The organism is Ensifer sp. EB106-05-01-XG146, from assembly GCF_058791875.1.
On record NZ_JBYTDX010000001.1, the window covers coordinates 451,865 to 677,645 of the forward strand.

211 protein-coding genes, 2 tRNA genes, 3 pseudogenes and 1 riboswitch (2 of these 217 cut by a window edge) are annotated in these 225,781 nt (G+C 63.1%); of the genes and pseudogenes, 118 read left to right on the top strand and 98 right to left on the bottom strand.

The genetic code is table 11. The annotated features are described in order from the left end of the window. The 3 genes from AC3WVQ_RS02105 to AC3WVQ_RS02115 all read right to left on the bottom strand — a co-directional run. On the bottom strand, positions 1–278 hold the 5' end (the start) of the coding sequence (locus AC3WVQ_RS02105; protein WP_060584345.1) for an inorganic phosphate transporter. 1,228 nt of this gene lie to the left of the window's left edge; only the first 278 of its 1,506 coding nucleotides appear in the window; it begins with the start codon at positions 276–278; its stop codon lies beyond the left edge, outside the window. Between the two features lie 137 nt (positions 279–415). Continuing rightward, complete coding sequence (locus AC3WVQ_RS02110) at positions 416–922, bottom strand: NUDIX hydrolase (protein WP_060516578.1); 507 nt, start codon at positions 920–922, stop codon at positions 416–418. A gap of 313 nt (positions 923–1,235) precedes the next feature. After that, positions 1,236–2,024: a FadR/GntR family transcriptional regulator gene (locus AC3WVQ_RS02115; RefSeq protein ID WP_244546716.1), complete on the bottom strand. Its 789-nt coding sequence runs from the start codon at positions 2,022–2,024 to the stop codon at positions 1,236–1,238. 287 nt (positions 2,025–2,311) lie between these two features. On the opposite strand from AC3WVQ_RS02115, the gene AC3WVQ_RS02120 reads away from it, so the two are divergent. Then, positions 2,312–3,586 (top strand): DUF3422 family protein, encoded by a 1,275-nt coding sequence (locus tag AC3WVQ_RS02120; protein ID WP_034800929.1) that lies wholly within the window; start codon positions 2,312–2,314, stop codon positions 3,584–3,586. Between the two features lie 72 nt (positions 3,587–3,658). Here the strand turns inward: AC3WVQ_RS02120 and AC3WVQ_RS02125 are convergent, their stop codons facing one another. Next, positions 3,659–4,555, bottom strand: coding sequence for a LysR family transcriptional regulator (locus AC3WVQ_RS02125; protein ID WP_034800931.1), 897 nt, complete (start codon positions 4,553–4,555; stop codon positions 3,659–3,661). 106 nt (positions 4,556–4,661) lie between these two features. Between AC3WVQ_RS02125 and AC3WVQ_RS02130 the strand changes: the two genes are divergently transcribed. The 4 genes from AC3WVQ_RS02130 to glcF all read left to right on the top strand — a co-directional run bounded on the left by AC3WVQ_RS02130 (position 4,662) and on the right by glcF (position 9,128). Further along, positions 4,662–6,101 carry an FAD-linked oxidase C-terminal domain-containing protein gene (locus AC3WVQ_RS02130; RefSeq protein WP_060584051.1) on the top strand — a complete coding sequence of 480 codons (1,440 nt, stop codon included), beginning with the start codon at positions 4,662–4,664 and terminating at the stop codon, positions 6,099–6,101. Then, complete coding sequence (gene glcE / locus AC3WVQ_RS02135) at positions 6,098–7,309, top strand: glycolate oxidase subunit GlcE (protein ID WP_089044717.1); 1,212 nt, start codon at positions 6,098–6,100, stop codon at positions 7,307–7,309. Before AC3WVQ_RS02130 ends, glcE begins: the two co-directional genes overlap by 4 nt. Before the next feature lie 31 nt (positions 7,310–7,340). Continuing rightward, entirely contained in the window at positions 7,341–7,721 is a 381-nt protein-coding gene (locus AC3WVQ_RS02140; protein WP_034800937.1) for a DUF4870 family protein, read from the top strand. A gap of 111 nt (positions 7,722–7,832) precedes the next feature. Beyond that, the gene (gene glcF / locus AC3WVQ_RS02145; protein ID WP_110818512.1) at positions 7,833–9,128 is read left to right on the top strand and encodes a glycolate oxidase subunit GlcF; all 1,296 of its coding nucleotides are present in this window, start codon (positions 7,833–7,835) and stop codon (positions 9,126–9,128) included. A gap of 66 nt (positions 9,129–9,194) precedes the next feature. On the opposite strand, the gene AC3WVQ_RS02150 is transcribed toward glcF, so the two are convergent. Together AC3WVQ_RS02150 and AC3WVQ_RS02155 are read right to left on the bottom strand one after the other, a co-directional pair. Continuing rightward, positions 9,195–9,890, bottom strand: coding sequence for a L,D-transpeptidase (locus AC3WVQ_RS02150; protein WP_034800943.1), 696 nt, complete (start codon positions 9,888–9,890; stop codon positions 9,195–9,197). 191 nt (positions 9,891–10,081) lie between these two features. After that, positions 10,082–10,855 carry a L,D-transpeptidase gene (locus tag AC3WVQ_RS02155; protein ID WP_110818511.1) on the bottom strand — a complete coding sequence of 258 codons (774 nt, stop codon included), beginning with the start codon at positions 10,853–10,855 and terminating at the stop codon, positions 10,082–10,084. Between the two features lie 256 nt (positions 10,856–11,111). Here AC3WVQ_RS02155 and AC3WVQ_RS02160 point away from each other — a divergent pair, with 256 nt between their 5' ends. Further along, positions 11,112–11,756, top strand: coding sequence for a DNA-3-methyladenine glycosylase I (locus AC3WVQ_RS02160; protein WP_060602071.1), 645 nt, complete (start codon positions 11,112–11,114; stop codon positions 11,754–11,756). A 60-nt stretch (positions 11,757–11,816) separates the two neighbouring features. Here the strand turns inward: AC3WVQ_RS02160 and copM are convergent, their stop codons facing one another. After that, entirely contained in the window at positions 11,817–12,203 is a 387-nt protein-coding gene (copM, locus tag AC3WVQ_RS02165) for a CopM family metallochaperone (RefSeq protein WP_034800951.1), read from the bottom strand. 108 nt (positions 12,204–12,311) lie between these two features. After that, positions 12,312–12,740, bottom strand: a complete 429-nt coding sequence (locus tag AC3WVQ_RS02170) for a hypothetical protein (RefSeq protein WP_034801425.1) — start codon at positions 12,738–12,740, stop codon at positions 12,312–12,314. A 440-nt stretch (positions 12,741–13,180) separates the two neighbouring features. Here AC3WVQ_RS02170 and hisS point away from each other — a divergent pair, with 440 nt between their 5' ends. The 6 genes from hisS to AC3WVQ_RS02200 all read left to right on the top strand — a co-directional run bounded on the left by hisS (position 13,181) and on the right by AC3WVQ_RS02200 (position 21,712). Beyond that, complete coding sequence (gene hisS / locus AC3WVQ_RS02175; protein ID WP_060584058.1) at positions 13,181–14,692, top strand: histidine--tRNA ligase; 1,512 nt, start codon at positions 13,181–13,183, stop codon at positions 14,690–14,692. 5 nt (positions 14,693–14,697) lie between these two features. Continuing rightward, a complete protein-coding gene (locus tag AC3WVQ_RS02180) occupies positions 14,698–15,840 on the top strand; it encodes an ATP phosphoribosyltransferase regulatory subunit (protein ID WP_110818510.1) in 1,143 nt (380 codons plus the stop codon). Next, entirely contained in the window at positions 15,837–16,532 is a 696-nt protein-coding gene (hisG, locus tag AC3WVQ_RS02185; RefSeq protein ID WP_043618363.1) for an ATP phosphoribosyltransferase, read from the top strand. The genes AC3WVQ_RS02180 and hisG overlap by 4 nt, the downstream gene beginning before the upstream one ends. Positions 16,533–16,678: 146 nt before the next feature. Next, positions 16,679–17,386 (top strand): glutathione binding-like protein, encoded by a 708-nt coding sequence (locus AC3WVQ_RS02190; protein WP_060584061.1) that lies wholly within the window; start codon positions 16,679–16,681, stop codon positions 17,384–17,386. Between the two features lie 87 nt (positions 17,387–17,473). Next, on the top strand, positions 17,474–18,697 hold the full coding sequence (locus AC3WVQ_RS02195) for an NAD(P)/FAD-dependent oxidoreductase (RefSeq protein WP_090295118.1): 1,224 nt from the start codon (positions 17,474–17,476) through the stop codon (positions 18,695–18,697). 216 nt (positions 18,698–18,913) lie between these two features. Beyond that, positions 18,914–21,712, top strand: coding sequence for a bifunctional diguanylate cyclase/phosphodiesterase (locus tag AC3WVQ_RS02200; RefSeq protein ID WP_090294885.1), 2,799 nt, complete (start codon positions 18,914–18,916; stop codon positions 21,710–21,712). A gap of 118 nt (positions 21,713–21,830) precedes the next feature. On the opposite strand, the gene AC3WVQ_RS02205 is transcribed toward AC3WVQ_RS02200, so the two are convergent. The 3 genes from AC3WVQ_RS02205 to groES all read right to left on the bottom strand — a co-directional run bounded on the left by AC3WVQ_RS02205 (position 21,831) and on the right by groES (position 24,910). Beyond that, on the bottom strand, positions 21,831–22,280 hold the full coding sequence (locus AC3WVQ_RS02205) for a hypothetical protein (protein WP_034800963.1): 450 nt from the start codon (positions 22,278–22,280) through the stop codon (positions 21,831–21,833). A gap of 630 nt (positions 22,281–22,910) precedes the next feature. After that, a complete protein-coding gene (groL, locus tag AC3WVQ_RS02210; protein WP_034800965.1) occupies positions 22,911–24,551 on the bottom strand; it encodes a chaperonin GroEL in 1,641 nt (546 codons plus the stop codon). A gap of 62 nt (positions 24,552–24,613) precedes the next feature. Then, entirely contained in the window at positions 24,614–24,910 is a 297-nt protein-coding gene (gene groES / locus AC3WVQ_RS02215; protein WP_004675403.1) for a co-chaperone GroES, read from the bottom strand. A gap of 433 nt (positions 24,911–25,343) precedes the next feature. Here groES and AC3WVQ_RS02220 point away from each other — a divergent pair, with 433 nt between their 5' ends. The 5 genes from AC3WVQ_RS02220 to AC3WVQ_RS02240 all read left to right on the top strand — a co-directional run bounded on the left by AC3WVQ_RS02220 (position 25,344) and on the right by AC3WVQ_RS02240 (position 31,689). Beyond that, the gene (locus tag AC3WVQ_RS02220) at positions 25,344–26,192 is read left to right on the top strand and encodes a TIGR01459 family HAD-type hydrolase (protein WP_034800971.1); all 849 of its coding nucleotides are present in this window, start codon (positions 25,344–25,346) and stop codon (positions 26,190–26,192) included. Between the two features lie 13 nt (positions 26,193–26,205). Then, positions 26,206–27,192, top strand: a complete 987-nt coding sequence (locus AC3WVQ_RS02225; RefSeq protein ID WP_034800973.1) for a bifunctional riboflavin kinase/FAD synthetase — start codon at positions 26,206–26,208, stop codon at positions 27,190–27,192. Between the two features lie 244 nt (positions 27,193–27,436). Continuing rightward, on the top strand, positions 27,437–30,346 hold the full coding sequence (gene ileS, locus AC3WVQ_RS02230) for an isoleucine--tRNA ligase (RefSeq protein WP_090295116.1): 2,910 nt from the start codon (positions 27,437–27,439) through the stop codon (positions 30,344–30,346). Positions 30,347–30,473: 127 nt separating this feature from the next. Next, entirely contained in the window at positions 30,474–31,094 is a 621-nt protein-coding gene (locus AC3WVQ_RS02235; RefSeq protein WP_060516427.1) for a hypothetical protein, read from the top strand. Positions 31,095–31,209: 115 nt separating this feature from the next. Beyond that, positions 31,210–31,689 carry a GNAT family N-acetyltransferase gene (locus tag AC3WVQ_RS02240; protein ID WP_090294884.1) on the top strand — a complete coding sequence of 160 codons (480 nt, stop codon included), beginning with the start codon at positions 31,210–31,212 and terminating at the stop codon, positions 31,687–31,689. 15 nt (positions 31,690–31,704) lie between these two features. Here AC3WVQ_RS02240 and AC3WVQ_RS02245 read toward each other — a convergent pair whose 3' ends face one another. Next, complete coding sequence (locus tag AC3WVQ_RS02245; protein WP_089044722.1) at positions 31,705–32,154, bottom strand: nucleoside deaminase; 450 nt, start codon at positions 32,152–32,154, stop codon at positions 31,705–31,707. A 73-nt stretch (positions 32,155–32,227) separates the two neighbouring features. Between AC3WVQ_RS02245 and AC3WVQ_RS02250 the strand changes: the two genes are divergently transcribed. The 3 genes from AC3WVQ_RS02250 to AC3WVQ_RS02260 all read left to right on the top strand — a co-directional run bounded on the left by AC3WVQ_RS02250 (position 32,228) and on the right by AC3WVQ_RS02260 (position 35,835). Continuing rightward, on the top strand, positions 32,228–34,303 hold the full coding sequence (locus tag AC3WVQ_RS02250; protein WP_034800981.1) for a pseudouridine synthase: 2,076 nt from the start codon (positions 32,228–32,230) through the stop codon (positions 34,301–34,303). 6 nt (positions 34,304–34,309) lie between these two features. After that, complete coding sequence (gene rsmD / locus AC3WVQ_RS02255) at positions 34,310–34,870, top strand: 16S rRNA (guanine(966)-N(2))-methyltransferase RsmD (protein ID WP_060516422.1); 561 nt, start codon at positions 34,310–34,312, stop codon at positions 34,868–34,870. Positions 34,871–34,953: 83 nt separating this feature from the next. Continuing rightward, positions 34,954–35,835 (top strand): patatin-like phospholipase family protein, encoded by an 882-nt coding sequence (locus AC3WVQ_RS02260; protein ID WP_060529841.1) that lies wholly within the window; start codon positions 34,954–34,956, stop codon positions 35,833–35,835. A 68-nt stretch (positions 35,836–35,903) separates the two neighbouring features. Here AC3WVQ_RS02260 and AC3WVQ_RS02265 read toward each other — a convergent pair whose 3' ends face one another. Then, complete coding sequence (locus AC3WVQ_RS02265) at positions 35,904–37,739, bottom strand: monovalent cation:proton antiporter-2 (CPA2) family protein (RefSeq protein WP_034800989.1); 1,836 nt, start codon at positions 37,737–37,739, stop codon at positions 35,904–35,906. A 147-nt stretch (positions 37,740–37,886) separates the two neighbouring features. Here AC3WVQ_RS02265 and AC3WVQ_RS02270 point away from each other — a divergent pair, with 147 nt between their 5' ends. The 6 genes from AC3WVQ_RS02270 (at position 37,887) to lpxK (ending at position 43,819) form a co-directional block, all read left to right on the top strand. Further along, complete coding sequence (locus AC3WVQ_RS02270; protein ID WP_034800992.1) at positions 37,887–39,233, top strand: TldD/PmbA family protein; 1,347 nt, start codon at positions 37,887–37,889, stop codon at positions 39,231–39,233. An 84-nt stretch (positions 39,234–39,317) separates the two neighbouring features. After that, the gene (locus tag AC3WVQ_RS02275; RefSeq protein ID WP_492382584.1) at positions 39,318–40,133 is read left to right on the top strand and encodes a 3'(2'),5'-bisphosphate nucleotidase CysQ; all 816 of its coding nucleotides are present in this window, start codon (positions 39,318–39,320) and stop codon (positions 40,131–40,133) included. Between the two features lie 60 nt (positions 40,134–40,193). Further along, positions 40,194–40,430, top strand: a complete 237-nt coding sequence (locus AC3WVQ_RS02280; RefSeq protein ID WP_034800996.1) for a DUF4170 domain-containing protein — start codon at positions 40,194–40,196, stop codon at positions 40,428–40,430. 91 nt (positions 40,431–40,521) lie between these two features. Beyond that, positions 40,522–41,835, top strand: a complete 1,314-nt coding sequence (gene waaA / locus AC3WVQ_RS02285) for a lipid IV(A) 3-deoxy-D-manno-octulosonic acid transferase (RefSeq protein ID WP_110818509.1) — start codon at positions 40,522–40,524, stop codon at positions 41,833–41,835. A gap of 24 nt (positions 41,836–41,859) precedes the next feature. Further along, on the top strand, positions 41,860–42,564 hold the full coding sequence (locus tag AC3WVQ_RS02290) for an HAD family hydrolase (protein ID WP_110818508.1): 705 nt from the start codon (positions 41,860–41,862) through the stop codon (positions 42,562–42,564). A 214-nt stretch (positions 42,565–42,778) separates the two neighbouring features. Then, positions 42,779–43,819 carry a tetraacyldisaccharide 4'-kinase gene (gene lpxK / locus AC3WVQ_RS02295; protein WP_110818507.1) on the top strand — a complete coding sequence of 347 codons (1,041 nt, stop codon included), beginning with the start codon at positions 42,779–42,781 and terminating at the stop codon, positions 43,817–43,819. Positions 43,820–43,872: 53 nt separating this feature from the next. Here the strand turns inward: lpxK and AC3WVQ_RS02300 are convergent, their stop codons facing one another. Next, positions 43,873–44,106 (bottom strand): DUF2093 domain-containing protein, encoded by a 234-nt coding sequence (locus tag AC3WVQ_RS02300; RefSeq protein WP_034801006.1) that lies wholly within the window; start codon positions 44,104–44,106, stop codon positions 43,873–43,875. A gap of 90 nt (positions 44,107–44,196) precedes the next feature. Next, positions 44,197–46,014, bottom strand: coding sequence for a DNA mismatch repair endonuclease MutL (gene mutL / locus AC3WVQ_RS02305; RefSeq protein WP_060516411.1), 1,818 nt, complete (start codon positions 46,012–46,014; stop codon positions 44,197–44,199). Positions 46,015–46,395: 381 nt separating this feature from the next. On the opposite strand from mutL, the gene AC3WVQ_RS02310 reads away from it, so the two are divergent. After that, the gene (locus AC3WVQ_RS02310) at positions 46,396–48,114 is read left to right on the top strand and encodes a response regulator (protein ID WP_492382585.1); all 1,719 of its coding nucleotides are present in this window, start codon (positions 46,396–46,398) and stop codon (positions 48,112–48,114) included. Between the two features lie 263 nt (positions 48,115–48,377). Continuing rightward, positions 48,378–49,724, top strand: coding sequence for a putative bifunctional diguanylate cyclase/phosphodiesterase (locus tag AC3WVQ_RS02315; RefSeq protein WP_246802652.1), 1,347 nt, complete (start codon positions 48,378–48,380; stop codon positions 49,722–49,724). Between the two features lie 6 nt (positions 49,725–49,730). Here the strand turns inward: AC3WVQ_RS02315 and AC3WVQ_RS02320 are convergent, their stop codons facing one another. Next, positions 49,731–50,669 (bottom strand): LysR substrate-binding domain-containing protein, encoded by a 939-nt coding sequence (locus AC3WVQ_RS02320; protein ID WP_060584079.1) that lies wholly within the window; start codon positions 50,667–50,669, stop codon positions 49,731–49,733. Between the two features lie 92 nt (positions 50,670–50,761). Here AC3WVQ_RS02320 and AC3WVQ_RS02325 point away from each other — a divergent pair, with 92 nt between their 5' ends. Together AC3WVQ_RS02325 and AC3WVQ_RS02330 are read left to right on the top strand one after the other, a co-directional pair. Then, positions 50,762–52,312, top strand: a complete 1,551-nt coding sequence (locus tag AC3WVQ_RS02325) for a trimethylamine methyltransferase family protein (protein WP_110818589.1) — start codon at positions 50,762–50,764, stop codon at positions 52,310–52,312. 85 nt (positions 52,313–52,397) lie between these two features. Then, positions 52,398–52,964 (top strand): annotated as a pseudogene (locus AC3WVQ_RS02330) (N-methylproline demethylase); the annotation flags it as partial. A gap of 75 nt (positions 52,965–53,039) precedes the next feature. Here AC3WVQ_RS02330 and AC3WVQ_RS02335 read toward each other — a convergent pair. The 3 genes from AC3WVQ_RS02335 to AC3WVQ_RS02345 form a co-directional block, all read right to left on the bottom strand. After that, positions 53,040–53,678, bottom strand: a complete 639-nt coding sequence (locus tag AC3WVQ_RS02335; protein WP_110818504.1) for a PRC-barrel domain-containing protein — start codon at positions 53,676–53,678, stop codon at positions 53,040–53,042. A gap of 327 nt (positions 53,679–54,005) precedes the next feature. Further along, positions 54,006–54,452: a hypothetical protein gene (locus tag AC3WVQ_RS02340; RefSeq protein ID WP_492382586.1), complete on the bottom strand. Its 447-nt coding sequence runs from the start codon at positions 54,450–54,452 to the stop codon at positions 54,006–54,008. A gap of 15 nt (positions 54,453–54,467) precedes the next feature. Then, the gene (locus tag AC3WVQ_RS02345; protein WP_492382587.1) at positions 54,468–54,866 is read right to left on the bottom strand and encodes a hypothetical protein; all 399 of its coding nucleotides are present in this window, start codon (positions 54,864–54,866) and stop codon (positions 54,468–54,470) included. Between AC3WVQ_RS02345 and AC3WVQ_RS02350 the strand changes: the two genes are divergently transcribed. Next, entirely contained in the window at positions 54,853–55,131 is a 279-nt protein-coding gene (locus AC3WVQ_RS02350; protein WP_492382588.1) for a hypothetical protein, read from the top strand. The genes AC3WVQ_RS02345 and AC3WVQ_RS02350 overlap by 14 nt on opposite strands. A 63-nt stretch (positions 55,132–55,194) precedes the next feature. Here AC3WVQ_RS02350 and AC3WVQ_RS02355 read toward each other — a convergent pair whose 3' ends face one another. From AC3WVQ_RS02355 to AC3WVQ_RS02375, 5 genes are all read right to left on the bottom strand, one after another. Continuing rightward, positions 55,195–56,919, bottom strand: a complete 1,725-nt coding sequence (locus AC3WVQ_RS02355; RefSeq protein ID WP_034801023.1) for an IlvD/Edd family dehydratase — start codon at positions 56,917–56,919, stop codon at positions 55,195–55,197. 96 nt (positions 56,920–57,015) lie between these two features. Beyond that, on the bottom strand, positions 57,016–57,900 hold the full coding sequence (locus tag AC3WVQ_RS02360) for an SMP-30/gluconolactonase/LRE family protein (RefSeq protein ID WP_110818502.1): 885 nt from the start codon (positions 57,898–57,900) through the stop codon (positions 57,016–57,018). Continuing rightward, positions 57,900–58,535 (bottom strand): 2-dehydro-3-deoxy-6-phosphogalactonate aldolase, encoded by a 636-nt coding sequence (locus AC3WVQ_RS02365; protein ID WP_110818501.1) that lies wholly within the window; start codon positions 58,533–58,535, stop codon positions 57,900–57,902. The genes AC3WVQ_RS02360 and AC3WVQ_RS02365 overlap by 1 nt, the downstream gene beginning before the upstream one ends. Before the next feature lie 15 nt (positions 58,536–58,550). Continuing rightward, a complete protein-coding gene (locus tag AC3WVQ_RS02370) occupies positions 58,551–59,471 on the bottom strand; it encodes a 2-dehydro-3-deoxygalactonokinase (RefSeq protein ID WP_176960277.1) in 921 nt (306 codons plus the stop codon). Then, entirely contained in the window at positions 59,468–60,238 is a 771-nt protein-coding gene (locus AC3WVQ_RS02375; RefSeq protein WP_090294861.1) for an SDR family NAD(P)-dependent oxidoreductase, read from the bottom strand. Before AC3WVQ_RS02375 ends, AC3WVQ_RS02370 begins: the two co-directional genes overlap by 4 nt. A 154-nt stretch (positions 60,239–60,392) precedes the next feature. Here AC3WVQ_RS02375 and AC3WVQ_RS02380 point away from each other — a divergent pair, with 154 nt between their 5' ends. The 12 genes from AC3WVQ_RS02380 to AC3WVQ_RS02435 all read left to right on the top strand — a co-directional run bounded on the left by AC3WVQ_RS02380 (position 60,393) and on the right by AC3WVQ_RS02435 (position 72,388). Next, positions 60,393–61,211 (top strand): IclR family transcriptional regulator, encoded by an 819-nt coding sequence (locus tag AC3WVQ_RS02380; protein ID WP_060516565.1) that lies wholly within the window; start codon positions 60,393–60,395, stop codon positions 61,209–61,211. Between the two features lie 195 nt (positions 61,212–61,406). After that, entirely contained in the window at positions 61,407–62,147 is a 741-nt protein-coding gene (locus AC3WVQ_RS02385) for a LuxR family transcriptional regulator (RefSeq protein WP_090294858.1), read from the top strand. A 142-nt stretch (positions 62,148–62,289) separates the two neighbouring features. After that, entirely contained in the window at positions 62,290–63,063 is a 774-nt protein-coding gene (locus AC3WVQ_RS02390) for a LuxR family transcriptional regulator (RefSeq protein ID WP_051659571.1), read from the top strand. A 460-nt stretch (positions 63,064–63,523) separates the two neighbouring features. After that, a complete protein-coding gene (locus tag AC3WVQ_RS02395) occupies positions 63,524–64,687 on the top strand; it encodes an Mrp/NBP35 family ATP-binding protein (RefSeq protein WP_034801037.1) in 1,164 nt (387 codons plus the stop codon). A 362-nt stretch (positions 64,688–65,049) separates the two neighbouring features. After that, positions 65,050–66,027 (top strand): magnesium transporter CorA family protein, encoded by a 978-nt coding sequence (locus AC3WVQ_RS02400; RefSeq protein ID WP_034801039.1) that lies wholly within the window; start codon positions 65,050–65,052, stop codon positions 66,025–66,027. A 16-nt stretch (positions 66,028–66,043) separates the two neighbouring features. Then, entirely contained in the window at positions 66,044–67,945 is a 1,902-nt protein-coding gene (locus AC3WVQ_RS02405; RefSeq protein WP_034801041.1) for a potassium transporter Kup, read from the top strand. A gap of 345 nt (positions 67,946–68,290) precedes the next feature. Next, positions 68,291–69,412, top strand: coding sequence for a cell wall hydrolase (locus AC3WVQ_RS02410; RefSeq protein ID WP_060516388.1), 1,122 nt, complete (start codon positions 68,291–68,293; stop codon positions 69,410–69,412). A 300-nt stretch (positions 69,413–69,712) separates the two neighbouring features. Then, complete coding sequence (locus AC3WVQ_RS02415) at positions 69,713–70,072, top strand: AtpZ/AtpI family protein (RefSeq protein ID WP_034801042.1); 360 nt, start codon at positions 69,713–69,715, stop codon at positions 70,070–70,072. Positions 70,073–70,132: 60 nt separating this feature from the next. After that, entirely contained in the window at positions 70,133–70,885 is a 753-nt protein-coding gene (locus tag AC3WVQ_RS02420) for a F0F1 ATP synthase subunit A (protein ID WP_043620932.1), read from the top strand. An 82-nt stretch (positions 70,886–70,967) separates the two neighbouring features. Continuing rightward, positions 70,968–71,195, top strand: a complete 228-nt coding sequence (locus AC3WVQ_RS02425; RefSeq protein ID WP_025426100.1) for a F0F1 ATP synthase subunit C — start codon at positions 70,968–70,970, stop codon at positions 71,193–71,195. A 76-nt stretch (positions 71,196–71,271) separates the two neighbouring features. Further along, positions 71,272–71,889, top strand: a complete 618-nt coding sequence (locus AC3WVQ_RS02430) for a F0F1 ATP synthase subunit B (RefSeq protein ID WP_034801046.1) — start codon at positions 71,272–71,274, stop codon at positions 71,887–71,889. A gap of 13 nt (positions 71,890–71,902) precedes the next feature. Then, entirely contained in the window at positions 71,903–72,388 is a 486-nt protein-coding gene (locus AC3WVQ_RS02435; protein ID WP_034801048.1) for a F0F1 ATP synthase subunit B, read from the top strand. A gap of 299 nt (positions 72,389–72,687) precedes the next feature. On the opposite strand, the gene rnhB is transcribed toward AC3WVQ_RS02435, so the two are convergent. After that, on the bottom strand, positions 72,688–73,338 hold the full coding sequence (gene rnhB, locus AC3WVQ_RS02440; protein ID WP_034801051.1) for a ribonuclease HII: 651 nt from the start codon (positions 73,336–73,338) through the stop codon (positions 72,688–72,690). 221 nt (positions 73,339–73,559) lie between these two features. Continuing rightward, positions 73,560–74,717 carry a PA0069 family radical SAM protein gene (locus AC3WVQ_RS02445; RefSeq protein ID WP_034801053.1) on the bottom strand — a complete coding sequence of 386 codons (1,158 nt, stop codon included), beginning with the start codon at positions 74,715–74,717 and terminating at the stop codon, positions 73,560–73,562. 175 nt (positions 74,718–74,892) lie between these two features. Here AC3WVQ_RS02445 and AC3WVQ_RS02450 point away from each other — a divergent pair, with 175 nt between their 5' ends. Continuing rightward, positions 74,893–75,414 (top strand): glycosyltransferase family protein, encoded by a 522-nt coding sequence (locus AC3WVQ_RS02450; protein ID WP_090294855.1) that lies wholly within the window; start codon positions 74,893–74,895, stop codon positions 75,412–75,414. 293 nt (positions 75,415–75,707) lie between these two features. Here the strand turns inward: AC3WVQ_RS02450 and moaB are convergent, their stop codons facing one another. The 4 genes from moaB to AC3WVQ_RS02470 form a co-directional block, all read right to left on the bottom strand. Next, entirely contained in the window at positions 75,708–76,250 is a 543-nt protein-coding gene (gene moaB / locus AC3WVQ_RS02455) for a molybdenum cofactor biosynthesis protein B (RefSeq protein ID WP_090294853.1), read from the bottom strand. Between the two features lies 1 nt (position 76,251). After that, positions 76,252–77,163 carry a 4-(cytidine 5'-diphospho)-2-C-methyl-D-erythritol kinase gene (locus AC3WVQ_RS02460; RefSeq protein ID WP_090294851.1) on the bottom strand — a complete coding sequence of 304 codons (912 nt, stop codon included), beginning with the start codon at positions 77,161–77,163 and terminating at the stop codon, positions 76,252–76,254. Between the two features lie 7 nt (positions 77,164–77,170). Continuing rightward, the gene (locus tag AC3WVQ_RS02465) at positions 77,171–79,006 is read right to left on the bottom strand and encodes a tetratricopeptide repeat protein (protein WP_060516379.1); all 1,836 of its coding nucleotides are present in this window, start codon (positions 79,004–79,006) and stop codon (positions 77,171–77,173) included. A 160-nt stretch (positions 79,007–79,166) separates the two neighbouring features. Then, positions 79,167–80,183 (bottom strand): polyprenyl synthetase family protein, encoded by a 1,017-nt coding sequence (locus AC3WVQ_RS02470; RefSeq protein WP_060516377.1) that lies wholly within the window; start codon positions 80,181–80,183, stop codon positions 79,167–79,169. Between the two features lie 107 nt (positions 80,184–80,290). On the opposite strand from AC3WVQ_RS02470, the gene AC3WVQ_RS02475 reads away from it, so the two are divergent. From AC3WVQ_RS02475 to AC3WVQ_RS02500, 6 genes are all read left to right on the top strand, one after another. Beyond that, positions 80,291–80,512, top strand: coding sequence for a putative signal transducing protein (locus AC3WVQ_RS02475; protein WP_034801069.1), 222 nt, complete (start codon positions 80,291–80,293; stop codon positions 80,510–80,512). Between the two features lie 11 nt (positions 80,513–80,523). Further along, on the top strand, positions 80,524–81,294 hold the full coding sequence (locus AC3WVQ_RS02480) for a tRNA1(Val) (adenine(37)-N6)-methyltransferase (RefSeq protein WP_060584101.1): 771 nt from the start codon (positions 80,524–80,526) through the stop codon (positions 81,292–81,294). Positions 81,295–81,467: 173 nt separating this feature from the next. Then, positions 81,468–82,334 (top strand): S49 family peptidase, encoded by an 867-nt coding sequence (locus AC3WVQ_RS02485; protein ID WP_110818499.1) that lies wholly within the window; start codon positions 81,468–81,470, stop codon positions 82,332–82,334. A gap of 34 nt (positions 82,335–82,368) precedes the next feature. Then, entirely contained in the window at positions 82,369–82,560 is a 192-nt protein-coding gene (locus tag AC3WVQ_RS02490; RefSeq protein ID WP_034801076.1) for a membrane protein, read from the top strand. Between the two features lie 125 nt (positions 82,561–82,685). Next, a complete protein-coding gene (locus AC3WVQ_RS02495) occupies positions 82,686–83,642 on the top strand; it encodes a glycine--tRNA ligase subunit alpha (RefSeq protein WP_060516372.1) in 957 nt (318 codons plus the stop codon). Next, positions 83,639–84,205 carry an AAA family ATPase gene (locus AC3WVQ_RS02500; protein ID WP_090294847.1) on the top strand — a complete coding sequence of 189 codons (567 nt, stop codon included), beginning with the start codon at positions 83,639–83,641 and terminating at the stop codon, positions 84,203–84,205. The genes AC3WVQ_RS02495 and AC3WVQ_RS02500 overlap by 4 nt, the downstream gene beginning before the upstream one ends. Here the strand turns inward: AC3WVQ_RS02500 and AC3WVQ_RS02505 are convergent. Beyond that, positions 84,198–84,395: a cytidine/deoxycytidylate deaminase family protein gene (locus AC3WVQ_RS02505; RefSeq protein WP_034801082.1), complete on the bottom strand. Its 198-nt coding sequence runs from the start codon at positions 84,393–84,395 to the stop codon at positions 84,198–84,200. The two genes, AC3WVQ_RS02500 and AC3WVQ_RS02505, sit on opposite strands and share 8 nt — an antisense overlap. A 247-nt stretch (positions 84,396–84,642) precedes the next feature. Between AC3WVQ_RS02505 and AC3WVQ_RS02510 the strand changes: the two genes are divergently transcribed. From AC3WVQ_RS02510 to AC3WVQ_RS02535, 6 genes are all read left to right on the top strand, one after another. Beyond that, positions 84,643–85,191: a LemA family protein gene (locus tag AC3WVQ_RS02510; RefSeq protein ID WP_034801085.1), complete on the top strand. Its 549-nt coding sequence runs from the start codon at positions 84,643–84,645 to the stop codon at positions 85,189–85,191. A 72-nt stretch (positions 85,192–85,263) separates the two neighbouring features. Next, positions 85,264–86,535: a 3-phosphoshikimate 1-carboxyvinyltransferase gene (locus tag AC3WVQ_RS02515; protein ID WP_492382589.1), complete on the top strand. Its 1,272-nt coding sequence runs from the start codon at positions 85,264–85,266 to the stop codon at positions 86,533–86,535. A 109-nt stretch (positions 86,536–86,644) separates the two neighbouring features. Next, positions 86,645–88,585: a DUF2207 domain-containing protein gene (locus AC3WVQ_RS02520; protein ID WP_089044745.1), complete on the top strand. Its 1,941-nt coding sequence runs from the start codon at positions 86,645–86,647 to the stop codon at positions 88,583–88,585. 112 nt (positions 88,586–88,697) lie between these two features. After that, entirely contained in the window at positions 88,698–90,863 is a 2,166-nt protein-coding gene (glyS, locus tag AC3WVQ_RS02525) for a glycine--tRNA ligase subunit beta (RefSeq protein ID WP_060516363.1), read from the top strand. Between the two features lie 112 nt (positions 90,864–90,975). Beyond that, a complete protein-coding gene (locus AC3WVQ_RS02530) occupies positions 90,976–91,356 on the top strand; it encodes a cupin domain-containing protein (protein ID WP_090294844.1) in 381 nt (126 codons plus the stop codon). A gap of 62 nt (positions 91,357–91,418) precedes the next feature. Further along, complete coding sequence (locus AC3WVQ_RS02535; RefSeq protein WP_110818497.1) at positions 91,419–91,922, top strand: 2-thiouracil desulfurase family protein; 504 nt, start codon at positions 91,419–91,421, stop codon at positions 91,920–91,922. Between the two features lie 118 nt (positions 91,923–92,040). On the opposite strand, the gene AC3WVQ_RS02540 is transcribed toward AC3WVQ_RS02535, so the two are convergent. The 5 genes from AC3WVQ_RS02540 to AC3WVQ_RS02560 all read right to left on the bottom strand — a co-directional run bounded on the left by AC3WVQ_RS02540 (position 92,041) and on the right by AC3WVQ_RS02560 (position 98,823). Continuing rightward, a complete protein-coding gene (locus AC3WVQ_RS02540; protein WP_089044748.1) occupies positions 92,041–92,562 on the bottom strand; it encodes a plant virulence effector HPE1-like domain-containing protein in 522 nt (173 codons plus the stop codon). A gap of 105 nt (positions 92,563–92,667) precedes the next feature. Further along, positions 92,668–93,939: a phosphoribosylamine--glycine ligase gene (purD, locus tag AC3WVQ_RS02545; RefSeq protein WP_090294841.1), complete on the bottom strand. Its 1,272-nt coding sequence runs from the start codon at positions 93,937–93,939 to the stop codon at positions 92,668–92,670. Between the two features lie 108 nt (positions 93,940–94,047). Then, positions 94,048–96,417 carry a putative bifunctional diguanylate cyclase/phosphodiesterase gene (locus AC3WVQ_RS02550; protein ID WP_060584114.1) on the bottom strand — a complete coding sequence of 790 codons (2,370 nt, stop codon included), beginning with the start codon at positions 96,415–96,417 and terminating at the stop codon, positions 94,048–94,050. After that, entirely contained in the window at positions 96,414–97,454 is a 1,041-nt protein-coding gene (locus AC3WVQ_RS02555; protein WP_090294839.1) for an ABC transporter substrate-binding protein, read from the bottom strand. The genes AC3WVQ_RS02550 and AC3WVQ_RS02555 overlap by 4 nt, the downstream gene beginning before the upstream one ends. A gap of 172 nt (positions 97,455–97,626) precedes the next feature. Further along, positions 97,627–98,823, bottom strand: a complete 1,197-nt coding sequence (locus AC3WVQ_RS02560; protein ID WP_060516356.1) for an MFS transporter — start codon at positions 98,821–98,823, stop codon at positions 97,627–97,629. Positions 98,824–98,932: 109 nt separating this feature from the next. Between AC3WVQ_RS02560 and AC3WVQ_RS02565 the strand changes: the two genes are divergently transcribed. From AC3WVQ_RS02565 to ubiA, 3 genes are all read left to right on the top strand, one after another. Beyond that, positions 98,933–99,748, top strand: a complete 816-nt coding sequence (locus AC3WVQ_RS02565) for an AraC family transcriptional regulator (protein ID WP_034801113.1) — start codon at positions 98,933–98,935, stop codon at positions 99,746–99,748. 170 nt (positions 99,749–99,918) lie between these two features. Then, positions 99,919–100,725, top strand: a complete 807-nt coding sequence (locus AC3WVQ_RS02570) for a MipA/OmpV family protein (RefSeq protein ID WP_051659573.1) — start codon at positions 99,919–99,921, stop codon at positions 100,723–100,725. 74 nt (positions 100,726–100,799) lie between these two features. After that, positions 100,800–101,759 carry a 4-hydroxybenzoate octaprenyltransferase gene (ubiA, locus tag AC3WVQ_RS02575; RefSeq protein WP_090294838.1) on the top strand — a complete coding sequence of 320 codons (960 nt, stop codon included), beginning with the start codon at positions 100,800–100,802 and terminating at the stop codon, positions 101,757–101,759. A 401-nt stretch (positions 101,760–102,160) separates the two neighbouring features. Here the strand turns inward: ubiA and AC3WVQ_RS02580 are convergent, their stop codons facing one another. Continuing rightward, positions 102,161–102,727, bottom strand: a complete 567-nt coding sequence (locus AC3WVQ_RS02580) for a DUF6101 family protein (RefSeq protein ID WP_034801118.1) — start codon at positions 102,725–102,727, stop codon at positions 102,161–102,163. Positions 102,728–103,070: 343 nt separating this feature from the next. Here AC3WVQ_RS02580 and AC3WVQ_RS02585 point away from each other — a divergent pair, with 343 nt between their 5' ends. Next, entirely contained in the window at positions 103,071–105,545 is a 2,475-nt protein-coding gene (locus tag AC3WVQ_RS02585) for a DUF1217 domain-containing protein (RefSeq protein WP_034801120.1), read from the top strand. Between the two features lie 69 nt (positions 105,546–105,614). Here AC3WVQ_RS02585 and AC3WVQ_RS02590 read toward each other — a convergent pair whose 3' ends face one another. The 3 genes from AC3WVQ_RS02590 to AC3WVQ_RS02600 all read right to left on the bottom strand — a co-directional run bounded on the left by AC3WVQ_RS02590 (position 105,615) and on the right by AC3WVQ_RS02600 (position 108,844). Further along, entirely contained in the window at positions 105,615–107,048 is a 1,434-nt protein-coding gene (locus AC3WVQ_RS02590) for an FAD-binding oxidoreductase (RefSeq protein WP_060516349.1), read from the bottom strand. Positions 107,049–107,192: 144 nt separating this feature from the next. Continuing rightward, positions 107,193–108,167 carry an L-threonylcarbamoyladenylate synthase gene (locus tag AC3WVQ_RS02595; RefSeq protein WP_090294836.1) on the bottom strand — a complete coding sequence of 325 codons (975 nt, stop codon included), beginning with the start codon at positions 108,165–108,167 and terminating at the stop codon, positions 107,193–107,195. 77 nt (positions 108,168–108,244) lie between these two features. Next, a complete protein-coding gene (locus tag AC3WVQ_RS02600) occupies positions 108,245–108,844 on the bottom strand; it encodes a DUF6656 family protein (RefSeq protein WP_034801127.1) in 600 nt (199 codons plus the stop codon). Positions 108,845–109,161: 317 nt separating this feature from the next. Beyond that, positions 109,162–109,362: riboswitch (cobalamin riboswitch) on the top strand. Positions 109,363–109,466: 104 nt separating this feature from the next. Here AC3WVQ_RS02600 and AC3WVQ_RS02605 point away from each other — a divergent pair. Together AC3WVQ_RS02605 and AC3WVQ_RS02610 are read left to right on the top strand one after the other, a co-directional pair. Further along, positions 109,467–110,711: an aromatic ring-hydroxylating oxygenase subunit alpha gene (locus AC3WVQ_RS02605; RefSeq protein WP_110818496.1), complete on the top strand. Its 1,245-nt coding sequence runs from the start codon at positions 109,467–109,469 to the stop codon at positions 110,709–110,711. Between the two features lies 1 nt (position 110,712). Continuing rightward, positions 110,713–111,807 carry an FAD-binding oxidoreductase gene (locus tag AC3WVQ_RS02610; RefSeq protein WP_034801131.1) on the top strand — a complete coding sequence of 365 codons (1,095 nt, stop codon included), beginning with the start codon at positions 110,713–110,715 and terminating at the stop codon, positions 111,805–111,807. 222 nt (positions 111,808–112,029) lie between these two features. On the opposite strand, the pseudogene AC3WVQ_RS02615 reads toward AC3WVQ_RS02610, so the two are convergent. After that, positions 112,030–113,067: pseudogene (locus tag AC3WVQ_RS02615) on the bottom strand (glycoside hydrolase family 25 protein); the annotation flags it as partial. Positions 113,068–113,145: 78 nt separating this feature from the next. Between AC3WVQ_RS02615 and AC3WVQ_RS02620 the strand changes: the two are divergent. Then, the gene (locus AC3WVQ_RS02620) at positions 113,146–113,400 is read left to right on the top strand and encodes a hypothetical protein (protein WP_143034205.1); all 255 of its coding nucleotides are present in this window, start codon (positions 113,146–113,148) and stop codon (positions 113,398–113,400) included. Positions 113,401–113,483: 83 nt separating this feature from the next. Continuing rightward, complete coding sequence (locus tag AC3WVQ_RS02625; RefSeq protein ID WP_034801454.1) at positions 113,484–113,912, top strand: BA14K family protein; 429 nt, start codon at positions 113,484–113,486, stop codon at positions 113,910–113,912. A gap of 131 nt (positions 113,913–114,043) precedes the next feature. Here the strand turns inward: AC3WVQ_RS02625 and AC3WVQ_RS02630 are convergent, their stop codons facing one another. Next, positions 114,044–114,478, bottom strand: a complete 435-nt coding sequence (locus AC3WVQ_RS02630; protein WP_090294832.1) for a VOC family protein — start codon at positions 114,476–114,478, stop codon at positions 114,044–114,046. A gap of 76 nt (positions 114,479–114,554) precedes the next feature. Next, entirely contained in the window at positions 114,555–115,544 is a 990-nt protein-coding gene (locus AC3WVQ_RS02635) for a transporter (protein ID WP_090294830.1), read from the bottom strand. Between the two features lie 289 nt (positions 115,545–115,833). Between AC3WVQ_RS02635 and AC3WVQ_RS02640 the strand changes: the two genes are divergently transcribed. From AC3WVQ_RS02640 to AC3WVQ_RS02655, 4 genes are all read left to right on the top strand, one after another. After that, a complete protein-coding gene (locus AC3WVQ_RS02640) occupies positions 115,834–117,615 on the top strand; it encodes an acyl-CoA dehydrogenase family protein (protein WP_090294829.1) in 1,782 nt (593 codons plus the stop codon). 11 nt (positions 117,616–117,626) lie between these two features. Next, positions 117,627–118,379: a crotonase/enoyl-CoA hydratase family protein gene (locus AC3WVQ_RS02645; protein WP_090294827.1), complete on the top strand. Its 753-nt coding sequence runs from the start codon at positions 117,627–117,629 to the stop codon at positions 118,377–118,379. 357 nt (positions 118,380–118,736) lie between these two features. Then, on the top strand, positions 118,737–120,836 hold the full coding sequence (gene mcpU / locus AC3WVQ_RS02650; protein WP_110818495.1) for a methyl-accepting chemotaxis protein McpU: 2,100 nt from the start codon (positions 118,737–118,739) through the stop codon (positions 120,834–120,836). A 300-nt stretch (positions 120,837–121,136) separates the two neighbouring features. Then, the gene (locus AC3WVQ_RS02655) at positions 121,137–123,353 is read left to right on the top strand and encodes a methyl-accepting chemotaxis protein (RefSeq protein ID WP_110818494.1); all 2,217 of its coding nucleotides are present in this window, start codon (positions 121,137–121,139) and stop codon (positions 123,351–123,353) included. Between the two features lie 127 nt (positions 123,354–123,480). On the opposite strand, the gene AC3WVQ_RS02660 is transcribed toward AC3WVQ_RS02655, so the two are convergent. From AC3WVQ_RS02660 to AC3WVQ_RS02690, 7 genes are all read right to left on the bottom strand, one after another. Further along, positions 123,481–124,731, bottom strand: coding sequence for a class I SAM-dependent RNA methyltransferase (locus AC3WVQ_RS02660; RefSeq protein WP_034801145.1), 1,251 nt, complete (start codon positions 124,729–124,731; stop codon positions 123,481–123,483). Continuing rightward, entirely contained in the window at positions 124,728–125,498 is a 771-nt protein-coding gene (locus AC3WVQ_RS02665; RefSeq protein WP_060584131.1) for a TlyA family RNA methyltransferase, read from the bottom strand. The genes AC3WVQ_RS02660 and AC3WVQ_RS02665 overlap by 4 nt, the downstream gene beginning before the upstream one ends. A 138-nt stretch (positions 125,499–125,636) precedes the next feature. Beyond that, the gene (gene dxs, locus AC3WVQ_RS02670; RefSeq protein WP_176960274.1) at positions 125,637–127,550 is read right to left on the bottom strand and encodes a 1-deoxy-D-xylulose-5-phosphate synthase; all 1,914 of its coding nucleotides are present in this window, start codon (positions 127,548–127,550) and stop codon (positions 125,637–125,639) included. Between the two features lie 246 nt (positions 127,551–127,796). Further along, positions 127,797–128,720 (bottom strand): pirin family protein, encoded by a 924-nt coding sequence (locus AC3WVQ_RS02675; RefSeq protein ID WP_060516327.1) that lies wholly within the window; start codon positions 128,718–128,720, stop codon positions 127,797–127,799. Between the two features lie 165 nt (positions 128,721–128,885). Further along, on the bottom strand, positions 128,886–129,137 hold the full coding sequence (locus AC3WVQ_RS02680) for an exodeoxyribonuclease VII small subunit (RefSeq protein ID WP_034801154.1): 252 nt from the start codon (positions 129,135–129,137) through the stop codon (positions 128,886–128,888). Between the two features lie 2 nt (positions 129,138–129,139). Further along, entirely contained in the window at positions 129,140–130,069 is a 930-nt protein-coding gene (locus tag AC3WVQ_RS02685; RefSeq protein ID WP_060516323.1) for a histone deacetylase family protein, read from the bottom strand. Between the two features lie 62 nt (positions 130,070–130,131). Next, positions 130,132–131,103: a zinc-dependent alcohol dehydrogenase family protein gene (locus tag AC3WVQ_RS02690; RefSeq protein ID WP_090294788.1), complete on the bottom strand. Its 972-nt coding sequence runs from the start codon at positions 131,101–131,103 to the stop codon at positions 130,132–130,134. A gap of 16 nt (positions 131,104–131,119) precedes the next feature. On the opposite strand from AC3WVQ_RS02690, the gene AC3WVQ_RS02695 reads away from it, so the two are divergent. Beyond that, complete coding sequence (locus AC3WVQ_RS02695; RefSeq protein WP_034801160.1) at positions 131,120–131,521, top strand: acyl-CoA thioesterase; 402 nt, start codon at positions 131,120–131,122, stop codon at positions 131,519–131,521. 188 nt (positions 131,522–131,709) lie between these two features. On the opposite strand, the gene AC3WVQ_RS02700 is transcribed toward AC3WVQ_RS02695, so the two are convergent. The 5 genes from AC3WVQ_RS02700 to AC3WVQ_RS02720 are packed head-to-tail and all read right to left on the bottom strand — an operon-like array spanning position 131,710 to position 136,249. Further along, positions 131,710–132,891, bottom strand: a complete 1,182-nt coding sequence (locus AC3WVQ_RS02700) for a thiolase family protein (protein WP_090294786.1) — start codon at positions 132,889–132,891, stop codon at positions 131,710–131,712. Beyond that, positions 132,869–134,365 (bottom strand): class I adenylate-forming enzyme family protein, encoded by a 1,497-nt coding sequence (locus AC3WVQ_RS02705; RefSeq protein ID WP_110818492.1) that lies wholly within the window; start codon positions 134,363–134,365, stop codon positions 132,869–132,871. Before AC3WVQ_RS02705 ends, AC3WVQ_RS02700 begins: the two co-directional genes overlap by 23 nt. A gap of 4 nt (positions 134,366–134,369) precedes the next feature. Continuing rightward, complete coding sequence (locus tag AC3WVQ_RS02710) at positions 134,370–134,933, bottom strand: biotin transporter BioY (RefSeq protein WP_060584143.1); 564 nt, start codon at positions 134,931–134,933, stop codon at positions 134,370–134,372. Positions 134,934–134,969: 36 nt separating this feature from the next. Further along, entirely contained in the window at positions 134,970–135,575 is a 606-nt protein-coding gene (locus AC3WVQ_RS02715) for an energy-coupling factor transporter transmembrane component T family protein (protein ID WP_110818491.1), read from the bottom strand. Further along, positions 135,569–136,249 (bottom strand): energy-coupling factor ABC transporter ATP-binding protein, encoded by a 681-nt coding sequence (locus AC3WVQ_RS02720; protein WP_090294781.1) that lies wholly within the window; start codon positions 136,247–136,249, stop codon positions 135,569–135,571. Before AC3WVQ_RS02720 ends, AC3WVQ_RS02715 begins: the two co-directional genes overlap by 7 nt. A 132-nt stretch (positions 136,250–136,381) precedes the next feature. Between AC3WVQ_RS02720 and AC3WVQ_RS02725 the strand changes: the two genes are divergently transcribed. From AC3WVQ_RS02725 to AC3WVQ_RS02735, 3 genes are all read left to right on the top strand, one after another. Next, positions 136,382–137,578, top strand: a complete 1,197-nt coding sequence (locus AC3WVQ_RS02725) for a winged helix-turn-helix domain-containing protein (RefSeq protein WP_034801172.1) — start codon at positions 136,382–136,384, stop codon at positions 137,576–137,578. A 136-nt stretch (positions 137,579–137,714) separates the two neighbouring features. Then, positions 137,715–139,130 (top strand): metalloprotease TldD, encoded by a 1,416-nt coding sequence (gene tldD / locus AC3WVQ_RS02730; RefSeq protein WP_034801178.1) that lies wholly within the window; start codon positions 137,715–137,717, stop codon positions 139,128–139,130. Positions 139,131–139,136: 6 nt separating this feature from the next. Next, positions 139,137–139,793, top strand: coding sequence for a hypothetical protein (locus AC3WVQ_RS02735; RefSeq protein WP_090294779.1), 657 nt, complete (start codon positions 139,137–139,139; stop codon positions 139,791–139,793). Between the two features lie 25 nt (positions 139,794–139,818). Here the strand turns inward: AC3WVQ_RS02735 and AC3WVQ_RS02740 are convergent, their stop codons facing one another. After that, a complete protein-coding gene (locus AC3WVQ_RS02740) occupies positions 139,819–141,096 on the bottom strand; it encodes a D-alanyl-D-alanine carboxypeptidase family protein (RefSeq protein WP_090294778.1) in 1,278 nt (425 codons plus the stop codon). Positions 141,097–141,341: 245 nt separating this feature from the next. On the opposite strand from AC3WVQ_RS02740, the gene AC3WVQ_RS02745 reads away from it, so the two are divergent. Further along, positions 141,342–142,373: a polysaccharide deacetylase family protein gene (locus AC3WVQ_RS02745; RefSeq protein ID WP_090294823.1), complete on the top strand. Its 1,032-nt coding sequence runs from the start codon at positions 141,342–141,344 to the stop codon at positions 142,371–142,373. Between the two features lie 33 nt (positions 142,374–142,406). Here AC3WVQ_RS02745 and AC3WVQ_RS02750 read toward each other — a convergent pair whose 3' ends face one another. Next, positions 142,407–142,898, bottom strand: coding sequence for a GNAT family N-acetyltransferase (locus AC3WVQ_RS02750; RefSeq protein WP_492382590.1), 492 nt, complete (start codon positions 142,896–142,898; stop codon positions 142,407–142,409). Between the two features lie 120 nt (positions 142,899–143,018). Further along, a complete protein-coding gene (gene pdxH / locus AC3WVQ_RS02755) occupies positions 143,019–143,708 on the bottom strand; it encodes a pyridoxamine 5'-phosphate oxidase (protein WP_082566261.1) in 690 nt (229 codons plus the stop codon). A gap of 71 nt (positions 143,709–143,779) precedes the next feature. Here pdxH and AC3WVQ_RS02760 point away from each other — a divergent pair, with 71 nt between their 5' ends. The 4 genes from AC3WVQ_RS02760 (at position 143,780) to AC3WVQ_RS02775 (ending at position 147,202) form a co-directional block, all read left to right on the top strand. After that, positions 143,780–144,232 (top strand): RT0821/Lpp0805 family surface protein, encoded by a 453-nt coding sequence (locus AC3WVQ_RS02760; RefSeq protein ID WP_034801195.1) that lies wholly within the window; start codon positions 143,780–143,782, stop codon positions 144,230–144,232. A 219-nt stretch (positions 144,233–144,451) separates the two neighbouring features. Next, on the top strand, positions 144,452–145,543 hold the full coding sequence (locus AC3WVQ_RS02765; RefSeq protein WP_090294775.1) for a DnaJ C-terminal domain-containing protein: 1,092 nt from the start codon (positions 144,452–144,454) through the stop codon (positions 145,541–145,543). 208 nt (positions 145,544–145,751) lie between these two features. Next, positions 145,752–146,570 carry an enoyl-ACP reductase FabI gene (fabI, locus tag AC3WVQ_RS02770; RefSeq protein WP_034801205.1) on the top strand — a complete coding sequence of 273 codons (819 nt, stop codon included), beginning with the start codon at positions 145,752–145,754 and terminating at the stop codon, positions 146,568–146,570. 47 nt (positions 146,571–146,617) lie between these two features. Continuing rightward, complete coding sequence (locus AC3WVQ_RS02775; protein ID WP_034801207.1) at positions 146,618–147,202, top strand: histidine phosphatase family protein; 585 nt, start codon at positions 146,618–146,620, stop codon at positions 147,200–147,202. Positions 147,203–147,354: 152 nt separating this feature from the next. On the opposite strand, the gene AC3WVQ_RS02780 is transcribed toward AC3WVQ_RS02775, so the two are convergent. Next, positions 147,355–147,615, bottom strand: a complete 261-nt coding sequence (locus AC3WVQ_RS02780) for a DUF1344 domain-containing protein (RefSeq protein ID WP_034801209.1) — start codon at positions 147,613–147,615, stop codon at positions 147,355–147,357. A gap of 296 nt (positions 147,616–147,911) precedes the next feature. On the opposite strand from AC3WVQ_RS02780, the gene AC3WVQ_RS02785 reads away from it, so the two are divergent. The 3 genes from AC3WVQ_RS02785 to ribB all read left to right on the top strand — a co-directional run bounded on the left by AC3WVQ_RS02785 (position 147,912) and on the right by ribB (position 153,443). Further along, a complete protein-coding gene (locus tag AC3WVQ_RS02785; protein ID WP_110818488.1) occupies positions 147,912–151,091 on the top strand; it encodes a bifunctional diguanylate cyclase/phosphodiesterase in 3,180 nt (1,059 codons plus the stop codon). Positions 151,092–151,205: 114 nt separating this feature from the next. Next, the gene (aroC, locus tag AC3WVQ_RS02790; protein ID WP_034801213.1) at positions 151,206–152,303 is read left to right on the top strand and encodes a chorismate synthase; all 1,098 of its coding nucleotides are present in this window, start codon (positions 151,206–151,208) and stop codon (positions 152,301–152,303) included. Positions 152,304–152,342: 39 nt separating this feature from the next. Next, the gene (ribB, locus tag AC3WVQ_RS02795; protein ID WP_060516306.1) at positions 152,343–153,443 is read left to right on the top strand and encodes a 3,4-dihydroxy-2-butanone-4-phosphate synthase; all 1,101 of its coding nucleotides are present in this window, start codon (positions 152,343–152,345) and stop codon (positions 153,441–153,443) included. 130 nt (positions 153,444–153,573) lie between these two features. Here the strand turns inward: ribB and AC3WVQ_RS02800 are convergent, their stop codons facing one another. Next, positions 153,574–154,104 carry an invasion associated locus B family protein gene (locus AC3WVQ_RS02800; protein WP_034801218.1) on the bottom strand — a complete coding sequence of 177 codons (531 nt, stop codon included), beginning with the start codon at positions 154,102–154,104 and terminating at the stop codon, positions 153,574–153,576. A 366-nt stretch (positions 154,105–154,470) separates the two neighbouring features. Here AC3WVQ_RS02800 and coxB point away from each other — a divergent pair, with 366 nt between their 5' ends. From coxB to rnhA, 13 genes are all read left to right on the top strand, one after another. Further along, positions 154,471–155,352 (top strand): cytochrome c oxidase subunit II, encoded by an 882-nt coding sequence (gene coxB / locus AC3WVQ_RS02805; RefSeq protein ID WP_034801222.1) that lies wholly within the window; start codon positions 154,471–154,473, stop codon positions 155,350–155,352. A 20-nt stretch (positions 155,353–155,372) separates the two neighbouring features. Then, on the top strand, positions 155,373–157,061 hold the full coding sequence (gene ctaD / locus AC3WVQ_RS02810; protein WP_034801224.1) for a cytochrome c oxidase subunit I: 1,689 nt from the start codon (positions 155,373–155,375) through the stop codon (positions 157,059–157,061). 98 nt (positions 157,062–157,159) lie between these two features. After that, on the top strand, positions 157,160–158,116 hold the full coding sequence (locus tag AC3WVQ_RS02815; protein ID WP_034801469.1) for a heme o synthase: 957 nt from the start codon (positions 157,160–157,162) through the stop codon (positions 158,114–158,116). Continuing rightward, on the top strand, positions 158,116–158,256 hold the full coding sequence (locus tag AC3WVQ_RS02820; protein ID WP_043619862.1) for a cytochrome c oxidase system small membrane protein: 141 nt from the start codon (positions 158,116–158,118) through the stop codon (positions 158,254–158,256). The genes AC3WVQ_RS02815 and AC3WVQ_RS02820 overlap by 1 nt, the downstream gene beginning before the upstream one ends. An 11-nt stretch (positions 158,257–158,267) precedes the next feature. Next, the gene (locus tag AC3WVQ_RS02825) at positions 158,268–158,861 is read left to right on the top strand and encodes a cytochrome c oxidase assembly protein (RefSeq protein WP_110818487.1); all 594 of its coding nucleotides are present in this window, start codon (positions 158,268–158,270) and stop codon (positions 158,859–158,861) included. A gap of 64 nt (positions 158,862–158,925) precedes the next feature. After that, a complete protein-coding gene (locus tag AC3WVQ_RS02830) occupies positions 158,926–159,804 on the top strand; it encodes a cytochrome c oxidase subunit 3 (RefSeq protein WP_034801236.1) in 879 nt (292 codons plus the stop codon). Positions 159,805–159,903: 99 nt separating this feature from the next. Beyond that, the gene (locus AC3WVQ_RS02835) at positions 159,904–160,392 is read left to right on the top strand and encodes a L,D-transpeptidase family protein (protein ID WP_110818486.1); all 489 of its coding nucleotides are present in this window, start codon (positions 159,904–159,906) and stop codon (positions 160,390–160,392) included. Continuing rightward, a complete protein-coding gene (locus AC3WVQ_RS02840; protein WP_034801241.1) occupies positions 160,389–160,772 on the top strand; it encodes a DUF983 domain-containing protein in 384 nt (127 codons plus the stop codon). Before AC3WVQ_RS02835 ends, AC3WVQ_RS02840 begins: the two co-directional genes overlap by 4 nt. Then, complete coding sequence (locus AC3WVQ_RS02845) at positions 160,741–161,508, top strand: SURF1 family protein (protein ID WP_110818485.1); 768 nt, start codon at positions 160,741–160,743, stop codon at positions 161,506–161,508. Before AC3WVQ_RS02840 ends, AC3WVQ_RS02845 begins: the two co-directional genes overlap by 32 nt. Before the next feature lie 54 nt (positions 161,509–161,562). Further along, complete coding sequence (locus AC3WVQ_RS02850) at positions 161,563–161,928, top strand: DUF1304 domain-containing protein (protein ID WP_090294771.1); 366 nt, start codon at positions 161,563–161,565, stop codon at positions 161,926–161,928. A gap of 3 nt (positions 161,929–161,931) precedes the next feature. Beyond that, positions 161,932–162,942 carry a 4-hydroxy-3-methylbut-2-enyl diphosphate reductase gene (gene ispH / locus AC3WVQ_RS02855; protein ID WP_090294769.1) on the top strand — a complete coding sequence of 337 codons (1,011 nt, stop codon included), beginning with the start codon at positions 161,932–161,934 and terminating at the stop codon, positions 162,940–162,942. 40 nt (positions 162,943–162,982) lie between these two features. Next, positions 162,983–163,963 carry a homoserine kinase gene (locus tag AC3WVQ_RS02860; RefSeq protein ID WP_034801252.1) on the top strand — a complete coding sequence of 327 codons (981 nt, stop codon included), beginning with the start codon at positions 162,983–162,985 and terminating at the stop codon, positions 163,961–163,963. Continuing rightward, positions 163,960–164,427 carry a ribonuclease HI gene (gene rnhA, locus AC3WVQ_RS02865; protein WP_034801253.1) on the top strand — a complete coding sequence of 156 codons (468 nt, stop codon included), beginning with the start codon at positions 163,960–163,962 and terminating at the stop codon, positions 164,425–164,427. The genes AC3WVQ_RS02860 and rnhA overlap by 4 nt, the downstream gene beginning before the upstream one ends. 49 nt (positions 164,428–164,476) lie before the next feature. Here rnhA and AC3WVQ_RS02870 read toward each other — a convergent pair whose 3' ends face one another. Both AC3WVQ_RS02870 and AC3WVQ_RS02875 read right to left on the bottom strand, forming a co-directional pair. After that, positions 164,477–164,962 carry a peroxiredoxin gene (locus AC3WVQ_RS02870; protein ID WP_090294767.1) on the bottom strand — a complete coding sequence of 162 codons (486 nt, stop codon included), beginning with the start codon at positions 164,960–164,962 and terminating at the stop codon, positions 164,477–164,479. Between the two features lie 73 nt (positions 164,963–165,035). Continuing rightward, a complete protein-coding gene (locus AC3WVQ_RS02875; RefSeq protein WP_090294765.1) occupies positions 165,036–165,878 on the bottom strand; it encodes a protein-disulfide reductase DsbD domain-containing protein in 843 nt (280 codons plus the stop codon). A 169-nt stretch (positions 165,879–166,047) separates the two neighbouring features. Between AC3WVQ_RS02875 and AC3WVQ_RS02880 the strand changes: the two genes are divergently transcribed. Next, complete coding sequence (locus AC3WVQ_RS02880) at positions 166,048–166,653, top strand: YqgE/AlgH family protein (protein ID WP_034801471.1); 606 nt, start codon at positions 166,048–166,050, stop codon at positions 166,651–166,653. Positions 166,654–166,768: 115 nt separating this feature from the next. On the opposite strand, the gene AC3WVQ_RS02885 is transcribed toward AC3WVQ_RS02880, so the two are convergent. The 4 genes from AC3WVQ_RS02885 to thrC form a co-directional block, all read right to left on the bottom strand. Beyond that, positions 166,769–169,678: an EAL domain-containing protein gene (locus AC3WVQ_RS02885; protein ID WP_034801269.1), complete on the bottom strand. Its 2,910-nt coding sequence runs from the start codon at positions 169,676–169,678 to the stop codon at positions 166,769–166,771. Beyond that, entirely contained in the window at positions 169,678–170,289 is a 612-nt protein-coding gene (locus tag AC3WVQ_RS02890) for a GNAT family N-acetyltransferase (protein ID WP_090294764.1), read from the bottom strand. The genes AC3WVQ_RS02885 and AC3WVQ_RS02890 overlap by 1 nt, the downstream gene beginning before the upstream one ends. A 306-nt stretch (positions 170,290–170,595) precedes the next feature. Then, positions 170,596–171,897, bottom strand: a complete 1,302-nt coding sequence (locus tag AC3WVQ_RS02895; protein WP_034801274.1) for a M16 family metallopeptidase — start codon at positions 171,895–171,897, stop codon at positions 170,596–170,598. Positions 171,898–171,913: 16 nt separating this feature from the next. Continuing rightward, positions 171,914–173,314, bottom strand: coding sequence for a threonine synthase (thrC, locus tag AC3WVQ_RS02900; RefSeq protein ID WP_060584171.1), 1,401 nt, complete (start codon positions 173,312–173,314; stop codon positions 171,914–171,916). A 281-nt stretch (positions 173,315–173,595) separates the two neighbouring features. On the opposite strand from thrC, the gene AC3WVQ_RS02905 reads away from it, so the two are divergent. Continuing rightward, positions 173,596–174,147 carry a hypothetical protein gene (locus AC3WVQ_RS02905; RefSeq protein ID WP_034801474.1) on the top strand — a complete coding sequence of 184 codons (552 nt, stop codon included), beginning with the start codon at positions 173,596–173,598 and terminating at the stop codon, positions 174,145–174,147. A gap of 68 nt (positions 174,148–174,215) precedes the next feature. On the opposite strand, the gene AC3WVQ_RS02910 is transcribed toward AC3WVQ_RS02905, so the two are convergent. Beyond that, positions 174,216–175,322 (bottom strand): ABC transporter substrate-binding protein, encoded by a 1,107-nt coding sequence (locus tag AC3WVQ_RS02910; protein WP_034801278.1) that lies wholly within the window; start codon positions 175,320–175,322, stop codon positions 174,216–174,218. Between the two features lie 228 nt (positions 175,323–175,550). Beyond that, positions 175,551–176,246 (bottom strand): HAD family hydrolase, encoded by a 696-nt coding sequence (locus tag AC3WVQ_RS02915; protein ID WP_034801280.1) that lies wholly within the window; start codon positions 176,244–176,246, stop codon positions 175,551–175,553. A gap of 180 nt (positions 176,247–176,426) precedes the next feature. Here AC3WVQ_RS02915 and AC3WVQ_RS02920 point away from each other — a divergent pair, with 180 nt between their 5' ends. Then, positions 176,427–177,095: a GntR family transcriptional regulator gene (locus tag AC3WVQ_RS02920; RefSeq protein ID WP_060603882.1), complete on the top strand. Its 669-nt coding sequence runs from the start codon at positions 176,427–176,429 to the stop codon at positions 177,093–177,095. A gap of 20 nt (positions 177,096–177,115) precedes the next feature. Here AC3WVQ_RS02920 and AC3WVQ_RS02925 read toward each other — a convergent pair whose 3' ends face one another. Then, the gene (locus AC3WVQ_RS02925; protein WP_090294762.1) at positions 177,116–177,796 is read right to left on the bottom strand and encodes an ArsR/SmtB family transcription factor; all 681 of its coding nucleotides are present in this window, start codon (positions 177,794–177,796) and stop codon (positions 177,116–177,118) included. Between the two features lie 93 nt (positions 177,797–177,889). On the opposite strand from AC3WVQ_RS02925, the pseudogene AC3WVQ_RS02930 reads away from it, so the two are divergent. The 4 genes and pseudogenes from AC3WVQ_RS02930 to AC3WVQ_RS02945 all read left to right on the top strand — a co-directional run bounded on the left by AC3WVQ_RS02930 (position 177,890) and on the right by AC3WVQ_RS02945 (position 180,536). Further along, a pseudogene (locus AC3WVQ_RS02930) lies at positions 177,890–178,210 on the top strand (NIPSNAP family protein). A 3-nt stretch (positions 178,211–178,213) separates the two neighbouring features. Next, positions 178,214–178,564 carry an antibiotic biosynthesis monooxygenase family protein gene (locus tag AC3WVQ_RS02935; RefSeq protein WP_090294761.1) on the top strand — a complete coding sequence of 117 codons (351 nt, stop codon included), beginning with the start codon at positions 178,214–178,216 and terminating at the stop codon, positions 178,562–178,564. A 199-nt stretch (positions 178,565–178,763) separates the two neighbouring features. Beyond that, entirely contained in the window at positions 178,764–179,894 is a 1,131-nt protein-coding gene (locus AC3WVQ_RS02940; RefSeq protein ID WP_034801293.1) for a site-specific DNA-methyltransferase, read from the top strand. A gap of 240 nt (positions 179,895–180,134) precedes the next feature. Continuing rightward, the gene (locus AC3WVQ_RS02945) at positions 180,135–180,536 is read left to right on the top strand and encodes a YkvA family protein (protein WP_090294759.1); all 402 of its coding nucleotides are present in this window, start codon (positions 180,135–180,137) and stop codon (positions 180,534–180,536) included. 57 nt (positions 180,537–180,593) lie between these two features. Here the strand turns inward: AC3WVQ_RS02945 and AC3WVQ_RS02950 are convergent, their stop codons facing one another. From AC3WVQ_RS02950 to mutY, 4 genes are all read right to left on the bottom strand, one after another. After that, on the bottom strand, positions 180,594–181,283 hold the full coding sequence (locus AC3WVQ_RS02950) for a hypothetical protein (protein WP_492382591.1): 690 nt from the start codon (positions 181,281–181,283) through the stop codon (positions 180,594–180,596). 63 nt (positions 181,284–181,346) lie between these two features. Next, positions 181,347–181,526, bottom strand: a complete 180-nt coding sequence (locus AC3WVQ_RS02955) for a hypothetical protein (RefSeq protein ID WP_492382592.1) — start codon at positions 181,524–181,526, stop codon at positions 181,347–181,349. Positions 181,527–181,624: 98 nt separating this feature from the next. After that, the gene (locus AC3WVQ_RS02960) at positions 181,625–182,242 is read right to left on the bottom strand and encodes an HAD family hydrolase (RefSeq protein ID WP_034801299.1); all 618 of its coding nucleotides are present in this window, start codon (positions 182,240–182,242) and stop codon (positions 181,625–181,627) included. 59 nt (positions 182,243–182,301) lie between these two features. After that, positions 182,302–183,390, bottom strand: coding sequence for an A/G-specific adenine glycosylase (mutY, locus tag AC3WVQ_RS02965; RefSeq protein ID WP_210336564.1), 1,089 nt, complete (start codon positions 183,388–183,390; stop codon positions 182,302–182,304). Positions 183,391–183,482: 92 nt separating this feature from the next. Between mutY and AC3WVQ_RS02970 the strand changes: the two genes are divergently transcribed. The 3 genes from AC3WVQ_RS02970 to AC3WVQ_RS02980 all read left to right on the top strand — a co-directional run bounded on the left by AC3WVQ_RS02970 (position 183,483) and on the right by AC3WVQ_RS02980 (position 188,614). Beyond that, positions 183,483–183,989: a DUF721 domain-containing protein gene (locus AC3WVQ_RS02970; protein ID WP_060516289.1), complete on the top strand. Its 507-nt coding sequence runs from the start codon at positions 183,483–183,485 to the stop codon at positions 183,987–183,989. A 221-nt stretch (positions 183,990–184,210) separates the two neighbouring features. Beyond that, the gene (locus tag AC3WVQ_RS02975; RefSeq protein WP_090294755.1) at positions 184,211–185,047 is read left to right on the top strand and encodes a DsbA family protein; all 837 of its coding nucleotides are present in this window, start codon (positions 184,211–184,213) and stop codon (positions 185,045–185,047) included. 105 nt (positions 185,048–185,152) lie between these two features. Beyond that, positions 185,153–188,614: a chromosome segregation SMC family protein gene (locus AC3WVQ_RS02980; protein ID WP_090294753.1), complete on the top strand. Its 3,462-nt coding sequence runs from the start codon at positions 185,153–185,155 to the stop codon at positions 188,612–188,614. Between the two features lies 1 nt (position 188,615). Here AC3WVQ_RS02980 and AC3WVQ_RS02985 read toward each other — a convergent pair whose 3' ends face one another. Together AC3WVQ_RS02985 and AC3WVQ_RS02990 are read right to left on the bottom strand one after the other, a co-directional pair. After that, on the bottom strand, positions 188,616–190,385 hold the full coding sequence (locus tag AC3WVQ_RS02985; RefSeq protein ID WP_110818484.1) for a caspase family protein: 1,770 nt from the start codon (positions 190,383–190,385) through the stop codon (positions 188,616–188,618). Positions 190,386–190,444: 59 nt separating this feature from the next. Then, complete coding sequence (locus AC3WVQ_RS02990; RefSeq protein ID WP_162731934.1) at positions 190,445–192,325, bottom strand: caspase family protein; 1,881 nt, start codon at positions 192,323–192,325, stop codon at positions 190,445–190,447. Positions 192,326–192,642: 317 nt separating this feature from the next. Here AC3WVQ_RS02990 and ppdK point away from each other — a divergent pair, with 317 nt between their 5' ends. Then, entirely contained in the window at positions 192,643–195,309 is a 2,667-nt protein-coding gene (ppdK, locus tag AC3WVQ_RS02995; protein ID WP_034801313.1) for a pyruvate, phosphate dikinase, read from the top strand. A 49-nt stretch (positions 195,310–195,358) separates the two neighbouring features. On the opposite strand, the gene AC3WVQ_RS03000 is transcribed toward ppdK, so the two are convergent. Next, positions 195,359–195,631, bottom strand: a complete 273-nt coding sequence (locus AC3WVQ_RS03000; protein ID WP_034801317.1) for a hypothetical protein — start codon at positions 195,629–195,631, stop codon at positions 195,359–195,361. 349 nt (positions 195,632–195,980) lie between these two features. Then, positions 195,981–196,364: a hypothetical protein gene (locus AC3WVQ_RS03005; RefSeq protein ID WP_060516284.1), complete on the bottom strand. Its 384-nt coding sequence runs from the start codon at positions 196,362–196,364 to the stop codon at positions 195,981–195,983. Between the two features lie 267 nt (positions 196,365–196,631). On the opposite strand from AC3WVQ_RS03005, the gene AC3WVQ_RS03010 reads away from it, so the two are divergent. Then, entirely contained in the window at positions 196,632–197,540 is a 909-nt protein-coding gene (locus AC3WVQ_RS03010; RefSeq protein WP_090294749.1) for a DUF1499 domain-containing protein, read from the top strand. 25 nt (positions 197,541–197,565) lie between these two features. On the opposite strand, the gene AC3WVQ_RS03015 is transcribed toward AC3WVQ_RS03010, so the two are convergent. Genes AC3WVQ_RS03015 through AC3WVQ_RS03030 form a run of 4 tightly spaced genes read right to left on the bottom strand, consistent with a single transcriptional unit; the run spans position 197,566 to position 199,866 of the window. Then, positions 197,566–198,162, bottom strand: a complete 597-nt coding sequence (locus tag AC3WVQ_RS03015) for a DUF4166 domain-containing protein (protein ID WP_162731933.1) — start codon at positions 198,160–198,162, stop codon at positions 197,566–197,568. A gap of 11 nt (positions 198,163–198,173) precedes the next feature. Beyond that, the gene (locus AC3WVQ_RS03020) at positions 198,174–198,626 is read right to left on the bottom strand and encodes a thiol-disulfide oxidoreductase DCC family protein (RefSeq protein WP_089045184.1); all 453 of its coding nucleotides are present in this window, start codon (positions 198,624–198,626) and stop codon (positions 198,174–198,176) included. A gap of 2 nt (positions 198,627–198,628) precedes the next feature. Then, positions 198,629–199,552 carry an MBL fold metallo-hydrolase gene (locus AC3WVQ_RS03025; protein WP_090294746.1) on the bottom strand — a complete coding sequence of 308 codons (924 nt, stop codon included), beginning with the start codon at positions 199,550–199,552 and terminating at the stop codon, positions 198,629–198,631. A 17-nt stretch (positions 199,553–199,569) separates the two neighbouring features. Further along, positions 199,570–199,866 carry a cupin domain-containing protein gene (locus AC3WVQ_RS03030; RefSeq protein ID WP_089045186.1) on the bottom strand — a complete coding sequence of 99 codons (297 nt, stop codon included), beginning with the start codon at positions 199,864–199,866 and terminating at the stop codon, positions 199,570–199,572. 203 nt (positions 199,867–200,069) lie between these two features. Between AC3WVQ_RS03030 and AC3WVQ_RS03035 the strand changes: the two genes are divergently transcribed. After that, positions 200,070–200,144: transfer RNA gene (locus tag AC3WVQ_RS03035), tRNA-Gln, on the top strand. Between the two features lie 123 nt (positions 200,145–200,267). After that, positions 200,268–200,450, top strand: a complete 183-nt coding sequence (locus AC3WVQ_RS03040; protein ID WP_034801332.1) for a YegP family protein — start codon at positions 200,268–200,270, stop codon at positions 200,448–200,450. 63 nt (positions 200,451–200,513) lie between these two features. Here AC3WVQ_RS03040 and AC3WVQ_RS03045 read toward each other — a convergent pair whose 3' ends face one another. Then, positions 200,514–200,951 (bottom strand): hypothetical protein, encoded by a 438-nt coding sequence (locus AC3WVQ_RS03045; RefSeq protein ID WP_034801335.1) that lies wholly within the window; start codon positions 200,949–200,951, stop codon positions 200,514–200,516. Between the two features lie 318 nt (positions 200,952–201,269). Here AC3WVQ_RS03045 and AC3WVQ_RS03050 point away from each other — a divergent pair. Then, positions 201,270–201,346: transfer RNA gene (locus AC3WVQ_RS03050), tRNA-Pro, on the top strand. Between the two features lie 210 nt (positions 201,347–201,556). Here the strand turns inward: AC3WVQ_RS03050 and AC3WVQ_RS03055 are convergent. After that, the gene (locus AC3WVQ_RS03055; RefSeq protein ID WP_034789183.1) at positions 201,557–202,489 is read right to left on the bottom strand and encodes a ribose-phosphate pyrophosphokinase; all 933 of its coding nucleotides are present in this window, start codon (positions 202,487–202,489) and stop codon (positions 201,557–201,559) included. Between the two features lie 289 nt (positions 202,490–202,778). Here AC3WVQ_RS03055 and AC3WVQ_RS03060 point away from each other — a divergent pair, with 289 nt between their 5' ends. Beyond that, a complete protein-coding gene (locus AC3WVQ_RS03060; protein WP_034789415.1) occupies positions 202,779–203,192 on the top strand; it encodes a hypothetical protein in 414 nt (137 codons plus the stop codon). Positions 203,193–203,548: 356 nt separating this feature from the next. Then, the gene (locus AC3WVQ_RS03065) at positions 203,549–204,385 is read left to right on the top strand and encodes a glycosyltransferase family 8 protein (RefSeq protein WP_492382593.1); all 837 of its coding nucleotides are present in this window, start codon (positions 203,549–203,551) and stop codon (positions 204,383–204,385) included. 68 nt (positions 204,386–204,453) lie between these two features. Here AC3WVQ_RS03065 and AC3WVQ_RS03070 read toward each other — a convergent pair whose 3' ends face one another. Then, positions 204,454–204,633 (bottom strand): hypothetical protein, encoded by a 180-nt coding sequence (locus tag AC3WVQ_RS03070; RefSeq protein WP_034789185.1) that lies wholly within the window; start codon positions 204,631–204,633, stop codon positions 204,454–204,456. Between the two features lie 490 nt (positions 204,634–205,123). Here AC3WVQ_RS03070 and AC3WVQ_RS03075 point away from each other — a divergent pair, with 490 nt between their 5' ends. After that, on the top strand, positions 205,124–205,267 hold the full coding sequence (locus AC3WVQ_RS03075; protein WP_090294740.1) for a hypothetical protein: 144 nt from the start codon (positions 205,124–205,126) through the stop codon (positions 205,265–205,267). Positions 205,268–205,397: 130 nt separating this feature from the next. On the opposite strand, the gene cysN is transcribed toward AC3WVQ_RS03075, so the two are convergent. The 4 genes from cysN to AC3WVQ_RS03095 all read right to left on the bottom strand — a co-directional run bounded on the left by cysN (position 205,398) and on the right by AC3WVQ_RS03095 (position 210,803). Then, positions 205,398–206,903 carry a sulfate adenylyltransferase subunit CysN gene (cysN, locus tag AC3WVQ_RS03080; protein ID WP_060584201.1) on the bottom strand — a complete coding sequence of 502 codons (1,506 nt, stop codon included), beginning with the start codon at positions 206,901–206,903 and terminating at the stop codon, positions 205,398–205,400. Continuing rightward, entirely contained in the window at positions 206,903–207,856 is a 954-nt protein-coding gene (gene cysD / locus AC3WVQ_RS03085; RefSeq protein WP_060516276.1) for a sulfate adenylyltransferase subunit CysD, read from the bottom strand. The genes cysN and cysD overlap by 1 nt, the downstream gene beginning before the upstream one ends. A gap of 43 nt (positions 207,857–207,899) precedes the next feature. Then, entirely contained in the window at positions 207,900–208,658 is a 759-nt protein-coding gene (locus tag AC3WVQ_RS03090; RefSeq protein ID WP_034789190.1) for a phosphoadenylyl-sulfate reductase, read from the bottom strand. A gap of 231 nt (positions 208,659–208,889) precedes the next feature. Further along, positions 208,890–210,803, bottom strand: a complete 1,914-nt coding sequence (locus AC3WVQ_RS03095) for a HAMP domain-containing methyl-accepting chemotaxis protein (RefSeq protein ID WP_090294738.1) — start codon at positions 210,801–210,803, stop codon at positions 208,890–208,892. 382 nt (positions 210,804–211,185) lie between these two features. On the opposite strand from AC3WVQ_RS03095, the gene AC3WVQ_RS03100 reads away from it, so the two are divergent. Both AC3WVQ_RS03100 and AC3WVQ_RS03105 read left to right on the top strand, forming a co-directional pair. After that, positions 211,186–211,575, top strand: coding sequence for a DUF6152 family protein (locus AC3WVQ_RS03100; protein ID WP_110818482.1), 390 nt, complete (start codon positions 211,186–211,188; stop codon positions 211,573–211,575). After that, a complete protein-coding gene (locus tag AC3WVQ_RS03105; RefSeq protein WP_090294736.1) occupies positions 211,572–212,051 on the top strand; it encodes a DUF6644 family protein in 480 nt (159 codons plus the stop codon). The genes AC3WVQ_RS03100 and AC3WVQ_RS03105 overlap by 4 nt, the downstream gene beginning before the upstream one ends. Positions 212,052–212,059: 8 nt before the next feature. Here AC3WVQ_RS03105 and AC3WVQ_RS03110 read toward each other — a convergent pair whose 3' ends face one another. The 6 genes from AC3WVQ_RS03110 to betI all read right to left on the bottom strand — a co-directional run bounded on the left by AC3WVQ_RS03110 (position 212,060) and on the right by betI (position 219,452). Further along, entirely contained in the window at positions 212,060–212,695 is a 636-nt protein-coding gene (locus tag AC3WVQ_RS03110; RefSeq protein ID WP_060516274.1) for a flavodoxin family protein, read from the bottom strand. 165 nt (positions 212,696–212,860) lie between these two features. Next, a complete protein-coding gene (locus AC3WVQ_RS03115) occupies positions 212,861–213,754 on the bottom strand; it encodes a sigma-70 family RNA polymerase sigma factor (protein WP_060516273.1) in 894 nt (297 codons plus the stop codon). A 219-nt stretch (positions 213,755–213,973) separates the two neighbouring features. Then, positions 213,974–215,623, bottom strand: a complete 1,650-nt coding sequence (gene betA, locus AC3WVQ_RS03120; protein WP_110818481.1) for a choline dehydrogenase — start codon at positions 215,621–215,623, stop codon at positions 213,974–213,976. A 229-nt stretch (positions 215,624–215,852) separates the two neighbouring features. After that, on the bottom strand, positions 215,853–217,316 hold the full coding sequence (gene betB, locus AC3WVQ_RS03125) for a betaine-aldehyde dehydrogenase (protein WP_034789204.1): 1,464 nt from the start codon (positions 217,314–217,316) through the stop codon (positions 215,853–215,855). A 1-nt stretch (position 217,317) separates the two neighbouring features. After that, a complete protein-coding gene (gene betC, locus AC3WVQ_RS03130) occupies positions 217,318–218,853 on the bottom strand; it encodes a choline-sulfatase (RefSeq protein WP_060603930.1) in 1,536 nt (511 codons plus the stop codon). Beyond that, the gene (betI, locus tag AC3WVQ_RS03135; RefSeq protein ID WP_034789209.1) at positions 218,850–219,452 is read right to left on the bottom strand and encodes a transcriptional regulator BetI; all 603 of its coding nucleotides are present in this window, start codon (positions 219,450–219,452) and stop codon (positions 218,850–218,852) included. The genes betC and betI overlap by 4 nt, the downstream gene beginning before the upstream one ends. A gap of 146 nt (positions 219,453–219,598) precedes the next feature. On the opposite strand from betI, the gene AC3WVQ_RS03140 reads away from it, so the two are divergent. Then, positions 219,599–220,147, top strand: a complete 549-nt coding sequence (locus tag AC3WVQ_RS03140) for an HdeD family acid-resistance protein (protein ID WP_110818480.1) — start codon at positions 219,599–219,601, stop codon at positions 220,145–220,147. 2 nt (positions 220,148–220,149) lie between these two features. Here the strand turns inward: AC3WVQ_RS03140 and AC3WVQ_RS03145 are convergent, their stop codons facing one another. Next, positions 220,150–220,722, bottom strand: a complete 573-nt coding sequence (locus AC3WVQ_RS03145) for a TetR/AcrR family transcriptional regulator (protein WP_060603933.1) — start codon at positions 220,720–220,722, stop codon at positions 220,150–220,152. Positions 220,723–220,805: 83 nt separating this feature from the next. Here AC3WVQ_RS03145 and AC3WVQ_RS03150 point away from each other — a divergent pair, with 83 nt between their 5' ends. From AC3WVQ_RS03150 to AC3WVQ_RS03165, 4 genes are all read left to right on the top strand, one after another. Continuing rightward, entirely contained in the window at positions 220,806–221,207 is a 402-nt protein-coding gene (locus AC3WVQ_RS03150; protein ID WP_112770437.1) for a hypothetical protein, read from the top strand. Between the two features lie 34 nt (positions 221,208–221,241). Further along, entirely contained in the window at positions 221,242–221,676 is a 435-nt protein-coding gene (locus tag AC3WVQ_RS03155) for a DUF3995 domain-containing protein (RefSeq protein WP_051659152.1), read from the top strand. Positions 221,677–221,894: 218 nt separating this feature from the next. Then, a complete protein-coding gene (locus AC3WVQ_RS03160; RefSeq protein ID WP_060603942.1) occupies positions 221,895–223,691 on the top strand; it encodes a GGDEF domain-containing protein in 1,797 nt (598 codons plus the stop codon). 95 nt (positions 223,692–223,786) lie between these two features. Next, positions 223,787–224,785 carry an NAD(P)H-quinone oxidoreductase gene (locus AC3WVQ_RS03165; protein ID WP_110818478.1) on the top strand — a complete coding sequence of 333 codons (999 nt, stop codon included), beginning with the start codon at positions 223,787–223,789 and terminating at the stop codon, positions 224,783–224,785. Between the two features lie 12 nt (positions 224,786–224,797). On the opposite strand, the gene AC3WVQ_RS03170 is transcribed toward AC3WVQ_RS03165, so the two are convergent. The 3 genes from AC3WVQ_RS03170 to AC3WVQ_RS03180 form a co-directional block, all read right to left on the bottom strand. After that, positions 224,798–225,094: a hypothetical protein gene (locus AC3WVQ_RS03170; protein WP_034789220.1), complete on the bottom strand. Its 297-nt coding sequence runs from the start codon at positions 225,092–225,094 to the stop codon at positions 224,798–224,800. Positions 225,095–225,104: 10 nt separating this feature from the next. Continuing rightward, on the bottom strand, positions 225,105–225,590 hold the full coding sequence (locus AC3WVQ_RS03175) for an NUDIX hydrolase (RefSeq protein WP_090294726.1): 486 nt from the start codon (positions 225,588–225,590) through the stop codon (positions 225,105–225,107). Positions 225,591–225,679: 89 nt separating this feature from the next. Further along, positions 225,680–225,781: the end of a DUF3750 domain-containing protein gene (locus AC3WVQ_RS03180; RefSeq protein WP_090294724.1), read on the bottom strand. The gene runs 636 nt beyond the window's last position; only the last 102 of its 738 coding nucleotides appear in the window; the start codon falls outside the window, past its right edge; its stop codon occupies positions 225,680–225,682.

Consider the following 225,781-nt stretch of genomic DNA (forward strand, 5'->3'; position numbering starts at 1 on the left):
GCGCCGACTGCGGCGCCAACGTTGTTGGTCACGTCGTTCGCGCCGATGTTCATGGCCATGTAGCCGGCAATGGCAGCCGCCGCGATGATGATCGGCGCGCTGGCGGAGCTCGTCACGAAGCTCGCGGCGAAGGCCATGCTCAAGAGCAGGAACAGCCCGGCGAGCGCAGGTGCCGCAAGGCTGCGCTTGACATGTTGCGACGCCTCTTCGGCAAGGCTGAGCTTGTCGAGGTCTTTGTCTATCGTTTGTTTTGCGAGGCGTATGCGCGGCTGTGCCACTACCTGGAACTCCATTGTCACGACGGCCACTAAGGCCACAGCGACACGCATTCAAGTGGATTTGATGGACATCCGTATGGCGCAGGCCGGGAACCCGCGTCTGGCGGCGTCGAATGCTCTTGGAATGCTTGAAAAGGCTAGCCGTTCACAGCCTTCGGCATCGGGCTCGACGCGCTCCCCATGCGTTCACCGAAGGCAAGGATGAGATCTTTCAGAGACGGTTCGGCAACCCGCGAGGCCGCTTCCTTGTAGTCGACCCATTCGAGCTGTCGGCGCCCTTCCTCGGGGAAGTGCTTGCAGAGATCGTCGACTTCCAACGCGTGCACCTGCACCTTGACCGAAATCTTCAGCCCGTGATCCATGCGCTTCTGGTAGAGATAGTAGCCGGCGGTCGCCTTCTGCACATGCCCCTTGACGCCGGCTTCCTCGTAGGCTTCGCGCTCGGCCACTTCATGGGCGCGCTTGCCCTGCATCGGCCATCCCTTGGGAATGACCCAGCGGCCGGTATCGCGGCTGGTGATCAGGAGGATTTCGAGGGCCTTGGTCTTCTTGCGGATCCGATAGCAGAGCGCGGCATACTGCATGCGCGCCGGTCGACGCAGCATCAATTGGACATCCGATGCGAGCCTGTTCAAGAAGTTCAAGGTCGTCTGTGCTCCTCTCGGCGAATCAGTGGCTTTAATTGCTTTGCCGACCAGTATGGCAGCGTCCTGCAGCGTGTAAATGTCGCGGGCATTCGGCAGCCGGATATGCGGTTTGCTTTGCGCAGAACTGTGGTCCGGATACGACAGGATATGGTGTTTTCGCGGCATATTTGCAAACCGACCGACAGCCATACGTTGTCGTCGGATCACGATTGGTTTCGGGGTGGAACGGTTCGAGATCGCAAGGGCGATTGATTCCGACCGGAGAGGCGGCTGCAGGGTAGAGCCGGGGGTCGGGCGCGGGCCCGATCTGTCAGTTCGCGCGGTCGCGCTGCTGCATGCGCAGTCGGGCGATGCGGTTCCATTCTCCGGTGCGTTCCGCCTCGCGGGTGGCGGCGGCGACGAAGTCGATATGGCTCTGGGAGGCGGCTTTCGCCTTCGCCGGATCCCTTGCCATGATCGCCTCGTAGATCGCTTCGTGCTGCACAAGAAGCCGGTCGCGCGCCCCCGGCGCATCGAAGACCGAATTGCGATGGAAGAATATGCCCTGCTGGAGCAGCCGGTAGCAGGCGCGCAGCGTGTGCAGGAGAATGATGTTGTGGGCGCTTTCGCCGATCGCCTGGTGCAGCTCGATATCGGCTTCGAGTTCGGCGTCAAAATCGCCGGCGGCGTGCGCTCTGCGCATGCGCTCGATGATCCGTGTCAGGATGTCCCGGTCGTAATCCGTGGCGCGGGTGGCGGCGAGTTCCGCGGTCAAGCCTTCGAGCTCGCGCCGGTATTCGAGGTAGTCCTGGGTCGCCTTGTGATGGCGCGCAATGAGATCGATCAGCGGCCTGGAGAAGATCTGCCCGACGACGTCGGCGACGAAGGTGCCACCGCCGTGGCGGCTTTCGACCAGGCCGCGCCCTTCGAGTTCCTTCAGCGCCTCGCGCAGGATCGGCCGTGACACGTCGAAGCGCTTGGAGAGTTCCCGCTCGCCAGGCAGACGGTCGCCGTCCCGCAATACGCCTTCGAGGATCAAAAGCTCGATCTGCTGCACGACCTCGTCCGCCGTGCGGCTATGGCTGATACGGGCGAAAAGGTCGATCTGGTCTTTGGTCACGTCTGGTCTCCAGATCACGAGGATTTCGGCCCGGGTTCGTCCGAAATCGCGAATGTGGTCGGTTTGCATGCGGCGAGGGCGGAAGGAGCGTCGATGCTCAGCGCCTCCTCCTGTCAGCGCCGCAATCTAGGCAGGTCGCGCAAAGTGGTCAATTTGATTGTCCACTTGGGTGCGTCCGATTGGTTGCGACTGACAAAAGTCAAACTGCGGCAATGCGTCCTTTGTTCTTTTGCTCTTTCCGTTGATAAGAAAGTTGTGATGAACGCGTGAGGGGGACAAGGCGCTTCATGGCAAAGGGTAGTTTTGCATTTCCGGTGGCGCCGATGCGCGCTTTGGCCTTGGGCGAGGTTCATTCGCGCCCCTATGCGCTGGTGACCACGCCGCGGGTGATCTTTCAGCTCGCCTTCCTGACAGATGGTGGCTCGATCGTCGATCACGCCGTGCTGTCGGAGCTTTCGCGGGCCCGCGGCATCGCGCCGCCCGGCCGTGACGCCAACCATCACGCGATGCCTTGGGGGCAGGGCACGCTGCGCTGGGAGCGTCATACCGAATTCTCCACCTATTTCTGGGACGCGCCGCCGCCGGAGAAATTCGGCGGCGATGTACCGATCCATCCGTTCGGCGACGGCTTTTCGCCGCCCGGGTCTCTGATCTCGGGCATCCGCCTGGAGATCCGGCCGGATACGCCCGAGACACGCGAGGCCATCGGCCTCTTCGATCCGACGAGCCTCTGTTACAGCGAGACCAAGAACGGCCAGGCGGTGATCGTCACCGACTTCCGCCAGAACGGTGACGGCCTGACGCAGATCCTGGTGATCGATCGCGGCATGACGGAAGCCGGTACCGGCGCTCTCGTCCAGCGCTTGCTCGATATCGAAACCTACCGGACGCTGGCGATGATGGGCCTGCCGCTTGCGCAGTCGCTGTCGCCGGAAATCCGCCGGACGGAGGACGGGTTGACGGCGGTGACCCAGCGCATGAAGGAAAACGTGCGCGAGGAGGCCGACGACATGTTGGCCGAAATCACTCGGCTCGCGGCCGATCTCGAGGCCGGTGCCGCGCTCAGCCTCTATCGCTTCGGCGCCAGCCGCGCCTATTACGGCATCGTCCAGGAGCGCATCCGCACGCTCGCCGAAACGCCGGTGCCGGGCTACGAGACCATCGGCACCTTCCTCGAACGACGTTTGGCGCCGGCCATGCGCACCTGCCAGTCGGTCGAGGAGCGCCAGGCGAACCTGTCGCGCAAGCTCGCCCGCGCCACGGCGCTGCTTCGAAGCTGGGTCGATGTCGAGCTTGAACGGCAGAACAGCGCGCTTCTGAACTCGATGGATCGGCGCGCCAGGTTGCAGTTGCGCCTGCAGCAGACCGTCGAAGGCCTGTCGGTCGCCGCCATCTCCTATTACGTGGTCGGGCTGTTCGGCTATCTCGCCAAGGCGGTCAGCCACGAGCTGCCGATCGATCCCGGTCTCCTGACCGGGCTTGCCGTGCCCTTCGCCGTTGCCGGGGTCTGGCTGATCGTGCGCCGCATTCGCCGCCACCACGAGGACAGCGAGCATAAGTAAGCAATTCCAGCAAAAGTGTGCAGCGGTTTTGCGTCCGGAATTGCGGAAAACAAAGATGCCAGGCCGGTTCGCCTACTGCTCCCAATAGGGGATCGGTCCGTAGAGTTCGGCGAGATAGTCGATGAAGAGGCGCACCTTGGCCGGGAGGAACTGGCGGCTTGGGTAGACGGCCGAAAGCGTCAGCTGCTTCGAACCTTCCCATTGCGGTAGCACCTGCACCAGCTGGCCGCTGCGCAATTCCGGGCCGATATCCCAGGTGGAGCGCAGTGCAACGCCGGCGCCGGCGATGACGGCGGCGCGCACAATCTCCGAGGAATTGGTGACGAGCGGCCCTTCCGGGTGCCAGACCAGCGCGCCCTCCGGCCCTTCGAGCTTCCAATTGTCGTTGTTATGCGCCGGCAGGCAGAGGTGGTTGGCGAGGTCGCCGATCTCTTTCGGTGCGCCGTTGCGGGCGATGTAGTCCGGCGAGGCGCAGAGCAGCCGGCGGACGGGGGCAAGCTTACGGGCGACGAGCGACGAATCCACCAGTTCGCCGATCCGGACCGCCATGTCGAAGCCTTCCGCGACGATGTCGGTGAATTCGTCCGTCAGCACGATGTGCAATTTCAGATCCGGATGGTCCTTCATGAACTTGGTCAGATGCGGCGCGATGTGCATGCGGCCGAAGGAGGTGGGCGCCGATATCCGCAGCACCCCGAGCGCATGCGACGAGCGGCCCGACGCATAGGCTTCCGCCTCCTCGATGCCGGTCAGAATGCCGAGCACCCGGTCGTAGAAGCCCTGGCCGGCTTCCGTCAGCGAAATCTGGCGCGTCGTGCGTTGAAGGAGGCGCGTGCCGAGCCGGTCTTCGAGTCTCTTGATGCGCTTGGAGATCACAGCTGGGGAAAACCCCAGCGCCCGCCCCGCTGCCGACATACTGCCGGTGGAAACGACCCGTGCAAAAATCTCAAGATCGCCTAAATTCGTCATCAATCGTTGCCATTATTTCCAAAACGGAAAAGCTCAATAGCATTTGCGAGGCCTCTGTCCTAGTGGTAAAGAAAATGAACCAATCGATATGCGGCGGGAGGAGCTGATGGCGGAGACAATCGGTTTTCTGCAGCCGAAACCAGAGGTTATCGCCCGGCGCCGCGAGATTATCGCCGACCTCTCGGACCTCCTGCCCGAGGGCTGTCTGATCAGCGACGAGCGCGGACTGAAACCGTTCGAGACCGATGCCTTCATCGCCTATCGCCGCATGCCCCTGGCGGTCGCCTTGCCGGAAACCACCGAACAGGTGGCCGCGCTCCTGAAATACTGCAGCCGCTACGGCGTTCCGGTCGTGCCGCGCGGGGCCGGTACCTCGCTTTCGGGCGGTGCCATCCCACAAGAGGATGCGGTCGTCATCGGCCTCTCGAAGATGTCGCGCATCCTCGATGTCGACCTTTTCAATCGCACCGCCACCGTTCAGGCGGGCGTTACCAACCTCAACATCTCCGAGGCGGTTTCCGCCGATGGCTTCTTTTATGCACCCGACCCGAGCTCGCAGCTCGCCTGCACGATCGGCGGCAACATCGGCATGAATTCCGGCGGTGCTCATTGCCTGAAATACGGTGTCACCACCAACAATCTGCTCGGCGTGAAGATGGTGCTGTTCGATGGCACCGTCGTCGATCTCGGCGGCAAGGCGCTGGATGCGGCGGGCTATGATCTGCTTGGCCTCGTCTGCGGCTCGGAAGGCCAGCTCGGTATCGTCACCGAGGCGACGGTGCGGTTGATCGCCAAACCGGAGGGAGCCCGCCCGGTGCTCTTCGGCTTTGCCTCGTCGGAGGCGGCCGGCGCCTGCGTCGCTGATGTCATCGGTTCCGGCATCATTCCCGTCGCGATCGAGTTCATGGACAAGCCGGCGATCGAGATCTGCGAAGCCTTCGCCCACGCCGGCTACCCGCTCGATGTCGAAGCGCTACTGATCGTCGAGGTCGAAGGCTCCGAGCCGGAGATGGATGCGATGCTCGCGAGCATCGTCGCGGTCGCGCGCCGTCACGGGGTCGCGACTATCAAGGAATGCCAGTCGGCCATGGAAGCGGCGGCGATCTGGAAAGGCCGGAAATCCGCCTTCGGCGCCACCGGCCGCATCGCCGACTATATCTGCATGGACGGCACCGTGCCGCTCAGCCAACTCTCCCATGTGCTTGCCCGCACCGGTGAGATCGTCGCGAGCTACGGCCTGCGCGTCGCCAATGTCTTCCACGCCGGCGACGGCAACATGCATCCGCTGATCCTGTACAACATCAACGACCCGGAGGATGCGGCGCGCGCCGAGGCTGCCGGGAACGATATCCTGAAGCTTTGCGTCGACGCGGGTGGCTGCCTCACCGGCGAGCATGGTGTCGGCATCGAAAAACGGGATCTCATGCTGCATCAGTACAACCAGATCGACCTCGACCAGCAGATGGCGGCGCGCGCCGCCTTCGATCCGCAATGGATCCTGAACCCGTCCAAGGTCTTCCCTCTTAAAGGGCGTCCCGCCGCATGATCGTGCATTTCGAACCGGCCAGCGAAGAGGGGATTGCGACCGTCGTTCGCGCCATGGCGGCGGACAAGGCGTCGCTCGTAGTGATCGGCGGCAACACGCGCTCCGGCCTCGGCAATCCTGTGCGCGCCGATCGGGTGCTGTCGACCCGCCGCCTTTCCGGCATCGTCAGCTACAATCCGGCCGAAATGACGATTACCGCGCTTGCGGGAACGCCACTGCGCGAGATCGGCGAGGCATTGGCCGAAAACCGGCAAATGCTCGCCTTCGAGCCGATGGATCACCGGCCGATCTTCGCCTCCTCGGGTGAGCCGACGATCGGCGGGGTCTTTGCCGCCAATGTATCCGGCCCCAGGCGCTATGTCGCCGGTGCCGCCCGCGACAGCCTGCTCGGTGTGCGTTTCGTCAACGGCGAGGGCGAGGCAATCAAGGCCGGCGGGCGTGTGATGAAGAACGTCACCGGTCTCGATCTGGTCAAGCTTTTGGCTGGCTCGCATGGCACGCTCGGCATCCTCACCGAAGTCACCTTCCGCGTCCTGCCGCTGCCGCCGGCGTCGGAGACCATCGTCGTCTCCGGGCTCAATGATGCCGAGGCGGCGGCGGTCATGGCCGAGGCAATGGCGCAGACAACTGAGGTTTCCGGCGCGGCGCATCTGCCGGAGAGCGTGCGCGGACGGTTCCTGGATGGCAACCTTCCGGATGGTGCAGCCACCGTGCTCAGGCTCGAAGGGCTGGAGGCATCCGTTGCGATCAGGGCTGAAAAGCTGACAAAGGCAGTCGGCCGCTTCGGCGCGGTGACGCGGCTTGATGCATCGCAAACAGCAAGGCTTTGGACGGAGATCCGCGACGTCAAACCCTATGCCGACGGTACCAGGAAGCCGCTCTGGCGCGCGTCCGTCGCCCCGTCGCTTGGCCATCAACTGGTAGCAGCACTGCGGCTGCAGACCGGCGTCGACGCTTTCTACGACTGGCAGGGCGGTCTCGTATGGTTGCGCATGGAGGCCGATCCGGAGGCGGAACTGGTGCGCCGTTACATCAAGGTTCTCGGTGGCGGCCACGCGACCCTCGTCAGGGCCGATGACAGCTACCGTCAGGCCGTTTCATCGTTTGAACCGCAACCCTTGCCCGTGGCACAGTTGAGCGAGCGCGTGCGCGCGAAGTTCGACCCGCACCGGATCTTCAATCCCGGCCGCATGGCCGCGATTTCCTGAGCGCATTCGCAAGGGAACAGGAGAGACAAGCATGAGCGATAAGGGTCCGCAGACACCGTTCTCCCGGGAGACCGATCGCTGGCTGGAGCCGGGCAAGATCAATGTGCAGGTGATCTATGTCCTTTATCTCGTCGGGTTTGCGGTGGGCATCACGCCGATCATCGGCGTCGTCATGGCCTATCTCAATCGTGGCAAGGGCGCGCCGTGGGTCCAGACGCACTATGTCTGGGCGATCCGGACCTTCTGGATATCGCTGCTGTTCCTGTTGATCTCGCTGTTGCTGACGGTGGTGCTTGTCGGCATCCTCGGCTTCATCGCCACCGCCGTCTGGATCGTCGTGCGCTGCGTCGTCGGCCTGCAAAGGGCCGCGCGCGAAGAGCCGATTACCAATCCCGAGGGCTGGATGGTTTAGGCCGGTATGCAACCGGAGACCGGCAAGGTCGAAGGAAGCTGAAAACAGAATGTTGCAATCGACCGCGGCGCGAAGCGCCCGGTTCCGCAGGACGAAGAGTGGAGTTCGCACTTGCAGACCAATTTTACCGCCGAGCAGCTCGCCGATCCGCACGTGGCCGAATCCGAGGCCATTCTGCGCAAGTGCGTGCATTGCGGCTTCTGCACCGCGACCTGTCCGACCTATGTTACGCTCGGCGACGAGCTCGATAGCCCGCGTGGGCGTATCTATCTCATCAAGGACATGCTGGAGAACGGCCGGGCGGCTGACAAGGAAACGGTCACCCATATCGACCGCTGTCTGTCGTGCCTCGCCTGCACCACCACCTGTCCCTCCGGCGTCGACTACATGCATCTCGTCGACCATGCCCGCGTGCATATCGAAAACACCTATCGCCGCCCGTTCAAGGACCGGCTGGCGCGTTCCGTGCTCGCAGCCGTGCTGCCCTATCCGCAGCGCTTCCGCCTGTCGCTGAAGGCAGCCGGCCTTGCCCGACCGCTCGCCGGACTGATGAAGCGCGTCGCCTTCCTGAAAACCTTTGGCGTGATGCTCGATCTGGCGCCCGCCGTCGTGGCGGAGCCCTCGGCTTCGGCCACACCCGGCGTTCATGCGCCCAAGGACAAGCGTGTCGGCCGCGTTGCGCTGCTCAGCGGCTGCGCCCAGCCCGTGCTGAAGCCGGAAATCAACGAGGCGACGATCCGGCTTCTGACACGATTTGGTGTGGAGGTGGTCGTTTCGGCTGGCGAGGGCTGCTGCGGCGCGCTGGTGCATCACATGGGCCGCGAGAACCAGGCGCTCGAAGCCGCGCGCCGCAACGTCGATGCCTGGCTCAAGGTCGCCGACGAAGGTGGACTCGACGCCATCGTCATCACCGCTTCGGGCTGCGGAACGACGATCAAGGACTACGGCCACATGCTCAGGCTCGATCCCGCCTATGCGGAAAAGGCCGCACGGGTCTCGGCGCTGGCCAAGGACATCACCGAGTATCTGGCGACCCTCGACCTGCCGGAACAGGAGGCGCGCGGCATGACGCTCGCCTACCATTCCGCCTGTTCGATGCAGCACGGCCAGAAGATCACGCTTGCGCCGAAGCAGCTTCTGAAGCGCGCCGGCTTCGTCGTGCGCGATCCGGCCGAGGGCCATCTCTGCTGCGGTTCGGCCGGTACCTACAACATCCTGCAGCCGGAAATCTCGGCCAAGCTGAAGGCGCGCAAGGTGAAGAACATCGAGGCGACGAAGCCGGATGCGATCGCGACCGGCAACATCGGCTGCATCACCCAGATCGCCAGCGGCACCAAAATCCCCATCCTGCATACGGTCGAATTGCTCGACTGGGCCTATGGCGGGGCAAAGCCTGAGGGGCTCTGAGGCAAAGCAAAAGGCCGGCCACCTTTCGGGAGCCGGCCTTTCTGGTGGGTGGAAGTTTCGGCGTCCTCAGCCGCCAAAGATCTGGCGGAAGATGTCGACGCCGCGATCGTCGAAATAGGTGTCGCCGGCCTTGCTGCCGGGGCCGATGACGATGACCTTCGTGCCGACGTCGGCGCGGTCGTAGAGATGCTCCACGTCCTCGTTCATCATGCGGATGCAGCCGGAAGACATGTTTTGGCCGATGGTCCAGGGCTGGTTGGTGCCGTGGATACGGAAGATCGTGTCGCGGCCGCCCTTGTAGAGATACATGGCGCGGGCGCCGAGCGGGTTGTCGATGCCGCCTTCCTGGGTGATCGGCAGGATGCGACCCTTGGCGGCCTCGCGGCGGCGCATTTCGGCCGGCGGCGTCCAGGTCGGCCATTCGGCCTTGCGGCCAACCTTCACGACACCCGACCAGCCGAAGCCGTCCCGGCCGACGCCGATGCCGTAGCGCGTCGCGCGGTTCGGGCCGTCGATGTAGTAGAGAAACTTGTTGTTGGTATCGACGATGATCGTGCCGGGGGCTTCGTCGGTGCGGAAGCGAACCTTGGTGCGCCAGTATTGTTTTGCCGGCTTCTTCGGAGTGGCCACGAGTACAATGTCTGACGACTGGATCTTGGGGCCTGCTACGGGCGCCGGCGTGAAAGCCGAGGCGCTGGCGGCCACAAGAATAGTGCTGGTCGCAATCGCGATTGCGACCACTTTGCTGGCATGACGCTTCATTTACGATTCCCTCTAAACCCTCGTTGCAGGCAGGCTATTCAAAACGCATCGAAGTTCAAGCCCGCGATACATCCCGTAGATCAAACGTGATCACAAAACTTGCCTGTCCTTACGCTGCTGTTGCCTGAAAATCACGCATAGGCAACAGCAACACGGGTGAGGAGAGGGGAATATTCTATGCAGTGCTGCAATTAGATGACGATAACCTTCGTCCCCACTTTCACGCGCTCGTAAAGATCGACAACGTCTTCGTTGCGCATGCGGATGCAGCCGGAGGAAACGGCATAGCCGATCGTCCAGGGCGCGTTGGTGCCGTGGATGCGGTAGAGCGTCGAGCCGAGATACATGGCGCGTGCGCCGAGCGGATTTTCCGGGCCGCCGTCCATGCGCGCCGGCAGGTAATGGCCCTTGGCCGCCTCGCGGGCGATCATCTCCTGCGGCGGCGTCCAGCTCGGCCATTCCGCCTTGCGGGTGACCTTGTGGGCGCCGGCCCATTCGAAGCCCGGCTTGCCGACACCGACGCCATAGCGCCGTGCCTCACCGTTGCCGGTCACCAGATAGAGGAAGCGGTTGTTGGTATCGATGACGATCGTGCCCGGCTTTTCCTTGCTCTCATAGGCGACCGTCTGCGGCAGGTACTGCGGGTCGAATTTCGATTTCACCGGCCGCTGGGCGCGCATGGCATTGGCCGGCTGGATCAGCGGATTGACGGCGCGGCGCTTGACCTGAGGTTTCGCGACCTGTCCCTGCTGATAGAACTGTTTTCGGGTGGCCTGCGGAATCTGCTGCCGGTAGATCACCTGCCGCGTGCGCGCCTGCTGTCCGCCGAGCTGCATCACCCAGGGGGCGGTGAGGTCGGGACTGACGACGACGGGCGGCCTGTTCTGATACCGGTCCTGTGCTCCGGCCGGGCCAGCCACGAGGGTCAGAAGAGAGGCGGCTATAAGAAGAGACTTTTTCAACATCGGACGGACTCGCTACCTTTCGCCGAAAATCACTGAAGGGGGCGCAGTCTGCCGGTGAGCGGAATGCTCGAACGGACGGGTTGCGCCTTGGCAATGGGGGCAATCGTGTCATTTGGAGGGCGACCGAATGGTAAACGGTGCCTCGTTAAAAGCCGATGGCGCCGATAAAGCTTTGGGTAGGGTTATCCGCTGCTTTAGGAATCTGGTTTGCAAATGGTAAAGGCAGGAAAATGAGCAGGATGGAGCAAAGAGGGCGATGACGGCCAAGGGCATTGTGATCGGTGAGGACGGATTTTTGCGTTGCGCCTGGCAGGGCAATCTCGACGATTATCGTCGCTACCATGACGAGGAATGGGGGCGCCCGGTCACCGACGACCGCCGGCTTTTCGAGAAGATCTGCCTGGAAGGTTTCCAGTCCGGCCTGTCCTGGCTAACGATCCTGCGCAAGCGCGAGGCGTTTCGCGCCGCCTTCGCCGGTTTCGATTTCGACGCGGTCGCAAAATTCGGCGACGCGGAAATCGAGCGTTGCCTTGCCGATACAGGCATCGTGCGTCATCGCGGCAAGATCGTCTCGACGATCAACAACGCGCGCCGCGCCCAGGAACTGAGGCAAGAGTTCGGTTCGCTGGCGGCCTATTTCTGGTCCTATGAGCCGCAGGCAGCCGAGCGTCCGCAGGTGGTGACCTATGAAGCGATCGTCGCCAATCCGACGACCCCGACCTCGACCCGCATTTCCAAGGATTTGAAGAAGCGCGGCTGGACCTTCGTCGGCCCGACGACGATCTACGCCTTCATGCAGGCCATGGGCCTCGTCAACGATCACATCGAAGGCTGCCACTGCCGCACGGTCGTCGAGGAGTTGCGTGGCAAGCTTGCAAGGCCCCAGGCCCGCGTCGCCTGATGAGTGCGCCCGTCGTCTGCCTGACGACGGGTGTTTGCCGGTGGCGTTGGGACTGCGGGTTCAGCCGCCGTTCTTGGCGAGCCACGCCTTCATCGTCCTGATCTCGCCTTCCTGCGCCTTGATGACCTCTTCGGCCAGCTTGCGCAGCGTTTCGTCCTTACCGTATTCGAGCTCCACCTTCGCCATGTCGATCGCGCCCTGATGGTGGGCGATCATGCCGCGCACGAAGTCGATGTCCGCCTTGCCGGTGTAGGTGATGTCCATGTCCTTGTGCATGCGGGCATTGGCTTCGGCGAAGGCTTTGCTCGAAGGCGAATTGTCGCCCTTCGGCATCGCGGTTTCGGTCGCTCCATGGTGCATGCTGCCGTGTCCGGACTCCTCTGCCAACGCAGGAAAGCCGAGGCAGGCGGAAAGCGCGAGGGCGGCGATCAGCGGTTTCAGCGACATGGTGTTTCCTTCCTTATCTGATGTCTCGTGCCAAGAGGCCGGCCGTGGCCGGCCTCTTGGCACTCCATCAATCTAGGGAAGGGCTGGCTGCGGATTCAACCCGTCCGTTCAGGCGTCAAGCGCCGGACGCTCGCGCGGAAAGGCGAAAATGCCCTGCAGCATGTTTTCGCCGGTGGACGCGTCGAGCGACGACCGGCCGACGCAGAAAAGCTGTGCCGCCTTCAAACTTGGCAAGCGCACGAGCGCCGTGAAGCAGAACGAAGACGGCGACGCGGTTGCCTGCTCGAGGATGTTGAGCACTGTCACGCGATCCCGGCTGTCATAGGCACGCACCAGATCGACGATGCCGCAGGAGCGGTTGGAAGCGCCGAGCAGGGCGGCGGTTCGCTCGCCCAGATGAAAGACGCCGCTGGCCAGATCGCAGCGCCATGTCTCCACGAAATAGTCGCTTTCATCGAGGTGGTCCATCCAGGCCGAATGCGCCCCGAGGTGCCCGGGTTGGATGGCTCCCGAGCCAGGTGTCATGAACCTCAACATGATGCCCTTCTTCTCGCCGCGCGGACGTGATGTCTCGTTACCGGAGACCGCCACTGCCGCAAGGCGCTTCGATGCGTTGTTTGCCATTGAAGTGTTTTCCCGATGCAGTCATTGCATCGAAAACTCGTTTGTAGGTACTCGGCCCTTGGCCGCGAAGATAGACGATCATCGGTGCAGCCGGAACGTCGTCGATCGGTCAGGCGATAAACTTTTAGTGATTGCATATCGTCTAATGCGCCTTGTGGTTGAGGTCAAGTCCTCCCCGACGCGTCGCGATGGTGCGTGTCGATCCCGATGACGCGAAGCTCACCCGTGCCAGGCTTTGACGCAAAGCGCCGGCGCATGGCCCGGGCGAACGCTTTGCGCGGTGCAAACCCTTGCCGCCCCCCACTTGATCCGATAGGGAAAGCAGCCAACAAGAGACAGTCCGGAATGCTCCCATGACCGAGAAACAGAAGAAACCGCAGAAGCTCAAGGCGCGTCTTCCGCGCGGCTTCGTCGATCGCTCCGCTGCCGATATCCGCGCGACGGACGAAATGATCGGCAAGATCCGGGCGGTCTACGAGCATTATGGTTTCGACCCGGTCGAAACACCGCTGTTCGAATACACCGATGCGCTCGGTAAGTTCCTGCCCGACAGCGACCGGCCGAACGAAGGCGTCTTCTCGCTGACCGATGACGACGATCAGTGGATGTCTCTGCGCTACGACCTGACGGCGCCGCTCGCCCGTCACGTCGCCGAGAACTTCAACGAGATCCAGCTGCCGTTCCGCACCTATCGCGCCGGCTACGTCTTCCGCAACGAGAAGCCTGGCCCGGGCCGCTTCCGCCAGTTCATGCAGTTCGATGCTGACACCGTCGGTGCCGCCGGCGTCCAGGCGGACGCCGAAATGTGCATGATGATGGCCGACACCATGGAAGCCCTTGGCATTGCGCGCGGCGACTACGTGATCCGCGTCAACAACCGCAAGGTGCTCGACGGCGTCATGGAGGCGATCGGTCTTGGCGGCGACGACAAGGTCAATGCCCGCCTGACGGTGCTGCGCGCCATCGACAAGCTCGACAAGTTCGGCCCCGAAGGCGTCAGGCTCCTGCTCGGCGAAGGCCGCAAGGACGAAAGCGGCGACTTCACAAAGGGTGCGGGCCTCAATGGCGAGCAGATCGACAAGGTCCTGTTCTTCGTCGGCATCCAGAATTATGCCGAAAGTGCCGACGAACTGGCGGCGCTCGTTTCAGGTACCGCCAAAGGCGGCGAAGGTGTCGAGGAACTCAACACCATCCGCAGCCTGGTCCTGAGCGCCGGCTACGAGGCTGACCGCATCAAGATCGACCCCTCGGTCGTGCGTGGTCTCGAATATTATACCGGCCCCGTCTTCGAGGCCGAGCTGCAGTTTGCCGTCACCAACGAGAAGGGCGAAAAGGTCGTCTTCGGTTCGGTCGGCGGTGGTGGTCGCTACGACGGTCTCGTGTCGCGTTTCATGGGTCAGCCGGTCCCGGCGACCGGTTTCTCGATCGGCGTTTCCCGCCTTATGACGGCGCTGAAGAACCTCGGCAAGCTCGGTGCATCTGACGTGCTCGCGCCTGTTGTCGTCTGCGTCATGGACCGCGACATCGAGGCGATGGGCCATTACCAGCGTTTCGTCCAGCAGCTCCGCCATGCCGGGATCCGCGCCGAAATGTACCAGGGCAACAAGAAGAACTTTGGCGATCAGCTGAAATATGCCGACCGCCGTGGTTCGCCGCTCGCCATCATCCAGGGTGGCGACGAGCGCGCCGCCGGTGTCGTGCAGATCAAGGATCTGATCGAGGGCAAGCGCCTGTCGGGTGAGATCGAGGACAATGCGGCCTGGCGCGAGGCGCGCGTGGCCCAGGTTTCCGTGCCGACGGCCGAACTGGTCGAAAAGGTGCGCGAGATGCTGGCGGCACAGGCCGAGGATCGGGCAAGGGGCTGACGACTATGGCCCTCATCAATCTGCCAGCCTTTGCCGATGCGCTGCTTGCCGACTTCGAAAGCCTCGGCGCGCTGCGTGTCGACACTCCGGTGATCCAGCCGGCCGAGCCTTTCCTCGCCATGGCCGGCGAGGATCTGCGCCGCCGCATCTTCATGACCGAGAGCGAGACCGGCGAGAGCCTGTGCCTGCGGCCGGAATTCACCATTCCCGTCTGTCTCCGCCATATCGAGGCGGTGACCGGAACGCCGAAGCGCTATGCCTATCTCGGCGAGGTCTTCCGCCAGCGCCGCGAAGGCGGCAACGAATTCTACCAGGCCGGCATCGAGGATCTTGGCGACACCGATACGGCGGCAGCCGATGCGCGCGCCGTCTCTGACGCGATGCGCATCGTCGCCAACCGGGTGCCGGACCGGTCTCTCAGCGTGACGCTTGGCGACCAGGCCGTGTTTGAAGCCGTCGTCGGCGCCTGTGGCCTGCCGGCTGGCTGGCAGAAGCGGCTGATCCACGCCTTCGGCGACCAGAAGCACCTGCAGAAGCTTCTGATCGAGCTCGCCCATCCGCGCACGGTCGGCGTCTTCGGTCCTGAAGTCGTGCGGCTGTCGATGGACGGCCTGCTCGAAGACGAGGACCGTCTCGTCGCGCATGTCGCCGCAACGATGGAAGCGACCGGCTATTCGACCAACGCTAGCCGTTCGCCGCAGGATATTGCGCGCCGGCTGAAGGAGAAGATGGAACTGGCGAACACGCGGCTCGACCGCAGGACGCTGGATCAGGTCGCCGCGTTTCTGGCGCTCGACGTGCCGCTTGCCGATGCGCCGGCCGCACTCTTCGCTTTCGCGCAGAAATCCGGCCTCAAGATCGATGACGCGCTCGCCCGTTTCGATGCCCGCGTCGCCGCCCTTGGCAAGACCGGTTCCGACATCGGCGCCATTCGTTATCGAGCGGCCTTTGGTCGTCCTCTCGACTATTATACCGGCCTGGTTTTCGAGGTTGAGCTTGCCGGAACGCATGCCGTCCTTGCCGGCGGCGGCCGCTTCGATCGGCTGCTGACTCTGCTCGGCGCCCGCGAGCATATCCCGGCCGTCGGCTTCTCGCTCTGGCTCGACCGCATCGAAAAGGCGATTGCCTCTGAAGGAGGCGCCCAATGACCATCACTATCGCCTTGCCGTCCAAGGGGCGGATGAAGGATGACGCTTCGGCGATCTTCGAACGCGCCGGCCTGAAGATCGTTGCCGTCGGCAACGACCGCTCCTATCGCGGCCGCGTCGAAGGTGCTGATGATGTGGAGATTGCGTTCCTTTCGGCGTCGGAAATCTCGCGAGAGCTCGGCAACGGCTCAATCGATTTCGGCGTAACCGGCGAAGACCTGGTGCGCGAGGGGCTTGCCAACGCCGATGCGCGCGTCGAGTTCTGCGCCCGTCTCGGCTTCGGTCATGCCGACGTCGTCGTCGCGGTGCCTGAGGTCTGGTACGACGTCGACACCATGGCCGACCTTGGCGACGTTGCCGCCGATTTCCGTGCCCGCCATGGTCGCCGTCTGGCGATCGCCACCAAGTACTGGCGGCTGACGCAGAACCATTTCTCGGGCAGCCACGGCATCCAGCTTTACCGCATCGTCGAAAGCCTCGGGGCGACCGAAGGCGCGCCGGCCTCTGGTTCCGCCGACATCATCGTCGACATCACCTCGACCGGTTCGACGTTGAAGGCAAACCACCTGAAGATACTCACCGATGGCGTGATCCTGCGTTCCGAAGCTTGCCTGGTTCGGGCGCGCAAGGCGGCTCACGACGGCGATCCGGTCGTGGCACGGATTATCGCGGCCGTTCGTAGCGTCCTTTGACGCTGCGAACGGAGCAGGCGCGGTCTTGACGATCCCGCCGGTTACAAAAATAAAGTAGGGCCCTCAAAAGGCGCGCCCTCCGCTCCTATGTAAGTGTGCGTGCGGCGTCTCTGCCGCTTCCCGCTGTTCCGTTCCAGGAGACCTTCATGGCCGATCTGTCCGCCTTTCCGATCACCAAGCGCTGGCCGGCGAAAAACCCTGATATCATCCAGCTCTATTCGCTGCCGACGCCGAACGGCGTGAAGGTTTCGATCGCGCTCGAAGAGCTGGGCCTGCCCTACGAACCGCACCGCATCGCCTTCGATACCAATGACCAGAAGTCGCCGGAGTTCGTCTCGCTCAACCCCAACGGCCGCATCCCGGCGATCATCGATCCCAACGGCCCGGATGGAAAGCCAATCGGGCTGTTCGAGTCCGGCGCGATCCTCATCTATCTCGCTGAAAAGACCGGCAAGCTGCTGCCTGCCGACGCGGCCGGCCGCTACGAAACGATCGCCTGGGTTATGTTCCAGATGGGCGGCGTCGGTCCGATGTTCGGCCAGTTCGGTCACTTCTTCAAGTTCGCCGCCGACAAGGTCGCCAACAATTCCTACCCCGTCGAGCGCTACCGTGACGAAGCCAAGCGGCTGCTCGGCGTGCTTGAAACCCGCCTTGAAGGGCGGCAATGGCTGATGGGCGACGATTACACGATCGCCGACATCGCCACCTATCCCTGGGTCGAAGGCGCGCGCAGATTCTATGGCGGTGCCGAGGTCCTGGATTACAAGAGCTTCCCCAAGGTGATGGCTTGGGTCGAGCGCGGCCTGTCGCGCCCGGCGGCTCAAAAGGGCATGGACGTGCCGCGCAAGGAATAGCAAACGGCGTGGCCTGTGCCAGAGTTGACGAAGCTCGGGCGGAAGGCTAGGCCTTGTTGTACAGATGAATAAAGGCAGGTGGGAAGCGTGTCCGGAAGGCTTGTTGTTGTCGGTGGCGGTCAGGCCGCCTTTGCTCTGGTTGCGAAGCTCCGTGCGCTCAAGGACGAGCGGCCGATCACCATCGTCGCCTCCGAAGCAAGCCTGCCCTATCAGCGCCCGCCGCTCTCCAAAAAGTATCTCCTGCGCGAGATGAGCCTCGACCGCCTGCTCTACCGGCCGGAAGCCTGGTACGGCGAGCACGCTGTCGACGTGCGCCTCGAAACGACCGTGATCGGGCTCGACCGGGCCGGCAAACACGTGATGCTCAGCGATGGCACATCGCTCGACTATGAAGTGCTGGCCTTTGCAACCGGCGCCACGCCGCGCCGGCTGCCGGCCTCGGTCGGCGGCGATCTCGAGGGTGTCTTCGTCGTTCGCGACTTCAGGGATGCCGACCGCCTTGCCGAGGAGATGAAGCCCGGCCGTCGCGCGCTCGTCATCGGTGGTGGTTACATCGGTCTTGAAGCGGCAGCCGTCGCGCGCACCTGCGGCCTGGACGTCACGGTCATCGAAATGGCCGACCGCATCCTGCAGCGTGTTGCCTCCTCGGCGACGTCGGGCCTTGTACGGGAAATTCACCGTGGCCGCGGCGTCGATATCCGCGAAGGCACTGGCCTCAATCGTCTCGTCGGAGACGACGGCCGTGTCACGGCGGCAGAGCTTTCCGACGGCTCGACCCTGCCGGTCGATGTCGTCATCGTCGGCATTGGCGTGACCGCCAATGATCGCCTGGCCCACGACGCCGGGCTCGAAACCGCAAACGGCATCGTCGTCGACGCGCATGGCCGCACCTCCGATCCGGCGATCTTCGCGATGGGTGATTGCGCCGTTCTTCCCTTCGAGGATCTGCGCATCCGGCTGGAGTCGGTGCAGAATGCCGTCGATCAGGCCGAAGCGGTCGCGGCGATCCTTGCCGGCAGTGATGCCCCTTACGATCCCAAGCCCTGGTTCTGGTCGGACCAGTACGACGTCAAGCTGCAGATCGCCGGCTTCGGGCTCGGCCACGACGAAACCATCGTCAGGCCCGGCCAGCGTGAAGGCAGCGTGTCGGTCTGGTATTTCCGGCAGGGGCGCCTGGTGGCCGTCGATGCGATCAACGACGCCAAGGCCTATGTGACCGGCAAGAAGCTGCTGGAGAGCGGCATCAATCCTGACCGAGCCGTCATCGCCGATCCCCAATCCGACCTCAAGGCGCTGCTGTCGCAAGCATAGGCGACGAACCACGCCAGGCGGCGCTTTTTGGCAGGCTGCAACTTGAAGGCGGCGTGGTTTCAAAATTCGTTAACGACGAAACTATTGTCTTGCTGGGCAATTGCCCGGCAGAGCCTCGATTTATCACTTCCTTAAATCACCTGACGCCAACACAGGCAGCTTAAGTGGAGGCGAGAGGTCTCGTTTCCCGACAGAATTTGATTTAGGCGATTGGCGATGTTCAAGGTTCTTACATGCCTGGTGGTAGAGCATAATCCCAGACTGGTCGTTTTGGCCGCACTTGTGTGCTTTCTCGCGAGTTACGGAGCAGTAACGCTGCTGCAGCGCGCCCGCGGCTCCTCGGGCAAGGCAAAAGCGATCTGGGCGACGGCCGCCGGCATCGCCAGCGGCTTCGGCATCTGGGCGACCCACTTCATCGCCATGCTCGCTTATGATCCCGGCGTCGTCCTCGGTTACCAGATGGATCTCACCGGCCTGTCGCTGGCCGTTGCCATCATCCTCACCACGACGGCCCTATTGATCGCGACCCATGTTCAGGACCGCCTCGGCTGGATTGCTGGCGGCTTCGTTCTCGGCGGCGGCGTCGCCTGCATGCATTTTCTTGGCATGGCGGCGCTCGACGTGCCGGGCAGCATCCGCTGGAATGCGGCACTGGTCGTCGCCTCCGTGGTCGTCGGCTCGCTGTTTGACATCGCCGCTCTGCGCACGATCGCCAGTGTCGGCAAGCCGCTGAAGGCGAAGATCCTTGCCACCCTGCTGATGACGCTCGGGATCGTCGCGTTGCATTTCACCGCCATGGGTGCGGTCACGATCGAGGCCGATCTGCTGACGCCGACCCATGCGGGCATGATCCAGCCGCATCTGCTTGCCTTCGTCATCGCCGGCACCGCCTTCTTCCTGCTGTCGATGGTGCTGATCGCCGCCGGCTTCGCCCATCATGCCGAGCTTTCCGCCGCTGCTGCCGAACGGGAATTCGCCCGCTTCGTGCGCAGCGTGAAGGACTACGCGATCTATATGCTCGACACCGACGGCCGCGTCGCCAGCTGGAACGCCGGCGCCGAGGCCAACAAGGGCTATAAGGGCGAGGAAATCGTCGGCAAGAATTTCGCCTGCTTCTACTCGCAGGAGGATCAGCGCGACGGCGTACCGCAGCGGGCGCTCGAGGTCGCACTGGCCGATGGTAAGTACGAGAACGAAGGCTGGCGCTATCGCAAGGACGGATCCCGGTTCTGGGCTCACGTGGTGCTCGACCCCTTCATGGACGACGACGGCAAGCACGCCGGCTTCATCAAGATCGTCAAGGACATCACCAAGGCGAAGCTTGACGCCGACCGTATCGCCGAAGTCAGCAACAATCTCGATGTCGCGCTCGAAAACATGTCGCAGGGCATCTGCCTGTTCGACAGCAGCGACCGGCTGTTGCTCTCCAACCGTCGCTGCCGAGAGATCTTCGGCTTCTCCGAGACACTCGCCGGCAAGGGGCTGACCTTCCGCGAAATCCTCGACATCGTCTTTGCCCGCATCTACACAGATCCCGAGATGGCCCGGACCAAGGCCGAGGAGCTCTACCAGAAGCACCGGATCGAAATGGTCGGCAATGGCGGCGGCGATATCGTCGAAAAGCTCGTCAACGGCCGCTCGATCCTGACCAAGCATCGCACGCTGCCCGATGGCGGCTGGGTGAGCACCTATGAGGACATCACCGAGCGGCTCGACACCGAGGAGCAGATTACCTTCCTTGCCCGCCACGACAGTCTCACGGGGCTGCCGAACCGGCTGCAGTTCAGCAGCTATCTCGAAGAGGAGCTGGACGCGGCCGCCTGGTTCAACCGCAAGGTCGCCGTCATCGGCATCGACCTCAACAAGTTCAAGGAAGTCAACGATCTGCACGGCCACGCCGCCGGAGACTTCGTGCTGGTGACGATCGCCCAGCGCATGAAGGGCCTCCTGCAGGAAGGCGAGTTCGTGGCACGCTTCGGCGGCGACGAGTTCGCGGCGGTCAAGCGCTTCGAGGAACTCTCCGAGCTTAACGACTTCCTGCGCCGGATCGAAAAGAGCCTGCATGAGGAAATGCGCTTTGGCGATTTCGAGCTCAAGTCCGGCGGCAGCATGGGTGTCGCGATCTATCCGCAGGATGCCGAGACGGCCGACACGCTGATCAACAATGCCGACCTTGCGATGTACCGGGCGAAGGCCGCCCTCAACCAGACCGTCTGCTTCTACGAGGTGTCGATGGATGAAGCTGCCCGCCAGCGGCGCGCGCTTGCCAACGATCTCTGGGACGCGGTCGAGAAGAAGCAGCTTGCCTTGCACTACCAGGTGCAGAAGTCTGTGATGAGCGGCGCCGTCATCGGCTACGAGGTGCTCCTGCGCTGGAGCCATCCGGAACGCGGCATGGTGCCTCCGAGCGAATTCATCCCGCTTGCCGAGGAATGCGGCGCGATCCTGCCGATCGGCGAATGGGTGCTGCGCGAGGCCTGCCGCGAGGCGGCGGGCTGGGAGAGCAGTCATAAGATTGCCGTCAACCTTTCGCCGGTCCAGCTTGCCAACGGCGACATCGTCAGCCTGGTTCAGGACGTGCTTGCCGACACGGGTCTCGACCCGAACCGGCTGGAGCTCGAAATCACGGAATCGACGATCATCGACGACAAGGAGCGGGCGCTGCTGACGCTGCGCCAGATCAAGGAACTGGGCGTCACCATCGCGATCGACGACTTCGGGACCGGCTATTCGTCGCTCGAGACGCTGCGCTCCTTCCCCTTCGACAAGATCAAGCTCGACCGGAGCTTCATGTGGGAAGTGGAAGGCAGTCCGCAGGCCAAGGCGATCGTGCGCGCCATTCTTGCGCTCGGCCAGAGCCTGTCCGTGCCTGTCCTTGCCGAAGGCGTCGAAACGCAGAAGCAGCTCGATATCCTGCAAGCCGAGGGCTGCGACGAGGCGCAGGGCTATCTGCTTGGTCGCCCGGCGCCGATCACGGTGCTCTTCACGGACAAGGACGACGCGGCGGCAGCCTGAGCCGTACGTCCGCGTCTCTGCCGCACACCTTCACCGCAATCGCCCATGGGGCGATTGCGGCGGCCATATGTGATCGAGGGTTCTCTACACTCGGGCCCGTGCGCGGGCAGGGGCGGGCTTACTGGCGCAGCAGTGCGCGACCCGCGACTTCCACGAGAAAGCGTGGAAAGAAAAAGATGCCGGTGATCATGCCGGAATAGCGCTGTTCGAGGCCGGAGGATTCTCCGATGCAGAACAGCGGCTGCTTCTGGCCGGACTCCTCCAGCGCGATCGTCGTCGAAAAGCAGAAAGACGAGCAGCTCGTTGCCGCCTGTTCGAACAGTTCGAGCACGTGATTGCGATCGGCCGGATCGTAGCAGCGAACGAAGTTCAGAAGGCCGCACTCGCCGTCACGCAGGCCATGGATCGCGGCCGCCTTCTCGCCGAGCCGGAACAGGCCCGTCGACAGGTCGCCGGACCACCCCTCCGAGACGCAAAACTGCTCCATGAATTCATGATGCGGTAGGCCCGGATGCAGATGTCCCGAAGAGCCGAGGGGAGCGGAATTTGCTCTGGTGATCTTAAACACGGTCTACCCCAGCAGAGTTCCCGGAGCTGCCTTTGGCGCTCCAGGGAAACGCGTCCCAATGTGCAAACTGCGTCCGACATGACCAATACGAGAGCGCACGCCACGTGATGTGGGTGTTTTCTCAAGTAGAAAGGTCTATAGATAGTAGTGGATCTCGCCGGCGAACTTATTTCGAAGGAGAGTGTCGGCTTAATTTGCGATTAAATGCTTTTATTCTTTAGGTATAGTCTCGAAGAATTACCGGATGGGCAGCGAATACGAAAAAGCCCCGGCGATTGCCTGTCTGCCTTAAGTGTGCCGCCCAGTCTCCCCTCAATCTTCGCTCACTTGGGGCGCTGTTATAGTTCGTTTTTTTTCGACTTCAACGGTTTTTTGAAGCCTGACTACAACCGATGGGTTTTTTCCTGCCGACTGTTCGGCAGATGCTCTCCGGCGATGAGTGGCATTGATAAAAAACAAGAAAGGCGACCCGAAGGCCGCCTTTCCGATCCGGATGGATCCTTGCAATAAGGCTTTCGCCATTATCACATCATGTCCATGCCGCCCGTTCAGCGCGCTTGACGCGCTGAACCACTTTAAGTGCATGGGCGAAGCTTTATGGACGATGCTGCGATAAGGCTGTCGCCATTATCACATCATGTCCATGCCGCCCATGCCGCCCATGCCGCCAGGCATGCCAGCCGGGGCGTCCTTCTTCGGCAGTTCGGCGATCATGGCTTCCGTCGTGACGAGGAGGCCGGCAACCGAAGCAGCGTCCTGAAGGGCGGTGCGAACGACCTTGACCGGGTCGATGATGCCCATCGAGATCATGTCGCCGTATTCGCCGGTCTGGGCGTTGTAGCCGAAGTTGTCCTGGTCCTTGTCGAGGATCTTGCCGACAACGATGGAGGCTTCGTCACCAGCGTTCTCAGCGATCTGGCGGGCCGGAGCCTGCAGAGCGCGACGAACGATGTTGATGCCGGCTTCCTGGTCGTCGTTTGCACCCTTGACGGTGATCTTGACGGAAGAACGCAGCAGGGCAACGCCGCCGCCCGGTACGATGCCTTCCTGAACAGCAGCGCGCGTCGCGTTGAGAGCGTCGTCGATGCGGTCCTTCTTTTCCTTCACTTCGACTTCCGTCGAGCCGCCAACGCGGATCACGGCAACGCCGCCAGCGAGCTTGGCAAGACGTTCCTGCAGCTTTTCGCGGTCGTAGTCGGAGGTGGTGTCTTCGATCTGGGCCTTGATCTGGGCAACGCGGCCTTCGATGTCGGCCTTCTGGCCGGCGCCGTCGACGATCGTCGTGTTTTCCTTGGAGATCGAAACCTTCTTCGCACGGCCGAGCATGTCGAGCGTCACGTTTTCGAGCTTGATGCCGAGGTCTTCGGAGATCACGGTGCCGCCCGTCAGGATGGCGATGTCTTCGAGCATGGCCTTGCGGCGATCGCCGAAGCCCGGAGCCTTGACGGCAGCGATCTTCAGGCCGCCACGCAGCTTGTTGACGACGAGCGTTGCAAGAGCTTCGCCTTCGACGTCTTCAGCGATGATGAGGAGCGGCTTGCCGGTCTGAACGACAGCTTCGAGAACCGGGAGCATGGCCTGGAGGTTCGAGAGCTTCTTCTCGTGAAGGAGAACGAAGACGTCGTCGAGGTCAGCGACCATCTTTTCCGGGTTGGTGACGAAGTAGGGCGACAGGTAGCCGCGGTCGAACTGCATGCCTTCGACGACTTCGAGTTCCGTTTCGGCGGTCTTGGCTTCTTCAACCGTGATGACGCCTTCGTTGCCGACCTTCTGCATCGCTTCAGCGATGTCGAGGCCGATCTGACGCTCGCCGTTGGCCGAGATCGTGCCGACCTGTGCAACTTCTTCCGAAGTGTTGATCTTCTTGGCCTTGGCCTGGAGATCCTTGACGACTTCGGTGACAGCGAGGTCGATACCACGCTTCAGGTCCATCGGGTTCATGCCGGCAGCAACAGCCTTTGCGCCTTCGCGAACGATCGCCTGGGCAAGAACGGTTGCAGTCGTGGTGCCGTCGCCGGCGATGTCGTTGGTCTTCGAAGCAACTTCGCGGACCATCTGGGCGCCCATGTTTTCGAACTTGTCTTCGAGTTCGATTTCCTTGGCGACCGATACGCCGTCCTTGGTGATGCGCGGAGCGCCGAAGGACTTGTCGATGATGACGTTACGACCCTTCGGGCCGAGCGTGACCTTTACGGCGTCAGCGAGGATGTCGACGCCACGCAGCATCTTTTCGCGCGCGGTGCGGCCGAACTTGATTTCTTTTGCAGCCATTAGAGAAAACTCCCGGGCTCATTGCCCATTGGTTGTCATAAAAAGGGGTGGACGCCGGCTGATCAGCCGATGATGCCCATGATGTCGGCTTCCTTCATGATCAGAAGGTCTTCGCCGTTGATCTTGACTTCGGTGCCCGACCACTTGCCGAACAGAACGCGGTCGCCAGCCTTGACGTCGAGGGCAACGACCTTGCCGCTTTCGTCACGGGCGCCCGAACCGACGGCGACGATTTCGCCTTCCTGCGGCTTTTCCTTGGCGGTGTCCGGAATGATGATGCCGCCCTTGGTCTTCTCTTCAGACTCAACGCGGCGAACGACGACGCGGTCGTGCAGCGGGCGGAAGTTGGTGCTTGCCATTAGTCTAATCCCTCGATCAAATGACATTACGGATCGCTGATCGACCCGATGGATGGGTGTTAGCACTCTCATTTATCGAGTGCTAGCGATGCCGAGATAAGCTTGGGTATGGGGTGAGTCAAGGATCGGCGCCTAGATTTTTTGCTGACGGCAGGTGCCCTGGACGGGCGCGGCAGGCGCGGGCACAGGCAGCCTAGCCCCATTCTTGGCGAAATGTGGGCGATCGCGTCGATGAGTGGCATGGGCGGGATTTTGACGGTTGATAACCACGACAATGTGCTTCTGCGCGGCGGGCCGCACCTGCAGTGCATTTTTCCTGGTTCTCGAGACCGCCGGAATCCTTGGGAGGGTGCGCCTTTTTCGGGAGACGAGACTTGTAATCTCCTGCCTTCCTTGCCATGCAAGCCGGAAACCGTGTTTGCAGGAAGCCAGGATGGCCGCAAGGATCAACAGTTTTCGCGAAATCGCCAAGCGCTACGATGTCGTTTTATGTGACGTCTGGGGCGTGCTTCACAACGGCGTGCAGGCTTTCGCCTCCGCCTGTGAAGCATTGGCCGAGGCGCGCGCCGCCGGACTGACCGTCGTGCTCATCACCAATTCGCCGCGCCCGAGCCCGATGGTGAAGGTGCAGATCCGCAGTCTCGGCGTGCCCGACGAAGCCTATGACCGGATCGTCACTTCGGGCGACGTGACCCGGGCGCTGATCGCTGCCGCCGACAAGAAGATCTTCTTCATCGGCGCCGAGCGCGACCTGCCCCTGCTCGAGGGGCTGGGGACGCAGATCGTTTCCTCGGAAGATGCCGAGACGGTCGTCTGCGCCGGCTTCTATGACGACGAGACCGAAACGCCCGAGCATTACCGCGCGACCCTGACGGGCCTTGCCAAGCGCAAGATCCCGTTCATCTGCGCCAACCCGGACCTCGTCGTCGAGCGTGGTCACCGGCTGATCCCCTGCGCCGGTGCGATTGCCAAGCTTTACGAAGAGCTGGGTGGCGAGGCGCGCATCGCCGGCAAACCCTATATCGCGATCTATCGCGCCGCCCTGGGCGAGGCGAAGGCCGCACGCGGAGCGATTGACCTGACCCGTGTCATCGCCGTCGGCGACGGCATGCCGACTGACGTCAAGGGCGCGCAGGACGCGGGCCTGGATCTGCTCTATATCAGCGCCGGTATCCACGCCCAGGAATACATGAACGAAAGCCGGACCGACGAGGCGAAGCTTGCCGCCTTCCTCAAGAAGGAGGGCGCCTCGCCGAAATACTGGATGCCACGGCTCGCCTGACGGGAAGACGGAGATGACGGTTTTTCATCGCAACGAGACCCGTGATCCGCTTCCGGAGCACTTGCGCGGCGGTGTCGTCGCCATCGGCAATTTCGATGGCGTTCACCGCGGCCACCAGTCGGTCCTTAACCGGGCGCTGGAGGAGGCCAAGTCGCGCGGCGTGCCGGCGCTCGTGCTCACCTTCGAGCCGCATCCGCGAACCGTTTTTCGCCCGGACACTCCAGTCTTCCGGCTGACGCCGGCGCCGCTGAAGGCCCGCATCCTCGAAGGCATGGGCTTCGGCGCCGTCATCGAATATCCCTTCGACCGTACCTTCTCTCAGCTTTCCGCCTCGGATTTCATCCACCGCATCCTGCTTGAATGGCTGCATGCCTCGCATGTGGTGACCGGTTTCGACTTTCATTTCGGCAAGGGCCGCGAAGGCGGGCCTGCCTTTCTGATGGCGGCAGGCGGCGACAACGGGTTTGGTGTGACGCTGGTCGATGCCTTCCGTGATGAAAATGCATCCGTCATCTCGTCGAGCTATGTCCGCGCGCTGCTCGGCGAAGGCGATGTCGCCCAGGCCGCGGGCATGCTCGGCTACCGTTATCTCGTCGAAGCCGAGGTGATCGGCGGCAAGAAGCTCGGTCGCGAACTCGGTTTCCCCACCGCCAACATGCGGCTTGCACCCGAGGTGGAACTCCGACCCGGCATCTACGCCGTGCGCTTCCGTCGTCCCGACGGCTCGCTTTACGACGGGGTCGCCAGTTTCGGGCGCCGGCCGACGGTCGACAGCGACGGCGAACCGCTGCTCGAGACCTTCGTCTTCGACTTCTCCGGCGATCTCTATGGCGAAGTCTGCGCCGTGACTTTCTTCGGTCACCTGCGCGACGAATTGAAATTCGATGGCCTCGATCCGCTGGTGGCGCAGATCCGGCAGGACGAGGCCGAGGCCCGCGCGCTGCTTTCCGGCGTCACGCCACTCGGTGACATCGACCGCAAGCTCAACTTCGCCCGATAAAAGATTTCGGTCTTCGCGCGGCGGCGGACCTTTTCAAAAGGCCGAAAACGCCTTAAACAACCGGCCACCATGACCCGGCACCGTCGATTGATCATCGATCAGCGAATTATTGGCCCGGCCTTCCGCGTGCTGTGATCAGCCGGAAGGTCCGGGATTTCGGCGTTTCCGACGCCCCAGTCATCTCTCGATACCGAGCCCATTTCGTATGCGCGGCCGTTCGCGCGAAGAAGCGATTGCAAAAACCATGACCGACACCGCTGAAAAGATCGACTACTCCTCGACCCTCTATCTGCCGCAGACGGAATTTCCGATGCGCGCGGGCCTGCCGCAGAAGGAGCCGGAAACGGTGGCCCGCTGGCAGAAGATGGGCCTCTACAAGAAGCTGCGCGCATCGGCTGCCGGCCGCGACAAGTTCGTGCTGCACGACGGCCCGCCCTATGCCAACGGCAACATCCACATCGGCCACGCGCTGAACAAGATCCTCAAGGACGTCATCAACCGCTCGTTCCAGATGCGCGGTTTCGACGCCAACTACGTGCCCGGCTGGGACTGCCACGGTCTGCCGATCGAGTGGAAGATCGAGGAGAAGTACCGCGAGAAGGGCCAGAACAAGGACGAGGTTCCGGTCAACGAATTCCGTCGGGAATGCCGCGATTTCGCCGCCGGCTGGATCCAGGTCCAGGCCGAGGAGTTCAAACGTCTCGGCATCGAGGGCGACTTCGACAATCCCTACACGACGATGAACTTCCACGCCGAAGCGCGCATCGCCGGTGAGCTGATGAAGATCGCCAAGCTCGGCCAGCTCTATCGGGGCTCGAAGCCTGTCATGTGGTCGGTCGTCGAGCGCACGGCACTTGCCGAAGCCGAAGTCGAATACGCCGATGTCGAAAGCGACATGATCTGGGTGAAGTTCCCGGTCACCGAAGGTCCCGACAGCCTTGCCGGCACCTTCGTCGTGATCTGGACGACCACGCCTTGGACCATCCCCGGCAACCGCGCCATCGCCTACTCGTCGCGTTATGCCTATGGCCTCTACGAAGTGGCGACCGCCGAGAACGATTTCGGCCCCCAGCCGGGCGAGAAGCTGATCTTTGCCAAGCGCCTGGCCGATGAGTCTGCCGCCAAGGCGAAGCTCACCTTCAACTTCGTTCGCGACCTCGAGGCCGATGAACTGTCGTCCGTGACCTGCGCCCATCCGCTGCACGGTCTGGGCGGCGGCTACGCCTTCAAGGTGCCGCTGCTCGACGGCGACCACGTGACCGACGATGCCGGCACCGGCTTCGTGCACACGGCCCCGAGCCACGGCCGCGAGGACTTTGATGCCTGGATGGACAATGCCCGCGCGCTCGAAGCCCGCGGCATCTCCTCGGCGATCCCGTTCACGGTCGACGACGCCGGATACTTCACCGCTGACGCCCATGGTTTCGGCCCGGACGCCGAAGGTGGCGCCGGCCGCGTCATCGACGACAAGGGCAAGAAGGGCGACGCCAACGATCGCGTCATCAAGGCGCTGATCGCCCGTCACGCGCTCTTCGCTCGCGGTCGCCTCAAGCATTCCTATCCGCATTCCTGGCGCTCGAAGAAGCCGGTGATCTTCCGCAACACGCCGCAATGGTTCGTCTACATGGACAAGGCCTTCGGTGATGGCACGACCCTGCGATCGCGCGCGCTGTCTGCCATCGACGACACCCGCTTCGTTCCGGGCGCCGGCCAGAACCGCCTGCGTGCGATGATCGAAGGCCGTCCGGACTGGGTGCTCTCGCGCCAGCGTGCCTGGGGCGTTCCGATCGCGATCTTTGCCGACGATCAGGGCGAGATCCTGATCGACGAGGCCGTCAACGCTCGCATCCTCGACGCTTTCGAACAGGAAGGTGCCGATGCCTGGTTCACCGAAGGCGCCAAGGATCGCTTCCTCGGCAACGACCACGATCATGCCAAGTGGCATCAGGTCATGGACATCCTCGACGTGTGGTTCGACAGCGGTTCGACCCATACCTTCACGCTCGAAGACCGTCCGGACCTGAAGTGGCCGGCCGACGTCTATCTCGAAGGTTCGGACCAGCATCGCGGCTGGTTCCATTCCTCGCTGCTCGAGGCCTGCGCCACGCGCGGCCGCGCACCCTACAACGCCGTTGTCACCCATGGTTTCACCATGGATGAGAAGGGCGAGAAGATGTCGAAGTCGAAGGGCAACACCGTCACCCCGCAAGAGGTGATGAAGGATGCCGGCGCCGACATCCTGCGCCTGTGGGTGATGACGACGGATTATTGGGAAGATCAGCGCCTCGGCAAGACGATCATCCAGACAAACATCGACGCCTATCGCAAGCTGCGCAACACGATCCGCTGGATGCTCGGCACGCTCGCCCACGACAACGGCGAGGAAATTGCCTATGCCGAGATGCCGGAACTCGAAAAGCTGATGCTGCATCGCCTGGCCGAACTCGACCAGGTCGTGCGCGAAGGCTACGACGCCTTCGACTTCAAGAAGATCGCCCGTTCGCTGATCGATTTCTCGAACGTCGAGCTCTCGGCCTTCTATTTCGACGTTCGCAAGGATGCGCTCTACTGCGACGCGCCGTCGAGCCTGCGCCGCCGTGCGGCACTCGCCGTTATCCGCAAGCTCTTCGATTGCCTCGTGCTGTGGCTGGCGCCGATGCTGCCGTTTACGACCGAAGAGGCCTGGCTGTCGCGCAAGCCCGATGCGGTCTCGGTGCACCTCGAACAGTTCCCGGCGATCCCGGCGGAATGGAAGAACGATGCGCTCGAAGCCAAGTGGGAGAAGATCCGTGCGGTCCGCACCGTCGTCACCGGCGCGCTCGAGATCGAACGCAAGGACAAGCGCATCGGCTCGTCGCTGGAAGCCGCACCGGTCGTCCACGTCGCCGATCCGGAGCTGTTGAAGGCGCTGGAAGGCCAGGACTTCGCCGAGATCTGCATCACCTCGGGGATCACTGTCGAGACCACCGAAGGTCCGGCCGACGCGTTCCGGCTGGCTGACGTGGCCAAGGTCAGCGTCGTGCCGAAGCTTGCCGAAGGCCAGAAATGCGCTCGCTCCTGGCGGATCACGACCGATGTCGGTTCTGACGCACTCTACCCGGACGTGTCCGCCCGGGATGCCGCTGCCTTGCGCGAGCTTGGTTTCAAGGCTTAACGCATTGTTACCGGATGAATTGCACTCCTTGCGTTCATCCGGTAAAACCTGCCCGAAATTTGGCGGATTTCTCCGCCATGGGCGCTTGAGTGGCCGCGCTGACTGGTGGCCGGCTGGAAGGAATCTCATGGAAATGACGCGAGAGTTGCGAGTGTTTGCCAGCGTGGCCGCCATTTTGACGAGCGGCCTGGTGCTTACGGGCTGCATCGGCGGCCCGACCTACGGCACGGACAAGACCGCCGGCGAACAGCTCATGGACGACCTCGGCAGCGTCGCAAGCTTCGGCCCGCCGAAGCGGGATCCGGTCAAGTACCAGCCGCGTCCGGGTCTCGTCCTGCCGCCGTCGGCCCAGCAGGCCTCGCTCGTCGAGCCGCAGAAGTCGCTCGCCAGCCGCGAGGGGAACCCGGAATGGGTCGAGTCTCCGGAAGAGGTGCGAAACCGCCTGCGTGAAGAGGCCGACGCCAACAAGAACAACCCGAACTATGTCTCGCCGCTTGCCAAGGCAAGCGCCAACGGTCGCCGGCTCTCTGCAAAGGAGCAGCAGGAGGCCTATCGTGAAGGGCGCAAGATCGAGATGGGCGCCTATTCCGACAAGCGCCGCTTCCTGAGCGATCCGCCGCTCGATTACCGCCGCCTGCCCGAGGGTACCGAGACCGATCTCGGCGAGCCGGAGAAGGACAAGGAGCGCCGCCGCAAGAAGGAGGCGCAGATCAAGAATACCGGCTCCAAGTGGTATTGGCCCTTCTAAACCCGTTTTCGCCGTTCCCTTGAACGGCGAAATGCCTCTCTCCCTTGGATCTATGCAGTTCCGGTCGAAAGCGCGTTTGCTTGGCTGCTGGAACTGCTTGAGAAGCGCCTGAGCCATGACCATCAGCATTCGCGACGCCCGCCCGGAAGACGCCGAAACCATTCTGCGCTTCATCACCGAACTTGCCATCTACGAGAAGGAGCCCGACGCCGTCGAGGCGACGGTCGAGATGCTGCAGGCCTCGCTCTTCGGTCCCGGTGCGATCACCCGCGCGGTGATCTGCGAGAAGGATGGCAAGCCGGCTGGTTTTGCCATGTGGTTCTACAACTATTCCACCTGGCAGGCGCGCAAGGGTCTTTACCTCGAGGATCTTTACGTCACGCCGGATTGCCGCGGCTCGGGCGCCGGCAAGATGCTCTTGAAGCATCTGGCAAAGATTGCCGTCGAGGAGGGCTGCGGCCGCTTCGAATGGAGTGTGCTCGACTGGAACGAACCGGCGATCCGCGTCTACGAATCGGTCGGCGCAGAGGCGATGTCCGAGTGGACGCGCTACCGCCTTTCGGGTGTCGCGCTCGAAAGCTTCGCCGCCGACTGAAGACGTTAAGGGGGCTCACCGCTTGCCGGCAAAGAAATCCCTGAGGATATCGGCGGCTTCCCGCTCGGCGAGGCCCGAATAGACATCGGGCGCATGGTGGCAGGTGGGCGAGCCGAAGAAGCGCACACCGCTGTCGACCGCGCCGCCCTTCGGGTCGTCGGCGCCGTAATAGAGGCGACGGATGCGCGCGAATGAAATCGCCGCCGCGCACATGGTGCAGGGTTCGAGCGTGACGTAGAGATCGGCGCCGGTCAGCCTTTCGTCCTCGAGGACGGCGGCAGCCTCGCGGATGGCGACGATCTCCGCATGGGCGGTCACGTCGTTGAGCTCGCGGGTGCGATTGCCGGCGCGCGAGATGATACGGCCGTCGAAAACCACCACGGCGCCGATCGGCACTTCGCCGCGTTCGGCAGCCTTGCGGGCCTCTTCAAGGGCCGCATCCATGAAGCGTGTCGTCTCAGCCATCGCTCAAACAATAATTTCTCTTAACCCACGGGCCGCGACCTGATAGGACAGCCGCAAAAGGCAGGCAACACAAATGACATCCAAAGACAAGCCCACGCGGCCTGGCGGCAAGTCCGCTGGCCGGGACAAGAAACCGCATTTCGCCGACAAGAAGGGCGCTGCGCCGAAAAAGGCTGCAGGAGCCAAGGCTTCCGGCCCGAAGTCTTTCGGTGCCAAGGGCCCCGGCAGGAGCTTCGACGCAAAGACGTCTGATCCCAAGGCCGGCGCTTCGCGTCCGGCCCGGGAGCGCCCGGCAGCGGCTGCAGCGGCCGCCGACGAGCCGCAGCGTATCTCGAAGATCCTGGCGCGCGCCGGCGTTGCCTCGCGTCGCGACGTCGAGCGCATGATCATGGAAGGCCGCATCAGGCTCAACGGTGTCATCCTCGACACGCCCGTGGTCAACGCGACGCTCGCCGATGCGATCGAGGTCGATGGCCAGCCGATCCGCGGTATCGAGCGCACGCGCCTCTGGCTCTATCACAAGCCGGCCGGTCTGGTGACCACCAATGCCGACCCGGAGGGCCGTCCGACCGTATTCGAGAACCTGCCGGACGAGCTGCCGCGGGTTCTGTCGATCGGCCGCCTCGACATCAACACCGAGGGCCTGCTGCTCCTCACCAATGACGGCGGCCTTGCCCGCGTGCTCGAACTGCCGTCGACCGGCTGGCTGCGCCGTTACCGCGTGCGCGCCCATGGCGAGATCGATCAGGAAGCGCTCGACAAGCTGAAGGACGGCATCGCCGTCGACGGCGTGCTGTACGGCGCCATCGAAGCGACGCTCGACCGCGTCCAGGGCTCGAACGTCTGGATCACGATGGGGCTTCGCGAAGGCAAGAACCGCGAAATCAAGAACGTGCTCGGCGCGCTCGGCCTCGACGTCAACCGCCTGATCCGCATCTCCTACGGCCCGTTCCAGCTCGGCGAACTGCCGGAGGGACACGTCCAGGAAATTCGCGGACGCACGCTGCGCGACCAATTGGGACCGCGCCTGATCGAGGACGCCAAGGCGAACTTCGACGCGCCGCTTTACAATGATCAGGCGGCGACCGTTGCCGGTGAGGCTGAAGACGACGCCGCCGACACGCGCAGGCCGGAGCGCAACAACCGCTGGGAAAAGCCGGAGGACAAGCGCGAGCGTGCCCTTTCTCGTCTGGACACCCGTCGTGACGACCGCCGCGACGGTGGTGGTCGTGGCAAGGATGGTGCCCGCGGCAAGGGTGGCCCGCGCGAAGACCGCGACGCCAAGTTCGAGGATCGGCCGAAGCGCGCGCCGGCTCAGCGCGCCCGCACGGCCAATGTCTGGATGGCGCCGGGCGCCCGCCCGCTCGCCGAAAAGAAGCCGAAGTCCGTTGATGGCGATGCCACCGAGAAGTCCGCCCGTCGCGAGCGTCCGGAAAGCGCGCCGAAGTCCAAGCGCTACGGCCGCAACAAGGATGGTCTGGCGACGAAGACGACCGGCAAGTTCGACCCGGACCGCAAGGGTGGCCCGCACAGAGACTTCGACCGCGCCGATCGTCCAGCGTCTGCCGCGCCGGTCAAGCGTCGCGACGACGAGGGCGAATGGATCAGCGCCAGCGAGCCTGCCCGTCGCGGCAAGGACGAGGGCCGCGATGGCGGCTTTGGCCGACGCAAGTCGGGCGACGCGGGTGACCGCAGGTCGCGCGATCACGGTGACCGTCCTGCGCGCCGTGACGGCGGCGACCGTCCCCGTTCTGAAGGCGGACCGCGCAGCTATTCCGACAAGCCGAGGGCGCCACGCGCCGACGGTGATCGTCCGCAGCGTCGCGAAGGCGGTGAGCGTTCGTTCAGTGACCGTCCGGCTCGCAGCGACGGCGGTGATCGCCGGTTCGACAAGCCGCGGGCTCCACGCGCTGACGGTGACCGTCCGCCGCGTCGCGAAGGTGGCGACCGTCCGTTTGGCGACAAGCCTCGCGGCAAGTCGTTCGGCGGCAAGCCCTCGGGCGGAAAATCCTTCGGTGAACGCTCCGGCGGTCCGCGCGGCGGTAAGCCTGGTGGCGGCAAGCCCGGCGGTGGACGCCCCGGCGGTCCTGGTCGCTCCGGCGGCGGGCGCCCGGCTGGCGGCGGCAAGCCGCGCGGCAGAGGAAACTAAGCGGTCGTGCGGATCGTCGGCGGAGAGTTTCGGGGTCGCAGCCTGGCGACCCCCAAGTCCAACGATATCCGGCCGACCACGGACCGGACGCGCGAAAGCCTGTTCAACATTCTGAGCCATTCCTATCCGAACGCGCTCGACGGCACGCGTGTGCTCGACCTTTTCGCGGGCACCGGCGCCGTCGGCTTCGAGGCGCTGTCGCGCGGATGCCGGCATGCGCTCTTTGTCGAGCAGGGCGTCGAGGGCAGGGGCCTGATCCAGACCAACGTCGAGACGCTCGGCCTGCAGGGCCGGGCCAAGGTCTTCCGGCGCGACGCCACCAGCCTTGGCGGCGTCGGTACGATGGAGCCGTTTCATCTCGTCTTCGCCGATCCGCCCTACGCCAAGGGGCTGGGCGAAAAGGCCTTGGAGTCGGCTGCCATCGGCAACTGGCTGGTGCCCGGCGCCCTGGTGATCCTCGAAGAGCGGGCAGATGTCCAGCCGGCGCCGGTCGCCGTCTTCGAAAACCTCGACGTCAGGGTGTTCGGCGACACGCGCATGCATTTCTATCGGTTTCGCGGAGCCTGATGCCGTAATTTCGGTTGAGTTGCCGGGATAGGCTCAGCCGGACGACGCCATTTTCTCAACCCGCCCAGCGCGGAGGCATGCCGATGAAGCAGGATCTTTCGATGACGCATGGATCGGCAGGGGCCCCGGCGCGGCCCACCGTCGCGCTGGCGCTTGGCGGTGGCGGCGCCCGCGGTCTTGCGCATATCCATGTCATCGAGGCACTGGATGAACTCGGCATTCGGCCGGTCGCGATCGCGGGCTCGTCGATCGGTGCGATCATGGGCGCCGGCATGGCGGCGGGTTTGCGCGGCGAAGAGATCCGGGCCCATACACTCTCGACCGTCGGCCACCGGCGCGAAGTGGTTAACCGCCTGTGGCAATTGCGGCCATCGAGTCTTTCCGAAGCGATGGCGAGCGGCTTCCGTTTCGGCCAGTTCAATGTCGAGCGGGTGCTCAAGGCCTTCCTGCCCGAGGCCATCCCGCAAAAATTCTCCGACCTCGAAATCCCGCTGAAAGTAGTCGCCACCGACTATTACGGTCAGACGGAGAAGATCTGCGAGAAGGGCGACCTCCGCAAGGCCCTGGCTGCGTCTGCGGCGCTGCCGGCGATCTTCACGCCGGTCCGGATCGACGGGCGGGTCATGATCGACGGCGGCATCTACAATCCCATTCCCTTCGATCACCTGCGCGGCCTTGCCGATATCGTCATTGCGGTCGATGTCGTCGGCGGGCCGGATGGCGACGGCAAGGCGATCCCGAGCCGGATCGACAGCCTGTTCGGCGCGAGCCAGCTGATGATGCAGTCGATCATCGCCATGAAGCTGAAGGAGGGGGCGCCGGACATCCTGTTGCGTCCCGATGTCGGCCGCTACCGCGTGATGGATTTCCTGCGCGCCCAGGACGTGCTGAACGCAACGGCTGCGATCAAGGACGAACTGAAGCGCGCACTCGAAGAGCGGATGACAGCGCCAAGGCTTACCTGAACCTGGGTGTTTGAAGCTTGGCGCCTGAACCTTGGCAATGACGGAGCGTGCCGTCGCAGCGTGAGCGATTAGGCGCTTTCGCGCTCGTCCGCGGGAAGGCCCGGGAGGATCCGTTCGCCGGTCTCTTGCGAATGATCGACCTCGCGCTTCGGCTTGACCAGCGGCTCCGGGCGCACAGGCCGCGAGTGCAGCATGTCGCGGCCGGCGGTGATGCCCTCGGCCTCCTGTAGCACGAGGCGCGCCTCGTCGCGCTTGCGGATGTCGTCCATGATCGCGATCGCCTCGTCGTCGCCGACCCCAAGTGCCTCCAGCGTCTTGCGGCCGAAGAGCAGGCCGGACTCGAAGGTCTCGCGCAGCTCGTAGTCGACACCCTTGGCGCGCAGTTCCAGCGTGTGCAGACGATCGTAGGAGCGGGCGTAGATGCGTGCATTCGGATATTCGGATTGCACGAGATCGATGATGTGGTCGGTCGTTTCCTTCTTCTGGGTGCAGACGGCGACGATCTTGGCCCGTTCGATGCCGGCGGCGCGCAGCACGTCGAGGCGGTTGCCGTCGCCGAAATAGATCCGGAAGCCGAAGGTCGCGGCCTGGCGCACGCGCGCGGCGGAATGATCGATGATCGTCACATCGCGACCGCCGGCAAGCAGGATCTGGGCGGCGATCTGGCCGAAGCGGGAGAAGCCGATCATCAGCACATCGGCATTGGCGCCATCGAAGTCTTCTTCGATCTCTTCGTCCATCTCGTCCTGCTCGCGCATCAATTTCGGCGCTAGCATTGAGGCAAGGGGCGTCAGCGCCATCGACAGGGTCACGATTGCGACCAGCAGCGAGGCGTTGCCGTCCGAGAAGACGCCGGCGCTTGCCGCCGCCGTGAACAGCACGAAGCCGAACTCGCCGCCCTGCGGCAAGAGCAGGCTGATGCGCACGGCGTCATTGTGATGTGATCCGGTGAAGCGGCAGAGCCAATAGAGAACCAGGCTCTTCAGTGCCATCAGCAGCGGCACGGCGATGATGATCAGCTGGTAGCGCTCGACGATGACGCCGAGCTCTAGCGACAGGCCGACCGCCATGAAGAACAGAGCCTGCAGGATACCGCGAAACGGCTCGATATCCGCCTCGAGTTCATGGCGGTATGAGGACTCGGCCAGTAACACGCCTGCAAGGAAGGCACCCATGGCCATCGACAATCCGGCGAGCTGCATCATGGTCGCCGCCCCCATTACCACAAGCAGTGCGGCGGCGATCATGACATCGCGTGCGCCGGTGCGAGCGATGAGCTGGAACAGCGGATTCACAAGGTAGCGCCCGGCAGCGAAGAGCACGACGATCGCAGTGGTGGCGATGGCGAAATCCTCGAGCGGCGGCGTGGTGTCCTCGGGCGCCTGTGCCGCCAGCAGCGGGATCAGCGCCAGAAGCGGCACGATCGCGAGATCCTGCAGCAGCAGGATCGAAAAGGCGCGTTGCCCGTAGCGCGTATTGCGGTCGTTGCCCTCGTCGAGGATCTGCATGGCGAATGCCGTCGACGAGAGGGACAGTCCGAAGCCGGCGATGATGCTGCCGCCATGATCGAGGAGGCCGAGGGCATAGATGGCGTAGGAAAGCAGGATGCCTGTCAGCAGCACCTGCGCCGTGCCGAGGCCGAAGATGTCGCGTCGCATCTGCCAGAGGCGCGAAGGCTTGAGTTCGAGCCCGATGATGAAGAGCAGAAAGACGACGCCGAGTTCCGAGACGTGCAGGATCTGCTCGCCTTCGGTGATGCTTTGGGCGACAGGTCCGATCAGCACGCCGGCCGAAAGGTAGCCGAGGATCGTGCCGAGCCCGAGCCGCTTGAAGATGGGAGCGGCGATCACTGCGCCACCGAGCAGCATCAGGGCCTGGGAATAGATGATCGGTGTCGTTGCCATGCCTCAGGCTTTCACTGTTGCTGAACCCGGCCCCCAAGCGGAGCTTTCGAGAGCGCTTCATTTGCGGTGTTTGAGCGGGAATCGGGTCGATGCCCTTGATGCCTGCTTCGCCGCACAATAAATGGGGCAGGAATGAAAGGCCACACCATGTCAGACACGATCGATTCTGCCGACCTCGAAAAACGCGCATCCGAACTCGTGGACCTCGCCCGCAAGGCCGGCGCCGATGCGGCGGACGCGGTGGTGGTGCGCGGGCGCTCCCGCTCCGTCTCCGTCCGCCTCGGCAAGGTTGAAGCGACGGAAGCCTCCGAAAGCGACGACTTTTCGCTCCGTGTTTTTGTCGGACGGCGTGTCGCCAGCGTTTCGGCCAATCCGGGTTTTGACCTGAAGCTGCTCGCGGAGCGCGCGGTTGCCATGGCCAAGGCTTCGCCGGAGGATCCCTTCGCCGCGCTGGCGGACGCCGACCGGCTGGCGAAGTCCTATCCGGACCTCGACCTTTTCGACGCCACGGCGGTTTCCACTGAAACCCTGACCGAGGCAGCGCTTGCCGCCGAAGAGGCGGCACTCGCGGTCTCGGGCGTTACCAATTCCAGCGGCGCTGGGGCATCGGCCGGCATGGGCGGGCTGGTACTTGTCACCTCGCATGGCTTTTCCGGCTCCTACATGGCCACCCGCTTTGGCCGCTCCGTCAGCGCGATTGCCGGCGAGGGCACCAAGATGGAGCGCGACTACGATTATGATAGCCGCCTCTTCTTTGCCGACCTGCGCGACGCCGACGAAATCGGCCGCCTGGCCGGCGAGCGCGCGGTCGCCCGCATCAATCCGCGCCAGGTGCCGACCGCCAAGAATGTCACCGTCGTCTTCGATCCACGCATAGCCCGCGGCTTCGTCGGCCATCTGGCCGGCGCAATCAATGGCGCGGCTGTCGCCCGCAAGACGAGTTTCCTGCGCGACATGATGGGCAAGCAGATCCTGAAGTCGGGTCTTTCCGTGACCGACGACCCGCTGATCGTGCGTGGCTCCTCTTCGCGTCCCTTTGACGGCGAAGGGGTCAGCGGCGAGAAACTGGCGATGGTCGAAGATGGTGTGCTGAACCACTGGTTCCTGTCCACATCGGCAGCGCTCGAACTCGGGCTTCAGACCAACGGCCGCGGCGTGCGCGGCGGTCCGACCGTCAATCCGTCCTCGACCAATCTGGCGCTCGAGCCGGGATCGATCTCGCGGGACGATCTCATCCGCGGGGTTGGCACCGGCTTCTACGTCACCGAACTGATCGGCCAGGGCGTCAATATGGTGACCGGCGAATACAGCCGCGGCGCCTCCGGCTTCTGGATCGAGAACGGCGAGCTGACCTTTGCCGTCTCTGAAGTCACGATCGCGTCCAATCTCAAAGACATGTTCATGGCGCTGACGCCGGCAGACGACATCGACCGCAAGTTCGGCGTCGCGGCGCCGACGCTCGCCATCGAGGGCATGACGCTCGCCGGCCTCTGACAAGGCCGCTGGAAAAGCAGGCGCGGGAAGCCCGCGCCGATCCCGCCTTCCGGACAAGGGAGAGGCGGGCTGACGGGGTTTTGAATGTCTGACACAGCACCACCGGGCGCGGACTGGAAGCCGGATCTCGACGTGATCCGTGCCGCGGCGGTTGTCGCCGGCGAAACCGCGCTCGGCTATTTCCGCAAGGCGCCCGACGTCCGCTGGAAGAACGAAGGCCGCTCGCCGGTAAGCGAGGCGGATCTTGCCGCAAACGATGTGCTGAAGACGCGCTTGCTTGCGGCCCGGCCCGATTACGGCTGGCTGTCGGAGGAGACGGACGACGATCTGAGCCGGCTGTCGCGCGAAACGGTCTTCGTCGTCGATCCGATCGACGGCACGCGGGCTTTCATCGCCGGCAAGGAACTCTGGTGCGTCAGCGTCGCCGTCGTTCATCGCGGCCAGCCCGTTGCCGGCGTGCTCTATGCCCCGGCGCTCGATGAACTCTTCGAGGCGGTCGCAGGCGGCAGTGCGCTGAAAAACGGCGCCCAAATCTCGGTGCGCGAGGCAAAACCCGGGGAAACACTGCATCTGGCGGCTGCCGAGGACACGATCGGCAAGCTTCCGGCGCCCTATGGCAGCGCCGTTACCCGTATCCCGCATGTGCCGTCGCTTGCCTATCGGCTGGCCATGGTTGCCGACGGGCGGATCGACGGAACGCTGGTGAAGAAGAACTCCCACGACTGGGACCTGGCTGCAGCAGATCTCATTCTAGCGAGCGCCGGCGGCGCGCTGGCCGATCTCGATGCGCAGCCGCTCTCATACAATCGATCCACTGTCGTTCACGGGGTTCTCTGCGCGGCGGCAAAGCCGCTCTTGCCGGGCCTGATCGCCGCATCGCGGTCCATGGAGCCCCATTGACCTTTGAGGCTGAATGCCTCAAATCAACGCCCACACCCAACAAGAATAAATGGAAGTCCGATGGCTCACGACACCGAGAAAAAACAACGTCTGCACCTCGTCTTCGGCGGCGAACTCACCACGCTGACTGACGTACATTTCCGCGACCTGGACAAGCTCGATATCGTCGGCATCTACCCGGACTACGAAAGCGCCCTGACTGCTTGGAAATCCAAGGCGCAGATGACCGTCGACAACGCTCACATGCGTTACTTCATCGTCCACATGCACCGTCTGCTCGACCCGGAAAACGGCTGATGCCGATGAGGTCGGGATGCGCGGTGTTTACCCGCATGCCAGTCGCCCTTAAGTCTCTCCGGGCCGGAACGGCCGGGGAAGGTGGCCTGTCATGAGCAGCTTTCGCGCGCGCCTGGCGCTGTCCAGCTACCGCTGGATCGGCTCGGCCATCTATCCCCTCGTCTGGTCCTACCTTGCCATTCGCGCGGCGAAGGGCAAGGAGGATCCGACGCGCCGCCGTGAGCGCTACGGCCATGCCAGCGAGCCGCGGCCGCAAGGCCCTCTCGTCTGGTTCCACGCGGCAAGCGTCGGCGAAACCAACGCCGTCATCCCGATGATCAAGGAAATCAGGCGGCGCGGCATCCACGTCGTGCTGACGACCGGGACGATGACCTCTGCGCGTGTCGTGGCCGAGCGCCTGGGGTCGACGGTGATCCACCAGTATGTCCCGCTCGATTTCAAGCCGGCCGTCAGCCGTTTTCTCAACTACTGGGAGCCGGATCTGGCGATCATCGCCGAATCCGAGATCTGGCCGATGACCATCCTGGAACTCGGCCGCCGCCATATCCCGCAGGTTCTGGTCAATGGGCGCATGTCCGACCGGACGTTCGCGCGCTGGAAGCGTCGGCCGGCGCTCGCCGATGCGCTGTTCGAGAATCTCGCGCTCGTCATTGCCCAGTCCGATGTCGATGCGGAGCGCTTCCGCACGCTCGGTGCGCTGCCGGTCATGGTGTCGGGCAATCTCAAGGTCGACACCGACGCGCCGCCACACGATCCGCAGGCGCTGAAGGAGTATCGCCAGCAGATCGGCGCCCGCAAGACCTGGGCGGCGATCTCGACCTTCGACGGCGAGGAGGCGGCCGCCGGTGTCGTGCACCGTGCGCTCAAGGAGCGAACCGGCCTTCTGACGATCATCGTTCCGCGTCATCCCGATCGCAGCGACGCCATCGAGGCGGCGCTGACGGCCAAAGGGCTGAAGGTCGCCCGGCGCACGCGCCGCGATCCGCTGACGCCCGACGTCGATATCTTCCTCGGCGACACGATCGGCGAAATGGGCCTCTATCTTCGCCTGACCGAGGTCGCTTTCGTCGGCCGGTCGCTGTTTGCCGAGGGTGGTCAGAACCCGCTGGAGCCGGCGATGCTCGGCTGCGCCATCCTTTCCGGCGGCAACGTCCAGAACTTTCGCGAGACCTATCAGACGCTGGCCAAGAACGGCAGCGCCAAGATCGTGCGCGACGTCGAGATGCTGGCCAAGGGCGTCAACTATCTGCTCGCCAACGACGACATGCGTCGCTCGATGATCGATGCCGGCCTCGAAACCGTGCAAGAGATGCGCGGTGCCCTGTCGGCGACGATGAAGGGACTTGAGCCCTATATCAATCCGCTCGTCGTCAAGGCGCGTCTCAACCCGCCGACCGACAACTGATCCAGCAGGAGACGAAGCCTCGTCATGACCGCAGCCAAAGCCATAGCCGGCATCCTGTTCGACAAGGATGGAACCCTGCTCGACTACGCAAAGAGCTGGGTGCCGGTGAACTACGAACTGGCGCGGATCGCGGCAAAGGGTGATGAGGCCCTGGCCCGCACGCTGCTTGCAGCCGGCGGCATGGACGCCGAAACCGGCCACGTGCTGCCCGACAGCCTGCTTGCCGCAGGCAACACGGTCGAGATCGCGACCGGCTTCGTCGGCGCGGGCGCGCCCTTCACGATTGCCGAACTGACGACCCTGCTTGACGGCCTGTTTGCGCGCTCGGCTGAATATGCCGTGCCGGTGACCGATCTCGGCGCTTTCTTCGCCGGGCTGCACGCCAAGGGCTACCGCCTCGGTGTCGCCTCGAGCGACAACGAGCGTTCGATCCGCGAAACGGCAAAGCGCTTCGGCTTCGAGGATTACCTGCACTATGTGGCGGGCTATGACAGCGGCTACGGCGTCAAGCCGGAGCCGGGCATGGTGCTCGGTTTTTGTGCCGCGACCGGCCTTGAGCCGCAGCAGGTCGTTGTCGTCGGTGACAACAATCACGACATGCACATGGGCCGCAGCGCCGGCGTCGGCATGACGGTCGCCGTCTTGACGGGCACCGGCTCGCGCCAGTCGCTTGCGGCGGCTTCCGACCATTGCCTCTCGGACATCACCGAACTCGAAGCTGTCCTCTAGATCGAGTTGCGGCAGCGGCTTGCCGCGATTGCCTTCAGTTGTGCATCGTGATCGGCCCGGTTCAGCGCCCCTGCCGTGGCCGTATCGGTCTCCATAGCTTGCGTTTTTTCCCGTTCTGACGTTTTTTGTCGCAATCCGCCGGTTTCGACCGGCGAACAAACCGTCCCTCCCGGAAACGGAAGGACCTGAGCGGCCGGGAGGCCACGGAACAAAGATGGTATCGGAAGCGCCGCCATTCTGGTGGACCAAGGCGGATTGGCGTGCGCGCGCGTTGTGGCCGTTCTCATGGGTTTACGGACGGATTGCCGGCATGCGCATGGATCGCGCGCAGCGCGCCTCGGTGCCGGTCCCGGTCATCTGCATCGGCAATTTCACCGTCGGCGGCGCCGGCAAGACGCCGACCTCCATCGCGCTTGCGCGCGTCATCCGCGAAAAGGGGCTGAAGCCCGGATTCCTCAGCCGCGGTTATGGCGGCTCGCTCGACGTGACGACCGTCGTCGATCTGGAACATCATCGCGCCCGCGACGTCGGCGACGAACCGTTGCTTCTGGCGAAGGAGGCCTTGACCGTCGTCTGCCGCCGCCGCGTCGATGGGGCTCGTCGGCTGGTGAAGGAAGGCGTCGACATCATCATCATGGACGACGGTTTCCAGAGCGCGAGGCTGGCCTTCGACTTCGCGCTGTTGGTGATCGATTCCCGCCGCGGCATCGGCAACGGCTATCTGGTGCCGGCGGGCCCGGTGCGGGCGCCACTGTCGAACCAGCTCCGCCACGCCACGGCCCTGCTCAAGATCGGTGACGGCACCGAGGCCGACGCCCTGATCCGTCGCGCCGCCCGCGCCGGCAAGCAGATCTACGAAGCCGACGTCATAAGGCACGACGACGGATCGCTAAATGGCGTCAAGGTGCTTGCCTGGGCGGGCATTGCCGATCCGGAGAAGTTTTACCGCACCGTTCGGGAGACGGGCGCCGTCATCGAGGAAACCCGCAGTTTTCCCGACCACCACCATTTCTCCGAGGACGAAATCGCCGATCTGCTCGACCAGGCTGCAGCGCTCGGCTGCCAGCTCGTTACCACTGCCAAGGATCTGGTGCGCCTGGAGCCCGGCCACGGCCGCGCCGCCGAACTCGCCGCAGCGAGCAGGGTGATCGAGATCGATGTGCGCTTCGACGACCCGATGGCGCCGAAAAGGATCATCGAGACGGCGCTTGCCGCGGCGCGTGCCCGCAAGCTGCGCGAAGGCGCGGCTAAGTAACGGCGCCCTGTGGGTCGTGGCGCCGGAGTGCCGTTGTTGGTGTCCGGGCTTGATTAGCGGCGCTGGTTGGGCAGCGCGCCTGCGCGCTTTTCCGCCTCGAGCGAGGCTTCCGCGTCGACATAGGGCTCCTGCCGGGCGACGCTCCAGTAACGCAGTTCGTCGACGGGGATGATCTTGCCGGTCATCGCGCAGACCACGTGCGAACCCGCGAGCACGATCTGAAAGTCGCCGTCGAGATAACGGATCTTCGCTTCGCGCGAAGCGCTTCCTTCAAACCGGTTCATCATGCTCGGCGCCTGTTTCCGTCTTCGTTATTGGTTCTCTGGTCTAGCTCGCCGTCCGGAAAAATGCCAGTCGCATTTCGCCAGGCGTGAAGATCAGCTCCGGCCGAACAGCCGTTCGATATCGGAGAGCTTGAGTTCGATATAGGTCGGCCGGCCGTGATTGCACTGGCCCGAGCCGGGCGTCGCCTCCATTTGCCTCAAAAGCGCGTTCATCTCCTCGGTGCGCATGCGCCGTCCCGAGCGCACCGATCCGTGGCAGGCCATGGTCGCGGCGAGATATTCGAGCCGGCTCGTCAGCCCGCTTGCCGTATCCCATTCGGCAAGCTCGTCGGCGAGCTGGCGCACGAGACCGACGGCATCCATTTCGCCGAGCATGGCCGGCGTTTCGCGCACCGCAATCGCGCCCGGTCCGAAGCGCTCGATCGCGAGACCCAGGCGGGAGAACTCCTCCGCATGGGCCATCAACCGGTCGCAATCGTCTTCGGGCAGGTCGACGATCTCCGGGATCAGCAGCGCCTGGGCGGCGACCGGTCGCGAATGCAGCGCCGTACGCATCGCCTCGAACACCAGCCGCTCGTGCGCGGCATGCTGGTCGACGATGACGAGGCCGTCATCGGTCTGGGCGACGATGTAGTTTTCGTGCAGCTGGGCGCGCACGGCGCCGAGCGGGAACGATTGCGGCGGCGGCGGTTGCTTGGCCTCCGGCGCCGGCACGGGCATTTCCCGCTCAAACGGGGTGGCAACGCGCGCCGAAGGGGCGGAAAATGCCGCAAAGCTTGCCTGCGGCTGCTCGCCGAGGTGGCGCAGCATCGCGTCGAATTGTGTCGGCCGGGAAGGCGACGTCTCGGCGCTCCAGGGCTGCGGGCGGTAATCGCCAGAGCGGAACGCCTGCATCATGCCGCGGGCGCCCGTCGTTGCGGCGCGGTCGCCGTCGCGCGTCAGCGCCTGACGGATCGCGCCGATGATCAGCCCGCGGATCAGGCCGGGGTCGCGGAAGCGCACGTCAGACTTCGCCGGATGCACGTTGACGTCGACGAGCGCCGGGTCGAGCGTGATCGACAGCACGGCGACCGGATAGCGGCCGCTCGGGATCGTCTCGGAATAGGCGGCACGGATCGCCGACAGCAGCAACTTGTCCTGCACCGGGCGGCCATTGACGAAGACATATTGCTGCAGCGAGTTGCCGCGATTGTAAGTCGGCACGCCGGCAAAGCCGGTCAGTTCGACGTCTTCCCGCGCCGCATCGATCTCGATCGCATTGTCGCGAAAATCCTTGCCGAGCACTTGCGCCATGCGCGCCAGCCGGTCGTCGCCGGTTGCCGGGAATTCGAGTGTCGAGCGGTCGCTGCCGGAGAGCACGAAACGGACCGCCGGAAACGCGATCGCCATGCGGCGCACCACTTCCGAAATGGCGGCTGCTTCCGCCTTCTCGGTCTTCATGAACTTCAGTCGGGCCGGGGTGGCGAAGAAGAGATCGCGCACTTCGACGACCGTGCCGGTATTGGCCGGCGAGGGGCGGACCGCCTCGGTTTTGCCGCCGGTAACCGCAATGACCGCGCCTTCGCTGGCGCCGGCCGTGCGCGTCGTGATCGACAGCCGGGCGACCGAGCCGATCGAAGGCAGGGCCTCGCCGCGAAAGCCGAGGGTGCGGATGTCGAAGAGGCTGTCGTCGAGCTTCGACGTGCAGTGCCTTCGAACCGCAAGTTCGAGGTCGCCAGGTGCCATGCCCGAGCCGTTGTCGGTGACCCGCAGCAGCGTCTTGCCGCCGCCGGCGGTCGCGATCTCGATGCGGGTCGCGCCGGCGTCGAGCGCATTCTCGATCAGCTCCTTAGCGGCGCTGGCCGGACGTTCGATCACTTCGCCGGCGGCGATCTGGTTGATGAGGGTTTCTGAAAGCTGCTTGATGGCCATGGCCCATTTTCCGGGATTCGCCGCGGAAACGGAAGAGGGGACGGTATCTCGTCCCCGGCCGCGAGCGCTTGGTGCCGACACCCTTGAAAAATGATCGAGGGTTTAATCGGCCCTTAACACTCTGCTGCGATTTTCCACAACAACCTGAATGATCACGGGTTTTGTCTTTTGAGCCTTGCGGCGTAGCTGGACGCCGCACTCCCGCCGCTCGAAGAGACGCCTGCCAAGGCCACCCCAGCATGTCCCGAAATGAAACCGCCGTTGCAGCGCCGCGCGTCATTATGAAGACGCGGCAGGCCGTTGTGGCACTTTGGATGGCCGCCTGTTCCCCCTGATCTGACGATCCAGGGACACATGCGGTAGGCGAGTGAGGACAGTGCGATGAGCGATGGGGCGCCGAACGGCGCGGACATCAACAGGGTCATTCTTGAGTCGAGTTGCGACGCACTCGGCATCGCTGTGCTTGTCTGCAGCCGGGACGATACCATTCTCTTTGCCAGCCGCACGATGCTGCAATTTTTCCCGGTGCCGGCGGAAGCCCTGATGCCGGGCGCACGGCTCAGGGATTTCCTCGGTGCCGTCTATGACACCGGTGTCCGTCCGGGCACCGTCCCGGAAAACAGCCGCCGACGCACCAACCGCGAGGAATGGATTGCCGAGCACATGGCGCTGCATTGGCGCGAGCGCTACGAGAGCGTAGAGCGTGCCGGCCGCACCCGCTGGGTTTCGATGCGCAAGCGCCGCCTGTCGAGCGGCATGGGCATCCTGTCGATCAGCGACGTCTCTGACCAGAAGAAGCGCGACGAACAGCTTCAGACCGACCTGGAGCGGGTGGAGCTGACCGAGCAGATCCTCGACGCGCAGCCCAATCCCATCTGCGTCAAGGATCGCAATCTCAATTACATCGCAGTCAACAAGGCCTTCTGCCTGATCCATGACCTGGCGCAGGACGCCATCCTCGGCCGCTCAGCCTGGGACCTGGTCGAGAGCGACCTGGCGGAGCGCTTCGAACAGTCCGATCGCACGGTGCTTGAAACCGGCAAGCCGTTTTCGCAGGCCGAGCACATCGTGCGTGCCGACGGCAGCGACCTCTGGGTGCTGACCCGCAAGTACCGCGTCGGCATGCCCGGCCGCCATTTCGTCGTCACCTGCATGAACGACGTGACCGATATTGCCGTCTGGTATCAGGGCGGCGAGGAACCCTCGGGCGAGGTGACCCTGCAGATCCGCGACTACAGCATTTTTGCCGCGGCGCAGAATTTCTACGATCCTTTCCGGGCGCTGAATGTCCAGCAGCTCGTCGAGGCGGGGTCGATGATCGAGACCTTGCCGGCGCGCGGCCTGCGGGTGCTCCTGGCGACCGACGACCGAGCGCTGGAGGAGCGGCTTGTCGCCCGGCTGCGCGGCTCAGGGCTCGACGCCTGCGCCGTTCGCGATGTCGACGAATTGCACGCCTTCTGCGCTGCTGTCGACGAGGCGGGGCTGAAACTCGACATCCTGCTGCTCGACGCGGCTTTCCCCGAGCGGCAGAAGATCGCTGCCGGCTGGCGCGACAGCCCGATCCTCCCGGTGTCCGCCGATCAGGACGGGGCGGCGGTGCTTGCGGAAGTCTTCCGTGTTTGTTCCGAGCGCGCGGGTGCCGCGCTGCAACCGGAATGGTCGCTGTCGTTCGAGGCCGAAGAGATCGCGCCGCCGCCGCCGGCTCCGCAGGTCGACGTGCTCGTTGCCGAGGACAATCAGATCAACCAGTTCGTCTTCACCCAGATCCTCGAGGGGCTCGGCGTTTCGCATCGGATCGCCGCCAACGGTCGCGAGGCCGTCGAACTCTGGCACGAACTGCAACCGGCCCTTGTGCTGATGGATGTGTCGATGCCGGTCATGAACGGCTTCGACGCAACCGTCGCAATCCGGTCGGCTGAAAAGGGACGCGCACAGAAAACTCCGATCATCGGGGTTACCGCCCAGGCCTTGGATATCGACCTGCAGCAATGCAAGGCATGCGGCATGGACGACCACATCATGAAGCCGGTGAGCCCCGATATGATCGAGGCGGTGTTGAGAAAATTCATGCCGGTGAAGGCAATACGAACGGCAGGTTGAGTAAAAGGCGTGTCAACTCGCTAGAATTGGGGAGGCCAATGGCAAATCTTGGAGCGGCACGATATCGGATTGTTAACCGCCGATTGCGATCGTCTGCCCCGAATTGCCGCTAAAGTGTAGAGCCCCATCCGTATGCCTCGCATCCACCTCGTTGCCCAAGCCCCGGTCGTGTCGGAAAGACACAGCCGGTTTGCGTCGTGGCGCACGCTGGCGGCGGGCTCGATCGCACGCCATCCCTGCCAGATGAGTGGGGGACGGCGATGATGACAGCGGAAACACCTTACCACCGTGTTGGCCGCGAGGCGCCTGCGGCCCGGGGTGATGTCGATCAACTGACCGGGCTCGGCAACGCCCGTTGCCTGCGCCAGTGTGTCCTTGATCTCGCCGAGGAGCGTGCCAGTGACCCGGCTCCGTTCACCATCGGCCTTGCCAATATCGATGGTTTCAAGCCGATCAATGACCTGTTCGGACCGGAAGCGGGCGACGAGATCCTCTGCCAGGTGGCCTATCGCCTGAAGGCCTGCGCGCCCGAGGGTGCCACGATCATCCGTTTCGACAGCGATGAATTTGCCTTCGTGTTGCCGCTGATCTTCGAGCGCAAGGGCGCCGAGAAGATCGGACAGATGCTGAAGGAGGTGCTGTCGGCCCCCTTCGATCTCGGCGACCGTCACGTTCGTCTGTCCGCCTCCTTCGGTTTCGCCGTTTATCCCTTTGCCGGAGAGGTATTCGAGGACCTCCTGAAAAGCGCCGATACCGCGCTTTATCGCTCGAAGCGCCGCGGCCGCGGGCAGATCACCGTCTACTCGCAGGAGATCGCCCAGGAGATGAAGCGCGCGACGCAGCTTGAGCAAGCGCTGCGCAACGCCATCATCGCCAACGAGGTTGACGTGCACTTCCAGCCGATCGTCGATCTGCGCAACGACGCGGTTGTCGGCTTCGAGGCCTTGGCGCGCTGGTGCGATGCCGATCTCGGCTATGTCTCGCCGGCGGTGTTCGTGCCGCTCGCCGAAGAGCGTGGTTTCATCGATTCGCTCGCCGAGGTCCTGCTGCGCAAGGCAGCCCATGCCGCGCTTTCCTGGCCGAAGGAGCTCTTCCTCTCCTTCAATCTCTCCTCGGCGCAGCTCACGGATCCGACCACCAGCCGGCGCCTGCTGTCGATCATCACCCAGATCGGCCTCGACCCGCGGCGCCTGGAGCTGGAAATCACCGAAACGGCCGTCATGGCCGATGCGGATATCGCCCAGAAGATCGTTGCGGAACTGCGCGCCGCCGGCGTCCGCGTCTCGCTCGACGACTTCGGCACGGGCCAGTCGAGCCTTGGCCGGCTACGCGACTTCTCCTTCGACAAGGTCAAGATCGACCGGGCCTTCGTCTCGCGCATTTCTGCCGATCGTGCCTCGGAGCATATCATCAAGGCGATCGTGTCGATGTGCGAGGGGCTTGAGCTCGAAGTCGTCGCCGAAGGCATCGAGGATTTTTCCGAAGCCCTGAAACTGAAGGCGCTCGGCTGCGGACTGGGGCAGGGCTACTTCTACGGAAAGCCCGCCGATGCGGTGGCGACGATGCGCTATCTTGCCGATCGCTACCGCGATCTTCCCGCCCAGGCCTGATCCGGGTTAGTCCTCGGCGCCGGACATCGCTGCGCGGTCGCGCCGCCCCTCATCCAGCAGCCAGTCACGCACCCTTTTGGCCTGCGCATTCAGTTCGCGCGATCTCGGCCAGACGACGTAGAAGGCAAGGCCCGTCTTCAGCACGTGTCCGGCGACCGGGACCAGCGCGCCCGAGCGGATCTGCGGATAGATCAAGTGTTCCCAGCCGAGCGCCACGCCTTCGCCGGATAGCACCGCCTGGATCACCAGGACATAGTCGTTGATCGAAAGCCGGCGGGCCTGTTTGGGATAGGCAAGACCGGCGCTCGCAAACCACTCGGTCCAGTCGCAGGCGCGTCGGACCGGCTCTTCCAGGTGGATGAGGTTGTGGCGTGGCAGGTCGGCGGCCGTTTTCGGCAAGCCGTGCCGCTCGATATAGGCGGGTGTGGCGACCGCGTTGACCACCTCGTCGGCGAGCAGGGCGGCATGGTAACGCGGCCAATGGCTTGGGTCGCCGCCGCGGATGCCGAGCGGGATCGGCTCTTCCTCCAGATCGAGGTCGCGCACGCTGGTCTGGATCCGGAGATCGATTTCCGGCAGGTCCTCGCGCATGCGGTTGAGGCGCGGCAGCATCCACATCGAGGCAAAGGCGGTGGAGGCCGCGAGCGTCACGTTGGTCTCGCGGCCCTTTGCGCGAATGTCTTCGGCCGACTTCTGGATGCGCGACAGGCCGACGGAGACGTCGGCATGAAACTTCTCGCCCGCTTCCGTCAGCTCGACCGCGCGGTGCACGCGATGAAACAGCGGCACGCCCAGCTGTTCCTCAAGACCGCGCACGGCGTAGGAGACGGCAGCCTGGGTCATGCCGAGCTCGTTGGCAGCACGGGTGAAGTTCTGGTGGCGGCCGGCTGCCTCGAACACGATGAGGCTTGCGGCGGACGGGAGCAGGCGGCGCAGGTTTTCCATAAACCTCGCTTATAGCATGGATCGAATTTTTCCAGCGTTACAGTGGAATTCTTCTCCCATAGCATCATCTGAGATGATGGGAGGTTATGGGCATGGATACGGCACTGGCAACGGACGCGGCGGCACCGAGACGGACACGCGGTACACGGCCGAACCGGCGCGAGGGCGCAGGACGCAGCCTCGGTGTTCCCTACATCACCAGAAACATTCCGACTTATGATATCCTCGGCGAGGAAAGCCTGCTTCGGATCGAAGCGATTGCCGATCGAATCCTTGCCGAAGTCGGCATCGAGTTTCGCGACGACCCGGTTTCTCTCGATTACTGGCGAAGGGCCGGCGCGAAGGTCGACGGCGTCCGGGTGACCTTCGAACCGGGCATGCTGAAGGAAATCGTCGCCTCGGCGCCGCACCAGTTTACCCAGCATGCCCGCAATCCGGCGCGCAATGTCGAGATCGGCGGCAACAACGTCGTCTTCTCGCCGGCCTATGGCTCGCCCTTCGTCATGGACCTCGACAAGGGCCGGCGCTACGGCACGATCGAGGACTTCCGCAACCTGATCAAGCTGGCGCAGTCGAGCCCCTGGCTGCACCATTCCGGCGGCACGATCTGCGAGCCGGTCGATGTGCCGGTCAACAAGCGCCACCTCGACATGGTCTACAGCCATATCAAATATTCCGACCGCGCCTTCATGGGTTCGATCACGGCGGAAGACCGTGCCGAAGATTCGATCGAGATGGCGCGCATTCTCTTTGGTCGCGATTTCGTCGATCGCAACTGCGTCATCCTCGGCAACGTCAACGTCAATTCGCCGCTCGTCTGGGACGGGACGATGACGAAGTCGCTGCGCGCCTATGCGCGGGCAAACCAGGCCGCGGTCATTGTGCCCTTCATCCTTGGCGGCGCCATGGGGCCGGTCACCAATGCCGGCGCCATCGCCCAGTCCTATGCCGAGACGCTTGCCGGCTGTGCGCTGACCCAGCTGGAGCGCAAGGGCGCCCCGGTCATTTTCGGCAATTTCCTGTCGTCCATGTCGCTGCGCTCGGGCTCGCCCACCTTCGGCACGCCGGAACCGGCGATCGGCAGCATGGTCGTCGGCCAGCTTGCGCGCCGGCTCGGCCTGCCACTGCGCTGTGCCGGCAATTTCTCCAATTCGAAGCTGCCGGATGCACAGGCGATGCAGGAAGGCGCGATGTCGATGCTCTCGGCGGTGCATTGCGGCGCGAATTTCATCCTGCATTCCGCCGGCTTCGTCGATGGGCTGCTCGCCATGTCCTACGAGAAGTTCGTTATGGACACCGACTTCTGCGGCGCGCTGCATTCCTATCTTGCCGGCGTGGTCGTCGACGACAACACGCTGGCCATGGACGCCTTCCTGCAGGTCGGTCCCGGCAGCCATTTCCTCGGCTGCGACCACACCATGCGCAACTACCAGACCGCCTTCTGGGATTCGGCCCTTTCGGACAACGAGCCCTTCGAGAAATGGGTTGAGGAGGGCGAGACCGACATGGCGACGCGTGCCAACCGCGCCTGGAAGAAGACGCTTGCCGAATATGAAGCGCCGCCGCTGGATGTGGCGCTTGACGAGGCGCTGATCGATTATGTCACGCGCCGCAAGGAGAGCATGGCGGATGCTTGGTACTGACGAAGCCGGCATTCTCGGTCGCCTTTCAAGGAACAGGAAACGACATCGTCGAAAGATCCGCTGCTGCAGTCTTACCGCCTGAGCCGACGACCTCGTCGTGTCGAGCTGGGATATCATCGCCGGGACGGTGAAGCCGGAGGGGCCGCTCTATGACGACAACGGCGCCTATAGCGGCATGATGGCGGCCGAGCTGATCGCGCGCGGCGGCGGCGCGCTCGAGATCGTCTCGCCCGAGCGCATGTTCGCGCCCGAGGTCGCGGGCATGAACCATGTGCCCTATGCGACCGCCTTTGCCGAACACAATGTCCGGGTGACGATCAACACGCGGGTGAAATCCGTTCGGCGGGAGTGCAATGGCCTTGTTGCGACGCTCGGTTCCGATTTTTCGGACAAGGCAACGATCAAGGGGCGCGTCGCGCCACTGGTGGTCGAGCATGGCACGGTGCCGATGGACGACCTCTATCGTGAACTGAAGCCGCTTTCACGCAAGCTGGGGGGCGTCGATTACAAGGCACTGCTTCGCGGTGAGAACCCCACCCCGCAGAAAAACCTCGATGCCCGCTTCGACATGTTCCGCATCGGCGATGCCGTCGCCAGCCGCAACATCCACGGGGGCATTTACGATGCCCAACGCGACGGAGTGCTCGTCTGACGCAAAGCCAAGGCGGCGATGCCTGGCACCGCCGCCCGTTGGAAGGCGTACTGAACAGCTTGGAATGCTACGACGTTACTGCTGCGGCTGTTCGGTACCCTGCTGCATCGGCTGTGCCGGTGCAGTAGTCGTGGTCGAAGAGGTCGTCGACGTGTCAACCGGCTGGTTGGCGTTCTGTTCGGCAACCTGCTGTGCCTTCGTCTTGAACTCCGGAGCCGCCTTCAGCGTATCGGCGGTTTCGGTGGTCGTCAGCTTCAGCTTGTCCGTGTTGGGCTGCTCGGCGATCGTGATGCGATCAAACGGAACCGCTACGTCCTTTTCACCGAGACCCAGGAAGCCGCCGACACCGATTACGGCCGCTTCCACGCCGCCATCCTTCTTCATGATCAGGTCGTTGATCTCGCCGATGCTTTCGTCACCGGCATTGTAGACGCTCTGGCCGATATAGGTGCTGGCTGCGATCTGGTCGCTTGCCTGCTCGGTCAGATAGGTGGCGTCCGATTGCGCCACATCAGCGGTCTTGGTTTCCGTGATCGGCGGTTTCGTTTCAGCCTGATCGGCCGGAGCCATGGCGTCCGGGGCGGGCTGCGCCGGCTGCATCGTCTGCGGCTGTTCCATCGGCTTGGTTGCGTCCTGCGCGAAAGCCACCGGGGCGACAGTAAGACCCGCGAAGAGCGCGCCGGCTGCGACGGTTGTTACGAGTTTCTTGATCATCTCAAACTGCCTTTCCTTGACGTTTCGATCAGGGCGCGGCCTGGCTTCTGCCGCCAGGTCCACCGCGCCGGTGATATGGTGTCAACGCCCGGGAGCCCGAACGGTTCCGGAAAAAATAGTCAAAGTTTCAGGTCGAAAGGTCCGTTGCCGCTGAACGTGACCCTCCGCCGCGATTTTCCAAGGATTGTCGGCAATCTCGCGCGGACATGTATTTTGGTTTTCGAATATATGTATTTTAGTGATCAATTATGTACTTTGTGCCATTCATGAATTCTTGAGCGTTCTTGTCGATACTTGGCAGATGGCAGGAAATAGCGCGCAGCGTCGTCACCCTGTTATCCCGGGATGGTTTTCACGATGTTTTTGCCGCGCCGCTTTCTTTCTGTTTCCTTGCTCTCCGTTCTGGCGATGGCCGGCCTTGTTCTGATCGAGCGCAATCTTTTTGGGCTGCGCTATTTTTCGGAACGGGTTCCTGGCGTCGAGCCCTACAATCTCTGGCATGCCTGGGTGGCTCTGAGCCTGTCGCTCGCGGCTGTTCAGGGCTTTACCCGCGATGCCGCCTGGCTGGGCGCGCCGGAGCTGCGGCTGGCGTCCGGCCGCGAGCTTGGGCTTTGTGTCGCCGGCTGGATGCTCGCCGTGCTGATGGCGCTGGTGTTCGTTGCCGATCCCCTCGGTTTCAGCCTTCTGGCGCGTGAAGACGGCCTGGTCGAATGGGCCTCTGCCCTGCTGATCTTCATCGCCAGCGGTTTCTTTGCGTTTGCTGCCGTCGGGCAACTGCGCGTGGTCCGTTCAGGAATGGGACGTCGCGCCTGGATGGCCGCGGCTTTTGCAGCGCTTCTGGCGCTTTGCTTCTTCGTGGTCGGCATGGAGGAGATATCCTGGATGCAGCGCGTCTTCGGTATCGCCACGCCGGAGGGCCTGCTCGCGCTCAACAAGCAGCAGGAATTGAACCTGCACAACATTTCCACCGGCTTCTCGGAACTGCTCTACTACACCGGCAGCTTCTTCCTTTTGACGCTGGCCCCCTTCGTCTGGCTCTATCTGCGCAAGAGCATCAACCTTGGTCGGGCTCGATGCTTTTGCCCCGAGCGTGCTGCTGCTGGCGGCAAGCGCCCCGATGGCCGCCTTCAACAGCGACAACTGGAGCATGCTGCCGACGCAGATGATGGTGATGATGACCGTGATCATACTGCTGGTGATCGCCGATATCGCGCTGAGGGCGGGGCACTGGCGCGAGTTCATCGTGCTGACGGCAGGCGCCATTCTGATCGTCGCGATCCAGGAGCTATTCATTCTCCAGGCTTCCACGCTCGTGCGCCTTTGGGACCCGACCGAGTACAAGGAGTTTTTCATTGCGCTCGGGCTCGCCATCTACGGCTTTGAAACCTGGTCGCGGCTGCGTGCGCCGGCCGCAAGGCTTTCGCCGTTGGGCTCCCGTTCCCTGGCCGGATAAAAATACCCCGCCTGACGGGCGGGGTATTTGAAACGCGTCAGCCTCGAACTGCGTCCGAAGCCGTCAGTGGCTTTCGCGCAGCACTTCGCTGCCGCTGCCGCCGACGAGGAAGTCGAGGTCCGCACCCTTGTCGGCCTGTAGCACCGTGTCCTGGTAGAGCTTGTAGTAGCCGCGGGTCCATTTCTGCGGCGGCGCCTGCCAGGCGGCCATGCGCGTCGCAAACTCTTCCTCGCTGATCATCAGGTTGAGCTCGCCCTTCATCGCGTCGAGGCGGATGCGGTCGCCGGTCTTGACGATGGCGAGCGGCCCGCCGGCATTCGATTCCGGGCTGACATGCAGGACCACGGTGCCGAAGGCGGTACCGGACATGCGGGCGTCGGACACGCGCACCATGTCGCGCACGCCCTTTTCGACGAGGCGCCGCGGGATCGGCATGTTGCCGACCTCGGCCATTCCCGGATAGCCCTTGGGTCCGCAGCCCTTGAGCACAAGGATCGTGTCTTCGGTCACCGGCAGGTCGGGATCGTCAATCTTCGCCTTCAGCTCCTCGATCGTCTCGAAGACATAGGCCGGACCTTCATGGACGAGGAGATGCTCGCTTGCGGCCGACGGCTTGATGACGGCGCCGTTCGGGGCAAGGTTGCCCTTGAGCACGCGAATGCCGGCGGCAGCCCGCAGCGGATTGTCGAGCGGGCGGATGACGTCGTCGTTGTAGACTTCGGCATCTTCCCAGTATTTGCTGATCGGCACGCCGAAGACTGTCGGCGCGTCGGCATGCAGCAGATGCTGTATGCGGTTCATCACCGCCGGCAGGCCGCCTGCATAGGCGAGGTCTTCGATCAGATACTTGCCGGACGGCATGCAGTTGACGATGCACGGCACCTGGCTGCCGACGCGGTCGAAATCCTCAAGACAGAGATCAACGCCGGCGCGGCCGGCGATCGCCAGCATGTGCACGACGGCATTGGTCGAGCCGCCGACGGCGGCGTTGGCAATGATGCCGTTCTCGAAATTCTTCTTGGTCAGCACCTTCGACAGGCGCAGGTCTTCATGCACCATCTCGACGATGCGTTTGCCGGTCATGTGCGACAGCGCCATGCGGCGGGCGTCGACGGCCGGCAGCGCCGCATTGGTCGGCAGCGACAGGCCCATAGCCTCGACGATCGACGCCATGGTGGTGGCCGTGCCCATGGTCATGCACACGCCCGGTGAGCGCGACATGCCGCTTTCTGCCGCCATGAATTCCTGCATGCTCATATCACCGGCGCGTACGGCCTCGGAGAACTTCCAGACATCCGTGCCGGAGCCGATGTCCTTGCCCTTCCACTTGCCGTTCAGCATCGGGCCGGAGGAGACGACGATCGTCGGCAGGTCGACCGACGCCGCACCCATCAGCTGGCCGGGCGTTGTCTTGTCGCAGCCGCCGAGCAGCACCACGCCGTCGATGCCATAGGCGCGGATCGCCTCTTCGACATCCATGGCAAGCAGATTGCGAAAGAGCATCGCGGTCGGGCGCATCTGCGTCTCGCCGAGCGAAGACACCGGGAACTCGACCGGGAAACCACCGGCCTCCCACACCCCACGCTTCACGCCCTCTGCCAGAATGCGCAGATGGCTGTTGCAGGGCGTGAGTTCCGACCAGGTGTTGCAAATGCCGATAATCGGGCGGCCGTCGAAAACGTGGTCCGGAAATCCCTGGTTCTTCATCCAGGAGCGATGGATAAACCCATCCTTGTCGGTGCCGCCGTACCAGTGACGGCTGCGCAGTTCTTTCTTCTTGTCGCTCATGCGAGCTTCCTCCTCACCATGCGATCAAACGCGTGGCTGAATTGTATGACTTTTTATTGGCGCTTCGCCAAGAGTTACGCTGCCAAGAATTTCCGGTCAGAGACGGAAAGACGGTTCGAACCGGCCCTTGACGCTGACGCCGAGATCGAAGGTCTTGCCGGCATGCGGGTCCGCCGCACGCGTTGCCTCGTCCATGTCCTGCCAGGCGGATGTCACCAGCATGCGGTCGGCCTTCGCTCCGATGAAGGCGGTACAGCTCGGCTGGCCCGTCGGCACGGCGTAACGGGCGATGCGCGCGCCGTCGGGGCGGTAGACATCGACTGAGCCGCTGCCCCAGCGGGCGTTCCAGATCAGGCCGTCGGCATCGCACACCGAGCCGTCGATGCCGCCAGCTTCACCACTGCCGTCGACGAGCAGGCTCGGCTCGCCTTTCGGCAGCCCGGTCGCGGCGTCGATATCGACGCGCATCAGGTGATTGATGTCGGTATCGACGAAATAGGCGACGGTTCCATCCGGCGAGAAGCAGATGCTGTTGGGAATGGTGATGGCGGCATAGAGCTTCGTCACCTTGCTGCCGGCGACGTGATAGATCGCGCCGGAGCCCTTTTCGGCGCTGCGGCCCATGGTGCCGATCCAGAGCGAACCGGACGCATGAACCCGGCCGTCGTTCGAGCGATTGATGAGTTTGTCCTCAAGCGTGGTCAGCAGGCTGAAGGCACCGGTCCGCGTATCCCTGATGAAGAGGCCCTGGTCGGAGGCGATCAGCTGCCGGGTCGGATCGATGACGGCGAGCACGCTGCCGAGGAAGGGTAGGGCGTGCACGGTCTTGCGCCCGCTTTCGAGGTGCAGTTCATGCAGTTCCTGGCCCTTGATGTTGAACCACCAGGCGGTGCCGGTGGCCGGGTCATAGGTCGGACCTTCGCCGAGGATCGACGTCGCTTCGCAGAGAATGCTGCCGGAAAAGGGGATGGTGTCGCTCATCAGCGCGCTCCGTAGACGGCGTCGTAGGCCTTGATGGTGGCAACGGCGCGCTCGCGCACTTCAGCCGCGCTCATGCCGGGCTTGTAGAGGCTGGAACCAAGACCGAAGCTGCGGATGCCGGCCTTGGCATAGTCGCCGAAATTCGCGTCCGAAACGCCACCGACGGCAGCGATTTCCAGCTCCGGCGGCAGGATCGCGCGGATCGCGGTGATGCCGGACGGGCCGAGCACGCTTGCCGGGAAGAACTTGAGGCCGGTGGCGCCCGCCGCCGCGGCCGAAAGCGCCTCGGTCGGGGTGAGCACGCCTGGCATGGTCACCATGCCCTTTTTGGCGGCGAGAGAAATCACCGCCGGCTCGACATTGGGGCTCACCATCAGGCGGCCGCCGACATCGGCGAGTTGGTCCACCTGTGCCGTCGTCAGCACCGTGCCGGCGCCGATCAGGCATCCCTCGGGCGCCATCTTCACGGCCGTCTCGATCGAGCGGAACGGATCGGGCGAATTCAGCGGGATCTCGATCGCGGAGAAGCCGGTCTCGATCAGGGCACCGACGACGCCTGCGGTTTCCTCGGGCTTGAGGCCGCGCAGGATCGCGATCAGCGGATACTTCATCGACGGAAAGGGAATGCGGGTCATGAGCGTGTCTTTCGTTCAGAGGGGCCAGATCGCCAGGGCGGCGGTCGAAAGGCCGGAGCGGACGGCCGTGTCGGCATCGACCACCTGAAGAGGGCAGTCGAGGCTTTCGAGCGCGGCCTGATAAAGCGTGCCAAGGGATCCGGAGGCGACGAGGCAGATGCTGTCGATCGTCTTGGCTGAAGCCAGCGCGCCGGCGATCTCCAGGCCGATCAGCGTGCCCGACAGCAATGCCTTGGCGTCGGTCGCGCTTGCGCCGTGCAGCAATTGGCCTGAGCGCGCGCCGAAGATCAGGCTGGTGGCGAGCGCCGGATTTGTGCGTGCCTCGGCCACCGCCGCCGCAAAGGCGGGATGATCGCCGGTAAACGCGTGCGCGTCGGCGATCGAGTGGCTGAGGATCGAGTGCTTGGAGATCACGTCGAACAATTCGCCGGTCATGAAGGTGGAAAAGCCGCTGACGGCGCCGTCTTCGAGCCGCACCCATTTGCTGTGTGTGCCCGGCATGCAGACGAGATGCCGGCCGCGACCGAGGTCGCTTGCCGCGCCGAGCAATTGCGTCTCCTCGCCGCGCATCACATCCGGGTGCCGCCGATCACGCTGCGCCAGACCCGGCAGGATACGGATGTCGCGATCGAGATCCGGCACTGCCACGGCATGGGAGGCGATATCGGCGAGCGCGGCCGGCGTATCGAGATAGCCGGCCTCGACCCAGCCCTGCTTGGCGCCGGCCATGCCGCAGATGATCGCCGGCAGGTGGCCTGGCGCATCGACGGCGGCCAGGTGCTTTTCGAGGATCGCATGGAACCCGGCCTTGTTGGCCGTGGTCATGCCTTCGCCGCTTCGGCGCTCGGCGAGCACCGAGCCATCCTCGCCGATGATCCACAGCCGGAAACTCGTGGTTCCCCAGTCGACTGCGGCATAATAGGCTGCCGTCATCAAAGTGCGCCTCCATCGATGATCATTGTTTGCGCGGTCATGCCCGACGAGCACGCCGACGCGAGAAAAAGGCAAGGGTCGACGAGATCGTCGGCGGTGAGGCTGCGCTTCAGGCACTGCCGTTCCTGCATGCCGGCGATTGCCGCGTCGCTCAGCCACAGTCGTTTCTGGCGCTCGGTGACGATCATGCCGGGCAGGATCGCGTTGACGCGGATGTTGTCCTGGCCGAGCTTTCCGGCGAGCGATTTGGTCAGGCCGACAATCGCGGCTTTCGCCGTCGCATAGGCCGGGATTTCGCCCATGTTGAGCAGATAGGCGATCGACGAGAAATTGACGATCGACCCGCCGCCGGCTTCGCGCATATGCGGTGCAACCGCCTGGCTCATGAAGAAGAGGTGCCTGAGGTTAACCGCCTGGCTCTCGTCCCAGCTCTCTTCGGTCACGCTTTCCAGTGGCTCGCGATCGTCGCGCGCCGCATTGTTGACGAGCACGTGGATCGCGCCGAGAGCGGCCGCCGCAGTCTGCGCGGCCTTTTTTACCGCTTCGATGTCGCGCAAATCGGCGGGAATATAGACCGGTGCCGTGCTTGCCTTGATGGCGAGCCTTTCGACGAGGTCGAGGCTTGCCCTCTCGTCGATATCGACGAAGGCCACCCGTGCACCCTGGTCGACGAAACCCTCGACAAGCGCTGCGCCAATGCCGGAACCGCCACCGGTGACCAGCACCGCGCGGTCTTTGAGATCATGAAATTGTGCCTTCGGCACCGGCATATTCCTGTATCCCCGATCAGTCCTATGGTGAAGAGTTGTTCCATTATTTGGAACTTGATTTTATTATATGGAATTATCACGTCGAAGGGTCTACCTTGTCAAGGTCGCGCGCCCGATCGCGCGACTGCAATCGGAAACAAACAAGCGAGCGACGATGACGGGTGAAGCGGCAGGCGGAGGGGACGAAGTGCGTGCGGAGGCTGGCACGGGCACGCTCGGCAAGGCAATCACCGTCCTGGAAGCGGTGGTCACCGCCGATGGCCCGCAGCGTTTTACCGATATTCTCGCCCGGTCCGGCCAGCCGCGCGGCACGTTGTACCGGCTGCTCAGCCATCTGGTCGAGGAAGGGCTGCTGATCCAGCGCCGCGACCTCTCCTATGAGCCTGGCCTTCGGCTGCTGACGCTGGCCTATCGCTCCTGGTCCGCCAATCGCTTTCGCGATGTTGCCGAGCCGCACCTGCAGCGATTGCACGAACTGACCGGCGAGACCGTGCATCTCGGCATCCTGCGCGAGACCGAGATCGTCTATGTCGACAAGGTGGAGAGCCGCCAGACGGTGCGCATGAGTTCGCAGATCGGCAAGGCGTCGCCGGCCTATTGCACCGGCATCGGCAAGGCGGCGCTGTCCTTGCTTGGACAGCCGGAGTTGGAAGGTATTTTGGCCCGAACCGAGTTTCACGCCTTCACGCCGCACACCCATCGCTCGGCTGCCACCTTGCTGGCGGAGATCGAGGAAATCCGGCGCGACGGCCACGCTTTCGACCGCGAGGAACATGAGACGGAGATCCGCTGCGTTGCAGCACCTATCCTCATTCCCGGCAGCGAACTTGCGGCCGGCCTGTCGGTAACCGGGCCCGCCTATCGGGTGACCATGGAGCAATTGTCGGCCTGGGCGGCCGCGGTTCGGGCAGCGGCGCAAGCGGTTGGCGAGGACGCGGCGATCCGTCTTGGGCCCGGCCGTGGTGGACCTTGAATTCACTTTACGGTAAATTAGAAACATCGACTGGACGTGGCGCGTCTCGCTCGATAGCTTTAATATATCAGACTCAGGTTCGTGGATGGTCTTAGTCTGGTTCGTTTTTGGTATTGGTATAAATTTTTGACGTGATCTTCATGCGGCGTCAGCGGCCGGTTCCCGCATGGAACCGGATGTGGAGAAGGGCGGAAGATGATTGATTTCAGCGCGAATTTGTCAGCGTTGGCGCTTCCTGATGGGCGAACCATCCGTGGGCCGATTTGTTGCGAAGAGGATATCAGGCGCGTGATCGCCCAGGTTGCGGATTCCTACGGTTTCCGTGGTTTCCTGGTGCTTGCCATTCCGGAAACGGAAAGCAACAGCCTGTCCGTCAACGCCTTGATGACGAACTACCCGGCCGCCTTTCTCAAAGGCTATGACAGTGCCGGCTTGATCAATGGCAGCCCGGTGATCCAGCGGCTTCGGCGCAGCACCATCCCCTTTACCTACGACGCGCACCAGCTTGCGCGCCGCCGAGCCGACGGCAAGGGCGATGCGGCGGTCTGCGTCTTCGAGCAGGCGAACATGCCGCGCGGCCTCTATCTGCCGGTGCACGATGCGAGCGGCCACCGCGCCGCGATCGCCTTTGGCGGCGACCGCCCCGTGGTTTCAAATGACGAGCTTCAGGAGCTCAACCTTTGGGCCGGCGTGCTCTACAGCAAATACACGGAGGTGCGCGATCGCGACAAGCGCGGTGCGGGAAGCCTTTCACGCCGCGAGGTCGAGTGCCTGCGCTGGGCGGCCGCCGGCAAGACCACCAGTGAAATGGCGAAAATTCTGGCGCTGTCCGAATATACCGTCAACCACTACCTCAACCGGGCAACGCGCAAGCTGGATTCGGTCAATCGCGTTCAGACCGTTGCAAAGGCCGTGCGCGCCGGGTTGATCAACTGATCGCCGGCACGCGTCGTGCGCGAGCTGATGGCAATATCGGCCTTCACGAGGGGAAATACACAGACTTTTGGGTCGAAGCGGCAGGGATTTTCGATCATCTGTTGGCATTGGCAGGCGGCTCGGTCTATTTGATACGTGATGAATGCCATGGAACGCGCGAATGCAGGATACGATGACGACCGGGATGACTGACGCAGATCTGCCCCGGGGCGGCGATTTCGCGTCCGAGATCGCAAAGCTTGAGACCCAGTTCGATATCATCCGCTATATGCGGCGGATCACGCAGGTTTTTGGCTTCAAGACGTTTCTGATCTGCTCGATCCCCTCGATCGACGTGGAGCGCCTCGCCGCGAGCACCGTCATCTCCAACATGCCGGCCGAGCTGCTGAATAAGTATGACAGCCTGTCGATGCTGCGCTTCAGTACCGGCGTGCGCCGCCTGCGCGAGACGACGACGCCGTTCCAGGTGACGCTTGCAGCCTGGGAGGGAGAGGGCGGCAAACCGGAATCGGCGGCCGAATACATCGAGATGCTGCGCGAAAACGGTATCTTCCAGGCAAGCTACTTCCCGGTTCATGACGCCGAGGGCGGCCGCGGCGCGGTCATCCTGATGGGCCCGCTGGTCGAGCTGCCGATGACCGTCACCATGGAACTGCAGATGATTGCAATCCATGTCTATAACCGCCTCGCCGAAATAGGCTCCGTGTGGAAGAGCAGCGGCGCAGCACTTTCGGAGCGCGAGATCCAGTGTTTGAGCTGGACGGCTGCCGGAAAGACCAGCGCCGAGATCGCCGGCATCCTCGGGCTCTCCGAGCATACGGTCAACCACTACCTCAACCACGTGACCAAGAAGCTCGACGCCGTCAACCGCACTCAGGCGGTCGTGAAGGCGATGAAGAAGGGCTACATCAGCTAGCCCCAAGTCGGCCCTGCGCCGCAAGCCTCTTCCTGAATGTCCTCGACCTGATGCGATCGAAAGAAGCTTGGGGAAGCCCGGCATGCTGTCGCCAAGGTTCCGTCATCTGGGCGATCTGCTCCATCCTTGGACGATTTGCAGACGGTTGCTCAGAAACTGGGCATATGCCATCGCCGGCCGATGAATGGCGGTCGAGATTATCTTTTTGAAATTGCTGCTTATTTCCGCCAGATCTGAAACTGGCACGCATCCTGCATTTCTATTGGCATGTCCAGAGGGGACTAAAAAGAAGACAGCGCCCAAGAAGGTCGCGACCGAAAGGGCCACTGCCCGCCTTAAAGGTGATCCCGGATGTACGGACACCGAGGCGGGTGGTGGCCCTTCCTTTTTCCGTTATGTCGCATTGGCGAAGCGCCCCGCCTCGACTATCTAAGAGATAACAAAAGAATGAGAGGGCGCGATGCCGGAAGTCACGAAAGAAGTAGTGCTCGAAAAGTTGCGCACGGTGCGTGGCCCGGGCATGGAAGGCAATATCGTCGACCTCGGGCTCGTGTCTGATGTCTTCATCTCCGACGGCAAGGCCTATTTCTCGATCACCGTGCCGGCCGAACGCGCCAAGGAGCTGGAGCCGATGCGGGCTGCAGCCGAGCGCGTGGTGCGTGACATTCCCGGGATCACCGCGGCAATGGTCGCTCTGACGGCCGACCGCAAGGCAGCCGCAGGCAGCGCGCCGGTGCAGCGCCCGCAGCCGCAGGCACCGTCCCATGCAGGCCACTCCCACGCCCCGCGTCCGGCTGGCGGACCGCCCGCCAAGGCGGGGATCCCCGGCGTCGGCGCGATTATCGCCGTCGCTTCGGGCAAGGGCGGTGTCGGCAAGTCGACCACGTCGGTCAATCTGGCGCTGGCACTCCAGGCAAACGGCCTGAAAGTCGGTCTGCTCGATGCCGATATCTACGGCCCCTCGATGCCGCGGCTACTGAAGATTTCCGGCCGGCCGCAGCAGATCGAGGGCCGGCTCATCCGCCCGATGGAAAATTACGGCCTCAAGGTCATGTCCATGGGTTTCCTCGTCGATGAGGAAGTGGCGATGATCTGGCGCGGACCGATGATCCAGTCGGCGCTTCTGCAGATGTTGCGCGAGGTCGCCTGGGGCGATCTTGACGTGCTCGTCGTCGACATGCCGCCGGGCACGGGCGACGCCCAGCTCACCATGGCCCAGCAGGTGCCGCTTGCCGGTGCCGTCATCGTCTCGACGCCGCAGGACCTGGCGCTGATCGATGCGCGCAAGGGCCTTGCCATGTTCCGCAAGGTGGAAGTCCCGGTGCTCGGCATCGTCGAGAACATGAGCTACTTCGTCGCGCCCGACACCGGAAACCGCTACGACATCTTCGGGCACGGCGGCGCCCGCAAGGAGGCAGAACGCATCGGCGTGCCCTTCCTCGGCGAAGTGCCGCTGACGATGGGAATTCGCGAGACGTCGGATGCAGGAACGCCGCTGGTCGCCTCCGACCCGGCAGGCGAGGTCGCGCGCGTCTACCGCGATATCGCGACAAAGGTCTGGGAACAGGTATCGGCCACGCAGCAGGACAAGAGCCGCGCCGCGCCGAACATCGTGTTCGAGTAGTTTGTCTCGAAGTGGTTCTGCCCGGCTGCCGGGCACGAATCGTTTTGCCCTTGATTCGGTTTTGATTTAAGCAAACATGCTATAGGGTGGCGCCGAACTGGCGGCGCATGCCCGCGTGCCGGATTGCAAGAGGGCATTGATTTTGCGTTTGCGTTGCGCCATATGCCTTGCCGCACTTGCGAAGGTGCCCAACTTGACGCCCTCTCGCCCGAGATCTTGGCCTCTCGCGATGACTGAGTTGAAGACTTTGTCCTGACTGGCGGAACGTCCCATCCGATGGATCTCTATTGTGGGTATTTTGTGGCGCACGACCTTTCGCCTCTTCCATTCGACCCTAAGGTTGGCATGACGAGGACGCTCGCATGATCACCGGCTATTGCGCCGATGGCACGGCCGTCGTCCTGACGCCCGCCGACCCGCCCGAGAGCTTGCGTTCGGACCTCATCTGGCTGGATCTGGTCGAGCCGAACAAGGCGGAAGATCTGATGATGGAAAAGCTGCTCGGCATTTCCATCCCGACGCGCGACGACCTCAAGGACATCGAGCCTTCGAGCCGTCTCTATATCGAGGAGAACGCCGTGTTCATGACGGCGTCACTGGTGTTTCGTTCGGACACGGAGATACCCGGCCTGACCGACATCGGCTTCATCCTGGCGGGTAGCCGGCTCGTCACCATCCGCTATGCCGAGCCCCGATCCTTCGCCCTCTTCAAGGCGTCGATGCACCGCTTCCCCGGAAATTGCCGAGACGGCGCGGTGGTTTTGACCCGGCTCCTGGAAACGATCGCCGACCGGACCGCCGAAATTCTCGAAGAGGCCGTGACCAAGATCGACGATCTGTCGATCGCCGTCTTCGGCGACAAGGCCGCCGGCAAGCGCCGCCCGCCGCATTTTCTCGAGGCGCGCCTGCGCGACGTTGCCGGGCATCATCGTCTGGTCGCCAAGACCCGCGACAGCCTCGCCTCGCTCTCGCGCCTGCTGACATTCGTCTACACCGTTCCGCAGGTGCAGGACGACAAGGAAACGCGCGAACTCTGCCGCTCGATTTCGCGCGACATCCAATCGCTGTCCGAACATGCCGGGTTCATTTCCGGCAACATTACCTTCCTGCTCGATGCATCGCTCGGCCTGATCAACGTCGAGCAGAACGCCATCATCAAGATCTTCTCGATCGCGTCGGTCGTGCTTCTGCCGCCGACGCTGGTCGCCTCTGTCTACGGCATGAACTTCCGCGTCATGCCCGAGCTGGAATGGCAATTCGGTTATCCCTGGGCGATCGCGGCGATGGTGATATCGGCCGTGATCCCCTTTTTCTTTTTCCGCTGGAAAGGCTGGCTTTGAACGCCAGTAGGTTTGCATGACCCAATCGCATGCCCCTTCCACTCATGAGCCGAAGGACCTGCGCCGTCTGCTGGTCCTCGGGCTTGGTTCGATCGGTGTCGTCTATGGCGATATCGGCACCAGCCCGCTCTATGCCTTTCGCGAAGCGTTGCGCCCGGTTTCCCATGACGGTGTGACCGATGCGGAGATCATCGGCCTGATCTCGCTGATGATCTGGACGCTGACGATCATCGTCACGATCAAATACGTGCTGTTTCTTCTGCGCGCTGACAACCAGGGGGAGGGCGGTACGCTGTCGCTGCTTGCCCTGTTGATGAAGTCCGCCAACGGCCACGCCGCCATCCTCTTCTTCATGGGCATTGCCGGCGCCGCGCTCTTTATCGGCGACGCGATGATCACGCCGGCGCTGTCGGTTCTTTCGGCGGTCGAAGGTCTGAAGCTGGTGACGCCGGCGCTGTCGGAATATGTCGTGCCGATCGCGGTGGTCATCCTGTTGATGCTCTTTGCGGTGCAGTCGAAGGGAACCGCGGCGGTCTCGAATTTCTTCGGTCCGATCACGCTCGTCTGGTTTCTGGTGATGGGCGGCATCGGTTTCGTGCACATCTCCGACGACTTATCGATCTTCAAGGCCTTCAATCCCTACTACGCCGTGAGCTTCATGCTCAGCGAAGGCTATGTCGGCATCATCGTGCTCGGCGCCGTCTTCCTGACGGTGACCGGTGCAGAGGCGCTCTACGCCGACCTTGGCCATTTCGGCCGCCGGCCGATCCAGTGGGCCTGGTTCCTGATCGTCTTTCCGGCATTGACCCTCAACTATCTCGGCCAGGGCGCCTTCGTCCTGAAGAACCCGGAAGCGATGTCCGACCCGTTCTTCCTGATGTTCCCGAAATGGGCACTGCTGCCAGTGGTCATTCTGGCGACGGCGGCAACCATCATCGCCAGCCAGGCGGTGATAACCGGTGCCTTCTCGCTGACGCGCCAGGCGATCCATCTCGGCTTCCTGCCGCGCATGGCGATCTTCCATACGTCCGAGACCCATACTGGCCAGATCTACCTGCCGAACGTCAACACGCTCCTGATGTTCGGCGTCATGGCGCTGGTCTTCGTCTTCGGTTCGTCCGAATCGCTGGCGACCGCCTACGGCATCTCGGTGACCGGCGCGATGGTGGTGACGACGGTGCTTTCCTTCGAGTTCCTGCGCATGCGCTGGAACTGGTCGGCGCTTGCGGCCGCCGCTGTGCTGTTGCCGCTCTTCGCGCTGGAGTTCATCTTCCTCGGCGCCAACATGCTGAAGATCCACGACGGCGGCTACGTTCCGGTGCTGATCGCCGCCACCTTCATCATCATCATGTGGACCTGGCGGCGCGGCACCGAAATCCTGCACGCCAAGACCCGCCACATCGACATACCGCTGGCGAGCTTCATCAAGTCGATCGAGCGCAAGAGCGAACATGCGCCGGTGGCCGTGCCCGGAACCGCCGTGTTCCTGACGAGCGATCCGGAATCGACGCCGGCCGCACTGCTCCACAACATCAAGCACAACCACGTGCTGCACAATCAGAACTTCATCCTGACGATCCGCACGGCCAATACGCCGAAGGTGCCGAAGTCGGAACGGGTGAGCATGCAGCCGTTGTCGGACCGGTTCACATTGCTCGAAATGCGCTTCGGCTTCATGGAAACGCAGAACGTCTCGCAGGCGCTCGGTCTCTTCCGCAAGTCGGGCCTGAAGTTCGACATCATGTCGACGTCCTTCTATCTCGGCCGCCGCAAGCTCGTGCCCGATGCCGAGAGCGGCATGCCGCACTGGCAGGACCGGTTGTTCATCGCGCTTGCGAATGCGGCAATCGATCCATCGGACTACTTCCGCCTGCCGACCAACCGCGTGGTCGAACTCGGCTCGCACGTGATCATCTGACGTTCGCCCGGTCCTTGGCCGGGCGCGAGATGGGCCGGATATACAACGCGACGAAGCCGCCTTCCGATGGGGAGGCGGCTTCGTTGCGTTGTGGGGGCATCCACCTTTCAGCGATCGCGCATTAACCAAACATCAAGGTTAATGCTTCATTTTCAAAGCACGAACGGAGCAGTCCCGGCGAAGTGTCCGGTTGCTTGATTGTCTAATCTTCCCGCGCGGAATTCTCGACGCTGGCGCATAGCCGGCGCGGGCGAAGCCGTGCCGCCTGATAGCGTTGCGTGGAGTCGGTTGGTGCGTAAGAGTCGGAACCTGCGTATAAAGTCTCGCCTGAACCCGTCCGCCTGGATGGCGCCCGCGATCATCGGCCTTGCGCTTTATCTCGGCTTTCCCTCGTCTGCGGCCTATGCCGACCTCGCGACCTTCCTGTCCGGCATCAACCGGGGCGGCGAGCGCTGGCGCATGTATATGACGCCGTCGCCGGCCGGCTCGATCCACGAAGCCGAAATGGTGTTTGCCGATCCGGTCACCACGGGCGCGCTTGACGGCGGCGCCGGCATCACCATGCCGGACGGCAGCCGCGTCGCGCTGACCGCGGAAACCAAACATTCGGGCACGCCCGACGAAGACCGCGTCAACCGTCAGGCCAAGAAGGGCCGCGTCGTCGCCGTGACCCCGGTAACGCCGCCGAAGGATTTCTCCGCCGGCTCCATCCTGCAGCGCACCAGCTCCCTGATGGAGCCAAGCCTGGGGGAGGGGGAGAAGATGGTCTTCGCCAAGTCCCGCATCGAAGGCAAGGAGATCGAGATCGCCACCGCCTTCTACCGGAAGACGCCGCCAAAGGCGGAGCCCGGCGTTTCGCCGATGCTGGCCAAGCTCGTTACCAATGATCGCCCCGACATTCTTGCGACTGCTTACGTCCGGCCCGAGCCGGACTACGCGCGTGAATCGCCCTTCGATTCGATCCTGCGCGAAGACAGGAACGCCGGTCGCTTCATTCCCGAGATTGCGCCGGACGACCACGCCTGGGCCGCCACCGCATTGCCGGGGTCGGTCTTCAGCAAGGAAGAGCAGACCTGCCTGGCCGAAGGCATCTACTTCGAAGCCCGTAGCGAGCCGCTCAAGGGTCAGGCCGCGGTCGCGCAAGTGATTCTCAATCGCGTGCGCAATCCCACCTATCCGAAGACCATCTGCGGCGTTGTTTATCAGAACAAGGCCTGGCGCAACCGTTGCCAGTTTTCCTTCGCCTGCGACATGATACGCGACCTTATTTATTCCCGCTCGCACTGGAAGACCGCCAAGGAAGTCGCCATGGCCGTCACCGCCGGCAAGATCTGGCTGCCGGAAGTGGGCTCTGCCACCCATTACCACGCAACCTACGTCAATCCGCCGTGGGCGAAGACGATGAAGCGGGTCGGCAAGATCGGCATGCATATATTCTATCGCACCTATGGCGGCGGCTGGAGCTGATCCGCGCCCGACGCGATTCCGCCGCCTTTCCTGCGCACACGCGGAAGGGGGATTCCCGCCGGTCTCCGGCCGGAATCCTGCGGCGACCTTGTCGAAGATCGATGAACGTGTGCTTAACCCATTGAATTTCATGGAAAACATTGTCCACGATCAAGCGACCTGCACGCCTTGACTATGCGGGTGCCTAAAACTATGTTGCGCGCGACTTCAAATGGGGCCGAAACGTGGCTTGTGCGAAGGCCTATTGTATGACCGAAATCGCGGTCTGAGACCCGATAAGGACGACAAGGGAGTAGCCACGTGGCGGAGAAACCTGAAGAAAGTCTGGAAGCGCGGCTGAAGCAGCTCGGCGACAAGATTGAGGCCAAGAGGCCCAATACGCCTGATGTAGCGGAAGCCAGGGCCGCCGAAAGCCGTAAAGGTTATGCGGCGGCGATGAAGCTCTCGAGCGAGTTCATCGCCGGCATCGTTGTCGGGGCGTTTCTGGGCTATCTTTTGGACCACTTTGCGGGTACAGGGCCGTGGGGATTGATTATCTTCCTGCTTCTCGGCTTCTGCGCTGGCGTGCTGAATGTGCTGCGCTCGGCCGGTATGGTGGCGACACCGGAAGCCGGAAGAGGCGGTTCTGGGAATGACAAGAAGGACGGCGACGCCCGCTGAGGCGTTGCCCCGAAGAAAACGGTTTCCGCTCTCGGGCGGGTAGAACGAAAGAGAAGCGCGGTGTCAAACGATCCGACCCACCAGTTCTTGGTCAATAAGATTGTCCCGATCGAAATTGGCGGAATGGACTTTTCCTTCACCAATGCGTCGCTGTTCATGGTTGCGACCGTGGGTGTTGCCGCAGGCTTTCTTTATCTGACGACGTCGCAGCGCGGTCTTATCCCGACCCGCATGCAGTCGGTCTCGGAAATGTCCTACGAATTCATCGCCTCGATGCTGCGCGAAGGTGCCGGCAGCGGCGGCATGAAGTTCTTCCCGATGGTGTTCTCGCTGTTCATGTTCATCCTGACGGCGAACCTGCTCGGCATGATGCCCTACTTCTTCACGGTCACCAGCCAGATCATCGTCACTTTCGCTTTGGCGCTGTTCGTCATCGGTACCGTCATTCTCTACGGTTTCTACAAGCACGGTCTCGGCTTCCTGAAGCTCTTCGTGCCGCATGGCGTTCCTGGCGTCCTTCTGCCGCTCGTCGTCGCGATCGAAGTCATCTCGTTCCTTTCCCGCCCCATCAGCCTCTCGGTCCGTCTTTTCGCCAACATGCTGGCCGGCCACATCACGCTGAAGGTCTTCGCAGGCTTCGTCACCTCGCTCAGCGCCCTCGGCGCGGTCGGCATCGGTGGCGCCATCCTGCCGCTCATCATGACCGTCGCCATTACCGGTCTTGAGTTCCTCGTCTGCTTCCTCCAGGCCTATGTCTTCGCGGTACTGACTTGCATGTACCTCAACGACGCTGTCCATCCCGGAAGCCACTAAGGAATAACAGTCGCTTGCTTCCGGCCGGACCTCCGCCGGAAGCGCAATCCTAAGCCGCAACACCATTCGAAGGAGTTCAAACATGGAAGCGGAAGCAGCAAAGTACATCGGCGCAGGTCTCGCTTGCCTCGGCATGGCCGGCACGGCTCTCGGCCTCGGCAACATCTTCGGCAGCTACCTCTCTGGCGCGCTGCGTAACCCGTCGGCTGCTGACGGCCAGTTCGGCCGCCTCGTATTCGGCTTCGCCGTTACGGAAGCTCTGGGCATCTTCTCGCTGCTCGTAGCCCTGCTCCTCCTCTTCGCCGTCTAATATCGGCTGGAGTTTCGGCCGCGACCCGTCAAAAGGTCGCGGCCGCGCATATTCTTGAGTGCACCTGGAGGTGAGCATGTTTGTGACCGCGGCTTATGCCCAGCAGTCAACCACCACTGAAGGCGCCGAAGCACACGATGCCGCTGCGGCCGGTGAGGTGCACACCGAAACGGGTGTGGCTCACGAAGGCGAGGCTGGCTCCGGCGTGTTCCCGCCCTTCGATACGACCCATTTCGCATCGCAGCTGCTTTGGCTCGCGATCACGTTCGGCCTCTTCTATCTCCTGATGTCGAAGGTCATCATTCCGCGCATCGGCGGAATTCTGGAAACCCGTCACGATCGGATCGCTCAGGATCTCGATGAAGCGTCCCGCCTCAAGGGCGAAGCCGACGCTGCCATCGCTTCCTACGAGCAGGACCTGGCAGCCGCCAAGTCCAAGGGTCACAAGATCGCCGACGACGCCCGCGAATCCGCAAAGGCCAAGGCCAATGCTGACCGCACCGCCGTCGAAGCCGACCTTGCCAAGAAGATCTCGGCTGCAGAAGACCGCATCGCCGACATCAAGGCAAAGGCACTGGCCGACGTCGGCGCCATCGCCGAGGAAACCGCAACGGCTGTCGTCAAGCAGCTGATCGGCGGAACCGTCACCAAGGCCGAGATCACCGCTGCCGTCAAGGCATCGGCTGGCAACTGAGGAGCACTGAACTATGCATCTTGATGCAACTTTCTATGCCTTCGTTGGCCTGATCCTGTTCTTCGTCCTGATTGCCTATCTCAAGGTTCCGGGCATGGTCGGCAAGGCGCTCGACGCCCGCGCCGAAAAGATCGGCAACGAGTTGACCGAAGCCAAGCGCCTGCGCGAAGAAGCACAGGGCCTCGTCGCTGAATACCAGCGCAAGCGCAAGGATGCCGAAGCGGAAGCTGCTGGCATCGTCGCTGCCGCCCAGCGCGAAGCCGAAATGCTGACCGCGGAAGCCAAGCAGAAGACCGAGGAATACGTCGTTCGTCGCACGGCTCTTTCGGAACAGAAGATCAAGCAGGCCGAAAGCGACGCGATCAACGCGGTTCGTTCCGCTGCCGTCGATCTCGCGATCGCCGCTGCCGAGAAGGTCATTGCCGCCAAGGCCGACGCCGGCGCCCAGAGCGATCTGTTCAAGAAGGCACTTGGCGACGTCAAGGCACGCTTGAACTAAGCGCTCGGACATTCGATTGGAGAAAGCCCCGCTTCGTGCGGGGCTTTTTTTATGCCTGTCTGCAGAGACCGCGTTGGCCCGAACAATGGGTGGTGCCAGCCTCCGTCAGAGATTTGCGTAGGCGTTTCGCCACATCAGGTTTGGCCGCCGAAGTAGGACCAGTGTTCAAGAGCTAGCGTGGCGCACGTCAGCATGCGCGCCGCCGGTATGGCTTTTGACGCGAGAAAAGCTGTTGACGAGATATGTCGGAAGCGGAACCGACAACGCCTGCGTAGCGCTGGTCAGGGATTGCGCAAAGGTTAGTCGTCCCGGCGCAGCGGCCGGAAGCTCATGCGGTGCAGCGGGCAGGGGCCGTGGGTCTCGATGGCGCGACGGTGGGTCACCGTCGCATAGCCGGCATGGAGCGCGAAGCCGTAGCCGGGATGTGCGAGATCGGCACGGGCCATCATGCGGTCGCGGGTGACCTTGGCGACGATCGAAGCGGCGGCGATCGACAGCGACCGCGCATCGCCCTTGACGACCGCCTTGGCGTGGCAGGTGAGGCCGGGCGGCACGTCACGGCCGTCGACGAGCACGAAGCGTGCGTTCGAGGGCAGGCCGGCCACGGCGCGTCGCATGGCTTCAAGGCTTGCCTTGCGGATGTCGGTGGCGTCGATCGTGCCGGCCGAAGCCGAGGCGATCGACACTTCGGACGTGGCGAGGATTTCTTCGAACAGTTTTTCGCGCGCCTGCGCCGTCAGCTTCTTGCTGTCGTCGAGGCCTGCGGGAATGGCGTCCGGATCGAGGATGACGGCGGCGGCGACCACCGGTCCCGCGAGCGGCCCACGCCCGGCCTCATCCGCTCCGGCGACCGGCCAGAAGCCATCGCCCTTGGCCGAAAGCTCGAAACTGAAATCGGGCGCTTCGATGATATCGGGAAAAAGGGGAGAATCGGACGATCTGCGAGACATAAGTCTAATTCGCATGATCGACCGATTCTCTTCAAGCCCCCAGGTCCGAGTGCGGCGGCGGACGGGGGATTACCGGGGCCCACGGCGGGTAAGGGGCACCGGAACTGCTATGCAATCTGAGGCGCCCGCTATCGGGTTCGCCTGGCGGTGCGGGGCGATCATCTCTCGCCGCGCGCCGATTACGAAATTGCGGGATGGCTACCCAGGCGACCGGAAAGCCTTCAAAGAAGCGAGAGCTGCACCCCCGTTCCGAGCGGCGGCACGAAGAGATCGTCGCGCAGCTGCCGGCGCGTCGGGTTGAAGCCGAGGCGCTTGACCGCCAGGTCGAAGCGGCGGCCAATCTGCCACGCATAGGGGCCGGCGCCCTTCATGCGTTTGCCGAATTCGGCGTCATAGTCCTTGCCGCCACGCATGGAGCGGATGAGCGACATGACGTGCCGGTAGCGGTCCGGATAATTGCGCAGCAGCCAGTCGCGAAAGAGCGGGCTGACCTCGAGCGGCAGCCGCAGCAGGACATAGCTTGCTTCAGTTGCTCCGGCTGTCCTTGCTCCTTCGAGCACGCGCTCGATCTCGTGGTCGTTCAGCGCCGGAATGATAGGGGAAACGAGAACACCGGCCGGGATGCCCGCTTCGGCAAGCATGCGTATCGCCTCCAGCCGCTTGCTTGGCGTAGAGGCCCGCGGCTCCATCGTGCGGGCGAGCTTCCGGTCGAGTGTCGTGACGGAGATGCCGACGCGCACCAGTCCCTTTTCCGCCATCGGCGCCAGGATATCGATATCGCGGGTGACCATCGCTGATTTGGTGACGATCATGACCGGATGGTTGGCGTCCCGCAGCACCTCGAGGATCTGGCGCATGATGCGCCACTCCTTCTCGATCGGCTGATAGGGGTCGGTGTTGGTGCCGATGGCGATCGGCCTCACCTTGTAGTCTTGCCGCGCCAGTTCGCGCTCCAGAAGTCGCGGTGCATCCGGCTTGGCAAACAGCTTCGCTTCGAAGTCGAGGCCGGCCGATAGGCCCATATAAGCGTGCGTGGGGCGGGCAAAGCAATAGATGCAACCATGCTCGCAGCCGCGATAGGGATTGATCGAGCGGTCGAAGGAGATGTCGGGAGACTCGTTCCTCGTGATCACCGTGCGCGGCTTCTCGACCTGAACCTCGGTCTTGAACGGCGGCAGATCCTCCAGGCTTTCCCAACCGTCGTCGAACGTCTCGCGGCTGCGCGGTTCGAACCTGCCGGACATGTTGATCCCGGCGCCGCGCCCCCGGCGGCGATCGATGTCGATCCGGAGGCCCGTTGCGCTCATCATCGCTTCGGCCACATCTGCCGTGTTGGCGGGCGCAAGAGCACCCTGCCGGATCTGAGACAGCTCGGTCATTGGAATCTCCCCGGAATCAGATATTTGATCCCGTTTTGTTCTGATTATTTTCCTATCGCGAATGAGAGAACAATTCAAGAACAAAAAATTGGAATTTCGGTTTTGTCGATCAAGGCACCGCTTCGGTCGATGTCCTGGATGTAGCAATTGCCGTGCCGATGCGTTACGAGAAACCATGCTCACGATCATTATGGAAACCCGCGACAACGAAGCCGAACTGGCGCAGACGCTTGCTGTGTTGGTTGCCGGCGCGGTGGAGGGGCTGGTCAGCGATGTGATCATCCTCGATCACGGTTCGAAGGATGGTTCGTCCGATGTGGCCGATGCCGCTGGATGCCGTTTCTGCCGGGATTGGAATCTCGCCGATGTGGTGGGTTCGGCGCGTGGCGAATGGCTGATGTTGCTGGAGCCGGGCGCCCGCCCGATCGGCCGCTGGATCGATGAACTGGCCGAGTACGTGTCGATGAACAAGGCACCGGCCCGCTTCTCCGGTTCGAGACTCCATCGCATGCCTCTCTTCCGCCGGCTGACCCGGCGGGGAAAGCCGCTGGAGACAGGCTTTCTCCTGCGCAAGAACGATGCTCTTGCGGCCGCCCGCGGCAATACGGGCCTGGATGCCATGACGAATGTCCGCTCTGTCCGCAAGCTTTCGACCGAACTTGTTCCGGCCTGGGTCGCCGTCGAAGCCAGGCGGTAACGCCGGTTCGTCGCGCGCAAAATTAAAGGTGCCAGTCCCGGGGGGACGGCACCTCCAAGCGGCTCTCAAATGACCTTGTTTGGCAGATTTCTATCCGGGTAGCATTCTGGCTGCCCGTCGTATCCAACATTGCATTCCGCCTGGGGGACAGAGGCGGAAGGGTCTTGCGGCGCGAGGAATAGAACGTGCGGCGGTCGTTCCTCGCTGTGTCAACGCTGGGAGACTAACGAGAGGAGAAGCGACCGTCAGTTACTAAGGTAACAGGTCGGCCAAGCCGGAACGGTCCAAGCTCTTCAGCTACGTTTCAGATGCTCGTCGAGCCGCGGCATGATCTCCACGAAATTGCAGGGCATGTGCCGGTAGTCGAGCTGTTGCTTGAGGATGCCGTCCCACGCATCGCGGCAGGCACCGGGCGAGCCCGGAAGCACGAAGATGAAGGTGGCGTTGGCAACGCCGCCGGTTGCGCGCGACTGGATCGTCGAGGTGCCGATCTTCTCGAAGGAGATACGGTGGAAGACTTCGGAGAACCCGTCCATGCGCTTCTCGAACAACGGTTCCAGCGCCTCGGGCGTCACGTCCCGCCCGGTGAAGCCCGTTCCACCTGTCGTGATCACCACGTCGATGTTGGGATCGAGCGTCCAGGCCTTCACCTGGTCGTAGATCTTCGTTTTGTCGTCGGAAACGATGGCGCGCGCCTCAAGCCGATGGCCGGCGTCACGCACCCGCGCTTCCAATGTGTCGCCCGACTTGTCGTCGGCGCGCGTGCGCGTGTCGGAGACCGTGAGGATGGCGATCCCGACAGGAATGAACGGACGCTTTTCGTCGATACCGGCCATGCTATTTCCCTTTGCCCACTGTCCTGCAGGCGAGAACGTACCACCCGGGGTAGGCCTCCGAAAGAGCGCGCGCTGTCGCAGCCGCGCGCACGTCGCTGTCGAAAAGGCCGAAGCATGTGGCGCCCGAGCCCGACATGCGCGTGAGCGCCGTTCCGGCTTCGGTCAATGCCTTGCGGACCGTGCCGATCACGGGCTCAAGGCCCTCTGCCGGCAGCTGCAAATCGTTGCGCATCGTGGCGATGGCAGAAATCCACTCGGCCGCCGTACCGGCTCTGTGAGGCGCAACGAGCGTCGGGTTCGTCTTGTTGGCGAGGGCCCGGAAGACAACCGGAGTCGAGAGGGCGACGAGCGGATTCACCAGCACGACCGGCAGCGCGGGGAAATCCGCAAGCGGCGTAATGTCCTCGCCGATCCCCTTCGCGAGCAGTGGCGTGCCGGCAAGACACATCGGCACGTCCGCCCCGAGCTGCAGCGCGATGGCGCCGAGGCGGGAGGGTTCGATCGTCGCGCCCCAAAGATCGAGAAGCCCAAGAAGCGTCGCCGCCGCATCCGCGGATCCGCCGCCAATGCCCGAGGCGAGCGGCAGGTTCTTCTCGAGATGCAGGTGGACCGGCCCGGCTGTGTCGGGGTCAAGTGCCTGCAGTTCGGCGCGCAGCAGGTCCCGTGCCTTCAGAACCAGGTTGCCGCCCGCGCCGGCATCCATCGGCAGCGCGGCGGCAAACGCGCCCGAAACCGTGAAGCGATCCGCATCCGCCGGCGAGAGACCGATGCGATCGCCGCGATCGGCAAAAGTGACGAGACTTTCGAGAAGATGGTGGCCGTCGGCGCGCTGGCCGACGACGTGAAGGGCCAGATTGATCTTGGCGGGGGCTGCACGCGTCAGCGCGAAGCCCGCGATGTCACCTTCCGACATGGAACGGTCAGGACTTCTTGTCCGGCGCCGGTGCTTCCGGGGTCACCTTCTTCGGCGCGGTTTCCTTGGCATCGGCCGAGGCGGGGACCGTTTCCTTGAGCGGCGGCAAGCCGTTCTCGATCTTTGCCTTGATCTTCGGGATCTCGGCTTCCTCGGGCTTCAGTTCGAGCGTCTGCGTCCACTGGAACACGGCTTCGAGCTTGCGGCCGACGCGCCAGTAGGCGTCGCCAAGGTGATCGTTGATCGTCGGGTCGCCGGCCATCAGTTCGGCCGCCTTCTCCAGTTCCACGACGGCGTCGTCGAAGCGGTTCATGCGGAAATAGGCCCAGCCGAGGGAATCGACGATATAGCCGTCATCCGGCTTCAACTCGACGGCCTTGCGGATCATCTCCAGGCCTTCTTCGAGGTTGATGTTCATGTCGACCCAGGAATAGCCGAGATAGTTCAACACCTGCGGCTGGTCCGGATTGAGCTCCAGCGCCTTGCGGAAGTTCGGCTCGGCCTTGTCCCAGAGCTTCTGGCGCTCATAGGCGATGCCGCGTTGGAAGAACACCGTCCAGTCGCTGCGCTTCGGGACGGAGCCGATCTGTTCGACGGCGCGATCGTAGAGTTCGCCCATCTCCTTGTAGTCCTTGGCGTCGGAAAGCACGCTGCCATAGGCGAGATAGTTGCGGATGTTCTTCGGATCGACGTCGATGAGCGCCTTCAGGTGCTTCTTCGCCTCGTCGACCTTGCCGATGCTGGCGAGGCTGAGCCCGAGCTGTAGTTCCGAAACGCGCCGCATCGGCGAGGTCTCGGGAATGGCCTTGTAGAGTTCGATCGCCTCGTTCGGTTTCTTCAGGTTTTCGGCGATGCCGCCGAGCATGACCAGGATGTCGGCGCTGTCAGGGTCGAGCCGGCGCGCGGTCTGCAGGTAGAGCGAGACGATGTCCTCGGCGCCGTCGCGGTTGAGTGCCGCACCGATCGAGAAGAGCACGGCCGCAGCGCCCTGGGTGGCGTTCTTGACCTGCTGTTCCTGCGGAACACCATTCTCGATATCGGTCCTCAGCGCCTGCAGCGGCGTGTAGTTGTTGACCATGTTTTCGCCGACGGCGACGGTATCGAGCGCCTTCTGCTTGTTGCCTTCGCGCGCCTCGAAACGGGCAAGCGCTTCGACCGCGCGCATGAAGGTGTCGGGAGCGGCACTTCCGCCCTCGCGGTCGAGAATGGCATCGTTGAGCCTGGTGCGCGCCGTCTGCTTGTCACCCGCAGCAACCGCGATCGCGCCCGCATGATAGTTCTTGAACACGCGGAACCATTCAGGACCGTCAAGGCCGTTAATCTCGGCGAGTGCTTCCTTCGGCTTGCCCTGGCCGAATTTCGCCCAGGCCGAAAGCAGGCCGTTCATCAGCCGGTCGAGATCGTTCGGACCCTGGTAGTTCAGAAGCTTCTGTGCGTTGCGATACTCGCGCTTGCGGATCGCCTCGATCGCGCGAATGACCGTCGTGATACGCTCGACGGCCGGGTCGGACTTCAACTGCTCGGCAATCTTCGCGCCTTCGTCGAACTGGCCCGCCATCAGAAGCGTGATCATCAGCCGCTGCTTGACGTCGTTGTTGTTCGGCTCGAACTGCAGCGCGATGCGGTAGAGTTCCGTAGCGGAAGCGAAGTCGCGGTCCGTATCGGCGGTGCGGGCAGCGAGAAACGCGCCGGAAAAGGTATTGACCGACTTGATGTCGAACGGCTCAGTTTCCTCGACGGCTGCGGTCTTCTCCTCGGCAAATGCCTGGTAGCCGCCGCTGACAGCAGCGAGAGCCAGCAGTGCTGCGCCGCTGAGGAGGCGGAGAATCGTCTTTTGCCGCATGTCAAACCTTTCGCGCCGATTGCTCGGCTTTCGCACCACTAAGGGTTGTTTTCGGAGTCAGCCACATATAGCCCAACGCAACTCTTGAGGAACAGAATGGCTTTTTTGGCGCAACGCGGCAAGAAAATCCTGTCGCTCGTTCTGACCTGCCCGGAGCCCGTCAGCTGACGCGATCGATGCAGAAGTCGATGACTTCGGTGAGCGCCGATTTCCAGGGAGACGCCGGCAGCGGCGCCAGCGCATCGCGGGCAATCGTGCCGTAATGCTGGGCGCGCGCGATGGTGTCGCTCAAGCCCCCATAGCGCTTGATCAGGCCGAGTGCCTTGTCGAGGTTCGCGTCGCTGCTGTCGCCGCCTTCGATCGCCTCGCGCCAGAAGGCACGGTCTTCCGCCGTCCCGCGGCGATAGGAGAGGATTACCGGAAGGGTGATCTTGCCCTCGCGGAAGTCGTCGCCGACATTCTTGCCGAGGTCGCTCGACGAGCCGCCATAGTCGAGCACGTCGTCGACGAGCTGGAAGGCGAGGCCGAGGTTCATCCCGTAGGATTTCAGCGCGTTGCGGTCCGATTTGCTGGTCTGGGCAACGATCGGCCCAACTTCGGCCGCGGCGGCAAAAAGGGCTGCGGTCTTGGCACGGATGACCTGGAGATAGTCGTCCTCGGTCGTCTCCATGTTCTTGGCGACGGAGAGCTGCAGCACTTCGCCTTCGGCAATGACCGAAGCTGCGGTCGACAGCACGTCGAGCGCGTCAAGCGAGCCGACATCGACCATCATGCGGAAGGCCTGGCCGAGCAGGAAGTCGCCGACCAGCACGCTTGCCTGGTTGCCCCAGATCGTGCGTGCGGTGGATTTGCCGCGGCGAAGGTCGCTTTCGTCAACGACGTCGTCATGGAGAAGCGTCGCGGTGTGCATGAATTCGACGCTGGTTGCGAGCTTGACGTGGGCGTCGCCCTCGTAGCCGAACATCGCAGCGGAGGCGAGCGTCAGCATCGGGCGCAGGCGCTTGCCGCCCGAAGAAATCAGGTGGTTGGCGACCTCGGGAATCATCTGAACGTCGGAGCCGGCCTTCGACAGGATAAGCTGGTTGACGCGCTCCATGTCCGCAGTGGTCAGATCAACGAGCGGCTTTACGGACGCCTGTTTGTTTTTGCTGTCTTCCAGCGGTATCACTACGCCCACACCGGGACTCCTGTTTTCATTGTCGCTTTCGACAATAGGAAGGGGTGTCCCGTGCGGCAAGAGGCGAATTGTCCCGCTTGCTGAAATAGGACAGGAAAAACCGCCGGATGAAGGAATTGATCCGTACCAACGATGCCGTCGTGCTCTCCTTTGCCGAGAGCCTGATGAAGGATGCCGGCATCGCAAGCCTCATCGCCGACCAGGGGATGAGCATTCTTGAGGGCTCGCTCGGCCTCTTGCCCCGTCGCTTTCTGGTCGCCGAGGAAGACGCGGACGCGGCGCGCCGGATCCTGATCGATGCCGGGCTCGAGGCGGAGTTGCGCCCTTGAGCACGGAGCCGATGCCGGCTGCGACCGAAACCGTAGATGCATTTCACCGCGGCAAGTTCCATGTCGTCCAGCCACTCGGCCAGGGGCATCGCTCCGGCATGGACGCCATGCTGCTTGCGTCGCTCGTTGCATCGGATCGTCCCTGCCGGGTCGCCGATCTCGGTGCGGGCGCGGGTGCAGCCGGCATGGCCGTCGCCTCGCGGATCGACGATGCGGAAGTGGTGCTGGTGGAGCGCTCGCCCGTTATGGCGGAGTTTGCCCGCCGCAGCCTGGCGCTTGCCGAAAACGCCCGTCTTTCCTCGCGCGTCTCGGTCGTTGAGGCCGACGTTTCACTGACCGGCAAGGCGCGTGTCGCGACGGGTCTGGCGGATGACAGCTTCGATCATGTGATCATGAACCCACCCTTCAACGATGCCTCGGACCGCAAGACTCCGGATGCGCTCAAGGCCGAGGCCCATGCGATGAGCGACGGGCTGTTCGAGATCTGGGTGAAGACGGCGGGCGCGATCATGAAGCCCGGCGGGCAACTGTCGTTGATCGCTCGGCCGGAATCGATCGCCGAGATCATCGCCGCTTGCGGCCGCCGCTTTGGCGGCATCGAGATCACGGCGCTGCATCCGCGGGTCGGTGAAAACGCCGTGCGCATCCTGGTGACGGCGATCAAGCAGAGTCGCAAACGGCTGGTCTTCCGCGCCCCGCTCGTCATGCACGAGGAGGGGCATCGCTTCGCAGACCATGTCGACGACCTCAACAATGGCCGCGCCGCCTATCGCCGCCGCTGATTTACCGTATGCGGCATTGCGTTCGCCGCATCAGTGCATACATGGCATGGAAGAGCCCCTGGCGGGCGATCGGGCGAAGCATTCCGCTTTTCGCCGATGAGACGCGGTCATGTCTATGATTTCCGGTCGTTCCGGCTCAAAATCATGGCATGTCCCAGCAGGCAGGAGTTGAAATGAAGACGTTCTTGAGACGGTTGTTGCCCAAGCGTTTTCGCAAGGAAGGCGTGACGATCCCCGTCGTCCGGCTCCACGGCGCGATCATGGCCGGCGGCGGTCAGTTCCGGCCGGCGCTCAACCTGGCGACAGCGGCCCCGCTTCTCGAAAAGGCCTTCGCAAACAAGGACGCGCCTGCTGTCGCGATCTCCGTCAATTCGCCTGGCGGCTCCCCGGTGCAGTCGCGGTTGATCTACCAACGCATCCGCGATCTCGCCCAGGAGAAGAAAAAGCGTGTGCTGATCTTCGTCGAGGACGTCGCCGCATCCGGCGGCTATATGATCGCGCTTGCCGGCGACGAGATCATTGCCGACCCGACCTCGATCGTCGGCTCGATCGGCGTTGTCTCCGGCGGGTTCGGTTTTCCGGAACTCCTGAAGAAGATCGGCGTCGAGCGGCGTGTCTATACCGCTGGCGAAAACAAGGTGATGCTCGATCCGTTCCAACCGGAAAAGGAAAACGACATCGCATTCCTGAAGAACCTGCAGCTCGATATCCACGATACCTTCATCCAGATGGTCAAGGCCCGTCGCGGCCAGCTGCTCGCCGACGATCCGGATATCTTCTCCGGCCTTTTCTGGACCGGCCGGCGCGGGCTGGAGCTCGGCATCATCGATAGTCTCGGCGATCTGCGCGGCGAGGTGAAGAAGCGCTATGGCGACAAGGCGCGGCTCGAGCTCATCCAGCCGGTGCGCAGCCTTTTTGGCCGCCGGCAGAGCGGCGCGGCCATTGCCGGTGCTCTGGTCGAGCCAATGGCCGCTTCCGCAGCGGCGGGACTTGCCGAAGCCATCGAGGAAAGGGCATTGTGGGCGCGGTTCGGGCTTTGATGCCTGCCCGGCCTTAAATGTCCTTGGAGGGAAAATGCCGCAACTCATCCTGCTCCTGATCGCAGGTTTCGTCTTCTGGCTCGGCTATCGCAAGTTCGTGGCGGATGCCCAGAAGCTGACGCGCCAGCGCGAACAGGCTCGCCGCGAGGAGCAGACCGGGGCGCAGGGAACATTGGTGCAGGACCCGGAGACCGGCGAATACAGGCTGAAGCGCGACGGCGAGTGAGGGCGGTCGGAACGCGTCAGTGTGGCTGCGGTCTATTTGCCCGCCCGCTGCCGTAGCGCTTGACCCCTGTCATCAGGCGTGGCACCTGTCCGGCACATTTTCCAGAAGAAATCCGGACGCGATCCATGACCACTCTGCCTGATCATATGAACCCGAAGCGCTCGTTTCAGGCTCTGATCCTGACACTCCACAATTACTGGGCCGACAAGGGTTGCGCCGTGCTGCAGCCCTACGACATGGAAGTGGGCGCCGGTACCTTCCATCCGGCAACGACCCTGCGCGCGCTGGGCCCGCGTCCCTGGCGTGCGGCTTACGTCCAGCCGTCGCGTCGCCCGACCGATGGCCGCTACGGCGAAAACCCGAACCGCCTGCAGCACTACTATCAGTATCAGGTAATCCTGAAGCCGAACCCGTCCAACCTGCAGGAACTCTATCTCGGCTCGCTCGAGGCGATCGGCCTCGACCCGCTGCTGCACGATATCCGCTTTGTCGAGGATGACTGGGAAAGCCCGACGCTCGGCGCTTGGGGTCTCGGCTGGGAGTGCTGGTGCGACGGCATGGAAGTGTCGCAGTTCACCTATTTCCAACAGGTCTGCGGCATCGAATGCTCGCCGGTTTCGGGGGAACTGACCTACGGTCTCGAACGCCTCGCCATGTATGTGCAGGGCGTCGACAACGTCTACGACCTGAACTTCAACGGTCGCGAGGGTGCCGAGAAGATCAGCTATGGCGATGTCTTCCTGCAGGCCGAACAGGAATATTCGCGCTACAATTTCGAATACGCCAACACGGCGATGCTGCATCAGCACTTCATCGATGCGGAAGCCGAGTGCCAGGCGTTGCTGGCTGCCGGAGCACCGGGCGACCACAGCAACAACCACCTGCACAAATGCGTCTTCCCAGCCTACGACCAGTGCATCAAGGCAAGCCATGTGTTCAACCTGCTCGATGCCCGCGGCGTGATCTCGGTCACCGAGCGCCAGAGCTACATCCTTAGGGTGCGCACGCTCGCCAAGGCCTGCGGCGAAGCCTTCCTGTTGACCGACGCCGGTGGCGCGAACCTCAACCGGGACGCCGCTTGAGCGTAGAACCGTCCGGCCTTGTCGTTCACATCAACGGCTGGCCGGGCACCGGTAAGCTGACGATCGCGCGCCATCTTGCTGAAAGGCTGGGCGCGCGGCTCGCCGACAATCACACGCTGATCAATCCGGCCGAGGCACTGTTTGCGCGCAGTGACCCGCTTTATCGCTCGCTTCGATCGGCGGTCCGCCAAAGCGTGTTCGAGCACCTGGAAAGGGCGGCAGCCGAACGGTCGTTCATCTTCACCGATGCGCTCTCGGACGATGCCACCGACACGCGTGCCTTCGAGGACTGCGCCGCACTCGCGCAAAAACGCGGCGCTCGCTTCGTTGCGGTCGTGATCGATTGCGACGTCGAGGAAAATCTCAAGCGCCTGACACGCGCCGGCCGGAGCAAGTTGCACAAGCTGACCGATCCGGAAGTTCTTCTGGGATTGCGGCGCGCGCACCGGCTGCTACGCGGCAGAAGCGACCGATTGATTGAGATCGATGTGTCGACGCTCGGCGCTGATGAGGCGGCAGCGGCAATCGCCGCGCGGATCGCTGGACCTTCAACTGTCAGATGACGAAGGTCGTGCCGGCGTCGTTCTTGCAGTACGGCTTCATTGTGGGATAGGCGCCGGTATAGACCTGACCGGAGTAGGTCTGAAGAGCGCGGCGAACACCGCTCGGCCGTTCCGGAGAATGGGCGCTCGCATAGGCAACGAAGAGCGCCGTAAAGGCGATCACGTTGATGAGAGTTGCGAGCGTTTTCATGGTCTTCACTTCGTTTCCGGGGTTGTTCGATGAACCGACTATCGCCCATCACCGGTCCGGTCGCCGTTCCCGATGGAACAGGAAAGCCGGTCTTTTGACGTGAAAAGGCGTGGCATCGGGAAACACAGTGTTCACGGTGCAGGCGGGAATTGGGGAGGAGCAGGTTTCTCTGGCCAAATGCTGCAGAAAGCGCTTTGAAGCTGAGAAGCGAATGCTAATCTCTGCGCGAGTTTTTGGAGGGTGCCCTATGATCGGTCTGGCAATCGCCGTCGTCGTGATTCTGTATCTGGTTTTCGTCTATAACGGTCTCGTCAAGGCGCGGCAGATCGCCGAGGAGGCGTGGTCCGGTATCGATGTGCAGTTGAAGCGCCGCGCCGATCTGATCCCGAACCTGATCGAAACCGTGAAGGGCTACGCCGCACACGAGAAGTCGACGTTCGAAGAGGTGATCGCCATGCGCAACCGCGCACAGGCGGTGCCAGCCGGCGACGTCGAGGGGCGGGCCCAGGCGGAAGGCGCGCTCTCCCAGGCGCTCGGCAAGCTCTTTGCGCTGGCGGAAGCTTATCCGGACCTCAAGGCCAACGAGAATTTCGCCGAGCTGCAGCGCTCGCTGGAAACGATCGAGGGCGAAATCCAGATGTCGCGCCGCTATTACAACGGTGCGGCCCGTGACTTGAACGTCAAGGTCGAGAGCTTCCCGTCCAACCTGATCGCCAACGCCTTCCGCTTTGTCAAAGCCGGCTATTTCGAGATCACCAACGAAGCCGACCGCGCGGTGCCGCAGGTCAAGTTCTGACCGGCACGCCTCCCGAACATTCCTCGCCGCGGGATCCCGCCGCGGCGCCATTCGCATCAAGAGACCTATTCGATGACCTCCGATAGCATGAAAAAACTGACCATCCTGCCGACCGACCACCCGCTCCGCGGTCATGTGCGCCCGCCGGGCTCGAAGTCGATCACCAACCGGGCGCTGCTTCTGGCCGGCCTTGCCAAGGGCACGAGCCGGCTGACGGGTGCCTTGAAGAGCGACGACACCCGCTACATGGCGGAAGCCTTGCGCGCGATGGGCGTCGAGGTCGGCGAGCCGGATGAAACGACCTTCGTCGTCACCAGCACGGGCAAGTTGCTCCCGCCGGCAGCTCCCTTGTTCCTCGGCAATGCCGGAACGGCGACACGCTTCCTGACGGCTGCTGCCGCGCTCGTCGATGGCACGGTCGTGGTCGATGGCGACCAGCACATGCGCAAGCGGCCGATCAAGCCCTTGGTCGAGGCACTCGGAACGCTCGGCGTCGAAGTCACCTCCGAAACCGGCTGCCCGCCGGTCACCGTCAAAGGCACCGGCGGCTTCCCGGCCGGTCGCGTCGTCATCGATGCCGGCCTGTCGAGCCAGTATGTCTCGGCCCTGCTGATGGCGGCCCCCGGCGCCAAGGGTCCTGTCAGCATCGAGCTTGCCGGCGACGAGATCGGCGCGCGCGGTTACATCGACCTAACGGTTGCCGCCATGCGTGCCTTCGGCGCCGAAGTCGAGCAGCTGAGCCCCTCCGTCTGGCAGGTCGCGCCGACCGGCTACAAGGCAGCCGACTATGTCATCGAGCCGGATGCTTCGGCGGCGACCTATCTCTGGGCTGCGGAAGTCCTGACCGGCGGCGCCATCGATATCGGCGTTCCAGCGGACGCCTTCTCGCAGCCGGATGCCCGCGCCCATGCGGTGATCGCGAGCTTCCCGAACCTGCCCGCCGTTATCGACGGCTCGCAGATGCAGGACGCGATCCCGACGATCGCCGTGCTTGCCGCCTTCAACAAGACGCCGGTGCGCTTCGTCGGTCTCGCCAACCTGCGCGTCAAGGAATGCGACCGCGTGCGCGCGCTGTCGCTCGGTCTGACAGCGATCCGGCCGGATCTGGCGCATGAGGAAGGCGACGACCTGATCGTCTCTTCCGATCCCACGCTTGCCGGCCAGACCTTGCCCGCCTCGATCGACACCTTCGCCGACCATCGCATCGCCATGAGCTTCGCGCTTGCCGGCCTGAAGATCCACGGCATCGCCATCGAAGATCCCGGCTGCGTTGCCAAAACCTACCCGGCCTATTGGGATGCGCTCGCTTCGCTCGGCGTCGAATTTACCGGCGACCGGCCTTGATACCGGGCGGGATGTGCGGCCGTGTCTGCGGTTTCCGCGCGCATCCTGTTCTCACCCATAAGAACCGGTCTCGTGTCTTGAACCTCAACCGGAAGAAAGCTTGATCCGCATGGTCCGTTTCGCTGCCGCATTTGCCGTTCTGGTGTTTTTGCTGGCAACGGCAGGCGTCGGTCGGGCGGAGGAGGTCTTCTCCGCCTATCGCTCCGTCATCGATGTCGCAAAGGACGGCACGATGACGGTGACCGAGACGATCACGGCGACGGTCGAGGGCAACAAGATCCGCCGCGGCATCTATCGCGATATGCCTTTGACCTTCACCGACGCGAAGGGCAAGCGCAGCAAGGTCGATTTCAAGCTGCTCTCGGTCGAGCGTGACGGTGAGGAGGAGCCCTATCGCACCGAGACGATCAACGGCGGCATCCGCATCTACACCGGTTCGGCCGAGGTCTTTCTGGAGCGGGGCGAGCATACCTTCCAGTTCACCTACGAGACTGGCCGGCAGATCCGCTTCTTTGACGATCACGACGAACTCTACTGGAACGTCACCGGTACGGAGTGGGATTTCCCGATCGACGAGGCGAGTGCGACCGTGACGCTGCCGGAAGGCGTAAGGGCCGAAGCGCTCGATTACTTCACTGGCGGCTATGGCGCGACCGGCAAGGATGCGCGCGCATCCAGGGACGGCAGCGAAATCTTCTTTGCCACCACCCGACGTCTCGACCCGCGCGAAGGGCTGACGATCGCCATCAAGATGCCGAAGGGCAGCATCGACAGGCCCACCTCCAGCCAGGAAAATGCCTGGTGGCTGCACGACCATCTGGCGCTCGTCATCGCCGGTGCCGGCCTTGCCGTCGTCCTGCTTTACTATAGCCAGGCCTGGCTCAGGGCCGGGCGTGACCCGGACCGCGGCGTCATGGTGCCGCGCTGGGATCCGCCGGAGGGCATCTCACCGGCGCTCGTCAATTACATCGACAACAGGGGCTTTTCCGGTGAGGGCTGGACCGCGTTGTCGGCGGCAGCACTCAATCTCGCGGTCAAGGGCCACGTGGTTCTCGAAGACCTGAAGAACGCCATCGTCATTGCCGCCACCGGCAAGAAACCCGACGAAAAGCTGCCGACCGGCGAGGCGGCCGTGATGAAGGCGGTCAATGCCGCTGGCGGCAAGCTCACCATCGACCGCGCCCATGGCACACGGGTGCAGGCGACCGGCGCTGATTTCCGCAACGCCATGGAGCGCGAGCATCGCGGCAAGTACTACCACGCCAACAGCGGTTACATCGTCGCCGGTGTCATCCTTTCGGTGTTGGCGGTTGCGGCCGTGTTCCTGTTCGGGGATCTCAGCGAGGACAGCCTGCCGCTGGTGATCGTTCCTGTTTTCATCGCCTTCTTCGTCTCGATCCTCGCAGTCTCCTTCGGCAAGTCGCTTCGCCGCGAAAGGAGCCTGATGAGCCGGATCATGTCGATCGTCGTGGTCGCCTTCATCGGCTTCGTCGCCTTCACCATCTTCTCGACCATCCTTGCGGCCGTCTTCTATTCGGCAGCCGAAACCGACGAACTGCCGCTGCTCTTCGTGATCGGTGCGATCGTGCTCGTCAACGTGCTGTTCTTCTTCCTGATGGGTGCGCCGACGCCGCTCGGAACGCGGATGATGGATGGCATCGACGGGCTCAGGCAATACATGACGCTCGCCGAGAAAGACCGGATGAACATGCAAGGCGCGCCCGAAATGTCGCCCCGGCATTTCGAGACGCTGCTCCCTTACGCCGTGGCGCTTGGCGTCGAGAAGCCCTGGACCGAGACCTTCGATCGTTGGCTGCTTGCCGCGGCGGCTGGGGCGGCTGCGGCCGCTGCCTATCAGCCGGGCTGGTATCACGGTGACGGCTTCGGCTCGAGCACCTTCGGCGATCGCATCGGCGGTTTTGCCGGATCCATGGCCGACACGATGACGTCGTCGCTGCCGCCCCCACCCAAATCGTCATCGTCGGGCTTTTCTTCCGGCGGCGGCTTCTCCGGCGGCGGCGGTGGTGGCGGTGGTGGCGGCGGCTGGTAAATCCGCCTCGCACTTGCCCTTGGAAAACCAAATTCATCGCGGCGCTTGGTGACAATCTTGCCAGAGATTGCTAAGTCCGCCGCAACCGTCAGGAACAGAAAAAGTCACTCCCATGCCCGATCTTCTTATCGAACTCCGCTCCGAGGAAATTCCTGCCCGCCTGCAGCGCAAGGCGGCCGGCGACCTCAAGAAGCTGCTGACCGATGCCCTGGTCGAAGCGGGCCTGACCTATGAGGGTGCGCGCGAGTACTGGACACCGCGCCGGCTGACGCTTGACATCCGCGGCCTCAACGCCCGTTCCGCCGATGTTCGCGAAGAGCGCAAGGGTCCGCGCACCGACGCCAACGAGAAGGCGATCGAAGGCTTCCTGCGCGGCGCCGGCCTTTCCTCGATCAGCGAGGCGCACGTCCATAGCGACCCGAAGAAGGGCGACTTCTACGTCGCCCATATCGTCAAGCCGGGCCGTCCCGCCGAAGAGATCATCGCCGAGGCGATGCCGGATATCATCCGCAATTTCCCCTGGCCGAAGCCGATGCGTTCCGGCGTGGCATCGGCCAGGCCCGGCGCACTGCGCTGGGTCCGCCCGCTGCAGTCGATCGTCTGCACCTTCGGGTCGGAAACCGAGGAAACCCATGTGATCCCGTTTGAAGTCGACGGCATCGTCGCCTCGAACGTCACCTATGGTCACCGCTTCCATGCACCGGAAGCGATCACGGTTCGCCGCTTTGCCGACTATGCCGAGAAGCTGGAGAAGGCGAAGGTCGTTCTCGATGGCGAGCGCCGCAAGGAAATGATCCTGGCCGACGCCCGCAATGTCGCCTTCGCCAACGGCCTCGAGCTCGTCGAAGACGAAGGCCTGCTCGAAGAAGTCTCCGGCCTCGTCGAGTGGCCGCAGGTGCTGATGGGCAGCTTCGAGGAAGCCTATCTCGAAATCCCCTCGGAAATCATCCGACTGACGATCAAGACCAACCAGAAGTGCTTCGTCACCCGCGCGCCGGGCGCCGACACGCTCTCCAACAAGTTCATCCTGGTCTCGAACATCGAGGCGAAGGACGGCGGCAAGGAGATCGTGCATGGCAACGGCAAGGTCGTGCGCGCCCGTCTTTCGGACGCAGCGCATTTCTGGCACCGCGACCAGGGCAACTTGCCGGACCTCGAAACGCTGGAAGCATCCGCCAAGAAGTTCAATCTGGACCTCGGCAAGCCGCTCGATCAGCGCATGGCCAAGCTCGATGCGCTGAACGTTACCTTCCATGCCAAGCTCGGCACCCAGGGCGAACGCGTCGCCCGTATCCGCGCGCTTGCTGGTGAACTTGCCAAGGTCACCGGCGCCGACGCCAAGCTCGTCGACCGCGCCGTCGTGCTGGCCAAAGCCGATCTGCGCACTGAAGCCGTCGGCGAATTCCCTGAGCTTCAGGGCATCATGGGGCACAAGTACGCCCTGCTTCAGGGCGAGAACGGATCTGTCGCCACGGCGATCGAGGACCACTGGAAGCCGAATGGTCCCTCTGACCGTGCGCCTACCGATCCGGTGGCAGTGACCGTTGCGCTTGCCGACAAGCTCGACACGCTCGTCGGCTTCTGGGCGATCGACGAAAAGCCCACCGGTTCGAAAGACCCCTTTGCGCTGCGCCGCGCCGCACTCGGCGTGATCCGCCTGATCCTGGAAGGCAAGGCGCGCCTGGCGCTGTTGCCTGTATTCGAAACGGCACTCGTCGCCCTGCGCGCGCAGAAGCCGGCGCTTGCGGACGACATTTCGGCCGATCTGCTCTCCTTCTTCCATGATCGCCTCAAGGTCTATCTGCGCGACCTCGGCGCCCGTCACGACCTGATCGACGCCGTGCTGACGCCGGAAGCCGACGACCTGCTGATGATCGCCCGCCGCGTGGAAGCGCTGACCGCCTTCATCACCGACGAGGAAGGCCGCAACCTCTTGGCCGGCACCAAGCGCGCCACCCAGATCCTCGCAGCCGAAGAGAAGAAGGGCACCGCCGTCGCCGACGCCGTCGATGCCGGCCTCTTCCGTCTCGACGCCGAGAAGGCGCTGCACCAGGCTGTCGAAATTGCTTCGGCTGAAGCACGCGATGCGATCGCCAAGGAAGACTTCCGTTCGGCCATGGAAGCGCTGGCCAAGCTGCGCGAACCGGTCGACCAGTTCTTCAACGACGTACTCGTCAATGACGATGATGCGGCAATCCGTGCGAACCGTCTGGCGCTGCTCGGCCTGATCCGCTCGGCCACCGGCACGGTCGCGGACTTCTCGAAGATCGTCGGCTAAGGCCGGGTCGCCGCCGGGAGACCGGCGGCCTCACACCCGCGCACAAACGTTCAAGCGGCTCGCTGCCCGGCGACCTATATGCTGTCTCCATCACGCAAGATGGAGACAGCCGATGACTATCGCGACAAAGGCCTACAAGCCGATCAATTTTGCCGAAAAACTCTCGCTCTTCAGCGATCAATGGCAACCGCGCGTTCTTGCCGAACTCAACGACTACCAGTTCAAGATCGTGCGCATCGAGGGCGACTTCATCTGGCACGATCACAAGGATACCGACGAGGCCTTCATCGTCATCGAGGGCACGCTGCGGATCGATTTTCGCGACGGGTCCGTGACGCTCGGTCCCGGCGAAATGTACGTCGTGCCGAAGGGCGTCGAACACAAGCCCTATGCGGAGCACGAGGTGAAGATGCTCTTGATCGAGCCGCGCGGCACGCTCAACACCGGGCATGAGGGTGGCGAACGCACCGCGCAAAACGACCGCTGGATCTGATCCCTTGTCCGGGCACTGCGATCGCGCTTGCTGACCGGCAGGGCGCCGGAGTAGAGAAAGGCATGCCCGCAAAAATTCTCGTCAGCGCCTGCCTCATGGGCCATGCCGTCCGCTACGACGGCCAGTCGAAGCCGCTCCTGCACCCGGCGATAGACCGCTGGCGCGCGGAAGGCCGTCTCGTGACCATCTGTCCGGAAATGTCGGCCGGCATGCCGGTGCCGCGTCCGCCGGCCGAGATCGCCGCCGGCGCTGTCGGCAAGGACGTGCTCGCCGGCAAGGCGAGGGTGGTGGAGATAGACGGCGGCGACGTCACCGAGGGGTTCATACAGGCTGCCGAAAACGCTCTTTCGCTTGCCAGGCAAGCCGACTGTCGCTTCGCGCTCCTGATCGATGGCAGCCCGTCCTGCGGGTCGGGTTTCGTCTATGACGGGAGCTTTTCCGGCGCGCGCCATCCGGGTGAAGGCGTAACGGCCGCCTTGCTCCTCGCCAACGGCGTCGAAGTCTATTCTGACAGACAGATAGAGGCGCTGGTCACGCGGATCGATGAATTGGAAGGCTCGCAATAAAAAGATTGCGCCCCCGCTTCTCTCAGGGGCGCAATCTCTCGCTCTTACAGCGATACGCCCGTCAGCCTTTAAATGCAGGGGACGGCTGAGCGGGGCAGGGAACTTTCCCGATAGGTGATCAGTCTAGCCGAAGTTCGAGGGTGGACGGATCAAAATCCTGTGAGCTCTCGTCGGCCACGGGCACAGCCACCATGGACGCGCCGATCGGGGTCACCGCGGCGGTCTTTGCGGTCTGATCGATGGAAAGAAACTCCGGCCTGGAAGCCTGCGGGTTCTGGTCGTTTGCGATGTTCGAGACGGTCACCGTTGCAGCATCGTCGGTTTCGGCCGCGGCCGTCTTGATCATCTCGTGGGACGGCTTGCTGACGAACACCACCGGCGATCCGCCGAGCCAGGCCTCGGTGCGCACCATCTTCATCTCGCCGTTGATTTTCTTGAGCTCGATCGTCTCGTCGCCCGCCGCGATCGTCGGGACGACGTAGGTGACCTTCTTCCGCGACTGCAACGGCGGGCAATCGGCGCAGGAAACCGTGGAGACGCTGGCATTGTCGGTCGTGCCGGAGGCGATCGCTTCGATCGACGACGCCGCGGCGTTGCCAGCAGCAAGCCCAAGGACGGTGGTGATCAGCAACAGGCGCATCGTTTTTCTCCCGGATCGGTACCGGCGAGAATATGCACGCTCCCTTACTTTCCCGTCAGGAGAATTGGTAAAAATAGAATGATCCGCGAATTGACCGGTTTCCAGTCAGGCCTTCTCGCGCGCAACCGCGCGCCAGCCGATATCGTGCCGGTAGAAGCCGTTGTCCCAGGAAACGGCCGACAGCGCCGCGTAGGCCCTGTCCTTGGCCGTGCCGGCACTTGCCCCTGTCGCCGTGATGTTGAGCACACGGCCACCGGTTGCGACCAGGCCTCCGTCCTTCATCGCTGTGCCGGCGTGGAACACCTTGGTGGTGTCGGATGCTGCGGGGAGGGCGTCAATCGGCGTGTTCTTCGCGTAGCTGCCCGGATAGCCCTTGGAGGCCATCACGACGGTCAGCGCCGTCTCGTCGCGCCATTCCACAGTCATGCCGGCGAGCGTGCCGGTCGCCGCGGCATAGAGAAGCGGCAGAAGATCGCTCTTCATGCGCATCATCAGCACCTGGCATTCCGGGTCGCCGAAGCGGACGTTGTATTCGATGAGTTCCGGTCCTTTGGCGGTGATCATCAGCCCGGCAAAGAACACGCCGGAGAAGGGATGGCCGCTTTCCGCCATGCCGCGCATCGTCGGCTCGATGATTTCCTTCATCGTGCGCTCGATCATCTCTGACGTCATGACCGGGGCCGGCGAGTAGGCGCCCATGCCGCCGGTGTTCGGTCCGGTATCGCCGTCGCCGACGCGCTTGTGGTCCTGGGCCGACGCGAGCGCCAGCGCCGTTTTGCCGTCTGAGAGGCAGAAGAAGCTTGCCTCCTCGCCATCGAGATAGGCTTCTACGACCACTTCGGCGCCGGCGGCGCCAAAGGCGCCGGCGAAACAGTCGTCGACGGCGGCGAGCGCCTCGTCGAGCGTCATAGCGACGGTGACACCCTTGCCGGCGGCGAGACCATCGGCCTTGATGACGATCGGTGCGCCCTGTTCACGCACATAGATCTTGGCGCTCTCCGCATCGGTGAAGCGGCCATAGGCGCCGGTCGGAATATCGTAGCGGGCGCAGAGATCCTTGGTGAAGCCCTTGGAGCCTTCAAGCTGGGCGGCGGAGGCAGAGGGGCCGAAGACGGCGATATCGGCTGCGCGCAGCACGTCGGCGATACCGGCGACCAGTGGACCCTCAGGTCCGACCACGACGAAATCGATCGCCTCCTTGCGGCAGAAGTCGGCGACCGCTGCATGGTCGTCCGTGTCGAGCGCGATGATTTCCGCTTCTTCGGCGATGCCGGGATTGCCCGGTGCGGCATAAAGCTTCGTCAGTTTCGGCGACTGCGCGATCTTCCATGCAAGGGCGTGTTCGCGCCCACCCGATCCGATCAGAAGAACCTTCATTGCAGCCCCCGATATCCCGAAAAATGTTGCGCTGCGGTTAGGACGGCAGGGCGGCAAGGTCAAGGGAAAACGGGAGTTCGGGCGGCGATTCTCGCAATCGCCACCATCTCAGGCGATGGCCTGGCGGCTCTGTTGCTCGTCCAGCGCTTCGTCGTGCGCATAACGCGCGGTGCGTGTCAGCGCCCAGATCGCCAGATCCTCGATCGGCAGCGGCTTGCTGATGAGGTAGCCCTGGAACAGGTCGCAGCCGGCAGCCGTCAGCATGGAGAGTTTCTCCGGCGTGTCGATGCCTTCGCCGACGACCGCGACGTCCTTGGCGTGGCAGAGCGCGATCAGCGCCTTCAATACCGGCAGGGAATGCGACGCGGTGAGGTTCGACACCAGCGCCCGGTCGAGCTTGATGGTATCGGCGGTGTATTCGATGATCTGCTGCACGGACGTGTAGCCGGCGCCGAAATCGTCGATCGAAAGCCGGAAGCCGTTCTGGCGGAGCGCATCGATGTTGCGGCGAAGCTGGTCGCTGAACTTGACGGCGAAGGTTTCGGTAAGCTCGATCTCGATCGAGCGTGCCTCCAGCCCATGCCGTTCCAGGCAGTCGGCGAAGTGGTCGGCGATCGCCTTGGAATGCAGTTCGGCCGAGGAAATGTTGATGGCGAGCACTGTTTCGGGGCCGAACAGGGCCTTCAACTGGCCGCAGTCGGACATCGCCTTGTTGATCACCCACCAGTCGATCTTGGTGAAGAGCCCTGAGCTTTCGGCGATCGGCACGAATTCATCCGGGGTGACATTGCCGAGCACCGGCGAGTACCAGCGCAGCAGCGCCTCGCAGCCGGTGACCCGGCCCTCGGTATCGACCATCGGCATGTAGACGAGGTGGAACTGTTCGTCCGGATCGAGCGAGCGCAGCTCGTCCTGGATCTGGCGCAGCCGCGTGCGCTTGTCGTGAAGCGCGCGCGAGTAGCGGGCGGAGCGGTTCTTGCCGCTGGTCTTGGCCTGATACATTGCCGCATCGGCATTCGCGATCAGTTCGGTGAGGTTGGTGGCGTCATCCGGGCAGATCGCAGCGCCGATGCTTGCGGTCACCGGATAACGCTTGTCGGAGACTTCGAAGCCGTCCTCGAACAGCGAGAGGATGGCGCCCGAGATTTCCCGGACCGTTCCGTCGCCCGGGCGCGAGCGCACCAGCACGGCGAATTCGTCGCCCGAAAGGCGCGCGAGGATCGCCGGCCTTTGGCCGCGGCGCTCGGTGATCACGTCGACCCGCTCGGCGATGCGGGCCGCCAAGGTTTTCAGGAGTTCGTCGCCGATCTCGTGACCATGCTTGTCGTTGACGAACTTGAAGTTGTCGATGTCGATGAACAGCAGGCTGCACTTCTCGCCGGCCGCGATCGCCTCGCGAACGACGCCGGCGGCGAGTGCGTTGAAGTGGCCACGGTTGCTGATCCCGGTCAGCGTATCGGTCCAGGAGCTGCGCTGCACGAGCTTCAGCGATTGCACCGACTGGCGGTGCAGTTCGCGGATGTTTTCGGTGAGGCGCCCGATCTCGCCCTTTTCTTCCATATCGCGGATTTCGTCGCGCGCACCCACCATCACGGCCATCACATTGGCGTCGAGAGTGGCGATCGGATCGGTGATGAAGCGGCGGATCAACATGATGATCAGCCAGATCGAGAACAGGCTCATGGCGACGGCGCCGAGCGCCAGCAGGATTTTCTGCCGCGCCATCAGCGCGTCGAAATGCTCGCTCGAAACGGTGAGCGTCGCATAGAGCGAAGGTCCGAGATGCACGCTTGCCGAAAGGTCGTCGGTGATGGCCTGCGGCCAGGGCTGCAGAACGATGTCGGATCCGTATTCCTTTTTCAGCGCCTGCTGCATGTCGAGGAAGCGGTCGGGCTGGATCGCGACCTGGACGAGCAGGGCGTTCGATTTCTTGCTCGGCAACGGCCGGGTAAAGGCAATGGGGTCGAGGAAGAAGGAATAGACGATGCGCGGTCTCTGGCCCGCTTCGTAGAGATAGGTCCAGTCGGCGAGCTTGTCTTCGCGGATCAGCCGGCGGGCGAGGTTGAGCTGTGCCTCGTCGATCTCGGCGAACGGATCCCAGCTGTTTTCAAAATAGTATTCGGACTTGAGTTCCGAACTCAGAAGCGCGAGCGAAACATAGCCCGTCGGATCGTCGAGCAGCGATTTGACGCTCTCCTGCAGCCGGACGCCGAGCGCATTGGCCCTGTAGCTCGCATCGGTTTCGGACACGTACTGGCGCAGCGAATTGCCGTTCAGCAGCGCATTGAGAAAGCCCTTGCTGCGGCCGATCTCGTTCTGGAAGACGGCGGCCGCATGTTCAAGGCGCTGCGACAGCTTGGCATGCTCGAGCGCGCGAATGGAGCGGCTCTGCGTGACGTGGACCGAGACCGCCGCCAGCAGATAGCCGGCAAGCACCACGGGAAAGATCAGGATGAGCGCGCGTTTGCCGAGGTTCACTGGAAATTCGCCAATGTGCTGATGATACGCCGGCGCAGTTGCACCGACTCTGTGGACAGTTCCTGTTGATACTGGCTCTTGGCCAGAATGTCGGGCGAGGGGTAGATCGCCGGGTCGGAGCGAACCTCTTCCGGCAGGAGTGCGTGGGCCGCCCGGCTTGCCGTCGGCATGTTGAGCGCCAGCGCGTTGGCGGCGGCACTTCCTGGCGAACCGAGATAGTCGAGCAGCGCCAGCGCCCGATCCTTGTTTTGCGAATTGGCAACGACGGACATGCAGTCGAGCCAGGAGAGTGTGCCTTCCTTCGGAACCGCATAACGCCACACGCCAGGGGTGCCGGCCTTGGTGTTCAGCACGTGCTGGTCGCCGCTGTAGCCGAGCGCCATGTAGATGTCCTTGCTGACTGCAGGGTTCTGGATCGCGCTGATGATGTATTCGTAGGTGAGCACCGAAGGGGCCTGTTCCTTCATCAGCGTAAAGGCGGCCTTCAGCGTGCTGCTGTCGTTGGTATTGATCGATTGGCCGAGCAGCATCAACGGGGCGACGAAGGCCTCGTTGTGGTCGTCGTACATGGCCACATGCTTGGCAAGCGCAGCGGCAGGGCGCATCAGATCCTGCCAGGAGGTCGGCGCTTCGGCTAAGACGTCGGAACGGTAGAGAATGCCCATCGTACCCCAGAGATAGGGCAGGCCCCGGCCGGAGCAGCGCTTGCGCCAGCTCTCGTCATAGTCCCTGAGCGAGGCGACGTTGGTCTCGTCGATTTTTTCGAGAACGCCCTTGCGACCGAAGAGGGCGGCGCTGTTTTCGCCGGTCACCACCAGGTCGACGCGGCTGTTCGGATCGGCCAGCACCTCGTCGCGGGTATCGCCGCTGTCGTAATAGACCTGGTGCACTGACACGCCTGTAATCGACGACCAGCGGTCGAGGATCTTCTGGTCGATATAGGATTCCCAGATGAGCAGGTTCAGGGTCTCGGCCGGTGCCGCCGTTGCAAAGAGCAACGTCGCCAGTAAGGCCGGAATCGCCGTTCGCCCCTGCATTGTGTACCCCTGCCCAAGCCCGTCAGACGACCGTAGCGCGCAAAAATTGATGAATGATTACGTAGGGCTGCGACGAGTGGCCGGGGTGCCGCGTGCCGTTTGCCGAGCAGAAGAAAACCGGGCGCCGCATGGCGGCGCCCTGTCCGATTTTCTGTTTTTTCTGCCGGAGCGGCTATCGCGTCGGGATCTTCGGCAGGAGGATCGTCAGGATGCCGAGCAGCGGCAGATAGGAGCAGATCGTGTAGACGAACTCGATGCCCTGCCGGTCGGCGAAGATGCCGAGTACGGCAGCGCCCATACCGCCGAAACCGAAGGCGAACCCGAAGAAGACGCCGGCAATCAGTCCGACGCGACCGGGAACCAGCTCCTGGGCGAAGACGACGATCGCCGAGAAGGCCGAGGAGAAGATCAGGCCGATGATGACGGAGAGCACGCCGGTCCAGAAGAGGTTCGCATAGGGCAGCATCAGCGCGAAGGGGATGACGCCGAGGATCGAGAACCAGATGACGAAGCGGGCGCCGTAGCGGTCGCCGATCGGGCCGCCGAGGAAGGTCCCGGCTGCGGCAGCGCCCAGGAACAGGAACAGCATCAACTGCGCCTGCTGTACGTCGATACCAAATTTCTCGATGACGAAGAAGGTGAAGTAGCTGGAGATGCTCGCCATGTAGACGTTCTTGGTGGCCGTCAAAAGCACGAGCACGGCAACAGCCCACATCACCCGGCCCTTCGGCAGAGGCAGCGCCCGGCTCGGCGCAGCGCGGCTCATGGTCGTGCGGCGATGGCGGACATACCAGGTGCTGACCCAGGAGAGCACGAAGAAGCCGATGATCGCGACGATCGAGAACCAGCTGAGGCTGCCCTGGCCGAAGGGGATGACGATGAAGGCGGCGAGCAGCGGACCCATGGCGCTGCCGGCATTGCCGCCCACCTGGAACAGCGACTGCGCCAGGCCATGGCGGCCGCCGGAGGCGAGGCGCGCGATGCGGGAGGACTCCGGATGGAAGATCGCCGAGCCGACGCCGATCAGGCTGGCAGCAACCAGAAGGACCCAGAAATCATGCGCATTTGCGAGCAGGATCAGGCCGCTGCAGGTCGACAGCATGGCAAGCGGCAGGGAATAGGGCAGGGCCCAGCGGTCGGTGATGATGCCGACGGCCGGCTGCAGCATCGATGCCGTCAGCTGGAAGGTAAAGGTCAGGAGGCCGATCTGCACGAAGTCGAGCGAGTAGTTCGCCTTCAGCAGCGGATAGAGTGCCGTCAGCAGCGACTGCATGATGTCGTTCAGCATATGGCAGAAGCTGACTGCCAGGATGACGGAGAAAGCCGTCTTCTCCGGGGAGATCCCGGAAGTTGAAGTCACGGTAGACATGGGTGATTCCTTGCCGTCTCGAAGGTTGTGTGCGGCGTGGCCTATCTCTACTGAGGTTGCGGTTGGCCTGCTTTTGTGATCTGGTCGATTTCTTTCGTGAGTGGGCCAAATGCCGATCCGCCGATATCCGCTGCCGCAGCTTCCCGATGACGATCACTTCCGGAACCTCGACTGGGTCGAGACGGGAAACGCCCCGGTGCTCGCGCTCGGACGGGATTACAATGCCGGCCTCCTCGTGCCTTTTCACAAACACACCCGGACCCAGCTGTGGTGGGCGCGCGGCGGCGTCGTGCTGATGCGCACCGAGCGCGGGCGGTGGATGGTGCCGCCCGGCCACGCTTTGTTGATCCCGGCGGGCGTGGAGCATTCGGCCGAGATGATCAGCGACGTGCGCATGCACTCGATCTATTTCGCGCCGGACCTTTTGCGCGCCGAGCGGCCGATGGTCATGGAAATCAACCCGCTGGCCGGCAGCCTCGTCGATGCGCTCGTCAGCGTAGAGAACGAGGCGATGTCGGAGCGGCGCGAACAACTGGTGACTGATCTGCTTTTGGAGGAAATCGGCCGGCTGCAGGAGCGCCCACTCGGCCTGCCGTTCCCGCGCGACGAAAAGCTTGCGGCGCTCTGCCGGCAATTCCTGCAGGCGCCGTCGGCGGCCGCAAGCATCGACCAGTGGGCCGACAGGCTGGGTCTCAGCCGCCGCTCGTTCACGCGGCTGTTTCGCAACGAGACGGGCGTCAGCTTCGTCACCTGGCGCCAGCAGGCCTGCATCTTCGCCTCGCTGCCGCTTCTGGCCGACGGCGAGCCGATCATCAATGTGGCGCTCGATGCCGGTTATGAGAACGTCGCGGCCTTTACGACGATGTTCCGCCGCATGCTCGGCAGCCCGCCGAGCGTCTATCTGAAGACCTATCTCGGCCAGTGACCGCGGGCAGCTACGGCGCTCATGGGAAACGAAAGCTGAATTGACCTGGTTAACGGAATCGTAGGAACAAGGGCCAATAACTCGCCCTGTGCCGTTCCTGCCCACTCCCTCCTTCGGCCCGACGGCACGGCCAATTTCGCCCCGGCGAATGAATCTTCCGGAGTTGTTTCTTGCGTATCCGTTCTCTTGTTTTCCTTTCTGGAACCCTTTTGCTGTCGGCAAATGCCGCCTCCGCCGGTGACGGCCAACATTTCTGGTCCGGTGACTGGTACCTGAAGGTCGGCGCCACCGGCTTTTACGGCCCGAAATACGAAGGCGCTTCCAAGCGCATGTTCCAGGCGGCCCCGCTGATCTCGCTCGGCAAGGCCGGCAGCACGGTCCGCTTCTCCTCGCGCAACGACAACATGTCCTATGCGCTGGTCGACCAGGGCAGCTTCCGCGCCGGTCTCGTCGGAAAGCTGATTTTCGAACGCGATGCCGGCACGTCCAGCGACCTCAAGGGACTTGATCCGGTCAAGTTCGGCGGTGAAGCCGGCGGCTTTGCCGAGGTCTACCCGACCGACTGGCTGCGTGTGCGCGCCGAAGTCCGCCAGGGTATCCGCAGTCACCACGGCGTCGTTGCCGATGTCGCGGCGGACGCCTTTGCCGATGTCAGCAGCAATGTCCGCATTTCCGGCGGCCCGCGCCTGTCGGCAGCCAGCAGCGGCTACTACACGGCCTATTACGGCGTGAATGATCGCGAGGCGACGGCCTCCGGTCTCAGCAACTATACCCCGCATGGCGGCGTCGGCTCGGCCGGTGTCGGTGCTGCGATCACTTGGCAGGCAACCGAAAAGCTCGAGACGAGCGCCTATGCCGAATACAAGCGCCTGCTTGGCCCGGCGGCCGATTCCAGCCTCGTTCGCGAACGCGGCAGCCGCAACCAGGTTCTCGTCGGTCTGTCGGCCACCTACCGCTTCGACTTCACGCTTCCCTGATCAGGCGTTTTCCTCCCGTGGTCGGCGGCGATCTCGCCGCTTGACCGGCCGGGCCTGCGGCGTCAAACAGGGATATGAACACAATCTCTGCCGATTCCGGCCGCGTTCAGGACGCGCCGTCCAACAACTGGGTCTATCGCGTGCTGCCGCGTGCGCTCTGGCCCTATGCGCAGCTTGCCCGCTGGGACCGTCCGATCGGCTGGCAATTGCTGCTGCTGCCTTGCCTCTGGTCCGTGGCCCTGGCGTCGGGTGTGTCGGCGAGTGCCGGTCAATTCTCCTTCGGCCGCTTCCTGTTCCATTGCTTCCTGTTCACTGTCGGCGCCATCGCCATGCGTGGTGCTGGCTGCACCTACAACGATATCGTCGATCACGACATCGACATGGAGGTTGCCCGTACCCGCTCGCGGCCGCTGCCGTCGGGGCGTGTCTCGCGCCTTCAGGCCAAGGTGTTCACGGTGCTGCAGGCACTTGTCGGCCTTGTCGTGCTGCTGCAGTTCAACACCTTCTCGATCGTGCTCGGCATCCTGTCGCTGGCGATCGTCGCGATCTATCCCTTCGCCAAGCGGTTTACCGACTGGCCGCAGTTCTTTCTGGGATTGGCGTTTTCCTGGGGCGCGCTGATGGGCTGGGCGACCGAATTCGGCACGTTGTCGGTTGCCGCCGTTCTGCTTTACGGCGCGGCCATCGCCTGGACGATCGGTTACGACACGATCTACGCTTACCAGGACAAGGAGGACGATGAACTGATCGGCGTGCGCTCGACGGCGCGGCGTTTCGGTGAAAACCCGCGCCCCTGGCTGATCGGCCTTTATGGCATCGCGACGCTGCTCGTCCTTCTGTCGTTCGTCGCAGCCGGCGCCGGTGCCGTCGCCTATGTCGGCCTCCTGATTGCAGCAGCGATGCTGACCTATCAGATCCTCGTCCTGAACATCCATGATCCTGCACAGTGCCTGGCGCTGTTCAAGTTCAACAGCATCGTCGGTCTGATCGTCTTCGCCGGGCTGGTGCTGGCGCTTCTCCTGCGCCTGATATGAAAAATCCTCCGTTGCGGCGGAGGATCGTCTTCATTGCCCCATGGTCGGCCCGCCTGTTGCGGGCCGCAAAAATCTCAGGCCCAGCTGATGTCGCGGGCGGCCTTGCGCTTCCTCGCCTCGTGACGCGCACGGAAGCTGGACAGGACGGCGGCAACGACTGAGGCGATGTGCTTGCGCATCGGGTTTCTCCTTCTTTCGTGGTCTTGGCTATGCAGCCCATATGGCACGAAGAAGGCGACGCAACTGTTTCCGGGGGAACATTCGGTAAATCGTCGGGGGAGGCGGCGACGACCCCAGTGCATGCGTGCACGAAGAAAATGTCCCGACAGATCTGACCTCGCCAAACGCGACAGCCGGCCGCAGGGAACGGCCGGCTGTCGCGCTGGAGGTAGGCTCTTCAATCAGCTGCGGGCGATGATCTCGCGCCCGTCGATCTTCATGTGTACGCCAAGCGTGCCGGTGGAGCGGCGCACGAGGAAGCGCGGGCGGCGCTCTGCGAAGAAGGAGTGGCGGCGGCGCGGCTTGACGGGCGCGGTGCGCACGTCGCCAAGGTGCTCTTCGAGCGGCCTTGCCACGCCATCCGCTTCGACCATGAGCATCGGAATGCGATAAGCTTCTGCCCAGGCGCGCCAGTCGGCTGCGATGTCGGACAGGTCGTGTGCGACGAGCAGCGGGACACAGAGGTCCGGGTCGTCGTGATGAAGTTCCAGCGTCACTGTAACGTCTCCGTCGCCGTGATCGATCGCGCGAGCCGCGACCCCCTTGAATGCGCGCGCCGGCAGTGCGATCGAAAGCGGCAGGCCGCTCGATGGTAGCACCTTGCGCAGAACCGCGCCACGCTCGTCCAGGCTGATCGTGACATTACCGGTGTGACCGCGCAAGGCGTAGCTCGCCTGCTGTGGAAAGCGCTGCGGATCAAGACGGAGCGTGTTTTCGACCCATGCGGGTTGAGAGAGTGTGTTGCGCATTTCAATCGCCCTTGTTTTTCCTTGAGAGCCGGTTTCCGGTCTTCTCGTCGGGACTTTTCGTCCTCTATGAGCGGGAGAATAGGCGGCGCCCTTTCCGAACGACTTAAAATTCGCGGTTAAGAAAACTTTGCGTTTCTCGATGGTTAGCAAAAGCCGACCGGTCAGGGTTTCCGTTTCGTCAACAGCGCGGCCGCATTCGTTCGGATCAGGCGCACCTTTGCCGTCGTTCGACCTGCCGGGAAAAGCCACACGCAAGCCAGTCCTGCAATCATGACGCGTCAGAATTCTGTTTCGGGGCTCGGGTCCAGCCTGTCCCCATGGGTAACCGACAAGGCGCCAGGGCATGGTATCGACCTATCTCGACTACAGTCGCATCACGCGGGACATGAGGAGCAGCCTCAACCGCATTGCCCAGCAGCCGCAGATCGCGCGCGAAGCGGAGTATTATAAAGAGAACATCGGCAGCGTGAAAACTGTCGAGGAGTTTCTGAACGACTATCGACTCTACTCATACGCGATGAAAGCGCATGGCCTGGAGGACATGACCTATGCCAAGGCCTTCATGCGCAAGGTGCTGGAAAGCGATCTTTCGGACGAAAGCAGCTTTGCCAACCGTCTCACCGATGAACGCTACCGCAACTTCGCGCAGGCCTTCAGCTTCAGCTCGTCGAAGCCGGTGGCTCAAACCAACGCACAGCAGGATGCGCTGATCGGTCTCTACAACGAGCGGATCGCCAGCCTCGACACGGCCATGCGCGGAGAGATGGCCTATTTTGGCGCGGCCATGGATCTCGTCACCGATGTCGACAAGTTCCTCGGCAACGAACGACTGCGTTCGTTTGCTTTCACCGTCTTCGATATTGACCCGAAGACGTTCAACTACACCGAGGTCCGCGACGCGCTGACCAGCGACCCTGCCGCTCTGACCGCAAGCCGCACGGCCGCTGTGACGAGGCGGGAAGAAGCGCTCAAGCTGCAGACTGACCTTCAGACGCGGCTCAAGTCCCTCGGGGAGATTAACAGGCTGACGTCCGAACTGGCGGAGGCGCCCGCTGCCGACAAGCCGGCGATTCAGGCCAAGATCGACGAGCACAACGCGATCGTCGCCGATCTCGATGCCAAGCTTCCGCCACGCGACCAGGCGCCCGCGCTGCTCGCATCGCTCGGCGAGGAATTGAACACGCTGAACGGGCGCATCCGCAATCTCGAAACCTACATCAAGTTGGCGGAAACCTTTAACTTCAACGCTGATGGCAGCGTGCCGGCCGGCGAAAAGGCGATAAGCGACGCAAAGAAGACGGAACTCAACAACATCTACGTCTTCAAGAAACCGGGCGAAACGCCGCTCGGCGGCGCGCGCCTGACCGGCGCCGGGGCACTGTTGAACAAGGAATATTACGAAGGCAAGATCGCCGGCGTCACCAGCATCTCCGAGCTGACCAGCGACAGCCGGCTGTTCAACTACCTCGTCACGGCCTTCGGCCTCAAAGCGTCGACGACCGTGCCGTCGACGATCGAAAACATCCTCACCAGCGACATCAACGACCCGAACAGCTACGTCAACACGCAGGGCGGCGAGTACAATGCCGCCTTTAAGGAAATGCACAAAGCCTTCAACTTCCGGCCCGACGGCACGCTGCAGCCCGGCAAGACGGCGCAGGACGCCGATCAGTTGAAGAAGACGTCCGACGGCTACATGGTCCGCTACAATGACAAGGGCGATGCCGAAGACGAAGCCTTGGTCAAGCGCTTCAAGCTGCTGGTCAATTCGATGGAGTCGGTCGACAAGCTGCTGGCCGACAATGGCGTACTGAAGTTCACGCTCAGCGCCTTCGGTCTCGAAGACGAGGGCCTGAGCAAGCGTGATCTGAAGCGCATTCTGACGAGCGATCTCAACGATCCCAGAAGCTACGTCAACACGCTGCGCGACGAACGCTACGTCAAGCTCGTGAAAGCGTTCAACTTCAATCCGGACGGGACTCTCGGCGCACCAAAACTCGCCCAGAGCGACGGCGACATCATGAATACGGCGCGGGCCTATATCGTCGCCAAGTCCCGCTTCGGCACGGACGACGAGAAGAAGATCGCGAAGGAAAAGGCCCAGGAAGAAGCCAAATATTACACCTCCGAGATCGCGAAGATCGAAACGCTGGATGCCTTCCTCAAGAACCGCCGGCTGGTCGACATGGTTCTCGTCGGCGCAGGTATCGATCCGGAGACGGTCAAGTCCGACTATCTCAGGAGTATGTTTACGTCGGATCTCGAAGATCCGAAGAGCTTCATCAACACCGACCCGAATGGGCTGAAGTATCGCGAGATCGTCTCGTCCTTCAACTTCGACAAGGACGGCAAGATCGTCAGGGGCGAGGCAGGGCAGATCCAGACCCGCCGCGGTCTCGTCACCACCGTTGATCTCTTCCTCAATCAGTCGCTCGAAGAGAAGGAGGGCGCCGATAACGGCGGCATTCGCCTGGCGCTCTATTTCAAGCGCAAGGCCTCGGACATCAACACGGCCTACGACATCCTGGCCGATCGCGCCCTGTTCGAGGTCATCAAGACCGCCTACAGCATGCCGGAGGGCTTGCAGAACGCCAAGATTGAGGCCCAGGCGGCCTTTATCGAGCGCACCGTCAACATCAAGGAACTGCAGCAGCCGGGTCAGCTTGAGAAGCTTCTGCAACGCTTCACGGCGCTCTACGACGTCGAGAACAACCAGGATGTATCGCCCGGTCTCGCGATTCTGACTGGCGGCGGCAGCGCTGGCGTCAGTGCCGAGACCTTGCTGTCGCTCTCGCAATTGCGCGCAGGCGGCCGCTGACGCACGCCGTCTGACGGTCAGCCCAAGACTGTTGTTGCATCGCCGCGCACCGCGCGAAACGGCGCGTCGTCAACCGTCGGCGCGCAGCACTTTATCGGGGTTCATGATACCTGCAGGATCGAACGCGTGCTTGATGCGTTGCATCAGCTCGATTTCGATCGGCGCCCGGACCTCGGCGAGTTCGTCGCGCTTCAACTGGCCGATGCCGTGCTCGGCGGAGATCGAGCCGTTGTAGCTCAGAACGATGCCGTGGACGATGGCGTTGATTTCGCGCCAGCGGTCGAGGAAGGCCTGCTTGTCGGCGCCGACTGGCTGCGAAATGTTGTAATGGATGTTGCCGTCGCCCATGTGGCCGAAGGAGCAGATGCGGGCGCCGGGGATCGCTTTCACGACGGCGGCATCCGCCTCCTTCATGAAGGCCGGAATGCTGGAGACGGGCACGGAGACATCGTGCTTGATCGAGCCGCCCTCGGGCTTTTGTGCCGGCGACATGCTCTCGCGCATGTGCCACAGCGCCTTCGCCTGTGTCTCGTTGGCGGCAATCACTGCATTCTCGACGAGGCCGGCCGCATATCCCTGCTCCAGCAGGTCCTGCACCATCCGTTCCGCGCTTTCGGCGCTATCGGACGTCGAGATATCGATCAGCGCGTACCAGGGATGGACCGTTTCCATCGGATCACGAACGCCGGGGATGTGCTTGGTGGTGAATTCGACGCCGAGCCGCGGCATCAGCTCGAAGCCGGTCAACGCCGGCCCGCAAAGGCTGGACGCCTTTTCGAACAGAGCGAGCGCATGCTCGACGCTGCCGACTCCGGCAAAGGCGACCTGATGCCCGAGCGGCTTCGGGAAAAGCTTGAGCACGGCGCCGGTGATCACGCCGAGCGTGCCCTCGGCACCGATGAAGAGATCGCGCAGGTCGTAACCGGTATTGTCCTTCTTCAACCGGCGCAGCCCGTCCCAGATTTCGCCGGTCGGCAGCACCACTTCGAGGCCGAGGCAGAGCTGGCGCATATTGCCATAGGCAAGCACGGCGGTGCCGCCTGCATTGGTGGAGAGATTGCCGCCGATGCGGGCTGAACCTTCCGAGCCGAGCGACAGTGGGAACAGGCGATTGTGCTCGTCCGCCGCCTTCTGGATATCGGCGAGGATACAGCCGGCATCGGCGACGATGACATTGCCGACCGGATCGATGTCGCGAATGCGGTTCAGCCGTTCCAGCGAAAGAACGATGTCTGCCTTGCCCTCCCGCGGGATCTGCCCGGCGACATGGCCGGTGTTGCCGCCCTGCGGCACGATCGCCGTGCGGGTGGCGCTCGCGAGCTTCATGATGCGCGAGACCTCGTCGACGTTGGCCGGACGCAGGACCATCGGCGTCGTGCCGCGGTAAAGTCCGCGCGATTCGACGAGATAGCGCGCCTTGTCGGCTTCGTCCGTCAGCACGTTGGTGTTGCCGACGATCTCGGCGAAGGAAGCGATGAGTTCGGGAGAGGGAAGGGTGGTCATGGGCCTCACTTCGCATTGCGCCTGCGCGCGCTATCGGATCGGTCGATCTGAGGATCTGGTCCTCGGTTCCTGGTCGGCGGCGATCATAACCGCAATTGGTGCCGTTCGATGAGGGTGGGTGCGGAGAAGATGCCGCACACTATCTTACCCTCGTGGTGCCGCCGCCCGTTGTAACCGGTCGATGATGGCTTCCCCCAACCCGTCCGAAGGGATCGGCCCGAAGGCGATGGTCTCTGCGCCGCTGGCATCCGCCCGCTTCATATAGTCGAAGAGATTGGCGGCGGCTTCGCGCAGATTGCCAGTCGGGCTGAGATCGAGAACGACGGCCGCCTGCTCTTCGCCGGCGATCCGATTGCCGCCGAAACGGATCAAGGCTTCGCCGGCATGCACCTCGGCGGCATCGAGCCGGACGGCAGCGCCGGGCGCGTAGTGCGAGGCGAGCATGCCCGGCGCCTCGATCGTCGCTCCCGCCGTCTCCGGCCGGGTCACCGGACGGCCAAGCAGGCGTTCGATCTCGGCGGCATCGAGGCCACCCGGCCGAAGCAACCGGATCTCGTCGCCGTCGACCTTGATGATCGTCGACTCAAGGCCGATTTGGGCCTGGCCGGCGTCGAGGATCAGCTTCAGTTTGTCGCCGAGATCGGCTTCCACATGGACCGCACTGGTCGGGCTGATTTTGCCCGACGTATTGGCACTGGGCGCGGCCAGTGGTCGCCCGAAGTGAGCGATTACCCGGCGCGAGAAACCGTCGGGCATGCGGATGCCGAGCGTGTCGAGGCCGGCGGACGCCAGCGCATGAACCGTGCTGTCGGCGCGCTGCCGAAGGATCAGCGTCAGCGGGCCGGGCCAGAAGGCTTCGGCCAGCTGCCTCGAAATCGGATCGAAATGCACATGGGCTTCGGCCATCGCCATGTCGGAAACATGCGAGATCAGCGGATTGAAGCGCGGGCGCCCCTTCATCTCGTAGATGCGACTGATCGCATCGGGATTGGTAGCGTCGGCGGCAAGGCCGTAGACCGTCTCGGTCGGAATGGCGACCGGCTCGCCTTCGGCAAGAACGGCGCAGGCGCGCGCGATCGCGCGGTCCGGTTCTCTATCCGTGTCGATGATCTCAGCCATGCCGTTTCCTTTCCGACGCTTCCTTAACGGACGCACCGGAAAAACAGAACGATTTTCTTTGAAGGAACCGGTTCGGCTCAGAGGCTGCGAATGATGCGACGCAACGCGTCATCCTTGGCGCCAAGCATCAGTACGTTTTTCAGCGCGACCTTGGGATCATCTGTGCGAAACAGCAGCCCGTTGTCACGAAAGTTGCGGTTGATGACCATTTGCCCGGCTTGGGCGCCCGGTTCGATGGCGACGGCGAAGTACATGCGTGAATAGCCGGGCTGGATACTCTCGAAAAAATGCGTCTCGTCGCCCAGGTTGCAGAAGAAGTTGGCGAAGTAGAAGGACCAGGTGATGTCCTTGGAGGGAGTAACCGGCGTACGCGCCGCCGTCACGTGACAGTAGCCGAGATGCGGCCGGCCGACGAGCGTGCGGTGGAAGATCATCTTCGGGAACTGGATCGAGTTGTGGAACCCGTTGATCCGCTTATGGGTCGTGTCGCCGGCGGTGCTGAGCTTCTTGCCCGTCCTGTCTGCGACTTCCTCATAGCTCAAATACCGGCGTTCGCTCGGCAACCATTGCCTGCGGTTGATCCGGCCCGTGCGCAGGAATTCGGTATGAACCGCCACCTTCGGCGGGATTGTCGGCAGCTTCTCGGCTGTCGCGTCGTAGTATCTCAACTTTGCCATGATCGTCAGCGCGCCATCTGCCTGCCTGCAGGACCTCTCTCGTCCGCCGGCTAGGCTAGCGGCTCATGGTTAATGAATGATTTCGTCCTGGCTGCATCATTAGCGTTCTCTATCTGACGCGATGTCGCAAACGGGCGAAGCCCTCCCGCATCTGCGCCGACCGCGCCGCAAAAGTCGGCAATTGCCCAAGATGTGATCTATCTATATGTTTGCAATGTAAAAATTCTAAGACGGTGGCCTTTTGTGGCGGTTTTTTCCGTGTCGTCATTCTGGAATTGGATGTCGCTATCGGGCAGCTGCCAAGGTGACTTCCGCGATTACATATCCTTACTCAAGGTGCCGTCTTCGAAGGGAAGATGGAGAATTGGGAAGCCGGTCAAATCCCGGCGCTGCCCCCGCAACGGTGGTGGAGCGAAAACCTCGGCAAAGGCCACTGGACGGTTCGTCCGGGAAGGCGCCGGGCAGGTCCGAAAGGACGGCTCCTGAGCCCGGAAACCAGCCTTGACGGACATAACCGTAACGGGTTGCGGCGGGCAGCCGGATCGGAGCCTCAAACGCATGGGCGTGCGCCCGTGCGGGTTCCTGTCCTGCCTCTCCGAAACATGGCGCATGAGGACAGGACATGGACACCAGAAACGATATGCTTCGAAAGCTGAAGGGCAGGCAGGACGGCTACAGCCTCGACCGGGCCTTTTACATCGATCCCGACTACTACAGGCAGGATCTGGAAAACATCTGGTACAAGGATTGGCTGTTTATCGGCCATGACTGCGAGATCCCGCGGGCCGGCAATTACTTCACCGTCCAGGTCGGCGACTACCCCGTTGTCATCACCCGCGACCGCCAGGGCGCCATCCGGGCGCTGCACAATTCCTGCCGCCACCGCGGCTCGCGCGTCTGCACGCAGGCGAAAGGCTCGTCGGCAAAGCTTGTCTGTCCCTATCACCAGTGGACCTACGAACTCGACGGCTCGCTGCTCTTTGCCCGGCAGATGGGAGAGGATTTCGACAAGGCCGCCCACAGTCTGAAGCCGATCCATTGCGAAACGGTCGGCGGCTACATCTTCATCAACCTGTCGGAAAAGCCGATGGATTTCACGACGTTCCGCGACATGGCCTTGCCCTATCTTGCGCCGCATCGGCTCGGCGAAACCAAGGTCGCGTTCGAAAGCACCATCATCGAGAAGGGCAACTGGAAGCTCGTCTGGGAAAACAACCGCGAATGCTACCATTGCGCCGCCAATCATCCGGAACTCTGCCGCACCTATCCTGAGGCGCCGACGGCGACCGGGGTGCAGGGCGCCAAGGATGATCCTGTGATCGCCGAACATTGGGCGAAGTGCGAGGCCGAGGGCCTGCCGAGCGAATTTAAGATGTCGCCGACCGGTCAGTTCCGCGCCGCCCGCATGCCGCTTGTCGACAATGCCGAAAGCTACACCATGTCGGGCGCCCGCGCCGTCAGGCGGGCCCTGTCCGCCGACGTCTCCCAGAGCCAGATCGGCACGCTCTTGATGTTCCACTATCCCACCACCTGGAACCATGTGCTCGCCGACCACGCCATCACCTTCCGGGTGCTGCCGCTCGGGCCCGAACTGACTCAGGTGACGACGAAGTGGCTCGTCAACAAGGATGCGGTCGAAGGCGTCGACTACAATCTAGATGAACTGACGCATGTCTGGACCGAGACCAACGACCAGGACCGTCAGATCGTCGAGGAAAATGCCTTCGGCATCCGCTCACCGGCCTATGAGCCCGGTCCCTATTCGCCCGAGCACGAGGGTGGCGTGATGCAGTTCGTCGAGTGGTACTGCAAGTTCATGGAGCAGCGCCTTGCCGGCGACGCGGCTCCGCTTTCAAGGGTCGCCTGACATGCAGATGGCCTCTTCGTTTCACCATTTCGACGCGCTCCACGTCTGGATCGACCGGCAGCAGATGCTCGAATGCACATCGGCGGTCGTCGAGACCGCCGATGTCATGACCTTCACCTTCCGGGCCGAAAAGCCCGCCTGGTTTCGCTATCTGCCCGGGCAATTCGTGACCCTCGAACTGCCCGTCGCCGACGAGCCAGTGATGCGCACCTACACCCTGTCGTCGACGCCCTCGCGGCCGCTGTCGATCGCCGTGACCGTCAAGGCGCAGTCAGACAGCATCGGCACCCGCTGGATGTTCGAGCACCTGAAGCCCGGAATGAAACTCCGCGCCTTTGGCCCGCTTGGCGATTTCAGCTTCGTCCGCCATCCCGGCGACAAATACCTGTTTATCTCGGCCGGCTCCGGCATCACGCCGATGATGTCGATGACGCGCTGGATGGCGGACTGCGTGCCGGAGACGGATGTGACCTTCATCTCCTGCGCGCGTCGTCCGGAGGACCTGCTGTTCCGTTCGGAGCTGGAGGTTCTGGCGACGCAGATGTCCGGGCTGAACCTCGGCTTCATCGTCGAGGGACATGAGGCACGCCACGGCTGGCACGGGCTTCGCGGCCGCATTGATGGCGCCAAGCTGCCGCTGCTTGCGCCCGATTTCATGGACCGCACCGTTTTCTGCTGCGGCCCCGAACCGTTCATGCGCGGCGTGCGCGAGATGCTGAAATCGGCCGGTTTCGACATGGGCCGCTACCACGAGGAGAGCTTCCAGCCGGCCGCCGCACCTGCGGCGGAAGAGATTGCCGTGCGCGCCGGCGCCGGTGACGAGGGCGAGGTCCAGGCCGCCAAGATCGCCTTCACCATGAGCGGCAAGGAGATCGAGGCCAAGCCCGGCCAGACGATCCTGCAGGCGGCGCGCGCCAACGGCGTGCGCATCGGCGCTGCCTGCGAAGGCGGCATCTGCGGCACCTGCCGGGTGATGAAGGTCTCAGGCGAGGTGGATATGAGCCACAATGGCGGCATTCTCGACGACGAGATCGATGAGGGCTACATCCTCGCCTGCTGCTCGCGACCGCTCGGAGACGTCCAGATCGAAGCTTGAAGGCTTTAATGATGTCGCGCAAAAGTGTGCAGCGGTTTTGCGGCAACGACATGCATAACAACAAGCGCTTAGTGCCTGTCGCGTGAATGCTTTTTCAAGCGAGAGGCTTTAGGGCGCGTTGCAGGGGATCGGATTGGCGGAAACGCTTGCCGGGGCGTCGGTGCCGGCCTCCGTCTTGGAGCATGCGCCCTGGGCGGCATCATTGCCGGCGATCGCCACCTGCAGGGCACGTTCCTGGCGGGCGAAATCGATCGAGCCGGTCACCAACATGTCGACGCCGCTGCCGGCGCCGCTCGTAGCGTCGGCGCGGCTCACGAGCAGCGGCTCGCTAAACATCGCAGTCGCCCTTGCCACCGCCAGCATGCCCGTTCCCCGCTCGGCTTGGGCGACGAGCATCAGCGGCAGTGGCTTTTCCGGCAGCAAGGCGCCCTGTGCCCAGATCGCTTTCAGCGCCGGCGGCGACATTGCCGCCACATTCACGTCGATGTCGTCAAGCGTTCCCGGCACGCGGTAGGGGCAGCGGCGCTTGCCGCAGTTGATGCCCGAGGAGAACTGCCACAGCGCGTAACTGTCCCAGTTGCCCATCGGGAAAACCTGGCGGATATCCGGTTTGTAACGGGCGTACCAGAGCGGCAGGCGCGACAGCAGCCGGTGTTTGGCCCGGTGCGCGGCGATGTATTTGGCGGTGATGTGGTTGGTATAGAGGATCGGGTAGCGCCCGGTCCGGGTCTTGATGTGCCCGGCGAAGATGGCGGCGTCCTCCAGCGACATGTACTTGTCCGGATCGATGCCCTCGAGATCGAGCACCATCAGCTCGTCGTCGCGCGGATCGGCGTAATCGAGGAAATGGTTCGCCTGGTCGACGGGATTGCCCGGGCGGGCAAGATGGTAGGCACCCCACAGCAGCCCGTGCGAACGGGCAATCATCCGGCGGGTCTGGTAGAGCTCGCGGCTGACGGCGTATTTGCGCCACATGGTCTTGCAGTGGTTGAAGGTGTCGCCGTTGTGGTCGCCGGTGCAGGAGAAGCTTTCGGGCAGGCCGTCGGAGGCCTTGGCGATGAAACCGGAAACGCGCTTGTCGCCAAGCATCGTTTCCCAGTCGATGCTGTTCATCTCATAGGCGTCGACGATGATGGCATTCGACTTGGTCTTCCAGGGCTCCATTTCACCGGCGCGTGCGATCGCCGCCGCGAAAGCCAGACCGATGAAGGTCGCGAGGCGCAGAATCATCCCTGTCGTGGAGATACACCGCTTTGCCATTCTCTGAGATTGCCGACAGTATCGTTAACGCATCGTAAATCCCAGCCCCCGAGCGGACTGTGCGGGAGCGACGCGCGAATGTATACCGACCTGTGGCTGTATATAAGCAATTGCTTTCATGTTCGCGATCTGACGATCAGCCGGGAAGGCGTTGGTCGACGATGCGGCAATGCCTTGCTGCAGCAACGGGTGCTGGCCGCGCCACCTGATCCCGCAGGAGGCGGAAGATGGAACAAAACCGGTGACTTATGCGTTATCGGTCGATTTCGGATTTCCCGGCTGAGGGACATCCCCGTATCGGCCTCGGTCCGGGTGAAATCATGGAAAGGTTGAAATGCCGCGGCAACCCGAAACCGGGCCGCGCAAAATGCGTTCGGTGATGGAGGGATTTTATGAAGAACGTGCTGAAGTCCGGGATGAGCCGGTGGTTTTCCGTGGCCGTTGCGGTGGCTGTGCTGGCGACGTCGGCCGCCCCGTCGCAGGCCTTCACGCCGACACCGCCGCGCCTTGAGCGGCAGAGCGATGCACAGAACGTCCAGTATCGCCGACCGGGCATGGAGCGTCGTGGCGGCTATTACTACTACAACGGCTACCGCGGTTATAACTACCGCCGCCCTGGCTATCGCTACTACAATGGCTGGTGGTATCCGATGGCAGCCTTCGGCACCGGAGTGATTATCGGTGGAGCGATCGCCCAGCCGCCGCGCTACACGCGTCCTGCCCCCGTCTATGGCAGCCGCCATGTGCAGTGGTGCTACGACCGCTACCGCTCATACCGGGCCTACGACAATACCTATCAGCCCTATGGCGGCCCGCGCCGCCAGTGCTATTCGCCCTATGGTTAAAGGGTAGGCAGGGCCGGGCGCTTCCGCTCCTGGCCCTTTTTCGCCTGGGATCACATGAGGCCGCCATAACTGCGAGCGATGGGCCTGGCCGATGATCGCGCCGTGCCTGGCGAAAACTTGTCCTGCAGTGGCTAAAGTTCTTGGGCGAGCCCGATGAGCAGGCCCTCGGGACCGCGGATATAGCAAAGCCGATAGGCGTCCTTATACTGGACCACTTCGCCGACCAACTGCGCGCCGCGTTTGCGGAGCCGCTCAACCGTCTCGTCGACGTCGTCGACCGCGAACATGACTCGGAGGTAGCCAAGCGCATTGACCGGGGCAGTGCGGTGATCGGCGACGACCGGTGGCGCGAGGAAACGGGAAAGCTCGAGCCTGCTGTGGCCATCCGGCGTGCGCATCATGGCAATTTCGACATGCTGATCGCCGAGCCCGGTGACACGCCCGGCCCATTCCCCGTCGATCGTCGCCCGCCCTTCGAGCTCAAGGCCAAGTTCGCGGAAGAAATCGACCGTCTCTTCGAGGTCTTCGACGACGATGCCTATGTTGTCCATTCGCTTGAGCGCCATGTTTCCAATCTCCACGGTCTACGGGGACGTCGCTCCAAACAACACCGAACGCCTGGGGAGGGTTCCGAACCGCGTCTCAGAGAATGCCGATCCGCCGGAGAATCCACCAGGCAAAGCCCATGGAGAGTGCGATGAACAACGCCGCATAGAGCGTGCCGGTGCCGTCGGCGAAGGGCAGCGCCCCGGTGTTCATGCCGAAGAAGCCGGTGACGAGCGTCGGCGGCAGGAGGAAGGCGGTCATCAGCGACAGGATGTAAAGATGCCGATTGGTCTCCGACGAGATCTTGCTGTCGATCTCTTCATGCAGCAGACGCGCGCGTTCCTGCAGTGCGAAGACGTCGCGGTCGACCGCTTCGAGCCGGTCGGAAAGCCGCTCGGCGGCGTCGATGAACCCGGGCGGTACCTCGTCCTCATCCGATGCGCCCGCCCGCCTGAGCAAGGCGAGGATCGTGCGAAGGTGCCGATGCAGCCGCACCACCGTGCGCCGCAGCGGCGCAAGCCCCGGCTGCTGCCGATGCCCGGCCTCGCCATAAACATGGTCCTCGATGACGTTCAGATCCTCGGTCAGTTCCAGAACCAGCGAGATCAGCGTGCGCTGGAATTCGACGACGATCATCTCGAAGAGGTCGATCGGCCGTGCGCATTTCGTGCTCTTTTCCACCGCTGCCTTGACGCGGTCGATGCTGCGCAAAGGATGCAGGCGGGTGGTGATGATGATGCGGTCGCTCACGGCGAAATGCAGCCAGCCGATCGTCTTCGTCACCGCGTCGAAGGTGCGCTCGAAATCGACGAGCGTGCCGTGCACGATATCGTCCGAAACGGTGATGGCCGCCTGGGTGTCGTGGCTCGTCAGCGTGGCGATTGCGAGCGGCGGCAGGTTGCCGATCCGCTCGATGAGCGCAGGCGTTCGCGCGTCCGAGAGCGCGAGGTGAACCCACACCCATCCTTCCCCGGATAGCAGGCTGTCGATCGAGGCGTCGGTGGCGATCCGCTGGCAGCGGCTTTCACCCGGCAGGAAACGATAGGCCCAGACGATGCCGGGTATTTCGGTGGAAATCAGGTTCATCTGAACGCCTTGTCCAGGGTCCGCCGCCTGTTCCGATCCATCGTTGGCAACGGGAGGGAGGAACACGCAGCCATTCAAAGTGCTAAAGTGACAGTCGCGCGTCCAGCGACGACGCGCGGCACTATCTGTCTTGGCTTCTATGCGCCGTTGATGACAGTTTTGTTACGGGCGGCCGTAGCCCGATGTTCGGGAAGCCGACGGCAATTGACGTTGACGTTTACGTAAAAATCAATAGTGTTCGGCGCACGAGGCCGCGCCCGGCGCGACCTGGCTATCTGGGAGGATCATCATGTACAAGGCACCCGTCGACGAGATCGCATTCACGCTGAAGCACGTGGCAGGCATGGGCGATGCACTGCAATCGGGCGCGCTGGGTGATCTCGGTGAAGACCTGGTCGATGCCATCCTTTCGGAGGCCGGTCGGTTCGCGACGGAAGAGGTGGCGCCGCTTGGCGACATCGGCGACAAGCAGGGTTCGCGCCTCGTCGAAGGCAAGGTCGAGACCCCAGACGGTTGGCGCGATCTCTACCACAACTGGATCGCCGGCGGCTGGAACGGGCTGACGGCCCCGGAAGATTTCGGCGGCCAGAACCTGCCGCATATGCTGCACGTCGCCGCCATGGAAATGTGGAACGCCGGCTCCATGGCCTTCGCGCTTGGCCCGACGCTCACCATGGGCGCCGTCGAGGCGCTGGAAAAGCACGGTTCCGATGAGCTCAAGGCGACCTATCTGCCGAAGATGGTCTCCGGCGAATGGACCGGCACGATGAACTTGACCGAGCCGCATGCCGGCTCCGACCTCGGTGTGCTCAAGGCCCGCGCTGAGCGCCGCGACGACGGCACCTACCGCATCTTCGGCCAGAAGATCTTCATCACCTGGGGCGAACACGACTTCACCGACAACATCGTCCATCTGGTGCTGGCGCGCCTTCCGGACGCGCCGGCCGGCACCCGCGGCATCTCGCTGTTCCTCGTGCCGAAATTCCTGGTCAACGCGGACGGTTCGCTCGGCGAGCGCAACGATCTCTTCTGCCATTCGCTCGAACACAAGCTCGGCATCCATGGGTCGCCGACCTGCACGATGATCTATGGCGACGGCAAGTTCGGCGCTGAAAAGGGCGCGATCGGCTATCTGATCGGCGAGGAGAACCGCGGCCTCGCCTGCATGTTCACGATGATGAACAACGCCCGCCTGGCCGTCGGCATGCAGGGTGTGGCCATTGCCGACGCCGCGACGCAGAAGGCGATCGCCTTTGCCAAGGAGCGCACTCAGGGTAAGGCGCCTGGCTGGACGGGGCAGGGCATGAGCCCGATCATCGAGCACCCGGATGTTGCCCGCATGCTCCTGACGATGAAGGCGCTGACGCAGGGCTCGCGCGCGATTTCCTACGCCTGCGCCCACGCCGTCGACATGGGGCATGCAGCCGAAGGCGAAAAGGCGAAGTTCTGGCAGGAACGCTCCAGCCTGCTGACGCCGATCGCCAAGTCCTTCTCGACCGACGCCGGCGTCGATGTCGCCTCGATGGGTATCCAGGTGCATGGTGGCATGGGCTTTATCGAGGAAACGGGTGCTGCCCGCTATCTGCGCGACGCCCGCATCGCGCCGATCTACGAGGGTACCAACGGCATCCAGGCGATCGACCTCGTCACCCGCAAGCTGCCGCTTTCCGATGGCGGCCACGTGCGTGGCTTCATTGCCGAGTTGCGCGAGATCGCCGCGGCAGTTCGTGCCTCGAACCGCGACGGTTTTGGCGAGACGGCTGCACGCCTCGATGCGGCGCTGGACGATCTTTCGGCCGCGACCGAGTGGCTGATTGCGGCGGTTGCCGGCGGCAAGCTCACAGAAGCACTCGCCGGCGCCACCGCCTACCAGCGGCTCTTCGGCCTGGCGCTGACCGGCGCCTATCTCGCAAAGGGTGGTCTGGCGGAAGTCAGCGATGGCAAGGACGATCAGCGCATTGCGCTCTGCCGCTTCACCGCCGAAAACCTGCTGGCCGAGACTGCCGCACTGAAAGACCGTGTCGTCAACGGTGCCGACAGCCTCGCCGTCGCTCGCGCTGTTCTGGCCTGAAAGGACCCATCATGACCGACCACGTGCTCATCGAACGGCCGGAAGCCCACCCCGGCGTCCAGGTGATCCGCTTCAACCGGCCGGAAAAGAAAAACGCCATCACGCGCGACATGTACGCGAAGATGACCAATGCGCTGACGGTCGCTTCTAGCGATCCGGCCGTGCGCGCCACCGCCTTTCTCGGCACCGATGGTTGCTTCTCCGCCGGCAACGACATGGCCGACTTCCTCGCCTTCGCCATGGGCGGTTCCATGGGCATAGAGGTGATCGAGTTCCTGAAGGCACTCGCGACCGCAACGAAGCCTGTCGTTTCGGGCGTCGACGGTCTCGCGATCGGCATCGGCACGACGATCCATCTGCATTGCGACCTGACGATTGCGTCCGAGCGCTCGGTCTTCAAGACGCCCTTCGTCGACCTGGCGCTGGTGCCGGAAGCGGCCTCCAGCCTGATCGCGCCGCGCATCATGGGTCACCAGCGGGCCTTCGCGCTGCTTGCCGCCGGCGAACCGCTCACCGCAGGCGAGGCCGTGGACGCGGGACTTATCTGGAAGATTGTCGGCGCGGACGCGGTCGAGAGCGAAACCCTGGCGCTTGCTGGCCGGCTCGCCAAGAAGCCGCCGGAGGCGCTTCGCATCGCCCGCGATCTCGTCCGTGGCGACCGCAGCGACGTGCTGGCGCGTATCGACGAAGAGGCGAAGCACTTCGCCGCGCAATTGAAGAGTGCCGAGGCGCGGGCCGCCTTCGAGGCGTTCATGCGCCGCTAAACCAGTTTGGATTTGTGATGGGTGAGACGGGTGCCGCTGTGCACCCGTTTTGCATTCGGGGGCAAGCTCTTACCCGTCCGGCGGTAAAGATCCCGTTGCCGCCGCCATCGCGAACTTGAATAGATCAATTTTAATTTGTTCTTAAATACCGGTCGCTAGCGTCCTGCGCGATAGGCCCATCCCTATTTTGGGATGGCCCCAGCCGCATGAAGCAGGGCTGGCCCCGCCTTCGGGCATGTTCAACGTTTTCCCGTCAGCCTCTGCGCGCCGTCTTCACGGACGGACGAGGGATGCTGCGCGAAAATCATCAAGAGCTCATGTCCGGCGGTCGCCGCCGGCACCCATTGGGAGCCCACCTTGTCCAAGCGATCGAACCTCATGACGCGCATTCTCGTTGCCGCGTCCTGTGTCGTCGTCGGCGCTTTCGCCGGCTTTTCCGTTTACATTGACAGCCTGCAGCGCGACACGACCACCAAGGCCGTCGAGGAGAACATTGCCTCCTCCGGCACCCAGGCCGCGCAGAGCGTCGCCAAGTGGCTGAACGGCCGCGTCACGCTGACGGCGATGGTGGCTGATGCCACCGGCAACGTCGCGGATGACGGTGGGGTCCAGCCGATCCTGAAGAACGACGTTCTCACCAGCGAATTCATGTCGACCTATGTTGGCAACGAAAGCGGCAAGTTCATCACCTGGCCCGACAATCCGATGCCGGCAGGCTATGACCCGCGTCAGCGCCCCTGGTACCAGCAGGCCATCAAGGCTGACGCTCGCGTGCTGACCGAACCCTATGTCGACGCGTCCAGCGGCGCGCTGATCATCAGCGCCGCCGTTCCGGTCAAGCGCGACGGCAAGCTCTATGGCGTTGCCGCCAGCGACTTCTCGCTCGATACCCTGGTGACGATGATCAAGGGCGTCGATGTCGGCGGTGAAGGCTTTGCCTTCCTCGCCAGCAAGGACGGCCAGATCCTGGTTCATCCCGATGCCAAGCTGGTCACCAAGTCGCTCGCCGATGCCTTCCCGATCGACACACCGGCAATCGGCTCCGGTATCATGAACACCGAGCTCGACGGCAAGCCGATGCTGGTGAGCTTCGTTCCGGTCCAGGGCCTGCCCTCAGTCGAATGGTATGTCGGCTTCGTCATCGACGCCGACGCCGCCTATTCGGCGATCGATCAGTTCCGCATTGCCGCGACCATCGCCACGATCCTTGCGGTCGGCGTGATGCTCGTCTTCCTCGCGACCTTCCTCAACCGCCTCGTCATCCGCCCGGTTACGGACATGACCAGCGCGATGGAGAAGCTCGCTTCGGGTAACCACAACGTTGCAATCCCCGGCGAAGAGCGGACCGACCAGATCGGCTCGATGGCCGCCGCCGTCGCCGTCTTCAAGGCCAATGCAGTCGAGCGCGCCCGCCTCGAAAGCGAAGCGGATGCGAACCGTTCGCTGTCGGAACGCGAGCGACTGGAACGCGAAGCGCAGAAGGCGCGCGATGCTGCCGAAGTGCAGCAGGCTGTCGATGGTCTGGCAACCGGCCTCGGCCGTCTTGCTGACGGCGATCTGGCCTATCGCATAGACAATCCCTTTGCCGATCGTCTCGATCGCCTGCGCGCCGACTTCAACAACTCGGTCGCCAAGCTGCACGACACGCTCTGCGCCGTCGGTGCCAATGCCCGCGGCATTGATGCCGGCGCGACGGAAATCCGCTCGGCCGCCGACGATCTCGCCCGCCGCACAGAACAGCAGGCAGCCTCGGTCGAAGAGACCGCCGCGGCACTCGAGGAGATCACCACGACGGTCAAGGACTCGGCTCGCCGCGCCGAAGAGGTTGGTGCGCTGGTCGCCCGTACTCGTGCCGGCGCTGAGAAGTCCGGCGAAGTCGTTGCCAACGCCGTAGATGCGATGCATGCGATCGAGAAGTCCTCGGGCGAGATCTCCAACATCATCGGCGTCATCGACGACATCGCCTTCCAGACCAACTTGCTCGCGCTGAATGCCGGCGTCGAGGCGGCCCGTGCCGGTGAAGCCGGCAAGGGTTTTGCGGTCGTCGCGCAGGAAGTGCGTGAACTCGCCCAGCGCTCGGCCAATGCGGCCAAGGAGATCAAGGCACTGATCACCACCTCCGGCAACCAGGTCCGCAACGGCGTGACCTTGGTCGGCGATACCGGCAAGGCACTGGAGACGATCGTCGCCGAAGTCCAGGAGATCAACAAGCACGTGAGCGCGATCGTGACCGCGACGCGCGAGCAGTCGACGGGCCTCCAGGAGATCAACACGGCGGTCAACACCATGGATCAGGGCACGCAACAGAACGCGGCCATGGTCGAGGAACAGACGGCGGCAAGCCATGGTTTGGCGTCGGAAGCAGCCTCGCTCAACGCACTGCTGGCCCAGTTTAACCTCGGCGATACGCAGAGCGTATACGCGGCAGCGACCAGCCACCGCCGCCGGGCAGCCTAGTCCTCGCCGACATTTGAGAAGCAAAAGGCCCGGGAGACCGGGCCTTTTCTTTGCGCAGTGCATCAGGATTCTCGCTTTTCACTGCAGGATCGCGAGTCATCCCCTTGTTTCTTAAGCTTTGATAAAGCGCTCGCGCATACCGTTTCTTCGCCGCGAAATGACTTCGCCCGCACGTCGCCTCCAGCATTCATCATCGCGATGTGCCCCAGACACCTGTCCCAATGCTCAGCGTGCCCGTCACGCAATCGATGATTTGGCCGCGCACGACCGCAACGGCGGAGGCGCGAGGGGAGACATACGGTGATCCTAAAGACTGCAACGGCAAGAAACATGTTCGCCATCGTGATGACCGGCCTGTTGACCTCCATGGTCACCGCCGCCGTCGTCTTCTGGCTCTCCTATCAGCAATTGCGCGAGCGCAGCATCGCCGAAATGACCAATGCCGCATCCGCAAGCGCGCGCAGCGTCGAGACGAAGTTTGCCGAGGCAAAGACGCTCGCAAACAACATCCGCTCCGCGCTCTATGCGGTAAAGGGCACCGGCGAGCCGTCGCGCGCCGAAATCGAAACCCTGATGAAACGCTGGATTGTCGACAATCCGCTTGCCGTCGGCATGAGCACCGGCTGGGAGCCGAACGCCTTCGACGGCAAGGACGCCGAATTCGTCGGCAAGCCCGGCCATGACGCGACCGGCCGCTTCGTTCCCTATATCGCGCGCTCCGGCGACAAGGTGATCCACGAGGCGCTGGCCGATTATGACAAGCCGGGTCCCGGCGACTACTACCAGATCCCGAAGAAGACCGGCCTCGACATGGTCACCGAGCCCTATGTCTACCCGATCAACGGCAAGGACGTGCTGATGACCTCGATCATGGTGCCGCTGAAGAAGGACGGCGCCTTCATCGGTGTGGTCGGCGTCGACATGGCGCTCGGCGAACTCTCGACCGAACTCGCCAAACTGAAGCCCTTCGGCACCGGTTTCGTCTCATTGCTCAGCAAGGATGGCAGCATCATCAGCCATCCGGATGCCAAGGTCCTCGGCAAGGTGCTGAAAGACACGCCTCTCGCGGGTGAGGGGTGGGGTGACCTCCTGAGCCACACCGGCCAGGCCTTCGCGCTGAAGCACACGGATGGCAGCGGGCATCTGGCCGTCGCCGTACCGGTCAACCTGCTGCCCGACACCGAATGGTACGTCGTGGTCTCGGTGCCCGAAGCCACGGTCTTTGCCGGCCTTTCGCATCTCGCGATGATTTCGATCGCCGTCATTGCCGTTGCCGCCGCGATCATGATCATCGTCGGTTGGACACTGGCAAGCCGCTTCCGCAAGCGCGTCGCCAATGTCATCGGCGTCACCGGCCAGATCGCCGCTGGCGAGACCGACGTCGACCTCTCCGAGGCCGAGCGCAAGGATGAGATCGGCGATCTCGCCCGGTCGCTGCGTGTCCTGCGTGATGCGACGATCGCCAAGATGCAGCTCGAAAGCGAGGCGGATGCGAACCGCTCGCTGTCAGAACGCGAACGTCTGGAACGCGAAGCGCAGAAGGCGCGCGATGCGGCCGAAATCCAGCAAGCTGTAAACGGTCTCGCGATGGGCCTTGGCCGTCTGGCCGAAGGCGATCTCGCCTACCGCATCGACAACCCCTTCGCCGATCGCCTCGACAGTCTCAGAGCCGACTTCAACAATTCGGTCGCCAAGCTGCACGACACGCTCTGCGCCGTCGGTGCCAATGCCCGCGGCATTGATGCCGGCGCGACGGAAATCCGCTCGGCCGCCGACGATCTCGCCCGCCGCACAGAACAGCAGGCAGCCTCGGTCGAAGAGACCGCCGCGGCACTCGAGGAGATCACCACGACGGTCAAGGACTCGGCTCGCCGCGCCGAAGAGGTTGGTGCGCTGGTCGCCCGTACTCGTGCCGGCGCTGAGAAGTCCGGCGAAGTCGTTGCCAACGCCGTAGATGCGATGCATGCGATCGAGAAGTCCTCGGGCGAGATCTCCAACATCATCGGCGTCATCGACGACATCGCCTTCCAGACCAACTTGCTCGCGCTGAATGCCGGCGTCGAGGCGGCCCGTGCCGGTGAAGCCGGCAAGGGTTTTGCGGTCGTCGCCCAGGAAGTGCGTGAACTCGCCCAGCGCTCGGCACAGGCCGCCAAGGAGATCAAGGCGCTGATCACGACCTCGGGAAACCAGGTTCGAAACGGTGTCACGCTGGTCGGCGATACCGGCAAGGCACTGGAGACGATCGTTGCCGAAGTTCATGAGATCAACAAGCATGTGAGCGCGATCGTGACCGCGACGCGCGAGCAGTCGACCGGTCTTCAGGAGATCAACACGGCCGTAAACACCATGGACCAGGGCACGCAACAGAACGCGGCCATGGTCGAGGAACAGACGGCGGCAAGCCATGGCCTGGCGTCGGAAGCAGCCTCGCTCAATGCGCTGCTCGCCCAGTTCAACCTCGGAGAAGGGCAGGGCTCTTACGCAGGTGGGGGTGGATACCGCCGCCGCGCGGCGTGACGACGGATCGGCGTCCGCGAGTCATGCTAAGACGAGTGCAAAAACAAGAGGATAGCACGCAAGCGTGAATCAGTCTGGCAGACGCTTCAAGTCGAACGATAACGAAGGCCCGGGAAACCGGGCCTTCTCATTTCTCCAGCGTGACCACCGCCTCGACATGGGCCGACCAGAGGAACTGGTCGATCGGCGTCACCGAGGTGATGCGGTACCCGGCGGCAACGAGGATCGAGAGGTCGCGCGCAAGCGTCACTGGATTGCAGGAGACGGCGACGACCTTCTTGACGCCGGAGCGGGCGATCTCGTGACACTGCACGTCCGCGCCGGCGCGTGGCGGATCGAAGACGACCGCGTCGAAGACCTTCAGTTCCTGCGCCATGAGCGGGCGGCGGAAGAGATCACGCTTCTCGATGGTGACGGGCTTGAGCCCCTGCGTGTTGCGAGCCGCCAGATCAAGCGCCTTCAGCGCCTTGTCTTCGCCTTCGACCGCATGCACCCGCGCCTTGCGGGCGATGCGCAGCGCAAACGTGCCGCAGCCGGCAAAGAGGTCGGCGACGCGCTTGGACTTGCCGAGATGGTCGAGCACCAGCTTCGCCATTGCCTCTTCGGCCTGCGCCGTCGCCTGGGTGAAGCTGCCGGGCGGTGGCGAGACGGAAACACCGCCGAAATCGATGACAGGCTTCACCGGCTCGACAATGATCTCGCCATTGAGGCTGACGCGGGCGATGCCGCGCTCACCGAGCACGGCTTCGACCGTGCGGCGGCGCTCGCGGTCGTCGAGCTTCTTGATGCCATCGACCGAGAGGTCGAGGCCGGAGAGCGTTTCGAGCACGGTGATGCGGAACGGCTCGGCATTGACGGCCATGGCCGCGCCGACTTTGGCAATGGTGGCGAGCTTCGAGACGATACCCGGGCTCGCGATCGGACATTCCGAGATCGCGACGATATGGTGGCTTTCCGCCTGGTTGAAGCCGAGAAGCAGATCCTTCTCGGTCTTGCGGGCGGTGAAGACCGCGCGGCGGCGTTGGCCGGGCTCGGCGGTGATGAGCGGCGCCACCTCGGGTGTGAGCCCTTTCGACTTCAGGGCGGCGATCACCAGATCGCGCTTGAAGCCGTGGTAGAGCGTGTCGGAGGCATGTTGCATCGTGCAGCCGCCGCAGGTGCCGTTGATGCCGTCCGGCCCGAAGTGCCGACAGTGCGGTTCGACGCGCTCGGGTGAGGCTTCTCTCACCGACATCAGCGTGCCGTGCGATTTGTTGACGGCGAGCGCGACGCTTTCGCCGGGCAGGGTGAAGGGTGCATAGATCGGCCCGTCAGGACCTTCGGCAATGCCGTCGCCCTGAGCGCCCAGCCGCTTGATGGTGACGGCTTCAGTGGTCATGGCTTCTTGCCTGCCAGCAGGTATTCGACATTGCCGTCGCCGCCGGCAATAGGCGAGGGGATGAGCCCAAGGCTCTGCCAGCCCATGTCCTCGACGAGCCAGCGCTCGAGTTCGGCGGCGACATCAGGCGCACTGTCGGGATCCTTGAGCAGGCCCGCCTTGCTGATCGCGTCGCGACCCGCCTCGAACTGAGGCTTCACCAGCAGGATGCAGTGCGAACCGGGAAGCGCCATGTCGAGTGCCGGCGGCAGCGCGAGCTTGAGCGAGATGAACGAGACGTCCGAGACGACGAAGGTGACTTCGCGGTCGTCGATGTCCTCCTCGGTCATCGCGCGTGCATTGAGGCCCTCAATGCTGGTGACGCGTTCGTCACCTTCGATGCGCGGATGGATCTGGCCATGGCCGACATCGATCGCAACCACGTGCTCGGCGCCGCGCTTCAACAGCACTTCGGTAAAGCCACCGGTCGAGGCGCCGATATCGAGACAGCTTTGGCCTGCGGGGTCGAGCCCGAAATGATCGAGTGCCGCGACCAGCTTCAGCGCGGCGCGCGAGACATAGTCCTGCGCCGGGTCATCGATGGTGATCGTCACGCTCTCGGCAAACATCGACGCTGCCTTGGTGACCGTGCGGCCGTCGACCTTGACGGTCCCGCGCTGGATTGCGTCACGGGCACGCGCGCGGCTTGCGACCAGCCCCGAGTTCAGCAGCAGCTGATCGAGGCGGACCCGGTTCTTGTGTTCTTCGTTCTGGCGATCTTCTGACATGTGTTTCTCATGGCGACTTGCCGCCGCAATGGCAAGCCCCCTGTGCTCGCAGCCATCGAGCCCTTCCTGCAATTCCGTCCGGAAAAGCAAAAACCCCGGGGACGAGCCGGGGTTTTTGCTTGAAGTCGCACGGAAGCCTCAGCCGGCAGCGCCGATGCCGATATCCTGCTTTTGGCCGAGTGCCTTGAAGACGGTCGAGACGATGCCGGCGCGGTCGAGGCCCGCGGCGGCATACATCGCCTCGGGCTTGGCCTGTTCCATCCAGACGTCGGGCATGACCATCGGGCGAACCTTGAGGCCGCCGTCGAGCAGGCCGTCCTCGGCGAGGAACTGCAGCACGTGGCTGGCAAAGCCGCCGATGGCACCTTCCTCGATGGTGATCAGCACCTCGTGGTTGCGGGCAAGCTCGCGGATGAGGTCATGGTCCAGCGGCTTGGCAAAGCGCGCATCCGCGACCGTGGTCGAAAGGCCGGCGGCGTCGAGGTCTTCGGCGGCCAGCAGACAGTCGGCAAGGCGCGTGCCGAAGGAAAGCAGCGCCACCTTGGAGCCCTCCTTCACGATACGGCCCTTGCCGATCTCGAGGATCTGGCCCCGCTCCGGCATCTCGACGCCAACGCCTTCGCCGCGCGGATAACGGAACGAGATCGGGCCGGCGTCATAGGCAGCAGCCGTGCGCACCATGTGCTTCAGTTCCGCCTCGTCGGCAGCCGCCATCACCACGAAGCCGGGAAGGGTGGCGAGATAGGTCGTGTCGAACGAGCCCGCATGCGTCGGACCGTCGGCGCCGACGAAACCGGCACGGTCGATCGGGAAGCGCACCGGTAGACCCTGGATCGCCACGTCGTGGACCACCTGGTCGTAGCCGCGCTGCAGGAAGGTCGAATAGAGCGCTGCGAACGGCTTGTAGCCTTCGGCGGCAAGGCCGGCGGCAAAGGTTACGGCGTGCTGCTCGGCAATGCCGACATCGAAGCAGCGCGACGGATGGACCTTGGCGAACTTGTCGAGCCCGGTGCCGGACGGCATGGCAGCGGTGACGGCGACGATCTTGTCGTCGAAGCCGGCTTCCTGCGTCAGCGCATCGGCGAAAACAGAGGTATAGGCGGGCGCGTTCGGCTTCGCCTTCGCCTGGGCGCCGGTGATGACGTCGAACTTGTTGACGCCGTGGTACTTGTCGGCGGCAGCTTCCGCCGGCGGATAGCCCTTGCCCTTCTGCGTCACCACATGGATCAGCACCGGACCCTTGGCGTTGTCGCGCACGTTGCGCAGCACCGGCAGCAGATGGTCGAAGGAATGCCCGTCGATCGGGCCGATATGGTAGAAGCCCATCTCTTCGAAGAGCGTACCGCCGGTGACGTAGCCGCGGGCATGCTCGACCGCGCGGGTGATCGCGCGATCGACGGTCTTGCCGAGATACGCGGTCAGTTTCTTGCCGACTTCGCGGATGCCCATATAGGTGCGGCCGGAGGCAAGGCGCGCGAGATAGGCGCTCATCGCGCCGGTCGGCGGCGCGATCGACATGTCGTTGTCGTTGAGGATGACGATCAATCGCGCGTCGAGCGCGCCGGCATTGTTCAGCGCCTCATAGGCCATGCCGGCCGAAAGCGCACCGTCGCCGATGACGGCGATGACATTGCGGTTCTTGCCGTCGAGATCGGCTGCGACCGCCATGCCGAGGCCGGCGGAAATCGAGGTCGAGGAGTGCGCGGCGCCGAAGGGGTCGTATTCGCTCTCGGCGCGGCGGGTAAAGCCCGAGAGGCCGCCTTCCTGACGGAGCGTGCGGATACGATCGCGGCGGCCGGTGAGGATCTTGTGCGGATAGCACTGGTGGCCGACGTCGAAGATCAGCCGGTCATGCGGCGTGTTGAACACCTTGTGGATGGCGATCGTCAGCTCGACGACGCCGAGGCCCGCGCCAAGATGCCCGCCGGTGCGCGACACTGCGTCGATCATTTCTGCCCGGACTTCTCCGGCAAGCTGCGGCAGATCCTTGTCGTCGACCTTCTTCAGATCGTCGGGATAGGTCACCTTGTCGAGCAAGGGAGTAGCCGGCATCGGATTGGTTGGCAGTTGTGTCACGCTGCATGCCTCATGCGCGCCCCAAAGGTCGGGCGCGCGATAGTTGGTGGGTACCGTCGAAGCGGCTCTTTAGACGCAATCGTTGCTGAATGCAAAATTAGGCGTTCCTGCGTCGTCAACCAAGAGACTAGCGCATGATTCTGTGAATCGAAATCGATTCAAGCGCCATGAGGCAATGTTGCGCGGTTTTCCGCATCCATCCTGTGCCACTTTAGGTCGCGGTCAGCCCTCGGGCAGCGGAACGAATTCCTCTTCGTCTCCGGGCACGATGTCGAAGCGTCCGCTGCGCCACTCTTCCTTGGCTTTCTCGATGCGCTCCTTCGAAGACGAAACGAAATTCCACCAGATGTGGCGGGACGACCCGAGCGCAGCACCCCCGAAAAGCATCACGTGACAACCCTGCGGTCCGGCCGTGACCGTGATCTCGTCGCCGGCGCGGAAGACGAGCAGTTGGTTGTCTGCAAAATGATCACCGGCAATGATCGCCTCGCCGGAGAGGATATAGAGCGCGCGCTCTTCCCATTGCGCCGCGAAGGGGGCGCTCTTGCCGGGTGCAATGTTGAGATCGACATAGATCGTGTCGGTGAAGACCGAGACCGGCGACTTCGCGCCCTCGAAGTTGCCGATCACCACCCGCGCCTTGATGCCGTCGTCGCTCATATGCGGCAGCATGCGCTCTTCGGTATGGCTGAAGATCGGGTCGATTTCTTCCTTGTGATCGGGCAGCGCCAGCCAGGTCTGCAGGCCCGAGATCGAACGGTCGTGGCCGCGCTGGTTCTCCGGCGAGCGCTCTGAATGCACGATGCCGCGGCCGGCCGTCATCAGGTTCACGTCGCCGGGACGGATGACCATCTCGGTGCCGAGGCTGTCGCGGTGCTTGATCTCGCCGTCGAAGAGATAGGTGACGGTCGAAAGGCCGATATGCGGGTGCGGGCGCACGTCGATCGCCTCGCCGGCGCGAAGCAATGCCGGGCCCATGCGATCGAAGAAGATGAAGGGGCCGACCAGGCGGCGCTTGGCCGTCGGCAAAGCGCGACGAACCTGCAGCCCGCCGATATCGCTGGTGCGCGGAACGATCAGATGTTCGATGGCGTCGCAGGCGGGCTTGTCGCCGGCGAGCGGGTCGGGGCCTGGAAAGAAAGACATGGCGCGTGCTCCCGTTTTTGCTGTCGCTTCAAGTCCTAACGCCTATGACATCAGGCGGGTAGGGGCGAAGCAAGGACGCAGTGTTTCCGCGCGACGATCAATCCGATCTTGGCAATTCCGGGAAAAGCGTGAAGCGGTTTTCCGCCCGGAATTGCGATGAAACGATCAGTCGGCGTCGAGCGGCTCCACGCCCTGCGGTCTGCCGGCGCGGTCGAGGCGGATCTTTTCGATGCGGTCCTCGGCGGCCTTCAACAGCGCCTCGCAATGCTTCTTCAGCGCTTCGCCGCGCTCGTAGATCTCGATCGACTTGTCGAGGGCGACATCGCCGCGCTCCAGCGCCGAAACGATCCGCTCCAGTTCCTCGACGGCCTGCTCGAAGGAGAGGGCGGAAACGTCCGGTTGCGTAGTGGTGTTCATGCTTACCCTCTCATCAGTCTCAAGATGTGCAGGCCGGCCGATTCGGCCAAGCCCTGAAGGTCATAGCCGCCTTCGAGCAGGCTGACCATGCGGTTGCCGGCGCTGCGATCGGCGATCTCGTGCAGACGCCCGGTCGCCCAGTCGAAATCCTCGGCGACGAGATTGATCTGCGCCAGCGGATCGCGGTGATGCGCGTCGAAGCCGGCGGAGATCAGGATGAAGTCCGGCCGGAAATTGGTGAGTGCTGAAAGCACGCGGCTGCGGAACGCCTCGCGGAAATGTTCACTGCCCATGTTCGGCGACAGCGGCGCGTTGACGACATTGCCCTTGATACCCGTCTCGTCCTTGGCGCCGGTGCCGGGATAGAGCGGCATCTGGTGCGTCGAGCAGAAGAGCACCGAGGGGTCGTCCCAGAAGATGTCCTGCGTGCCGTTGCCGTGGTGCACGTCCCAGTCGACGATCGCGACCCGCTCTGCGCCGTGGACCTTCTGGGCATAGCGGGCGGCGATCGCCACCGTGTTGAAAAGACAGAACCCCATCGCCTTGTTCTTTTCGGCGTGGTGTCCTGGTGGCCGCGCCGCGACGAAGGCGTTGTCGGTCTCGCCGGTAAAGACGGCGTCCACCGCTGCGGTCGCTCCGCCGATCCCGGTTAGCGCCGCGTCGAGGCTCAAGGGGCTGGCATAGGTGTCGGCCTCGAAATGGTTGAGGCCTTCCTCCGGAATGGCGCGCCTGACGGCAGCGAGATGCTCTTCCGGATGTGCGAGCAGGACGAGATCCTCACTCGCCTTCTTCGCCTCGATCCGCTTGAGATCGGAGAAGTTCGGATGTTCGAGCGCAAGGTTCAGCGCCTTCAGCCGGTCCGGCCGCTCAGGATGCCCTTCCGGAACCTCGTGTTCCAGAAAGACCGGATTTTCATAGAGGAACGTGGTCATGCCCGGAACCTAGTGCGCCCACCCTGCAAGGTCCATGGCGAGCCGGTCGAAAAGCGCAATTTTCAACAGCGCGGATCGATGAGCAGCTTGCCGTCGCGGCTCGGATCCGCCTGATGCGCGAGCGCCGCGTCGAGCTTGCTCAGCGGATAGATTTCGGCGATGCGGCTGGAAAAGAGACCCGATCGCAAACCTTCGAAACTCTTGGCAAAGGCCGCTTCGATCACGGGTCGCCCGGCCGAATGCACCCAGGTCCGCAGCCACAGGAAGGAGAAGCGGATGTCCGGCCGCGCCTGGATCGCCGCCTGCGGCACCGGAACGCCGCTGAGCGCCCCATACTGGATGAAGGCGCCGCCCGGTTCGAGCGTGCGCAGAATAAGATCGCCGGCAAACGGACCGCCAACGGCGTCGATGATTGCGTCGAGGCGAAGCTGCGGCACGCGGCCCTCGTCGCCAAACACGATGTGGCCGGGGACCTCGGTTGCCAGCCGCTCGGCGCTGCGCGCGCTGCGGACGATCCCGGTGGCATCCGCGCCTTCGCCGGCCAGCAGCTTCATCAGCATGCCGCCGATCGCCGACCCTGCCGCGGTGACGCCGATACGGCGGCCACCGAGCGGGCCGAAATGTTGGCGCAGCGCCTCGACCAGTTGCAGCGCCGTCAGCGGATTGACGTAGCAGGTGGCCGCATCGGTCTCGCCGATGTCGTCGGGCAGGGCGAAACACCATTCGGCCGGCCGGATCAGATATTCCTGCCAGAGACCGCTGGCACCGATGGGCACCACGCGATCACCGGGTTTCAGCGACGTCACGCCAGGGCCGACGCGCGTCACCGTGCCGAAGCCTTCGAAGCCCGGCACGAAGGGCAGCGTGGTGCGGGCGCTATAGGCGCCAGTCACCGGGATGAGATCGGACGGGTTGATGGCGGCAAGCGACAGCGCCACCTCGACTTCGCCCGCCGCAGGCGCCACGCGCCCGGCATCGACCATCGCAATCACTTGCCGGGGATCACCGAACTGGCTAACGAGGGTGGAGCGCATCGTCAGGGAGCCTCGCATGGACGGCAGGGAGCTGGAGAACGTCACGGAAATCCGTATTCCGTTTCGCGATATAGACATGCACGGCCACATGCACAATGCCGCCTATTATGCCCACGCCGAGGCCGCGCTTTCCAGCCTCTGGCGTCACCGTCCGCATGTGGTGAACGAGCCGAGCTATCTCGTGCGCCGCTCGGCCTGCGTCTATCACCGTGGTCTGCGCTACGACGAACCGGCCCGTCTTACCGTCAACGTGGCGAAGGTCGGCGGCAGCTCGATCAGTTTTGTCGTCAAGGTCGAAGCACGCGGCCAACTTGCTGCCGAAGTCGAGGTCGTCTGGGTCGCGGTCGATCCGCAGCGGCACACGCCGCTGCCGCTGCCGACGGCGACGCGCGAATGGCTGGCGGCCTACTCGGTCTAGCCAAAGCAATTCCAGGAAAAGCGCGAAGCCGTCACAATAGACGACGCTCCAGCTTTCATGGTGTTTTTGGCCCGTCCAGGCAAAAGGCGCCACCCCCTCTGCCCGGCAGGGCAGAGGGGGTGTCTATCTTGTTACCAGACCAGTGTCGCGTACTATCCGAAGCGGTTTTCCGTCCGGAATTGCGCCGCCTAAACCGCGCGAAACAGGGTGACAATGCCCATGCCGCCGCCGACGCCCATCATCGCCAGTCCTTCCGTGCCTTTCGGCGATGCCAGCATCTGCGAGAAAAGCCGGACGGTGAGGATCGCCCCCGAGGCGCCATAGGGATGGCCGAGTGCGATGGCGCCGCCGTCGAGATTGACCCTTTCCGCGGCGATATCGAGTTGGTCGAGGCTGCCGAGCACCTGCGAGGCGAAGGCCTCGTTGAATTCGATGAAATCGACCTTTGCCGGATCGAGCGCGGATTGCCGTGCCTTCAGCTTCTGCATTGCCGGGACCGGGCCAAGCCCGAGCAGATTGGGATCGACGCCCGCGGTCGCCGCATCGACGAATTCGAGTGCGAAGGAGACGCCAAGTCGTTGGGCCTCGGCAAAGGTCGTCACCAGCACCACCGCCGCGCCGTCGTTGATCGGGCAGGCATTGCCGGCCGTTACCGTCCCGCCCTCGACGAAGACCGGCTTTAGCCGTTGCAGCGTCTCCAGCGAAGCATTGGCACGAGGGCACTCATCGCGCGACACAGAGCCTGCCGCCGTTTCGACCGGCACGATTTCGCGGGCGAAGCGGCCGGCAACGGCAGCCTCGACCGCGCGACGGTGGCTTTGAAGCGCAAAGGCGTCCTGACGCTCACGGGAGATCTTGCAGGCGGTCGCGACGTTTTCGGCGGCGACGCCCATATCCGGATCACCGGTCTCGTCTGGTGCCATGCGGGCGCGCTTGACCGGCGCGAGTTCGCCGCCGCGCTCCAGCGGCGGTCTCAGGCGGATATGCGCACGGCTGGCGCTCTCGGTGCCGCCGGCCAGATAGAAACGGCCGGCGCCCGCCTGGATCATCCGTGCGGCAAGGGTGATCGCCTCCAGCCCGGAACCGCATTGGCGGTCGACGGTGACACCCGGCGTCGAGACCGGCAGGCCGGCTTCGAGGGCGGCGAGCCGGGCGAGATTGCCGGCGCTGTTGGCGGCGTTGCCGAGAAGAACGTCGTCGATCTCGCTCGCCTTTACACCGGTATCGCGGAGAATACGGGCGATCAGCGGTGCCGCCAGCTGCGACGGTTCGATATCGCGAAGCGTGCCGTTGACGCGGCCGATCGGTGTGCGCAGAGCAGCGATAATGACAGGTATGCGTGCCGGGTCAGTCGATGAGTTCGAGAGCATCGTTTCCATCCGCGATCCATTGTCTGAGCGTGCCCGCCGCCACCTTGCCCGACTGCGTCATCGGCATATTCAGGCAGAGCCAGATGCGGCGCGGATGCTTATAGCGCGGCAGGTGGGCGGCGAGATGACGCTCAAGCGCTTCTCGATCAAACATACCGCCTTCCGGCTCGATGACGGCGACGAGTTCGCTGCCGAGATCCGGGTGGTCGAGCCCGAGGACGAGAGCGGCGTGCACGCCGGGATCTGCGGTCAGCGCGGCTTCCACTTCCTGCGGGTAGATGTTGTTGCCGCCCGAAAGCACCATGCCGCCGGACCGGCCGAGGAGGTGCAGGGTGCCGCACTCATCGAGGAAGCCGAGATCGCCGACCGTCGCCAGCGACCCGAGACGACGGAAGCCGGCACCATCGGTGGTGCCGACATACCCGTCGGATATGAGGGCGCTGTCGACGAAGATCGTGCCCGTCTCACCGGTTGGCATTTCGCCCCCCCTGTCGTCGCGAATGCTGAGCGCAACACCCGGGAAGGCACGGCCGACGGCGGTGGCCGAAGCGGTGTCGCCGTTGGTAGCAACACTGATGAAGCCCAGTTCCGAGGCGCCGTAATATTCGATGATATCGGCTTGAGGAAACGCGAGTGCCGCGCTGTCGCGATCGTTTTCGGTCAGCTTGGCGCCGGCGACGGTGATCTGGGCGACGGATGTTTGCGACCGGCCGGCGGCTGCAGCGCAGAGCCGCCGCAGCATCGTCGGCACCAGCGCCAGTCGCTTGACCTCTTTCGCCTCGACGATGGACATCGCCCGGGAGGCCTCGAAATGCGCGGCCCCGATGAATTCGGCGCCGGCGACAAGGGTTTCGGCAAGCGCATAAAGTGTCAGCCCGTGCGCGAGCGGACCGGGCGCAAAGGTGCGGGTGGCGCGGTCGATGCCGAAGAAGGCTTCGCCCGTGGCCAAGCTCCTGCGCCACGAACCGCGATCGCGGATGATCGCTTTCGGCGTTCCTGTTGTGCCCGAGGTGAAGACGATCAGGAATGGTTCCGTGTCGTCGCCGATTGCGAGCGGCTTTCGCTCGTTGCCGTCGGTCTCGCGAAAGGTTCGCGTTTTGCCGCTTGCGGGCGCATGGAGCGAGAGGTTGGCGCCATCGGCCCTGACAATGAGATCGGGCGACAAGCGATCGTGCATCGTCTGGCGCGTCGCCTCCGGCAGATGCGGATCGATCAGCGCGACGCAGTTGCCGCTGCTGGTGGCGGCAAGGCAGGCAGCGGCGAAGAGCGGATGATTGCCCGTCTCCAGTGCGATCAGGCGAGAGCGGTCGCCGAGCACGCTGCGGCGTTCGGCAACCAAATCTCCGAAACGTTCGGCAAGTGCGCCGGCGATGCGTGCGAGGTCACCAAAAGTGAAAACCCGGCCCTCGATTTGGAAGGCCGGGGCATGCGGATGGTCTTGCGCGTGGCGATGGATCGCGGCGGCAAACGGCATCGGCTCAGGCGCGGGCCGGCAACAGCGGATAGCCGGCGTAGACCGCGCGTGCGGCAAGCGTCGCGATCGCAGCCTTCAGCAGGTCGCCCGGAATGAAGGCGAGCGAGCCGGCTGCAACGGTCATGAGCGGGGTGCCGGTGACGGCGGAAACCCAGGGCATGCCGATCGCATAGAGCACGACGATGCCGCCGAGGACGGAGGCGAGGAAGAAGCCGATGAACTGGCGCGTTTCGGCCTGGCCTTCGCGCACGGTGCGCTCGGCGATCAGGCCGGTGACGAAGGTGGCAACGACCCAGCCGATGATGAAGCCGCCCGACGGGCCGGCAAAGACCGCAAGGCCGCCGCGGCCGCCCGAAAGCACCGGCAGGCCGATGGCGACCAGCAGCAGGAACAGCAGGAAGGCGAGCGCGCCGCGCCTGGCGCCGAGAATGCAGCCGGCGAGCATGACGCCCATGGATTGCGCAGTGATCGGGACCGGAATGAAGCCGAGCGTGATCGGCGGAATGAAGCCGAGCACGACGACGATCGCGGCGAAGAGGGCGATGAGCACGAGATCTCTGGTATTCATGTAGTTCCGCTTCCCTGTTTTTTAGAATTCGCGAATTTATTGACGGCGAAATCCGCGCGCGTCAATCGCGGCAGCAATCGTGTCGGCATCTTTCAGCGTCAGGATGATCAGCGGCCCTATGATCGTCAACGGCCGGACGGGCAGTCCGCGGGCGCGATGGGCTTCGCGGATTGCCTGATAGCGCGCAAAGATATCCGGGACGAAGCGCAGTACGAGCCCGAGCGCCAGGCTGACATCGGCCGCCTTCAGCCAGCCCAGCCGTTCCAGCGGGCTCAAGAGGATGGTGATCTCGTCCATGAAGGCGCTGATCGTCGTCGTCGCCGTGACGGCGGCTGCAAACAGAACCAGCGCCATCAGCCGCAAGGTTAACGTGGCGACCTCGGCAACGGACAGGTAAAAGAGATTGACGGCCGCCAGAAAGAAGATCGTCAGGAAGACGAAGCCGACGCGCTTCAGCGCCTCCTTGGGCGTGAGGCCGGCGGAGAGATAAAGTGCGGCGGCCACGATGAAGGCGATCGCCTGAACCGCGAGCGAAGCGCTCAAAAAAAGTCCGACGCTCGACGCCACGAGTGCCATCAGCTTCACCCTGACCGGAAGCCGATGGAGCAAGCTGTTACCCTCGATGTGCAGGCTCGTCAGCATCCGGCGATCTCGTGATAGCGGCGGATCGCGTCTTGCGGGTTGCCGTCGAAAGCAAGGCAGCCCTCGTGGAAGAGCAATAGCCGTTCGACATTCTCGACGAGCCCGAGATCATGGGTGATCACCACCGTATCCTCCGGCAGGTCGTCGATCGCCGCGGCGACACGGCGGCGGTTCTTGAGGTCAAGCTGGTTCGTCGGCTCGTCGAGGATCAGGATCTTCGGATCGGTAACGACGACGCTCGCCATGGCGACGAGCTGCGTTTCTCCGCCCGAAAGCTCATGCACGCGCCGCCTTGCCAGGTGTTCGATACCGAAGCGCGAAAGTGCTGCCTGCATGCGGCGGTCGACTTCTTCGCGCGAAAGCCCGCGGTTTTTCAGCCCGAAGGCGATGTCCTCGGCGACGATCGGCATGATCAGCTGGTTGTGCGGGTTCTGGAAGATGAAGCCGGCCTCGGAAAGCACGGCGCGGTCGTCTTTGATCGTATCGAGCCCGTTGACCGTAACGCCGCCGGAGGAAGGCTTCACCAGACCGTTGATCAGCCGGGCGAAGGTTGTCTTGCCGGAACCGTTGAGGCCGATGATGCCGATGCGTTTTTCGTTGAGCGTGAGCGTCAAGGGGTGCAAAGCCACCCGCTCGCCGAAGCGGACCGCGCAATCGGTAAAGCGGATGTCCATTCCGTTCCTCGCTGTCTCCGGCCCGCGCCGTTTTCGGGTTGCTCTATAGGCCAAGTGCGACAACAAGGGCAATGCAGTCCGCGGACCGATGCGGCATTTGAATTATGGGAATAAAAGCCTATTGTTATCGTCATGACGATTCGCCTTTCCAACAGCGACGCCCGTCGCATCTTCCTCGCCAAGCAGGGCCTTTCAGGCGCGCCCAACCGCGCGCTCGGCAAGGAAGGCCTCTTGAAGCTCATCCACGACATCGGCTTCGTGCAGGTAGACAGCATCGCCACGGTGGAGCGCGCCCATCACCAGATCCTGTTTTCCCGCAACCAGACCTATCGTCGAGAGCATCTGACGGCGCTGCTGGAGGACGATCGCGACCTCTTCGAGCATTGGACCCACGATGCCTCGATCATTCCAAGCAGCTTCTTCCGCTATTGGAAGCACCGCTTCAAATGGGAAGGTGAGACGATCGTCGAGCGGTGGAAGGCGTGGCGTGGCGAAGGCTTTGAAAAAGGCTGCGACGACACTTATCAGCGTATTGCCGAAGGCGGCCCGGTGCTCGCCCGAGACTTGAAGGAAGCCGAACACCAGTCTGGCGGCTGGTGGAACTGGCATCCGTCGAAGACGGCGCTGGAAGTGCTGTGGCGCACGGGCAAGCTGGCGATCGCGCGGCGCGAGAATTTCCAGAAGGTCTACGATCTCACGGAAAGAGTGATCCCGCCGCACCACAACGAGGATGACGTCAGCCATCCGGAGTTCATCGACTGGGCTTGCCGCAGTGCGCTGGAGCGTCTCGGCTTTGCCACCCATGGCGAGATTGCCGCCTTCTGGGATCTGGTGTCGCCCGAGGAGGCCAAGACCTGGGTGGCGGAACATCGCGACGAACTCGTGGAAGTGCAGATCGAAGCGATCGATGGTGGACGCCCGCGTGTCGCCTACGCCTTCGCTGGATTCCCGGACGCACTTGGCGATATCCCTGAGCCGCCGGGCCGGGTGCGGGTGCTGAGCCCCTTCGATCCGCTGCTGCGCGACCGCAATCGTACCGAGCGCCTGTTCGGGTTCTATTATCGCATCGAGATCTTCGTGCCCGAGGCCAAGCGCGAATATGGCTATTACGTCTTCCCGCTGATCGAGGGCGACCGGTTGATCGGCCGCATCGACATGAAGGCGGACCGCAAGCGCGGCAGCCTCGATGTCCGCAAGCTCTGGCTCGAAAAGGGCGTCCGCGCCTCGGCAGGGCGCCTGGAACGCATCGATGCCGAGCTCGATCGGGTTGCCCGCTTCGCCGGCGTCGAGCGGGTGGAACGGCTCGACGGCTGGAATACGTCGCTGTAGCGACTTGAGCTGCTGCATGCTTGTGTCGATCAGTGCGGATCGCGGAAACATGCGGCCTGTGATATTTTCCTTGGCTTGAACCCGCCGCCTTCCTAAATGGAGGCGATAGAAATTCCTGACGCGGGAGCGTGCCACTATGAACACCGATCTGATGAGCCTCTTCGATGCCGACGAGGCAACGGTCCGCAAGGTTCTCTCGGAAACGCTCGCCGGTGCCGACGACGGCGAACTGTTCCTCGAACATGCGCAGGCCGAGGTGCTTTCCTTCGACAACGGCCGGCTCAAGGGCGGCAGCTTCAATACCGACCAGGGTTTTGGCTTGCGCGCCGTTGCCGGCGAAGCGGTCGGCTACGCGCATTCCGGCGAACTTTCGCTTTCGGCGCTCCGCCGTGCTTCCGATGCGGTGGCGCAGGTGACGCGCGGTTATGCCGGTTCCTATGCCGCAGCCCCTCAGCGCACCAACAAGAAACTCTACGGCGACGAAAACCCGATCGGCGAACCGAGCTTCGAGGCGAAGGTCGCGCTGCTCCAGGAAATCGACGCCTATCTGCGCGCCAAGGATCCGAAGGTCCGTCAGGTGACGGCGACCATCGCCGCTAGCTGGCAGGTCGTCGACATCCTTCGCGCCGATGGCCACCGCGTCCATGACGTCCGGCCGATGACCCGCATCAACATCTCCGTCGTCACCGGCGAAGGCGATCGCCAGGAAAGCGGCTCCTTCGGCACCGGCGGGCGTCGCGGCTTCGGCGATTTCGTCACCGCGGAAAACTGGAAGCAGGGCGCCGACGAGGCGCTGCGCCAGGCACTCGTCAATCTCGAAGCGATCGATGCGCCCGCCGGCACCATGGACGTGGTGCTTGCCTCCGGCTGGCCGGGCGTCATGCTACACGAAGCCGTCGGCCATGGCCTGGAAGGGGACTTCAACCGCAAGAAGACCTCGGCTTTTGCCGGCCTGCTGGGCCAGCAGGTGGCCGCCAAGGGCGTGACGGTCGTCGACGACGGCACCATCGAGGCCCGCCGCGGCTCGATTTCGATCGACGACGAGGGCACGCCGTCCGGCTACAACGTGCTGATCGAGGACGGCAAGCTCGTCGGCTACATGCAGGACCGGCAGAACGCCCGGCTGATGGGAATGCAGCCGACCGGCAACGGCCGTCGCCAGGGCTATGCCCATGTGCCGATGCCGCGCATGACCAATACCTACATGCTCTCCGGCGACAAAACGCCGGAGGAAATCATCGCCTCGGTCAAGAAGGGCATCTATGCCGTCTCCTTCGGCGGCGGCCAGGTGGACATCACCTCCGGCAAGTTCGTCTTCGGCTGCACCGAGGCCTACCTGATCGAAAACGGCAAGATCGGCGCACCGGTGAAGGGTGCGATGTTGATCGGCAACGGTCCGGACGCGATGAAGCGTGTCACCATGGTCGGCAACGACACCAAGCTCGACACCGGCATCGGCAATTGCGGCAAGGCCGGCCAATGGGTACCGGTCGGCGTCGGCCAGCCGCATCTGCGCATGGATCAGATCACCGTCGGCGGCACGCAGGCGTAAGGTCCGATGGCGGTCTTCAAGCTGTCCTTTCTGTCGCCGAAGACCGCCACACCGACGCACGAACTGCGGTTTGATCGCGATGCCACCGAGATCGCGCGGGCGTTGGACCTGCAAAACGGCGTCTTCCCGGATCATGCCTGCTACCGTCTGGATCAAGACGACCTGACGCTGCTGGCGTCGGCCGTCGGGCTTGCCTTGCCAGAAACAGGCGAGGAAGCTGAGCTTCGGCGGCCGCATGCGCTCGATACCGTGCCCTATCTGGTGCACACCGGCTATGAGCTTCCGCTGATGCTGGAAGGGCGCAAGCCCTTCGCCTTCTTCAGCGACGATGCCGCGTCGCCCTGGCTTGCCGAAACCAAAGAGTTGTTCGCGCCACACGTTGCCGACGGAACTTTGCTTGCGGACATGTTCGAGTTCTCGCGGATGTGCCCGACAACGACCGGTGGCGAGAAGGAGCAGAGGGTTCTCTACCTCACCTATGCGTTGCCGGGGGAAGAGTGGCGTTTCGAGCGCTTCAGGCAACGCTGCCACCAGCTCTTTTGCAATTGGCGCCCATGGACGGCAGAAGACGAGCGCGAGGAGGGGCTGCTGCTTGGCTATAGCCAGGAGCAGTGCGACTGCTGGCTCGCCAACCGCTTCCGTAGAGCCGTCGTGCAAGAGTGACGAAGGCTCTGAGACCGGCGGCCAATCAGCCGCGCGACGGCAGCATCATGCAGTCATAGGAGCGCTCTTTGAGGGCATCGCAGGCTGCTGCTGCCGCGTCGCGGCTCGAAAAGCCGACGAAGCGGGCGCGGTAGATCGCTTTGGCACCCTTACCGACGGCTTCCGTGTAGGGCGTGGCGCCCGCGAGCGGCGCACCGGCTTCCGAGCGCGCCTGCGCCAGCAGCATGCGCGCAGCCTCTGCGGATGGCGCCGCCGAAATCTGGATCTGCCAGCCGCCTGACGCAGCCGGAACTGCAGCCGTCGTTTCGATCTCGGCAAGCTCCGTCGGCCGTTCCGCGGGGATGGCGGCCGTCGATGTCGCTGTAATCAGGGCAGCAACCGAATCCCGCTTGGCCCGCTGCGGTGCGGTGTAGGGCATCGGAACCTCGGATGTCGCGACCGCGGCTACTTCGACGGGGGCTTCAATCGTCTTGCCGCCGCGCTTGGATGCCACCAGCTGCCGTCCGCCCTTGGCTGCCTTGCCGACATGGCGATCGAGAAGGGCCGCCATCTTGGCGTCGCGGCTGCGCGCCGTCTTGCCGCCGAGAACGACGCCGACCACCCGGCGATTGCCGTCCTTGACGGCGCTGACGAGGTTGAAGCCGGAGGCATTGGTGTAGCCGGTCTTGATGCCGTCCATGCCGTCGTAGCGGTACATCAGGTTGTTGTGCCCCCGCACCTTGCGGCCGCGGAAATTGAAGCTTTCGGTCGCAAACAGCCGGTACTCCCTGGGGAAGTCGCGCATCAGCGCCACGGCGAGCGTCGACATTTCACGCGCCGTCGTCACCTGCTTGCTGGCAGGCAGGCCGGAGGCATTGATGAAGATGGTCTTGCTCATGCCGAGCTGACGCGCCTTGGCGGTCATCATGCGGGCGAAATTCGCCTCGGAGCCGCCGAGCTTCTCGGCCATCGCTGCCGCGGCATCGTTGCCCGAGCGCACGATCATGCCGAGGACCGCCTCGCGCACCGTGATCGTCATGCCGGATTTGAGGCCGAGCCGCATCGGCGGCTTGGCGGCCGCCGCCTTCGAAACCTTGATCTTGCTGTCCCAGGAAAGCTTGCCGCTCTTCAGCGCCTCGAAGGCCATGTAGACCGTCATCATCTTGGTCAGGGAGGCCGGATGGTTGAGGACGTCGGGGTTTTCCGATGAAAGGACCTTGCCGGTGCGCGCATCGAGCACCAGCGAGGCGCTTCCGGCGACGGCTGTCGCCGTCCCGAGCGCCAGTGCGAAGGTCGCCAGCAGGAGGCAGCGCAAAGTTTTCATATCGATCCCCGTCGAGTGGCGCCCTCGGCAAGGCGCAAAGCTGTTTCGTTTTGTGACAAGATCCGTGTCTTTGCTGCAACTTTAGGGCGGAATGTGGCGAGCCGACCTTGTTTTCGAGGTTGTGGTAAATGGCCGATGAACGCTCTCCCCGTTCAACAAGGTTTAACGCCCTCGCCGTTAACTTTCCAGGCTGTTAGTCCGCGCCGGAACCTCGCGGGCCAGATTTGGGGGCGACCATCAAGGGCATGATCAGGACAATTGTTCGCCGCGCCGCAATTGCCGGTGGGCTGGAAGTCGCGGGGGGGCTGAGCCGCGCCGGGCTGATTGCCGGCGCGCGTGGGCAGGGGGCGATCTTTACCCTGCATCATGTCCGGCCGAAATCTGCCCGTGCCTTCGATCCCAATGCGCACCTGGAAATCACGCCGGAATTCCTCGATGTCGCGTTGAGGACGCTGAAGCGCGACGGCTATCGCTTCACCCCGCTCGAACACTTGCCGGAGGCGCTGGCCGCCAAAGGTGGGCCGGTCGCCTGCTTTACCCTTGATGACGGCTACCGGAACAATCTCGAGCACGCGTTGCCGGTCTTCCAGCGCCATCAGGCGCCATTCACGGTGTTCGTGACCGGCGGGTTCGTCGATCGCACCCATACGCTTTGGTGGGAGACGCTTGCCGATATGCTCGCAACGAGCGAGAAGCTGCGCTTTGACTTCGGCCGTGGCGTAGAAACATTGCAGGCGTCGACCGCGGCCGAAAGGCATGCCGTCTTCAATCGCATTGCGGCGTTCATTCACGGCCATGATGAGGCAAAGGCGATCGCTTCCTTGAACGCTGCAGCCCTCGATGGCGGCATCGATCCGCAGGCGATTACCGAACGCCTCACACTGGACGAGGCCGGTTTGCGGCGCCTGATCGAAAGTCCTATCGCGAGCCTCGGCGCCCACACGATCAGCCACCGCGCGGTCGCGCGCCTGACGGATGCTGAGGCGCGGCGGGAGATTGAGGGATCGCTGCGGCGCGTCGAGGCGATCACCGGTCGGCCGCCCCAGACTTTCGCCTATCCCTATGGCGACGCACCGGCGCTATCCGCACGCGACCACCGCATCGTCGCCGATTTGGGTTTCACCCTGGCCGTCACCACCCAACCCGGCACGCTCATCGCTCGCGCGAAAGCCAGCCTTTATGCGCTACCGCGCATTTCTCTGAACGGCCATTTCCAGCGCGCCCGCTACGTTTCGGCTCTGGCCTCCGGCATACCGTTCCGCCTGGCGGCCGGCTAGAAAAGGCGACTTGGGCAGCCGAGTGCTTCGACGTCAATTGAAGGCAAAAGCCATGAGAATGCTGTCCTGGTAAACACCGTCGTGTTTCCAGTCGCGAACACGACGGCCTTCGATCTGGAAGCCAAATTGCGCGTAGAGTGCCCGGGCAGCGACATTTTCGTGGAGGACGGAGAGCTCGATGCGTTCCAATCCGCGTTCACTAGCGCGTTGCATCGCCAGTTGCAGGAGCCGGCTGCCGATTCCCTTGCCGCGATAGGCGGCCAGGAGCCCCATGCCCAACGTCCCGACATGGGCGCGAACAGGTGAGGCATCCAGCCGGATATCGCACCAGCCGACCACTTGATTGTCGACCCCAGCGATCTGGGGTGCCTGGGCGCGATGCAGGTCGGCCATGTATGTGGCAAAGCCGTCGAAGGGTGGGGCGCTCAGCCGTGAAAGCCACCGCCCTTCCTTGGAGACGTCATCGAGGCAGCGGTGACAGCCGGCTATATCGTCGAGCGTCGCGTCACGAACATCGATCGTCATCAAAGAGCGCTCAACAGAAACGAGCGGCTCAGGCCGGGCAAAGGGACGAGTGATGCCCGGCAACGTGCGTGGCCGGGCATCGATTTCGCGCCTCTCTTGCGGGAGGCAGGCATCGGTGCCTTAAGGGTACATGCGCACTTTTTCCCAGCCGCCTTCCGGCGCCTCACGACGGAATTCCATCCGGTCGTGCAGCCGGAACGGACGGTCGTGCCAGAATTCGATCGACGTCGGGCAGATGCGGAAGCCCGACCAATAGCTTGGGCGCGGGATTTCGCCGAGCGCGTGGCGGGCCGTGTATTCGGCAACGGCCTTTTCCAGCGCGAAGCGGCCTTCGAGTGGCCGCGACTGCTTCGAGGCCCAGGCGCCGATGCGGCTGCCGCGCGGCCGGCTCTTGAAATACTCGTCGGCCTCCTCGTCGGTGACGATCTCGACCGGGCCGCGCACGCGCACCTGCCGACGCAGCGATTTCCAGTGGAAGCACATCGCCGCCTTGCGGGCGCCGAGGATCTCCTCACCCTTCTGGCTTTCGAAATTCGTGTAGAAAACGAAGCCGCGCTCGTCGAAACCCTTAAGCAGCACCATGCGGACATTCGGCAGTCCGTCGGCATCGACGGTTGCGAGCGCCACCGCATTCGGGTCGTTGATCTCGCTACCTTCCGCGTCCTTCAGCCATGTGCCAAACAGGGAAAAGGGTTCATTTGATTCGGTGAAGTCACCGCTTGTTAACTCATTCGCCGCCATATTGCGTTCCAATGCCGTGATGTCTGGCGCGGAAATACTTCGGGATGAGCCCGACCGGTGTTTCCGCATCGAAAATGTCGGAGCCTGTATGTTGACCTTGTCGAGAAACGTGCGGCTCCAGCGAGTCTGACAGGATTGCCGTGCAAGACATAGCAAAGTGGATCGACGCCAAGAAGGGGTATTCCTTCGCCTTGCTGCGTAGCGCGGCAATTTGCCTGCCGGTCCTGGCGCTGTCCGGCTGCATGGGGGCTGGCCTCGACCTTTTCGGCAGCGGAGTCGACCGCACGGTTTCGACGGGCACAGTTCCCGTTGCCAAGACCTCCGATGGCCTTTCCGATGCGGTGATGGTTCGCAACGCCGTGACATCGGCCGAGCTCAACAGCGGCGCCATCAATCCTATTCCCTGGGCCAATGCGACCTCCGGCAGTGCCGGTGTCATCAGCAGCATCCAGGAAGACCGCGCCAGCGGCATGCTCTGCCGCCGATTCACCACGACGCGTCATTCCTACGAAGGCATCGCCAAGTTCGACGGCAGCACTTGCCAGGGCGGCGACGGCGCCTGGTATCTGACGAGCTTCGGCCCGCGCGCCTGAGCGAGCGTTCGACGCAAGCCGTTGAAATCGGTGATTAACCACGTTTTGGCAAATGCGCGCATGACGGCCGGCGTTGCCGTCTCAACGGCCACATGAGGCCGCGTGGCTAACCACTATTTAGCAACTTCTCCGGATCATCGGTGTTCAGTGGACGGGCGACAATGGCGCCTGCAATCGGGGCAAAGGCGGGCATCAGGGAGAGGCCGCCGATCAGAGAAGATGGTAGAAACCATGCGTGATCCCTATGTGATCCTCGGGGTGCGGCGCAATGCCGGGCAGGATGAAATCAAGGCCGCCTGGCGTTCGCTGGCAAAGGCTGTGCATCCGGACCATAACCAGGACGATCCCAACGCCGCGGAGCGTTTTGCCGAAGCCGGCAAGGCCTATGAGCTGCTGCGCGACCCGAAGCTCAGAAGCCGCTACGACTACGCGCGCCGCGAAGCCGAGCTTCGTCGCATGGAGGCGATGAAGGCAAAGATGCGGCCTCAGGAAGAGGCGCCGGTCGACGCCGAGACCGCCGAGGACGCCATTTCACAGATTTTCGGCGCGGAGACCCGCAGCAAGTCGGCCCGCCCATCGCCGAAGCCGACGCCGAAACCATCGCCCAAGCCGGCTGCGGCAGCAAAGGAGCCGGAGCGCCCGGCCCAGGCTTCCGAAAGCAAGCCGGAACCAGCCCCCGAACCGCAGCAGGAAAACGCTCTCAAGACAGAGACTCCGCTGATGCAGCGTGCAGCAGCACCGGCCGCCGAGCTTGTGGCGGCGATCGTCCGGCGCATCCGGGGTCGCGCGGCAAAGACGGCCGAGAAGGTCCCGGATCTTCCCGTCGATCTCGCCGTCAGTATTGACGATCTGATCAATCGCCAGCGCCTCAGCGTCGAGCTTCCCGACGGCGAAAGCCTGAAGGTGCAGATCCCTCCGGGCGCCGTCGACGGTCAGAGCATTCGTCTGGCGGAGCAGGGCTATCGGGTGACCGGCATGACCCGTGGCGACGTCGTCGTCACGCTCAGGGTCGACCAGGGCGGGACGTTCCGCGCCCGCGGCCTCGATCTCATGACCACCTTGCCGATCGATCTGCAGGGCGCCGTGCTCGGCTGCGAACAGGTGCTCGAAACCCCGGTCGGGCAGGTTACGGTGGTCGTGCCGGCCTGGTCCGGCTCCGACAAGGTCATCCGCCTTGCGGGCAGGGGGATGCCCGGTGCTTATGGTACGCATGGCGATCTGCTGGTCGAATTGCGGCTGGTCCTGCCCGAGGCGCCCGACGACAAGATCACCGATCTGATGAAGTCGCAGCGCGACGGCCTCTATCTGTGACAGGCCATTTGTGACAGTTCGCTGACACACTGAACCAATATTACGGGGACTAACAGTTCCTGATCTCAGCCGTGCTTGAACCACCCTTGCGGCTATGCCATAGGCAATTCTCGACATTTTGCCGCACCCGTTCTCGTGGGGCGTCTGTGACATTTTTGATCTTTGGCACCGGCGACGGCCGATGCTGGAATAGTATTGGGGACTTACCATGGCTCAGGCATCCGGTCTGATGAAGGGCAAGCGCGGCGTCATCATGGGCGTTGCAAACAACCGTTCCATCGCATGGGGCATTGCCAAGGCCATCCACGCGCAGGGTGGTGAAGTTGCGTTGACCTATCAGGGCGACGCTCTGAAAAAGCGCGTCGAGCCGCTGCTCGCGGAAATCGACGGCTTCATGGCCGGCCATTGCGACGTCAGCGACGAAGCCACCATCGACGCGGTCTTCGACGCGCTTGAGAAGAAGTGGGGCAAGATCGATTTCGTGGTGCATGCGATCGGCTTCTCCGACAAGGACGAACTGACCGGCCGCTACGTCGATACCTCGGCCGACAACTTCGCCAAGACGATGCAGATCTCGGTCTACTCCTTCACTTCGGTTGCCCGTCGCGCTGAAAAGCTGATGACGGACGGCGGATCGATGCTGACGCTGACCTATTACGGCGCCGAAAAGGTCATGCCGAACTATAACGTCATGGGTGTCGCCAAGGCTGCCCTGGAAGCAAGCGTCAAGTACCTCGCCGTCGACCTCGGCCCCAAGAACATCCGCGTCAACGCGATTTCTGCAGGCCCGATCAAGACGCTGGCCGCCTCCGGCATCGGTGACTTCCGCTATATCCTCAAGTGGAACGAGTACAACGCGCCGCTGCGCCGCACCGTCACCATCGAGGAAGTCGGCGACGTCGGCCTCTACATGCTTTCGGACCTGTCGCGCTCGGTTACCGGTGAAGTGCACCACGCCGACAGCGGCTACCATGTCGTCGGCATGAAGGCTGTGGATGCGCCCGATATCTCCGTGATCAAGGACTGACCGAACCGCCAAGTCGGATTCGGCAGCCTGCAGCCCGGAGACATGTTGTGCTGATCTATGTGATCCGTCACGGACAGACCGACTGGAACGCCGAAAGCCGGCTCCAGGGGCAAAAGGATATCCCTCTCAATGATTTCGGTCGCCAGCAGGCGACCGGCAACGGCGTGGCGCTTGGAGGCATCCTCGGCGCCGATGCCCGGCATTTCGACTTCGTCGCCAGTCCGCTCGGCCGCACGCGCGAGACCATGGAGCGTGTCCGGCGGGCCATGGGGCTCGATCCGGACGCCTACCGCACCGACGAGCGGCTCAAGGAAGTTTCCTTCGGCGATTGGGAAGGGCACACGCTGCCCGAACTCAAGCGCTCGGCGCCACAGAGGATCGCCGAGCGGCGCGCGGTGAAATGGGACTTCATTCCGCCCGGTGAGGATGCCGAGAGTTACGAAATTCTGTCCTGGCGCATAGCCGCCTGGCTCAGGGACGTGACGAAGCCGACGGTCTGCGTCAGTCACGGCGGCGTCATTCGCGTGCTCTTCAAGCTTTTCGGGGAAATGGAAGCCGAGGAGGCCGCGACCGCGGCGATCCCGCAGGACCGCCTTCTGCGCATCTCCGGCAATGCCATCGGCTGGGTCTGATAGCCTGAAGCGTCGGGCGTAGATTGGCGCAACGACGCGCCAAAGCGCTTCACATGGATGCCCGCGCGAGGGGCATCCGATAAAGGTCATTTTTCAGAAATGTGGAAATCCGGTTCGGGCGAACCGCGCAGCGGCCTGTAAGGCCGCGCTTTCTATTGAACGATTTCGAGATCGTTGATGACCCGCTTGCCGTCCACTTCCGTGTAGAAGACGAGAACCTTCACGCCGGCCTTCAGGCCTTCGAAATTGAATTCCTCAGGCGCCTGATAGTTCTTGCCGTCGTCAAGCGACAGGCTCAGCCTTTCGGTATCAACACCCGTAATGGTAGCTTCAACGTCGGCGCTTTCGGCAAGGGCGGACAAGGGCGAGAGCAGCCCTGCGGTGGCCATGAGTGCGGCAATAACAAAACGCATTCTTCTTGCCCTCTTCAACGTTTCTGCGAACATCCTTGTCACTCCCCTTTGATCCCCGATTGTGGCAAAAATTGCCTTGCGGCGTGGCTTTTGGCCGGACGCCCCCGCTTTTTTGATGGTCTATCCGAACTCTGGAGACTGGACGGCGGTACCGTATTTTTCAAGCGGGCAGGGGCCGAACTCCGGGTATCGGCGGTGTGGTTTCCCCATGAATTATAGGGTTTGCCAGGGAATTGTGACGAAAGCCAATCTTAAGACTCGCTCGCTACCTTTGGTTGGGGATCGAGGGGAAGAGATTGAAGATCATTGACGTTCTGCGCCAGCGCATTCGGGCCGCCGCCAGATTTGCGAAACCGTCGCTCATTCCTGCGGCGATCGCGGGCCTCGTCGTGTTTACGGGCGGGCATGTCTATGAGCGGCAAAACCGTGAAAACTTCCAGAACGACCTCAGGATCGACGTCGAGAACGAACTGAACCTCATTGCCAACCGCCTGCAATCGGAGGTTAACACCAGCATTGCCGCGCTGAACGGTTTTGCCAACAGCATCGGCGTGCATCCGGCCATGACAACAGACGATTTCACCGTCATGGCGACGAAGCTCCTCCTGCAGAATCCGCAGATGGTGCGCGCCTCGGCAGCGCCCGGCGGCGTCGTGCGGATCGCCTTTCCGCGCGAGAGCCAGCAATGGTTCGTCGGCAGCGACTTCAACCGATTCGGCGCGACAAGACATGCCATCGAGCGTGCGTCCTCGACGGTCAGGCCGGTGATGATCGGCCCGATCCGGCTGCCAAGCGGCCGCAATGGTTTCGAGCTGTTCCTGCCAGTCTTTTCCAAGGTCCAGGGACGCATGGAGCGTTGGGGTTACGTCGAGGCCATACTCGACGAGAAGGCGCTGTACCGCGCCGCGCGCCTGCTCGAGTCGGGCGGCGGGGCGCCGGAACTGGCGCGGGACCACCGCCATGTCGACGTTCACCTGGCGATCCGCGATATTTCCGAGCCGGACCGCATACAGGATGCGTTCTATGGCGACGACGCTCTTTTTCGCGCCGCGCCGGTCAACCGCCGGTTGGAGCTCGCAGGCGGCGTGTGGGAGCTAGCGGCCATGCCCGTCGGTGGATGGCAGCAGCTTCCCGAAAACAGCAGCTTCATCCAATTGGCGATCGCCGTCGCCGTCACGGTGGTGGTTATCCCGATCCTCCTGGCTGGCGGCCTGGTCAACGAGCGACAGCGCAACATCGCCAAGCTGAAGGCGCGGGAAGGGGAGGTGATGACGCTGTCTCACCGCCTGAACCTCGCGCTCGACGCGTCGAAGATCGGCATCTGGGAAATCGACGTCGAGAGCCAACAGCGTTCCTGGGACGACCGGATGTTCCACCTGCATGGACTGGAGGTGCATCTGGACGAGCCCACGTACGACGAGTGGCGCGCGACCGTGCATCCTGACGACATAGGTATTGCCGCCAATGCGCTGTTCCGTAGCCTCGATGACGGCCTCGAGTACCGATCGCAGTATCGTGTCATTCTGCACGACGGTACGGTGCGCCACATCCGCAATGTCGGGTCCAGCCACCGCGGCGCCGATGGCCGCGCCAAGGTCACCGGTATCAGCTGGGATGTCAGCGACGATGTGCTCAAGAACGAGCGGCTGAGTGCGGCCAAGGCACAGGTCGACCAGCAGAACCTTGAGCTCGAGCAGGCGCTGAAGGGTCTCTACGAGCGTGAACAGGATCTAGAACTCCTGTCACGACGTCTCGACCTCGCTCTTGATTCCTATCGCTGCGGCATGTGGGAGGCCGATCTCGACAACAACGTCGCCTATTGGGACGAGCGCATGCATCAGCTCTACGGGCTGGTCTATACCGACGGTGCCACCAACGAGCAGACATGGCTTCAAGCGCTGCACCCCGATGACCGGCAGCCGGCGCTCAACGCGGTCAATCGCGCCATCGAAGCGGACGAAACCTATGTGCATCAGGTGCGGGTGATATTGTCGGCCGGAGCGGTTCGCCACATCCGCTCGGTCGGCAAGCTGCACGTCGCGCCGGACGGTGCACGGAAATTCGTTGGCATGGCGCTCGATGTTACCGACGACGTGCTGATGACGGAACAGTTGCGCGCGGCCAAGGCCATGGCGGACGCAAAGAACGCCGAGCTGGAGCAGGCCCGGGTTCGCATCGAGCACAACGCACTGCATGACCCGCTGACAGGGCTCGGCAACCGCCGCATGCTCGACAAGGCGCTGGAGCGACTGACCCTGGACGCCGGCAGCGACCGTGAGGACATCGCCATCCTTCATATCGATCTCGACCGGTTCAAGCAGATCAACGACACCCTGGGTCACGCAGCCGGCGACGCCATGCTGATCCATGCCTCGGAGATCCTGCGGGCGAACACATCGTCGGGCGACATCATTGCCCGCATCGGTGGCGACGAGTTCGTTGTCGCCGTTACCGGCGAACAGGGCGAGGCGACGCTTGCTGCCCGTTGCGACCGGATCATTGCCGCGATGCGGCAGCCGGTCGACTACAACGGATTTCCCTGCCGTTTTGGTGTCAGCATCGGCGTGGCAGTCGGGTATGGCGCCGACATCGACGCGCGCAAGCTGCTCGTCAACGCCGATATCGCGCTCTACCGCGCCAAGGAGGCGGGCCGGAACCGCTACCAGTTCTTCACCGAGGTGCTGCAGGCGGAAGTGGTGACCGCCAAGCGCATCGCCGACGAGATTTTGGAAGGCATCGAGCGCGACGAATTCGAACCTTGGTATCAGCCGCAGTTCGATGCGACGACGCTCGCGCTTTGCGGCGTCGAGGCACTGGTGCGCTGGAGGCATCCGCGCGAGGGCATATTGACGCCGGATCGTTTTCTCGGCATCGCCGACGAACTCAACGTGACGGCGATGCTCGACCGTCTCGTTCTGGAGAAATCTCTCACCGATCAGATGCGATGGGCAGCGGCCGGCATTCGGGTTCCCAAGATTTCGGTCAATGTTTCGGCCAAGCGGCTGCAGGACGACGACCTGCTGTCCTCGCTTGAAGGCTTGAGCATCACGCCCGGACAGATCTGTTTCGAACTGGTGGAGTCGATATTCCTCGACGAAAGCGACGATATCGTCGCCGCCAACATCGAGGGCATCAAGAAGCTCGGGATCGATATCGAACTCGACGATTTCGGCACCGGCCATACCTCGATCGTCAGCCTTTTGAAGATCAAGCCGAAGCGGTTGAAGATCGACCGCCAGCTCGTCGTTCCGGTTTTGAGCGCCCGCAGGGAGCAGGCGCTGGTGCGCTCGATTATCGAGATTGCCCGCTCGCTCAATATCGAGACCGTGGCCGAAGGCGTGGAAACCATGGCGCATGCCGAAATGCTCGGCATTCTGGGCTGTGATGTGCTGCAGGGCTACGCATTTGCCCGGCCGTTGAGCGCGGAGAAGTTTCTCGCCTTTGCAACCGAACGCGGCTTGCGCCTGGCGTCGTGATGAAGGACGTCGCGTCAGGTCGCAAAAGCCTTTCCCCATCTCCGGCTTTCCACTAAGAGAAGGCATCCGCGTACAAAACGTACGGCCGTTGCTTGCTTAGGGTCGGTTGCCTTCATGTCGCATAACACTTTCGGTCATCTCTTCCGCGTTACCACCTGGGGCGAAAGCCACGGGCCGGCGCTCGGCTGCGTCATCGACGGCTGCCCGCCCGGCATCCGTTTCACGCTCGCCGAACTCCAGGTCTGGCTCGACAAGCGCAAGCCCGGCCAGTCGCGCTTCGTGACACAGCGCCGCGAGGACGATCTGGTCAAGGTTCTCTCCGGCGTCATGTTCGACGAGGACGGCGAGACGATGATCTCGACCGGAACGCCGATCTCGATGTTGATCGAAAACACCGACCAGCGCTCGAAGGACTATTCCGAGATCGCCAAGCGCTATCGTCCGGGCCACGCCGATTACACCTACGATCTGAAATACGGCATCCGCGATTATCGCGGTGGCGGCCGTTCCTCGGCGCGCGAGACCGCGGCGCGCGTCGCTGCCGGTGGTGTCGCCCGCAAGGTCGTGCCGGGTCTCGTCGTGCGCGGCGCGCTCGTGCAGATCGGCAAACACAAGATCAACCGCGCCAACTGGGATTGGACCGAGGTCGACAACAACCCCTTCTTCGCACCGGATCCGGAGATCGTGCCGGTCTGGGAAGAATATCTCGATAGCATCCGCAAGTCCGGATCCTCGATCGGCGCCGTCGTCGAAGTGGTTGCCGAGGGCGTGCCCGCCGGCATCGGTGCGCCGATCTATGCCAAGCTTGACCAGGACATCGCCTCGAACCTGATGTCGATCAACGCCGTCAAGGGTGTCGAGATCGGCAACGGTTTCGGTGCGGCCGAAATCACCGGCGAGGAAAACGCCGACGAGATGCGCATCGGCGCCGATGGCAAGCCTGTCTTCCTGTCGAACCATGCTGGCGGTATTCTTGGTGGCATCGCCACCGGCGAGCCGGTGATCGCGCGTTTCGCCATCAAGCCGACCTCGTCGATCCTCACCGAGCGACGCTCGGTCGACAGCGACGGCAACGAGGTCGATGTGCGTACCAAGGGTCGCCACGATCCGTGCGTCGGCATCCGCGCCGTGCCGATCGGCGAGGCGATGCTTGCCTGCACGATCGCCGATCACTACCTGCGTGACCGTGGCCAGACCGGCCGCCTCAAGTAATTCGGCTTCAACCGGCCCAGACAATTCGGGAAGAACACCATGTCCTATGATCAGAAGCGTGTCGTCGATGCCATTCGCGCCTTTGAGGCCGGCGAAATCGTCGTCGTCACCGATGACGACGGCCGCGAGAACGAGGGCGACCTGATCGTCGCGGCGGTGCATTGCACGCCGGAAAAGATGGCCTTCATCGTGCGCCACACCTCGGGCATCGTCTGCACGCCGATGCCGCGCGAGGAGGCCAAGCGCCTGAACCTCAACGCCATGGTGGCGGAAAACGATTCCGCGCACACCACCGCCTTCACAGTCTCGGTCGACTTCAAGCACGGCACGACGACGGGCATTTCCGCCGACGACCGCACGCTGACGGTACGCAACCTCGCCAATCCCAATGTCGGGCCGACGGACTTCGTTCGCCCCGGCCACATTTTCCCGCTGGTCGCGCGCGAAGGCGGCGTTCTCATGCGCTCCGGCCATACGGAAGCTGCCGTCGACCTCTGCAGGCTCGCCAGCCTGCCGCCGATCGGCGTCATCTGCGAACTCGTCAATGACGACGGAACGGTCATGCGTGGGCCGCAGGTGGCGAGCTTCGCCGACACCCATGGCCTGAAGCAGGTTTCGGTCGCCGATCTCATCGCCTATCGCCAGCGCAAGGAAACGCTGATCGAGCATGGCGGCTCCTTCGATATCGAGACGCCCTATGGTGCGGCCAAGGGACATTCCTATTCTCTGCCCTGGGATCCGATGCAGCATCTCGCCGTCGTCTTTGGCGACATCCGTGATGGCGTCGATATCCCGGTTCGCCTGCATCTCGAAAATGTCGGCGCCGACGTCTTCGGCAGGGACTGCCAGATCGACCGCATCATGAAGCGCATTGCCGACGAGGGCAGGGGGGTCATCGTCTATCTGCGCGAAGGCTCGGTCGGCGTCGGCGTGTCGCAGACGGCGCGCAAGGGCAAGCACGAGCGCGAAGCGCACGACGAGGCGCAGGCGCGCGAAAACGAGTGGCTGGAAATCGGCCTCGGCGCGCAGATCCTGAAGGATCTCGGCATCAGCTCCATCAGGCTGCTCGCTTCGCGCGAACGCCACTATGTCGGCCTCGAAGGCTTCGGCATCAAGATCGTCGGGACCGACATCATCTAAAGACGCGTCGCTCTCGCATGCATCAGGCCCGGATCATCGATCCGGGCCTTGTTTTTTATGCTCGGCGGCGGCCAACAAAAAAGCCGCGCTCGAAGCGCGGCTTTTTGTTTGTCTTTGAATTTGTCGCCGTTCAGGGCAGCGCGTCGTAGCCTTCGCCGAAGCCCTTGAGGTCGACAGGGATGCCGATGCCTTCTTCGGGCGACTGGAAGACGATGAAGGTCGCCGTCGCACCGGAACGGAAGGTCTTCAGGAGTTCGTCCTCGAGCACCACTTCTGCGTAGCAGCCGTCGGAGAAGCAACGCACGAAATAGGCGCGGCCGATATCCTTGCCGTCGACGTTCAGGCCGAGGCCGTTCGGCAGAAGCACGCCGAGCGGAGCGAGTACGCGCAGGATCTTGGCCTTGCGATCCGCAGTCTTCAAAACGACCACCGACAGGCCAACTTCCGGCCGGTCTTCGGCGATGACGTTTTGCATCAGCGCGCACTGGTCAGCGGAGGCGCCCGGCGGCTGATCGCAGACGATCGACCATGCGCCATGGTTGGACTTGACCGTGCCGGGTGTTCCCGCGGGCTGCTGGGCCAGGCTTTGAGCCGGGAGAGCGAGAACGGCAAGGCCGAAGGCGGCGAAGGCCGACAGTCGGGAAAAGAGGGGCAGGCCCATGTAAACCTCAAAACGTCGAATCATCAGGGCTATTCTTGAAGCGCGCAGGAATAAATGAAAAGCCCTGCGGGGCACATTCCAGCGCCATATGGCGGAAATTGGGCGGGTTGGGCGCCCTATCCGGCGCGCCGCCGTCAAAGCGCTGTGCAATCGGATCGCCAAGCGCGCAGAAGAGCCCCTATAGGTGGTTTCGCCACGGGTTTCGAGGGGTGCCTGTGTGAAAAGCTGCGTTTGTGCAAAAATGCCGCATGGGGTTGATTGGTCAGATGTTGCGGCATCGGACAAACTGTGGTTTGAAGCGCAGCAGTATCGCAGGGATTCTGCGTTCCGGTTTGATCCTGATCAAGCGCATTGGGGAGACACATTGTGAAAAACAAGGCTTATGCAGTTCTGGCAGCGCTTGCCTGTCTGCTTTTTGCTTCGAGCGCCTTTGCTGACAAGCCTGTCGAATGGCAGACGAATTTTCAGACGGCCGCTACGGGCATCATGGAAGAAATCACGTGGTTTGAACATTATACCCTGTGGTTCATCATTCCGATTACTCTCTTCGTTCTCCTCCTTTTGATCATCGTTGTGATCAAGTTCCGCGAAAGCGCGAACCCGGTTCCGTCCAAGACCAGCCACAACACCGCGATCGAAGTCGTCTGGACCGTCGGTCCGGTCGTCATCCTTCTTTTCCTCGCCATTCCGTCCTTCCAGCTCCTGACCGCGCAGCTGACGCCGCCGGCCAATCCGGACCTGACGCTCAAGGCGACCGGCAACCAGTGGTACTGGTCCTACGAGTATGAGGTCGGCGAAAGCCCGCTCACCTTCGACAGCATCATGATGAAGGAAGAAGATCGCGCGACGCTCGGCAAGGAAGACAAGAAAGAATATCCGCGCCTGCTCGCCGTCGACAACGAAGTCGTCGTGCCGGTCGGCAAGACGGTTCGTGTTCTCGTCACCGCTGCTGACGTGATCCACGCTTTTGCAATGCCTGCCTTTGGCGTGAAGATCGACGCCGTTCCCGGTCGCCTGAACGAAACCTGGTTCAAGGCCGAGCGCGAAGGTCTCTACTACGGCCAGTGTTCCGAGCTCTGCGGTAAGGACCACGCTTACATGCCGATCGCCATCCGCGTGGTTTCGCAGGAAAAATACGACACCTGGCTCGCAGCCGCCGCAACGAATGTTGGCGATGCGAACAAGGCGCTCATGGCGTCCATCGACTCGGCCAAGACCGTCGACGTCGCCGCTAACGCCGCACAGTAATCGGAAGGGGAGCTCGACCCATGGCTGGAACAGCCGTTCATCACGACCAACGCCATGATCACTCCGATCATGGCCACGCAGACCATGCGCATAAGCCTTTGAGCTTCTTCCAGCGCTGGTTCCTGTCGACCAACCACAAGGACATCGGCACGCTCTACCTGATCTTCGCGATTTTCGCGGGCATCATCGGCGGCACGCTGTCCATCTTCATGCGCGCCGAGCTCCAGGAGCCAGGCATCCAGATCTTCCACGGCCTGGCGCAGATGGTTTACGGCTTCGAGGGCGATGCTGCCATCGACGGCGGCAAGCACATGTTCAACGTGTTCACGACCGCGCACGCGCTCATCATGATCTTCTTCATGGTCATGCCGGCGCTGATCGGTGGCTTCGCCAACTGGATGGTTCCGATCATGATCGGTGCGCCGGACATGGCGTTCCCGCGCATGAACAACATCTCCTTCTGGCTGATCATTCCTGCCTTCCTGCTCGTGCTGCTTTCGATGTTCGTCGAAGGCCCGGCTGGTGCCTACGGCGCAGGGGGAGGGTGGACGATCTATCCGCCATTCTCGACATCGGGCATGCCAGGACCGGCGATGGACTTCGTCATCCTCGGCCTGCACATTGCCGGCGCGTCCTCGATCCTCGGTGCGATCAACTTCATCACCACGATCCTGAACATGCGCGCTCCGGGCATGACGCTGCACAAGATGCCGCTCTTTGCCTGGTCGGTTCTGATCACCGCCTTCCTGCTTCTGCTCTCGCTGCCGGTTCTGGCAGGCGGCATCACCATGCTGCTCACCGACCGCAACTTCGGCACGGCCTTCTTCGCGCCTGAAGGCGGCGGCGATCCGATCCTGTTCCAGCACCTGTTCTGGTTCTTCGGTCACCCGGAAGTCTACATCCTGATCCTGCCGGGCTTCGGCATCGTCAGCCACATCGTTTCCACTTTCTCGCGCAAGCCGATCTTCGGCTACCTCGGCATGGCCTACGCCATGGTCGCGATCGGCGCCGTCGGCTTCATCGTGTGGGCACACCACATGTACACCGTCGGCATGTCGCTCGACACGCAGCGCTACTTCGTCTTCGCGACGATGGTCATCGCTGTTCCGACGGGCGTTAAGATCTTCTCGTGGATCGCGACGATGTGGGGTGGTTCGATCCGCTTCACGACCCCGATGGTCTGGGCGATCGGCTTCATCTTCCTGTTCACCGTCGGTGGCGTCACGGGCGTTCAGCTCGCCAACGCCGGCCTCGACCGCTCGCTGCACGACACCTACTACGTGGTTGCTCACTTCCACTACGTTCTGTCGCTCGGCGCTGTCTTCGCAATCTTCGCTGCCTGGTACTACTGGTTCCCGAAGATGACCGGTTACATGTACTCCGAGTTCGTCGGCAAGCTGCACTTCTGGGTCATGTTCATCGGCGTGAACCTGATCTTCTTCCCGCAGCACTTCCTCGGCCTCGCAGGCATGCCGCGCCGTTACATCGACTATCCGGATGCCTATGCCGGCTGGAACATGGTTTCGTCCTACGGCTCCTACATCGCAGCCGTCGGCGTCCTGATCTTCCTCTTCGGCGTCTTCGAAGCCTTCGCCAAGAAGCGCGTCGCTGGCGACAACCCGTGGGGCGAGGGCGCGAACACTCTGGAATGGCAGCTGTCTTCGCCGCCGCCGTTCCACCAGTGGGAACAGCTCCCGCGCATCAAGTGACGGGCAAAGAACAGAAGCCGCCGGTTCCGGCGGCTTCACCCCGCCGGGCAACCGGCGACACACGGCCCTTGCGGCCGGGACTTTTGCAGGGACAGGACATGACGGTCATCGACAATCACGAAGCAGTCGGCATGGAAGGCGTACCGCGCCTGTCCGAAGCCTCTGCGCGCGATTACTTCGAGCTTTTGAAGCCGCGTGTCATGTCCCTGGTCGTCTTCACGGCATTCGCCGGGCTGGTGCTGGCACCAGGACACATCAATCCTTTCATCGGTTTCATCGCCATCCTCTGCATCGCCGTCGGCGCTGGCGCCTCGGGCGCGCTGAACATGTGGTATGACGCCGACATCGACGCGGTCATGACCCGTACCGCCAAGCGCCCGATCCCGGCAGGCAAGATCCTGCCGCAGGAAGCGCTGGCATTCGGCCTGACGCTGTCTGCTTTTTCCGTGATCATCCTCGGGCTCGCCGTCAATTGGCTCGCAGCCGGGTTGCTCGCATTCACCATCTTCTTCTACGTGGTCATCTACACGATGTGGCTGAAGCGCTCGACGCCGCAGAACATCGTCATCGGCGGTGCTGCCGGCGCTTTCCCGCCGATGATCGGCTGGGCCTGCGTGACCGGCGCCGTGTCGGTGGAGAGCATCGTGCTTTTCCTGATCACCTTCCTGTGGACCCCGGCGCACTTCTGGGCGCTCGCCCTCTTCAAGATGGGCGACTACGGCGCCGTCGGCGTACCGATGATGCCGAATGTCTGCGGCCAGGCGACCACCAAGAAGCAAATCGTCATCTACGCCGTTCTGACTGCACTTATCGGCATCTGTCCCACCTTGCTCGGTTTTGCGAGCATTGGTTACGGCGCAGTCGCAGCGGCCCTCGGCCTTGGCTTCGTGTGGTACTCTATCGGCGTGTTGCGCATGCCGGAATCAGATGAGCGCATGCTGCCGGCCAAGAAGCTCTTTGCCTTCTCGATCATGTATCTGTTCGTGATCTTCTCCGCCCTGATGGCGGATCACCTGATCGTCAATATCTGGCTGAATGCCGGGAGTATTGCCTGATGGAAACCGTCAAGCTCACTGATGCCCAGAAGAAATCGCGCCGCGGCCGCAACATCGCGCTCGGCTTCGTGCTCTTCGGCCTCGTCGTCCTCTTCTACATCGTCACGCTGATCAAGTTCGGCAACGGCATGGTCAACTGAGGCGAAATGGCATGACGAAACCACCGCAGACCACAAGCTCGCAGCGCTCCAACCGCGTCGTCGTCGGCACTTGCCTCGCTTTCGTTGGCGGCATGGTGGGCATGGCCTATGCGGCTGTACCGCTTTACGACATGTTCTGCCGCGTCACCGGCTATAACGGCACGACGCAGCGCGTCGAGCAGGCGTCCGACGTCATCCTCGACGAGAAGGTCAAGGTCACCTTTGACGCGAACACTTCGGGGGGCCTGCCCTGGGAGTTCAAGCCGGTCCAGCGCGACATCGACATCCGCATCGGTGAAACGGTGCAGGTGATGTACAAGGCAAAGAACTTGTCGTCGAAGCCGACGACGGGCCAGGCGACCTTCAACGTCACGCCGATGCAGGCGGGCGCCTATTTCAACAAGGTCCAGTGCTTCTGCTTTACCGAGACGACCCTGCAGCCGGGAGAGGAGATGGAGATGCCGGTGGTATTCTTCGTCGATCCGGACATGGTCAAGGCGGTGGAGACCAAGGACATCAAGACGCTGACCCTTTCCTACACCTTCTATCCGCGCGAACCGTCGAAACCGGTCGCGCAGGTGAAGACGGAAGAGAACAAACTTTGACTGGAGGTCCTTTTCGGCTATGCCGGAAGGGCGACAAGAGAGAGACATATCGGGGATTACTGACATGGCCGGTGCGCATCAGAAGAATCACGACTACCACATCATCGACCCGAGCCCCTGGCCGCTGCTTGCTTCCATCGGCGCCTTTGTCATGGCGTTCGGCGGCATCTGCTACATGCGTTACCTGTCGGGTAGCTCGCTGAAGATCTTCGGCCTCGAGCTTGCCAACGTCTGGATCCTGCTCGCAGGCCTCATCATCGTGCTCTACACCATGTACGGCTGGTGGTCGGACACGGTGAAGGAAGCGCACGAGGGCCACCACACCCGCGTCGTTTCGCTGCATCTGCGCTACGGCATGCTCATGTTCATCGCTTCTGAAGTGATGTTCTTCGCGGCCTGGTTCTGGGCCTTCTTCGATGCGAGCCTGTTCCCGGGCGAAGCCATCCAGGCAACCCGCGCTACCTTCACCGGTGGCGTCTGGCCGCCGAAGGGCATCGAAGTGCTCGATCCGTGGCACCTGCCGCTCTACAACACCGTCATCCTGCTTTTGTCGGGCACGACGGTGACCTGGGCGCATCACGCGCTGCTGCACAATGACCGCAAGGGCCTGATCAACGGCCTGACGCTGACGGTCGTGCTCGGCGTGCTGTTCTCCTTCGTCCAGGCGTACGAATACGCCCACGCTCCCTTCGCCTTCAAGGACTCGATCTACGGCGCGACCTTCTTCATGGCGACCGGTTTCCACGGCTTCCACGTTCTGGTCGGCACGATCTTCCTGCTCGTCTGCCTGTTCCGTGCACTGCGTGGTGACTTCACACCGAAGCAGCACTTCGGCTTCGAAGCGGCCGCCTGGTACTGGCACTTCGTTGACGTCGTCTGGCTGTTCCTGTTCTTCTCCATCTACATCTGGGGAAGCTGGGGCGCGCCGATCGCGCACGGCTGATAGCGCGAGCATCTAAGTCAAGGAACAGGGCGGTTGCAGTCATGCAGCCGCCTTGTTCTTTTGGTGGTGTGCCGCCGATCGGCTTGATGGGAGACGGAAATGAGGTTGGCCTTGGTGGCTGCTACGCTAGTGGTATCCGGCGGTTTTCCCGCTGCGGCGGCCGATAGCGCGGACAGGGTTGTCGTGCACAAGGAGCGGCGGCTGTTGCAGCTCTTCCAAGGTGACCAGGTGATCCGTGAATACACGGTTGCGCTCGGCGGCAACCCCATCGGTCACAAGCGTCAGGAGGGAGACCAGAGGACGCCGGAAGGGCTCTATTCTCTCGACTGGCGCAATCCCGGCAGCGGTTACTACAAGTCCATCCACGTCTCTTATCCGGCGCCGGCCGATGTCTCTGCCGCTGCCGCGAACGGTGTCGATCCGGGCGGCATGATCATGATCTATGGCCAGCCCAATTATTTCGGCTGGCTGGCCTTTTTGACGCAGCGCTTCGATTGGACGAATGGCTGCATTGCCGTTACCAATGCCGAAATGGAAGAAATCTGGGCCATGGTTCCCAACAACACGCCAATCGAGATCAAGCCGTGAGTGAAGACAAGGCACATTTCCCGCCGGTTGACCCGGTGATGACCGGGATCAAGGGGCTTTGCCCGCGCTGCGGCCAGGGCAAGCTTTTCGACGGGTTTCTGAAGGTCAAGCCCGCCTGCGCAAGCTGTGATCTCGACTACAAGTTCGCCGATGCCGGCGACGGTCCGGTGGTCTTCGTGATCCTGATCGTCGGCTTCATTGTCGTCGGCGCGGCGCTCTGGGCGGAGGTCAACTTCAACCCGCCGCTCTGGCTGCATTTCATCTTGTGGATCCCGCTTGCGGTGATCTTCAGCCTCGGCCTGACGCGGATGCTGAAGGGTATCCTGATCAACCTGCAATACCGCAACAATGCGCGTCCCGGCGAGATCGACCGTGGCTGAGATCGCGACCAGCAAAAAGCGTGGCCTGATCGGCCGCATCGGCACGTTGCTGCTGCTCGTCGCGACATTTGCCATTCTTGTCTCGCTCGGTACCTGGCAGATGCAGCGGTTACACTGGAAGGAAAGCTTGCTTTCGGCCATGGCCGAGCGCAGGTCTGCGCCGCCGGCGACGCTTGCCGAGATCGAGAAGATCCTCGCTGATGGTGGCGACATCGACTACCGCACGGTTTCGGTGACCGGCGGGTTCGACCACACCAAGGAGCGGCATTTCTTCGCGACGTTCAATGGCCGCACCGGCTATTACGTCTTCACGCCGCTACGGCTGGACGACGACCGTTTTCTTTTCGTCAATCGCGGTTTCGTGCCTTTCGAGCAGAAGGATGCGTCGACCCGGCTTGCCGGCGAGCTTCCCGCCTTCGTCGGCGTTCATGGTCTTGCAAGGCCGAAGCTTGACGGAAAGCCGTCGTCGCTCGTTCCCGACAACGACCTCGCCAAGAACATCTTCTACTGGAAGGATCTCGACACGATGGCGTCTTCCGTCGGCCTTCCCGCCGACAAGGTCGTGCCGCTGTTCGTCGATGCCGATGCGACGCCCAATCCGGGCGGTCTGCCGATTGGCGGTGTCACCCAGTTCGACCTGCCCAACAACCACCTGCAATATGCGCTGACCTGGTATGGGCTGGCAGCGGCTCTGGTGTTGGTCAGCGGCATCTATGCAATGCGCAGCGAGCGATAGTCTCGCGTTTGCCGTCATGCTAACCGTGTGGGACGAACGGCGGTGGGAGCAATTATGACGATCATTGCAAACACATTGATTGCTTTGACCGGCTTGCTGCATATCGGTTTTCTGGTGCTGGAAATGTTCCTGTGGACCGGGCCGAAGGGAAGGGCCGTGTTCCGCATGACGGCCGAGCAGGCCGAGACAACACGGGTGCTCGCGGCCAACCAGGGGCTCTACAACGGCTTTCTTGCCGCCGGTCTGTTCTGGTCGTTGATCCAGGCGGAAGCCGCCTTTGCCTTTCAGCTGAAGGTGTTCTTCCTTGTGTGCGTGGTCGTTGCCGCTATATATGGCGCGTGGTCGGTCAAGCCGCGCATCCTCCTCATCCAGGGCGGCCCGGCGATCGCAGCGCTCGTTTTCCTACTAATGGCATCCTGATCCATGGCATCATCAGCGGCAGAAAAATCCCCGATCACCATCCGCCTTTGCGGCCCGCGCGGCTTTTGCGCCGGCGTCGACCGCGCGATCCAGATCGTCGTCCTGGCGCTGAAGGAATTCGGCGCACCGGTCTATGTCCGCCATGAGATCGTCCACAATCGCTACGTCGTCGAAGGCCTCGAAGCCAAGGGCGCAATCTTCGTTGAAGAGCTCGACGAGATCCCGCCGGAGCACCGCAAGCAACCGGTCGTCTTTTCGGCGCATGGCGTGCCGAAATCGGTGCCCGCCGACGCGGATGCCCGCAACCTTTTCTATCTCGACGCCACCTGTCCGCTGGTCTCGAAAGTCCACAAGCAGGCGATGCGCCACAACCGCCTCGGCCGCCATGTCGTCCTGATCGGCCATGCCGGCCATCCGGAAGTGATCGGCACTATGGGCCAATTGCCTGAAGGCACGGTATCGCTGGTCGAGACCGTCGAGGACGCCGACGTCTATCAGCCGCCGGACCCGGACAATCTTGGTTTCGTCACCCAGACGACACTGTCGGTCGACGACACCGCCGGCGTCATCAAGCGGCTGCACGAGCGCTTCCCGAACCTGACGGCGCCCGCCGCCGATTCGATTTGCTACGCCACCACCAATCGCCAGGAGGCGGTGAAGCAGGCAGCACCCGGCTGCGACCTGTTCCTGGTCGTCGGCGCGCCCAACTCGTCCAATTCCAAGCGGCTTGTCGAGGTGGCCCTTCGGGCCGGCGCGAAAAAATCCGTGCTGGTCCAGCGGGCGTCGGAAATCGACTGGGACGCAATCGGCGATATCTCTACGGTCGGCCTGTCGGCCGGCGCGTCTGCGCCGGAAGTAATCGTCAACGAGATCATCGAGGCGTTTCGCGAACGCTACGACGCTTCGGTGGAACTTGCCGATACGGTCGAGGAAAACGAGAACTTCCTCGTCAACCGCGAGATCCGCCACGTGCCGCTGACGGCTGCCGACATGGCCTTCGTCAACGGCGAATAAGCCGCATTCCCTGCCCGCATTTTCTTGAGAGTGGACACCCTTGGCCGTTTACACCGATATTACGGAAGACGATCTCGCCCGTTTTCTCACCGCTTACGACGTCGGCCAGCTGACCTCCTACAAGGGGATCGCCGAGGGTGTCGAGAACTCCAATTTCCTGCTGCACACGACCAAAGGCTCCTACATCCTCACGCTCTACGAAAAGCGCGTGAATGCCGGCGACCTGCCGTTCTTCCTGGGCCTCATGCATCATCTGGCCGAGCGTGGGCTGTCCTGCCCGCTGCCGCTGCCGCGCGCCGATGGCGAGCTACTCGGTGAGCTCTCCGGCCGCCCTGCCGCCGTCATCTCCTTCCTTGAGGGCATGTGGCTGAGAAAGCCCGAAGCCAAGCACTGCCACGAAGTGGGCAAGGCGCTGGCGGCCATGCACGTCGCCGGCGAAGGCTTTGCGCTGAAGCGCACCAATGCGCTCTCCGTCGGCGGCTGGCGGCCGCTCTGGGTCAATTCCGAAGCGCGCGCCGATGAGGTTCAGGCAGGTCTCAAGGACGAGATATCGGCGGAGCTCGAACATCTGGAGCGCCATTGGCCGAAATCGCTGCCGGAAGGCGTCATCCACGCCGATCTCTTTCCGGACAACGTCTTCTTCCTCGGCGACCAGCTCTCCGGGCTGATCGACTTCTACTTCGCCTGCAACGACTATCTCGCCTATGACGTCGCCGTCTGCCTCAATTCCTGGTGCTTCGAGAAGAACGGCTCCTACAACATCACCAAGGGCATGGCGATGCTTTCGGGCTACGAGAGCGTGCGCAAGCTGACGCCCGCCGAGGTCGACGCCCTGCCGCTGCTTTGCCGCGGCTCGGCGCTGCGCTTCTTCCTGACGCGCCTCTACGACTGGCTGATGACGCCCGCGGGCGCGTTGGTGGTCAAGAAGGATCCGCTCGAATATCTGACGAAGATCCGCTTCCACCGGGCGATTACGTCCAGCGCCGAATATGGCCTGCGCCGGGACGGGGGTCAGGCATGAAACATGTCGATATCTTCACCGACGGTGCTTGCTCGGGCAATCCGGGGCCGGGCGGCTGGGGCGCTGTGCTGCGCTATGGCGAGGTGGAAAAGGAGCTGTCCGGCGGCGAGGCCGAGACCACCAACAACCGCATGGAGCTGCTGGCGGCAATCTCGGCGCTCGACGCCCTGAAAAGCGCCTGCGAGGTCGATCTCTACACCGACAGCAAATATGTGATGGACGGTATCTCCAAGTGGATCCACGGCTGGAAGAAGAACGGCTGGAAGACTGCGGACAAGAAGCCGGTGAAAAACGGCGAGCTCTGGCAGCGGCTGGACGAAGCCAATCGCCGCCACAAGGTGACATGGCACTGGGTCAAGGGCCATGCCGGTCATCCGGAAAACGAACGCGCCGACGAGCTCGCCCGCAAGGGCATGGAACCCTACAAGAAGGGGCGTCGTTCGGACTCACTTCTCGTGAAATGAAAAAAACGGGCCGCTGAGGCCCGTTTTTCATTTGCACTCGCTTCTGCGCTCAGAGCTGCTCGAGCATGGCGGCGGCGCCCGAAACGGTCGCCTGGCCAGGGCTTTCTTCGAGATTGAGCGACTTCACCACGCCGTCCTCGACGAGCATCGAATAGCGCTTGGAGCGCACACCGAGCGTGCCGGCCGACAGGTCGATGTCCATACCGAGCGCCTTGGTGAAGGCGGCGTTCCAGTCCGAGAGGAAGTGAATCTTGCCCATGCCGCCCGACGTGGTCGCCCAGGCACCCATCACATGCAGGTCGTTGACCGAGACCACGGCGATGTCGTTGACACCGCGGGCAAGGATCGCGTCGCGGTTTTCGAGATAGCCGGGCAGGTGGTTGAGCGAGCAGGTGGGCGTGAACGCGCCGGGAACGGCAAAGAGCACGACGCGCTTGCCGGCAAAGAGCTGATCGGTGGTGACCTCGACGGGACCGTCGGCGGTCTTTTCCTTGAAGGTTGCGGCTGGCAGCTTGTCTCCGACGGCAATGGTCACGGCACTCTCCTTGCGTTGCTTGCGTCTCGCTTCTCCGCACTCGTCGGAGAACTCGGCGGACTATAGATGCGCCCTAATCAAAGGCAAGGGTCGTCTCCATGCTGCGGCCCTGGGCGCGCACAGTCAAAACGATCGGCTTGCCTTTGAGTTCCCTGTCCTTGCCCGTGAGCCTCACCGGAACGGCTGCGTTTAACGCCCTGTCGCCTGCAGGCTGGATCTCGGGCTTGCCGAACGAAATGCCTGAAGGTCCGGCGAGAAAGAGTTCCGGATCCTTGTCGTCGGCGGGCAGGCGAACCGACAGATGCATCAGCGCCTTGTCGGCATCGTAGCGGCTCGCCGTCACCGAGAAATCAGCCGACGGCGCCTCCGGCAACGCGGCAACGGCATCGTCGATCCGCGCGCCGTCGAGCGGATTGTCGAAGCCGCCTTGCTTGATGGCGAGCGTTAGCTCGCCCTGAACCGGTATGCAGATGTCCTCGCAGATGCCGAGGAACACGGAGGCGCGAATGGTAACGTCGCCGCTGCCGTGGACGCGCTTCAAGGTCAGCGGAAAGGCGACCGGCCTGTCATAGCCGATGTAGCGCACGACACCGTCGTCGAACGTCTTGGGCACCGGGAAGCCGATCTTTTCCAGCTCCACGTCGCCTGCCGGGTCGAGCGTCACCTGCGGGGGAATGCCGCTTGCACCCGGCTCGCGCCAATAGGTCTTCCAGCCAGGGTTGAGCTTGACCTCCAGCGTCGCCGGGATCGTGCCATCCTCTTTGGGCTGGGCGGCGACCAGACGGATCATGCCGCCGGGGGAGGTGACCCACTCGCTGGTGGCCGCGTTGGCGCCGAAGGGGAGAAAAAAACAGCCGGCAAGGCTTGCCGCGCCGATGAACTGGGCCATTTTCTGGTGGGTGAAGCACTGGATCATATGGCAAGCAATATCGCTTTTGCCAAAACCGCTCCAGACGCTGCGACGGACGCAACGATCATAATTGCTTGATCGGACACGGCGAAGTGAACGCCGTGCGTGCAATAATTATGGGCCGCGACGCTGAGGCGCTTTTCATTTCGCGGCGAATTGATAGGCTGTTCGCATGATGGCTACTCCGATGGCGCAAAAGAGACGCGAGCGAGGCTTTCTTGACGGTCAGTTCCTGATCGCCATGCCCGGGATGTTTGACGCCAATTTCGCTCGCACGGTCATCTTCATCTGCGCCCATTCGGACGATGGCGCCATGGGCTTCATTCTCAACCGGCCGCAGCAACTGACCTTCCCCGACGTGCTGCTTCACCTCGATCTTCTCGATGAGGACGAGGCGATCCGACTCCCGCAGGTAACACGGGATTTCCAGATTCAGGCGGGCGGTCCGGTCGAGACCGGGCGCGGCTTCGTGCTGCATTCCGACGATTATCTGAGCGATTCCAGCATTCCCGTCAGCGACGATATCTGCCTGACGGCGACGCTCGACATCGTCCGCGCCATTTCGCGCGGGGAGGGGCCTGTGCGCGCGACAATGATGCTCGGCTACGCCGGGTGGGGACCGGGCCAGCTCGAATCGGAAATCACCCAGAATGGCTGGCTCACATGCCCGGCGCGCGATGAACTGATCTTCGACAAGGCGCTTGACGACAAATACGATCGGGCGCTGGCGCTGATGGGTGTCTCGGCCGCGATGCTCTCCATGGATGCCGGCCACGCCTGATTGGCGGCTGACCGACCTTTCCCAGATCCTTGATGCAGAAATGAAAAGCCCGTCGGATTGTAACCGACGGGCCTGGAGACGTTGGTCTGCGCGCTGAGCGGCGTCGCCTTGGCGATTACGCCCGCTTCATCAGTGGAAAGCGTTCCTTCAGCAGGCGCTGGATCGATTCCGAACCGATCGGCGGACCGAAGAGGAAGCTCTGCCCATAGTCGCAGCCCATCTGCGACAGCTGGATTGCGTCGTCCTCGGATTCGATGCCCTCGGCCACCACCTGCATGTCGAGCTCGCGCGCCATCGTGATGACGGAGCGCAAGAGGATGCCGCGCTTGTCGCTTGGGTCGCGCACCAGCGCCTTGTCGATCTTGATCGTGTCGAAGGGGAAGCGGGTGAGGTAGGAGAGCGATGAGTGGCCTGTGCCGAAGTCGTCGAGTGCCAGCTTGAGACCGGCTTCCTTCAGCTTTTCGAGAACGAGACGGGCCTGCTCCGGATTTTCCATTACCAGCGATTCCGTCAGCTCCATCTTCACCTTGCCCGGGTCGCAGCGGTTCTTGGTGAGAATGGCACGAACGTCGTCATAGAGCTCGTTGTTGAGAAGCTGCGCGCTCGAAAGGTTGATCGAGACGAAGATCGGCAGGTCGCCGGTCTGCAGCTGCCATTCCGTCAGGTCACTGGTCGCCCGGTCGAAGGCGAACATGCCGAGCTGGTTGATGAGGTCGGAATTCTCGGCGATCGGGATGAACTCGGTCGGCGAGATGTTGCCACGCTTGGGGTGATCCCAGCGCATCAGGGCCTCGAAGCCGGCGATCTCGGCATCGTTCAATCGCACGATCGGCTGGTAGACGAGAGAAAGTTCCTTGCGCTCGATTGCCTTCTTGAGATCGGCTTCAAGCTGCATGCGGTCCGAGCCGGAGGTGCGGAAGGCCGGGCGGAAAGGCTCGACGCGGTTGCCGCCTTCCTTCTTGGCCCGGAACATCGCGAGCTCTGCGTCGTCGAGAAGCCCGGTCGCACTCTGTTCCTGGTCGAGCCAGGAGACGAGCCCGATCGATGCCGTCAGGTTGATTTCGCGGTTGCCGTAGTTGAGGGGCACCATGATCGCCTTGCTCACCGCATCGGCGAAATCGGCGACTTTGGCCGGATCGCGCTCGGACATCAGGATCAGGCCGAACTGGTCGCCACCGAGGCGGGCCAGCGTATCCTGCGGGCGCAGCAACCGGCGCAGGCGCCGCGTCAGCGCGATGAGGATGTTATCGCCGGCGGCAATGCCCAAGAGATCGTTGACCTGCTTGTAGCGGTCGATGTCGATCGCAAGCACCGTCGGGCGGACCGAGTTGCTGCCGTCGGCCATCAAGAGCATGGCCTGCAGCCGGTCGAGGAAGACCTGACGGTTCGGAAGCCCGGTCAGATTGTCGAGCAGGGCGTTGTGCAGCAGCCGTTCGACCGAGTTGCGCTGTTCGGTAATGTCGATGATCGTGCCGACGCAGCGGATGATTTCGCCGTTGGCACCAAGCACCGGCCGGGCACGGATCGAGAGCCAGTGATAGTGGCCGTCCTCGGCGCGTACGCGGAATTCATGGTTCAGCTTGCCGCGGCGGCGTTCCAGCAACACGTCGAGCGTGGCGCGGAAGCGGTCGCGATCGTCAGGGTGAAGCCGCGGAAGCCAGTTGCGCAAGGGGCCGTGCATGCTGCCGAGCGACAGGCCGAGCTGCGTCGAGATATCGGGCATCGTCACCACCCGGTCGCGGGCGACGTCCCAGTCCCAGACGGTGTCGCCGGAGCCGGTGAGCGCCAGCGACTGGCGCTCGAGATCGGAGAACAGGCCCTGCTGGTAGCCGCTGCCGGCGACCGCGTGCTGCATGACGGTAAAGCCGATCAACAGTACGATCAGCACGAGACCACCGCCGAGCGCCGGCTGCACGATGTCGTTGGCGAGCTGGCCGGTGACCGTCAGCCAGGCGCCGAAGAGCCAGACGAGGATCAGCAGCCAGGCGGGAACGAGAAGGATCGCGCGGTCGTAGCGGTTGAAGCCGAGATAGGCGATCAGGACGATGCCGACCGTGCCGGTCAGCGCGAAGGAGAGGCGGGCGATGCCGGATGCGATCGCCGGGTCGTAGACGGCGACGCCGAACAGCAGGCCGAGGCCGAGGATCCAGGCGAGTGTCGCATAGCCGAGATGCTGGTGCCAGCGGTTGAGATTGAGGTAGGTGAACAGGAAGATCACGAGGCCGGCCGCAAGGAAGACCTCTGTGCCCGCGCGCCATATTCGCTCGTCCCCCGCCGTCACGCTGATGAGCTTCGACAGGAAGCCGAAGTCGACGCAGATATAGGCGAGAACGGCCCAGGCAAGGGCGGCCGTTGCCGGCAGCATCGAGGTTCCCTTGACGACGAAGAGGATGGTCAGGAACACCGCAAGCAGGCCGGCAATGCCGAGCACGATGCCGCGATAGAGCGTGAAGGCGTTGACCGTGTCCTTGTAGGAGTCCGGCTCCCAGAGATAGATCTGCGGCAGTTCCGGTGTTGCCAGCTCGGCGACGAAGGTGATGATGACGCCCGGCGCCAGCGTGATGCGGAAAACGTCCGCCTCGTCGCTCGGTTCGCGGCTGAGCGCGGAGCCTTCGCTCGGCGTGATCGAAAGAATGCGCTTGGAGCCGAGGTCCGGCCAGAAGAGCTTGGAATTCACCAGTCGGAAATGCGGTGCGACGATCACGCGGTCGAGCGGTTCGGCCGAAACGTTGGCGAGCGCGAACACAGCCCAGTCGCCCTGATGGTCCGCACTGTTGGAGCGCACTTCGATGCGGCGCACGATGCCGTCGGTTCCGGGTGCTGTCGAAACCTGAAAGGCTTCGTTGCGGCCGCTGTAGATTTCGGTCGTTGCCGTCAGGTCGAGCGCCGTGTCTTCGCGCGAAATCTTGACCGGCTCCAAAGCCTGGGCCGCGCCGCCGAGCGCACAGAAAATCGTCGTGAGCGTTATCAGAAACGCTGCCAGCTTGGAGGCTGACCAGGCGAAGGGCGAGCGGGCTAGAGGCATCAAAGGGGCATATTCCTGTTCGGTAGGGCATCGTCGGACAGGAGAGAAAAGAGCAGATGGTCTCGCCACTGGCCGTTGATTCTCAAGTACTGTCTTAAATAGCCTTCACGCTCAAAACCGGCCTTTTCAAGGAGCCGGATGCTTCTTGAGTTGTCCGGAATACAGGCTGCTTCAATACGGTGCAACTCAAGGGTCGAAAAGATGTAGGGGATCGCGAGCCTGAGGGCCGCAAACATGTGGCCTTTGCCCGCGTGGCGCGCGCCCATCCAGTAGCCGATCATGCAGTTTTGCCCGGCGCCGCGGCGAATGTGGCCGATCGTCAGTCCGCCGAGCAGGACCTCGCCTGGCTTGTGGAAAAGGAAGAGCGGCACCGCCTGGCCGGAGGCATATTCCTGCTCGTTGCGGACGACCCGGCCGCGGAAGGCGCCCTCGGTCATTTCGTCGGTGCGCCAGGTCGGCTCCCACGGCTCCAGGAAGGCGCGGCTGTCGCTTCTGAGCTGATACCACTGGCGATAATCGGAATAGCGGGGGAGGCGGAGCAGGTAATTCTGGTCGGCGATTTCGACCGTCTCCGGCTGCCGCGACAGGAACCGAAAAACCGATCGTGTCATAGCTGCCTCCGAGGCCGTTCCGTTTACGCGCGAGGACCTTGTACCATCCGCCCGACGGCACGTCTTTGCGCCGTCACAAATCGAAACGTTGCACAACTTTGCGCGCAAATCGAATCCGATTTTGCGAAAAGTCGCAAAGACTTCACCATTCGGACATGCGGTCATCATCCGTTGCGCGCCGGCTGGCCGAACGCAGTTTCCAGGCGACGCTTGAAAGCGCCTTCCGTGCGAAATTGCGCAATGTTTGGGAGGCCGGGATCGCTTCATCGTTTTGATGAAATGGAGCCCGGCCGTTCAGCCTTCGTCTTAGCTTGCGACGGCGTGCGGGACGGCGGCCTTGCCGGTCAGCGACGACAGGATGTCGCCCATCGGGGCAAGCTGTTCCAGCGGGCCGATCGCCGAAAGCGTCGGCGTGGTGTCGAAGAACAGCCGACCGGCAAGGTCGGTCAGGCGCTCGATGGTGATGCCGGAGAGGCGCTCCATCAGTTCTTCATTCGGGATCGGGCGACCGTAGAGCATCATCTGACGGGCGATCTGGCCGGCACGGGCCGCCGGGCTTTCCTGACCCATCAAAAGCTGTGCGCGGATCTGGGCACGGGCGCGCTCGATTTCCTGCTGCTCGATGTTCATCGAGGATTTGCGCAGTTCATCGACGATGACGGGCATCAGCTCCGGCAGGTTCTCGCCGCCGGTCGCAGCATGCACGCCGAAGATGCCGGTGTCGGAGAAACCCCAGTGGAAGGCATAGACCGAATAACAGAGGCCACGGTGCTCGCGCACTTCCTGGAAGAGGCGCGAGGACATGCCGCCGCCGAGAATGTTGGCGAGGATCTGCGAGCAATAGAAGTCGCGCGCGTGGTAGGCCTTGCCTTCAAAGCCGAGCAGCACCTGCGCGTCCATCAGGTCGCGGGTTTCGCGGCTCTCGCCGCCGGTGTAGAGGGCAGTTTCGAGCACGGGCGTTGCGATCGGTGTGCGCGGCAATGACGAGAAGCGTTCTTCGACCTGGCGAACAAAGGATTCGTGTTCGACGGCGCCGGCGGCGACCACAAACATGCGGTCGGTCGTGTAGTTGCGGCCGAGATAGTGCCGGATCTGGTCGGCGGAGAACGACATGACCGTGTCCGGCGTGCCGAGGATCGGCCGGCCGACGGTCTGATTGCGATAGGCGGTCTCGGCGAAGCGGTCGAAGACGACATCGTCGGGTGTGTCGTCGGCAGCGCCGATCTCCTGCAGGATCACGTGCTTCTCGCGGCGCAGTTCTTCCTCGTCGAAGCTGGACTCGGTCAGAATGTCGGCGAGAATATCGACAGCAAGCGGCACGTGGTCCTTGAGAACCCTGGCATAATAGGAGGTCGTTTCGGTGGAGGTCGCAGCATTGACCTCGCCACCGACGTTTTCGATCTCTTCGGCAATCTGGCGGGCGGTGCGCCGCGCGGTGCCCTTGAAAGCCATGTGCTCCAGCAGATGGGCAATGCCATGTTCGCCGAGAGTTTCATTGCGCGAACCGGACTTGATCCACACGCCGAGCGCCACACTTTCGAGATGCGGCATGTGCTCGGTTACCACCGTCAACCCGGAAGGGAGCCGGGTGCACTCAACTTTCATCATACGTTTCTTCTCGTTCTTACCCCCGGAGACGGGTACGCTCGCCGATAAAGGTTTCGACGGTTTTCAGGTCCGGATCCAGGATATCGAAACGCTCCTCCCTGTTCATCAGGTCAGCAAGCCACGTCGGAAGCGCCGGGTCAATACCACTTGCCGATTTTACCGCGTCCGGGAATTTCGCCGGATGGGCGGTGGCAAGCGTCACCATGGGAGCGGATGCCTTCTCGTGTTTGGCGGCGACGAAGACACCGACGGCGCTATGCGGATCGAGCAGATAGCCCGTGTCTGCAAGCGTCTTTGCGATCGTCTTGGCGACTTCTTTCTCCGAGGCGCGACCGGCGCGGAACTCCTTGCGGATCGCCTTCAGCGCCTTTTCGCGGATGGTGAAGGAACCGGACTGCTTCAGCCCGTCCATCGCCGAGCGGATTTCGCCCGGGTCGCGATCGTTCGCCTCGAACAGAAGCCGTTCGAAGTTCGACGAGATCTGGATGTCCATCGACGGTGCGGTGGTCGCCTTGACGTCGCGCATCTCGTAGCGGCCGGTCTTCAGCGTGCGGGCGAGAATGTCGTTTTCGTTGGTGGCGATGATCAGCTTGTCGATCGGCAGGCCCATGCGCTTGGCGACGTAGCCGGCGAAGATATCGCCGAAGTTACCGGTGGGGACCGTGAAAGAGATCTTGCGGTCTGGGCCGCCGAGCGCGACCGCCGTCGTGAAGTAATAGACGATCTGGGCCATGATGCGCGCCCAGTTGATCGAGTTGACACCCGAAAGCTTGACACGGTCGCGGAAGGCGGCGTCGTTGAACATCGCTTTGACGAGGTTCTGGCAGTCGTCGAAGTTGCCGTTGACTGCAATCGCATGGACGTTCGATGCGCTCGAGGTCGTCATCTGCCGCTGCTGCACCGGCGAGACTTTGCCGTGCGGGAAAAGAATGAAGATGTCGGTGCGCTCACGACCGGCAAAGGCGTCGATGGCGGCGCCCCCGGTGTCGCCCGAAGTCGCGCCGACGATGGTGGCGCGCTCGCCGCGTTCGGAAAGCACATAGTCCATCAGCCGGGCGAGCAGTTGCATCGCCACGTCCTTGAAGGCGAGCGTCGAGCCATGGAAGAGCTCCATGACGAAGGCGTTCGGTCCGGTCTGCACCAGCGGCGCCACCGCCGGGTGGCGGAAGGTGGCATAGGCCTCGTCGATCATTTCGCGGAACTTGGCCGCCGGGATCTCGCCATTGATGAAGGGTTCGAGCACGGTAAAGGCAATGTCCTGGTAGGATTTGCCGCGCAGGCCGCGAATTTCCTTCTTGGAAAACTTCGGCCATTCCTTGGGGAGATAGAGACCGCCATCGCGCGCAAGACCGGCAAGCAGCGCGTCGCAGAAGCCGAGAGGAGCGGCTTCGCCGCGCGTCGAGATATACTTCACCATCGTTGTCCTTCGTCCCACCTCAAGGATTGCGGCGACCTTGGGAAACGTCGTCGCGACACGCTCGTCTTATTGCGTCAGTCCTTGACAGAGTCTGCATCTATTCTTGTCACCGACCCAATTTCCGGTCGCAAAACTAGCTTCGGAAAATTCGGAAGGGACGGACTGACCCAATCGATTTTTCAGTTTGTCGCTGCTATAGACGATGCCCGAAGGCCATGAAAGGTCTTCCGGCCGAGATTTCGGTCAAGGAGTTTCAACCGGTCCAGCAGAGGTTGTTCAACGTGTTTGGCAAAGTTTCCCGGCCTGTTCTCGCAATATCTTTTCTCGCAGTCCTAGCCGGCTGCAATAAGACGCAATCCGGTGGGGCGATCGACGCAGGCGGCAGTGCCGCTGCTCCGACGCCGGCCGTCGTTCAGGCCGCATGCCCGCAGGTCGTCATTCGTGACGGCACAAATGTGCATGCCAGCTACGCAAAGGGGGCCAAGAACGACCCGACGAAGCTCGTCTATCAGGCCTCCCTGGCAGACACCACGCGGCAATGCGTGCAGAGCGAGAGCGCGTTGACGATAACCGTCGTGGTCCAGGGCCGCGTCGTCAGCGGTCCTGCCGGTGGTCCCGGCAAGGTCACCATGCCGATCCGCGTGGCTGCAACCGACGAAGACAAGACGCTCTATTCGGAACTGACGCAGCATGCGGTGGAAATCCCCGCAACCGGTTCGGCCCAGTTCGTCTTCACCAAGGCCGACGTGACGCTGCCGGCCGGCGCCGGATCCAATGTCACCGTCTATGTGGGCTTCGACGAAGGCCCGCCGGCCAAGGGCAAGAAGAAGTAAGCAGCGGCCTATGCCGCAAAAAAAACGCCGGGGCTTGCCCCGGCGTTTTCATTTCCGTCGTGTGCGGCTTATTCAGCCGGAACGCTCTTGCCGCCTTCCCACTTGTAGAGCGAGAAAGCCTGCGAGGTCAGGTCGCCGGCTTCGCTGTAGGTCAGCTTGCCGAGAACCGTGTCGATGGCTTCGCCAGACTTGATCGCAGTTGCAACCGCGGTCGCGTCTTCGGCGGAGCCTGCCTTCTCGATGCCGGCCTTCAGCACCTGGACGGCAGCATAGGCGTTGAGCGTGAAGGCTTCGGCCGGGATGTTCTTCGCCTTCAGCGCTTCGACAGCCGGAGCCGAGGCGGGGTTGCTGGTCGCGTCGCTGGCATTGGTGTAGACCGTGCCGGTCGCAGCTTCGCCGCCGATTGCCCAGAACTCGGTGTTGGACAGGCCGTCGCCGCCGAAGATCTGCGCCTTCACGCCCTGGTCGTGCATCTGGCGTGCCAGCAGGCCACCTTCCGGATGGTAGCCGCCGAAGTAGACGACATCGACGTTTTCCGACTTCAGGCGGGTAACGATCGCGCTGAAGTCCTTGTCGCCCGGGTTCAGGCCTTCATAAACGACTTCGGTGATGCCGCCGGCATTGATCGCCTTCTTGAAGCCGTCAGCAAGGCCCTTGCCGTAAGGCGCCTTGTCGTGGAGGACGGCAATCTTCTTGTCCTTGAGGTTCTTGACCACATAGGCAGCGGCGACTTCGGCCTGCTGGTCGTCGCGGCCGCAGGTGCGCAGCACGTTCCAGAGACCGCGGGTGGTGAGGTCAGGCGTGGTTGCCGTCGGTGTCACCATCAGGATGCCGTTTTCGGCAAGGATGTCCGAAGCCGCCATCGAGGTGCCCGACAGAACCGGGCCGACGACGTAGCGGATGCCTTCACCAGCAGCCTGGTTGGCAACCGAAACGGCCTGCTTCGGATCGCCGGCGTCGTCGAGCATCTTCAGCACGATCTTCTCGCCATTGATGCCGCCAGCCTTGTTGATCTCGTCTGCAGCCGTTTCCGCGCCGTTCTTAACCTGCTCGCCATAGGCCGCGACCGGGCCGGTGAGCGGCGTGATCACGCCAATGGTGATGTCGGCGAAGGCGAGCGGGCCAAAGGCGACGCTGGCCGCCAGGGTCAGGCCGGTCAACATTGAAAGACGCATTGTGTTTCCTCCTAAAAATACCCCGATGGGGCTTGCTTGGTACGGCCCTCGTGCGCGGCTCCTCGAAAACCGGGAAGATTTTCTAGGGGACGTGACGCCACTGCAATGTGTCATCATGTCCCCCGGCGTCTAATTGGACGTCTGCCGTGTTGGCCGAAGGCTTCTTTCCCGCTCCGGCCGAAAGCCGGAGCGAAAGGGGCATGGCGGTGTGCGACCGCCTGCGGCCAATCAGGCCGTCATCGACTCCGACCATGCGGAAAGGGCCGCGATCACGCCCGGCAACGCCGTCATGCGCGAAATCACCGTTTCCGCACCCGCTTCGGTCAGCTGGTCGGCATGCGAGGGGTGGGTGTGCGAACCGCCGGTGAAGCCGACGACGCGCATGCCAGCGGCACGTGCACCGTGGATGCCGTGCACGGAGTCCTCGATCACCAGCACCCGCGACGGGTCGACGCCCATCTGCTTGGCGCCGTGCAGGAAGATATCCGGCTTCGGCTTGACGCGGTCGGCGCCGAGGTCGCGCGCGGAATAGATGTGTCGGCCGAAATGGTCCTTGATGCCGACCTTGCCGAGCATCATGGCAAGTCGCGCCGAGGTCGAGTTGGAGCAGATGCAGTGCGGCAGCGTCAATTGCGCCAGCATCGGCTTGACGCCGTCGATGATGTTGAGGTCGCGGGCAAGGCGCTCGTCGAGGATGACGTCGACCTTGCTGATGAGCTGGGCCGAAAGCGGGATGCTTGCTTCCTTCTCGATTTGCAGCAGCGTGTTGTGCCAGGTCATGCCGGCAAAACGCTCCGCCATTTCCTCGACGCTGATCGGGTAACCCGCTTCTGTCAGCAGTGCTGCTTCGACTTCCGATGCGATGATTTCGGAATCGACGAGAACGCCGTCGCAATCAAAAATGATGAGATCGATACCGGTCATATGGAACAGTTCCCTGGGAGGAGAGGCGCCGCAGGCGGGGGGAGGAATGTTCGCGCGGCGCGGGGCTTTCGTACGGCAGAGCTTTTATACGATGGTAGGCCAAAGCTCAACCATTGGAAATTATCGAAACCGCCCGTGCGCTTGCTCGACAGTATTGTTTCGCGGCTCTATCAGTAGGCGATGGAAAAGCAGCAGGACGACACGCTCGCAAGTCGCATCAGCAAGGCCCTGGCCGAGCGGATCATCTCCGGTATGCTGATGCCCGGGGAGCGCTTGCGGCAGGATCATATCGCCGAGGAATTCGGCGCGAGCCACGTTCCCGTTCGCGAAGCCTTTCGACGGCTGGAGGCCCAGGGCCTTGCCGTCAGCGAGCCGCGCCGCGGCGTTCGCGTCGCCTCCTTCGACCTGAAGGAGGTGAGGGAGGTCGCCGAAATGCGCGCGGTGCTGGAGGTTCTGGCGCTTCGCCATGCCATCCCGCATCTGACGCCGGCGATCCTCGATCGGGCCGAGATGGCCACGGCCGCCGCCGATACTTCGCGCGACGTGCGCTCCTGGGAGGCGGCAAACCGCGCCTTCCATCGGCTGATCCTCGAACCCTGCAGCATGCCGCGGCTGCTGGCGGCGATCGATGATCTGCATGCAGCGAGCGCCCGCTTCCTGTTTTCCGCCTGGCGCACGAGCTGGGAGGCGCGCACCGATCACGATCACCGCGCGATCCTCGCCGCCTTGCGCGAAGGCCGAGGCGACGAGGCGGCAAAGATCCTCGAACGCCATGTGGGCTGGATCGGCAAGACGCCGGTCAGGACCGCCGCGGGCGAAACCCGCGAGGCCTTTTCCATCGTCGGCTAGAATGGTTTTGCTGGCAGCAGCTACTGCGGAAACAGCTCGGAAAAAGCCTTCTCACCGTTGGCGGTGAAGCGGATGGCGCGGCTGTTCGCCTCGCGCTTGGCCCAGCCCTTGTCGATGAATAGCGTCAGCAACGCTTCGCCAAGCGAACCGGCCAGATGCGAGCGGCGCTCGCTCCAGTCGAGGCAGGTGCGGCAGATCGGGCGGCGGGATTTCTTGAGTGCTGAATAGTCGATGCCGAGCGCCTCGATCCGGTTCTGCCCGTCGGGCGTCAGCGCCAGGTCGTCGCCGGTGACTTCGATCTGCTTTTCGGCAATCAGGCTGTCATACATGCGCACGCCATAGTCGCCGGCCAGGTGATTGTAGCAGACGCGCGCTTTTCTCAGCGCCGGATCCTTCGGCCCGGGGCGGTGCCGGTTCATGCCGCGGCTGGCGGCAAAGCCCATCAGGTTCTCGAGCATCAGCCCGACTTCGTCTTCTGCCAGCTGAAAATATCGGTGACGGCCTTGCTTGCGCTGGCTGAGCAGACCGCCGGCCTCGAGCTTGGCCAGGTGGGAACTGGCGGTCTGCAGCGTGATGCCGGCATGGGTGGCAAGCTCGGTTGCGGTCAGCGCACTACCCCCCATCAGCGCCGTCAGCATGTTGGCGCGGGCGGGATCGCCGATCAGCGATCCGATGAGAGCGATGTCTGGACCTTCCTTCATACTTCGATCGTAGTCGAAGCATCCGCGTCGAACAAGGAGGCATAGTCACTCCATCGAAGGCTTGACGCCTTGCCCGACCACAGGAAGACGACGATGATCACCTGCTTCATCCGCTATGAAATCGATCCCTTCAAAAAGGACGAGTTCGCCACCTATTCGCGCAACTGGGGCGAGGCGATCCCGCGCTAAGGCGCCGATCTCATCGGCTATTTCGGTCCGCATGAGGGATCTGCGACGACGGCTTACGGCGTTTACAACATCGAGAGCCTCGCGGCCTACGAGGCCTATCGCGCCCGGCTCGCCGCCGATCCGCTCGGCCGGGAAAATTATGCCTTCTCCCGCCGCGAGCGGTTTATCCTGAAGGAGGATCGTATTTTCCTGAAGAACGTCTCGATGCCCATCGGAGGAAAGTGAAACATGATTGCCGTCATCTTCGAAGTCCTACCGGCCGAGGGCCGGCGTGACGCCTATCTCGGCATTGCCGCCGACCTGCGTCCGCTGCTCGACGACATCGATGGCTTCATCTCGATCGAGCGGTTCCAGAGTCTGGCCAATCCCGACAAGGTGTTGTCCCTGTCTTTCTGGCGCGACGAGGAGGCGGTGAAGGCCTGGCGGAACGGCGCCGAACATCGTGCCGCCCAGGATGCGGGGCGCCACGGCGTCTTTGCCGATTACCGCCTGCGCATCGCCTCCGTGATCCGCGACTACGGGCTGAACGAGCGCCGTGAGGCCCCCTCAGACAGCCGCGCCTTTCACGACGCCCGGTGAAACGGCGTCCGCGACGCTTGAACGGGGCGGCGGGAGGCGGGTGAAAAGCCCGTTCCCGCCTTTCCTGTCCACTCCAGAAGACCTCTCTAACATAGCGCGACTACGCACTTTTTCGAAACGGCCTTCAGGCTTTGGTAACCATCTTCGGTAACCATACGCTCCATGATCCGTTCCGAGTAAGCGTATTTGCGAGTTGTCCATGTCTTCAGTTGTTTCGCTTGCCGAAGTCTCCCGTTCCACCCGTCCGTTGGGCTGGCTCGACAGCATCATCAAGGGTGACTGCGTTGCCGCGCTCAATGCGCTTCCCGACAATTCGGTCGACGTCGTTTTCGCCGACCCGCCCTACAACCTCCAGCTCGGCGGCATGCTGACCCGTCCTGATCAGTCGGTGGTCGACGCCGTCGACGACGAATGGGACCAGTTCGCATCGTTCGAAGCCTACGACGCCTTCACCCGCGCCTGGTTGCTCGCCTGCCGCCGCGTGCTGAAGCCGACCGGCACCCTCTGGGTGATCGGCTCGTACCACAACATCTTCCGCGTCGGCGCCATCCTGCAGGACCTGCACTTCTGGATCCTCAACGACATCATCTGGCGCAAGACCAACCCGATGCCGAATTTCAAGGGTCGGAGGTTCCAGAACGCTCATGAGACGCTGATCTGGGCGACGCCGAACGCCAATGCCAAGGGCTACACCTTCAACTACGATGCGATGAAGGCGGCCAATGACGACGTGCAGATGCGCTCCGATTGGCTGTTCCCGATCTGCTCCGGTCACGAGCGCCTGAAAGGTGACGACGGCAAGAAGGTGCATCCGACCCAGAAGCCGGAAGCGCTGCTCGCCCGTATCATGATGGCTTCGACCAAGCCGGGCGACGTCATTCTCGATCCCTTCTTCGGTTCCGGCACGACCGGTGCCGTCGCCAAACGCCTCGGCCGCCACTTCGTCGGCATTGAGCGCGAGCAGGATTACATCGACGCGGCATCGGCACGCATCGACGCGGTCGAACCGCTCGGCAAGGCGATGCTCTCGGTCATGACCGGCAAGAAGGCCGAGCCGCGCGTCGCCTTCAACACGCTGATCGAAAGCGGGCTGATCAAGCCCGGCACGGTTCTGACGGACGCCAAGCGCCGCTACAGCGCGATCGTTCGTGCCGACGGCACGGTCGCCTCCGGCGGCGAGGCCGGTTCAATTCATCGCCTGGGCGCCAAGGTCCAGGGGCTTGATGCCTGCAACGGATGGACCTTCTGGCACTTCGAAGAGGGGAACACCCTGAAGCCCATCGACGAACTCAGAAGCGTCATTCGAAATGATCTGGCAAAACTGAACTGATCAACCAGTTCCGCCGGATCCTTCGAAAAGCGCTCTAACCGGTTTTTGTACCTTCAGTCCCGGAAAGAGAGCTTTAAATGCCCGGAATCCTCAATGTGAGGATTCCGGGCATTTGTATGTTTGGGCCATCCGACGGAGCGTTTGAAGCGCCCGGCAGGGCCCTGAGGTCGATTGCCAATCTTCGCATCCGCTCATAGGGTTCGGACAGAGCAACTTCATCCGAACAAGAGTGTTAACCGCATGGCCGTGCCCGATCGTCTCCAGCGCGTGAAGCAATGGGCGCGGCAAATCAAACGCGACGTCGTTGCGCTCTGGTTCGCCGCGCGAGATCGTCGAACGCCGTTTTCGGCGAAATTCGTTGCCGGCACTGTGGCGGCCTACGCACTTTCGCCGGTCGACCTGATCCCCGATTTCATTCCGATACTCGGCTACCTCGATGATCTTATTCTCGTTCCGCTCGGCATCCTCTTGGCCGTACGTCTGGTGCCGCCAGCGCTGATGGAAGAATTCCGAGAGCGGGCGGCGGCATTGGAAGGACGCCCGTCCAGCCGCAGCGGCCTCCTCGCGATCCTGAGCATCTGGTTCGCGGCCGCAGTCGTTGCGGCCTGGCTGGCATGGGGCTTCATCGCGGCCAGGCCCTGACAATGGGCGGCGGCGACCCGTGCCGCCGCCGCGCGCCGAATGGAGGATACGCCGCCTTTAGAGAGCCGGCGTTCCCTGTGGGCGCAAGTGGTAGAGGGTTCGGGCGCCCTTATCCTCGAAGCCGCAACTGGCGAGCACAGGCTCGAGGCGTGCTCTTTCGTCTTCCTGTAACTCGACGGTGGCGACCCTGATATCGGGATAGGCCGCGGGTATGCGCTGAAGCAGGGCGGCAACCAGGGCAATCAGCCCGCAAGACGGGGCATGGTGTTCGGTGATGTGGATCATCATTTCATCGCTCCAGACAAAGGCGTAGGCCTCGGCGACCACGAGGTCGTGATGTTCCAGCCACTGCATCAGCAGCCCGCCCTCATCCCAGTCAGCGATACGTTGGGCGACGGAGTCCGCGTCCCAGGTCGTGGTGCAGGTTTCTCCACTGCAGTCCGATATCCCCGCGCGTGTGAGGAAGTCCACGAACTTTGCGAGGAGATCTTCTGGGAGAGGCGCCTGGACGGCGTAAACGACGGCACCGTCCTTGGGTTTTGCGATTGCGGCCGGCCAGCGCTTGGGTGACGCCTGCCAGGTCCTGAACAGATCCCGAAGCGCGGTCGCGCCGGTCATTTCGACGACCTGCTGGTTGAGGGCGGTTTTTCGGGAGTGCCAGATGATGCCTTCTGAACCGGCCTCTACGGCTGCAAGCCGAAAGAGCCGCGCGAGAATTTCGGCGTCGTGCAGGTCGTGCGACGGCATGGCGTGCCAGCCTCGATCGGCCGCTCTCTTGTCGTCGCCTTCAGTCGGCGGCCGAAGGCTGAGCTAGCCCGCCAGTTTGGCATCGCGTCTGGCGACGACGAAACGGGTATCTGAAAACCGTTCTCCAAACTCTTCCGGAGGCACTTCGTCGCGAAAGCTGGCCTCGGTCGTCGCGTAGAGCTCGTCGATGAAGGCGTCCTTGGCGGCGCCGTCTCGAACTACTGAAAATTCTAAACTATTCATATATTGCCTCTGCGATTACGCAATCGCAGGTAGTAAATATGATTCGTGGCGGAATCGTGCCGCCACGAGCAGGAGCCATCGTCGATCGGCAGTTCAGCCTACGGATGAATGCCGTAGCCGGCGAGATCGGCCTTCAGCTTTTCCGGATCGACGAAATGCACCGCATGCCAGCCGGCAAGCCGCGCGGCTTCGACGTTGGGAATGCTGTCGTCGATGAAGAGGGTGGCCGATGGGTCGAGATCGAAGGTCCGCGTGTGCGTCTCATAGATGGCGATATCGGGCTTGATCAGCTTGACGTCGCCCGAAACGGTGACGCCGCGTGGCAGCGTCAGGAAGGGATAAAGGACCTGCGCCTCGCGGAACGTGTCGGAGGCGAAGTTGGTCAGCATCGTCACGTCGCGTCCTTCGGCGATCAGTCGCTCCAGGAGTGACACCGTCTCCACATAGGCGTGCGGCACCATCTCCTGCCAATATTTGCGGAAGGCGCGGATCTGTTCTTCACGCTCGGGAAAGTCCTTGATCAGCAGCGCTTCCGCCTCTTCCCAGGAACGGCCGCGGTCCTGCTCGATGTTCCAGTCGTGGGTGCAGACATTGGCAAAGAACCACTCGCGCTCGGCCTCGTCGGGGATGATGCGGCTGTAGGGCAGGTTGGGGTCGTAGTGGATAAGCACCTTGCCGATGTCGAAGACGATGTGGCGGATATCGATGCTGCTCATGAACGTATTCCCTGCTTGAACTTTCGGAGTTGGAGCGGGACGGGTGGGCCCGTACCGTGCTAGCGTTCCGCCTTGAAGGCATGCGGGATCGCCTGGGCGATCGCCTTCTTCATCACCGTCGGCAGCGCCTGGGCACTCAGCGAGTGAACCGGCTCCCACCAGCCGTTGCCCTGCGTCCCGGCGCGCGCGACATTGGCGCGGTAGACCGAGAGACGCAACTCGAAATGCGTGAACACGTGGCTGATGGTGCCGCAATCTTCCCAGGCCGCTGCAAAGGGTTGGGAGGCAAGCGAGGTGTCGCCGTCCTGCCGCGATGTCCAGTCGGTGCCGGGCACTTCGGTCATGCCGCCAAGCAGGCCCGTCTCGGCCCGCTTGCGCAGATAGACCGCGTTGTCGGCGTCGATCGCGACGAAGGCGGCGCCGCGCCGAAGCGGCTTGTCCTTCTTCTGCGCCTTGCGCGGAAAGGTTTCCGGATCGGCGACGACAAGCGCGCGACAGTGGGCGCGGAAGGGACAGAGCGAGCAGGCGGGCCGTTTCGGCGTGCAGAGCGTCGCGCCGAGATCCATCATCGCCTGGGCGAAATCACCCGGCCTGCTCTCAGGGGTGAGCGCGGCGACGCGGGCCCGCATCTCGGGCTTTGCCGCCGGCAGCGGCGTTTCGATTGCATAGAGGCGGGAAATCACCCGCTCGACATTGCCGTCGAGCACGGCGCTTCTGCGATTGAAGGCGATCGCCGCGACCGCGGCGGCGGTATAGTCGCCGATGCCGGGAAGGGACTTCAGCCCGTCCTCCGTGTCGGGAAAGCGGCCGCCATGATCGTTCGCGACGGCCTCGGCGCATTTCTTCAGGTTGCGGGCGCGCGCATAATAGCCGAGCCCGGCCCATGCCTTCATCACGTCCTCATTCTCGGCGCGCGCAAGGTCCTCGACGGTCGGCCACAGTGACAGGAACTTTTCGAAATAGGCTTTTACCGCCTGCACCGTCGTCTGCTGCAGCATCACTTCGGAAAGCCAGACATGGTAGGGATCGGCGACGATGCCTCGGCGTGCCATCGGCGGCGAAACCCGCCAGGGCAGGTCGCGATGGTGCCTGTCGTACCATTCCAAAAGCAGGGGTGCGGCGTCCGCCGCCGGTATCGTATCGTGCATGATTTGCCGGGAGTTCCGTTTCCGGCCTATACTTGGCGAAGCGGAGCCGCGGCATCAAGGCTCAATCGACATTGCCTACAGAAAGTCCATACGTGAGCGAGCAGAAGACCCGGAAGGGCGTCGTCCAGATCAGCGAAGTCGCGAACGGCCTGATCGACCCGGTGCTCGCCAAGCGGGCAGGCATCAACACCATGCTGCTCGGCTCCTGGGACGAAATCGCCGGCGAGGACTTTGCCGATTGCACGCGGCCCGAAAAGATCGCCTGGCCGCGACGGGCCTCCGAGATCATGGGCGAGGGCGGCCATCAGCCGGGCGTCCTGACGGTTGCCTGCGAGGGCGCGCGCGCGCTGTTTTTGACCCACGCCCAGGGCGAATTGATCCAGCGCATCAACGGCTTCTTCGGCTTCTATGCGATCGGGCAGCTGCGCATCGTTCAAAAGCCCGTCTCCCAGCAGCCGAAACACCGTGGCAAGCCCAAGCCGCTGACCGGTGAACCTGCACGGCGGCTCGAGACCATGGTCGAAGGCATCGAAAGCGAGGAGCTGAAGGCCGCCTTGCGTCGGCTGGGGACCGCCGTGCTCAATCCCCGGCGCCGCTAAGGCACGGCGCGCAAAACTATGCAGCGGTTTTCGCGACTACGAGACGCGAAAACCAGAGGCTTAAAGCGCAAGCAGCGAATCGGAAAGATCGCGACGCGCTTTTGGGCGGCCATCGCTCGGTCACAATTCTTTGAATTCTGTTGACGCCGCGCCACTTGCCGCCCTGCGCGGGGCAAGATATCGAATCCGCACTGCAATTCCCTCCGAACACGGGTCAAATCATGTCCGCTTCCGCAATGAACCTTACCAAGCGCCTGCTCAGCGGTGCCGCCATCGCAACTGTCGCCCTGGTGCTTGCTGCCTGCAGCGACGAAAAGAAGGAAACGGCCTCCACCACACCGGCCGCGACCACCGAAGCCGCCAAGGCTGAAACCAAGCCGGCAACGGACGCGACCACGACTGCATCGACGACCGCGACCCCGGCCACCGCCGAAGCCAAGCCCTCTGCCGGCACCGAAGTCGCCCAGACGACGGCTGCTCCCGTCAAGGTCGAGCTCCCCTCGTCGGAAGGGTCCGTCGACGTCGCCAAGCTGATGGAACCGGGCGCCCTGCCGGAAATGGCGATCGGCGACGCCAACGCGCCGGTGACGATCGTCGAATACATGTCGATGACCTGCCCGCACTGCGCCGCCTTCCACAACAACACCTTCGAGGCGATCAAGACCAAGTATGTCGACAGCGGCAAGGTCCGCTTCGTGCTGCGCGAATTCCCGTTCGATCCGCGCGCGGCGGCTGCCTTCATGCTGGCGCGCTGCGCTCCGGAAGGCCAGTACTTCCCGATGATCTCGATGCTGTTCAAGCAGCAGCAGCAGTGGGCCGCAGCCCAGAATGGTCGCGACGCTCTGCTGCAGATGTCCAAACTCGCTGGTTTTACACAGGAGAGCTTCGAGGCCTGCTTGACGAACCAAAAACTTCTGGATGATGTGAATACTGTTATGCAACGGGGCGCCAAGGAATTCGGGGTTCAGTCGACGCCGACCTTCTTTGTCAATGGCGAGCACTATTCGGGGGACATGTCGGTTGACGTTATGTCGGCCCTCATCGACAGCAAGCTCTGATCCTTCGCTTTTCCTGAAAACGGGCGACGGCAGCAGCTGTGCGCCCGTTTTTCTTGTCTGGGCTGATGGTAGAGGGGGGGACCTCGTAGCCCCAGCGTCCGCTCCATGAAGTTCAACAAGCTTCGCCTGCTCGGCTTCAAGTCCTTCGTCGAACCGACCGAATTCATCATCGAGCGCGGATTGACCGGTGTCGTCGGACCGAACGGTTGCGGCAAGTCGAACCTCGTCGAAGCCTTGCGCTGGGTGATGGGGGAGAACTCCTACAAGAACATGCGCGCTTCCGGCATGGACGACGTGATCTTTTCCGGATCCGGCAATCGTCCCGCGCGTAACACGGCCGAGGTCGGCCTTTATCTCGACAACAGCGACCGCACGGCACCCGCTGCCTTCAATGACAGCGACGAGATCCAGGTCAGCCGCCGCATCGAGCGCGAGCAGGGCTCGGTCTACCGCATCAACGGCAAGGAAGCGCGCGCCAAGGATGTACAGCTTCTCTTCGCCGACGCGTCGACTGGTGCACGCTCGCCGTCGATGGTCGGGCAGGGGCGCATCGGCGAACTGATCGCCGCCAAGCCGCAGGCCCGTCGCCAGCTCCTGGAAGAGGCGGCCGGCATCTCTGGCCTGCACTCTCGCCGCCACGAAGCGGAGCTGCGTCTGCGTGCCGCCGAGACCAATCTCGAGCGTCTCGACGACGTCACCTCGCAGCTCGAAAGCCAGATCGAGAGCCTCAAGCGCCAAGCGCGCCAGGCCAACCGCTTCAAAATGCTTTCGGCCGATATCCGCAAGCACGAGGCGATCCTGTTCCATATTCGCTGGGTGCAGGCCAAGGAGGCGGAGGGCGAGGCGACGAGCCAGCTCAACCAGGTGACTGCGCTGGTCGCGGAAAAGGCGCAGCAGCAGATGCAGGCGGCCAAGGACCAGGCGATCGCCAGCCTGAAGCTGCCGGAGCTGCGCGAAAACGAAGCGAAGTTCGCCGCCGCCCTCCAGCGTCTGCAGATTGCCCGCTCACAGCTCGAAGAGGATGCCGGCCGCATCCTCAGGCGCCGCGACGAGTTGCAGCGCCGGCTGGCGCAGCTTGCCGAGGATATCGCCCGCGAGGAGCGCCTTGTCGTCGACAATGCCGGCATTCTTTCGCGTCTCGACGAAGAGGAAGCCGAACTCAGCGACATGCTCGCGGAGGCCGACGACCGTGCGACGGAAGCGCGCGAGCGCCTCGAAGACGCAAACGAAAAGCTCGCCGGCAGCGAGGCGCTATTGGCGCGTCTAACGGCGGAACGCGCCGAGGCACAGGCCGGCCGCAACCAGCTGGAGCGCACGCTGCGCGACCTGTCGGAGCGCCAGGCACGTCTTGCCCGCCAACTTGGCGACCAGTCGCGCGATCTCGATGAACTCGACCGCCAGATGGCGGCCCTTCCCGATCCGCACGAAAAGCAGGGTCAGGTCGAGGTCGCAGAAGCTGCGCTGGAAGAAGCCGAAAGCAATGTGCTCGCGATCGAGGAAAGCCTCGCTGAAGCGCGGCGCATGGAGGTCGAGGCGCGTCAGCCCGTCGATCGGACGCGCGCGACGCTGAACGGCATCGAGACCGAGGCACGCACCATCCGGCGCATGCTGGAGGCGGTGGCCGGTGGCGCCTATCCCGCCGTCGTCGAGGAGATGAAGGTCGACCGGGGCTTCGAGACCGCATTGGGCGCGGCCCTTGGCGACGATCTCGACTCGCCGCTCGAAACCGACGCGCCGGCCCATTGGCGCGCGCCGGGGGATCATGTCGGGGACGGCGATTTGCCGGAAGGCGTGAGCCCGCTGATTGCCCATGTGAAGGCGCCCGACGCGCTGACCCGCGCCCTGAAGCAGATCGGCATCGTCGCAAGCGAGGCGGAAGCCGAGCGGCTGCTGCCCCTGCTGAAACCCGGCCAGAGCCTTGTCACCAAGCAGGGCTCCGTCTGGCGCTGGGACGGCCACGTGACTGGCTCCGAGGCGCCAAGTGCTGCCGCATTGCGGCTGGCGCAGAAGAACCGGTTGGCCGAACTCGATACCGAGGCCGACGGCGCCGCTGAGGCGCTGCGCCTCGCGGAGGCCGAACTTGCCTCTGCGGGCAGTCGCATCCGCGCCGAGGACGAGCGGTTGCGGCTTGCCCGCGACGCGCAGCGCATGATCACCCGACAGCTCGGCGAAGCCCGCGACGCGCTCGCTGCCGCTGAACGCGCCTCGGGCGACCTTGCCCGCCGCCGCGCGGTGCTTGCCGAATCGCGCAGCCAGATCGAGGCGCAGGTCGAAGAGGTGGCCGAGCAGATCGAGACGGCCAACGACGCGCTCGCCGATGCGCCCGATCTCTCCGAACTGGAACTGACGCTGCGCACACAGACGGCCGATGTCGCAGCCGATCGTGCCGCCGTCGCCGAGGCCCGTGCCGCCCATGATGGCCTGGCGCGCGAGAACGAGGCGCGTCAGCGGCGCATCGCGGCGATTGCCAGTGAACGACAGACCTGGAAGGCGCGCGCGGCGAGCGCCGATGAGCACATCGCGACCCTGCGCGACCGCGAGGCAGAAGCCCGCGACGAGGTCGAAGAGCTGATCGATGCGCCCGACGAGTTCGAGGACAAGCGCCGGGCGCTGATGAACGAGTTGCAGAAGGCGGAAGCGGCCCGACGCGAAGCGGCCGATCTGCTTGCCGAGGCTGAAAACCGTCAGCGCGAGGCGGACCGGTTGGCGGCAACCGCGCTCTCCGAACTGGCGGAATCGCGCGAAAAGCGCGGCCGCGCCGAAGAGCGGCTGGTCTCCGCCCGCGAACGTCGCGTCGAGATCGAGGCCCGCATTCAGGAAGCGCTCTCCTGCGCGCCGCACGAGGTCATGCGATTGACGGGGCTTGCCGTCGACGAGGCACTGCCGGACATGCGCAACATCGAGCGCGAACTCGAACGGCTGAAGATCGAGCGCGAGCGGCTTGGTGCCGTCAACCTGCGTGCCGAAGAAGAACAGAAGGAGCTTTCGGAAAAGCTCGCCCTGCTGCTCAGAGAGCGCGACGACGTCATCGAGGCGATCCGCAAGCTCAGGAGCGCCATCCAGAACCTGAACCGCGAGGGCCGCGAGCGCCTGATCGCCGCATTTGACGTCGTCAACGTACAGTTCCAGCGGCTGTTCACCCACCTCTTCGGGGGGGGCACGGCCGAGCTGCAACTGATCGAGAGCGACGATCCGCTGGAGGCCGGCCTTGAAATTCTCGCCCGCCCGCCGGGCAAGAAGCCACAGACCATGACGTTGCTTTCCGGCGGCGAGCAGGCGCTGACGGCGATGGCATTGATCTTCGCCGTGTTCCTGACCAATCCCGCGCCAATCTGCGTGCTGGACGAAGTCGATGCACCGCTCGACGACCACAATGTCGAGCGCTACTGCAACCTGATGGACGAAATGGCGGCGTCGACCGAGACACGCTTCATCATCATCACCCACAACCCGATCACCATGGCCCGCATGAACCGCCTGTTCGGCGTGACCATGGCCGAGCAGGGCGTCTCCCAACTCGTTTCCGTCGACCTGCAGACGGCGGAACGCCTGCGCGAAGTCGTCTGATTCACTCAAATTCGGCGATGAAACCGGATACCGGCCGCGATGGGTCGCGCGCTTCCCAGGTGTCGACGTAGGCGGCGAGGGGGACCTTGTTTGCTCGATAGGCTGCGTAAAGCGTTGCCGCCCCAGCCTTTTCCGGCGGCCGCCTGAACCACCTGCCGAAGGTGACGGCAGCGCCCGTCGTCCATCTCCACCCTTCGGCACTGCCGTTCTCGTTGGAGAGCCCGAGCCATGGCCCGACCCGCCGGTGCTCGCCGCCTTCGAACGAACTGCTGAAGAACCGGTCATCCGTATTCGCGAGTGAGGCGACGAACGTATTTTCATCGCTGGAATCGATCGTGGCAAGGTGACCGCCGCAGCGCTCGACGATCGCCTTCGCTTCCTGCCAGCCGACTTGCTGCCCGTCATAGACCGCTGCATAGAGGTGTCTGGCAAAGGTGCCATAGGTCAGTGGTAGAGGCGAAAGACACCGCACCATGGCGATCACCGGTTCGTCCTCCAGTCCCTCGAGATCGGTGGCGTCATAGCGGCGTGCGCTGGTAGCCGAGAGAATGTCCTGATCGATGCGGGCAAAGGTGAGACCCAGGCTCGCTCCGGTCTCCTGATCGAGAAATCCGGATTGCTTTAGCCCGCGGGCCGCCTGAAATGCCGTGACCGCCCTGCGTGTCTGGCCACCGAAGGCGCCGTCCGTCGCGCCCGTGTCAAAACCCTTGCTCTGCAGGGCCTGTTGCGCGGCTGCGCGCTTGTCCTTGCTATCGAGCATCTTCTGTTCCTGTGCCATCGCAGCCAGGGATGATCTGAAGTCGTCGCTTTTGCCGAGCCGCTGAATGGATTGACGCGCCGCGTCGGCGTAGCTGCTCTCGCCATGTTTGGCGATGAAGCGCTTCCAGGTCCTGGCCGTGTCCACGCGCATCGCCTTGTTGAAGTCGAGCGCGGCGATATCGACGTTGTCAACTTTCAAGGGTCGGGGCGCTTCAAGCGTGGCGCTGCCGTCGAGGTAGAATTCCAGATCGAGAGAGGAGAGGATCTGCGGCGACTGTTTGCCGCCCGTTGCCGAGCGCACCTCACGGATCACGCGCTTGAAGGCGGTGCCGATTTCGATCCCTGGGCCGGAGAGGTTGGTTATCAGCGCCCGGGTGAAGGGCGAATGCCCGTCGGTTCCGTCAGCCGCTACCTGTCCGGGCGCCGCAGCAAAGGCAACGAGCGTGCCGGCGCCCTGTGTCTCGATCGGTGCCAGACCTCTGGTGGCGCCGCCGCGGCTTGTGCCCGCCACGTCACGATTGAGTCTGTCTGCGAGCGGATTGTTGCGGCAGGCGTCGAGGAAGATCAGGGAGATTTTCGCGCGTTGTTCCAGCGCGTTCATGATCTCCGACAGCGGCATGGTTTCTGCCGGAACGTCAAACTCGCTTTCGAGCCGCGCATCGGTGCCAACAAGGAAATTCTCGCCCCGCAACTGCATGCCGTGGCCGGCGTAGTAAAACAGGGCGACATCGTCAGGCCCGATCTTGCGCGAGAAGTTTGAAAGTGCGCCGGCAAGACCACGGCGATCGGCGTTGAGGATCAAGTCGGTTTCAAAACCCTGGCCTTTGAGAAAGACATTGAACGCTTCAGCGTCGCGCGAGGCGTTGGGCAGGGTTCCCGCAAGCACATAGTTGCTCATGCCGATGACGAGCGCCAGCCGCTTGCCGTTTCCTTCGGCGGGGGCATTCCCTGTGGTGAAGGGCACGATCAGAGCGCAAAGAACCAGCCATAGCAGCTTCACACGCCAGTTCATGACCTTGCCTCCTGCTTATGATTGACTCAGCCGTGCAGGTGTTGAATTGCCCCAAGCGGTCACTCGAATTCGAGGATCAGACCGCCCGTTCCATCGGTTGGCCCCATATCGTCCCAGCTATCGACGTAGACGGATTTCGTGTCGGCTCTGCCGTTGCGATGGGCGTAGTACATGCCGATATCGTCGCCCTTCTTGCCTTCGTTCGGCATGTCCTGGAACCATTTCGTGTAGGTCAGGGGCGCGCCGGTGTCCCAGCGCCAGCCGCCTCTGGGCTCCTTGCCCTGTGGGTCCTGCGTCAGGCCGATCCAGGGGCCCATCTTGTAGCTGACATTGCCTGAGGGGTCGTAGCCGGTGTTGAAAAAGGTCTGATCGGCGTTGAAAAGCGATGCGACGAAGGCGTTCTCCTCTTGAGACGAAATCGACGCGAGGTGCGCTCCGCAACCGCCGGCGATCCCCCGCGCATAAACGGCCAAAATTATTCCCGTCCGCACTGCGACATAGAGGTGCCCTTCGAACACGCCATATACGGTTTCGAAGTGGCGCAGGCAGGTCAGCGCCCGCAGGACGGTTTGATCGGTCTCTAGCCCCTCGAGGTTGGCAACATCATAGCGTCGGGCCTTGGGCGTGCTGTACAAGCCCTCGGCTCTGTCGTTGACTTTGATGCCGAGGGCCTCTGCCGTGCGCTCGGTGATGAAGCCGCTTGCGGGCTGTTGGTTGGTGCTCTGGAACTTCTTGATCGCTTCCCTGGTCTGTCCACCAAAAACACCATCGGCCGTGCCCGCTGCAAATCCGCGTGAGGCGAGTGCCACCTGGACGTTTCGTCGCTTGTCTTTGTCCGGCAATAGCCGCGCTTCGACGGACTGCGGCAGATGCGACTGGTTACGCACGGCGGCGGGCTCGATCTGGGCCAGTGCCTGTCGTCCGAGGTCGGCATATTCGCCGGTGCGGTGTTTTTCGACGAAGAAGTGCCAGATGCGCGCCGTTCCGATCTTCAGCGCCTTTTTGAAGTCCTTCTCTGCCTCAAGCGCTTCGGGATCCATGGCCGGCACAGTGAGTGCCGGCTGCACCGGCTGAACCGCCGCAGTCTGCGGCATGGCCGTCTGTACCGCCGGGGTTTGCACCGCCGGGGTCGTCTGGGGCGCTGCGGTTTCCGGCCCGAAGTAGAACTCTAGCGACAGGGATGACAGGATCTGCGGCTGCTGCTTGCCCTGCGTCTCCTTGCGCACGTCACGCACGACCCGCTTGAAGGCGGTGCCGACCTCGAGGCCGGCGCCCGAGAGATTGGCGATCAGCGCCCGCGTAAAGGGCGAATGCCCGTCGGTGCCGTCGGCCGCTACCTGCCCGGGCGCGGCGGCAAAGGCCACGAGCGTTCCGCCACCCTGCGTTTCGATCGGCGCCAGCCCGCGGGTCGCCGCACCGCGGGTCGCACCTTCGACTTCGCGTGTCAGCCGCTCGGCGAGCGGATTGTTGCGGCAGGCATCGAGGAAGACCATCGAGATGCGGGCACGTTTTTCCATCGCGCCGATGATCTCGGACAGTGCCACGGTCTCGGCCGGCACGTCGAACTCGCTTTCGAGCTTGGCATCGGTGCCAACAAGGAAATTCTCGCCGTGCAACTGCATGCCGTGGCCGGCGTAGTAAAACAGGGCGGTATCGTCGGGCCCGATCTTGCGCGAGAAGTTTGAAAGTGCGCCGGCAAGACCACGGCGATCGGCGTTGAGCACGAGGTTCGTTTCGAAGCCCTGGTCCTTGAGAAAGGTGTTGAAGGCTTCTGCATCGCGTGAAGCATTGGGCAGCGTTCCAGCGAGCACGTAGTTGCTCATGCCGACGACGAGCGCCAGCCGCTTGCCGTTTCCTTCGGCAAAGGCGTTTCCCATGGTGAAAAGGACCATGAGCGCCGCCGAAAGGAGCCAGGTTGTCAGATTTGCACGCCACCTCATGACCGACCCTCCGAGCCATCGAGACGGAAACGGATTGCCATGACGGGATATTCCTGGATGCACCCCCATCGCACATCTGTATATTAGATAATTGTTATGTTTCGGGCAATGTCGGATCGGGCCGCCTGGCGCAGCCTTTTCAGGAATTTCGGCTGCAATTTAAAGCCACCGACACGATTTGTGGGAGGTCAAGCGCGATGTGTAGCAATGTTACAGAAAATGATGCGCTGCAGCATAAATCTTCGCCGGGTGCATTTTCAGCCTGAAGCATATACTGTAAATCGTCACTAAAGACTGTTTCTGGGTGGAGAGCAGGCATGACGAAATGGGTTTACACCTTCGGTGGGGGCAAGGCCGAGGGACGTGCGGGTGATCGTGAGCGCTTGGGTGGCAAGGGCGCCAACCTTGCCGAGATGTGCAACCTTGGCCTGCCGGTTCCGCCGGGCCTGACGATCATCACCGATGCCTGCAACAGCTTCTTCGACAATGACAGGCAGATGCCGGATGGCCTGCGCGACCAGGTGCGCGAGGGGATCAGCCGGATGGAAGAGGTGACCGGCCGCGTCTTCGGCGACACCTCCCGTCCGCTGCTGCTTTCGGTTCGCTCAGGCGCGCGCGCGTCCATGCCCGGCATGATGGACACGGTTCTCAACCTCGGTCTCAACGATCAGTCGGTACATGCGCTTGGCCATGACGCCGGTGATGCCCGTTTTGCCTGGGACAGCTATCGTCGCTTCATCCAGATGTATGGCGACGTCGTCATGGGCGTCGACCACGACGTCTTCGAGGAAATCCTCGAGGACGAGAAGGCGCGCCTCGGCCATGAGCAGGATACCGAGCTTTCGGCGGTGGAGTGGCAGAGCGTCATTGCCCGTTACAAGGAAGCGATCGAGGAAGCGCTGGGCGAACCCTTTCCGCAGGATCCGGAAGTGCAGCTCTGGGGCGCGATCGGCGCCGTGTTTTCGAGCTGGATGAACCCGCGGGCGATCACCTATCGCCACCTGCACGCCATCCCCGCCGCCTGGGGCACCGCCGTCAACGTCCAGGCAATGGTCTTCGGCAATCTCGGCAATTCGTCGGCGACTGGCGTTGCCTTCACCCGCAACCCCTCGACCGGCGAGAACGAGCTTTACGGCGAGTTTCTGGTCAATGCACAGGGCGAGGACGTCGTTGCCGGCATCCGCACGCCGCAGAACATTACCGAAGCGGCGCGCCTTGGCTCCGGCTCCGACAAGCCCTCGCTCGAAAAGCTGATGCCGGAAGCCTTCGCCGAGTTTCGCTCGATCTGCGATACGCTCGAACGCCACTATCGCGATATGCAGGATCTGGAATTCACCATCGAGCGCGGCACGCTCTGGATGCTGCAGACGCGCTCCGGCAAGCGCACCGCCAAGGCGGCGCTGAAGGTCGCGGTCGATATGGCGGAGGAGGGGCTGATCTCCGAACAGGAGGCCGTTGCCCGCATCGATCCCGCCTCGCTCGACCAGCTGCTGCACCCGACGATCGATCCGCATGCGCGCCGCGACATCATCGGCTCGGGCCTTCCGGCCTCGCCGGGGGCTGCGACGGGCGAGATCGTCTTTACCTCGGAGGAAGCGGTGCAGGCCGACAAGGAAGGCCGCAAGGTCATCCTCGTCCGCGTCGAGACCAGCCCTGAAGATATCCACGGCATGCATGCCGCCGAAGGCATTCTGACGACCCGCGGCGGCATGACCAGCCACGCCGCCGTGGTTGCCCGCGGCATGGGTACCCCTTGCGTTTCCGGCGCCGGCAGCATTCGTGTCGACCTTCGCAACGAAACGCTGACCGCCGGAGGCGTGACGCTCAGGAAGGGTGACGTCATCACCATCGACGGCTCGTCCGGCCAGGTGCTGAAGGGCGCGATCGCCATGCTGCAACCGGAACTTTCCGGGGACTTCGGCAAGATCATGGCCTGGGCGGACGCCACCCGCCGGATGACCGTCAGGACCAATGCCGAAACGCCGGCGGACGCGCGCGCCGCTCGCTCCTTCGGCGCCGAAGGCATCGGACTCTGCCGCACGGAACATATGTTCTTCGAGGACGACCGCATCAATGTCATGCGCGAAATGATCCTCGCCGACGACGAAGAAGGTCGCCGTTCAGCGCTCGCCAAGCTTCTGCCGATGCAGCGCTCGGATTTCGCCGAGCTGTTCTCGATCATGCACGGCCTTCCGGTAACGATCCGCCTGCTCGACCCGCCTCTGCACGAGTTCCTGCCGAAGACCGACGAGGAGATCGCCGACGTTGCCGGCGCGCTCTCGCTCGATCCGTCGGAACTGCGCCAGCGCGTCGATGAACTGCACGAATTCAATCCGATGCTCGGCCACCGTGGTTGCCGGCTGGCCATCTCCTATCCGGAGATCGCCGAGATGCAGGCGCGTGCCATCTTCGAAGCCGCCGTTGAAGCGGCGCACGAGACCGGAGCGGCCGTCGTTCCCGAAATCATGGTGCCGCTTGTCGGCCTCAAGGCAGAGCTCGATTACGTCAAGGCGCGCATCGATGCGGTCGCCAAGGAGGTGATCGGTGAGGCGGGTATCGACATCGACTATCTCGTCGGTACCATGATCGAATTGCCGCGTGCAGCCCTGCGCGCCGGCGTCATCGCCGAAGCGGCCGACTTCTTCTCCTTCGGCACTAACGACCTGACGCAGACGACCTTCGGCATCTCGCGCGACGACGCCTCGCAGTTCCTGGCGACCTACCAGCAGAAGGGCATCATCGAGCAGGACCCCTTTGTCTCGCTCGATTTCGACGGCGTCGGCGAACTGATCCAGATCGCAGCCGAGCGTGGTCGTCGCACCAAGAACGGTCTGAAACTCGGTATCTGCGGCGAACACGGCGGGGATCCGGCCTCGATCCGCTTCTGCGAGGACGCCGGCCTCGACTACGTCTCCTGTTCACCCTTCCGCGTGCCGATCGCCCGGCTCGCCGCGGCCCAGGCCGCGATCAACGGCAAGGGGTAACGTCTATCGCCAGCGCCGCCCAAGCGGCGTTGGCTCGGCATGATCCGCTTTACCTGGCCTGGACGATCACCGGTCGTGAGACGATGACCGGCCGGTCCCAGCCCCACATCATCATGTCGTTCTGGTAGCGGAATGCGCGCGATTCGGCGCGGCGGTCGAGCTCGATCCGCTGCAGGCAGGTGGCAAACGCATCGGTGCCGCGGCGGAAGCCGTAGGACGCGCAGGTGTTGCCGTCGGCGATGCGCCGTTCCTCCGGCGTCATCGTCTGGCATGCCGTCAAGAGAAGCGCGGCTGCGATAAGGATGGACAGTCGTTTCATCATGGTTCTCGCGCCTCCTGGGCGCAACCGGATCGTGTGAGGCCGTACCGGTCTGCGTCTCGCCGTGAGCAATCGAGCGGCACACCACTCAACGCCTCGAATCACAATCAATATAGGGACTTGTATCGAGAATCGAAACGAACGTTGCCAATTCGGTGTCGTGTCGCGGTTGTAGGCGAGGGCACCTCACACCCGTCGTTGACGGGTGTGTGTGTGAGCCTGTTCCGGAGGGGGGCGGGGTGTGATCCCTGCGCGATTGTCCGATTGCGCGTAATCCGCTGCCAAAACGCATTCACCGTCGCTGGCGGCCTCGCCCAGGGGTATGGTTAGAGTTGTCCCTGTGAGAGGCCCGCTACATGCGTTCCAGCACGCCGACAAAGGATTCGGCGAAGCGCTCGAGGTCGCGCGTGGTGTCGCTGGGATGTTCGATACGGACGGCTCGGCCTTGTTCGTCGAGGCAGGCAAACAGGATCGAAGCGTCGCCTCCGGCATCAGGCAGACGGAGCACGGCAATGCTGCGGCAGTCTTCGATCAGATCAGAAGCGGGCAGGGCAAACAGAAACTCACCGCCGACGTTGTCAGCAACCGCGCGGACGAAGCTGGTGAAATCGGCATTGTTGCCGGAGAAACCATCGAGGGAGAGTTCGAGCTCAAGGAGCCCCATGGGGATGCCGCCGTCTCCGGCCGGAAGGGCAGAGGGGGTGGCGATGGCCACGGCTGCTTGCGATGCGCCCATGTCGGTTCTCCGTCGATTGCCGAGCGCCCTCGTTTGATGTTGCGCGCTGGCCGTTGCCTCCGATTGAAACTCCGCGTGCCCTTTAAATCCCGGGCGCGCGGGCACATTCCCATGTGTTGATAGGTGGTTAACGAGAATGGCGATTTTGCGGCGAACTGTAAGGTAGGCCCGGAGCGCGGTGGCGGACTGCCGCATTGCCTGTTCCCTCGGCTCGGGGCATGGTCTAAGAATGCGGTCTGTTTCGCGGCAGGGAATTGATTCAACTATATGATGGTCCGGTACGAGCGCCCCTATTCTTTTGCAGCCCACTGGGCGCGCCGCTTCGCCCGTGTCTCGTTCCTGCTCTTTGCGCTCTCGCTGCTGGCGCACCGCTTCGGTCCGCTGACGACACCGCATTTCCTCGCCCTTGTCGGCCTCGCCGGCGTCTTTGCGCTGATGGGCGTGCTGTTTGCCGTCGTCGGGTTGGCGCGCTTGTGGCAGGTTGCGGCGATTGGTGGCCTGGCGTCTGCTGCGGCGCTTGTCTACGCCGCGCCGACGCTCGGCTTTATCGGCTATGGCGTCGTCCAATATCTGACCCGCCCGGAAATCTACGACGTCAGCACGGATACGGTGACGCCGCCGCCGTGGCTCAAGGTGCCGCAGGCGGAAGAGAGCTGGCTGAAGCGCAAGGCGGCGGTAACGCCTCAGGACCGTGAAGCGCAGATCCTCGCCTATCCGGCTCTGACCGGCCGGCGCTACGATGGCGCACTCGACCGCGTCTATCAGGGGGTGCGCAACGTCATCGAACAGAGCCGCGTCGGCATCACCGAAGAACTTGGTGTCGAGAACGCCCGCGCCGATCTGGAGGATCTGGCAGTACGGCCGAATGCGGGCGCGGATACGAACGCCGAACCGGAAAATGTACCCGTTCCGGCGGCGCGCCCGGAGATGGCTCTCGAAGGCGCGATTGCAGGGCGCCGCGCCAGCGATGTCGTGCTGCAGGGCGAGTGGCGCACGCTGATCGCGGGTTTTCGTTTCGATGTATTGATCCGGCTGCGCGAAGAGGCGGAGACCACCTTCGTCGACCTGCGCGTCGCCTCGCGTTACGGGCCTCATGATCTCGGCATGGGCGCCGCCTTCGCCGATCAATTCCTGCGGGCGCTCGATGCCGAGCTGTTGGGCATTGCCGGCGACTGATCGGCGGAGTGCCCGCCAGAAAACGTCATTCGTCTACGAGGGCTTTGCGACCACCCAAGTCGGCTGTCGGCTCGCCCGCTGGCCGTAGCCAGCCGCGATAACGCACGATCAGGCCGGTCAACGGGCTTGCGACCTCCACGTGGAAATGAAACAGGCCGTCACGATCCTCCTCGAACGTCCGGCCACCCGGCGCAAGCAGTAAAGGAAGCGGAAGGCCGAGAAAGGACCAGGCGCGAACCGAGAGATGCAGGCGGTTTTCGGCGGGCTCAAGCGCGCACAGGACACGGAACGGTCCGAAATCTTCCGCGAGCAGTGGTTCGTTCCGCCTCTCGGCCTTCCGTTGCGAGCTGCGCAGGACTTTCCCACCGAAGCGTCGGGTCCAGACTTCCCGACCACTGCTGCATGCGAAGTGGATTTCAACAGGGACGTCAGCGCCTGCACCGGGAAAGCCGAGCATGGAGGCGACGAGCCGAGCCCCTATCGAGCTGCCGCGCTCGATGACCGCACGTCCGCGAAAGGTGGCATGCCCCTCTGACAGGTGGTGCAGGGCGCGGATCGACGCGGGCAGGTGGTTCCATTGCCGGCCGAGGATCTGGCGGTAAAGGCTCTGTTTTTGGACCATGTCTTCCATCGTCATGCGATGAAGCGCCCACGCTCCTCAGGCGTCGGCACCATGCAGCTCTGGCGGCGGCCGGCGATGCGGTAGCGGTTTCTCGCCACGAGATCATAGAGCGGATCGCGAAGGACAGCGGGCAGGATCCGGCAGATGTTGGCGAGCGACCACGGCAGACCCAGCCGCGCAAGCGTGCGGATCGATCCGTCGGATTTGACGCGGGCGATGCCGTCCTCGATCAGCATGTTGCTCTCGAAATGGACGGTATCGAGCCCGTAGTGCCGGTAGAGCGCTTGGCCTAGCGGCGACTGTGCTGTCAAATAGCGATATTGCGCCCGTCGGTCGTGGCGAAGCAGAAAGCGCACCCAGCCGGAACAAAAGATGCATTCGCCGTCGAAGACGATCACCGGCTTGTCGTCGGCAAAGGTGGGCACGGAAGCATCATTGCGATAGCTGTAGGCCTCGCGCCGCATGATCAGCCCGCTCCGCCGGGCGCCAGCCGGTAGGCGCCGAGAAGCGAGGGCGGGCCATCGGTTTCGATCCGTCCCTGTTCGATCAGGTCTTCGAGATGGGCGAGCACCGAAAGTGCCGCCGCCCCATGCAGCCGCACGTCGGTGGACGCATAGATGACCTTGACCATGTCAGGGATATGGCTGTCGCCGGCGCGGATGCGTTCGAGCACGGCACGCTCGCGCATCTTGCGGTGGGCGCGCAGGCCGCGAAGGAAGGAGGCAGGCGCGATCACAGGTCCGCCATGGCCGGGCAGGTAGAGATGCTCGTCGCGGGAAAGCAGCTTTTCGAGCGAGGCCATGTAATCGGCCATGGCGCCATCGGGCGGCGCGACGATCGTCGTCGCCCAGGCCATGACGTGGTCGGCGGAAAAGAGAATGCCGGTGCCATCGAGCGCGAAGGCCATATGGTTGGCCGTATGGCCGGGCGTGGCAAGCCCCGTCAGGCTCCAGCCGTCGCCCTCGATGCGCCCGCCGTCGGCAAGCCCGAGATCGGGGACGAACTCCATGTCGGAACTCTCGGCGAAAGGATTGCTCTCGCCCGCATGCAAGGGACGGGCGGAGCGATGCGGGCCTTCGCCGACGACCACCGCACCTGTGGCAGCCTTCAGCCGGCGCGCCAGCGGCGAGTGGTCGCGATGCGTGTGGCTGACGGCGATATGGGTGACCTCGCGGCCGGCGAGCGCCGCCATCAGCGCCTGGAAATGCGCCTCGTCATCGGGACCGGGATCGATGACGGCAACGGAACGTCTTCCGACGATATAGCAGTTGGTTCCGTGAAAGGTGAAAGGGCCGGGATTGTTGACCGTGATGCGCTGCACATCGTCCGCAACCGTCACGGCCTCGCCATGGGCCGGCTTGAAATCGAGATCGAAGTCCGGGCCCTGCATGCGTCTCTTCCTGGATTTCACTTGTATTCGATCTCGATGAACGACATCGGCTCGTTGCCGGCATTGACGACGTTGTGAGCCATGCCCGCCTCACGGCGGTAGGCGGCACCCTTGGCGATATCGACCCGCCGGCTGCCCGCCTCTTCCTCGAGCAGGAACTGGCAGTCGGTCATCGGCACCACCACATAGCCGAGCCCGTGCACATGGTGACCGGTGTCGGCGCCGGGCTCGAAATCCCAACGGGTGATCCTGACGACCGTGTCGTCGACGAGTACGGTTGGAACGGCAGGGGGGCGGGCGCGAAACTGGCTCATGAAATTCTCCATCTGCCGGGACAATAGGAGGTGCGGTCAGCGAAGGGAAGGGTACATCCGGTACCCACGGCGCGCGCCCTTCGGCGTCGTCGCCAACAAATCCGCCGAAAATTCAACTTAGTGCCAACTTAGTGATTGTGACGGGCGGCGAGCTTTGATAATCAGGCGCTCGATTTGGCGGACGTATTGTCCCGTCAATCCGTTGGGGCGTCGCCAAGCGGTAAGGCACCGGTTTTTGGTACCGGCATTCCCAGGTTCGAATCCTGGCGCCCCAGCCACATTTTTCCAGGCAGTTGATCCATTGGGCGGGCGATCGCGCGCCGGATTTGCATGCACTCTTGTCAAGTCATCTTGCAACTGACACGCTAGTTTCGTTGATTCCAACATGTGTGAGGGAGAAGATGGCTCACAAATTCGAAATCTACAAAGACAAGGCTGGCGAGTTCCGTGTTCGCTTCAAGTACAACAGCGAAGTGATGTTCTCGACCGAGGGCTACAAGACCAAGGCCAGCGCGCAGAACGCCATCGACTCGATCAAGAAGAACGGTCCCGACGCGCCCGTCGAGGACAACAGCGCCGGCTGAGTTCGACGCAATCCCCTAGAAAAAACCCGCCGATTTTCACCGGCGGGTTTTTTGTTTGTTGGTTTAGCCTGCAGTTGCCGCCGGCTTGGTCTGGGCCGGGGCGCCGAGGAACTCTTCGCACCAGCTCGGGCCTTCGGCACGCTTGCGGTCGCCGGCAATGTGGATCGAGCGGATGACGTAGTCGGACGAGACGGTCAGTTGCACCGCGCAGCTCAGATACTCGGTGCGCGCCGAGGAAATGCGCTTGCCGCGCTTGCCGTCCTTGGTGGTTTCGTACTGCGCCGGGATCTTGCGGGTCTTGTAGCCGCCCTTCCAGCTATAGACCGTGGAGCTGCCGCTTTCGACGTCGGAGATCGGCGGACCGTACTGGGCGAAGAAGCCGCCGGCCGGCTGGCCGAGCCAACGGGCTTCGACTGCGTTCCTGGAAATCCCCGTCCCGGTCGTCGTGCAGCCGGCGAGCACGAGCGCGAGGCCCGCCACCGTCATCATGCGGAAGTTCATGTTTCTGCCCCTTTGGCTCTCGTTCTGAAATCGGCATGGCACGGAAGCCCGTATCCCCTGGCTTTCCGCGCTTTCCGTTGAGCCTCTAGCGCCAAAAGAGACGAAAGGAAATGCACGCAGCGGTTCCGGTTCCAGGAAATTATGAAGCGTTGCAGAAAGTCCCTATCACGCGCATCTCCGGGGCGCCGTTGGTGCTGACCAGGGCCATTTTGCGCCTACGTTTTCCACCGTCACGATTTTTTTGGAAAAGGCGCAATGTTTTTCGAGATAGGCGCTTGTGAAATCAAAATGCCTGTTCTATAGAGGCGCCGCTGGTCACGGAGTGTAGCGCAGTCTGGTAGCGCACCACGTTCGGGACGTGGGGGTCGCAAGTTCGAATCTTGCCACTCCGACCAGCCAAATCAACCGCTTAGCCGATCTTTCCCGAAATATGCGCCAAAGCGCGGATCGACTGCGGACTGCTTCAATCATCACTTCTATAATGCATTTGTATCTTGCGCCGCGTGACGCTGTGGTCTTTTCGGATGAGCGGGCGGATTACGTTCTTTTCTCACCGGCAAACGCCGCCTGGCTCAATCGAAACGGCTTTGCACTGTTCGCGTGGTTCAGTCGAAAAGGCTTGAAACGCTTTGCTCTCGCGCGGTTCGGGCAAGGGCTTCTCCGAGCAGCGGCGCGACGGTGACGCGGCGGATGTTGGCGGTCTGGCGTTGCGCTTCGGTGTCTTGAATGGAATCGGTCAGCACCAGTTCCCTGAGGTTGCTGGCGCCAATACGCTCGCAAGCCCCCTCGGAAAGCACGCCGTGGGTGATGTATGCCGAGACCTCTCTGGCGCCCGCTTCCAGCAAGGCGTCAGCCGCATTGATCAAGGTCCCGCCGCTATCGATGATGTCGTCGATCAAGAGGCAGGTCTTCCCGAAGACGTCACCAATGATGTTCATGACCTCCGACACGCCGGCGCGGGGGCGCCTCTTGTCGACGATCGCAAGATCGGTGCCAATGCGCTTGGCGATGCCGCGAGCCCGCGCCACGCCGCCGACGTCAGGCGAAACGATCATGAGATTCCCGACGTCGTAGCGCTCTTTGATGTCGCGGGTCGTCACCGGCGCCGAATAAAGGTTGTCGGTCGGGATATCGAAAAAGCCCTGAATCTGGTCTGTATGCAGATCGAGCGTCATAACGCGATTAACACCCGCGCCGGCGATCATGTTGGCGACCAGCTTCGCCGAAATCGGTGTGCGGCCGGTGGCGCGGCGGTCCTGACGGGCATAGCCGAAATAGGGGATGACGGCGGTGATCCGGCGCGCAGACGAACGGCGCAGCGCATCGGTCAGGATCAACAGTTCCATGAGGTTGCCGTCGGCAGGAGCACTGGTCGACTGGAGGATATAGACATCCTCGCCGCGCACGTTCTCGTGAAGTTGAACGTTGACTTCCTGGTCGGCGAAGCGCCCGACCGTACAGTCCGTGAGGGGAAGATTGAGATATCTGGCAATGGCTTCGGCAAGGGCGCGGTTGGAGTTACCGGTCACCAGCTTCATGAGCGCAATCCTGTTACAGGGAGCCTTTAAGGCAGCTTTAGAGCCTCGCTGGTGGATTCACAACCAGTGCTGCACACTTTTGTGACGCAACCGGTTTGGGGTTGTTTGAGATGGCTATTCGCGACGCTGCACTCCGGTGCCTTAATGTCTGCGCAAATGCCGTTCGTCGCCGCTTAAAAGCCGTTGGTCGAATAGAGGTGTATTCGCAACGGGGTTGCTCTGTCGGCATGCGGGCGAAGCCTCTAGGTTCCCGCCATTCAATCACGGACGACGGGGAACGGGAATGTCGATCAAGCATCTATCCATTGCGACGGTTCTGCTGGTGGCCGGCCATTCGGTGGCGGCGGCGCAGAGCTGCGAGAAGAATTTCAAGGCGAGCGGCGTTCCGCTGGTGACGCCTGTTTTCTATAAGACCTGGCAGGAGTTCCCGAAGCTGAAGCCCGAGACCGCTCTGCAGCGGATGGCGCGGGGCGTCGCGGCGGAAGGCTTTTCCGGGATCGAGATCAACAAGGCACTCGGAACCATCGAAGCTTACCAGGATACGGCAGGCTCCGGGCGGCTGCAGACATTGCGAGTCGTCGCCCGCAAGCGCGGTTCAGGCACGCGGGTTGATGCGATGTTTGATATTCAGGTGGGGCAGGTGGCCACCAAGCAGGTGGTGCAGGAAGGCCTTTGCAACATCATCCGGTCCGCGACCGAATAGGTGCCGCGCGCAGGTCTTTTACACGATCTGCGCGAGATTCTGCGGACAAACAACTATTATCTGCTCTGCCCACTTGACGCGGAAGCATGGTGTGCGAAGTCATTCGCCATGAAGAGAAGCACACCAGTGCATCCGCGTGTTTTCGGGTAAGAGATGACCTATTAATTTCATTGATACTTCCGTCGCATATTGCGCGACACCATGAGCGTGGCCCTCGCTTGGCGAGGGTCACGCCATTTCAAATGAAAGCAATCAAAGCGTCTACCGGTATGTCCGGTCGAGCGAGATCTTGCTTTTGGCCTGGACACTGCATGCGGCCCTGTGGCTGCGCGTTGCATTGCTGAAATTGACTTTAAATGATTGTTGCATGCTCGATCGACAGGCGCTTCGCGGAACTCGCGGGTGTCATGCTTTACTCGTTCGAAAAGAACGGTGGCATTCCAGATGCGCAGGTCTTTATCCTAGGTGACGGGCTGCGGGCGTCCGACAAGGAGATGCTGCAAGCCTGTGCCAAACGGAAGCTGTGCTTCATCGATGTCGAAGGCGACATTCTCTCAAAAATCTCAGGCCTGAAGACGACGAGCTACTGGAGCCGCGCTACCTACGCTCGACTGTATCTGCCGGAATTGCTAGCCGACCGGCACGACCGTCTGCTCTACCTGGACGCTGACACGCTGATCAAAAAGAGCCTGGCACCACTGGCCGATCTGTCGTTTGAGGGCAGGGCCGTTGCAGCCGTTCCCTATGATGACCCGACGCGTTTCAATCCGTCGCTCGGCCGAGAGGCGAACACACCCCACTTCAACGCGGGAGTCCTGCTGGTCGATATCGATGCCTGGAACGCGCAGGACTACACGGCTCGCATTGCCAGGCTGCTTCAGGCGCGTTCGTTCGATTTCTTGGATCAGGACGTACTGAACCTTACGACCGAAGGGAATTTCGTTCATCTCCCCGGCCACTGGAATGCGCAGAAGGGGTGGGAAGACTATTCTCAAGCTTCCATCGTGCACTTCACTCACGCCAAGCCGAACACGAAAGAATGCGAGCACCCGGAGAAGGCGACGTTTCTGGAGTACCGGAAACAAACGCCCTGGCGTTCGGCGCGACTAATCACAAATCGCGACCGGCGCATTCGCACGCTGCTGCTATCGATCAGAAAGAAGTGGCAGTGGCTCTCGGCGTTTGCTCGGTAGCTGCGCTTGACTTGTGTAGGGGCGGTGCGGTGCGGGCCGCATAGCACCGCCGCCCGCCATGCGCTCGGTCAGCCCCGCTTTTCCAGGCCGTTCAGCACGGATTGCGCGGCGGCCTGTGCCTCCAGCATCGACGTGAAGTTGCCTTGGGCGGGGTAGGTGACGCCGCGGAACTTGATGACGAAGCACCATTTGCCGTTGATGCGTTTCTCGACCTTTACGGTGGTTTCCGGTTGCTTGTCGGTGCTCACCCTGTCGTCTCCCTGATTCGGCATTCTTGCGCCAAGGCCGCCCAGATACGCCGAGGAGAGCGGTTCTGTCCACCGCAGGGTGCGCGACCGTCGATGCAAATGTTCCGGGCGAGGGGGTGAAGGCGAACGTCGCGTCCGGTTTCATTAGTCCATAGTCAGGCGGACTGTCCCACGGCGTTCGGAAACGGTGAAACAGCCCTATCGATCCTCATGATCGACGCGCCAAGTTACGAATGCGGCGTTGGATTGATAGTCGTGATCGCGCGAGGCTTGCGTCATGGTGAAGCGATTACCAGCGTTGTTTCATTTTGAAACAGCGCCTCTCCGGCTTGATAACGCCGCAACGGAACCTTGACCTCGGCGATCGCGGCGCCGACGCAGGCCGTTTATTGTTCACATGGAAACGACGTGTTCGCAGATTGGTGTCTTATCAGCGTGAACAATCGGGGCGATATTTCCATCAACACTTGTTTTTGCCCGAGAGGCTCAGATGTTGAAGGAACCAATTTTTAACTTTCGCGAGATCGCCATTTGGTCCGCTATTCTTGGCAGCGTCGTCGGCTACCAGCTTTGGCAGCACGCCGATCCTGCGCCGCTGACGATCACTCTTCCTGCGATCGAGCAGCAGCTTTGATGGATGCCTGCGGAGTTGCGCCTCCGGCAAGCTGTCGAAATGCGTCCACGGCGATCACCACTGGTTCTCAGCCGTCCATGCAAAATAAAAAGGGGCCGCTCCGGCCCCTTTTTGCTGCGTGCGATGTCGCTCACCCGTCGATGTCGTCGATGATCTCCACGGCCCTGCCGGCGGAGACGCGGCGGACTTCGGCTTCCTCGCGGCGACCGGCGAAAAGTTCGGTCGCCATCAGCTGGTCGGCAAGGTCGGCCGGCAGCGAGAGGATGACGCGGGCGTCTTCCGTGTGGATGCCGCCGAGCGCCGAGCGCTTGGCGGTGATCATGCCGCCCGCCACCGTGTTGTTGGTGTCCGGATCGATCAGGATGAACGCGCCGGTGGTGCGGTTCTGCTCGTAGGTGTCGAAGATCGCCTGCTCGTCGAAGGCAAGATGCACCTTGCCGATGGCGTTCATCGGCAGCTGATCGGCCTGGTTCCACTTACCGGTCTGGAGGTCAAGCTGGCTTGCCGGCTGCACCTGGACGCGCTGGCGTCGGCTGCCACTCTTCAGCCAGTAGCGCTTGCCGGGCTGGATGCCTTCGGCTTGCAGCGCGACGAGCTGGGCGTCGAAGGAAAGACCGGTCAGCGGCTGGCTGTCGATCGCGACGATCATGTCGCCGCGCGAGACGTCCACCTGGCGGTCGAGCACGAGCGTGATCGCGTCGCCGGCGACCGCTGCGTTGCGCACGAGATCGAAGGTGACGATCTTGGTGACGTTGGCAACCATGCCCGAGGGCAGGATGACAACACTGTCGCCGGGTTTCACCGAGCCGCCGGCAACCGTGCCCTGATAGCCGCGGAAGCTTTCGCCGGGCCGCGAGACGCGCTGCACCGGCAGGCGGAAACCAACGGTCTGGGCCGAACGGGTGGTTGCCAGCTCCAGTACCTCGATCAGCGTCGGGCCGTCATACCAGGGCATCGAGGCGCGGCCGTCGTAGACGACGTTCTCGCCCTTTAGCGCCGAGACCGGGATGGCGATGACCTGGCGCACGCCAAGCGACAGCGCCAGCTCGCGGAACTCGTGGCTGATCTCTTCGAAACGGGCGCGGTTGTAGTCGGTGAGGTCGATCTTGTTGACCGCCAGCACGAACTGCTTGATGCCCATCAGCGTCGCGATCGTCGCATGCCGGCGGGTCTGTTCGAGCAGTCCGACGCGGGCGTCGACGAGCAGCACGGCGAGATCGGCGGTCGAGGCGCCGGTCGCCATGTTGCGGGTATATTGCTCATGACCGGGCGTGTCGGCGACGATGAACGAGCGCTTGTCGGTCGAGAAGTAGCGATAAGCGACATCAATGGTGATGCCCTGTTCGCGCTCGGCCTGCAGCCCGTCGAGCAGCAGCGCGAAATCGGGAAGGCCAAGATCGTTCTGCTTGCCTTTGGAATCGCGCTGAAGCGTCGCTGCCTGGTCTTCCTTGACCGCCTTGGTGTCCCAGAGCAGGCGGCCGATCAGTGTCGACTTGCCGTCGTCGACCGAGCCGCAGGTGATGAGCCGAAGGGGACGGCTGTCACGGGTGGCGCGCGCCGGCTCCTGCGCCGGGAAAGCGAGAACTTCGCCAGCTGCAACGTGCTCGACGGCATTCGCGGTTGCGGGTGCGGTCATCAGAAATATCCTTCGCGCTTCTTCTTTTCCATCGAGCCGGATTGGTCACGGTCGATGGCGCGGCCCTGGCGTTCGGAAACGGTCGCGGTTTCGAGTTCGGAGATGATGTCGTCGAGCGTCGTCGCGGTCGAACGGATGGCGCCGGTCAGCGGGAAGCAGCCGAGCGTGCGGAAGCGGATGACTTCTTCGCGCTTGGTCTCGCCAGGCAAAAGTTCGAGGCGCGGGTCTTCGGCGAGGATCATCATGCCGTCGCGTTCGACGATCGGGCGCTTTTCAGCAAAGTAGAGCGGTACGATCGGAATGTCTTCGGCCTGGATGTAGCGCCAGATATCGACCTCGGTCCAGTTGGACAGCGGGAAGGCGCGCACGCTCTCGCCCTTGCGGATCATGCCGTTGTAGACGTTCCAGAGTTCCGGACGCTGGTTGCGCGGGTCCCAGCGGTGGTCGGGCGTGCGGAAGGAGTAGATGCGCTCCTTGGCGCGGCTCGCCTCTTCGTCGCGACGCGCGCCGCCGAAGGCAGCATCGAACTGGCCGGCGTCGAGCGCCTGGCGCAGTGCCTCGGTCTTCATGATGTCCGTATAGAGCGCCGAACCGTGGGTGAACGGCGTGACGTTCTCGGCGGCACCGCGCGGATTGACGTGCTCGATCAGGTCAAGGTCGTAGCGCTCGACGATCTCGTTGCGGAACGCGATCATCTCGGCGAATTTCCAGCCGGTGTTGACGTGCAGCAGCGGGAAGGGAACGCGGCCGGGATAGAAGGCCTTGCGTGCCAGATGCAAGAGAACCGAGGAATCCTTGCCGATCGAATAAAGCATGACCGGGCGCTCGAACTCGGCGGCCACTTCGCGGAAGATGTGGATCGCTTCGTTTTCCAGCGCCTTCAGATGCGGATCGAGCGGCGGCTTGGCACTCTGCGGATTATGCAGTTCCGTTTCCGGATGGATGTGGGGCATTTCAGTCTCCGGGAGGATTTGTCTTCGGATGAGCGCGCCAGCCTCAGGCGGCGCTGCTCGAATTGGGGATGATGGAGCTTGCGGCGGCCTCGGGAACATGCAGACCACATTCGCGCTTCTCGTCGTTCTCCCACCACCAGCGGCCGGCGCGTTCGGGCTCGCCGGGCTTGATGGCGCGGGTGCAGGGCTCGCAGCCGATCGAGGGATAGCCGCGGGCGTGCAGCGGGTTGACCGGAACGGCGTGCGTGGCGACGTAGCTGTTGATGGTCTCGATGTCCCAGTCGGCCAGCGGATTGATCTTGATCAGGCCGCGTTCGGCATCTGCCTCGGCAAAGGGCGTGGAGGCACGGTTGCCCGACTGGCCGCGGCGCAGCCCGGTAACCCAGAAGCTTGCTCCTTCGAGTGCGCGCGCAAGCGGCTTCAGCTTGCGCACGTCGCAACAGGCATGTCGCGCTTCGACGCTTTCATAGAAACCGTTGAGACCGTAGCGCGCCGCATAGGCGTCGATGTCGGCCTTTTCCGGATGGTAGCGCTTGATCAGGATGTCGTAGGCTTCTTCCGTCTTGTCGATCAGCGCCGCGGTCTCATCGAAGAGACGACCGGTCTGAAGCGTGACGACATCGACGGCAAGCTTGTTCTTGCCGATCGCGGCGGTAATCACCTGATCCTCGATGCCGAGCGAGGTCGTGAAGACTGCCCGCCCTTCAAGGCTTGCAACGAGCGCCAGCCGCCCGGCGAGATCCAGGCTTTCGAGCCTCTCGTTCAGTGCCTTGGCGGTGGTTTCGAGGGATGACGTGGTCATGGCTGCGTCCTGTTCCAACTTGGGCGGAATATCGCAGCCGAACAGGACAATGGACAGAAATAGCGGTTTCTAATGCTGTTTGTTTGGAGCAAATCTGCCTCTCAGATCGAAAAGCAGCGAAAAACCGAATATAGGCTAGTAATTTACTAGATTTAATACTGTATGTGGCAAAAGCTAGAGACGCGAACCCTGCGGCTCGCGTCTCCTTGTTTTGCGGCCGAAGCCTGATCGTCAGAACTCCGCCCAGCCGTCCTCCTGTGGTCGCGCGCCGCCGCGATAGGCGCCGGCGAGCTTGCGGGTCAACGCACGTGCGGGCGAGGGGGCTGCACTTTCCGTGGCACCACTTGCCACGAGGCGTGGTCCTGCCGAAGAGCCGATGCCGGTCCTGAAGCGCATCAGGAGGTCGTTGAGCGCGCCGGCCTCGCGGGCAAGGCTGTGGCTGGCGGCGGTCGATTGCTCCACCATCGCCGCATTCTGCTGCGTGCCCTGGTCGATGGCATTCACCGCCGTATTGATCTGCTGGATGCCGGCTGCCTGTTCGCGGGCGCTTTCGACGATCGCCGTCACGTGGTTGCTGATCTCCTTGACCTCGACGATGATGCTTTCGAGTGCCGCGCCGGTCTCTCGCACCAGGGTGACGCCGGATTTGACCTGCTGGCCGGATGTGGCGATCAGCACCTTGATCTCCTTGGCAGCCTGAGCCGAGCGCTGGGCAAGCTCGCGCACTTCCTGGGCGACGACGGCAAAACCCTTGCCCGCCTCACCGGCGCGAGCCGCCTCGACGCCGGCGTTGAGCGCCAGGAGGTTCGTCTGGAAGGCGATGTCGTCGATCACGCCGATGATGCTGGAGATCTCCCGCGACGAGGCTTCGATGCCGCTCATGGCGGTGACGGCATTGCCGACGATTTCGCCGGATTTCTCCGCAGCACCACGGGTGCGGATGACAAGCGTGCCCGCCTCTTCCGCGCGCCGGCTGGCATCGGCGACGGTGGTGGCGATCTGGTCGAGCGCGGCTGCGGTTTCCTCGACCGAGGCGGCCTGTTGTTCCGTGCGCTTGGAGAGGTCGCCGGCGGCGGAGCGGATTTCGCTGGCGCCGGCATTGATGCTGCGGGCATTCTCCCCGACCGAGCGCAGTGCCTCTTCGAGGTTGGTGACCGAGCTATTGAAGTTGGTTCGCAGCGCGTCGAGCCGTTCTGCAAGCGGCGTGTCGATGCGGAAGGTCAGATCACCTTCGGCAAGGCGATCGAGACCAAAGCCGAGCGCGCTGACTGCCGCCCGGACCTCGGCCGCCTCTTTCGCCTTCTGTGCCTCGCGCTGTTCACGCTCGCGTTCCGACAGCGAACGACCGGCTTCGGCCTCTTGCTCCAGCCGCTCGCGTTCCAGCGCATTGTCTCGGAAGACGGCGACAGCGCCGGCCATCTGGCCGATTTCGTCGCGGCGACCTTCGCCGAAGATCAGTGCCTTGAGATTGCCGGCGGCAAGCTGGCGCATGGCTTCGCGCAGGCTCGTCAGCGGGCGCAGCAGGCCGGCAATGACGAACCAGACGGTCGCGCCAAGCATGAGCAGGGCGAAGCCTGCAATCACGCTTTGCCAGAGTGTCAGGTTGTCCTTCTCGGCATTCGCCGCTTCGAGCTCGCCGTTAGCCTCGGAAAGCTGCAGCTTGATCAAGTCGCTGATTGGCGCGGCGAGGGGATCGACTGATGAGTAGAGCTTGGTATCGACAAAGCGTTCGAGTTCGGCCTTGTCCTGACGTTGCATGATCTGCACGAGATCGCGGATCGACGCATCACTTGCGATGCGCGCCCTGTCGAAAATCTCGGTCAGCGTCTTTTCCTCCGGCGTGAGCCGTGTGGCTTCGTAGGTGCGCCAGCGCGTATCGATGGTCGCAAGCGCCGTGTCGATCGCTTTTGCGCCGGCCGCCCAGTCCAGGGCGCCGCTGCGGACCTTATGGGTCGTGTCGACGATTTCGACCGCATACATGTCGGACACCGTCTTCAAGTGGTCGACCGGCAGCAACCGGTCGGCGATAATCGATTCGGTGCGTTTGGAGATGGAAGTCAGCGCACTGAAGGCCGTAACGATCATGACCAGCATGGCGACGGCGAGCAGGGACAGACAGACGAGCAGGCGTGCTTTGATTGTCATGAATAACGCTCCGCGGTTGCCCGCAAGGCAAATCATCCTCGGCCGATGGCCGCGGGCACGGCCGCAAAGGCATCGGTAAGTGAGCTCGCCTTGGCAGGGGAGTGATGTCGATGATGGGATGGAGCACGCGATATTACGCGGCGAAACTGCCGTCATGGCATGTTCGCCCAGCGTTCACTCCGTCTCATATAGACATAACAACCGGAGATTAAGAATGGCTAAATTTTAAGCTGTTGATTAAAGTTCGCGCAACCCAAGATTATCGCAACCATAGGCGGTGGCTGTCTGCGATGCTCAAGAAGTGTTGAAGACCGCGTCCTTTCGCAAACCGCTCTTCGGGTTCAAGCTGCCACCTCTCCGAAACAGGCGAAGGAGCAGGGACATGTTGAATGCCATTTCACGCCGTGGCGTTGTCGCAATCATCCTGACGGGGCTTCTGGTTACCGGCGCCTATGCCCATCACGGATGGTCCTGGGCCGAGGCCGACCAGATCGAGCTCAAGGGCACCATCCGCGAGCTCTCGATGGCGCCGCCGCATCCGACCTTACAGGTGGAGTCGTCCACGGATGGCATGTGGCACGTCGAACTCGGCAATCCCCGCCAGACGGAGCGCTCAGGCTTTGTCGAGGGATCGGCCAAGGCCGGTGACGAGATCATCGTTCTCGGCAACCGTTCGCTCGACCCGAACGAAAAGCGCATGAAGGCGGTGCGCATCACGGTCGCCGGCAAGACCTATGACATCTATCCGGAACGCATCCGGGCCGGTGGATGAGCGGCGCGGAACTCGTCGAGTGGATCGCCGGCTGGCCGGTGGGCGCGGCGCTCAGACGCTCGGCGATCCTCTATCTTGTGGTCAACGCGGCTCATATTCTCGCGATCGGCCTGCTCATCGGCGCGATCGTACCGCTTGATCTGAGGCTGCTCGGGCTTGTCGGTGATGCGCCCGTCGCGGTGCTTGGACCCTTTCTGGCGCAAGCGGCTGCGATCGGCCTGGCGATCGCGATCGTCACCGGCTTTTGCCTCTTCAGCGTCAGGCCTTCGGCCTATCTCGCCAATCCGGCGTTTCTGACCAAGCTCGCGCTGCTGGCAATCGGAACGCTCAATGCACTGTCGGTCCGCGCGGGTACGGCCTGGTCGGTCGCGCGCGCAGGGGGAGCGGTTGCGTTGCGCCTGCGTGCGCAGGCGCTTGCCTCCTTGGTCACATGGCTGGGTGCTCTGCTCGCCGGCCGCTGGATCGGCTTTCTCTGACGCTGATCCTATCGCTCGCCTGCCGTTCTCCACGCAGGAAGGGCAGGCTCCTGTTCGACCGTTCTTCCTCGCACGAACTGCAGCGTTGTCTCGGCCACGCGTTGGCCGAGATGACTTGCCGTCTCAAGATCGGATGGTGGCGGCGCCAGATCGGCGCCCTGGTCGACATAGGACTGGGCGCCGGCGCCCAGCCAGAAGCCAAGCCGGTTGAGATCGTCAGGTGATCCTTTGGTCGAGTGGTTGGCCGGTGGTAGGTCGAGGTTGATCCAGTGCATGCCATGCTGGGCAGCAAAGAGAGCAAGTTGCATCAGCGTCGCGAGTTTATCGCCCGAGGCGGTTCCCGAGTTGGTGAAACCGGCAGCAAACTTGTTTTTCCAAAGGTAGCCCTTGGCCATCACGGCACTGGAACTCGCTTCCTGAAATGACTTGAACGCGGCTGACTGGCCTCCGACATAGGTCGGCGTGCCGAAAATGATCGCCTCGGCCGAGCGGAGATCGTTCCAGCGTGCCGGTGCATCCTCAACCGCTAGGAGCAGACCTTGTGCGCCGTCGACGCGCTCGATACCGGCTTTAACAGCCCTGGCCTGGCGTGCCGTGTGCCCGTATCCGCTGTGGTAGATGACGGCAATGCATATGTTGCTCATGGTTTGGTCTCCTATGGTTTGGTGTTGGGCCTGCCGAGCGAGTAGAGGCACGCGCCTTCGGCGCGTGGCAGGTTAAGTTTGTTTGGAGCAGGGGCGATCAGCAGAGCTGTCGGCTCTGGTGCCTGTGCGCGGGGGCGCGATCGTTAGGGCGCGGTCACCCGTCGCTCAATGAACGGCCGGAGCATCGAGATATGTCAGCGCTTCTGGGAGGTGTTTTAGCTTGTCCGGATTGCGCGTGACATAGATGACGGTGATTCTATCCCGCTCGATCTCGATCGCGGTGGTCTGCAGGACCCCGTCTTCGATGGTGATAAAACCAGGCAGCCCATTGATGAATTCGTAACGCACGAGCCGCGACATCGCCCGGGCAAAGATCAGCCTCAGCGAGGCGTGCAGCATTATCACCTCGTCTATTCCGACGATCGGCCGTCTTGGCGCCACTGTCTTGCCGCCGCCGTCGGCATAGACGATCGCGCCGGTCGCAAGCAGCGAACGAAGCTTGTGCAAATCGCCGCCACGGGAAGCGGCAAAGAAGGCGGCGGCGATTTCCATGCCCTGTTCCCGTGGCATCGCAAATCGGCGGCGGGTCTCGCGGACATTGACACGGGCACGGCTGGCCAGTTGACGGCAGGTTGCTGCCTTGCGGCCGAGCGTCTCGCCGATTTCATCGAAGCTGACACCGAAGACGTCGTGCAGCAGGAAGGCCGCTCGTTCCAGCGGCGACAGGCGTTCCAGTGCCATCATCAGAGGCAGGGTAATGTCGTCTAGTTCGTCGCACTGCTCGACGACCGGTTCCGGCAGCCATGGCCCGAGGTAGGTTTCGCGCCGCCGCCGTGCCGACTTCAACTGGTTGAGGCAAAGGCGTGTCACGATCCGGCCCAGAAACGCCGATGGTTCTTTGACGGCCGCACGGTCGGCGTTCAGCCAGCGCAGGAATGCTTCCTGTACGACATCTTCGGCTTCGCTGACGGAGCCCAGCATGCGATAGGCGATGCGGATCAGTCGCGGGCGTACCGCGCCGAAGGTCGTTCTGACGTCTTCGTCGGTCATCCCGGCCATCACGCGCCCCGCTGCGATATGGCGCGGCCGGCCCCGAAATGGCTAGCGCGCACACGGGGCCATGATGGCATCACCGCTGCGGCGTTCCCATGCGGATCGGGCTTCGCTGTCATCTTCGTCTCCTTCATCTCAAGCACTCGAGAAGACAAGACAAGATAACACCGGCGAATGTGACATGCGGCTGTCGGTCGCCGGCAAAAAAGTTCGCCTTGCGGCGAACTATCTGTCGCTGACCTGCCAGCGCGGGTTGATCCACGGTTCCTGGTTCGATCTGGCGAGGGGCTGCTTGCCGAGAATGTGGTCGGCCGCCTTCTCGCCGGTCATGATCGACGGGCTGTTCAAGTTGCCGTAGGTCACGTGCGGGAAGATCGAGCTGTCGGCCACACGAAGGCCTTCGACACCGATGACGCGGGTCTCCGGATCGACCACCGCCATCGGGTCGTCCTTGGCACCCATCCGGCAGGTGCCGCAGGGGTGGTAGGCGCTTTCCAGATGCTCGCGCAGGAACGCGTCGATCTGTTCGTCCGACTGGACTTTCTCGCCCGGCTGGATCTCCGGACCGCGATAGTGGTCGAAGGCTTTCTGGCCGAAGATCTCGCGGGTGAGGCGCACGCAGTGGCGGAACTTCTCCCAGTCCTCCGGGTGGCTCATATAGTTGAAGCGGATGACGGGGTCGGCCATCGGATCGGAGGAGCGCAGCGTGACGTTGCCGCGCGACTTCGAGAGGTTGTAGCCGACATGCACCTGGAAGCCGTGGGTGTTGGCGGCCGCCTTGCCGTCGTAGCTGATCGCCACCGGCAGGAAGTGGTACTGGATATCTGGCTGCTTGACGCCGGAGGCCGAGCGCAGGAAGGCGCAGGCCTCGAACTGGTTGGAAATGCCGAGGCCCTTCTTGAAGAACAGCCACTGCGCGCCGGCAACGCCTTGCCAGAACCAGGGCAGCCAGGAATAGAGCGACACGGGCTTGGTCGAAATCTGCTGGAAATAGAACTCCATATGGTCCTGAAGGTTTGCGCCCACGCCTGGTCGGTCAACCTTCACCTCGATGCCCATGTCCTTCAGGTGCTCGGCCGGGCCGATGCCCGAGAGCATCAAGAGCTTCGGCGAATTGAACGAGGAGGCCGAGACGACGACCTCACGGTTGGCCTTGACGACCTCGATCTTGCCGCCGCGCTCGATCTCGACCCCACTCGCCCGGCCGTTCTCGATGATGATCCGACGGGCGAAGCAACGCACGAGCGACACGTTCTGCCGCTTCATCGCCGGCTTCAGATAGGCGTTTGCCGCCGACCAGCGCCGGCCCTGCCAGACGGTCTGCTCCATCAGCCCGAAGCCTTCCTGCTTCGAGCCGTTATAGTCATCGGTGAGTTCGAAGCCGGCTTGCTGGCCGGCCTCGATAAAGGCATGGAACAGCGGATTGTGGACCGGGCCGCGTTTAACGTGCAGCGGTCCGTCGGTTCCGCGCCAGCCGGCTTCGCCGCCGTGGCTGTTTTCCATGCGCTTGAAATAGGGCAGCACATCCGCATAGGCCCAGCCGCGCGCGCCGAGTTCTTCCCAGCGGTTGAAGTCTTCCGCATGGCCGCGCACATAGACGAGGCCGTTGATCGAGGAGGAGCCGCCGATCACCTTGCCGCGTGGCGCGGTGATGCGGCGGTTGTTGAGGTTCGGCTCAGGCTCAGACAGATAGCCCCAGTTGTAGCGCTTCATGCTCATCGGCCAGGCAAGCGCTGCCGGCATCTGGATGAACGGCCCCGCATCCGTGCCGCCATATTCCAGCACCAGGACGGTATTCTTGCCGTCTTCTGAGAGGCGATAGGCGAGCGCCGAGCCGGCGGAGCCGGAGCCGATGATGATGTAATCTGCCTGCATAAGCGTCGTCTTTCTCTAGCGTCTCTAGAACCGGCTGGTCTTGCGCTGCTCTCTCGGCCCCTCATTCCCGTGCCTGTCACAGGAAGTCAGCCAAGCGACGTCTGTCGCTTGAAGACTCTTGTGCGTCACCGATGTGGCGCTGCTGGATCCCCGGAGCTCGCTACGCTCGCCCGAGGATGAGGGAGGTAAAACAGCCGCCTCTCAAGGGGGGCGGCCGCAGCCCCAATACTCAATACGGCGCCTGCACCGGTCCCATGCCGACATAGACGGTCTTCAGCTCGCTATAATGGTTGAGCGCCGCGACCGAATTCTCGCGGCCGAAGCCGGATTGCTTGGAGCCGCCGAAGGGGATTTCCACCGGGCAGAGATTGTAGGTGTTGATCCACAGCGTACCGGCCTCCAGCTGGTCGACGACGCGGTGGGCGCGGGTAATGTCGGCGGTGAAGACGCCGGCCGAAAGGCCGAATTCGGTGGCATTGGCGCGGGCGATCACCTCGGCCTCGTCGTCGAAGTCGAGCACGCACATGACAGGCCCGAAGATTTCCTCGCGCGCGATCGTCATCCCGTCGGTGACGTCGGCAAAGACCGTCGGCTGGATATAGGTGCCTTCGGCATTGACCGCATTCGGAATGCCGCCACCGGTCACCAGTCGCGCACCTTCGGCCTTGCCCTTCTCGATATAGGAGAAGACCTTGTCGCGCTGCGGCGCCGAGACCATCGGCCCGAGCTGCGTTGCCTCGTCCATCGGGTCGCCGATGACGATCGCCTCGGTGCGGGCTTTGAGCCGCGTCAGGAACTGTTCCTTGATGCCCTTGTGCACGAAGACGCGGGTGCCGTTCGAGCAGACCTGCCCGGTCGAATAGAAATTGCCGAGCATGGCGCCGCCGATGGCGCTTTCGAGGTCGGCATCGTCAAAGACGATCAGCGGCGACTTCCCGCCGAGTTCCATGGTGACGTGCTTGAGTTCGGCCGCTGCTGCACCCGCCACCTTCTTGCCGGTCGGGACCGAGCCTGTCAGCGACACCTTGGCGACGTCAGGATGGTTGACGAGCAGGGGCCCGGTGGTGCGATCGCCCTGGATGACATTGTAGAGGCCCTTCGGCAGACCGGCTTCGACGAGAATTTCGGCGATCTTCAGGGCGCCGAGCGGCGTGTTTTCCGAGGGCTTGAAGACCATGGCGTTGCCGGCGGCGAGCGCCGGCGCGCCCTTCCAGCAGGCGATCTGCTGCGGATAGTTCCAGGCGCCGATCCCGACGCAGACGCCAAGCGGCACGCGCTTGGTATAGGCAAAGTCGCCGCCAAGCGGGATGTAGTCGCCATTGAGGGCGGTGGCGATGACGCCGCCGAAGAACTCGAAACTGTCGGCGCCGGAGGTCGGATCCGCGACGATCGTCTCCTGGATCGGCTTGCCGGTGTCGAGCGTTTCGAGCTCGGAGAGCTCGCGGTTGCGCTCGCGCATGATCTCGGCGGCGCGCTTAAGGACCCGGCCGCGCGCCGTCGGGCTCATAGCCGCCCATTCCGGCTGGGCGCGCTTGGCAGCGGCAATCGCCTTTTCGACGATCGCCGGCGTTGCCGCATGCAGCCGGGCGATCACTTCGCCGGTCGCCGGGTAGATGCTCTCGATGACAGTGCCTTCGATGTCCTCGACATATTCGCCGTCGATGAAGTGCGAGGCTTGCGGTTGGGCTTTCATGTCATTCTCCCCGCGGATAGCGTTTGGATTCCTCGAGATTGTCGAGGTTCATATGGTTGCGCATGTAGCGCTCGGATGCCTTCTGCAGCGGCTGGTGATCCCAGGGGTAATAGGCGCCGTTCCGGAGCGCCTCGTAGACCACCCAGCGCCGGGCCTGGCTTTCGCGCACGGCCGCATCGAAACCTTCCATGTCCCAATGGGCGGCGCACATGTCCTGGAACGCCTGCAGGGTTGCCGCCTGTACCGGCGTTTCGGGCTTGGCAGCGAGGTTTGTCAGTTCCAGCGGATCCGCTTCGAGATCGTAGAGCTGGTCGGGATCGAGCGCACAGTGGATGTATTTCCATTTGCCTTCGCGGATGGCGACCAGCGGCGCGTAGGAGGCTTCCGCCGCATATTCCATCAGCACCGGCTCTGAGCGCTCCTCGCCGTTGATCATGGGCACCAGGCTGATGCCATCGGTCCAGGGCTTGACCTCGTCCATGGTAATGCCGGCGAGGTCGGCAAGCGTCGGCGTCACGTCGAGATTGGAGGTCGGCGCCAAATGCAGGCCGGGCGTCACACCCGGTCCGGCGACCATCAGCGGCACGCGGGCAGAACCCTCGAAGAAGTTCATCTTGAACCACAGGCCGCGCTCGCCAAGCATATCGCCGTGATCCGAGCAGAAGAGGATCAGCGTGTCGTCGAGCATGCGGGTGCGCGTCAACGTATCCAGAAGTTCGCCGACCTTTTCGTCAAGATAGGAAATGTTGGCGAAATAGGCGCGGCGCGAGCGGCGGATGTTGTCTTCCGTCAGGTCAAAATTGACGTAGTCGCAGGAATGCATGATGCGCTTGGAATGCGGATCCTGCCGGTCGTCCGGCAGCATGCCGACCTCGGGCAACAGATGCTCGCAATCCTCGTAGAGGTCCCAGAACTTCTTTCGCGCCACGTAAGGGTCGTGCGGGTGGGTGAACGAGACTGTCAGGCACCAGGGGCGGCGCTCCGCGTCATCGTTTTCGCGCGACAGCTGGTAGAGCTTCTGGTTGGCAAGGAAGGCGACCTCGTCGTCATATTCCATCTGGTTGGTGATCTCGGCGACGCCGGCGCCGGTGACCGAGCCGAGATTGTGGTACCACCAGTCGATGCGCTCGCCGGGCTTGCGATAGTCCGGCGTCCAGCCGAAATCGGCCGGGTAGATGTCGGTCGTCAGCCGTTCCTCGAAGCCGTGCAGCTGGTCCGGGCCGACGAAATGCATCTTGCCCGACAGGGCCGTGTAGTAGCCGGCGCGGCGCAGGTGGTGTGCATAGGTCGGGATCGACGACTGGTACTCGGCGGCGTTGTCGTAGACGCGGGTGCGACTCGGCAGTTGCCCGGCCATGAACGAGGCGCGGGCAGGGGCGCAGAGCGGCGACGAGGTGTAATTGTTGCGGAACCGGGCCGAGCGGGCGGCGAGTGCCTTCAGGTGCGGCGCATGCAGGAACGCGGCCGGTCCGTCGGGAAAGAACTTTCCGTTCAGCTGGTCGACCATGATGATCAGGATGTTCGGTCTTGCGGTCATGCGGCCGTTCCCTGGTATGTGAGCCGATCGATGTGCGAGGTGACATAGTCTTCGGTGAGCGCGATCGAAGCCTCGATGCTGATCGGCGCGGAGCGCAGACTCTGGCGGATATAGAGCCCGTCGATCATCGCAGCTGCGCCTTCGGCGATGCGTTCCGCGTCATCATCGGCACAAAGCGTCTTGAGGCTCGCCAGCAGATTGGATCGCAGGCGCCGGGCATAGACCACGAGCAGCCGCCGCACCTCTTCCGAGCGCTGCGCTTCCGAGTAAAAGGCAAGCCAGGCGGCGATCGTATCAGGGGCGAACTGGCTTGCCTGGAAGGAGACGCGGATGAGCGCGCTCAGCCTTTCGCGCGGGCCTGCCACGGTGCGGAGCGCCGTCACCGTGTCGTCGCGCAATTGCCTTAGAAGGCTGCGGATGGTCTCGATCAGCAATTGTTCCTTGCTGCCGAAATAGTGGTGGGCAAGGGCAGGGGAAACGCCGGCGTGGCGGGCGATCTCGGACATGGTGACGGCAAGCGTGCCCTGATCGCCGATCACGCGCAGCGCTGCGTCGACCAGCGCCTTGCGGCGCACCGGTTCCATCCCGACCTTTGGCATCCGTCTCTCCCTTGACGATGATCAGTCTATTTTTGATTGACTCATCAATCAATAAAAATCGACTGTGTTTTCACTTTCCTTTTGTGCAGAAATCCGGCTCAATCCCCGCGTTAGCGATCTCGCGTTGCAAAGGACTGGAGGTTGAGATGACCCACGCATTCGATCGAGCCGACAAGTCAGCGGTTGCCGGTAAATGGGGGTGGTTCGTCGCCCTCGGCGTGCTGTTGATCATGTGCGGCGGCCTTGCCTTCGGCAATCTGCTGATGGCGACGGTCGCGTCCGTCTATTATGTCGGGATCATCATGCTGGTCGGCGGGCTGTTCAATCTCGCCCACGCCTTTCAGGTAAAGGGCTGGGACAGCGTGCTCTACTGGGGCCTGAGCGGCGCCTGCTATACGATCGCCGGCCTTTTTGCCTTCATCAATCCCGTGCTCGCCTCGTCCTTCCTCACCTTTATCATGGCGATCGCCTTGATCGTCGCGGGTTGCTTCCGCATCTGGGCTGGCCTGAAGCTCAGGCCGCTGCAGGGCTGGGGCTGGGTTGCACTCGGCGGTCTGGTCACGCTTGTGGCCGGCCTGATCATCGCTGCCGGCTGGCCGGTCAACAGCCTCTGGATCCTCGGCCTGTTTCTCGCCGTCGACCTCGTCATGCAGGGCTTGTCGCTGATCGCCTTCGGCGTTCTGGCCAAGGGCTGAGTTTAGCGCGAGGTGCTGCCGAGCAGCGCCTCGAGCAGCCGGAGCAGATCGCCGCGAAGATCGGCAAGACCGTTTGCAGCGAGCGCCTCAAGTCCGATCAGCGCGCCGTAGAGCGCGCTGGCGCCGCTGTGGCTCTCACTTGACGAAAATCCGCAATGACCGAGCAGGTCGGCAATGTAGCCAAGGCGGCGTTCGTCGACGGACTTAAGGGTCATGGCGGCCATGGTGTCGAAGCGCGCCCATTCGCGGACCGCGCCGTCCGTCAGCAAGCCGCCATAGGGAAGGCTGCGTTCGTCGGTCGCGGCATGCACCAGCAACCGCAATCGCTCCTGCGCCGTTACTTCCACGGCTTCGATTTCCGCGATGATCGCGTCTGTCGCTTCGCGCGCCCAATGGGCAAGCATCTTTGCCTTAAGATCCGGCACATCCTTGAAATGCCAGTAGAAGGAGCCCTTGCTCACCTTCAGGTCGCGGGCGATCGCCTCGGCCCGGATCGCCTGCACGCCGCCGGTCGTCAGTGCGCGGAAGGCGGCCTTGATCCAATCATCGCTCGTGAGGGTACTTTTTGTCGTCATGGCCTTCCATACGTCAGCGTATTGACTGATGCAACCAGGTCGCGTACATACGCTGCCGTATGGTGAAGATTGGAGGCGAAGGCATGAGCAAATGGCTTCTGGCAGCGGGCATCCTGTCCCTGGCGACAACGGGCATTCATCTCTTTGCCGGCGGGCCGGAGGTGCATGTGCCTTTGCTTGCAAGCAGCCCCTCGGCGCTGCTTAAAACCTATGTCTCGCTTCTCTGGCACGCGACGAGCGCCATCCTCCTGATCAACAGTATCGCCCTGCTGTTTGCCGCCGTGAACGGGCGTTACCGTGCGCCGTTGGCCGCTGCGGTGATCGTGCAATATCTCGCCTATGCGGTGCTCTTCATCGGCTACGGGTTTGCCTATCTCGGTTCTCTCTCGACCACGCCGCAATGGGCGGCCTTTCTCCTCATGGCCGCGCTCGCGGCGATCGGCGTGCGGTCGGGCAAAGGGTCTCCCTCAACCGTGACCGCTTGAGGCGGTCCGCCCACAGGCAAGCAAGGAACCCATCATGTTGGCGGCAATCGCGATCCTGCTTTTCCTCGTTCTTTCCGGTATCGCCGGGCTGCATGCCTACTGGGCGTTCGGCGGACTTTGGCCCTGTGACGACGAAGAAACGCTTGTCCGCACGGTGGTCGGCACGAAGCACCGGTCGGCGATGCCGCCGGTCTGGCTGACGCTGGTCGTCGTCGTACTCCTCTTTGCGGCGGCGCTCCTGCCATTGTCCGTGACGCCCGTCTTTGCAGGGCTTTTGCCGCCGATCCTCGGCCATGGCGGCCTTGCGGGGCTTGCCGCCATCTTCGTCGCCCGTGGCCTCCTGGCCTTCACCACCGCGTTCCACCAACGCCACGGCACGGAGCCCTTCGTGACGCTCGACCGTCGCATCTACGGTCCGCTCTGCCTGGTCATCGGTGCCGGATACCTGACATTGCTCGTTCTCGTCTGAACCATCCTGGCGCGACGGTCAGGATGGGGCAGACGCCGACCGATCGCAGGACTTGCTCATGAAACTACTGATTTCATTAGAGTGTTTGCATCTGATTGGCGCAGTTGCGGCTGTCACATAGCTTTCATCAAAGCTTCATAATGGGGAAAGACTTCGTTGACGCTTGCTGGCCATGCTGCCGGCGTTCGACCGTCCGTCCCATATTTCTGGAGCCCGGCATGTCCGCCGCCCCCGCCGAAATTCTCTCGTTGCGCCGGTTTGGCGACGACCAGATCGTAACGCTCGCCAAGCTGGTGATCGAAACCGCCTTCCAGCCGATCGCAGAAGCGGCGACCGGCACCGTCTTCGGCTACGAATCCCTGATGCGCGGCTTTCAGAAACTCGGCTTTGCCTCGCCGCTGGAGCTGCTCGACAAGGCGGAAGAAGAAGGGCAGCTGCTGGCGCTCGAACACATGATCAACAGTCGCGCCGTCGCCGGCTTTGCGACGCTGCCCGATCATTCCGCACGCACGCTGTTCCTCAACTTCGACTCACGCCTCGTTGGCGGTGAAGGCGACATCGTCGAACGCCTCGTCAACCACTTGAAGCGCGCCAATATCGCCCCGTCGGCACTCTGTTTCGAGCTTTCCGAGCGCTTCGATGGCGGCAAGATGCCGGATTTCTCGGCCCTCGTGCGTGATCTCCGGCTTGCCGGTTTCAAGCTGGCGATTGACGATTTCGGCGCCGGCTTCAACGGGCTGAAGCTGCTCTGCGACCAGCCGGTCGACTATGTGAAGATCGACAGACACTTCGTCTCGGGCATCGAGGCCGATGCCCGCAAGCGCCATCTCGTCCGCCACACGGTCAACACCGCCCATGTGCTCGGCACGCGGGTGATTGCCGAAGGTGTGGAGACGGAGGCGGAGTTTCTGACCTGTCGCGACCTCGGTTGCGATCTGGTGCAGGGTTATTACGTCGCCCGGCCGACGACGCATCTGAGCGAACTTCTGCCTGCCTATCCGCATCTCGACCAGAGCGTCGCCAGCCGGCGGTCCTCGTCTTCGCTGGACGGCATCCTGATCCGCAAGCAGATCGAGCAACTGCCGACCGTTCGCGAAAGTGACGAACTCGATTCCGTCTTCGATCTCTTCCGGCGCAATCCGCGCCAGGGATTCTTCCCGGTCCTGAACGCCAATGGCGAGCCGCGCGGCATCCTGCACGAGTATCACGTCAAGGAGTTGATCTATCACCCTTTCGGCCGCGATCTCCTGAAGAACCGGATCTACCAGCGGCGGATTTCGCACTTCGCCAGCCCGGCGCCGATTGCCGATCTCGACACGCCGGCGGATGAAATGCTGAAGATCTTCGCCGGCATGGACGGCAGCGATTGCCTGATCCTGACGGAGAACATGCGCTACGCCGGCACGCTCTCGGCCTCGTCGCTCTTGAAGATTATCAACGAAAAACAATTGAAGATGGCCCAGGAGCAGAATCCGCTGACGGGTCTGCCCGGCAACCGCGCCATCCGCGACTATGTCCAGGACGCGATCCTCGACGGCGATCATGCGCGTTACTTCTGCTATTGCGATTTCGACGACTTCAAGCCCTTCAACGATACCTACGGTTTCCAGAAGGGCGATCTCGCGATCACGCTCTTTGCCGCCCTGCTGCGCCGCCATTTCATCGGCGAGGAGAAATTCCTCGGCCATGTCGGCGGCGACGACTTCTTCGTCGGTGTCAGCGGCTGTTCGGTCGAGGAGCTGGAAGCGGTGCTGAACCGCCTGCTCGACGATTTTCGCTCCGACGTAGGCCAGCTCTATTCGCCGGAGCATCAGGCGGAGGGCCGCATCAGCGGCTACGGCCGTGACGGCTCGGCGAAGGATTTTCCGCTGATGCGCTGCTCGATCGCCGTCCTTGGGCTGCCCGAAGGCTTTGTTTTCTCCGACGCCCAGGCCGTCAGCGCCCGCATCGCCGAGATCAAGTCGCGCGCCAAGGCGAGCGATACCGGTCTTGTCATGGATGCACTCGGCGGCTGAGCTGCGCTTTCGACGGCCGGTCGTTCGACAATCAGCCTTTTCGCCTCGCGTTTCCGGCGCTACCTATGCGCCTTGAGAATTCGCGAGGTAGTGCCATGTCTCTTCCATTGGAAATGCAATTCGTCGACCTTCCAGCCCCGGGCGGGCCTGAAAACATGGTGCTCGCGAAGGGGCCGTTGCCAGAGCTCAAGCCGGGCGACATCCTCGTTCGGGTGGAGGCGGCGGGCATCAACCGTCCCGACGTTTTGCAGCGCAAGGGCGACTATCCGCCGCCGCCGGGCGCAAGCCCGATCCTCGGCCTGGAAGTGGCGGGAGAAGTCGTGGCGCTCGGCGAGGGGGCTCAAGGGTTCCGGATCGGCGACAAGGTCTGCGCGCTCGCCAATGGCGGCGGCTATGCGGAATATACGGCGGTGCCCGCGACCCAGGCGTTCGCCTGGCCTAGGGGCTATGACGCCGTGAAGGCGGCCGCCCTGCCGGAAACCTTCTTCACCGTCTGGGCCAATGTCTTCGATATGGCCGGGCTGAAAGCGGGCGAAACCATCCTCATCCATGGCGGCTCCAGCGGCATCGGCACGACGGCGATCCAGCTCGCCAGGGCCTTCGGCGCCGAGGTCTTCGTCACTGCCGGCAGCACCGAGAAATGCCGCGCCTGCGAAGCGCTCGGCGCCAAGCGGGCGATCAACTATCGCGACGAGGATTTCAAGACGGTCGTTCTCGAAGAGACCGGCGGGCGTGGCGTCGATGTCATTCTCGACATGGTCGGCGGCCGCTATTTCGACCGCAACATCGGTTCGCTCGCCAAGGACGGCCGTCTGTCGATCATCGCCTTCCTCGGCGGCGCCAAGGTTGAAGGGGCGAACATCGCGCCGATCCTGACCAAGCGGCTGCATGTCATGGGCTCGGCCTTACGTCCGCGCACGGCGGCGGAAAAGCAGGCGATCCGCGACGGTCTGGTTGAGAAGGTCTGGCCGCTGCTGGAAACTGGCAAGGTCGCGCCGGTCATCCATTCCGTCCTGCCCTTCAGCGCGGTCGCCGACGGCCATCGCCAGATGGAGCAGGGCGACCATGTCGGCAAGATCATCATGTCCCTGTGATCGGAACGATCGTCAGGCCTGTGATCGGCGGCGAAGAGGAAAACGATCTTCGACCATCGTCGCCCTTGTAATCGCTGATGGATCGCTTACCTTCAAATCATCAGCAACGAACAGAAAGGAAGGTGGTCCAATGTCTAATGAGATTTCGGTCTTGGTGAAGGGCATGGAAGAGGTGAAGGTGTCGAGGCAGCCCTCGGCATAATCCCCGCCTTCCTTCGGGTCTGAAAGCCCGGGCCAGTCATACGGCCAAAACTCATGGAAGGGTCGCCTCGCGCGGCCCTTTTCCATTTTTAGCACTTGGCTCAGCATCAAGCCTCGCCTAACCGGCCGATCCGACCGGCGCCGTTTCCTGGATCAGCAGCCAAGGGTTCGGTTCGTTGTCGACGAACTCGTCCCGGATATGCTTCAGCACTTTCCTTTGCCCGGCAAAGGGCACCATGCGGAGCGCTTCGTCAAAGCTCACCCAGCGAAACGCGCTGTGTTCGGCATTGAGCCGGACCGTGGCGCCCTTGGCTGCAAAGCCGACGAAGACGGGCAGCAGGCTAATGGCATTGCGGTCGGCCTCGTAAAACTGCTCGCAGATGTCGGCGGAATAGAAACGGTCGGGCCGCAGGCCCGTTTCCTCCTCGACTTCGCGCAGGCCCACCTGCCAGGCCGTTTCATTCGCTTCGATCGCGCCGGCGACTTGGCACCAGGTTCCCGCAAGTGTTCCGGTGCGCTTGAGAAGGAGAACCTCGAAGGTGCTCCCAGCCGGGCGGAGAACGACAACCGAAACAGCAAAGCTCCTGATCGGTATTTCATGCATGCGGGCGCGTCCTCCTGATTCGACCGGCGCACCATGCAATGCAAACCACCGGCGCTCAACCTAAGCGATGGCCCGTCAAGCCTGGACCATCATATGCCGATGCGTCCGATCGCCGGAACCTTGATGCCGGGATTGGCGAAGTCGAAACCGGCGACAAGGCCGAAGAAATGCAGCTCGAGGCCGCTGCGAAC

Coding starts and splice junctions, on each gene's coding strand:
- AC3WVQ_RS02585 (WP_034801120.1), top strand. CDS start 103,071: ATGGTATCGACCTATCTCGACTACAGTCGCATCACGCGGGACATGAGG.
- AC3WVQ_RS02560 (WP_060516356.1), bottom strand. CDS start 98,823: ATGTCTACCGTGACTTCAACTTCCGGGATCTCCCCGGAGAAGACGGCT.
- AC3WVQ_RS02580 (WP_034801118.1), bottom strand. CDS start 102,727: ATGCGCAACACACTCTCTCAACCCGCATGGGTCGAAAACACGCTCCGT.
- dxs (WP_176960274.1), bottom strand. CDS start 127,550: ATGCCGGCTACTCCCTTGCTCGACAAGGTGACCTATCCCGACGATCTG.
- AC3WVQ_RS02800 (WP_034801218.1), bottom strand. CDS start 154,104: ATGGGCCTGCCCCTCTTTTCCCGACTGTCGGCCTTCGCCGCCTTCGGC.
- AC3WVQ_RS02380 (WP_060516565.1), top strand. CDS start 60,393: ATGACGGGTGAAGCGGCAGGCGGAGGGGACGAAGTGCGTGCGGAGGCT.
- AC3WVQ_RS03140 (WP_110818480.1), top strand. CDS start 219,599: ATGACCCACGCATTCGATCGAGCCGACAAGTCAGCGGTTGCCGGTAAA.
- AC3WVQ_RS02310 (WP_492382585.1), top strand. CDS start 46,396: ATGAGCGATGGGGCGCCGAACGGCGCGGACATCAACAGGGTCATTCTT.
- AC3WVQ_RS03105 (WP_090294736.1), top strand. CDS start 211,572: ATGAGCGGCGCGGAACTCGTCGAGTGGATCGCCGGCTGGCCGGTGGGC.
- AC3WVQ_RS02710 (WP_060584143.1), bottom strand. CDS start 134,933: ATGAATACCAGAGATCTCGTGCTCATCGCCCTCTTCGCCGCGATCGTC.
- AC3WVQ_RS02825 (WP_110818487.1), top strand. CDS start 158,268: ATGACGAAACCACCGCAGACCACAAGCTCGCAGCGCTCCAACCGCGTC.
- AC3WVQ_RS02895 (WP_034801274.1), bottom strand. CDS start 171,897: ATGATGAAAGTTGAGTGCACCCGGCTCCCTTCCGGGTTGACGGTGGTA.
- AC3WVQ_RS02530 (WP_090294844.1), top strand. CDS start 90,976: ATGACTATCGCGACAAAGGCCTACAAGCCGATCAATTTTGCCGAAAAA.
- AC3WVQ_RS02815 (WP_034801469.1), top strand. CDS start 157,160: ATGACGGTCATCGACAATCACGAAGCAGTCGGCATGGAAGGCGTACCG.
- betI (WP_034789209.1), bottom strand. CDS start 219,452: ATGCCAAAGGTCGGGATGGAACCGGTGCGCCGCAAGGCGCTGGTCGAC.
- ribB (WP_060516306.1), top strand. CDS start 152,343: ATGTCCTATGATCAGAAGCGTGTCGTCGATGCCATTCGCGCCTTTGAG.
- AC3WVQ_RS02935 (WP_090294761.1), top strand. CDS start 178,214: ATGATTGCCGTCATCTTCGAAGTCCTACCGGCCGAGGGCCGGCGTGAC.
- rnhB (WP_034801051.1), bottom strand. CDS start 73,338: ATGTCTCGCAGATCGTCCGATTCTCCCCTTTTTCCCGATATCATCGAA.
- AC3WVQ_RS02190 (WP_060584061.1), top strand. CDS start 16,679: ATGGCCGATCTGTCCGCCTTTCCGATCACCAAGCGCTGGCCGGCGAAA.
- AC3WVQ_RS02695 (WP_034801160.1), top strand. CDS start 131,120: ATGGACGGCAGGGAGCTGGAGAACGTCACGGAAATCCGTATTCCGTTT.
- AC3WVQ_RS02910 (WP_034801278.1), bottom strand. CDS start 175,322: ATGCGTCTTTCAATGTTGACCGGCCTGACCCTGGCGGCCAGCGTCGCC.
- lpxK (WP_110818507.1), top strand. CDS start 42,779: ATGGTATCGGAAGCGCCGCCATTCTGGTGGACCAAGGCGGATTGGCGT.
- AC3WVQ_RS02750 (WP_492382590.1), bottom strand. CDS start 142,898: ATGACGATCGATGTTCGTGACGCGACGCTCGACGATATAGCCGGCTGT.
- AC3WVQ_RS02780 (WP_034801209.1), bottom strand. CDS start 147,615: ATGCGTTTTGTTATTGCCGCACTCATGGCCACCGCAGGGCTGCTCTCG.
- AC3WVQ_RS03155 (WP_051659152.1), top strand. CDS start 221,242: ATGTTGGCGGCAATCGCGATCCTGCTTTTCCTCGTTCTTTCCGGTATC.
- betB (WP_034789204.1), bottom strand. CDS start 217,316: ATGAAAGCCCAACCGCAAGCCTCGCACTTCATCGACGGCGAATATGTC.
- rnhA (WP_034801253.1), top strand. CDS start 163,960: ATGAAACATGTCGATATCTTCACCGACGGTGCTTGCTCGGGCAATCCG.
- AC3WVQ_RS03160 (WP_060603942.1), top strand. CDS start 221,895: ATGTCCGCCGCCCCCGCCGAAATTCTCTCGTTGCGCCGGTTTGGCGAC.
- AC3WVQ_RS02960 (WP_034801299.1), bottom strand. CDS start 182,242: ATGAGCAGCATCGATATCCGCCACATCGTCTTCGACATCGGCAAGGTG.
- AC3WVQ_RS02375 (WP_090294861.1), bottom strand. CDS start 60,238: ATGCCGGTGCCGAAGGCACAATTTCATGATCTCAAAGACCGCGCGGTG.
- AC3WVQ_RS02720 (WP_090294781.1), bottom strand. CDS start 136,249: ATGGACATCCGCTTTACCGATTGCGCGGTCCGCTTCGGCGAGCGGGTG.
- AC3WVQ_RS02200 (WP_090294885.1), top strand. CDS start 18,914: ATGTTCAAGGTTCTTACATGCCTGGTGGTAGAGCATAATCCCAGACTG.
- AC3WVQ_RS02425 (WP_025426100.1), top strand. CDS start 70,968: ATGGAAGCGGAAGCAGCAAAGTACATCGGCGCAGGTCTCGCTTGCCTC.
- tldD (WP_034801178.1), top strand. CDS start 137,715: ATGAACACCGATCTGATGAGCCTCTTCGATGCCGACGAGGCAACGGTC.
- AC3WVQ_RS02590 (WP_060516349.1), bottom strand. CDS start 107,048: ATGACCACCCTTCCCTCTCCCGAACTCATCGCTTCCTTCGCCGAGATC.
- AC3WVQ_RS02260 (WP_060529841.1), top strand. CDS start 34,954: ATGAAGCAGGATCTTTCGATGACGCATGGATCGGCAGGGGCCCCGGCG.
- AC3WVQ_RS02130 (WP_060584051.1), top strand. CDS start 4,662: ATGGCGGAGACAATCGGTTTTCTGCAGCCGAAACCAGAGGTTATCGCC.
- AC3WVQ_RS02120 (WP_034800929.1), top strand. CDS start 2,312: ATGGCAAAGGGTAGTTTTGCATTTCCGGTGGCGCCGATGCGCGCTTTG.
- AC3WVQ_RS03145 (WP_060603933.1), bottom strand. CDS start 220,722: ATGACGACAAAAAGTACCCTCACGAGCGATGATTGGATCAAGGCCGCC.
- AC3WVQ_RS02360 (WP_110818502.1), bottom strand. CDS start 57,900: ATGAGCGACACCATCCCCTTTTCCGGCAGCATTCTCTGCGAAGCGACG.
- betA (WP_110818481.1), bottom strand. CDS start 215,623: ATGCAGGCAGATTACATCATCATCGGCTCCGGCTCCGCCGGCTCGGCG.
- AC3WVQ_RS02690 (WP_090294788.1), bottom strand. CDS start 131,103: ATGCGCTCCACCCTCGTTAGCCAGTTCGGTGATCCCCGGCAAGTGATT.
- betC (WP_060603930.1), bottom strand. CDS start 218,853: ATGACCGCAAGACCGAACATCCTGATCATCATGGTCGACCAGCTGAAC.
- AC3WVQ_RS02945 (WP_090294759.1), top strand. CDS start 180,135: ATGGCCGTGCCCGATCGTCTCCAGCGCGTGAAGCAATGGGCGCGGCAA.
- AC3WVQ_RS02265 (WP_034800989.1), bottom strand. CDS start 37,739: ATGGCAACGACACCGATCATCTATTCCCAGGCCCTGATGCTGCTCGGT.
- hisS (WP_060584058.1), top strand. CDS start 13,181: ATGACCGAGAAACAGAAGAAACCGCAGAAGCTCAAGGCGCGTCTTCCG.
- AC3WVQ_RS02610 (WP_034801131.1), top strand. CDS start 110,713: ATGCAGATGGCCTCTTCGTTTCACCATTTCGACGCGCTCCACGTCTGG.
- copM (WP_034800951.1), bottom strand. CDS start 12,203: ATGTCGCTGAAACCGCTGATCGCCGCCCTCGCGCTTTCCGCCTGCCTC.
- groES (WP_004675403.1), bottom strand. CDS start 24,910: ATGGCAAGCACCAACTTCCGCCCGCTGCACGACCGCGTCGTCGTTCGC.
- AC3WVQ_RS02715 (WP_110818491.1), bottom strand. CDS start 135,575: ATGCTGACGAGCCTGCACATCGAGGGTAACAGCTTGCTCCATCGGCTT.
- AC3WVQ_RS02290 (WP_110818508.1), top strand. CDS start 41,860: ATGACCGCAGCCAAAGCCATAGCCGGCATCCTGTTCGACAAGGATGGA.
- AC3WVQ_RS02160 (WP_060602071.1), top strand. CDS start 11,112: ATGACGGCCAAGGGCATTGTGATCGGTGAGGACGGATTTTTGCGTTGC.
- AC3WVQ_RS03025 (WP_090294746.1), bottom strand. CDS start 199,552: ATGCAGGGCCCGGACTTCGATCTCGATTTCAAGCCGGCCCATGGCGAG.
- waaA (WP_110818509.1), top strand. CDS start 40,522: ATGAGCAGCTTTCGCGCGCGCCTGGCGCTGTCCAGCTACCGCTGGATC.
- AC3WVQ_RS02595 (WP_090294836.1), bottom strand. CDS start 108,167: ATGGCTGAGATCATCGACACGGATAGAGAACCGGACCGCGCGATCGCG.
- AC3WVQ_RS02675 (WP_060516327.1), bottom strand. CDS start 128,720: ATGTCTTTCTTTCCAGGCCCCGACCCGCTCGCCGGCGACAAGCCCGCC.
- AC3WVQ_RS02445 (WP_034801053.1), bottom strand. CDS start 74,717: ATGACCGAGCTGTCTCAGATCCGGCAGGGTGCTCTTGCGCCCGCCAAC.
- AC3WVQ_RS03040 (WP_034801332.1), top strand. CDS start 200,268: ATGGCTCACAAATTCGAAATCTACAAAGACAAGGCTGGCGAGTTCCGT.
- AC3WVQ_RS02300 (WP_034801006.1), bottom strand. CDS start 44,106: ATGATGAACCGGTTTGAAGGAAGCGCTTCGCGCGAAGCGAAGATCCGT.
- AC3WVQ_RS02555 (WP_090294839.1), bottom strand. CDS start 97,454: ATGCAGGGGCGAACGGCGATTCCGGCCTTACTGGCGACGTTGCTCTTT.
- ctaD (WP_034801224.1), top strand. CDS start 155,373: ATGGCTGGAACAGCCGTTCATCACGACCAACGCCATGATCACTCCGAT.
- AC3WVQ_RS02385 (WP_090294858.1), top strand. CDS start 61,407: ATGATTGATTTCAGCGCGAATTTGTCAGCGTTGGCGCTTCCTGATGGG.
- AC3WVQ_RS02975 (WP_090294755.1), top strand. CDS start 184,211: ATGTCCGCTTCCGCAATGAACCTTACCAAGCGCCTGCTCAGCGGTGCC.
- mutY (WP_210336564.1), bottom strand. CDS start 183,390: ATGCACGATACGATACCGGCGGCGGACGCCGCACCCCTGCTTTTGGAA.
- AC3WVQ_RS02520 (WP_089044745.1), top strand. CDS start 86,645: ATGGTCCGTTTCGCTGCCGCATTTGCCGTTCTGGTGTTTTTGCTGGCA.
- AC3WVQ_RS02510 (WP_034801085.1), top strand. CDS start 84,643: ATGATCGGTCTGGCAATCGCCGTCGTCGTGATTCTGTATCTGGTTTTC.
- AC3WVQ_RS02565 (WP_034801113.1), top strand. CDS start 98,933: ATGCCGATCCGCCGATATCCGCTGCCGCAGCTTCCCGATGACGATCAC.
- AC3WVQ_RS02345 (WP_492382587.1), bottom strand. CDS start 54,866: ATGATCACGGTCATCATCACCATCATCTGCGTCGGCAGCATGCTCCAG.
- AC3WVQ_RS02605 (WP_110818496.1), top strand. CDS start 109,467: ATGGACACCAGAAACGATATGCTTCGAAAGCTGAAGGGCAGGCAGGAC.
- AC3WVQ_RS02270 (WP_034800992.1), top strand. CDS start 37,887: ATGTCAGACACGATCGATTCTGCCGACCTCGAAAAACGCGCATCCGAA.
- AC3WVQ_RS02335 (WP_110818504.1), bottom strand. CDS start 53,678: ATGATCAAGAAACTCGTAACAACCGTCGCAGCCGGCGCGCTCTTCGCG.
- AC3WVQ_RS02620 (WP_143034205.1), top strand. CDS start 113,146: ATGTATACCGACCTGTGGCTGTATATAAGCAATTGCTTTCATGTTCGC.
- AC3WVQ_RS02600 (WP_034801127.1), bottom strand. CDS start 108,844: ATGGCAAAGTTGAGATACTACGACGCGACAGCCGAGAAGCTGCCGACA.
- AC3WVQ_RS02320 (WP_060584079.1), bottom strand. CDS start 50,669: ATGGAAAACCTGCGCCGCCTGCTCCCGTCCGCCGCAAGCCTCATCGTG.
- AC3WVQ_RS02835 (WP_110818486.1), top strand. CDS start 159,904: ATGAGGTTGGCCTTGGTGGCTGCTACGCTAGTGGTATCCGGCGGTTTT.
- AC3WVQ_RS02460 (WP_090294851.1), bottom strand. CDS start 77,163: ATGTCGGAAGGTGACATCGCGGGCTTCGCGCTGACGCGTGCAGCCCCC.
- AC3WVQ_RS02465 (WP_060516379.1), bottom strand. CDS start 79,006: ATGCGGCAAAAGACGATTCTCCGCCTCCTCAGCGGCGCAGCACTGCTG.
- AC3WVQ_RS03055 (WP_034789183.1), bottom strand. CDS start 202,489: ATGAAGCTGGTGACCGGTAACTCCAACCGCGCCCTTGCCGAAGCCATT.
- ispH (WP_090294769.1), top strand. CDS start 161,932: ATGGCATCATCAGCGGCAGAAAAATCCCCGATCACCATCCGCCTTTGC.
- AC3WVQ_RS02155 (WP_110818511.1), bottom strand. CDS start 10,855: ATGTTGAAAAAGTCTCTTCTTATAGCCGCCTCTCTTCTGACCCTCGTG.
- AC3WVQ_RS02390 (WP_051659571.1), top strand. CDS start 62,290: ATGCCATGGAACGCGCGAATGCAGGATACGATGACGACCGGGATGACT.
- AC3WVQ_RS02915 (WP_034801280.1), bottom strand. CDS start 176,246: ATGACCGGTATCGATCTCATCATTTTTGATTGCGACGGCGTTCTCGTC.
- AC3WVQ_RS02480 (WP_060584101.1), top strand. CDS start 80,524: ATGCCGGCTGCGACCGAAACCGTAGATGCATTTCACCGCGGCAAGTTC.
- AC3WVQ_RS03090 (WP_034789190.1), bottom strand. CDS start 208,658: ATGACCACGTCATCCCTCGAAACCACCGCCAAGGCACTGAACGAGAGG.
- AC3WVQ_RS02990 (WP_162731934.1), bottom strand. CDS start 192,325: ATGAGGTGGCGTGCAAATCTGACAACCTGGCTCCTTTCGGCGGCGCTC.
- groL (WP_034800965.1), bottom strand. CDS start 24,551: ATGGCTGCAAAAGAAATCAAGTTCGGCCGCACCGCGCGCGAAAAGATG.
- AC3WVQ_RS02180 (WP_110818510.1), top strand. CDS start 14,698: ATGGCCCTCATCAATCTGCCAGCCTTTGCCGATGCGCTGCTTGCCGAC.
- AC3WVQ_RS03110 (WP_060516274.1), bottom strand. CDS start 212,695: ATGAGCAACATATGCATTGCCGTCATCTACCACAGCGGATACGGGCAC.
- AC3WVQ_RS02240 (WP_090294884.1), top strand. CDS start 31,210: ATGACCATCAGCATTCGCGACGCCCGCCCGGAAGACGCCGAAACCATT.
- AC3WVQ_RS02225 (WP_034800973.1), top strand. CDS start 26,206: ATGACGGTTTTTCATCGCAACGAGACCCGTGATCCGCTTCCGGAGCAC.
- AC3WVQ_RS02140 (WP_034800937.1), top strand. CDS start 7,341: ATGAGCGATAAGGGTCCGCAGACACCGTTCTCCCGGGAGACCGATCGC.
- AC3WVQ_RS02150 (WP_034800943.1), bottom strand. CDS start 9,890: ATGAAGCGTCATGCCAGCAAAGTGGTCGCAATCGCGATTGCGACCAGC.
- moaB (WP_090294853.1), bottom strand. CDS start 76,250: ATGGCCGGTATCGACGAAAAGCGTCCGTTCATTCCTGTCGGGATCGCC.
- AC3WVQ_RS02280 (WP_034800996.1), top strand. CDS start 40,194: ATGGCTCACGACACCGAGAAAAAACAACGTCTGCACCTCGTCTTCGGC.
- AC3WVQ_RS02540 (WP_089044748.1), bottom strand. CDS start 92,562: ATGCGCCTGTTGCTGATCACCACCGTCCTTGGGCTTGCTGCTGGCAAC.
- AC3WVQ_RS02275 (WP_492382584.1), top strand. CDS start 39,318: ATGTCTGACACAGCACCACCGGGCGCGGACTGGAAGCCGGATCTCGAC.
- AC3WVQ_RS02535 (WP_110818497.1), top strand. CDS start 91,419: ATGCCCGCAAAAATTCTCGTCAGCGCCTGCCTCATGGGCCATGCCGTC.
- ileS (WP_090295116.1), top strand. CDS start 27,437: ATGACCGACACCGCTGAAAAGATCGACTACTCCTCGACCCTCTATCTG.
- fabI (WP_034801205.1), top strand. CDS start 145,752: ATGGCTCAGGCATCCGGTCTGATGAAGGGCAAGCGCGGCGTCATCATG.
- ubiA (WP_090294838.1), top strand. CDS start 100,800: ATGAACACAATCTCTGCCGATTCCGGCCGCGTTCAGGACGCGCCGTCC.
- AC3WVQ_RS02950 (WP_492382591.1), bottom strand. CDS start 181,283: ATGCCGTCGCACGACCTGCACGACGCCGAAATTCTCGCGCGGCTCTTT.
- AC3WVQ_RS02405 (WP_034801041.1), top strand. CDS start 66,044: ATGACCCAATCGCATGCCCCTTCCACTCATGAGCCGAAGGACCTGCGC.
- AC3WVQ_RS03010 (WP_090294749.1), top strand. CDS start 196,632: ATGATGGTCCGGTACGAGCGCCCCTATTCTTTTGCAGCCCACTGGGCG.
- AC3WVQ_RS02505 (WP_034801082.1), bottom strand. CDS start 84,395: ATGAAAACGCTCGCAACTCTCATCAACGTGATCGCCTTTACGGCGCTC.
- AC3WVQ_RS02955 (WP_492382592.1), bottom strand. CDS start 181,526: ATGAATAGTTTAGAATTTTCAGTAGTTCGAGACGGCGCCGCCAAGGAC.
- AC3WVQ_RS03000 (WP_034801317.1), bottom strand. CDS start 195,631: ATGATGAAACGACTGTCCATCCTTATCGCAGCCGCGCTTCTCTTGACG.
- AC3WVQ_RS02170 (WP_034801425.1), bottom strand. CDS start 12,740: ATGTTGAGGTTCATGACACCTGGCTCGGGAGCCATCCAACCCGGGCAC.
- AC3WVQ_RS02700 (WP_090294786.1), bottom strand. CDS start 132,891: ATGCTCTCGAACTCATCGACTGACCCGGCACGCATACCTGTCATTATC.
- thrC (WP_060584171.1), bottom strand. CDS start 173,314: ATGGTGAAGTATATCTCGACGCGCGGCGAAGCCGCTCCTCTCGGCTTC.
- AC3WVQ_RS02745 (WP_090294823.1), top strand. CDS start 141,342: ATGATCAGGACAATTGTTCGCCGCGCCGCAATTGCCGGTGGGCTGGAA.
- AC3WVQ_RS02485 (WP_110818499.1), top strand. CDS start 81,468: ATGAAGACGTTCTTGAGACGGTTGTTGCCCAAGCGTTTTCGCAAGGAA.
- AC3WVQ_RS02625 (WP_034801454.1), top strand. CDS start 113,484: ATGAGCCGGTGGTTTTCCGTGGCCGTTGCGGTGGCTGTGCTGGCGACG.
- glyS (WP_060516363.1), top strand. CDS start 88,698: ATGCCCGATCTTCTTATCGAACTCCGCTCCGAGGAAATTCCTGCCCGC.
- AC3WVQ_RS02980 (WP_090294753.1), top strand. CDS start 185,153: ATGAAGTTCAACAAGCTTCGCCTGCTCGGCTTCAAGTCCTTCGTCGAA.
- AC3WVQ_RS02450 (WP_090294855.1), top strand. CDS start 74,893: ATGCTCACGATCATTATGGAAACCCGCGACAACGAAGCCGAACTGGCG.
- cysD (WP_060516276.1), bottom strand. CDS start 207,856: ATGCCCCACATCCATCCGGAAACGGAACTGCATAATCCGCAGAGTGCC.
- AC3WVQ_RS02680 (WP_034801154.1), bottom strand. CDS start 129,137: ATGAACACCACTACGCAACCGGACGTTTCCGCCCTCTCCTTCGAGCAG.
- AC3WVQ_RS02885 (WP_034801269.1), bottom strand. CDS start 169,678: ATGCCTCTAGCCCGCTCGCCCTTCGCCTGGTCAGCCTCCAAGCTGGCA.
- AC3WVQ_RS02355 (WP_034801023.1), bottom strand. CDS start 56,919: ATGAGCGACAAGAAGAAAGAACTGCGCAGCCGTCACTGGTACGGCGGC.
- AC3WVQ_RS03095 (WP_090294738.1), bottom strand. CDS start 210,803: ATGACAATCAAAGCACGCCTGCTCGTCTGTCTGTCCCTGCTCGCCGTC.
- AC3WVQ_RS03170 (WP_034789220.1), bottom strand. CDS start 225,094: ATGCTGAGCCAAGTGCTAAAAATGGAAAAGGGCCGCGCGAGGCGACCC.
- AC3WVQ_RS03030 (WP_089045186.1), bottom strand. CDS start 199,866: ATGAGCCAGTTTCGCGCCCGCCCCCCTGCCGTTCCAACCGTACTCGTC.
- AC3WVQ_RS02890 (WP_090294764.1), bottom strand. CDS start 170,289: ATGACACGATCGGTTTTTCGGTTCCTGTCGCGGCAGCCGGAGACGGTC.
- aroC (WP_034801213.1), top strand. CDS start 151,206: ATGTCGCATAACACTTTCGGTCATCTCTTCCGCGTTACCACCTGGGGC.
- AC3WVQ_RS02940 (WP_034801293.1), top strand. CDS start 178,764: ATGTCTTCAGTTGTTTCGCTTGCCGAAGTCTCCCGTTCCACCCGTCCG.
- AC3WVQ_RS03150 (WP_112770437.1), top strand. CDS start 220,806: ATGAGCAAATGGCTTCTGGCAGCGGGCATCCTGTCCCTGGCGACAACG.
- AC3WVQ_RS02365 (WP_110818501.1), bottom strand. CDS start 58,535: ATGACCCGCATTCCCTTTCCGTCGATGAAGTATCCGCTGATCGCGATC.
- AC3WVQ_RS02125 (WP_034800931.1), bottom strand. CDS start 4,555: ATGACGAATTTAGGCGATCTTGAGATTTTTGCACGGGTCGTTTCCACC.
- AC3WVQ_RS03115 (WP_060516273.1), bottom strand. CDS start 213,754: ATGGCCGGGATGACCGACGAAGACGTCAGAACGACCTTCGGCGCGGTA.
- AC3WVQ_RS02875 (WP_090294765.1), bottom strand. CDS start 165,878: ATGATCCAGTGCTTCACCCACCAGAAAATGGCCCAGTTCATCGGCGCG.
- AC3WVQ_RS02220 (WP_034800971.1), top strand. CDS start 25,344: ATGGCCGCAAGGATCAACAGTTTTCGCGAAATCGCCAAGCGCTACGAT.
- AC3WVQ_RS02495 (WP_060516372.1), top strand. CDS start 82,686: ATGACCACTCTGCCTGATCATATGAACCCGAAGCGCTCGTTTCAGGCT.
- hisG (WP_043618363.1), top strand. CDS start 15,837: ATGACCATCACTATCGCCTTGCCGTCCAAGGGGCGGATGAAGGATGAC.
- AC3WVQ_RS02925 (WP_090294762.1), bottom strand. CDS start 177,796: ATGAAGGAAGGTCCAGACATCGCTCTCATCGGATCGCTGATCGGCGAT.
- cysN (WP_060584201.1), bottom strand. CDS start 206,903: ATGACCGCACCCGCAACCGCGAATGCCGTCGAGCACGTTGCAGCTGGC.
- AC3WVQ_RS02845 (WP_110818485.1), top strand. CDS start 160,741: ATGCGCGTCCCGGCGAGATCGACCGTGGCTGAGATCGCGACCAGCAAA.
- AC3WVQ_RS02665 (WP_060584131.1), bottom strand. CDS start 125,498: ATGTCAGAAGATCGCCAGAACGAAGAACACAAGAACCGGGTCCGCCTC.
- AC3WVQ_RS02235 (WP_060516427.1), top strand. CDS start 30,474: ATGGAAATGACGCGAGAGTTGCGAGTGTTTGCCAGCGTGGCCGCCATT.
- AC3WVQ_RS03065 (WP_492382593.1), top strand. CDS start 203,549: ATGATTGTTGCATGCTCGATCGACAGGCGCTTCGCGGAACTCGCGGGT.
- AC3WVQ_RS02735 (WP_090294779.1), top strand. CDS start 139,137: ATGGCGGTCTTCAAGCTGTCCTTTCTGTCGCCGAAGACCGCCACACCG.
- AC3WVQ_RS02410 (WP_060516388.1), top strand. CDS start 68,291: ATGGCGCCCGCGATCATCGGCCTTGCGCTTTATCTCGGCTTTCCCTCG.
- AC3WVQ_RS02685 (WP_060516323.1), bottom strand. CDS start 130,069: ATGACCACGTTCCTCTATGAAAATCCGGTCTTTCTGGAACACGAGGTT.
- AC3WVQ_RS02430 (WP_034801046.1), top strand. CDS start 71,272: ATGTTTGTGACCGCGGCTTATGCCCAGCAGTCAACCACCACTGAAGGC.
- AC3WVQ_RS02400 (WP_034801039.1), top strand. CDS start 65,050: ATGATCACCGGCTATTGCGCCGATGGCACGGCCGTCGTCCTGACGCCC.
- AC3WVQ_RS02820 (WP_043619862.1), top strand. CDS start 158,116: ATGGAAACCGTCAAGCTCACTGATGCCCAGAAGAAATCGCGCCGCGGC.
- AC3WVQ_RS02435 (WP_034801048.1), top strand. CDS start 71,903: ATGCATCTTGATGCAACTTTCTATGCCTTCGTTGGCCTGATCCTGTTC.
- AC3WVQ_RS03020 (WP_089045184.1), bottom strand. CDS start 198,626: ATGCGGCGCGAGGCCTACAGCTATCGCAATGATGCTTCCGTGCCCACC.
- purD (WP_090294841.1), bottom strand. CDS start 93,939: ATGAAGGTTCTTCTGATCGGATCGGGTGGGCGCGAACACGCCCTTGCA.
- AC3WVQ_RS02920 (WP_060603882.1), top strand. CDS start 176,427: ATGGAAAAGCAGCAGGACGACACGCTCGCAAGTCGCATCAGCAAGGCC.
- mutL (WP_060516411.1), bottom strand. CDS start 46,014: ATGGCCATCAAGCAGCTTTCAGAAACCCTCATCAACCAGATCGCCGCC.
- AC3WVQ_RS02325 (WP_110818589.1), top strand. CDS start 50,762: ATGGATACGGCACTGGCAACGGACGCGGCGGCACCGAGACGGACACGC.
- AC3WVQ_RS03015 (WP_162731933.1), bottom strand. CDS start 198,162: ATGGTCCAAAAACAGAGCCTTTACCGCCAGATCCTCGGCCGGCAATGG.
- AC3WVQ_RS02635 (WP_090294830.1), bottom strand. CDS start 115,544: ATGAACCTGATTTCCACCGAAATACCCGGCATCGTCTGGGCCTATCGT.
- AC3WVQ_RS02640 (WP_090294829.1), top strand. CDS start 115,834: ATGTACAAGGCACCCGTCGACGAGATCGCATTCACGCTGAAGCACGTG.
- ppdK (WP_034801313.1), top strand. CDS start 192,643: ATGACGAAATGGGTTTACACCTTCGGTGGGGGCAAGGCCGAGGGACGT.
- AC3WVQ_RS02395 (WP_034801037.1), top strand. CDS start 63,524: ATGCCGGAAGTCACGAAAGAAGTAGTGCTCGAAAAGTTGCGCACGGTG.
- AC3WVQ_RS02725 (WP_034801172.1), top strand. CDS start 136,382: ATGACGATTCGCCTTTCCAACAGCGACGCCCGTCGCATCTTCCTCGCC.
- AC3WVQ_RS02740 (WP_090294778.1), bottom strand. CDS start 141,096: ATGAAAACTTTGCGCTGCCTCCTGCTGGCGACCTTCGCACTGGCGCTC.
- AC3WVQ_RS03100 (WP_110818482.1), top strand. CDS start 211,186: ATGTTGAATGCCATTTCACGCCGTGGCGTTGTCGCAATCATCCTGACG.
- AC3WVQ_RS03005 (WP_060516284.1), bottom strand. CDS start 196,364: ATGGGCGCATCGCAAGCAGCCGTGGCCATCGCCACCCCCTCTGCCCTT.
- AC3WVQ_RS02630 (WP_090294832.1), bottom strand. CDS start 114,478: ATGGCGCTCAAGCGAATGGACAACATAGGCATCGTCGTCGAAGACCTC.
- AC3WVQ_RS02250 (WP_034800981.1), top strand. CDS start 32,228: ATGACATCCAAAGACAAGCCCACGCGGCCTGGCGGCAAGTCCGCTGGC.
- AC3WVQ_RS02765 (WP_090294775.1), top strand. CDS start 144,452: ATGGTAGAAACCATGCGTGATCCCTATGTGATCCTCGGGGTGCGGCGC.
- AC3WVQ_RS02350 (WP_492382588.1), top strand. CDS start 54,853: ATGACCGTGATCATACTGCTGGTGATCGCCGATATCGCGCTGAGGGCG.
- AC3WVQ_RS02830 (WP_034801236.1), top strand. CDS start 158,926: ATGGCCGGTGCGCATCAGAAGAATCACGACTACCACATCATCGACCCG.
- AC3WVQ_RS03175 (WP_090294726.1), bottom strand. CDS start 225,590: ATGCATGAAATACCGATCAGGAGCTTTGCTGTTTCGGTTGTCGTTCTC.
- AC3WVQ_RS02245 (WP_089044722.1), bottom strand. CDS start 32,154: ATGGCTGAGACGACACGCTTCATGGATGCGGCCCTTGAAGAGGCCCGC.
- AC3WVQ_RS02850 (WP_090294771.1), top strand. CDS start 161,563: ATGACGATCATTGCAAACACATTGATTGCTTTGACCGGCTTGCTGCAT.
- glcE (WP_089044717.1), top strand. CDS start 6,098: ATGATCGTGCATTTCGAACCGGCCAGCGAAGAGGGGATTGCGACCGTC.
- AC3WVQ_RS02490 (WP_034801076.1), top strand. CDS start 82,369: ATGCCGCAACTCATCCTGCTCCTGATCGCAGGTTTCGTCTTCTGGCTC.
- AC3WVQ_RS02645 (WP_090294827.1), top strand. CDS start 117,627: ATGACCGACCACGTGCTCATCGAACGGCCGGAAGCCCACCCCGGCGTC.
- AC3WVQ_RS03165 (WP_110818478.1), top strand. CDS start 223,787: ATGTCTCTTCCATTGGAAATGCAATTCGTCGACCTTCCAGCCCCGGGC.
- AC3WVQ_RS02315 (WP_246802652.1), top strand. CDS start 48,378: ATGACAGCGGAAACACCTTACCACCGTGTTGGCCGCGAGGCGCCTGCG.
- AC3WVQ_RS03075 (WP_090294740.1), top strand. CDS start 205,124: ATGTTGAAGGAACCAATTTTTAACTTTCGCGAGATCGCCATTTGGTCC.
- AC3WVQ_RS02880 (WP_034801471.1), top strand. CDS start 166,048: ATGGCTACTCCGATGGCGCAAAAGAGACGCGAGCGAGGCTTTCTTGAC.
- pdxH (WP_082566261.1), bottom strand. CDS start 143,708: ATGCGGAAACACCGGTCGGGCTCATCCCGAAGTATTTCCGCGCCAGAC.
- AC3WVQ_RS03045 (WP_034801335.1), bottom strand. CDS start 200,951: ATGAACTTCCGCATGATGACGGTGGCGGGCCTCGCGCTCGTGCTCGCC.
- AC3WVQ_RS02515 (WP_492382589.1), top strand. CDS start 85,264: ATGACCTCCGATAGCATGAAAAAACTGACCATCCTGCCGACCGACCAC.
- AC3WVQ_RS02985 (WP_110818484.1), bottom strand. CDS start 190,385: ATGAACTGGCGTGTGAAGCTGCTATGGCTGGTTCTTTGCGCTCTGATC.
- AC3WVQ_RS02660 (WP_034801145.1), bottom strand. CDS start 124,731: ATGACCACTGAAGCCGTCACCATCAAGCGGCTGGGCGCTCAGGGCGAC.
- AC3WVQ_RS02705 (WP_110818492.1), bottom strand. CDS start 134,365: ATGCCGTTTGCCGCCGCGATCCATCGCCACGCGCAAGACCATCCGCAT.
- AC3WVQ_RS02475 (WP_034801069.1), top strand. CDS start 80,291: ATGAAGGAATTGATCCGTACCAACGATGCCGTCGTGCTCTCCTTTGCC.